The 226,193-nt window shown below is 70.7% G+C and carries 209 protein-coding genes, 4 tRNA genes and 1 pseudogene (2 of these 214 cut by a window edge); 146 read left to right on the top strand and 68 right to left on the bottom strand.

Features of this window, described 5'->3' with window-relative positions; translation table 11 throughout:
• Positions 1–37, top strand: the 3' portion of a protein-coding gene (locus ACT2CW_RS25570; protein WP_445518379.1) for a DUF4229 domain-containing protein. It extends 251 nt beyond the left edge of the window; the window shows 37 of its 288 coding nt (coding positions 252–288); its start codon lies beyond the left edge, outside the window; its stop codon occupies positions 35–37.
• A gap of 377 nt (positions 38–414) precedes the next feature.
• Positions 415–1,740 carry a dicarboxylate/amino acid:cation symporter gene (locus ACT2CW_RS25565; RefSeq protein WP_164433313.1) on the top strand — a complete coding sequence of 442 codons (1,326 nt, stop codon included), beginning with the start codon at positions 415–417 and terminating at the stop codon, positions 1,738–1,740.
• A 138-nt stretch (positions 1,741–1,878) separates the two neighbouring features.
• On the opposite strand, the gene ACT2CW_RS25560 is transcribed toward ACT2CW_RS25565, so the two are convergent.
• Entirely contained in the window at positions 1,879–2,895 is a 1,017-nt protein-coding gene (locus ACT2CW_RS25560) for an alpha/beta hydrolase (RefSeq protein WP_445518378.1), read from the bottom strand.
• A gap of 222 nt (positions 2,896–3,117) precedes the next feature.
• Between ACT2CW_RS25560 and ACT2CW_RS25555 the strand changes: the two genes are divergently transcribed.
• Positions 3,118–3,732: a TetR/AcrR family transcriptional regulator gene (locus tag ACT2CW_RS25555; protein ID WP_445518416.1), complete on the top strand. Its 615-nt coding sequence runs from the start codon at positions 3,118–3,120 to the stop codon at positions 3,730–3,732.
• 126 nt (positions 3,733–3,858) lie between these two features.
• Here the strand turns inward: ACT2CW_RS25555 and ACT2CW_RS25550 are convergent, their stop codons facing one another.
• Both ACT2CW_RS25550 and ACT2CW_RS25545 read right to left on the bottom strand, forming a co-directional pair.
• Positions 3,859–5,025 carry a lipase family protein gene (locus tag ACT2CW_RS25550; protein ID WP_445518377.1) on the bottom strand — a complete coding sequence of 389 codons (1,167 nt, stop codon included), beginning with the start codon at positions 5,023–5,025 and terminating at the stop codon, positions 3,859–3,861.
• A 99-nt stretch (positions 5,026–5,124) separates the two neighbouring features.
• Positions 5,125–6,216 carry an AraC family transcriptional regulator gene (locus tag ACT2CW_RS25545; protein WP_445518376.1) on the bottom strand — a complete coding sequence of 364 codons (1,092 nt, stop codon included), beginning with the start codon at positions 6,214–6,216 and terminating at the stop codon, positions 5,125–5,127.
• A gap of 174 nt (positions 6,217–6,390) precedes the next feature.
• Between ACT2CW_RS25545 and ACT2CW_RS25540 the strand changes: the two genes are divergently transcribed.
• Positions 6,391–6,837: a cupin domain-containing protein gene (locus ACT2CW_RS25540; protein WP_046084240.1), complete on the top strand. Its 447-nt coding sequence runs from the start codon at positions 6,391–6,393 to the stop codon at positions 6,835–6,837.
• 160 nt (positions 6,838–6,997) lie between these two features.
• On the opposite strand, the gene ACT2CW_RS25535 is transcribed toward ACT2CW_RS25540, so the two are convergent.
• Entirely contained in the window at positions 6,998–7,201 is a 204-nt protein-coding gene (locus ACT2CW_RS25535) for a cold-shock protein (RefSeq protein WP_030834854.1), read from the bottom strand.
• A 302-nt stretch (positions 7,202–7,503) separates the two neighbouring features.
• Between ACT2CW_RS25535 and ACT2CW_RS25530 the strand changes: the two genes are divergently transcribed.
• The 6 genes from ACT2CW_RS25530 to ACT2CW_RS25505 all read left to right on the top strand — a co-directional run bounded on the left by ACT2CW_RS25530 (position 7,504) and on the right by ACT2CW_RS25505 (position 14,216).
• Positions 7,504–8,415, top strand: coding sequence for a menaquinone biosynthetic enzyme MqnA/MqnD family protein (locus ACT2CW_RS25530; protein WP_445518375.1), 912 nt, complete (start codon positions 7,504–7,506; stop codon positions 8,413–8,415).
• Between the two features lie 80 nt (positions 8,416–8,495).
• The gene (locus ACT2CW_RS25525) at positions 8,496–10,262 is read left to right on the top strand and encodes a serine/threonine-protein kinase (protein WP_445518374.1); all 1,767 of its coding nucleotides are present in this window, start codon (positions 8,496–8,498) and stop codon (positions 10,260–10,262) included.
• A 125-nt stretch (positions 10,263–10,387) separates the two neighbouring features.
• Entirely contained in the window at positions 10,388–11,587 is a 1,200-nt protein-coding gene (mqnC, locus tag ACT2CW_RS25520; protein ID WP_037955243.1) for a cyclic dehypoxanthinyl futalosine synthase, read from the top strand.
• Positions 11,587–12,036, top strand: a complete 450-nt coding sequence (locus tag ACT2CW_RS25515; protein WP_445518373.1) for an imidazolonepropionase-like domain-containing protein — start codon at positions 11,587–11,589, stop codon at positions 12,034–12,036. Before mqnC ends, ACT2CW_RS25515 begins: the two co-directional genes overlap by 1 nt.
• A gap of 54 nt (positions 12,037–12,090) precedes the next feature.
• Positions 12,091–12,783, top strand: a complete 693-nt coding sequence (locus ACT2CW_RS25510; RefSeq protein WP_138914460.1) for a demethylmenaquinone methyltransferase — start codon at positions 12,091–12,093, stop codon at positions 12,781–12,783.
• Between the two features lie 122 nt (positions 12,784–12,905).
• Entirely contained in the window at positions 12,906–14,216 is a 1,311-nt protein-coding gene (locus ACT2CW_RS25505) for a geranylgeranyl reductase family protein (protein ID WP_445518372.1), read from the top strand.
• A gap of 148 nt (positions 14,217–14,364) precedes the next feature.
• Here ACT2CW_RS25505 and ACT2CW_RS25500 read toward each other — a convergent pair whose 3' ends face one another.
• Entirely contained in the window at positions 14,365–15,147 is a 783-nt protein-coding gene (locus tag ACT2CW_RS25500) for a VOC family protein (protein ID WP_164434801.1), read from the bottom strand.
• Between the two features lie 269 nt (positions 15,148–15,416).
• Here ACT2CW_RS25500 and ACT2CW_RS25495 point away from each other — a divergent pair, with 269 nt between their 5' ends.
• Positions 15,417–15,836: a CBS domain-containing protein gene (locus ACT2CW_RS25495; RefSeq protein WP_445518371.1), complete on the top strand. Its 420-nt coding sequence runs from the start codon at positions 15,417–15,419 to the stop codon at positions 15,834–15,836.
• Positions 15,837–15,918: 82 nt separating this feature from the next.
• Here the strand turns inward: ACT2CW_RS25495 and ACT2CW_RS25490 are convergent, their stop codons facing one another.
• Positions 15,919–16,737, bottom strand: a complete 819-nt coding sequence (locus tag ACT2CW_RS25490) for a C40 family peptidase (RefSeq protein WP_164434805.1) — start codon at positions 16,735–16,737, stop codon at positions 15,919–15,921.
• 712 nt (positions 16,738–17,449) lie between these two features.
• Between ACT2CW_RS25490 and ACT2CW_RS25485 the strand changes: the two genes are divergently transcribed.
• From ACT2CW_RS25485 to nuoN, 14 genes are read left to right on the top strand one after another with little or no spacing between them, the layout of a single operon-like run.
• Positions 17,450–17,809, top strand: coding sequence for an NADH-quinone oxidoreductase subunit A (locus tag ACT2CW_RS25485; RefSeq protein WP_020869381.1), 360 nt, complete (start codon positions 17,450–17,452; stop codon positions 17,807–17,809).
• A 33-nt stretch (positions 17,810–17,842) separates the two neighbouring features.
• A complete protein-coding gene (locus tag ACT2CW_RS25480; protein ID WP_020869380.1) occupies positions 17,843–18,397 on the top strand; it encodes a NuoB/complex I 20 kDa subunit family protein in 555 nt (184 codons plus the stop codon).
• Positions 18,394–19,149, top strand: a complete 756-nt coding sequence (locus tag ACT2CW_RS25475; RefSeq protein WP_037955230.1) for an NADH-quinone oxidoreductase subunit C — start codon at positions 18,394–18,396, stop codon at positions 19,147–19,149. The genes ACT2CW_RS25480 and ACT2CW_RS25475 overlap by 4 nt, the downstream gene beginning before the upstream one ends.
• Positions 19,149–20,483, top strand: a complete 1,335-nt coding sequence (locus tag ACT2CW_RS25470; protein WP_182467877.1) for an NADH-quinone oxidoreductase subunit D — start codon at positions 19,149–19,151, stop codon at positions 20,481–20,483. Before ACT2CW_RS25475 ends, ACT2CW_RS25470 begins: the two co-directional genes overlap by 1 nt.
• Positions 20,484–20,500: 17 nt before the next feature.
• A complete protein-coding gene (gene nuoE, locus ACT2CW_RS25465; protein WP_051573350.1) occupies positions 20,501–21,310 on the top strand; it encodes an NADH-quinone oxidoreductase subunit NuoE in 810 nt (269 codons plus the stop codon).
• Positions 21,310–22,692 carry an NADH-quinone oxidoreductase subunit NuoF gene (gene nuoF / locus ACT2CW_RS25460; RefSeq protein WP_138914455.1) on the top strand — a complete coding sequence of 461 codons (1,383 nt, stop codon included), beginning with the start codon at positions 21,310–21,312 and terminating at the stop codon, positions 22,690–22,692. The genes nuoE and nuoF overlap by 1 nt, the downstream gene beginning before the upstream one ends.
• On the top strand, positions 22,689–25,178 hold the full coding sequence (locus tag ACT2CW_RS25455; protein WP_445518370.1) for an NADH-quinone oxidoreductase subunit G: 2,490 nt from the start codon (positions 22,689–22,691) through the stop codon (positions 25,176–25,178). The genes nuoF and ACT2CW_RS25455 overlap by 4 nt, the downstream gene beginning before the upstream one ends.
• A gap of 26 nt (positions 25,179–25,204) precedes the next feature.
• Positions 25,205–26,530 (top strand): NADH-quinone oxidoreductase subunit NuoH, encoded by a 1,326-nt coding sequence (nuoH, locus tag ACT2CW_RS25450; protein ID WP_199334597.1) that lies wholly within the window; start codon positions 25,205–25,207, stop codon positions 26,528–26,530.
• Positions 26,523–27,149, top strand: a complete 627-nt coding sequence (nuoI, locus tag ACT2CW_RS25445; protein WP_311767007.1) for an NADH-quinone oxidoreductase subunit NuoI — start codon at positions 26,523–26,525, stop codon at positions 27,147–27,149. Before nuoH ends, nuoI begins: the two co-directional genes overlap by 8 nt.
• Positions 27,146–28,066 carry an NADH-quinone oxidoreductase subunit J gene (locus ACT2CW_RS25440; RefSeq protein WP_445518369.1) on the top strand — a complete coding sequence of 307 codons (921 nt, stop codon included), beginning with the start codon at positions 27,146–27,148 and terminating at the stop codon, positions 28,064–28,066. The genes nuoI and ACT2CW_RS25440 overlap by 4 nt, the downstream gene beginning before the upstream one ends.
• Positions 28,063–28,362 carry an NADH-quinone oxidoreductase subunit NuoK gene (nuoK, locus tag ACT2CW_RS25435; protein WP_046084223.1) on the top strand — a complete coding sequence of 100 codons (300 nt, stop codon included), beginning with the start codon at positions 28,063–28,065 and terminating at the stop codon, positions 28,360–28,362. Before ACT2CW_RS25440 ends, nuoK (ACT2CW_RS25435) begins: the two co-directional genes overlap by 4 nt.
• Before the next feature lie 16 nt (positions 28,363–28,378).
• The gene (gene nuoL, locus ACT2CW_RS25430; RefSeq protein WP_445518368.1) at positions 28,379–30,319 is read left to right on the top strand and encodes an NADH-quinone oxidoreductase subunit L; all 1,941 of its coding nucleotides are present in this window, start codon (positions 28,379–28,381) and stop codon (positions 30,317–30,319) included.
• Between the two features lie 3 nt (positions 30,320–30,322).
• Positions 30,323–32,002 (top strand): NADH-quinone oxidoreductase subunit M, encoded by a 1,680-nt coding sequence (locus ACT2CW_RS25425; protein WP_138914450.1) that lies wholly within the window; start codon positions 30,323–30,325, stop codon positions 32,000–32,002.
• Positions 31,999–33,651 (top strand): NADH-quinone oxidoreductase subunit NuoN, encoded by a 1,653-nt coding sequence (gene nuoN / locus ACT2CW_RS25420; protein ID WP_445518367.1) that lies wholly within the window; start codon positions 31,999–32,001, stop codon positions 33,649–33,651. The genes ACT2CW_RS25425 and nuoN overlap by 4 nt, the downstream gene beginning before the upstream one ends.
• 1,018 nt (positions 33,652–34,669) lie before the next feature.
• Here nuoN and ACT2CW_RS25415 read toward each other — a convergent pair.
• The 8 genes from ACT2CW_RS25415 to fahA form a co-directional block, all read right to left on the bottom strand.
• Positions 34,670–37,447: a fumarate reductase/succinate dehydrogenase flavoprotein subunit gene (locus ACT2CW_RS25415; protein WP_445518366.1), complete on the bottom strand. Its 2,778-nt coding sequence runs from the start codon at positions 37,445–37,447 to the stop codon at positions 34,670–34,672.
• 86 nt (positions 37,448–37,533) lie between these two features.
• Complete coding sequence (locus ACT2CW_RS25410; protein WP_445518365.1) at positions 37,534–38,325, bottom strand: ABC transporter ATP-binding protein; 792 nt, start codon at positions 38,323–38,325, stop codon at positions 37,534–37,536.
• Positions 38,322–39,233: an ABC transporter permease gene (locus ACT2CW_RS25405; RefSeq protein WP_445518364.1), complete on the bottom strand. Its 912-nt coding sequence runs from the start codon at positions 39,231–39,233 to the stop codon at positions 38,322–38,324. Before ACT2CW_RS25405 ends, ACT2CW_RS25410 begins: the two co-directional genes overlap by 4 nt.
• The gene (locus tag ACT2CW_RS25400) at positions 39,230–40,588 is read right to left on the bottom strand and encodes an ABC transporter substrate-binding protein (protein ID WP_445518363.1); all 1,359 of its coding nucleotides are present in this window, start codon (positions 40,586–40,588) and stop codon (positions 39,230–39,232) included. Before ACT2CW_RS25400 ends, ACT2CW_RS25405 begins: the two co-directional genes overlap by 4 nt.
• Positions 40,589–40,599: 11 nt before the next feature.
• On the bottom strand, positions 40,600–40,827 hold the full coding sequence (locus ACT2CW_RS25395; protein WP_014054080.1) for a 4Fe-4S dicluster domain-containing protein: 228 nt from the start codon (positions 40,825–40,827) through the stop codon (positions 40,600–40,602).
• A gap of 51 nt (positions 40,828–40,878) precedes the next feature.
• Positions 40,879–41,649, bottom strand: a complete 771-nt coding sequence (locus ACT2CW_RS25390) for a GntR family transcriptional regulator (protein WP_164434826.1) — start codon at positions 41,647–41,649, stop codon at positions 40,879–40,881.
• A 228-nt stretch (positions 41,650–41,877) separates the two neighbouring features.
• The gene (locus ACT2CW_RS25385) at positions 41,878–42,375 is read right to left on the bottom strand and encodes a hypothetical protein (protein WP_138914445.1); all 498 of its coding nucleotides are present in this window, start codon (positions 42,373–42,375) and stop codon (positions 41,878–41,880) included.
• Positions 42,376–42,435: 60 nt separating this feature from the next.
• On the bottom strand, positions 42,436–43,686 hold the full coding sequence (fahA, locus tag ACT2CW_RS25380; protein ID WP_414082239.1) for a fumarylacetoacetase: 1,251 nt from the start codon (positions 43,684–43,686) through the stop codon (positions 42,436–42,438).
• A gap of 303 nt (positions 43,687–43,989) precedes the next feature.
• Between fahA and ACT2CW_RS25375 the strand changes: the two genes are divergently transcribed.
• The 5 genes from ACT2CW_RS25375 to ACT2CW_RS25355 all read left to right on the top strand — a co-directional run bounded on the left by ACT2CW_RS25375 (position 43,990) and on the right by ACT2CW_RS25355 (position 50,077).
• On the top strand, positions 43,990–45,213 hold the full coding sequence (locus ACT2CW_RS25375; protein ID WP_445518415.1) for a carboxylate--amine ligase: 1,224 nt from the start codon (positions 43,990–43,992) through the stop codon (positions 45,211–45,213).
• Between the two features lie 294 nt (positions 45,214–45,507).
• The gene (locus tag ACT2CW_RS25370) at positions 45,508–46,518 is read left to right on the top strand and encodes a polyprenyl synthetase family protein (RefSeq protein ID WP_086886428.1); all 1,011 of its coding nucleotides are present in this window, start codon (positions 45,508–45,510) and stop codon (positions 46,516–46,518) included.
• A gap of 289 nt (positions 46,519–46,807) precedes the next feature.
• Positions 46,808–48,055: a LolA family protein gene (locus ACT2CW_RS25365; protein ID WP_445518362.1), complete on the top strand. Its 1,248-nt coding sequence runs from the start codon at positions 46,808–46,810 to the stop codon at positions 48,053–48,055.
• A 104-nt stretch (positions 48,056–48,159) separates the two neighbouring features.
• The gene (locus ACT2CW_RS25360; RefSeq protein WP_445518361.1) at positions 48,160–49,143 is read left to right on the top strand and encodes an ABC transporter ATP-binding protein; all 984 of its coding nucleotides are present in this window, start codon (positions 48,160–48,162) and stop codon (positions 49,141–49,143) included.
• Positions 49,130–50,077, top strand: coding sequence for an ABC transporter permease (locus tag ACT2CW_RS25355; RefSeq protein WP_445518360.1), 948 nt, complete (start codon positions 49,130–49,132; stop codon positions 50,075–50,077). The genes ACT2CW_RS25360 and ACT2CW_RS25355 overlap by 14 nt, the downstream gene beginning before the upstream one ends.
• Positions 50,078–50,136: 59 nt before the next feature.
• On the opposite strand, the gene ACT2CW_RS25350 is transcribed toward ACT2CW_RS25355, so the two are convergent.
• The 9 genes from ACT2CW_RS25350 to ACT2CW_RS25310 form a co-directional block, all read right to left on the bottom strand.
• On the bottom strand, positions 50,137–51,078 hold the full coding sequence (locus tag ACT2CW_RS25350; RefSeq protein ID WP_182467910.1) for a M28 family metallopeptidase: 942 nt from the start codon (positions 51,076–51,078) through the stop codon (positions 50,137–50,139).
• Between the two features lie 195 nt (positions 51,079–51,273).
• Positions 51,274–52,392 (bottom strand): EamA family transporter RarD, encoded by a 1,119-nt coding sequence (gene rarD / locus ACT2CW_RS25345; protein ID WP_166484197.1) that lies wholly within the window; start codon positions 52,390–52,392, stop codon positions 51,274–51,276.
• Positions 52,393–52,445: 53 nt separating this feature from the next.
• The gene (locus ACT2CW_RS25340) at positions 52,446–53,303 is read right to left on the bottom strand and encodes an SDR family oxidoreductase (protein ID WP_445518359.1); all 858 of its coding nucleotides are present in this window, start codon (positions 53,301–53,303) and stop codon (positions 52,446–52,448) included.
• Between the two features lie 90 nt (positions 53,304–53,393).
• The gene (locus ACT2CW_RS25335; RefSeq protein ID WP_445518358.1) at positions 53,394–55,433 is read right to left on the bottom strand and encodes an APC family permease; all 2,040 of its coding nucleotides are present in this window, start codon (positions 55,431–55,433) and stop codon (positions 53,394–53,396) included.
• A gap of 106 nt (positions 55,434–55,539) precedes the next feature.
• Positions 55,540–56,622: a 2-oxoacid:ferredoxin oxidoreductase subunit beta gene (locus ACT2CW_RS25330; protein WP_164434840.1), complete on the bottom strand. Its 1,083-nt coding sequence runs from the start codon at positions 56,620–56,622 to the stop codon at positions 55,540–55,542.
• Positions 56,615–58,567: a 2-oxoacid:acceptor oxidoreductase subunit alpha gene (locus tag ACT2CW_RS25325; protein ID WP_164434842.1), complete on the bottom strand. Its 1,953-nt coding sequence runs from the start codon at positions 58,565–58,567 to the stop codon at positions 56,615–56,617. The genes ACT2CW_RS25330 and ACT2CW_RS25325 overlap by 8 nt, the downstream gene beginning before the upstream one ends.
• Before the next feature lie 251 nt (positions 58,568–58,818).
• Positions 58,819–59,532 carry a response regulator transcription factor gene (locus ACT2CW_RS25320; protein ID WP_162001890.1) on the bottom strand — a complete coding sequence of 238 codons (714 nt, stop codon included), beginning with the start codon at positions 59,530–59,532 and terminating at the stop codon, positions 58,819–58,821.
• A 142-nt stretch (positions 59,533–59,674) separates the two neighbouring features.
• On the bottom strand, positions 59,675–61,018 hold the full coding sequence (locus tag ACT2CW_RS25315) for a sensor histidine kinase (RefSeq protein WP_445518357.1): 1,344 nt from the start codon (positions 61,016–61,018) through the stop codon (positions 59,675–59,677).
• 246 nt (positions 61,019–61,264) lie between these two features.
• Positions 61,265–62,542 carry a sensor histidine kinase gene (locus tag ACT2CW_RS25310; RefSeq protein ID WP_445518356.1) on the bottom strand — a complete coding sequence of 426 codons (1,278 nt, stop codon included), beginning with the start codon at positions 62,540–62,542 and terminating at the stop codon, positions 61,265–61,267.
• A 180-nt stretch (positions 62,543–62,722) separates the two neighbouring features.
• Between ACT2CW_RS25310 and ACT2CW_RS25305 the strand changes: the two genes are divergently transcribed.
• From ACT2CW_RS25305 to ACT2CW_RS25250, 12 genes are all read left to right on the top strand, one after another.
• The gene (locus ACT2CW_RS25305) at positions 62,723–63,145 is read left to right on the top strand and encodes an NADH-quinone oxidoreductase subunit A (protein WP_037963650.1); all 423 of its coding nucleotides are present in this window, start codon (positions 62,723–62,725) and stop codon (positions 63,143–63,145) included.
• Positions 63,136–63,813, top strand: a complete 678-nt coding sequence (locus ACT2CW_RS25300; protein ID WP_445518355.1) for an NADH-quinone oxidoreductase subunit B — start codon at positions 63,136–63,138, stop codon at positions 63,811–63,813. The genes ACT2CW_RS25305 and ACT2CW_RS25300 overlap by 10 nt, the downstream gene beginning before the upstream one ends.
• Positions 63,810–65,237: an NADH-quinone oxidoreductase subunit C gene (locus tag ACT2CW_RS25295; protein ID WP_445518354.1), complete on the top strand. Its 1,428-nt coding sequence runs from the start codon at positions 63,810–63,812 to the stop codon at positions 65,235–65,237. Before ACT2CW_RS25300 ends, ACT2CW_RS25295 begins: the two co-directional genes overlap by 4 nt.
• Positions 65,234–66,199, top strand: coding sequence for a complex I subunit 1/NuoH family protein (locus tag ACT2CW_RS25290; RefSeq protein WP_037963643.1), 966 nt, complete (start codon positions 65,234–65,236; stop codon positions 66,197–66,199). Before ACT2CW_RS25295 ends, ACT2CW_RS25290 begins: the two co-directional genes overlap by 4 nt.
• Positions 66,199–66,783, top strand: coding sequence for a NuoI/complex I 23 kDa subunit family protein (locus ACT2CW_RS25285; protein ID WP_445518353.1), 585 nt, complete (start codon positions 66,199–66,201; stop codon positions 66,781–66,783). The genes ACT2CW_RS25290 and ACT2CW_RS25285 overlap by 1 nt, the downstream gene beginning before the upstream one ends.
• A complete protein-coding gene (locus tag ACT2CW_RS25280) occupies positions 66,780–67,370 on the top strand; it encodes an NADH-quinone oxidoreductase subunit J family protein (RefSeq protein WP_445518352.1) in 591 nt (196 codons plus the stop codon). Before ACT2CW_RS25285 ends, ACT2CW_RS25280 begins: the two co-directional genes overlap by 4 nt.
• Positions 67,370–67,771: an NADH-quinone oxidoreductase subunit NuoK gene (nuoK, locus tag ACT2CW_RS25275; RefSeq protein WP_164435197.1), complete on the top strand. Its 402-nt coding sequence runs from the start codon at positions 67,370–67,372 to the stop codon at positions 67,769–67,771. The genes ACT2CW_RS25280 and nuoK (ACT2CW_RS25275) overlap by 1 nt, the downstream gene beginning before the upstream one ends.
• On the top strand, positions 67,768–69,786 hold the full coding sequence (locus ACT2CW_RS25270) for an NADH-quinone oxidoreductase subunit 5 family protein (RefSeq protein WP_414082969.1): 2,019 nt from the start codon (positions 67,768–67,770) through the stop codon (positions 69,784–69,786). Before nuoK (ACT2CW_RS25275) ends, ACT2CW_RS25270 begins: the two co-directional genes overlap by 4 nt.
• 3 nt (positions 69,787–69,789) lie before the next feature.
• The gene (locus ACT2CW_RS25265) at positions 69,790–71,379 is read left to right on the top strand and encodes a complex I subunit 4 family protein (RefSeq protein ID WP_182467860.1); all 1,590 of its coding nucleotides are present in this window, start codon (positions 69,790–69,792) and stop codon (positions 71,377–71,379) included.
• Complete coding sequence (locus ACT2CW_RS25260; protein ID WP_445518351.1) at positions 71,376–72,935, top strand: NADH-quinone oxidoreductase subunit N; 1,560 nt, start codon at positions 71,376–71,378, stop codon at positions 72,933–72,935. The genes ACT2CW_RS25265 and ACT2CW_RS25260 overlap by 4 nt, the downstream gene beginning before the upstream one ends.
• Before the next feature lie 190 nt (positions 72,936–73,125).
• Positions 73,126–73,992 carry a zinc metalloprotease HtpX gene (gene htpX / locus ACT2CW_RS25255; RefSeq protein WP_086879996.1) on the top strand — a complete coding sequence of 289 codons (867 nt, stop codon included), beginning with the start codon at positions 73,126–73,128 and terminating at the stop codon, positions 73,990–73,992.
• Positions 73,989–74,381, top strand: a complete 393-nt coding sequence (locus ACT2CW_RS25250; RefSeq protein ID WP_164435201.1) for a YccF domain-containing protein — start codon at positions 73,989–73,991, stop codon at positions 74,379–74,381. Before htpX ends, ACT2CW_RS25250 begins: the two co-directional genes overlap by 4 nt.
• Positions 74,382–74,493: 112 nt before the next feature.
• Here ACT2CW_RS25250 and ACT2CW_RS25245 read toward each other — a convergent pair whose 3' ends face one another.
• The gene (locus ACT2CW_RS25245) at positions 74,494–74,982 is read right to left on the bottom strand and encodes a YajQ family cyclic di-GMP-binding protein (RefSeq protein ID WP_037963620.1); all 489 of its coding nucleotides are present in this window, start codon (positions 74,980–74,982) and stop codon (positions 74,494–74,496) included.
• A 189-nt stretch (positions 74,983–75,171) separates the two neighbouring features.
• On the opposite strand from ACT2CW_RS25245, the gene ACT2CW_RS25240 reads away from it, so the two are divergent.
• Positions 75,172–75,253, top strand: a tRNA-Tyr gene (locus ACT2CW_RS25240).
• Positions 75,254–75,336: 83 nt separating this feature from the next.
• Here the strand turns inward: ACT2CW_RS25240 and ACT2CW_RS25235 are convergent.
• The 3 genes from ACT2CW_RS25235 to ACT2CW_RS25225 all read right to left on the bottom strand — a co-directional run bounded on the left by ACT2CW_RS25235 (position 75,337) and on the right by ACT2CW_RS25225 (position 78,446).
• On the bottom strand, positions 75,337–75,675 hold the full coding sequence (locus ACT2CW_RS25235; protein ID WP_445518350.1) for an ANTAR domain-containing protein: 339 nt from the start codon (positions 75,673–75,675) through the stop codon (positions 75,337–75,339).
• A gap of 109 nt (positions 75,676–75,784) precedes the next feature.
• Positions 75,785–76,768 (bottom strand): helix-turn-helix transcriptional regulator, encoded by a 984-nt coding sequence (locus tag ACT2CW_RS25230; RefSeq protein WP_445518349.1) that lies wholly within the window; start codon positions 76,766–76,768, stop codon positions 75,785–75,787.
• A gap of 151 nt (positions 76,769–76,919) precedes the next feature.
• Positions 76,920–78,446, bottom strand: a complete 1,527-nt coding sequence (locus ACT2CW_RS25225; RefSeq protein WP_445518348.1) for a glycoside hydrolase family 30 protein — start codon at positions 78,444–78,446, stop codon at positions 76,920–76,922.
• Positions 78,447–78,808: 362 nt separating this feature from the next.
• Between ACT2CW_RS25225 and ACT2CW_RS25220 the strand changes: the two genes are divergently transcribed.
• Positions 78,809–79,255, top strand: a complete 447-nt coding sequence (locus ACT2CW_RS25220; RefSeq protein ID WP_164435203.1) for an MscL family protein — start codon at positions 78,809–78,811, stop codon at positions 79,253–79,255.
• Positions 79,256–79,298: 43 nt separating this feature from the next.
• Here the strand turns inward: ACT2CW_RS25220 and ACT2CW_RS25215 are convergent, their stop codons facing one another.
• Positions 79,299–80,537, bottom strand: a complete 1,239-nt coding sequence (locus ACT2CW_RS25215) for an amidohydrolase family protein (protein ID WP_414082964.1) — start codon at positions 80,535–80,537, stop codon at positions 79,299–79,301.
• Positions 80,538–80,750: 213 nt separating this feature from the next.
• Between ACT2CW_RS25215 and ACT2CW_RS25210 the strand changes: the two genes are divergently transcribed.
• Positions 80,751–81,218 carry a DUF3574 domain-containing protein gene (locus ACT2CW_RS25210; protein ID WP_445518347.1) on the top strand — a complete coding sequence of 156 codons (468 nt, stop codon included), beginning with the start codon at positions 80,751–80,753 and terminating at the stop codon, positions 81,216–81,218.
• 92 nt (positions 81,219–81,310) lie between these two features.
• Here ACT2CW_RS25210 and ACT2CW_RS25205 read toward each other — a convergent pair whose 3' ends face one another.
• On the bottom strand, positions 81,311–81,976 hold the full coding sequence (locus tag ACT2CW_RS25205; RefSeq protein ID WP_164435207.1) for an NAD(P)H-binding protein: 666 nt from the start codon (positions 81,974–81,976) through the stop codon (positions 81,311–81,313).
• Between the two features lie 24 nt (positions 81,977–82,000).
• Complete coding sequence (locus tag ACT2CW_RS25200; protein ID WP_445518346.1) at positions 82,001–83,290, bottom strand: amidohydrolase family protein; 1,290 nt, start codon at positions 83,288–83,290, stop codon at positions 82,001–82,003.
• 228 nt (positions 83,291–83,518) lie between these two features.
• Here ACT2CW_RS25200 and ACT2CW_RS25195 point away from each other — a divergent pair.
• From ACT2CW_RS25195 to ACT2CW_RS25170, 6 genes are all read left to right on the top strand, one after another.
• Positions 83,519–83,591 (top strand) — tRNA-Thr (locus ACT2CW_RS25195).
• Positions 83,592–83,650: 59 nt separating this feature from the next.
• Positions 83,651–83,723, top strand: a tRNA-Met gene (locus ACT2CW_RS25190).
• Between the two features lie 88 nt (positions 83,724–83,811).
• Positions 83,812–83,976, top strand: a complete 165-nt coding sequence (gene rpmG, locus ACT2CW_RS25185) for a 50S ribosomal protein L33 (protein WP_009715907.1) — start codon at positions 83,812–83,814, stop codon at positions 83,974–83,976.
• A gap of 84 nt (positions 83,977–84,060) precedes the next feature.
• Positions 84,061–84,531: a MaoC family dehydratase N-terminal domain-containing protein gene (locus ACT2CW_RS25180; protein WP_086880007.1), complete on the top strand. Its 471-nt coding sequence runs from the start codon at positions 84,061–84,063 to the stop codon at positions 84,529–84,531.
• Positions 84,528–84,962, top strand: coding sequence for a MaoC family dehydratase (locus ACT2CW_RS25175; RefSeq protein WP_164435209.1), 435 nt, complete (start codon positions 84,528–84,530; stop codon positions 84,960–84,962). Before ACT2CW_RS25180 ends, ACT2CW_RS25175 begins: the two co-directional genes overlap by 4 nt.
• Before the next feature lie 174 nt (positions 84,963–85,136).
• The gene (locus ACT2CW_RS25170) at positions 85,137–86,192 is read left to right on the top strand and encodes a UDP-N-acetylmuramate dehydrogenase (RefSeq protein WP_445518345.1); all 1,056 of its coding nucleotides are present in this window, start codon (positions 85,137–85,139) and stop codon (positions 86,190–86,192) included.
• 36 nt (positions 86,193–86,228) lie between these two features.
• On the opposite strand, the gene ACT2CW_RS25165 is transcribed toward ACT2CW_RS25170, so the two are convergent.
• A complete protein-coding gene (locus tag ACT2CW_RS25165) occupies positions 86,229–87,260 on the bottom strand; it encodes an adenosine deaminase (protein ID WP_445518344.1) in 1,032 nt (343 codons plus the stop codon).
• A 200-nt stretch (positions 87,261–87,460) separates the two neighbouring features.
• The gene (locus ACT2CW_RS25160; protein ID WP_182467848.1) at positions 87,461–88,699 is read right to left on the bottom strand and encodes a pyridoxal phosphate-dependent aminotransferase; all 1,239 of its coding nucleotides are present in this window, start codon (positions 88,697–88,699) and stop codon (positions 87,461–87,463) included.
• Positions 88,700–88,881: 182 nt separating this feature from the next.
• Here ACT2CW_RS25160 and ACT2CW_RS25155 point away from each other — a divergent pair.
• The 16 genes from ACT2CW_RS25155 (at position 88,882) to ACT2CW_RS25080 (ending at position 108,685) form a co-directional block, all read left to right on the top strand.
• A tRNA-Trp gene (locus tag ACT2CW_RS25155) sits at positions 88,882–88,954 on the top strand.
• Between the two features lie 107 nt (positions 88,955–89,061).
• Positions 89,062–89,352: a preprotein translocase subunit SecE gene (gene secE, locus ACT2CW_RS25150; protein WP_037952862.1), complete on the top strand. Its 291-nt coding sequence runs from the start codon at positions 89,062–89,064 to the stop codon at positions 89,350–89,352.
• Positions 89,353–89,435: 83 nt separating this feature from the next.
• A complete protein-coding gene (gene nusG, locus ACT2CW_RS25145; protein WP_164435215.1) occupies positions 89,436–90,272 on the top strand; it encodes a transcription termination/antitermination protein NusG in 837 nt (278 codons plus the stop codon).
• Between the two features lie 180 nt (positions 90,273–90,452).
• Positions 90,453–90,887 (top strand): 50S ribosomal protein L11, encoded by a 435-nt coding sequence (rplK, locus tag ACT2CW_RS25140; RefSeq protein ID WP_020869305.1) that lies wholly within the window; start codon positions 90,453–90,455, stop codon positions 90,885–90,887.
• A gap of 94 nt (positions 90,888–90,981) precedes the next feature.
• Complete coding sequence (gene rplA / locus ACT2CW_RS25135) at positions 90,982–91,701, top strand: 50S ribosomal protein L1 (protein ID WP_037952865.1); 720 nt, start codon at positions 90,982–90,984, stop codon at positions 91,699–91,701.
• A gap of 205 nt (positions 91,702–91,906) precedes the next feature.
• Complete coding sequence (locus tag ACT2CW_RS25130; protein WP_138914414.1) at positions 91,907–92,740, top strand: hypothetical protein; 834 nt, start codon at positions 91,907–91,909, stop codon at positions 92,738–92,740.
• Positions 92,741–93,017: 277 nt separating this feature from the next.
• Entirely contained in the window at positions 93,018–93,581 is a 564-nt protein-coding gene (gene rplJ / locus ACT2CW_RS25125) for a 50S ribosomal protein L10 (RefSeq protein ID WP_182467846.1), read from the top strand.
• Between the two features lie 84 nt (positions 93,582–93,665).
• Entirely contained in the window at positions 93,666–94,055 is a 390-nt protein-coding gene (rplL, locus tag ACT2CW_RS25120; RefSeq protein WP_037952872.1) for a 50S ribosomal protein L7/L12, read from the top strand.
• Between the two features lie 608 nt (positions 94,056–94,663).
• Positions 94,664–98,146: a DNA-directed RNA polymerase subunit beta gene (rpoB, locus tag ACT2CW_RS25115; RefSeq protein WP_037952873.1), complete on the top strand. Its 3,483-nt coding sequence runs from the start codon at positions 94,664–94,666 to the stop codon at positions 98,144–98,146.
• A 98-nt stretch (positions 98,147–98,244) separates the two neighbouring features.
• Positions 98,245–102,144: a DNA-directed RNA polymerase subunit beta' gene (locus ACT2CW_RS25110; RefSeq protein ID WP_138914413.1), complete on the top strand. Its 3,900-nt coding sequence runs from the start codon at positions 98,245–98,247 to the stop codon at positions 102,142–102,144.
• 330 nt (positions 102,145–102,474) lie between these two features.
• Entirely contained in the window at positions 102,475–102,846 is a 372-nt protein-coding gene (rpsL, locus tag ACT2CW_RS25105; protein WP_014054153.1) for a 30S ribosomal protein S12, read from the top strand.
• 2 nt (positions 102,847–102,848) lie between these two features.
• Positions 102,849–103,319, top strand: a complete 471-nt coding sequence (rpsG, locus tag ACT2CW_RS25100) for a 30S ribosomal protein S7 (protein WP_014178748.1) — start codon at positions 102,849–102,851, stop codon at positions 103,317–103,319.
• Between the two features lie 38 nt (positions 103,320–103,357).
• Positions 103,358–105,478, top strand: a complete 2,121-nt coding sequence (gene fusA, locus ACT2CW_RS25095; RefSeq protein WP_037952877.1) for an elongation factor G — start codon at positions 103,358–103,360, stop codon at positions 105,476–105,478.
• Between the two features lie 225 nt (positions 105,479–105,703).
• Complete coding sequence (gene tuf, locus ACT2CW_RS25090; protein ID WP_037952879.1) at positions 105,704–106,897, top strand: elongation factor Tu; 1,194 nt, start codon at positions 105,704–105,706, stop codon at positions 106,895–106,897.
• Between the two features lie 113 nt (positions 106,898–107,010).
• Positions 107,011–107,583 (top strand): hypothetical protein, encoded by a 573-nt coding sequence (locus ACT2CW_RS25085; protein ID WP_445518343.1) that lies wholly within the window; start codon positions 107,011–107,013, stop codon positions 107,581–107,583.
• Positions 107,576–108,685, top strand: a complete 1,110-nt coding sequence (locus ACT2CW_RS25080) for an SRPBCC family protein (protein WP_445518342.1) — start codon at positions 107,576–107,578, stop codon at positions 108,683–108,685. Before ACT2CW_RS25085 ends, ACT2CW_RS25080 begins: the two co-directional genes overlap by 8 nt.
• A 333-nt stretch (positions 108,686–109,018) precedes the next feature.
• Here the strand turns inward: ACT2CW_RS25080 and ACT2CW_RS25075 are convergent, their stop codons facing one another.
• The 6 genes from ACT2CW_RS25075 to drmA all read right to left on the bottom strand — a co-directional run bounded on the left by ACT2CW_RS25075 (position 109,019) and on the right by drmA (position 119,579).
• A complete protein-coding gene (locus tag ACT2CW_RS25075; protein ID WP_445518341.1) occupies positions 109,019–111,172 on the bottom strand; it encodes a PIG-L family deacetylase in 2,154 nt (717 codons plus the stop codon).
• 172 nt (positions 111,173–111,344) lie between these two features.
• On the bottom strand, positions 111,345–112,334 hold the full coding sequence (locus ACT2CW_RS25070) for a GNAT family N-acetyltransferase (RefSeq protein ID WP_445518340.1): 990 nt from the start codon (positions 112,332–112,334) through the stop codon (positions 111,345–111,347).
• 103 nt (positions 112,335–112,437) lie between these two features.
• Positions 112,438–113,253: a DUF3152 domain-containing protein gene (locus ACT2CW_RS25065; RefSeq protein WP_445518339.1), complete on the bottom strand. Its 816-nt coding sequence runs from the start codon at positions 113,251–113,253 to the stop codon at positions 112,438–112,440.
• 91 nt (positions 113,254–113,344) lie between these two features.
• Complete coding sequence (drmC, locus tag ACT2CW_RS25060; RefSeq protein ID WP_445518338.1) at positions 113,345–114,100, bottom strand: DISARM system phospholipase D-like protein DrmC; 756 nt, start codon at positions 114,098–114,100, stop codon at positions 113,345–113,347.
• Positions 114,097–115,953 carry a DrmB family protein gene (gene drmB / locus ACT2CW_RS25055; RefSeq protein ID WP_445518337.1) on the bottom strand — a complete coding sequence of 619 codons (1,857 nt, stop codon included), beginning with the start codon at positions 115,951–115,953 and terminating at the stop codon, positions 114,097–114,099. Before drmB ends, drmC begins: the two co-directional genes overlap by 4 nt.
• Positions 115,950–119,579 (bottom strand): DISARM system helicase DrmA, encoded by a 3,630-nt coding sequence (drmA, locus tag ACT2CW_RS25050; protein ID WP_445518336.1) that lies wholly within the window; start codon positions 119,577–119,579, stop codon positions 115,950–115,952. The genes drmB and drmA overlap by 4 nt, the downstream gene beginning before the upstream one ends.
• Positions 119,580–119,778: 199 nt before the next feature.
• On the opposite strand from drmA, the gene ACT2CW_RS25045 reads away from it, so the two are divergent.
• The gene (locus ACT2CW_RS25045; RefSeq protein ID WP_445518335.1) at positions 119,779–120,288 is read left to right on the top strand and encodes a DUF4365 domain-containing protein; all 510 of its coding nucleotides are present in this window, start codon (positions 119,779–119,781) and stop codon (positions 120,286–120,288) included.
• Complete coding sequence (locus ACT2CW_RS25040; RefSeq protein WP_445518334.1) at positions 120,285–121,451, top strand: hypothetical protein; 1,167 nt, start codon at positions 120,285–120,287, stop codon at positions 121,449–121,451. The genes ACT2CW_RS25045 and ACT2CW_RS25040 overlap by 4 nt, the downstream gene beginning before the upstream one ends.
• A gap of 27 nt (positions 121,452–121,478) precedes the next feature.
• Here the strand turns inward: ACT2CW_RS25040 and ACT2CW_RS25035 are convergent, their stop codons facing one another.
• The 5 genes from ACT2CW_RS25035 to drmD all read right to left on the bottom strand — a co-directional run bounded on the left by ACT2CW_RS25035 (position 121,479) and on the right by drmD (position 131,072).
• A complete protein-coding gene (locus ACT2CW_RS25035) occupies positions 121,479–122,066 on the bottom strand; it encodes a Uma2 family endonuclease (RefSeq protein WP_445518333.1) in 588 nt (195 codons plus the stop codon).
• Between the two features lie 115 nt (positions 122,067–122,181).
• The gene (locus ACT2CW_RS25030; RefSeq protein ID WP_445518332.1) at positions 122,182–123,159 is read right to left on the bottom strand and encodes a helix-turn-helix domain-containing protein; all 978 of its coding nucleotides are present in this window, start codon (positions 123,157–123,159) and stop codon (positions 122,182–122,184) included.
• A 280-nt stretch (positions 123,160–123,439) separates the two neighbouring features.
• Positions 123,440–123,598 (bottom strand): ATP-binding protein, encoded by a 159-nt coding sequence (locus ACT2CW_RS25025; RefSeq protein WP_445518331.1) that lies wholly within the window; start codon positions 123,596–123,598, stop codon positions 123,440–123,442.
• 86 nt (positions 123,599–123,684) lie between these two features.
• On the bottom strand, positions 123,685–127,824 hold the full coding sequence (locus ACT2CW_RS25020) for an Eco57I restriction-modification methylase domain-containing protein (RefSeq protein ID WP_445518330.1): 4,140 nt from the start codon (positions 127,822–127,824) through the stop codon (positions 123,685–123,687).
• Positions 127,824–131,072 carry a DISARM system SNF2-like helicase DrmD gene (gene drmD, locus ACT2CW_RS25015; protein ID WP_445518329.1) on the bottom strand — a complete coding sequence of 1,083 codons (3,249 nt, stop codon included), beginning with the start codon at positions 131,070–131,072 and terminating at the stop codon, positions 127,824–127,826. Before drmD ends, ACT2CW_RS25020 begins: the two co-directional genes overlap by 1 nt.
• 526 nt (positions 131,073–131,598) lie before the next feature.
• On the opposite strand from drmD, the gene rpsJ reads away from it, so the two are divergent.
• The 37 genes from rpsJ (at position 131,599) to ACT2CW_RS24830 (ending at position 153,524) form a co-directional block, all read left to right on the top strand.
• Positions 131,599–131,907, top strand: coding sequence for a 30S ribosomal protein S10 (gene rpsJ, locus ACT2CW_RS25010; protein ID WP_003948644.1), 309 nt, complete (start codon positions 131,599–131,601; stop codon positions 131,905–131,907).
• Positions 131,908–131,920: 13 nt separating this feature from the next.
• Positions 131,921–132,565: a 50S ribosomal protein L3 gene (gene rplC, locus ACT2CW_RS25005; RefSeq protein WP_020869262.1), complete on the top strand. Its 645-nt coding sequence runs from the start codon at positions 131,921–131,923 to the stop codon at positions 132,563–132,565.
• Between the two features lie 8 nt (positions 132,566–132,573).
• Positions 132,574–133,227, top strand: coding sequence for a 50S ribosomal protein L4 (gene rplD, locus ACT2CW_RS25000; RefSeq protein WP_445518328.1), 654 nt, complete (start codon positions 132,574–132,576; stop codon positions 133,225–133,227).
• The gene (rplW, locus tag ACT2CW_RS24995; protein ID WP_020869260.1) at positions 133,227–133,553 is read left to right on the top strand and encodes a 50S ribosomal protein L23; all 327 of its coding nucleotides are present in this window, start codon (positions 133,227–133,229) and stop codon (positions 133,551–133,553) included. Before rplD ends, rplW begins: the two co-directional genes overlap by 1 nt.
• Before the next feature lie 47 nt (positions 133,554–133,600).
• Entirely contained in the window at positions 133,601–134,437 is an 837-nt protein-coding gene (gene rplB, locus ACT2CW_RS24990; RefSeq protein ID WP_030835102.1) for a 50S ribosomal protein L2, read from the top strand.
• Positions 134,438–134,449: 12 nt separating this feature from the next.
• A complete protein-coding gene (gene rpsS, locus ACT2CW_RS24985; protein ID WP_020869258.1) occupies positions 134,450–134,731 on the top strand; it encodes a 30S ribosomal protein S19 in 282 nt (93 codons plus the stop codon).
• A 40-nt stretch (positions 134,732–134,771) separates the two neighbouring features.
• Positions 134,772–135,119: a 50S ribosomal protein L22 gene (gene rplV, locus ACT2CW_RS24980; RefSeq protein ID WP_014054168.1), complete on the top strand. Its 348-nt coding sequence runs from the start codon at positions 134,772–134,774 to the stop codon at positions 135,117–135,119.
• On the top strand, positions 135,119–135,949 hold the full coding sequence (rpsC, locus tag ACT2CW_RS24975) for a 30S ribosomal protein S3 (RefSeq protein WP_037952894.1): 831 nt from the start codon (positions 135,119–135,121) through the stop codon (positions 135,947–135,949). Before rplV ends, rpsC begins: the two co-directional genes overlap by 1 nt.
• Before the next feature lie 4 nt (positions 135,950–135,953).
• Positions 135,954–136,373 (top strand): 50S ribosomal protein L16, encoded by a 420-nt coding sequence (rplP, locus tag ACT2CW_RS24970; RefSeq protein WP_009715875.1) that lies wholly within the window; start codon positions 135,954–135,956, stop codon positions 136,371–136,373.
• Complete coding sequence (rpmC, locus tag ACT2CW_RS24965; protein WP_009715874.1) at positions 136,373–136,597, top strand: 50S ribosomal protein L29; 225 nt, start codon at positions 136,373–136,375, stop codon at positions 136,595–136,597. The genes rplP and rpmC overlap by 1 nt, the downstream gene beginning before the upstream one ends.
• Positions 136,597–136,884, top strand: coding sequence for a 30S ribosomal protein S17 (gene rpsQ, locus ACT2CW_RS24960; RefSeq protein ID WP_014054172.1), 288 nt, complete (start codon positions 136,597–136,599; stop codon positions 136,882–136,884). The genes rpmC and rpsQ overlap by 1 nt, the downstream gene beginning before the upstream one ends.
• 100 nt (positions 136,885–136,984) lie before the next feature.
• A complete protein-coding gene (rplN, locus tag ACT2CW_RS24955) occupies positions 136,985–137,353 on the top strand; it encodes a 50S ribosomal protein L14 (RefSeq protein WP_003998823.1) in 369 nt (122 codons plus the stop codon).
• A gap of 3 nt (positions 137,354–137,356) precedes the next feature.
• Positions 137,357–137,680, top strand: coding sequence for a 50S ribosomal protein L24 (rplX, locus tag ACT2CW_RS24950; protein WP_014054173.1), 324 nt, complete (start codon positions 137,357–137,359; stop codon positions 137,678–137,680).
• Positions 137,680–138,240, top strand: a complete 561-nt coding sequence (gene rplE / locus ACT2CW_RS24945; RefSeq protein WP_020869255.1) for a 50S ribosomal protein L5 — start codon at positions 137,680–137,682, stop codon at positions 138,238–138,240. Before rplX ends, rplE begins: the two co-directional genes overlap by 1 nt.
• A 3-nt stretch (positions 138,241–138,243) precedes the next feature.
• Complete coding sequence (locus ACT2CW_RS24940) at positions 138,244–138,429, top strand: type Z 30S ribosomal protein S14 (protein ID WP_003956452.1); 186 nt, start codon at positions 138,244–138,246, stop codon at positions 138,427–138,429.
• A gap of 209 nt (positions 138,430–138,638) precedes the next feature.
• A complete protein-coding gene (gene rpsH / locus ACT2CW_RS24935; protein ID WP_037952895.1) occupies positions 138,639–139,037 on the top strand; it encodes a 30S ribosomal protein S8 in 399 nt (132 codons plus the stop codon).
• 20 nt (positions 139,038–139,057) lie between these two features.
• The gene (rplF, locus tag ACT2CW_RS24930) at positions 139,058–139,597 is read left to right on the top strand and encodes a 50S ribosomal protein L6 (RefSeq protein WP_037952896.1); all 540 of its coding nucleotides are present in this window, start codon (positions 139,058–139,060) and stop codon (positions 139,595–139,597) included.
• A gap of 3 nt (positions 139,598–139,600) precedes the next feature.
• On the top strand, positions 139,601–139,984 hold the full coding sequence (gene rplR / locus ACT2CW_RS24925; protein WP_020869251.1) for a 50S ribosomal protein L18: 384 nt from the start codon (positions 139,601–139,603) through the stop codon (positions 139,982–139,984).
• A 43-nt stretch (positions 139,985–140,027) separates the two neighbouring features.
• Positions 140,028–140,633, top strand: coding sequence for a 30S ribosomal protein S5 (gene rpsE / locus ACT2CW_RS24920; protein ID WP_020869250.1), 606 nt, complete (start codon positions 140,028–140,030; stop codon positions 140,631–140,633).
• 2 nt (positions 140,634–140,635) lie between these two features.
• A complete protein-coding gene (gene rpmD / locus ACT2CW_RS24915) occupies positions 140,636–140,818 on the top strand; it encodes a 50S ribosomal protein L30 (RefSeq protein WP_044571656.1) in 183 nt (60 codons plus the stop codon).
• 1 nt (position 140,819) lies between these two features.
• Positions 140,820–141,275, top strand: a complete 456-nt coding sequence (gene rplO / locus ACT2CW_RS24910) for a 50S ribosomal protein L15 (protein WP_051573167.1) — start codon at positions 140,820–140,822, stop codon at positions 141,273–141,275.
• 204 nt (positions 141,276–141,479) lie between these two features.
• Entirely contained in the window at positions 141,480–142,793 is a 1,314-nt protein-coding gene (gene secY / locus ACT2CW_RS24905; RefSeq protein ID WP_138914403.1) for a preprotein translocase subunit SecY, read from the top strand.
• Entirely contained in the window at positions 142,793–143,449 is a 657-nt protein-coding gene (locus ACT2CW_RS24900; protein WP_445518327.1) for an adenylate kinase, read from the top strand. Before secY ends, ACT2CW_RS24900 begins: the two co-directional genes overlap by 1 nt.
• A 115-nt stretch (positions 143,450–143,564) precedes the next feature.
• Positions 143,565–144,401: a type I methionyl aminopeptidase gene (map, locus tag ACT2CW_RS24895; RefSeq protein WP_445518326.1), complete on the top strand. Its 837-nt coding sequence runs from the start codon at positions 143,565–143,567 to the stop codon at positions 144,399–144,401.
• Positions 144,402–144,564: 163 nt separating this feature from the next.
• Positions 144,565–144,786, top strand: a complete 222-nt coding sequence (gene infA / locus ACT2CW_RS24890) for a translation initiation factor IF-1 (RefSeq protein WP_003956442.1) — start codon at positions 144,565–144,567, stop codon at positions 144,784–144,786.
• Between the two features lie 28 nt (positions 144,787–144,814).
• Positions 144,815–144,928, top strand: coding sequence for a 50S ribosomal protein L36 (rpmJ, locus tag ACT2CW_RS24885; RefSeq protein ID WP_003956441.1), 114 nt, complete (start codon positions 144,815–144,817; stop codon positions 144,926–144,928).
• Positions 144,929–145,124: 196 nt separating this feature from the next.
• Positions 145,125–145,505 (top strand): 30S ribosomal protein S13, encoded by a 381-nt coding sequence (rpsM, locus tag ACT2CW_RS24880; RefSeq protein ID WP_009715861.1) that lies wholly within the window; start codon positions 145,125–145,127, stop codon positions 145,503–145,505.
• Positions 145,506–145,573: 68 nt separating this feature from the next.
• Positions 145,574–145,978, top strand: coding sequence for a 30S ribosomal protein S11 (gene rpsK / locus ACT2CW_RS24875; RefSeq protein ID WP_009715860.1), 405 nt, complete (start codon positions 145,574–145,576; stop codon positions 145,976–145,978).
• Between the two features lie 28 nt (positions 145,979–146,006).
• Positions 146,007–146,633: a 30S ribosomal protein S4 gene (gene rpsD, locus ACT2CW_RS24870; RefSeq protein WP_037952907.1), complete on the top strand. Its 627-nt coding sequence runs from the start codon at positions 146,007–146,009 to the stop codon at positions 146,631–146,633.
• Positions 146,634–146,738: 105 nt separating this feature from the next.
• Positions 146,739–147,761: a DNA-directed RNA polymerase subunit alpha gene (locus ACT2CW_RS24865; protein ID WP_009715858.1), complete on the top strand. Its 1,023-nt coding sequence runs from the start codon at positions 146,739–146,741 to the stop codon at positions 147,759–147,761.
• A gap of 114 nt (positions 147,762–147,875) precedes the next feature.
• Complete coding sequence (rplQ, locus tag ACT2CW_RS24860) at positions 147,876–148,403, top strand: 50S ribosomal protein L17 (RefSeq protein WP_445518325.1); 528 nt, start codon at positions 147,876–147,878, stop codon at positions 148,401–148,403.
• Positions 148,404–148,488: 85 nt separating this feature from the next.
• Positions 148,489–149,355, top strand: coding sequence for a tRNA pseudouridine(38-40) synthase TruA (gene truA / locus ACT2CW_RS24855; RefSeq protein ID WP_037952912.1), 867 nt, complete (start codon positions 148,489–148,491; stop codon positions 149,353–149,355).
• A 199-nt stretch (positions 149,356–149,554) separates the two neighbouring features.
• Positions 149,555–150,433 carry an STAS domain-containing protein gene (locus tag ACT2CW_RS24850; RefSeq protein WP_164436229.1) on the top strand — a complete coding sequence of 293 codons (879 nt, stop codon included), beginning with the start codon at positions 149,555–149,557 and terminating at the stop codon, positions 150,431–150,433.
• A complete protein-coding gene (locus ACT2CW_RS24845; protein WP_138914396.1) occupies positions 150,430–150,840 on the top strand; it encodes an STAS domain-containing protein in 411 nt (136 codons plus the stop codon). The genes ACT2CW_RS24850 and ACT2CW_RS24845 overlap by 4 nt, the downstream gene beginning before the upstream one ends.
• Positions 150,824–151,303 (top strand): anti-sigma regulatory factor, encoded by a 480-nt coding sequence (locus ACT2CW_RS24840; protein ID WP_164436231.1) that lies wholly within the window; start codon positions 150,824–150,826, stop codon positions 151,301–151,303. The genes ACT2CW_RS24845 and ACT2CW_RS24840 overlap by 17 nt, the downstream gene beginning before the upstream one ends.
• Positions 151,300–152,319, top strand: coding sequence for a SpoIIE family protein phosphatase (locus ACT2CW_RS24835; RefSeq protein ID WP_445518324.1), 1,020 nt, complete (start codon positions 151,300–151,302; stop codon positions 152,317–152,319). Before ACT2CW_RS24840 ends, ACT2CW_RS24835 begins: the two co-directional genes overlap by 4 nt.
• Positions 152,316–153,524 (top strand): PP2C family protein-serine/threonine phosphatase, encoded by a 1,209-nt coding sequence (locus ACT2CW_RS24830; RefSeq protein ID WP_445518323.1) that lies wholly within the window; start codon positions 152,316–152,318, stop codon positions 153,522–153,524. The genes ACT2CW_RS24835 and ACT2CW_RS24830 overlap by 4 nt, the downstream gene beginning before the upstream one ends.
• Here the strand turns inward: ACT2CW_RS24830 and ACT2CW_RS24825 are convergent.
• Positions 153,518–154,045, bottom strand: coding sequence for a hypothetical protein (locus tag ACT2CW_RS24825; protein ID WP_445518322.1), 528 nt, complete (start codon positions 154,043–154,045; stop codon positions 153,518–153,520). The two genes, ACT2CW_RS24830 and ACT2CW_RS24825, sit on opposite strands and share 7 nt — an antisense overlap.
• Positions 154,046–154,144: 99 nt before the next feature.
• Positions 154,145–156,244, bottom strand: a complete 2,100-nt coding sequence (locus ACT2CW_RS24820) for a glycosyltransferase family 4 protein (protein ID WP_445518321.1) — start codon at positions 156,242–156,244, stop codon at positions 154,145–154,147.
• 240 nt (positions 156,245–156,484) lie between these two features.
• Here ACT2CW_RS24820 and ACT2CW_RS24815 point away from each other — a divergent pair, with 240 nt between their 5' ends.
• Positions 156,485–157,294, top strand: a complete 810-nt coding sequence (locus tag ACT2CW_RS24815; protein WP_445518320.1) for a hypothetical protein — start codon at positions 156,485–156,487, stop codon at positions 157,292–157,294.
• Positions 157,295–157,337: 43 nt separating this feature from the next.
• On the opposite strand, the gene ACT2CW_RS24810 is transcribed toward ACT2CW_RS24815, so the two are convergent.
• Complete coding sequence (locus tag ACT2CW_RS24810; protein ID WP_164436243.1) at positions 157,338–158,204, bottom strand: hypothetical protein; 867 nt, start codon at positions 158,202–158,204, stop codon at positions 157,338–157,340.
• A 371-nt stretch (positions 158,205–158,575) separates the two neighbouring features.
• On the opposite strand from ACT2CW_RS24810, the gene rplM reads away from it, so the two are divergent.
• The 3 genes from rplM to glmM all read left to right on the top strand — a co-directional run bounded on the left by rplM (position 158,576) and on the right by glmM (position 161,063).
• Positions 158,576–159,019: a 50S ribosomal protein L13 gene (gene rplM / locus ACT2CW_RS24805; RefSeq protein ID WP_020869230.1), complete on the top strand. Its 444-nt coding sequence runs from the start codon at positions 158,576–158,578 to the stop codon at positions 159,017–159,019.
• 41 nt (positions 159,020–159,060) lie between these two features.
• Entirely contained in the window at positions 159,061–159,564 is a 504-nt protein-coding gene (gene rpsI, locus ACT2CW_RS24800) for a 30S ribosomal protein S9 (protein WP_037952927.1), read from the top strand.
• A 140-nt stretch (positions 159,565–159,704) separates the two neighbouring features.
• The gene (gene glmM, locus ACT2CW_RS24795; RefSeq protein WP_164434374.1) at positions 159,705–161,063 is read left to right on the top strand and encodes a phosphoglucosamine mutase; all 1,359 of its coding nucleotides are present in this window, start codon (positions 159,705–159,707) and stop codon (positions 161,061–161,063) included.
• 210 nt (positions 161,064–161,273) lie between these two features.
• On the opposite strand, the gene ACT2CW_RS24790 is transcribed toward glmM, so the two are convergent.
• Both ACT2CW_RS24790 and coaA read right to left on the bottom strand, forming a co-directional pair.
• Positions 161,274–162,194, bottom strand: coding sequence for a DUF389 domain-containing protein (locus tag ACT2CW_RS24790; protein WP_445518319.1), 921 nt, complete (start codon positions 162,192–162,194; stop codon positions 161,274–161,276).
• A 13-nt stretch (positions 162,195–162,207) separates the two neighbouring features.
• Entirely contained in the window at positions 162,208–163,218 is a 1,011-nt protein-coding gene (coaA, locus tag ACT2CW_RS24785; RefSeq protein ID WP_037952933.1) for a type I pantothenate kinase, read from the bottom strand.
• A gap of 95 nt (positions 163,219–163,313) precedes the next feature.
• Here coaA and glmS point away from each other — a divergent pair, with 95 nt between their 5' ends.
• Together glmS and ACT2CW_RS24775 are read left to right on the top strand one after the other, a co-directional pair.
• Entirely contained in the window at positions 163,314–165,161 is a 1,848-nt protein-coding gene (gene glmS, locus ACT2CW_RS24780; protein ID WP_182467823.1) for a glutamine--fructose-6-phosphate transaminase (isomerizing), read from the top strand.
• A gap of 37 nt (positions 165,162–165,198) precedes the next feature.
• Positions 165,199–165,567, top strand: a complete 369-nt coding sequence (locus tag ACT2CW_RS24775; RefSeq protein ID WP_445518318.1) for a holo-ACP synthase — start codon at positions 165,199–165,201, stop codon at positions 165,565–165,567.
• 277 nt (positions 165,568–165,844) lie between these two features.
• Here the strand turns inward: ACT2CW_RS24775 and ACT2CW_RS24770 are convergent, their stop codons facing one another.
• Positions 165,845–166,501 (bottom strand): TetR/AcrR family transcriptional regulator, encoded by a 657-nt coding sequence (locus ACT2CW_RS24770; protein ID WP_445518317.1) that lies wholly within the window; start codon positions 166,499–166,501, stop codon positions 165,845–165,847.
• Positions 166,502–166,547: 46 nt separating this feature from the next.
• Here ACT2CW_RS24770 and ACT2CW_RS24765 point away from each other — a divergent pair, with 46 nt between their 5' ends.
• Together ACT2CW_RS24765 and ACT2CW_RS24760 are read left to right on the top strand one after the other, a co-directional pair.
• Positions 166,548–167,294 carry an SDR family NAD(P)-dependent oxidoreductase gene (locus ACT2CW_RS24765; RefSeq protein ID WP_445518316.1) on the top strand — a complete coding sequence of 249 codons (747 nt, stop codon included), beginning with the start codon at positions 166,548–166,550 and terminating at the stop codon, positions 167,292–167,294.
• Positions 167,295–167,360: 66 nt separating this feature from the next.
• Positions 167,361–167,575: pseudogene (locus tag ACT2CW_RS24760) on the top strand (PLP-dependent aminotransferase family protein); the annotation flags it as partial.
• 139 nt (positions 167,576–167,714) lie between these two features.
• Here the strand turns inward: ACT2CW_RS24760 and ACT2CW_RS24755 are convergent.
• Positions 167,715–169,178, bottom strand: coding sequence for an NAD(P)H-hydrate dehydratase (locus tag ACT2CW_RS24755; RefSeq protein WP_445518315.1), 1,464 nt, complete (start codon positions 169,176–169,178; stop codon positions 167,715–167,717).
• Positions 169,179–169,310: 132 nt separating this feature from the next.
• Between ACT2CW_RS24755 and alr the strand changes: the two genes are divergently transcribed.
• From alr to ACT2CW_RS24735, 4 genes are all read left to right on the top strand, one after another.
• Complete coding sequence (gene alr, locus ACT2CW_RS24750) at positions 169,311–170,465, top strand: alanine racemase (RefSeq protein ID WP_182467815.1); 1,155 nt, start codon at positions 169,311–169,313, stop codon at positions 170,463–170,465.
• A 2-nt stretch (positions 170,466–170,467) separates the two neighbouring features.
• On the top strand, positions 170,468–171,691 hold the full coding sequence (locus ACT2CW_RS24745) for an alpha/beta fold hydrolase (RefSeq protein WP_445518314.1): 1,224 nt from the start codon (positions 170,468–170,470) through the stop codon (positions 171,689–171,691).
• Between the two features lie 152 nt (positions 171,692–171,843).
• Complete coding sequence (gene tsaE / locus ACT2CW_RS24740; protein ID WP_164434360.1) at positions 171,844–172,377, top strand: tRNA (adenosine(37)-N6)-threonylcarbamoyltransferase complex ATPase subunit type 1 TsaE; 534 nt, start codon at positions 171,844–171,846, stop codon at positions 172,375–172,377.
• Positions 172,378–172,590: 213 nt separating this feature from the next.
• On the top strand, positions 172,591–172,797 hold the full coding sequence (locus ACT2CW_RS24735; RefSeq protein ID WP_445518313.1) for a hypothetical protein: 207 nt from the start codon (positions 172,591–172,593) through the stop codon (positions 172,795–172,797).
• Positions 172,798–173,065: 268 nt separating this feature from the next.
• Here the strand turns inward: ACT2CW_RS24735 and ACT2CW_RS24730 are convergent, their stop codons facing one another.
• Positions 173,066–173,605, bottom strand: a complete 540-nt coding sequence (locus ACT2CW_RS24730; RefSeq protein ID WP_445518312.1) for a hypothetical protein — start codon at positions 173,603–173,605, stop codon at positions 173,066–173,068.
• Between the two features lie 193 nt (positions 173,606–173,798).
• On the opposite strand from ACT2CW_RS24730, the gene tsaB reads away from it, so the two are divergent.
• The 4 genes from tsaB to ACT2CW_RS24710 are packed head-to-tail and all read left to right on the top strand — an operon-like array spanning position 173,799 to position 176,422.
• Positions 173,799–174,467: a tRNA (adenosine(37)-N6)-threonylcarbamoyltransferase complex dimerization subunit type 1 TsaB gene (tsaB, locus tag ACT2CW_RS24725; RefSeq protein WP_182467813.1), complete on the top strand. Its 669-nt coding sequence runs from the start codon at positions 173,799–173,801 to the stop codon at positions 174,465–174,467.
• A 32-nt stretch (positions 174,468–174,499) separates the two neighbouring features.
• Positions 174,500–175,069: a ribosomal protein S18-alanine N-acetyltransferase gene (gene rimI / locus ACT2CW_RS24720; protein WP_445518414.1), complete on the top strand. Its 570-nt coding sequence runs from the start codon at positions 174,500–174,502 to the stop codon at positions 175,067–175,069.
• A complete protein-coding gene (gene tsaD / locus ACT2CW_RS24715; protein ID WP_037952962.1) occupies positions 175,062–176,162 on the top strand; it encodes a tRNA (adenosine(37)-N6)-threonylcarbamoyltransferase complex transferase subunit TsaD in 1,101 nt (366 codons plus the stop codon). Before rimI ends, tsaD begins: the two co-directional genes overlap by 8 nt.
• Positions 176,159–176,422: a hypothetical protein gene (locus tag ACT2CW_RS24710; RefSeq protein ID WP_445518311.1), complete on the top strand. Its 264-nt coding sequence runs from the start codon at positions 176,159–176,161 to the stop codon at positions 176,420–176,422. Before tsaD ends, ACT2CW_RS24710 begins: the two co-directional genes overlap by 4 nt.
• Positions 176,423–176,728: 306 nt before the next feature.
• Here the strand turns inward: ACT2CW_RS24710 and ACT2CW_RS24705 are convergent, their stop codons facing one another.
• A complete protein-coding gene (locus ACT2CW_RS24705; RefSeq protein WP_445518310.1) occupies positions 176,729–178,726 on the bottom strand; it encodes a BTAD domain-containing putative transcriptional regulator in 1,998 nt (665 codons plus the stop codon).
• 126 nt (positions 178,727–178,852) lie between these two features.
• Here ACT2CW_RS24705 and ACT2CW_RS24700 point away from each other — a divergent pair, with 126 nt between their 5' ends.
• Complete coding sequence (locus ACT2CW_RS24700; protein WP_445518309.1) at positions 178,853–179,758, top strand: alpha/beta fold hydrolase; 906 nt, start codon at positions 178,853–178,855, stop codon at positions 179,756–179,758.
• On the opposite strand, the gene ACT2CW_RS24695 is transcribed toward ACT2CW_RS24700, so the two are convergent.
• Positions 179,753–180,622 carry a polysaccharide deacetylase family protein gene (locus ACT2CW_RS24695; protein WP_445518308.1) on the bottom strand — a complete coding sequence of 290 codons (870 nt, stop codon included), beginning with the start codon at positions 180,620–180,622 and terminating at the stop codon, positions 179,753–179,755. The two genes, ACT2CW_RS24700 and ACT2CW_RS24695, sit on opposite strands and share 6 nt — an antisense overlap.
• Before the next feature lie 170 nt (positions 180,623–180,792).
• Between ACT2CW_RS24695 and ACT2CW_RS24690 the strand changes: the two genes are divergently transcribed.
• On the top strand, positions 180,793–181,593 hold the full coding sequence (locus ACT2CW_RS24690) for a hypothetical protein (protein ID WP_445518307.1): 801 nt from the start codon (positions 180,793–180,795) through the stop codon (positions 181,591–181,593).
• Here the strand turns inward: ACT2CW_RS24690 and ACT2CW_RS24685 are convergent.
• The 4 genes from ACT2CW_RS24685 to ACT2CW_RS24670 all read right to left on the bottom strand — a co-directional run bounded on the left by ACT2CW_RS24685 (position 181,521) and on the right by ACT2CW_RS24670 (position 183,984).
• Entirely contained in the window at positions 181,521–181,883 is a 363-nt protein-coding gene (locus tag ACT2CW_RS24685) for a hypothetical protein (RefSeq protein WP_445518306.1), read from the bottom strand. The two genes, ACT2CW_RS24690 and ACT2CW_RS24685, sit on opposite strands and share 73 nt — an antisense overlap.
• Before the next feature lie 101 nt (positions 181,884–181,984).
• Entirely contained in the window at positions 181,985–182,806 is an 822-nt protein-coding gene (locus ACT2CW_RS24680) for an arylamine N-acetyltransferase family protein (protein ID WP_445518413.1), read from the bottom strand.
• Positions 182,807–182,909: 103 nt separating this feature from the next.
• Positions 182,910–183,122 (bottom strand): DUF397 domain-containing protein, encoded by a 213-nt coding sequence (locus tag ACT2CW_RS24675; RefSeq protein ID WP_037953046.1) that lies wholly within the window; start codon positions 183,120–183,122, stop codon positions 182,910–182,912.
• A gap of 10 nt (positions 183,123–183,132) precedes the next feature.
• The gene (locus ACT2CW_RS24670) at positions 183,133–183,984 is read right to left on the bottom strand and encodes a helix-turn-helix domain-containing protein (RefSeq protein WP_432047718.1); all 852 of its coding nucleotides are present in this window, start codon (positions 183,982–183,984) and stop codon (positions 183,133–183,135) included.
• Positions 183,985–184,142: 158 nt separating this feature from the next.
• On the opposite strand from ACT2CW_RS24670, the gene ACT2CW_RS24665 reads away from it, so the two are divergent.
• Complete coding sequence (locus tag ACT2CW_RS24665; RefSeq protein WP_445518305.1) at positions 184,143–184,610, top strand: ATP-binding protein; 468 nt, start codon at positions 184,143–184,145, stop codon at positions 184,608–184,610.
• Here ACT2CW_RS24665 and ACT2CW_RS24660 read toward each other — a convergent pair.
• The gene (locus ACT2CW_RS24660; protein WP_445518304.1) at positions 184,607–186,028 is read right to left on the bottom strand and encodes an acyltransferase; all 1,422 of its coding nucleotides are present in this window, start codon (positions 186,026–186,028) and stop codon (positions 184,607–184,609) included. The genes ACT2CW_RS24665 and ACT2CW_RS24660 overlap by 4 nt on opposite strands.
• Positions 186,029–186,645: 617 nt before the next feature.
• Entirely contained in the window at positions 186,646–187,848 is a 1,203-nt protein-coding gene (locus ACT2CW_RS24655) for a class I SAM-dependent methyltransferase (RefSeq protein ID WP_445518303.1), read from the bottom strand.
• Between ACT2CW_RS24655 and ACT2CW_RS24650 the strand changes: the two genes are divergently transcribed.
• The 3 genes from ACT2CW_RS24650 to groL all read left to right on the top strand — a co-directional run bounded on the left by ACT2CW_RS24650 (position 187,840) and on the right by groL (position 191,274).
• The gene (locus ACT2CW_RS24650; RefSeq protein WP_445518302.1) at positions 187,840–188,985 is read left to right on the top strand and encodes a polysaccharide deacetylase family protein; all 1,146 of its coding nucleotides are present in this window, start codon (positions 187,840–187,842) and stop codon (positions 188,983–188,985) included. The genes ACT2CW_RS24655 and ACT2CW_RS24650 overlap by 9 nt on opposite strands.
• Positions 188,986–189,202: 217 nt before the next feature.
• Positions 189,203–189,511, top strand: a complete 309-nt coding sequence (groES, locus tag ACT2CW_RS24645; RefSeq protein WP_014054228.1) for a co-chaperone GroES — start codon at positions 189,203–189,205, stop codon at positions 189,509–189,511.
• A gap of 137 nt (positions 189,512–189,648) precedes the next feature.
• Complete coding sequence (gene groL, locus ACT2CW_RS24640) at positions 189,649–191,274, top strand: chaperonin GroEL (RefSeq protein ID WP_164434328.1); 1,626 nt, start codon at positions 189,649–189,651, stop codon at positions 191,272–191,274.
• 123 nt (positions 191,275–191,397) lie between these two features.
• Here the strand turns inward: groL and ACT2CW_RS24635 are convergent, their stop codons facing one another.
• Positions 191,398–192,171 carry an SDR family NAD(P)-dependent oxidoreductase gene (locus ACT2CW_RS24635; protein WP_037952987.1) on the bottom strand — a complete coding sequence of 258 codons (774 nt, stop codon included), beginning with the start codon at positions 192,169–192,171 and terminating at the stop codon, positions 191,398–191,400.
• A gap of 97 nt (positions 192,172–192,268) precedes the next feature.
• Positions 192,269–192,958 carry an MOSC domain-containing protein gene (locus ACT2CW_RS24630; protein WP_445518301.1) on the bottom strand — a complete coding sequence of 230 codons (690 nt, stop codon included), beginning with the start codon at positions 192,956–192,958 and terminating at the stop codon, positions 192,269–192,271.
• A 79-nt stretch (positions 192,959–193,037) separates the two neighbouring features.
• Between ACT2CW_RS24630 and ACT2CW_RS24625 the strand changes: the two genes are divergently transcribed.
• Complete coding sequence (locus tag ACT2CW_RS24625) at positions 193,038–193,958, top strand: LysR family transcriptional regulator (RefSeq protein ID WP_138914362.1); 921 nt, start codon at positions 193,038–193,040, stop codon at positions 193,956–193,958.
• 110 nt (positions 193,959–194,068) lie between these two features.
• On the opposite strand, the gene ACT2CW_RS24620 is transcribed toward ACT2CW_RS24625, so the two are convergent.
• Positions 194,069–194,383, bottom strand: a complete 315-nt coding sequence (locus ACT2CW_RS24620; RefSeq protein WP_037952995.1) for a WhiB family transcriptional regulator — start codon at positions 194,381–194,383, stop codon at positions 194,069–194,071.
• A 408-nt stretch (positions 194,384–194,791) separates the two neighbouring features.
• On the opposite strand from ACT2CW_RS24620, the gene ACT2CW_RS24615 reads away from it, so the two are divergent.
• From ACT2CW_RS24615 to ACT2CW_RS24600, 4 genes are all read left to right on the top strand, one after another.
• A complete protein-coding gene (locus ACT2CW_RS24615) occupies positions 194,792–195,403 on the top strand; it encodes a response regulator transcription factor (protein WP_003948568.1) in 612 nt (203 codons plus the stop codon).
• 290 nt (positions 195,404–195,693) lie between these two features.
• Complete coding sequence (locus ACT2CW_RS24610) at positions 195,694–196,305, top strand: sigma-70 family RNA polymerase sigma factor (protein ID WP_037952997.1); 612 nt, start codon at positions 195,694–195,696, stop codon at positions 196,303–196,305.
• A 156-nt stretch (positions 196,306–196,461) separates the two neighbouring features.
• Positions 196,462–197,964: an IMP dehydrogenase gene (gene guaB / locus ACT2CW_RS24605; RefSeq protein WP_086883681.1), complete on the top strand. Its 1,503-nt coding sequence runs from the start codon at positions 196,462–196,464 to the stop codon at positions 197,962–197,964.
• Between the two features lie 128 nt (positions 197,965–198,092).
• Positions 198,093–199,220: a GuaB3 family IMP dehydrogenase-related protein gene (locus ACT2CW_RS24600; RefSeq protein WP_037953000.1), complete on the top strand. Its 1,128-nt coding sequence runs from the start codon at positions 198,093–198,095 to the stop codon at positions 199,218–199,220.
• 112 nt (positions 199,221–199,332) lie between these two features.
• Here the strand turns inward: ACT2CW_RS24600 and ACT2CW_RS24595 are convergent, their stop codons facing one another.
• Together ACT2CW_RS24595 and ACT2CW_RS24590 are read right to left on the bottom strand one after the other, a co-directional pair.
• Positions 199,333–200,022, bottom strand: coding sequence for a hypothetical protein (locus ACT2CW_RS24595; protein WP_445518300.1), 690 nt, complete (start codon positions 200,020–200,022; stop codon positions 199,333–199,335).
• A gap of 221 nt (positions 200,023–200,243) precedes the next feature.
• Entirely contained in the window at positions 200,244–200,687 is a 444-nt protein-coding gene (locus tag ACT2CW_RS24590) for a hypothetical protein (protein ID WP_445518299.1), read from the bottom strand.
• 89 nt (positions 200,688–200,776) lie between these two features.
• On the opposite strand from ACT2CW_RS24590, the gene ACT2CW_RS24585 reads away from it, so the two are divergent.
• Both ACT2CW_RS24585 and ACT2CW_RS24580 read left to right on the top strand, forming a co-directional pair.
• The gene (locus ACT2CW_RS24585; protein WP_138914357.1) at positions 200,777–201,934 is read left to right on the top strand and encodes a rod shape-determining protein; all 1,158 of its coding nucleotides are present in this window, start codon (positions 200,777–200,779) and stop codon (positions 201,932–201,934) included.
• Positions 201,935–202,219: 285 nt separating this feature from the next.
• Entirely contained in the window at positions 202,220–204,445 is a 2,226-nt protein-coding gene (locus ACT2CW_RS24580) for a DUF6049 family protein (RefSeq protein ID WP_445518298.1), read from the top strand.
• A 58-nt stretch (positions 204,446–204,503) separates the two neighbouring features.
• Here the strand turns inward: ACT2CW_RS24580 and ACT2CW_RS24575 are convergent, their stop codons facing one another.
• The gene (locus tag ACT2CW_RS24575) at positions 204,504–205,775 is read right to left on the bottom strand and encodes a nucleotide sugar dehydrogenase (protein WP_037953004.1); all 1,272 of its coding nucleotides are present in this window, start codon (positions 205,773–205,775) and stop codon (positions 204,504–204,506) included.
• A 197-nt stretch (positions 205,776–205,972) separates the two neighbouring features.
• On the opposite strand from ACT2CW_RS24575, the gene ACT2CW_RS24570 reads away from it, so the two are divergent.
• On the top strand, positions 205,973–207,679 hold the full coding sequence (locus tag ACT2CW_RS24570; protein WP_414084486.1) for a glycerol-3-phosphate dehydrogenase/oxidase: 1,707 nt from the start codon (positions 205,973–205,975) through the stop codon (positions 207,677–207,679).
• Positions 207,680–207,730: 51 nt separating this feature from the next.
• On the opposite strand, the gene ACT2CW_RS24565 is transcribed toward ACT2CW_RS24570, so the two are convergent.
• Positions 207,731–208,894 (bottom strand): serine hydrolase domain-containing protein, encoded by a 1,164-nt coding sequence (locus tag ACT2CW_RS24565; protein WP_445518297.1) that lies wholly within the window; start codon positions 208,892–208,894, stop codon positions 207,731–207,733.
• A gap of 200 nt (positions 208,895–209,094) precedes the next feature.
• Here ACT2CW_RS24565 and ACT2CW_RS24560 point away from each other — a divergent pair, with 200 nt between their 5' ends.
• Together ACT2CW_RS24560 and ACT2CW_RS24555 are read left to right on the top strand one after the other, a co-directional pair.
• Positions 209,095–211,092, top strand: coding sequence for a serine/threonine-protein kinase (locus tag ACT2CW_RS24560; protein ID WP_445518296.1), 1,998 nt, complete (start codon positions 209,095–209,097; stop codon positions 211,090–211,092).
• Positions 211,093–211,248: 156 nt separating this feature from the next.
• A complete protein-coding gene (locus ACT2CW_RS24555; protein ID WP_445518295.1) occupies positions 211,249–214,338 on the top strand; it encodes a protein kinase domain-containing protein in 3,090 nt (1,029 codons plus the stop codon).
• A gap of 188 nt (positions 214,339–214,526) precedes the next feature.
• On the opposite strand, the gene ACT2CW_RS24550 is transcribed toward ACT2CW_RS24555, so the two are convergent.
• A complete protein-coding gene (locus tag ACT2CW_RS24550) occupies positions 214,527–216,074 on the bottom strand; it encodes an AMP-binding protein (protein ID WP_445518412.1) in 1,548 nt (515 codons plus the stop codon).
• A gap of 162 nt (positions 216,075–216,236) precedes the next feature.
• Between ACT2CW_RS24550 and ACT2CW_RS24545 the strand changes: the two genes are divergently transcribed.
• From ACT2CW_RS24545 to ACT2CW_RS24535, 3 genes are all read left to right on the top strand, one after another.
• On the top strand, positions 216,237–217,400 hold the full coding sequence (locus ACT2CW_RS24545) for an acyl-CoA dehydrogenase family protein (protein ID WP_445518294.1): 1,164 nt from the start codon (positions 216,237–216,239) through the stop codon (positions 217,398–217,400).
• 7 nt (positions 217,401–217,407) lie between these two features.
• A complete protein-coding gene (locus tag ACT2CW_RS24540) occupies positions 217,408–218,520 on the top strand; it encodes an acyl-CoA dehydrogenase family protein (protein ID WP_445518293.1) in 1,113 nt (370 codons plus the stop codon).
• Positions 218,521–218,991: 471 nt separating this feature from the next.
• Positions 218,992–219,555, top strand: a complete 564-nt coding sequence (locus ACT2CW_RS24535) for an ATP-binding protein (protein ID WP_445518292.1) — start codon at positions 218,992–218,994, stop codon at positions 219,553–219,555.
• Positions 219,556–219,827: 272 nt separating this feature from the next.
• On the opposite strand, the gene ACT2CW_RS24530 is transcribed toward ACT2CW_RS24535, so the two are convergent.
• Positions 219,828–220,754: a cyclase family protein gene (locus ACT2CW_RS24530; protein WP_445518291.1), complete on the bottom strand. Its 927-nt coding sequence runs from the start codon at positions 220,752–220,754 to the stop codon at positions 219,828–219,830.
• A gap of 110 nt (positions 220,755–220,864) precedes the next feature.
• On the opposite strand from ACT2CW_RS24530, the gene ACT2CW_RS24525 reads away from it, so the two are divergent.
• From ACT2CW_RS24525 to ACT2CW_RS24505, 5 genes are all read left to right on the top strand, one after another.
• A complete protein-coding gene (locus ACT2CW_RS24525; protein WP_037953014.1) occupies positions 220,865–221,776 on the top strand; it encodes an SDR family NAD(P)-dependent oxidoreductase in 912 nt (303 codons plus the stop codon).
• 58 nt (positions 221,777–221,834) lie between these two features.
• Entirely contained in the window at positions 221,835–223,229 is a 1,395-nt protein-coding gene (locus ACT2CW_RS24520; protein WP_445518290.1) for an acyl-CoA dehydrogenase family protein, read from the top strand.
• Positions 223,226–224,692 carry an aldehyde dehydrogenase family protein gene (locus tag ACT2CW_RS24515; protein WP_445518289.1) on the top strand — a complete coding sequence of 489 codons (1,467 nt, stop codon included), beginning with the start codon at positions 223,226–223,228 and terminating at the stop codon, positions 224,690–224,692. Before ACT2CW_RS24520 ends, ACT2CW_RS24515 begins: the two co-directional genes overlap by 4 nt.
• A gap of 21 nt (positions 224,693–224,713) precedes the next feature.
• Positions 224,714–225,763: a Zn-dependent alcohol dehydrogenase gene (locus tag ACT2CW_RS24510; protein WP_138914345.1), complete on the top strand. Its 1,050-nt coding sequence runs from the start codon at positions 224,714–224,716 to the stop codon at positions 225,761–225,763.
• A gap of 250 nt (positions 225,764–226,013) precedes the next feature.
• A protein-coding gene (locus ACT2CW_RS24505; protein WP_445518288.1) for an HAD family hydrolase crosses the window boundary here: on the top strand, positions 226,014–226,193 show its 5' end (the start). It continues 483 nt past the right edge of the window; 180 of the gene's 663 nt are visible here — the first part of the coding sequence; the start codon lies at positions 226,014–226,016; its stop codon lies beyond the right edge, outside the window.

The raw sequence follows: 226,193 nt of genomic DNA, 5'->3' as shown, positions 1-226,193 counted from the left end.
GCTGGCGGCGAACCAGAGCCAGGAGGACGGCGTCTGACCGGCGCTGGGCTGTAACCCTCCTCACACCACCCCACACCCTTCACCGACGCCCCCTGGGTCAGTTTCCGCTGGCACAGGGGGCGTTGATGTCTTTTGACCCCTCAGACGCCCTCAGCGGCCCTCGGGCATCCCCAGAAGTCAAAGATTTCCTTTGGGTTCCCCAAAGCGACGGTGTTAACGTACTTGTCATGAAGACAGCAGCCGCGCCCCACATCTCAGCGAGCGTTCCGCTCGTGGCGCGCCTGCACATCGATCTTTGCCGCTGCCTGTCCGCGGCCTGTCGTCGCCGCTGATCCACCTCGCGCACAGCGGCCGGAGATCCCGTACGGACTCCTGGCTTTCTCCCGCTCTCCTACCTCCACCGGAGTGTGTCCGTTGTCGTCCGCCCTCAAGGCGTCCCCCCAGGGGTCGTCGTCCTTCCGCCTGCCCAAGGTGCCCTTCTGGGCGCAGATCCTGCTGGGCCTCGTCCTCGGTGTGGTGCTCGGCTGGATCGCCCGCAGCGGTGATGTCGGCTGGCTGGTCACCACGCTCGACAAGATCGGCTCCATCTTCGTCCAGCTGCTGAAGCTGGCCGTCGCCCCGCTGGTGTTCTTCGCGATCCTGATCTCGATCACCAATCTGCGGAACGTCAACAACGCGGCCCGGCTGGCGACCCGCACCCTGCTGTGGTTCATGGCCACCTCGCTCATCGCGGTCGCCATCGGCCTGGCGATCGGGCTGGTGACCAACCCGGGCGCCGGGACCGACCTGACCCCCAAGGACGGCGCCAAGCCCGACCACGCGGGCTCCTGGCTGGACTTCCTCACCGGCATCGTGCCGACCGACGTCATCACCCCGTTCACCGAGCTGAACGTGTTGCAGATCGTCTTCATCGCCGCTGTCGCGGGCGTCGCCGCCCTCCAGCTCGGCGAGAAGGCCCAGCCGATCCTCACCCTGAGCCAGTCGGTGCTCGAACTGCTCCAGAAGGCCCTGTGGTGGGTCATCCGCCTCGCCCCGCTGGGCACCCTGGGCCTCATCGGCACCGCCATCGCCGACTACGGCTGGAACTTGATCGGCAAGTACGCGACCTTCACCGCCGACATCTACATCGGCTGCGCGCTGGTGATGTTCGGCGTCTACCCGCTGCTGCTCGCGACGGTCGCCAAGGTCAACCCCCTGAACTTCTTCAAGGGCGCCTGGCCCGCCATCCAGCTCGCCTTCGTCTCCCGCTCCTCGGTCGGCACCATGCCGCTGACCCAGAAGGTCACCGAGCGGCTGGGCGTCCCCAAGGAGTACGCCTCCTTCGCGGTGCCCTTCGGCTCGACGACGAAGATGGACGGCTGCGCCTCGATCTACCCCGCGATCGCCGCGATCTTCATCGCCCAGATCTTCGACGTGAACCTCGGCGTCGGCGACTACCTCCTCATCGCCTTCGTCTCGGTGATCGGCTCCGCCGCCACCGCCGGCCTTACGGGCGCCACCGTCATGCTGACCCTGACCCTCTCCACCCTGGGGCTGCCCCTGGAGGGCGTCGGCCTGCTGATGGCCATCGACCCGGTCCTGGACATGATGCGGACCGCCACCAACGTGGCCGGGCAGTCGCTGATACCGGTGATCGTCTCGGCCCGGGAGAAGATCCTCGACCACGAGGCGTACGCCCACGCCAGCGCCTCCCCGCTGGACGACCGCGACGAGCCGGAGCCCCAGCTGGCCGCCGCGTAACACCTGCCCCGAGCGGCAAGCGGTGCCCCCGGACCTTCGTCGGTCCGGGGGCACCGTGCCGTTCACCCGCCCGCCGTGGCCTCCAGGCCCACGATGGCCACCACCAGCAGGAGCAGGAAGAGGATCCGAGCTCCCGCGTCAGCTGAGCCGGGCGGTGAGCAGGGGGAGGGCGTGGGTGAGTTCGCGTTCCCAGTAGGGCCAGGTGTGGGTGCCGGGGCCGTAGAGGTCGGCGGTGACGGCCAGTCCGTGGGCGCGGGCGCGGCGTACGTAGCGCTGGGCCATCTCGCCGAGGCCGCGCTCCAGGGCGTCCTCTGGGCGGCCCGGCGGGTCGAGGGGGCCGGGGGTGCCGTTGCCGCAGGCGACGTAGAGCGGGTAGCCGCGGGGGAGCCGGGGGATCAGGGCGTACGGGTTGTGGGCGTCCCAGAGCGCGGACTGGGCGGTGGGGTCTCCCCAGAGGGCCGTCGGGTCGGCGCCTTGGCCCGTGATGATGTTCTGGATTCCGGCGGGGTCCAGGGCGGTGTGGACGACCCCGCTGAACGAGGCCGCCGCGCGAAAGAGGCGGGGGTGGCGGGCGGCGTAGGAGAGGGCGCCGAAGCCGCCCATGGACAGACCGGCGATCGCCCGGTGGCCGTTGGCCCGCAGGGCGCGCTCCAGCAGCGGGAGCAACTCGGCCAGGTGGAAGGTCTCCCAGGCGGGCGGGCCGTAGTGGCCGCCGTTCCACCAGTTGGAGTAGAAGCCGGCCGGGCCGCCCTCGGGCGAGACGATCAGGGCCGGGGTGGCGGCGGTGATGGCCTCGACATCGGTGTTACGGGTCCATGCCTCCCAGCCGGGGCCCGGGTCGCAGCAGCCGTGGAGCAGGTAGAGGACGGGCCAGCGGCGGTGGGGTCTGCGGTCGTAGCCGGTGGGAAGGAGGACGCGGGCGTGGCCCTCGCGGCCCAGCGCGGGGGAGTCGATCGTCAGGTCCAGGACGCGCTCGCCGACGCGCTCCGCGGCGACGAGGCGCACGTGGGTGGGCGCCGCGCGTCCGGCAAGGGCTTCCGGGGAACGGACCTTCGAGGAGCCGGGCTCCGCGGAACGGGCTTCCGCGCGGACGGGGAGGAGCGGTGCGGCGGCCAGCGCGGTCAGCGCGGCGAGCGTGCGACGGCGGTTCGGCATCGTTCGTTCTCCTTCGCGGCACTGCGTTACGGAGCTGAACGGGGCACGGTGCGTGGTCAGTTGAAACTTTGATGTCGTCGGGCGGCCGTGGCAAGAGCGCTGACAGTGGTCCCACGTAGGCTTGTCCGCGATATGTGTGCGGGGGCACGATCGAAGGGGGCGGCCTGCGTGGGCGGGGCGACGGGGAGCAAGCGCGTGCCACGGGTCGTGCGGGAGCAGCAGATGCTGGACGCGGGGGTGCGGGCCTTCGCGCGCAGCGGCTATCAGAACGCCTCGATGGACGACATCGCCGAGCTGGCCGGGGTCTCCAAACCGCTGGTCTATCTCTATCTCAACTCCAAGGACGAGCTGTTCACGGCGTGCATACGGCGGGAGGCCGCCGCGCTGGTGACCGCGGTCCGGGCCGCCGTGGAGCGGGACGCGCCCGCCGACCGGCAGTTGTGGAGCGGGCTGAGCGGCTTCTTCGCGCACACGGCCGAACATCCCGACGGCTGGACGCTGTTGCATGTGCAGGCCCGTACGCAGGGGCGCCTCTTCGCCCGTGAAGTGGTCGCGATGCGGGCGGAGATCGTGGAGTTCGTGACGCAGCTGATAGGCGCGGCGGCGCGGGAGCAGGCCTGCGGGGCGGCGCGCGCCCGGACGCTCGCGGGCACCGAGGTGTCCGGGCTCGCGCACGCGCTGGTGGGCGCGGCCGAGTCGCTCGCGGACTGGACGGCGGACGGGCGAGCGGGTGGACCGTCGGCCAAGGAGGCCGCGGCCACCCTGATGAACTTCGCCTGGGCCGGGCTGGGGAATCTGCTCCAGGGGCAGGGGTGGTCGTCCGAGCGGACCGGCTGACGGGCGGGGCGGCGCCGTACGGTGTCACAGCCGGGCCTTACGCGGCGCGGGGTTGCCCCGCACCGGGCCCGTCAGCCGCGCCTCACGCGGCGCGGTTGTCCCGGACCGGGCCCGTCAGGCCGCGCCTCACGCGGCGCAGTTGCCCCGTGTCGGCTCGTCCGCCAGCCGTCCGGCCATCCACTCCAGGGCCGTCGGTATCCCGGTCACCGCCGTGGTGACATGGTCCAGCGGATAGTCCCTCCACTCCACCGGCACGCCCCGGGCGCACCAGCGGTCGCGCAGTGCCGCGCCGACCCGGTACGGGATCAGCTCGTCCACCGTGCCCTGGTAGAGGTAGACGGGGTGATCGGGGGAGCGGGTGCCCAGGAAGGAGCCGCGCAGCGCGAGTTGCCAGGCCGGACTGGCCAATGGGTCCCTTACGGTCACCTCGGACCTGTGCCGGAAGAGCCCGCCGATGGTGCTGAGCGGCACGCAGTTCCGCTTCATGAAGTCCACATAGCCGCGGCCCCGGTCGTTGAGGTACGAGTCGAGCCGCAGCGCGGGGAAGGCCGCGTCCTGTCCGGTGAGCGCCATAAGGGCGAGCCCGGCGCCCGGTCCGCCGTCGTTGTACTCCAGCGTCGTGGGCAGGTCGGCGGGCACGCCTCCGGCGACCGTGCCCTTCAGCCGCAGCTCGGGGGCGTACGAGGCGTGCAGTTCTGCGGCCCAGCCGGCCGCCTGGCCGCCCTGGGAGTAGCCCATGATGCCCACGGGCGCGTCCGGTGAGAGCCCGGCCTCCGGAAGCCGCTGGGCGGCGCGCGCCGCGTCCAGGACGGCATGGCCCTCGGACCGGCCGACCGTATACGTGTGGTCGTCCGGGGTGCCCAGACCCTCGTAGTCGGTGACGGCCACGGCCCAGCCGCGGCGCAGCGCGAGGTCGATCAGCTGGGCCTCGCTCGAGGTGCCCCGCGGGAACCGGCCGGACACCGCGCAGTCGTCGGCGAGGCCCACGGCGCCGATGCCCCAGGTGAGGAGCGGCCGGGGGCCCTGCTTGCCGTCGTCGGGGACGAGGACCGTGCCGGAGACCACGTCGGGGCGGCCGGTGGCGGTGGTGGAGCGGTAGGTGATGTGCCAGGCCTTGGCGGCGGCCGGCACCCCGGGCTGGGTGTGGAAGGCGGTGGGGGCCGAGGTGACGATGTCGCCGGGTCTGCCGGTGCCGGCGGCCGGGGCGCCCGATGCGGCGGCCGGGGCGGCGGGCAGCGCCGAGGTGAGGGCGAGGGCGGCGAGGCCGGCGAGCACGGTGGTGCGGATGCGCATACGGCTCTCCCAACGGTGCGGGCGGTGCGCCTTGGTGGTGCTGAGTCGCTCTGCGAGGACCGTAGGGATGAGCGGGGCGTCTGGGGCTGACCGCGGCGCTCAGATGTGCTGACTCCACGTCTCATGTCGGTATGCGCCCGGTGTTGTCCCGGTCCAGCGCCGGAACGCCCGGTGGAACGCCGTGTCCTCGGAGAAGCCCAGTCGTAAGGCCAGGTCGGCGATGGGCTCGGCCCCCTCGGCCAGGCTGCTGACCGCCTCGTCACGCCGCACGGTGTCCTTCAGCTCCTGGAAGGACGTGCCCTCCTCGCGCAGCCGCCGCCGCAGCGTCGCCGGGCTGACCGCCAGCCGGGCGGCGGCCTCGGGCAGCTCCGGGAGGTGCGCGGTGTGCCGGGCGCGTTTGCCGTCGGCCGGGCCGCCGCGCGTCCGCAGGGCGCCGGTGAGCACGTGCCGCACCTGCTCGGCGACGGTCGTGCCGTAGTCGCGGCGGCTGAGCAGCCCGGCGGGCGCGTGCCGCAGCAGCGTCTGGAGCGTGGCCTCGTCCTGGACGACGGGGGCGGTCAGCCAGCGGCGGTCGAAACCGGCCGCGGTGCGCGGTGCCCCGAACCGGGCCGGGCAGCCGAAGAGCGGCTCGTAGTCCTCGGCGTATGGGGGCGGGGGATACGCGAACTGGGCCCACAGCAGCGGGATCCGGCGCCCGATCAGCCAGCCCGCGACCCGGTGCCAGACGAGCATCAGCCATTCGGCGACGATATGGCTCTCGGCCGCCGTAAGGGCGTCCTCATGCGGGCCCAGCCCGCCGCGCAGGGCGAACACCGCCTCCCGGCCCCGGCCCGCGCCGCGCTCCAGGGCCAGATCGGGGCCGCCGGGGAAGAGCCGGTAGAAGCGGGCGCCGCGCTCCACCGCCGTGCCGAGGTCGGGGCAGCCCAGCGCGGCGTAGCACATCATCGCGAAGGTGCCGGGTCGGCTGCGGACGGTCCCCAGCCCCAGGAACTCGTCCCCCGTGGCCCGGTGCAGGGCGCGCACCAGCCGGGCGAACTGCTCGGGGGAGACGCGGGCGCGGTCGTCGGTGAGCAGCAGCGGGGGTATCCGGGCCCGCTGGAGCAGGGGGACGGTGTCGAGGCCGAGCCGCTGCGCACCGCGCAGCGCGGCCCGCACATGGTGCACCGTCACCGTCCGCCGCCCGTGCCCCATGGTCAAAACCGTAGCCCGAGCGGGGGTGCCGCGTCAGCGGTGCGTCGCGGGGCCCCTACGCGGCGTGAGCACCGTAAGGGCGACATGAGCGCCATAGGGGCGGCTTGAGGAGGGTGTCAGGTCTACGGGCTATCCTCGACGGGCCCGGACGGACGTGTGAGAGCGGGGAACGACATGGCCACGACCCGACGGCCCGCGACGGCCGAATGGCTCGGACTCGAGCCCCATCCGGAGGGCGGCTGGTACCGGGAGACCTGGCGCAGCGATGTCACGGTGCGGCCGCCGGGGTACGACGGCGAGCGCGCGACCGCCACGGCGATCTACTTCCTGCTGACTCCGGGTGAGGAGTCCCGCTGGCATGTGGTGCGCTCGGCCGAGCTGTGGCTGTGGCACAGCGGCGGCCCGCTGCGGCTCCGGCTGGGCGGTACGGGCGACGCCCCGGAGGCGGCCCCCACCGAGGTGCTCCTGGGCCCCGATGTCGCCTCAGGCCAGCGCCCCCAGGTCGTCATCCCGCCGGGCGTCTGGCAGGCGGCCCGTCCGGAGGCGGACGAGGAGGCCCTGGTGAGCTGTGTGGTCTCCCCGGGCTTCGACTTCGCCGACTTCCGGCTGCTGGAAGACTGACCACATCCAGGCATGGGACCCAGGGCCACGGCCCCCCAAATGGCCCCCAAGCCGCCGCCCCCAAAAGGCAGGCGACCCCACAGCAGAAGGCCCCAAAAGGCAGGAGCCCCGCCTCCCCGCTGGGCGGGGAACAGGGGCTCCTTGGGTGGTGCTGCTTTGATCAGACGGCGCTGACGTTCTCCGCCTGCGGGCCCTTCGGGCCCTGGGTGACGTCGAAGGTCACGGCCTGGTTCTCCTCGAGAGAACGGAAGCCGGTCGCGTTGATCGCGGAGTAGTGAACGAAGACATCGGGGCCGCCGCCGTCCTGGGCGATGAAGCCGAAGCCCTTCTCGGCGTTGAACCACTTGACGGTTCCGGTAGCCATAAGCCCTCCTTGGGCCAAAGGGTTGCCCTGCTCCAGAACCTGCAAGAAGTCTGAAAACTACAAAAGCCTGCGGTTACATGCTCCGCAGGCTCTGTACTGCAAGGAAACCAAACTGCAACTTGCGGCGAGCCTAGCACGCTCCGTGTGCGCGAGGAAAGAGCCGAAGATCACGAAAACGAGGGGTTTCCCGGGCCTCGCAGGTGGATAAGATCGCAGGTCGAGCGGGTACGTGCCAGTCAGCACAAGGCTGCCGGAGCACCCCGCCGCCATTACCCGGGGCGAGCGGGGCTAGCCTCCGAGACGTGGACAATTCACCGAGTTCCCCCTCGCGGAGTACACAGGACGCCTCAGAAAGCCTCGGCCCGAGCGGCGCCCATCGGCTGAGCCGGCCAAAAGTGGGGCACATCCAGTACCTCAATTGCATGCCGTTGTACTGGGGCCTCGCCAGGACCGGATCCCTCCTGGATTTCGACCTCACCAAGGCATCTCCCGACGCCCTGAACGACCTGCTGGTCCGTGGCGATCTCGACATCGGCCCGATCAGCCTGGTGGAGTATCTGCGCAATGCCGACGATCTCGTCGCGCTCCCGGACATCGCGGTGGGCTGTGACGGGCCCGTCATGTCCTGCGTGATCGTCTCGCAGCTGCCGCTGGAGCAGCTGGACGGGGCGCGCGTCGCACTCGGTTCCGCCTCGCGCACCTCCGTGCGCCTGGCCCAGCTGTTGCTCGCCGAGCGGTACGGACTCGCCCCCGACTACTACACCTGCCCGCCCGACCTCAGCCTGATGATGCAGGAGGCCGAGGCGGCGGTGCTGATCGGCGATGCCGCGCTGCGGGCCAACCTCCATGACGCGCCCCGGCTGGGCCTGCGCGTCCACGACCTGGGCCAGATGTGGAAGGAGTGGACCGGACTCCCCTTCGTCTTCGCGGTGTGGGCCGCCCGCCGCGAGTATCTGGACCGGGAGCCGGAGATCGTCCGGCAGGTCCACGAGGCGTTCCTGTCCTCGCGGAACCTCTCCCTGGAGGAGGTCGGCAAGGTCGCCGAGCAGGCGGCGCGCTGGGAGCAGCTCGAGGCGTCGGTGCTGGAACGCTACTTCACCACCCTCGACTTCAGCCTCGGCCAGGCGCAGTTGGCGGGCATCGCCGAGTTCGCCCGCCGTACGGGGCCGACGACCGGATACCCCGCGGACGTCCGGGTCGAGCTGCTCAACTGACCTTCCCGACCGCACGACCTGCGGTGGACGGCCGGAACACCCCCTAAGCTGGACCGGCGCACGGAGGGGGAGGCAACGCGATGGATCCGCTGGGAGCGGACGATCCGCAGGTCATCGGCGCCTATCGGCTGCTCGGTCGGCTCGGTTCGGGCGGTATGGGGCGCGTCTTTGTGGGCCGCAGCGCGGGCGGGCGCACGGTCGCGGTGAAGGTCGTGCACGCCCATTTCGCGCTGGACGAGGAGTTCCGCGCCCGTTTCCGGCGCGAGGTCGACGCCGCGCGCCGGGTCGGCGGCGCCTTCACCGCACCGGTCCTGGACGCCGACCCGGAAGCACGCATTCCGTGGGTGGCCACCGGCTATGTGGCGGGCCCTCCGCTCAACCAGGCGGTGTCCGACGAGGGGCCGCTGCCCGAGCCGTCGGTGCGGGCGCTGGGCGCGGGGCTCGCCGAGGCACTGGCCGCGGTGCACGCCCTCGGCCTGGTCCACCGCGACGTCAAGCCGTCCAATGTGCTGCTCGCGCTCGACGGTCCGCGGCTGATCGACTTCGGCATCGCCCGGGCCACCGAGGGCACGGTGTCGCTGACCTCGACCGGCGCCTCCATCGGCTCGCCCGGCTATATGGCGCCCGAGCAGATCCTGGGCGAGAACGTCGAGGGCGCGGCCGATGTCTTCTCGCTCGGCGCGGTGCTGGCGTACGCGGCGACCGGTGAGCCGCCGTTCCCGGGCGACACCTCGGCCGCGCTGCTGTACAAGGTGGTGCACGACGAGCCCCGGTTCGGCCATGAGCTGACCGGGGAGCTGCGCGATCTGGTCGCCGCGTGCCTCGCCAAGAACCCGGCCGACCGCCCCACCCCCGAGCAGATCGTGCGGCGCCTCGCCCCGGAGGACGGCGCCTCGGGGCTGGCGCGGCCGGGCTGGCTGCCGGGGGCGCTGGTCGAGCGGGTGAGCCGGCAGGTGGTGGAGCTGCTCGACCTGGAGGCGGAGGCCGTCGCGGCGCCGTCCGCGCCCGAGTCCGATGCCCGGGCGTCCGACGCCGCCCGGCCCGCCCTGGAGCCGCCCGCCGCCGAGCCCTCCGACGCCGTACCGTCCGCCGAGGACCGCCCGACCCCGCCGCCCACCCCGGCCCCGGGCCCGGCCCCGGCCGCGCCCGTGCTGGGCGCCTTCGGCCCGCCCGACCCCTCGTATGCCGACGGGCCGCGGGAGCAGGACCGGCCCGCCGCCCACCCGCTCCCCGCCCCGCCGTCGCCGAAGCCGGGCGGCGGCCGCAGTGTCTCGCTCTCGGCCGCCGTCGGCGGTAAGAAGCGCCCCAAGGCGCTGAGCTGCACGCTGGTGCTGTCCGTCGCGGGCGCGCTGGCCGCCGCGACGACCGCCGCCGTGCTCTTCCGGGTGCTCCCCGGCGGCTCCGACGACAGTTCCGACCAGAACGCCGGCAGCAATCCCCGTCCGTCCGCTACGGAACGGCAGCCGGGAGCCGGGGACAGCGGGTCCGAGAAGGGCGATGTGCCCAAGGGGTTCATCGGCACCTGGCAGGGCGATCTGACCTCCGACTCGAACATCCCGGTGGGCAGCCTGACCATCACCTTCCGGCAGGGGCCCACCGGGCGGGACGTCGCCAGTGGCCGGGTCAAGCTGTCGGTGCTGCGCTGCGACTTCACATGGAAGCTGGTCTCGGCGGCCCCGAAACAACTCCACCTCGACGCGCGCCTCAAGGGCTCCGAGCCCCAGCAGGGGTGCAGCGACGCCTCGACGGACGAGCAGTTCACCCTCACGTCCGACGGAACGATCAGCTACAAGGCGAAGGACGAACAGGCGGGCGATCCCACGGGCACCCTCCGCAAGCTCAAATGAGCACGAAGCGACGGATGCGGCGCATACAGGGGCCACAGATGTGCCTGGCACGTACTCGTACGGGCGTACAGGCCCTGGCGTAGTCTGGGTCGGTCCACCCGTAAACCTCCGAAAGGTACGCCCCGGTGACCGCAAACGCAGAGGTGCAGGCAGTCCTCGACCGCGCCGCCGACGGGGGTCGGATCACCCCACAAGAGGCGCTCGACCTTTACCGCTCGGCTCCGCTGCACGCGCTGGGGGCCGCGGCCGACGCGGTCCGGCGCCGTCGCTACGCGGGCACCGAGCACATCGCGACGTACATCATCGAACGGAACATCAACTACACCAACGTCTGCGTGACGGCGTGCAAGTTCTGCGCCTTCTACGCCCCTCCGAAGGACACCGCGAAGGGCTGGAGCCGCGACCTCGACGACATCCTGCGCCGCTGCGCGGAGACCGTCGAGCTGGGCGGCACGCAGATCATGTTCCAGGGCGGCCACCACCCGGACTACGGGGTGGAGTACTACGAGAAGCACTTCGCGGCGATCAAGCAGGCGTTCCCGCAGCTGGTGATCCACTCACTGGGGGCCTCCGAGGTCGAGCACATGGCGCGGATCTCGGGCGTCTCGGCCGAGGAGGCCATCCGCCGCATCCACGCGGCCGGTCTCGACTCCTTCGCGGGCGCGGGCGCCGAGCTGCTGCCCGAGCGGCCGCGCAAGGCCATCGCGCCGCTGAAGGAGTCCGGTGAGCGCTGGCTGGAGATCATGGAGATCGCCCACAACCTCGGTGTGGAGTCCACCTCCACCATGCTGATGGGCACCGGCGAGACCAACGCCGAGCGGATCGAGCACATCCGCATGATCCGCGACGTACAGGACCGGACGGGCGGCTTCCGCGCCTTCATCCCGTACACCTACCAGCCCGAGAACAACCATCTGAAGGGCCAGACGCAGGCCACCGTCTTCGAGTACCTGCGGATGATCGCCATCGCGCGGCTCTTCCTCGACAACGTGGCCCATATCCAGGGTTCCTGGCTGACCGTCGGCAAGGAGGCCGGCCAGCTGGCCCTGCACTACGGGGCGGACGACCTCGGCTCGGTGATGCTGGAGGAGAACGTGGTCTCCTCGGCGGGCGCCCGCCACCGGTCCAACCGGATGGAGCTGCTCCACCTCATCCGGGCCGCCGGGCGGGTCCCCGCGCAGCGCGCCACGACGTACGAACACCTGGTGGTGCACGACGACCCGGCGAACGACCCGGTCGACGACCACGTCGTCTCGCACCTGTCCTCGACGGCGATCGAGGGTGGCACGGCCCACCCCGAGCTGACGGTGATCCAGGCGTCCTGATGCTCACGCTCCACGCGGCGCCCGTCGTCCGGGTCACCCCCGGCGACGCGGCGCCGCTGCACGACGCCGCCGTCGCGGTCGACGGCGACCGCATCGCGGCCATCGGCTCCCTGGCGGAGCTGCGCGAGACCTATCCGCGGGCCCGGGTGCGGGAGTGGCCCGGGGAGCTCGGCCCGGCCCTGGTCCACGAGGGCCCGGTGCCGGACGCGCCCAGCCCGCGGGAGCGGATCCACGCCCTGCTGCGGCGGGGCGCCACCGCCGTCCTCGCCCGTCACCTCGGCGACGCCGAGCTGCGCGCGGCCGCCCACCGGGGCGGCATCGCCGTCCTGGACCGACCGCGCCCGCCCGCCCTCGCCCCGGCGGGCCGCGCCGACCTGGCCGTCTTCGACGCGGACGGCGCCTGCCTGGCCACGGTGGTGGCGGGGCGGCTGGTGCACCGGCGGCGCTGAGGCACGCCGGGCCCCGGGCGGGGGCGCGGGGTCGGCGAGGTGAACAATGGGGGCGTGAGCCGAGCATCCCTGGACAAGCAGCCGCACGAAGTCGCCGCCATGTTCGACGACGTGGCGGCCAAATACGATCTCACCAACGATGTGCTGTCGCTCGGGCAGGCCCGGCTGTGGCGCAAGGCCGTCGCCCGGGCCGTGGACGCGCGCGCCGGTGAGCGGGTGCTGGACCTCGCCGCCGGTACGGGGACGTCCTCGCTGCCGTTCCGGGAGGCGGGCGCGTACGTGGTGCCGTGCGACTTCTCGCTCGGGATGCTGCGGGAGGGCAAGAAGCGCCATCCGGGGCTGCCGCTCACGGCGGGCGACGCGACTCGGCTGCCCTTCGCGGACGGGGTCTTCGACGCCGTCACGATCTCCTTCGGGCTGCGGAACGTCCAGGACACGCAGGGGGCGCTGGGCGAGATGCTGCGGGTGACCCGGCCCGGTGGACGGGTCGTCATCTGCGAGTTCAGCCACCCCACATGGCAGCCGTTCCGCACGGTCTACACCGAGTATCTGATGCGCGCGCTGCCGCCGATCGCGACATCGGTCAGCAGCAACCCGGACGCGTATGTCTACCTCGCCGAGTCCATCCGCGCCTGGCCGGACCAGCCCGGTCTCGCCGCCCGGCTGCGGTCGGCGGGCTGGGAGCGCCCGGCCTGGCGCAATCTCACCGGCGGCGTGGTGGCCCTCCACCGGGCGTACAAGCCATAAGGCGGCGGGTAGCCGGTACGGAGCGGCCCTTCGCGAGTGCCGGAGTACCGCCCCCCATAGACTGCGACTGTCCAGTGCCCGGCGCGACCGGCACGCCGTACCGAGGCTTGGGGAGACCCCGCGTGAGCGAGACCGCACCCACCGAGAGCGCGTCCTCCGGGATCTCGGAGCGCAGCGCCGATGTGATCGTCGTCGGCGCCGGACCGGCCGGCTCCACCACCGCGTACTACCTCGCCAAGGCGGGGCTGGATGTGCTGCTGCTGGAGAAGACGGCCTTTCCGCGCGAGAAGGTGTGCGGCGACGGCCTGACCCCGCGCGCCACCAAGCAGCTCGTCTCCATGGGCATCGACATCTCCGAGGAGGCGGGCTGGCTGCGCAACCGGGGCCTGCGGATCCTCGGCGGCGGGGTGCGGCTCCAGCTCGACTGGCCGGAGCTGGCCGCGTACCCCAACTACGGCCTGGTCCGTAAGCGCGACGACTTCGACGAGCAGCTGGCGCGCCAGGCTCAGAAGGCCGGGGCCCGGCTGTACGAGCGCTGCACCGTGGGCGCCCCGATGCTCGACGGGCGCACCGGCCGGATCACCGGGGTCGAGGCCAAGCTGGGCGAGGAGAAGACGCCCGTCACCTTCCACGCGCCCCTGGTGGTCGCCGCCGACGGCAACTCCACCCGGCTCTCGCTCGCCATGGGGCTGCACCGGCGCGAGGACCGTCCGATGGGCGTGGCCGTGCGCACGTACTTCACCTCGCCCCGCCATGACGACGACTACCTGGAGTCCTGGCTGGAGTTGTGGGACCGGCGCGGTGTCGAGGACCGGCTGCTGCCCGGCTACGGCTGGATCTTCGGCATGGGCGACGGCACGAGCAATGTGGGCCTGGGCGTCCTCAACACCTCGTCCTCCTTCAAGGAGCTCGACTGGCGCGAGGTCCTCAAGGCGTGGTGCGCCTCGATGCCGGAGGACTGGGGCTACACCCCGGAGAACATGACCGGCCCGATCCGCGGCGCCGCGCTCCCCATGGCCTTCAACCGCCAGCCGCACTACACCCGAGGGCTGCTGCTCGTCGGGGACGCGGGCGGCATGGTCAACCCGTTCAACGGTGAGGGCATCGCCTATGCGATGGAATCCGGGCAGATCGCCGCGGATGTGATCGTCCAGGCCCAGGCCCGCGTCACCGCCGCCCAGCGCGAACTGGCGCTCCAGCGCTACCCGAAGGTCCTCAAGGACACCTACGGCGGCTACTACACGCTGGGCCGGGCGTTCGTGAAGCTGATCGGCAACCCGAAGGTCATGAAGCTGGCGACCCAGCGCGGGCTGACCCATCCGATGCTGATGCGGTTCACGCTCAAGCTCCTGGCGAACCTGACCGACCCCACAGGCGGCGACGCCATGGACCGCATCATCAACGGCCTGACGAAGGTCACCCCCCGCGCCTGACGCTTGTAGGGGCTCCGGCTCGACCGCAGGGCGGCCGGCGCCCCGTAGGGGCGCGGGGAACTGCGCGACCAGCCACGACGGCGCCGCAGCCGCCCAACAACGCATCGCGGCACTCACCGACGCATCGCGGGCCCTCCCAGCGGAGCGCCTACGCTCCGGGCCCGCCGCTCGCGATGACGCCGAACGGCGCCCGCCCCACGTCCGCCAGCCAGGCCATCCGGCCGATCCCCTCGGCCGACATGGCCGGCATCAGCACCGAGCCGCCCAGGTCCTGCCCCCTGGCCACCACCGCGTCGCAGTCCGTCACCTCGAAGTACGGCAGCCACTGCGGCGGTGTCGAATGCCCCTCCTGGAGCTGGGCGACGCCGCCGAAGGAGCCCTCCCGGCCGGCGCCGGACGTCATCAGCACCGTGTACGACCCGCCGGGGAAGGACATCTCCTCGGTGTCCCAGCCGAAGATCTTGCGGTAGAAGGCGAGGTCCTTGGCGGGATCGGGGGAGTGCAGCTCGGTCCAGCACAGGGTGCCGGGGTCGGTGACCGCGTCCAGCCCCGCCGTCCTGCCGGGCTGCCAGACGGCGAAGCGGGCCCCGCCGGGGTCGGTGAACTGGGCCATCCGCCCCTCCTCGAAGACGTCGAACGGAGCGAGCCGCACCGTGCCGCCCGCCTGCTCGACGGTCTTGGCGGTCGCCTCGGCGTCGGGGGTGTGGAAGTACGGCGTCCAGGCGGCGCGCGCGCCCTCCTCGGTGAGCGGCCCGACGGCCGCGACGGTCTTCCGGTCCAGGGTGAAGAAGCCGTACCCGCCCGCTTCGGGGCCTGCCGACTCGAAGCGCCAGCCCAGCAGGGAGCCGTAGAAGGCCACGGCCGCTTCGGTGTCGGGGGCGCCCAGATCGAGCCAGTTGGGGGCGCCGGGGACGTAATCGGTGGTGAGCATGGGGCGCTCCTTCGACGGTCGGGCGCGAAGGCGCAGGAGAGTTGTGCGGAAGTGTTCTGCCGGAGATTGCCTCGTTCTGTGCGGTACTGCCTCGTTACTCAGTCTGGCACCGGGCACCGACAGCCGCCGCCGGGCTCGACATGACGGCGCCGTGCGGCGGTGGTGACAATGAAGACAGGGGGCGCCGTGTGCGCCAGCCGCGGCGACGCCGGACCGATGGGGCCCACGGGGCCGGATCCACCGCCGGTGGGCCTGGCAGGAGGTACACCATGACGAAGGCAGCGGACATCATGCACCCGGGCGCGCAGTGGGTGCCGGAGAACGAGACGGTGCTGCGTGCCGCCCAGCTGATGCGGGACCTGGGCGTGGGCGCCCTGCCGGTCAGCGACGCCAACGAGCGGCTGTGCGGCATCGTGACCGACCGCGACATCGTCGTCGGATGCATCGCGGAGAACGCCGACCCCTCGGGGACTCCCGTCGGGGCGCTCACCAAGGGCACCCCGCGCTGGATTCCCGCGGACGCCGATGTCAGGGACGTCCTGCGGGAGATGGAGGAGCACAAGATCCGCAGGCTTCCGGTGATCGACCAGAACAAGCGGCTGGTCGGAATGATCTCCGAGGCGGATCTGGCCCATCACCTCAGCGACGACCTGCTCGGCGAGTTCGTGGAGAAGGTCTACGCGCAGTAGTGAGGGAAGGACGTGAGGCCGCCGTCCACGACGGGAACGGCGGCCCCGGGGTCCAGAAACCAACGGATGACCGGCGGGCGTCCTACAGGACGCGCACGGCCCCGGTGGGCATGTCGTAGTCCAGCGGGCGCTCGACGATCCCGGTGCTCGAGTTCTGGGCGCCGATGAACTTGCCGCCGCCGACGTAGACGCCGACGTGGTACGCGCTGCCGGCGCTGCCCCAGTAGAGCAGGTCGCCCGGCTGCAAGGAGTCCAGCGAGACCGGGGTGCCGGCGGTGGACTGGTCCTGCGAGACCCGCGGCAGGCTCACGCCGACCTGCTTGAAGGCGGCCTGGGTCAGCCCGGAGCAGTCGTAGGAGGACGGACCGCTGGAGCCGAGCACGTACGCCTTGCCCAGCTGCGCCTTCAGGAAGCTGATCAGGGTCGCGGCGTTGCCGGAGGCGTTGCTGACGCTGGTGGTGGTGGAGAGCGTGGTGCGCTCGGCGGAGCGGGACGCCTTCGCCGCCTGGGCCTTGGCCTCGGCCGCGCGCTTGGCGGCCGCCTTACGAGCCGCCTCCCGGGCCTCCTTCGCCTTGCGGTCGGCCTCCGCCTTGGCCTTCTTGGCGGCGGTCTTCGCGTGGGCGGCCGCCTGGTCCTTCTGTGCCTGGAGCTCGTAGTCGGACGCCGCCTGCTGGGTGGCGTCCGCGGTCTGGGCGGCCGTGCTCGCCAGCGTGGCGCTGACGGTCGGCATCTCCAGGGTGGACTCGGCCGGAGCGGCGTTGTTCTCCGTGGCGGAGGCGGGCACGGCGGCACCGGCCACCGCGAGGGTGAGGAAGCCACCGGTCACCCCTGCGCGGAGCGCACGCGTCGACGTGGCACGGCGGGGCTTCCGGTGGCTGGGTATGTGTGCGACTGGGGACATAGGTCACTGGCTACCAGGGCCTTAAGGCCCAGATCAACAAAAGTGGGGTGCGCCACATTTGGCGTGCACACGCCCAAAAACCGGGCCAAATGATCTCCGCGGCCCACTCGGCCGCCTTGCCCGAATTTCGCGATCATGTGTCTACGCACTGCATTTGGCGGCCAAACCGGGACAGCGCGGGACCTACCACCGATGTGGTCCGCGTACAAAGGGTTCCCGTGAAATCTAGATCCACAACCCGTCTGGGCGTGGGATACCTCACTCGCTCCGAGCCGCTCGTGAACGCGTGCGCGGAGCGTTGATCGCGAACGTCCGCGACCCCGTGATCAATCGTCCCGGGACGAAGGTCACTCATGAGGATGGAAGGCGCCTATCAGCTGACATTGTCCAGAGCAAATTTGCATGTATGTACCATGTCTTGGTAGGGGCGCAACGCGCTCACCTGTGATGACGTCTCCGAATGTCACTTCTCGTGGTCGTTCGGATGCTTCATGTACAAGATCACCGCTCATCCGACTTCATGATCCTTCGTCAGGTGGTGGAGATCACAAAGACGTTGTCGTACCCCGTGTCGCAGATCACAGACCGACGGGCATAGGATGCAGGCGAAACGGGCTTGTGAACTGCCTCACATGTGCGCGATCTTCGTGGGGCGGCGGCATGTCCGTGCGGTCCGCCAAGCAGTCATCGTCGACTGAAGGGAGCGAGGACGGTGAACGCATACGCGCCCATCCTCGTACTGGGAGCCCTCGGGGCAGGTTTTGCGATCTTCTCGGTTTTCATGGCCGCGATCATCGGCCCCAAGCGCTACAACCGGGCCAAGCTCGAAGCCTATGAGTGCGGCATCGAGCCGACTCCGCATCCGGCCGGCGGTGGGCGCTTCCCCATCAAGTACTACCTGACGGCGATGCTCTTCATCGTCTTCGACATCGAGATCGTCTTCCTCTACCCCTGGGCCGTCACCTTCGACGCCCTCGGCCTGTTCGGGCTCGTGGAGATGCTCCTCTTCGTGCTCACGGTCTTCGTCGCCTACGCCTACGTATGGCGCCGTGGCGGCCTGGAGTGGGACTAAAAGGGGCTCTAGAGGAGATAGGGGAAACATCGCATGGGTATCGAAGAGAAGCTCCCGAGTGGGTTCCTGCTCACCACCGTGGAACAGGCCGCCGGGCTGGCCCGTAAGTCCTCCGTCTTCCCGGCCACCTTCGGCCTGGCCTGTTGCGCCATCGAAATGATGACCACCGGCGCGGGGCGCTATGACCTCGCGCGCTTCGGCATGGAGGTCTTCCGCGGCTCGCCCCGCCAGGCGGATCTGATGATCGTCGCCGGGCGCGTCAGCCAGAAGATGGCCCCGGTGCTGCGCCAGGTCTACGACCAGATGCCGAACCCGAAGTGGGTCATCTCCATGGGCGTCTGCGCCTCCTCCGGGGGGATGTTCAACAACTACGCGATCGTGCAGGGCGTCGATCACATCGTCCCGGTCGACATCTATCTGCCCGGCTGCCCGCCGCGGCCCGAGATGCTCATGGACTCGATCCTCAAGCTGCACGAGAAGATCCGCGAGGAGAAGCTCGGCGTCAATCGCGAGCGTGCGGCCCGTGAGGCGGAGGAAGCAGCGCTCAAGGCGCTGCCGATGATCGAGATGAAGGGGCTGCTGCGTTGACTGAGGCTAATGGGGTCAACCCCGGGGCCAACGGGGTCAACCCGGACAAGGACCTCAACGCTGAGAACCTCCCCGGCCGCCGCGGCGACCAGGGCGAGCCCATCCGCGTCCAGCGCGGGATGTTCGGCGCCAACAACGGCGGCGACACCACCGGCTACGGCGGGCTGGTCCGCCCCGTACGGCTGCCCGGCCAGGCCACCCGGCCGTACGGGGGCTGGTTCGACGAGGTCGCCGACGAGCTCGAGGGCGCGCTCGAGGAGCAGTCGCTGCTTCCGGAGAACGCGATCGAGAAGACCGTCGTGGACCGCGGTGAGCTGACCTTCCACATCGCCCGGGAGCACCTGCCGCGGGTCGCCCGCACCCTGCGCGACGACCCGGCGCTCCGCTTCGAGCTGTGCACCGGCGTCAGCGGAGTCCACTTCCCCGGCGACAAGGGCCGTGAGCTGCACGCCGTCTACCACCTGCGGTCGATCACCCATGGTCGGGTGCTCCGGCTGGAGGTGAGCGCTCCGGACGACGACCCGCACATCCCGTCGATCGTCGATGTCTATCCGACCAACGACTGGCATGAGCGCGAGACCTACGACTTCTTCGGCCTGATCTTCGACGGTCATCCCGCGCTGACGCGGATCATGATGCCCGACGACTGGCAGGGCTTCCCGCAACGCAAGGACTACCCGCTCGGCGGCATCCCCGTCGAGTACAAGGGCGCCCAGATCCCGGCTCCGGACCAGCGGAGGTCGTACAGCTGATGACTGCCCCCCACGCAACGCCTTCCGCCTCCGCGCGCGAGACCACCGAAGGCACCGTCTACACCGTCACCGGCGGCGACTGGGACGAGGTCGTGGCCGCCGCGGCGAAGGCCGACGACGAGCGGATCATCGTCAACATGGGTCCGCAGCACCCCTCCACCCATGGAGTGCTCCGGCTGATCCTGGAGATCGACGGTGAGACGGTCACCGAGGCCCGCTGCGGAATCGGTTATCTGCACACCGGAATCGAGAAGAACCTCGAATTCCGGAACTGGACGCAGGGCACCACCTTCGTGACGCGCATGGACTATCTGACGCCCTTCTACAACGAGGCGGCGTACTGCCTGGGCGTCGAGAAGCTGCTCGGCATCGAGGACCAGGTGCCGGACCGCGCCTCGGTGATCCGGGTGCTGCTGATGGAGCTCAACCGGCTCTCCTCGCATCTGGTGGCCATCGCCACCGGCGGTATGGAGCTCGGCGCGACCACGATCATGATCTACGGCTTCCGGGACCGCGAGCTGATCCTGGACATCTTCGAGCTGATCACCGGTCTGCGGATGAACCACGCGTACATCCGGCCCGGCGGGCTCGCCCAGGACCTGCCGCCGGGGGCGGTCGACCAGATCCGGGCCCTGCTGAAGACGATGCGGAAGAACCTGCCCGAGTACGACAAGCTCGCCACCGGGAACCCGATCTTCAAGGCCCGGCTCCAGGACGTCGGCTACCTCGATCTCGCCGGCTGCATGGCGCTCGGCGTGACCGGCCCGATACTGCGGGCCACCGGGCTGCCGCACGATCTGCGCAAGACCGATCCGTACTGCGGCTATGACACCTATGACTTCGAGGTGCCGACCGCCGAGAGCTGCGACGCCTACGGCCGGTTCCTGATCCGGCTGGAGGAGATGCGCCAGTCGCTGCGGATCGTCGAGCAGTGCCTGGAGCGGCTGGAGCCGGGCCCGGTGATGGTCGCCGACAAGAAGATCGCCTGGCCCGCGCAGCTCGCGCTCGGCCCGGACGGCCTCGGCAACTCCCTGGACCACATCAAGAACATCATGGGCACCTCCATGGAGGCCCTGATCCACCACTTCAAGCTGGTGACCGAGGGATTCCGGGTTCCGCCCGGACAGGCGTACGCGGCGATCGAGTCGCCCAAGGGCGAACTGGGCGCCCATGTGGTCAGCGATGGCGGCACCCGCCCGTATCGCGTCCACTTCCGCGACCCGTCCTTCACCAATCTTCAGGCCGTGGCGGCGATGTGCGAGGGCGGCCAGGTCGCCGATGTGATCGTCGCTGTCGCGTCCATCGACCCCGTGATGGGAGGAGTGGACCGGTGACTGATGTCCAGCTGGGGATGCCGGAGCTGCCGGCCCCCGACTACCCGGCCGAGGTGCGCACCCGGCTCGAGGAGGACGCCCGGGAGGTGATCGCCCGCTACCCGGACAGCCGCAGCGCGCTGCTGCCGCTGCTGCACCTGGTGCAGTCCGAGGAGGGCCATGTCACCCGCACCGGCATGCGGTTCTGCGCCGAGATGCTGGGCCTGACCACCGCCGAGGTCACCGCGGTCGCCACCTTCTACACGATGTACCGGCGCAAGCCCTCCGGCGACTACCAGGTGGGGGTGTGCACCAACACCCTGTGCGCGGTGATGGGCGGCGACGCGATCTTCGAGGAGCTCCAGAGCCATCTGGGGGTGGGCAACGGGGAGACCACCGAGGACGGCAAGGTCACCCTGGAGCACATCGAGTGCAACGCGGCCTGCGACTACGCACCCGTGGTGATGGTCAACTGGGAGTTCTTCGACAACCAGACCGTCGAATCCGCCAAGGCGCTGGTCGACGAGTTGCGGGCGGGCCGGACCGTCGAGCCGACCCGGGGCGCGCCGCTGTGCACCTACAAGGAGACCGCCCGCATCCTGGCCGGCTTCCCCGACGCCCGTCCGGGCGCCGTCGAGGCGGGTGGCTCCGCGGGGCCCGCCTCGCTGGTCGGGCTGCGGCTGGCCAAGGGCGAGGTCGCCCCCGGCCGGGTCGTCTCGCCGAGGTCCGCCGACGCCCCGCAGGACGAGGCGCCGCCGACGCATCCCAGCTCGCATGACGCGCCGCAGCGGACCTCCGCCTCCGATCCGCACCACCCGGCCGGTCCGGTCGCCGAGGAGGGGGAGTGATGACCGTGACAACCGAGATCAATGGGCACAGCCCCGAGAAGCTGCTGGCACCCGTGCTCTCCGCGTTCTGGGACCAGCCGAACTCCTGGTCCCTGCGCACCTATCTGCGCCACGAGGGCTACGAGGGCATGCGCAAGGCCCTCGCGATGGACCCCGACGCGGTGATCGCGCTGGTGAAGGACGCGGGACTGCGCGGCCGCGGCGGCGCGGGATTCCCCACCGGAATGAAGTGGCAGTTCATTCCGCAGGGCGACGGCAAGCCGCACTATCTCGTCGTCAACGCCGATGAGTCGGAACCGGGCACCTGCAAGGACATCCCCCTTCTCTACGCCAATCCGCACTCCCTCATCGAGGGCATGATCATCGCCTGTCATGCCATCCGCTCCGAACACGCCTTCATCTATCTGCGCGGCGAGGTCGTCCCCGTGCTGCGGCGGCTGCACGAGGCCGTGCGCGAGGCGTACGAGGAGGGCTACCTCGGCACCGCGGAACAGCGGCGGCGGAAGCTCGGGGTGGACGGACTGCCCGGTCTCGACATCACCGTGCACGCGGGCGCCGGTGCGTACATCTGTGGTGAGGAGACCGCGCTGCTGGACTCGCTGGAGGGCCGCCGCGGCCAGCCCCGGCTGCGGCCTCCCTTCCCCGCGGTCGCCGGTCTGTACGCGTGCCCCACTGTTGTCAACAACGTCGAATCCATCGCCTCGGTTCCCGCGATCCTCAACAAGGGCAAGGAATGGTTCCGTTCGATGGGCAGCGAGAAGTCCCCGGGCTTCACGCTCTACTCGCTGTCCGGCCATGTGGCCAACCCCGGACAGTACGAGGGCCCGCTCGGGATCACCCTGCGCCAGCTGCTCGACATGAGCGGCGGGATGCGCCCGGGCCACCGGCTGAAGTTCTGGACCCCGGGCGGCTCGTCCACCCCGCTGCTCACCGATGAGCACCTCGACGTCCCGCTGGACTACGAGGGCGTGGGCGCGGCCGGGTCGATGCTGGGCACCAAGGCGCTCCAGTGCTTCGACGAGACCACCTGCGTGGTGCGGGCCGTGACCCGCTGGACCGAGTTCTACGCGCATGAGTCCTGCGGCAAGTGCACACCCTGCCGCGAGGGCACGTACTGGCTGGTCCAGCTGTTGCGCGACCTCGAGGCCGGTAAGGGCCGCATGGAGGACCTCGACAAGCTGGCGGACATCGCCGACAACATCAACGGCAAGTCCTTCTGCGCCCTCGGCGACGGCGCGGCCAGCCCCATCTTCTCCTCGCTGAAGTACTTCCGCGAGGAGTACGAGCAGCACATCACCGGCGGAGGCTGTCCGTTCGACCCGGCCAAGTCCACTGTGTGGGCCGACGAGCCGCGCTCCACTCACCTGGGGGTGAACGCATGACCGTGACCACCAACGCACCCTCGTCGGGCGGGGAGGCGGCGGTGCCGCGCGAAGATCTGGTCTCCGTCACCATCGACGGAATCGAGATCTCCGTTCCCAAGGGGACGCTGGTCATCCGCGCCGCCGAACTGCTCGGCATCGAGATCCCGCGGTTCTGCGACCATCCGCTCCTCGACCCGGCCGGCGCCTGCCGCCAGTGCATCGTCGAGGTGGAGGGCCAGCGCAAGCCGATGGCCTCCTGCACCATCACCTGCACCGACGGGATGGTGGTCAAGACGCAGCTCACCTCGCCGGTGGCCGAGAAGGCCCAGCGCGGGGTGATGGAGCTGCTGCTGATCAACCACCCGCTGGACTGCCCGGTCTGCGACAAGGGCGGTGAATGCCCGCTCCAGAACCAGGCGATGAGCGCCGGACAGGCCGACAGCCGGTTCGAGGGCCAGAAGCGGACGTTCGCCAAGCCGGTGCCGATCTCGGCCCAGGTGCTGCTGGACCGCGAGCGCTGTGTGCTGTGCGCGCGCTGCACCCGCTTCTCCAACCAGATCGCGGGCGACCCCATGATCGAGCTGCTGGAGCGGGGCGCGCTCCAGCAGGTGGGCACCGGCGAGGGCGACCCGTTCGAGTCGTACTTCTCCGGGAACACCATCCAGATCTGCCCGGTGGGCGCCCTGACCTCGGCGGCGTACCGCTTCCGCTCCCGCCCCTTCGACCTGGTCTCCTCGCCGAGCGTGTGCGAGCACTGCGCGGGCGGCTGCGCCACCCGCACCGACCACCGGCGCGGCAAGGTCATGCGGCGGCTGGCGGCGGACGACCCCGAGGTCAACGAGGAGTGGATCTGCGACAAGGGGCGCTTCGGCTTCCGCTACGCCCAGCTGCCGGAGCGGCTCACCACCCCGCTGGTGCGCGACCGCGAGACGGGGAAGCTGGAGCCGGCGAGCTGGCCCGAGGCGCTGGCCGCGGCGGCCGACGGGCTCGGCATGGCGCGCGGCCGCACCGGCGTGCTCACCGGCGGCCGGCTGACCGTCGAGGACGCCTACGCCTACGCGAAGTTCGCGCGGCTCGCCCTGGACACCAACGACATCGACTTCCGGGCCCGTCTCCACAGCGACGAGGAGGCCGACTTCCTGGCCACCCACATCGCGGGCCGGGGGCGTGACCTGGACGGCGGCGGACTCACCTACGGCGCGCTGGAGAAGGCCCCGGCCGTGCTGCTGGTCGGCTTCGAGGCCGAGGAGGAGTCGCCCGGCGTCTTCCTGCGGCTGCGCAAGGCGCACCGCAAGCACGGACAGCGCACCTTCTCGATCGCCACCCACGCCACCCGGGGCCTCGAGAAGGTGGGCGGCACCCTGCTGCCGGCTGCCCCGGGCACCGAGACCGAGTGGCTGGACGCCATCGCGGGCCGCACCGGTCTGGACGCGGACGGCGAGCGGGCCGCCGAGGCGCTGCGCCAGGAGGGCGCGGTGATCATCGTCGGCGAGCGGCTGGCGTCCGTGGCCGGCGGGCTCACCGCCGCCGTACGGGCCGCCGCCGCCACCGGGGCCACGCTCGCCTGGATTCCGCGCCGGGCGGGGGAGCGGGGCGCGATCGAGGCGGGGGCGCTGCCCGGGCTGCTGCCCGGCGGCCGCCCGGCGCACGATCCGCGGGCCCGTGAGGAGGTCTCCTCCGTCTGGGGCACCGTCGACCTGCCGCACCAGGTGGGCCGGGACACCGGCCAGATCATCGAGGCCGCCGCGGTCGGCGGGCTCGGCGCGCTGCTGGTCGCGGGCGTCGAGGTCGCCGATCTGCCCGATCCGGCGCGGGCCCTGGAGGCCCTGGACGCGGTGGACTTCGTGGTCAGCCTGGAGCAGCGGCCCTCGGAGGTCACCGAGCGGGCCGATGTGGTGCTGCCGGTCGCGGCGGTCGTCGAGAAGTCCGGCACCTTCCTCAACTGGGAGGGCCGGGCCCGGCCGTTCGAGGCGGCGCTCAAGCCCGACCAGATGACCCGCCGCCACACCCTCCCGGACGCCCGGGTGCTGCACATGCTGGCCGACGCGCTGGACGCGCCCCTGGACCTGCCGGACGTCGAGGCGGTGCGCGCCGAGATGACCCGGCTGGGCACCTGGCAGGGCCCGCGCGCCACCGCCTCGCTGGAGACGGGCGGTCCGCTGCCCCGGCCGGCCGAGGGCGAGGCGGTGCTCGCCGGCCATCGGCTGCTGCTCGACCAGGGCCGGCTCCAGGACGGCGATCCGGCGCTGGCCGGGACCCGGCACGCGGCCGTGGCCCGGCTGTCGGCGGCCACGGCGGGCGAGGCGGGGGTCGAGGATGGCCAAGTCGTCCGCGTCACCGGCCCGGCCGGCTCGGTCCAACTGCCGCTGAGCGTCACCGCGATGCCCGACCGGGTGGTCTGGCTGCCGCTGGCCTCCGTGGGCGGCGGTGTCCAGCGCGATCTGGGGGCCCGCCCCGGCGATGTCGTGACGATCACTGCCCCCGCGACGGAGGTGACCCAGTGAGGATTCTCGCCGCAGAGGACCTGTCGATGTTCGGCCGCGACCCGTGGTGGCTGATCGCGATCAAGGCCGTCTTCTGCTTCGCGTTCCTGATGGTGACGGTGCTCATCTCCATCGTCATGGAGCGCAAGGTGGTCGGCTGGATGCAGCTGCGCATCGGCCCCAACCGCCACGGCCCCTGGGGCATGCTCCAGTCCCTCGCGGACGGTGTGAAGCTGATGCTCAAGGAGGACGTGGTCGTCAAGGGCGCGGACAAGGTGGTCTACGTCCTGGCGCCGGTCGTCGCGGCCATCCCCGCCTTCATGGCGGTCGCGGTGATGCCGTTCGGCCCGGCCGGCGGCGAGGTCTCGGTCTTCGGGCACCGCACCGCGATGCAGCTGACCGATCTGCCGATCGCCGTCCTCTACATCCTGGCCACCGCCTCGGTCGGCATCTACGGCATCGTGCTGGCGGGCTGGTCCTCCGGATCGACGTATCCGCTCCTGGGGGGCTTGCGCTCCTGCGCCCAGATGATCAGCTACGAGATCGCGATGGGGCTCTCCTTCGCGGCGGTCTTCCTCTACTCCGGGTCGATGTCGACCTCGCAGATCGTGGAATCGCAGCAGGACCGCTGGTACGCGGTGCTGCTGCCGGTCTCGTTCCTCATCTACATCGTCTCGATGATCGGTGAGACCAACCGGGCGCCGTTCGACATGCCGGAGTCCGAGGGCGACCTGGTCGGCGGCTTCAACACCGAGTACTCCTCGATCAAGTTCGCGATGTTCATGCTCGCCGAGTACATCAACATGGTCACCGTCTCGATGGTCGCCGTCACCCTCTTCCTCGGTGGCTGGCGGGCGCCCTGGCCGATCAGCACCTTCTGGGAGGGCGCCAACCACGGCTGGTGGCCGCTGCTGTGGTTCGTCGGCAAGGTCGTGACATCGCTGTTCGTCTTCATCTGGGTGCGCGGCACGCTGCCGCGCGTCCGCTACGACCAGTTCATGAAGCTGGGCTGGAAGGTGCTCATCCCGATCTCGATGGTCTGGCTGATGCTGGTCGCCACCGTCCGGGCGCTGCGCAACGAGAACTACGACTACCAGGACATCGTGCTCTACGTGGGCGGCGCGGTGATCGCGCTGCTGCTGCTGTCCTTCGTGGTCGACTTCTTCCGCGACCGCTCGGCGCAGGCCGAGGCCGGAGCGGAACCGGGACCGGAGCCCGCCTTCGATCCGATGGCGGGAGGTTTCCCGGTGCCGCCGCTGCCCGGCCAGACCTTGCCGCCCGTCCCCCGCCGACGTCCGCGCACCGAGCGTGAGTTGATTGTCAGTGGTGGCCCCGACACTGTCAGTGACGGAAAGGAGGCCGACGGTGTCTGACTTCCAGAATCCGGTGGCCGGCTTCGGCGTGACCTTCAAGGCCATGTTCAAGAAGCGGCTCACCGAACAGTACCCAGAGGTGAAGAAGCCCACCGCGCCCCGCTTCCACGGACGCCACCAGCTCAACCGGCACCCGGACGGGCTGGAGAAGTGCATCGGCTGCGAGCTGTGCGCCTGGGCCTGCCCCGCCGACGCGATCTATGTGGAGGGCGCGGACAACACCGACGAGGAGCGCTACTCGCCAGGTGAGCGCTACGGCCGCGTCTACCAGATCAACTATCTGCGCTGCATCCTGTGCGGTCTGTGCGTCGAGGCGTGCCCCACCCGGGCGCTCACCATGACCAATGAGTACGAGCTCGCCGACCGCACCCGCGAATCGCTCATCTACACCAAGGAGGAGCTGCTCGCGGGCCTCGAGGACGGGATGGTCGACTCCCCGCACGCCATGTATCCCGGCACCGACGAGCAGGACTACTACCGGGGCCTGGTGACCGAGGCCGCGCCCGGCACCACCCAGCAGGTGGCGGTCAGCAAGGGCGAGACCCTGTCCGACCAGGCCGCGGGGAACGAGGAGTCGCAGGAGGGGCAGCAGGAGCGGCAGCAGGGGGTGCAGGCATGAGCGGCGCTCTGGCCGCGGCGGCCTCCACCACCTCCACCGGTGAGGCCCTCCAGTTCTGGGTGCTCGGCACCGTCGCCGTGATCGGCGCGCTGTGCACGATCCTGATGCACAAGGCCGTGCACAGCGCCCTGTGCCTGGCGGGCACCATGATCGTCCTGGCGATCTTCTACCTCGCCAACGGCGCGTACTTCCTGGGCGTCGTCCAGATCGTCGTCTACACCGGCGCGATCATGATGCTGTTCCTCTTCGTGGTGATGCTGGTCGGTGTCACCGCCGCCGACTCCCTCAAGGAGACCCTGAAGGGGCAGCGCTGGCTCGCCGTCCTCTGCGGGCTCGGCTTCGGCATCCTGCTCTGCGCCGGGATCGGAAACGCGTCGCTGAAGACGTGGAACGGCCTGGGCCAGGCCAACTCCGGCGGCAATGTGGAGGGCCTGGCCTCGCTGATCTTCACCAAGTACGTCTTCGCCTTCGAGATCACCGGCGCGCTGCTGATCACCGCGGCGGTCGGCGCGATGGTGCTGACCCACCGCGAGCGCACCGAGCGGGCCCGTACCCAGCGCGAGCAGTCCGAGGCGCGGGTGCGCACCGGGCGGAACGTGCCGCCGCTGCCCGCCCCCGGTGTGTACGCGCGGCACAACGCGGTGGACATCCCCGGTCTGCTGCCCGACGGCACCCCGTCCGACCTCACCGTCAACGCCACGCTGCGCGGCCGCGGTCAGATCCGGGACGTCTCCAGCGAGGCGCTGGCCGAGCTGGCGGCGCTGGAGCAGCGCTCGCAGCGCTGGCTGGGCCGGAAGCACGAGACCGGCAAGCCGTCCGGGAGCCCCGGGAAGCCGGGCACTTCCGAGAGCGGTGAGAACGGCGAAGACGGCGAGAGTGCGGGCAGTGCGCCGAATCCGAGGGGAGTCGCCAAGTGAATCCGGTCAACTACCTCTACCTGGCCGCCCTGTTGTTCACCATTGGTGCGGCCGGCGTCGTCATCAGGCGGAACGCGATCGTCCTCTTCATGTGCGTCGAGCTGATGCTGAACGCGTGCAACCTGGCGTTCGTCACCTTCTCCCGGCTGCACGGCAATCTCGACGGCCAGATCATCGCCTTCTTCACGATGGTCGTGGCCGCGGCGGAGGTTGTGGTCGGTCTCGCGATCATCGTGACCATCTTCCGCTCCCGCCACTCGGCCTCGGTCGACGACGCCAGCCTGATGAAGCTCTAGAAGGGGTCGCGTTCACGTGGAGAACCTCATCGGATTGCTTGTCGCGGTCCCGCTGCTCGGCGCGGCCCTGCTGCTGTGCGGAGGGCGGCGGCTGGACGGCAAGGGCCACTACCTCGGCACGCTGCTCGCCGCCGCCTCCTTCGTCATCGGCGCCGTGCTCTTCGCCGACATGCTCGGCCGCGGCGAGCACGACCGGGCCCTGCACAGCAAGGTCTTCAGCTGGATCCCGGTGGGCGGCTTCCGCGCGGACGTCGCCTTCCAGCTCGACCAGCTGTCCATGACCTTCGTCCTGCTGATCACCGGTGTGGGCACGCTGATCCACATCTACTCGATCGGCTATATGGAGCACGACGAGCGCCGCCGCCGCTTCTTCGGCTATCTCAATCTCTTCCTCGCGGCGATGCTCCTGCTCGTCCTCGCCGACAACTACCTGCTGCTGTACGTCGGCTGGGAGGGCGTCGGCCTCGCCTCGTACCTGCTCATCGGCTTCTGGCAGCACAAGCCCAGCGCGGCCACGGCGGCGAAGAAGGCGTTCATCGTCAACCGCGTCGGCGACGTCGGCCTGTCGATCGCGATCATGCTGATGTTCACGACGTTCGGGACCTTCACCTTCGCCCCGGTGCTGACCAGCGCGGGTGACGCGAGCGAGGGCAAGCTCACCGCGATCGGGCTGATGCTGCTCCTCGCGGCCTGCGGCAAGTCGGCCCAGGTGCCGCTCCAGTCCTGGCTCGGGGACGCGATGGAGGGCCCGACCCCGGTCTCGGCCCTGATCCACGCGGCGACCATGGTGACCGCGGGCGTGTATCTGATCACCCGCTCCGGCGCGATCTTCAACGCAGCGCCGGACGCCCAGGCCGCGGTCGTCGCGGTCGGCGCGGTCACGCTCCTCTTCGGTGCGATCGTCGGTTGTGCCAAGGACGACATCAAGAAGGCCCTGGCCGGGTCCACCATGTCGCAGATCGGCTACATGATCCTGGCCGCCGGGCTCGGCCCGATCGGCTATGTCTTCGCGATCATGCACCTGGTGACCCACGGCTTCTTCAAGGCGGGGCTCTTCCTCGGGGCCGGGTCGGTCATGCACGCCATGAACGACGAGGTCGACATGCGCAAGTACGGCGGCCTGCGGACGTACATGCCGATCACCTTCGTCACCTTCGGGCTCGGCTATCTCGCGATCATCGGCTTCCCCGGGCTGTCCGGCTTCTGGTCCAAGGACAAGATCATCGAGGCGGCGTTCGCCAAGGGCGGCACCGAGGGCTGGATCCTCGGCGGCGCGGCCCTGCTGGGCGCGGCCATCACCGCGTACTACATGACGCGGGTGATGCTGCTGACCTTCTTCGGCGAGAAGCGCTGGGGCACCACGCCCTCGCCCGAGGAGCCCAGCGCCGAGCCCGCCGCCGAGTCGGCCGGGGCGCACGCCGAGCCGCATCCGCACGAGTCGCCGTCGTCCATGACCATCCCCATGATCGTCCTGGCCGTGGGATCGGTCTTCGCGGGCGGGCTGTTCAGCGTCAACGACGCGTTCCTGAAGTGGCTGGAGCCGGTCACCGGCCACAGCCACGGCGACTCCCCGCTCAGCGCCGCGGCGGTCACCGCCGGGACGATGGTGGTGCTGGTGATCGGTGTCGCCCTCGCCTGGGCGCAGTACGGACGCCGGCCGGTGCCGCGCACCGCGCCCCGCGGATCGCTGCTCACCCGGGCCGCCCGGCGCGATCTGCTCCAGGACGACTTCAACCATGTCGCGCTCGTCAAACCAGGCCAGTATCTGACCCGTGGTCTGGTCTATGTCGACCACAAGCTGGTCGACGGGGTGGTCAACGGCACCGCGGCCTCGGTCGGCGGGCTCTCCGGCCGGCTGCGAAAGCTCCAGAACGGCTATGCCCGTACGTACGCGGTCTCGATGTTCGGCGGTACGGCGGTGCTTATCGCCGCGACCCTGCTGATGAGGGCGGTCTGAGTCATGTCATTTCCCCTGCTGACGGCCACGGCCGTGGTCCCCGCGCTCGGCGCGGTGGCCACCGCCGCCGTGCCCGCCGCCCAGCGCGCCGCCGCCAAGTGGGTGGCGCTGGGCTTCTCCCTGGTCACCCTCGCCCTGGCGGCGGTCGTGCTGGTCCGCTTCGACCCCGGCGGCGCCCGCTTCCAGCTCACCGAGTCGCACGCCTGGATCAAGGACTTCGGCGTCCGCTACGAAGTGGGCGTGGACGGGATCGCGGTCGCGCTGATCGCGCTCACCGCCGTGCTCATCCCCTTCATCATCCTGGCGGGCTGGCATGACGCCGATCCGCTGGAAGGCGCCCGCCCCAACCGCCGCTGGCGGCCCACCCAGGGCTTCTTCGCGCTGATCCTGATGGTCGAGGCGATGGTGGTGATCTCCTTCGAGGCCACCGACGTCTTCCTCTTCTACATCTTCTTCGAGGCCATGCTGATCCCGATGTACTTCCTCATCGGGGGCTTCGGGGACCGGGCCGGGGGCCGCTCCGAGGAGGAGACGGCCACTCAGCGCTCGTACGCCGCGGTGAAGTTCCTGCTCTACAACCTGGCGGGCGGGCTGATCATGCTCGCCGCGGTGGTCGGTCTGTACGCGGTCACCGCCGATCAGCTCGGCACCGGCACCTTCTCGCTCCAGGAGATCGTCCAGGCGCGGGCGGGCGGCCATCTGGACATGGCGTCCAGCACCGAGCGGCTGCTCTTCCTCGGCTTCTTCTTCGCCTTCGCGGTGAAGGCGCCGCTGTGGCCGCTGCACACCTGGCTGCCCAACGCGATGGGGGAGTCCACCGCCCCGGTCGCCGTGCTGATCACCGCGGTGGTCGACAAGGTCGGCACCTTCGCGATGCTCCGCTTCTGCCTCCAGCTCTTCCCGGAGGCCAGCAAGTGGGCCACCCCGGCGATCATGATCCTGGCGCTCATCAGCATCATCTACGGGGCGCTGCTGGCGATCGGCCAGCGGGACATCAAGCGGCTGATCGCCTATGCCTCGATCTCCCACTTCGGCTTCATCATCCTGGGCATCTTCGCGATGACCACCCAGGGCCAGGGCGGCGCCACCCTCTACATGGTCAACCACGGCATCTCCACCGCCGCGCTGATGCTGGTGGCCGGGTTCCTGATCACCCGGCGCGGCTCCCGGCTTATCGCCGACTACGGCGGGGTGCAGAAGGTGGCCCCGGTGCTCGCCGGCACCTTCCTGATCGGCGGGCTCGCCACCCTCTCGCTGCCCGGGCTCGCGCCGTTCATCAGCGAATTCCTGGTCCTGGTCGGCACGTTCAGCCGCTATCCGGCGCTCGGCGTGATCGCGACCGTCGGAATAGTGCTGGCGGCGCTCTACGTCCTGATCCTCTACCAGCGCACCATGACCGGTCCGGTGAAGGCCGAGGTGCGGTCCATGCCCGATCTGCGGGTGCGTGAGCTGGTCGTGGTGGCCCCGCTCATCGCGCTGCTGATCTTCCTCGGGGTCTATCCGAAGCCGCTGGCCGACATCGTCAACCCGGCGGTCGACCACACGATGTCCGTGGTGGACAAGAAGGATCCCAAGCCCGATCACCCCGTGACCGATGCGGGCTGGTTCAGCTACAGCCCGATGCCCGAGGGCGCCAACCACGGCGGTGCCCCCCACGACGGTGCTTCCGGAGGTGCCAAGTGACCCACGCGGCCACTGTCCACAGCCTGTGGACAACAGCGGCGGCGGCGCCCGACAAGATCCCGTCGCCCGATATCGAGTACGGCCAGCTGTCGCCCACGCTGATCGTGCTCGGCGCCGCGATCGTCGGCGTCCTGATCGAGGCGTTCATTCCGCGCCGCCAGCGGTACATGGCGCAGCTGTTCGTCTCCGTGGTCGCCCTGGCCGCCGCCTTCGCCGCCGTGATCGGCCTCGCCGCCGGTGACTACGGCACCAGCAAGGCCCGGGTCGCGGCCATGGGCGCGATCGCGGTCGACGGACCCGCGCTCTTCCTCCAGGGGACCATTCTCCTGGTGGCGCTGGTGGCGGTGTTCACCTTCGCCGAGCGGCGGCTGGATCCGGTGGCGCACGGCAACCGCGTCGACTCCTTCGCGGCCCAGGCCGCCGCCGTGCCCGGCGGCGACGCCGAAAAGGCCGCCGTCAAGGCGGGGTTCACCACCACCGAGGTCTTTCCGCTGGTCCTCTTCGCGGTCGGCGGCATGATGGTCTTCCCGTCCGCCAACGATCTGCTGACGCTCTTCGTGGCGCTGGAGGTCTTCTCCCTGCCGCTGTACATCCTGTGCGCGCTGGCCCGGCGCCAGCGCGCGCTGTCGCAGGAGGCCGCGGTCAAGTACTTCCTGCTGGGCGCCTTCTCCTCGGCCTTCCTGCTCTTCGGCATCGCCCTGCTGTACGGCTACGCGGGCACGGTCTCCTACTCCGGGATCGCGGACGTCGTCGACGGCCAGGTCAGGAACGTCACCCCGGCGCTCGCCGGGACCATGGGCAATGACGCGCTGCTGCTGATCGGCGGGGCGATGGTGCTGATGGGGCTGCTGTTCAAGATCGGCGCCGTGCCGTTCCATATGTGGACCCCCGACGTCTACCAGGGCGCCCCGACCCCGGTGACCGGCTTCATGGCGGCGGCCACCAAGGTCGCGGCCTTCGGCGCGCTGCTGCGGCTGCTGTACGTCGTCCTGCCCGGGCTGCGCTGGGACTGGCGGCCGGTGATGTGGGGCGTCGCCATCGTCACCATGCTGGGCGGCGCGATCGTGGCCGTCACCCAGACCGATGTGAAGCGGCTGCTGGCGTACTCCTCGATCGCCCACGCCGGGTTCATCCTGGCCGGTGTCATCGCCACCACGCCCGACGGCATCTCCTCCGTCCTCTTCTACCTCGCCGCGTACTCCTTCGTGACCCTCGGCGCCTTCGCGGTGGTCACCCTGGTGCGGGACGCGGGCGGCGAGGCCACCCACCTGTCCAAGTGGGCCGGCCTCGGCCGCCGTTCGCCCCTGGTGGCCGCCGTCTTCGCGGTCTTCCTGCTGGCCTTCGCCGGTATCCCGCTGACCAGCGGCTTCGCCGGGAAGTTCGCGGTCTTCAAGGCGGCGGCCGATGGTGGGGCGGGGGCGCTGGTGGTGATCGGTGTGATCTCCTCGGCGGTCGCCGCGTTCTTCTACATCCGGGTGATCGTGCTGATGTTCTTCAGCGAGCCCCGCACGGACGGCCCGTCCGTGGCCGTGCCGTCCCCGCTGACCTCGTCGGCCATCGCGATCGGCGTGGCGGTCACGCTGGTCCTGGGCGTGGCCCCGCAGTACTTCTTGGACCTCGCGAGCCAGGCGGGAGTCTTCGTCCGCTAGCCCCCCACCCATCCGAACCCAAGGGGCTGAGCCCCCCTGACCCCCCGGCCGGGCCGGACACCAACACGGTGCCCGCGCCCGGCCGGAGCCATTCCCCACCCCGCCCCTTCCCGAACCAGGGGCTGCGCCCCTGGACCCCGCCTCGGTGGCGATAGCGCGAGGGCGTCCGGGCAGGGACGGTGGTGTCCCCTGCCTCGCCCCTGCCCGAACCGGGGGCTGCGCCCCTGGACCCCGTCCCGGTGGGGACATTGCGGCGGTGTCCGGGCAGCGGCGGAGGTGTCCCCTGCGTCGCCCTTCCCGGGCCGGGGGCTCTGTCCCTTGGTCCCGGCTGGGCAGGGGCACCGTGACGGTGTCTGCATCGGGGCGGAGGTATCCCCTACCCCGCCCCTTCCCGAACCGGGGGAGGCGCCCCCGGGCCTCGCGCCGGTAGGGCTAAGCGCTCCGCGGGAAGTGCCACGAGATGCCGTCGTGCGTCTGCGGCCGCATCGTGGCTGGTCGCGCCCACGCGGCGGAGCCGCACATCGACACGGCCCCGCGCCCCTTCGGGGCGCTGCCCGAACCGTAGCGGACTTCCTCCGACCTGCTTAGCGCGGCGGTGTCCGGGCAGGGGCGGAGGTGTCCCCTGCGTCGCCCTTCCCGGGTCGGGGGCTCTGTCCCTTGGTCCCGGCCGGGTAGGGGCATCGTGACGGTGTCCGGGCAGGGGCGGAGGTGTCCCCTGCCTTGCCCCTTTCCGAACTCAGGGAGCTGCGCCGCCTGGACCCCGCCCCCCGGCAGGGACACCGTGATGGTGTGCGTGCCGGGGCGGGACCGCGTTGTGGGTGCCCCTTTCCGAATCTGGGGGCTGCGGCCCCTGGCCCCGCCCCGGTGGGGGTGCAGGTCCCGGGGCGGGGGTGCGTAATTCCAGCCCCTCCGGCGATTGAGGAGCGGGGTTCGGGGCGGAGCCCCGGCGGGGGCCGGGGGCGGAGCCCTCGGTTTCGGGGAGGGGCGGGGTGGGGCAAGCCCGCCGCAGGCGTCGACTCTAGGCCGTCGCCTTGGCCGCGTACGCCCGGACATCCGCGTCCGGATCGGAGCGAACCGAGGCCAGGGCCTCCCGAGCGGCCGGTTCCCGCTCCGCCAGGGGCAACAGCGCCAAGACCGCCGCCTTGCGGACATCCGCGTGCGGATCGCCCAGCGCACGGGCCAGCGCCGGAACGCCAACCCCCGGCGCCGCCGCGGACAGCGCCGTCGCCGCCCCCTTCCGCACCTGCCAGGCCGCATCACCCAACGCCGCCACCGCCTCGGCATCCAGCGGCGCCGGACACCCCGCCGAGGCCAGGGCCTCCAGGGCGGCGGCCCGGACCAGGACGTCCGGGTCCCGCAGCAGCGGCTCGAGCAGCCGCCGGGCCTCCGCCGCCCGCCCGCCGGCAGCCAGCGTCCCCAGCGCCCCCGCCGTCGCCACCCTCACCTCACGCGACGCGTCCACCGCCCCCGGCTCCAGCGCGCTGAGCGCGTCCACCGACACCAGCCCCCGTACGGCCTGGATGCGGACCCCGACCGCCGCATCCGCCGCATCCGCCGCATCGCCCGTCAGCGCCCGCGCGAACAGTTCCGCGTCGCCGAGGCCCAGCGCGCGCAGGACGTCGAGCGCCGCGGCCCGCACCACCGGATCGGCCACGGCCAGCCCATGGACCAGGGGTTCGCGCAGCGCGGGCTCCGGGGGCAGCACCTCGACCAGTTCCCGCAGCGAGGCCGCGGCATCGGCGCGTACGCCGGCGTCCGCGTCGGCCAGGGCCGCCGCGAGGGCCGGGCCGGTGCCCGGTGGCGCGGTCTCGGTCAGCGCGGCGACGGCGGCCCGCCGCACCGCCGGGTCGGAGTCGGCCAGATAGGGCCGGAGCGCGGCGAGTTCGGGCTGCTCCTCGGCGAGGGCGAGCAGTTCGAGGATGCGCGGCGAGGCGGAAGAGACGGCCGTACGGGCGGCCGAGACGCCCGTGACCTCGCTACGGCCACGGCCCTCATCCACCCGCGGCGCACTCTCCCGCGGCCCCGCCGTGGCCACCTGCTCCGGCCGCACCTCCCCGAGCGGACGGGACGGCCCACCCGTAGGCGCGTACTCCGCCACCGGGACGAGATACGGGGCGACGGGACGCGCGGTGAACTCCATCGCCCCCGACGCCGACTTGCGCAAGTCCAGATGGTGCAGCCAGCCCTCGTCGTCGCGCAGCGGATGGTCGGTCCGCTCGTGGTAGAGCCCCCACCGGCTCTCCGTCCTGGCCAGCGAGGAGCGCGCGGCCATCTCCGCGCAGTCGCGGATGAAACTCACCTCGGCGCAGCGCATCAGCTCATGCGGCGTATGGGCCCCCATCGCCGCGATGTCCCCGCGCATCCGCTCGAACGCCTCGATGGCGAGCGACAGCCGGGCGCCGCTCTTGGGCGGCGCCACATAGTCGTTGACCAGGCGCCGGAGCTTGTACTCGACCTGCGGCTGCGGCGGCCCCCCGGGGTTCCGCAGCGGGGCGTAGATCAGCTCATGCGCCTCGGCGAGCTGATCCGGGGGCAGTTCGCCCCGGTACGCCGTCTGGCGGGAGGCGTCCTCGCCCGCCAGATCGCCGAAGACAAAGGCTCCGATCATGTAGTTGTGCGGTACGCAGGCCAGGTCACCGGCCGCGTACAGCCCGGGGACTGTGGTCCGGGCGTGGGCGTCGACCCGTACCCCCGAGGCCGAGTGGCCGCCGCACAGCCCGATCTCGGAGATGTGCATCTCGACGTCATGGGTGCGGTAGTCATGGCCGCGCCCCGCGTGGAAGGTGGCGCGGGTGGGGCGTTCGGTGGAGTGCAGGATGGACTCCAGCGCGGCCACCGACTCCTCCGGCAGATGGCTGAGCTTGAGGTAGACCGGGCCGCGCTCGCTCGCCACCTCCGCCGCGAACTCCGACATCATCTGCCCCGACCAGTAGTCGGAGTCGACGAACCGTTCACCGTGCCGGTTGACCTGGTAGCCGCCGAAGGGATTGGCGACATAGGCGCAGGCCGGGCCGTTGTAGTCCTTGATCAGCGGATTGATCTGGAAGCATTCGATCCCGGTCAGCTCGGCGCCCGCGTGATACGCCATGGCGTAGCCGTCGCCCGCGTTGGTGGGGTTCTCGTACGTGCCGTAGAGATAGCCGCTCGCGGGCAGGCCGAGCCGCCCGCAGGCGCCGGTGGCCAGGATCACCGCCCCGGCGCGTACGGTGACGAAGTGGCCGGTGCGGGTGTGGAATCCGGCGGCGCCGACGGCCCGGCCGCCCGCGGTGAGCACCCGGACCGGCATCACCCGGTTCTCGATGCGGATCCGCTCGCGCATCTCGCGCCGCCGCAACTGCCGGTACAGGACCTTCTTGACGTCCTTGCCCTCGGGCATCGGCAGTACGTACGAGCCGGAGCGGTGCACCTGGCGGACCGCGTACTCGCCGTGCTCGTCCTTCTCGAACTTCACCCCGTACCGCTCCAGCCGCTTGACCATGGCGAAGCCGCGGGTGGCGGTCTGGCGCACGGTGGACTGGTCGACGATGCCGTCGTTGGCGCGGGTGATCTCAGCCACGTAGTCGTCGGGTTCGGCCCGGCCGGGGATGACGGCGTTGTTGACGCCGTCCATGCCCATGGCGAGCGCGCCCGAGTGGCGGACATGCGCCTTTTCGAGGAGGAGGACGGAGGAGCCGTGCTCGGCGGCGGTGAGCGCCGCCATGGTGCCGGCCGTGCCGCCGCCGATGACGAGGACGTCGCAGGTCAGCTCCTCGGCCGCGGCGAGGGCGGGGATCTCCACGGCCGCGGCGTCCGCCATGTGCTCCGGACGCTCCCTGTTCTCCGGGCGCGCACCGCGCTCCGGACGCTCCCTGTGCTCCCTTTTGTTCACGCCAGTTGGGCCTTTCACATGCCGAGGGATTCGAGGACCTGACGGCGCAGCGCGACGGTCGCCGCGGCGTCATGGGCGGCGCGCTCGCGCGGATGCGGGATGTCCAGCACCCGGCCGCCGCCCCCCGCGCCGCCCAGCAGCGCCACCCGGTCGCCGAGGAACAGCGCCTCGTCCACGTCGTGGGTGACGAAGACGACGGTGGCGCGGGTGCCCTGGAGCACCTCGACCAGCAGCCGCTGCATCCCGGCCCGGGTCTGTGCGTCGAGCGCGCCGAACGGCTCGTCCATGAGGACGGCGCGCGGCTCGCCGACGAGCGCCCGGGCGAGCTGCGCGCGCTGCCGCTGGCCGCCCGAGACCCGGTGCGGCAGCCGCCCGCTGTGCTCGGCCAGCCCGACGCGCTCCAGCCACGCCTCGGCCCGGCCGCGGCGCTCGGCGCGCGGTACGCCCCGTATGGCGAGCGGGAGTTCGACGTTGGCGCGGAGGGTGCGCCAGGGCAGCAGCGCGTCCTCCTGGAAGATCAGCGCCCGGTCGGCGTGCGGCCGGGTGATCGCGGTGCCGTCCTGGGTGACCCGCCCGCCGAGGGCCGGCAGCAGCCCGGCGAGGGTGCGCAGCAGGGTGGATTTGCCGCATCCGGACGGGCCGACGACCGTAAGGATGTCACCGGGCGCGACGTCCAGGTCGAGTCCGTGGAGGACGGGTGCGCCGGGGCGGCCGAGGGCGGCGTCCTCCAGGCGCAGCCGTACGCCCGGCGGGGCGGCTTCGGCGGTCGGCGCGGCCGGGGTGGTGGTGACGTCGGATGTGCTCACGGGGTGGCTGCCTCCTTGCGCGCGGGCGCCGGCCGGCCCGTGGTCTCCGTACGGTCCGTACGGGGCAGCCATCGGGTCAGCCGCCGTCCGGCCAGCTCGACCGCCGTGGAGGTGAGCCAGCCGAGCACGCCGATCGTGGCCATGCCGACGAAGACACCCGGGTAGTCGACGATCGTGTAGTCCTGCCAGGTGCGATAGCCGACCCCGTAGGCCCCGGAGATCATCTCGGCGGAGATCACACAGATCCATGAGACGCCGATGCCGACGGAGAGTCCGCCGAGGATCCCGGGCAGCGCCCCGGGGAGGACGACGGACACCAGGACGCGTCCGCGCCCGCCGCCCATGGTCAGCACCGCCTCCTCCCAGACGGGGGTCAGCGCGCGGACCGCGTGCCGGGTGCTCACCATGACCGGGAAGAAGGCGGCGGTGAAGGTGATGAAGACGATCCCCTGCTCATTGCTGGGGAACATCAGGATCGCCACCGGTACCAGCGCGATGGCCGGGATCGGGCGGCACACCTCGAGGACGGGGCCGAGCAGATCGGATACGAGGGGGGAGCGGGCGATGGCGGTGCCGACCGCCACGCCCACGACGGCGGCCAGCGCGAACCCGGTGAGGATGCGGCTGAGCGAGTCGGTCAGGTCCTGCCAGTAGGCGCCGGTGCCGAGGCGGTCGGCGAACTCCTGGACCACATCGGTGGCGGACGGGAACTGCGCGAAACGCAGCCACAGGTTGACGTCGAGGGCGGTGAGCGACTGCCACAGGCCGAGCGCGGCCAGCAGCGACGCGGCGCGCAGGGCGTAGCGGACCCAGGGGCGGCGCCGAAGCGGCCGGGGCGCGGTGGCACCCCGGGTTCCGGGGGCTGCCGGGGCCGGGCGGGGCCGTACGGACGAGGTGGGTGCGCTCATCGGGCCGCCGCCAGGGCCGCGGAATAACTGACGGTACGGGCGCCGGGGTGGCCGGCGATCCAGCCGCGGGCGTTGTCCGGGGTGACGAAGGCCCGCAACTCGTGGCCGTCGCGGACCCAGATCGCCCGGTCCGCGAACCACCGGGTGCCGGTGGCCGCGTCCGGCACGTAGGCGGCCCGGACGCGGTCGCGGTGGCTTCCGGCGAAGCGCAGCAGCTCGGTGGGGGTGGCGAAGGTGCGGAGCCGGTTCTCGCCCTTGAGCCAGAGCTGGTTCGGGGAAGCGGGCGGGGTGGCGCGCAGCGCCTTGGCGTAGGCGTCCGCGCTTCCGTACGCCCGTTTGAGATAGCGGTCGTCGACAAAGGACGATACGTGGACCGGGCCGACCAGTTTGGCGTCACGCAGCACCGGGACGTCCTTCTCGAGCGCGGCGGTCAGCCGTGGCTTGAGGGTCGGGTCGAAGGTCGCGATGCCGCCGGTGCCGTTGTAGAGATAGACCACTTCGGGCGGCAGCCCGGTCGCGGTGGCGACCTTACGGGCGGCGTCGAGCGGATGGGCGCGCAGATAGCGGGTGGCGTCGATCTGGGCGGCGAGGAACGCCTGGACGACGGCCGGGCGCTCGTCCGCGAACGCCTTGCGCGTGGTGACCCCGTGGAAGGTGGGGAAGTTCAGCCGGGCGCCGTCGTACAGCGCCTTGGTCTTGCCCTGGAAGGCGAGCAGCCCCGGCCAGGCCACGAACTGCGAGAGGGCGTCCGCGCTGCCCGCCTCCAGGGCCGAGGCGCCCACGGCGGGCTGCTGGTTGAGCTTGTGGATGCCGCCCTCGGGGTCGATGCCCGCCTGTCGCAGGGCGCGCACGAGCGTGCCGTCCGCGGCGGAGCCGACGCTGGTGGAGACGTTCTTGCCGCGCAGCCCGGACAGGTTGCGCAGCTTGGAGCCGGGCGCGGTGAGGACCGTATTGAGGCCGCCGCGCAGGTTGTAGCCGGTGACGGAGACGAGGCGGGTCGGCGCGTTCAGCTGGGCGCCGCGACCGGAGTTGATCAGGAGCGGGAAGTCGCCCATCGAGCCGATGTCGACCTTCCCGGCGACCATCTGCGCGGTGATGGGCGCTCCGGTGGCGTAGTCCTGCCACTTCACCTTGTACGTATGGCCGTCGCGGCGGCCCAGGGCGCGCAGCTCGCGTTCGAAGGCGCCGAGCGTGCGCAGCAGGGTGCCCGCGGTCACGGTGTTGATGGTCTTGGACTGGTAGCCGACGGTGACGGTCACGGTCTTGCCGTCCGCGTCCGCGTTGCCGCCGCAGCCGGTCAGGGACAGCAGCAGGGCGCCGGCGGCGAGGGCCGACGGAAGGGGCGTGCGCTGCATCGAGGGGCCTTTCACCTCAGGAGATAGGGCATGTTGACCGTGACCGCGCCGGTGGGACAGCGGGCGGCGCACGGGCCGCAGTACCAGCACTCGTCGACGTGCATGTACGCCTTACCGCTGTCGGGGTGGATCGCGAGGGAGTCGAGGGGGCACATGTCCACGCACAGGGTGCAGCCGTCGATGCACTTGGACTCGTCGATCGTCACCGGCACATCGGCACGTTGGGGCGCCAGAGGCATGGCTGTCTCCAGGGAAGGGCGTGAAGGGGCGGAGGGTGTGGTGGGTGGGTCTCAGGCGGTGCGGCGCAACTGGCCGCTCATGGTGATCCGGTCGCCGCGGAACCGGATGAACTCCAGGTCCACCGGGCGTCCATCGCACAGATGGGTGAGCCGCTCCAGCATCAGGACCGCCGCACCGCGCGGGGCCTGGAGGACGGCGGCCGAGTGGGCGTCGGCGTTGACGGCCTCGAGGGTGATCTCGGCGGTGCCCAGGGGCTGTCCGGTGATCTTCTCGATCAGCCGGAAGACATCGGTGTTCTCCAGGTCGGCGCCGATGAGGTCGGCGCCGATGTCCATGGGGAGGTAGGTGAGATCGAGGGAGAGCGGGAGTCCGCCGAGCCGCCGCAGCCGCTCGACGTAGAGGACATCGGAGCGGGCGGGGACGCCCAGCCGGTCCGCGACGCAGGCGGGCGCGGGGACGGGGCCGACGGTGCGCACCTCATTGGTGACCCGGCCGTGCTCGTGGAGGGTCTCGGCCAGGCCCATCAGCCGGTCCAGGCCGTGCGGGTACTTCTCCGCGACCACGACCGTGCCCACCCCGGGCTGCCGTTCCACCAGCCGCTCGGAGCGCAGCAGGTCGAGCGCCTGGCGCACGGTGTTGCGGGTGGCGCCGTAGTCCTGGCCGAGCGCGTCCTCCAGGGGGAGCACGCCCCCGGGGAAGCCGCCGGTGAGGATCTGGTGGCGGAGCAGGTCGGCGAGTTGCCGTGCCCGGTCGGCACGGAGCCGGCGGCGGCGCGCGGCGGCGACCGGCGGGGCGTGCTCGCGGGGGCGTTCGGCTGGCATCGGCCGGCTCCGGGGGTTTGCTGGTCGGCGGGGTCGTATCGGGACCATACCGACGGGCTCGGGCCGATGGTGTTGCCGAAGTATTGCGCCACCTGACGGCGGCTTCCCTACCGCTTCTGCCTGCGGTTTCATGTCCGCGGCGGCAAGATCTGCCACTGTGCGCGGCGGGCCCCCGGCGCGTCTGCGCGCCAGGGGCCCGGGGTGCCGGAGGGGGTCCGGCGCCGTGGTTCAGCCGGTCGGGAGGTCGGTCGGCACATCGGTCGGGAGGCCCGAGGGCAGCGACGTCGGCATGCCCGAGGGGAGGTCGCCGGGCGAGGTCGCCTTGATGAAGGTGTCATTCTTGGCGAGCGCGTCCCAGTCGACCGTGAGGGTCTTGCCGTCCGCGCTCGCGGTGACCTTGCCCGCGCTGCGGTCGGTGTTTCCGTCGGCGCACTTGAGCATGAGCATCTTCCCGCCCATGTCGGCGTACTCGCCGTTGCAGATGTGCTTGTCGGCCATCAGAACGGCCTTCTTGCCGCTGATGGACAGGATGGCGGCCCCGTCACCGGCCTTCGCCACATAGGTGCCGGAGACCTTCGTGTCCGCGCCCCCCTCCGCCGGGGCGCTCGACGCGGAGGAGGGGTCCTTGGAGGTGTCCTTCTTGTCGTCGCCACCGTCGCTGCCGCATGCGGACAGCAGCAGGGCGGCCGCCGCCACCGAGCCGGCGATGCTCACTGCCTTCTTCACGTGCTTCTCCTCGGTCGTCCGGGATCATCAGGGCAGGAGCACGACAACGTAGCAGCCGCGTCAGGGCGTGGCGGGGACGACCTGGCCGGTCACCTCGCCCAGGCCGATACGGGTCCCCTGCGGGCCCGGCGCCCAGGCCGTGACGGTCACCTCGTCGCCGTCCTCCAGGAAGGTCCGGGTGCCGTCGGGGAGCCGCAGGGGTTCGCGGCCGCCCCAGGTGAGTTCGAGGAGACAGCCGAGCTCGTCCGGGCGCGGACCGCTGACCGTGCCGGAGGCGAAGAGGTCGCCGGTGCGCAGCGAGGCGCCGTTCACCGTCAGATGGGCGAGCTGCTGGGCCGGGGTCCAGTACATGGCGGAGAAGGGCGGGCGGGAGATCGTGTGGCCGTTGAGGGCGACCTCCAGGCGCAGATCGAGCCCGCCGGGCCCGGTGGCGCTGTCGTCCAGGTAGGGGAGGGGCGGGACATCACGGGCGGGAGGGCTGGTACGGGCCGCTGCGAGGGCGTCCAGCGGGGTGACCCAGGCGGCGAGGGAGGTGGCGAAGGACTTGCCGAGGAAGGGGCCGAGCGGACGGTACTCCCACGCCTGGATGTCGCGCGCGGACCAGTCGTTGAGCAGACAGACACCGAAGACGTGGTCATGGAACCCGGAGAGCGGCACCGGTGTATTCACAGTGGAAGGGGCGCCGACGACGAAGGCCACCTCCGCTTCGAAGTCGAGGCGCAGGGAGGGGCCGAAGACCGGAGTGGGGGAGGAAGCGTGTGGTGCGGAGGTATCGGCCGGGGGCAGATGCTGGCCCTGCGGGCGGACGACGGGCGTGCCCGAGACGAGGATGGTGCCGGCCCGGCCGTGGTAGCCGATCGGCATGTGTTTCCAGTTGGGGGTGAGCGCCTCGCCGTCGGGGCGGAAGATCCTGCCCGTGTTGGTGGCGTGGTGCTCGCTCGCGTAGAAGTCGGCGTAGTCGGCCACCTCGAAGGGGAGATGGAGCGCCACGGTGGGGAGGGGATGCATCAGGGGCTCGATGGTCGAGCGGTGCGCCGGGTCGGTGAGCCAGTCGAGCACCTCGGCGCGCACGGCCTGCCAGACCGGGCGGCCCGCGGCCATCAGCGGGTTGAGGGTGTCGGCGCCCAGCGGCTCGGCGTGCGGGGAGGCGGTGGCGGCCGCGGCGGCGCCCACGTCCAGCACATGGTTTCCGTAGCGCACCCCGATTTTCCGCAGATGAGGAGCGTGCGGCGCGGTGAAGACGCCATAGGGGAGGTTGTGCGGGCCGAAGGGGTCGCCTTCGGGCAGGTCCAGCGGGGATCGCTGCGGCATCGGGGCTGCCTCGCCTTCTCCTCGTCACTGTGGGACGCAGCACACCCTAAGGCGCGGGGAGCGCGGAGAAGGCCCAGGGCGATGCCGGTGGCCAGGGCGGCGCCGATGGCCGGGCGCGGGCGATGCGGGAGGCCGGGGACAAGGAGGATGACACAGTGTCGGCTAGCCCCTAAAGAGATGGCAATGTCCGGAAAATCCTTGCTGGAGGCGGCGATTCCGAAGTAGCGTCCTTCATCAGGGTCACGCACAGTGGGGGGGCCACTGCGCTGCGGTGACCAAGGGGGACTCGTGGCGAGCAGTGCCATGCCGTTCGCGGTGGACCGTTCCGTGCCCGCTCTCATCGTGAAGATCGGCCTCTATCCGCTGCATCACGGCGGCGTCGGAGCCATCCGGTCCTTGGGGCGGCTCGGTGTCCCCATATACGCGGTCACCGAGGACCGTTGGACCCCGGCGGCGCTCTCGCGCTATCTGAGGAGGGCCTTCGTCTGGCCGACCACCGGCGAGGAGCGGCCGGAGCGGCTGGTCGAGGGGCTGCTGCGGATGGGGCGGGCGATCGGCCGGCCGACGGTGCTGCTGCCCACCGACGAGGAGGCGGCGGTGCTGATCGCCGAGCACGCGGACCGGCTCGCCGGGGAGGGCCGCTTCCTCTTCCCGCGCGCCGAGCCCGAGTTGCCCAGACGGTTGGCGAGCAAGCGGGGGCTGCACGAGCTGTGCGTCAAGCACGGGGTGCCCACGCCCGAGGGCGTCTTCCCGGACACCTACGCCGATGTCAAGGCGTTCGCGGCCGGCGCCCGGTTTCCGGTGGTCGCCAAGAACCGGGAGGCGTTCGAGCGGCGGAGGAAGCCCGCGGTGTGCGGCGCCACGCGGATCGAGGGCCCCCGGGAGCTGATGGAGCTGGCGCGGCGGTGGGGGCCGCGGCCGGGGGTGGTCTTTCAGGAGTATCTGCCGAGAGAGGAGGCCGAGGACTGGATCGTGCACGCGTACTTCGACGCCCGGAGCACACCGCTGGCGATGTTCACCGGGGTCAAGGTGCGGTCCTGGCCGCCGCACGCGGGCATGACGGCGTGCGCCTATGTGGTGGAGAACGAGGAACTGGCGCGGATGGCGGCCCGGTTCGTCCAGCGGATCGGCTTCAGCGGGATCGTCGATCTGGACTGGCGCTTCGACCGGCGTGACGGACGGTACAAGCTGCTGGGCTTCAATCCGCGGATGGGCGCCCAGTTCCGGCTCTTCGAGAACGCGGCGCGGATCGATGTCGTACGGGCCCAGCATCTCGATCTGACCGGACGCGCGGTCCCCGGGGCCGCGCAGCGCCCGGCCCGGCGGTTCCTGGCCGAGAACATCGACCTGCCCGCGCTGGTCGCCTACCGCCGCAGTGGTTACACCACCCCGCACGCCCCGGCGCGGGCGAGCGGGACCGAGCTGGCCTGGGCCGCGCGGGACGACATGAGGCCGTTCTTCACCATGCTGGCCCGCTCGCTGCGGCCCGGCGCGGCAGAGCTGTACCGGCGGTGGCGCGCCAGGTGAGCGCGACACCTTGGGGGGATTCATGGACGATCCGGTAGCGGTCGTCGGCGCCGGGGCCCCTGGCTCGACGCCGGGTACGGCCGATCGGGGTCCGGTCGGGCGTCCGGGGCGTGAATGATCTGCTGCGATCGCGGTACTGCGATGTGAAGCGGTCGGGTTCGGGAGAGATCGGTGAGAGGCGCACAAGGCGGGAAGGCGCCAACAGTGATCGATACCCGACCGGATACGCTGCCTGTTGGTGGAGGCAGCGACACATCGACATTCGCGTCATTCGTAGGCAGACAGGAGTACCCCGTGAGCTTCGTCGGGCCCTTGGGGCTGAGCGTGCGGGACCGGACTCTGGAAGCCGACACCCAGGCCGGGCTGACGGCGGTCGAAGAGGGCCTGCTGGAGGCCACGAAGAGCGATGTGCCCTTCATCACGGAGGCCGCCCAGCATCTGGTGCGGGCCGGGGGGAAGCGGTTCCGGCCCCTGCTGGTGCTGCTGGCCGCCCAGTTCGGTGACCCCCACGCGCCCGGAGTGGTGCCCTCGGCCGTGGTCGTCGAGCTCACCCATCTGGCGACGTTGTACCACGACGATGTGATGGACGAGGCGGATGTGCGGCGCGGCGTCTCCAGCGCCAACGCCCGCTGGGGCAACTCGGTGGCCGTCCTCACCGGCGACTTCCTCTTCGCCCGGGCCTCGCACATCCTGGCCGACCTGGGCCCCGAGGCGGTGCGGATCCAGGCCGAGGCGTTCGAGCGGCTGGTCACCGGCCAGATCCTGGAGACGGCGGGCCCCCGCGACGGCCGTGACCCGGTCGAGCACTACCTGGATGTGCTGGCCGGCAAGACGGGCTCGCTGATCGCCGTCTCGGGCCGGTTCGGCGCGATGATGTCGGGCGCCGACGAGAGCATCGTCAGCATCCTCACCCAGTACGGCGAGCGGCTCGGCATGGCCTTCCAGCTCGCCGACGACGTGCTGGACATCGCCAGCGACAGCCATGAGTCCGGTAAGACCCCCGGCACCGATCTGCGCGAGGGCGTGGCCACCCTGCCCGTGCTCTATGTGCGGGAGCAGGCCGGGGCGACCGGCTCGGCCGAGGACCGCGAGCTGTGCGAGTTGCTCGCGGGCGATCTCACCGATGACGCGCGCCATGCCGAGGTCCTGCGGCGGCTGCGCGCCCATCCGGCGCTGGAGCGGGCCCGCCGGGTCACGGTCCGCTATGCGGCGGAGGCCCGTTCGATGCTGGCGCCGCTGCCCGAGGGCCCGGCGAAGGCGGCCCTGGAGGGGCTGTGCGACGCGGTGGTCCACCGGGCCGGGTGACCCCGCGCCACCGGGCCGGGTGACCCCGCGCCACCGGGCCGGGGCACCCCGCGCCACCGGGCCGGGTGATCCCACCAGACGCCCCATCCACCCCGACCGGCCCCTGACTCCCGGTGGAGCGGCGTCATACCCGAGCATTACGCCGAGGTGATCCTGCGGGCTGACGCGCCACGTCGAACGATTTGGTGGGATGAAAAGACCACCACATGGCGGGATCGGGTGACAATGGCCCGAGAGGTGGACGAGTGCAAGCTGACGAACCGCCGCCGACGACGGAGGTAGAGCACACATGGCACGGATCCGACCGACACAGGTCGCCGACGACGGCTTCTGGGATGAAGAGCGGCCATCACGAGGGAAGAAGGCCGCCCGGTACGCCGCCCCGGTCGCTGTCGCGGGCATCGCGGCCGCGACCATAGGACTGGTCCCGGCGCTCGCCAGCACCGGCGACCCCAACCTGCCGAAGATCTCGGCGCAAGAGCTCATCAGCAAGATGGCGGCATCGGACGCCCAGCAGATGTCCGGTTCGGTGAAGATCACCACCGATCTGGGCATCCCCTCGCTCCCCGGCGGCGGCTCCATCGCCGACCTCGGCGGCGCGCAGGGCGGCGGCGACGCGTCCGCCGCGCCCGAGTCCAAGCTGATGGAGCTGATCTCCGGCTCCCACACCCTGCGGGTGGCCTCCGACGGCCCCGACAAGCAGCGGGTGTCGATCGTCGAGAACGCCGCCGAGTACAGCATGATCCACAACGGCGACGAGATCTGGGCGTACGACAGCGGGAGCAACTCCGCCTACCACGCCACCGCCCCGAAGGACGCGAAGGCCAAGGGCGACCACCGGCGGGAGGTGCCGAAGGACCTGCGGGACGTCACGCCCCAGGAGATGGCCAAGACGCTGCTCTCCTCCGTGGACGACACCACCGATGTGACCGTCGACGGCACCTCCCGGGTCGCCGGGCGGGACGCGTACGACCTGCTGATCAAGCCCAAGCAGAACAGCGACTCCACGATCGGGTCCGTCCGTATCGCGGTGGACGCGGACAACGGTGTCCCGCTGAAGTTCACGCTCTCCCCGAAGAGCGGTGGCAAGGCGATCGTCGACGTGGGCTTCACCGACGTGGACTTCGGCAAGCCCAAGGCGAGCACCTTCGATTTCACGCCGCCCAAGGGCGCCAAGGTCACCGAGGAGCCCAAGGCCGACCGTAAGAACGCCCCGAAGGACTTCGGCGGCAAGGACTTCAAGGACGCCCAGAGCGCCCTGTCCGGGCTGAAGGTCGTCGGCGAGGGCTGGGACTCGGTCGCCAGGCTCGACACCCCCGGCGGCGCCGCGGCGTCCGAGACGCCCGGCGGCGACAGCGGCCCGGGCGCGGCCTCCGGCCTCCTCGGCGGCTTCGGCAAGGAGGTCAAGGGGAAGTTCGGCTCGGGCACCGTGATCAGCACCCGGCTGGTGAACGCGCTGCTCACCGACGACGGCAAGGTGTTCGTCGGCGCGGTCGACAAGGACGCCCTGGTCAAGGCCGCCAACGCGGCCAGGTGAGCACACCGGGCTCGTAAGGCGCGGTGACGGACGACGTGACGTAGGGCGCGGATACGACGCGGAACACGTAGGGCGCGGATACGACGCAGAACGAAGGGGAGCCCGTGGAGCAGCGGTCCACCGAGGGGGACGACGCCGCGGTGGAGACCCGCGGGCTCACCAAGCGCTACCGGGGCGGGCAGCTCGCGGTCGACGCACTCGATCTGTCCGTGCCGCGCGGCAGTGTCTTCGGCTTCCTCGGGCCCAATGGCTCGGGGAAGACGACGACCATCCGCATGCTCATGGGCCTGATCGAGCCCACCTCGGGCAGCGCCAGGCTGCTCGGCGAGCCGATGCCGCGCGCCGCCAGGAGCGTGCTGCCCAGGGTGGGCGCCCTCATCGAGGGCCCCGCCCTGTACCCCTTTCTGACCTGCCGCGACAATCTGCTGCGCTACGACGCGGCCGACCCCACCGCCGACCCCCGCACCCGCGCCCCCCGCGTGGCGGCCGCCCTGGACCGGGTCGGGCTGGCCGCCGCCGCCGGGAAGAAGGCCCGCGCGTACTCGCTCGGCATGAAGCAGCGCCTGGGCCTGGCCGCCGCGCTGCTCCAGCCGCGTGAGCTGCTGGTGCTGGACGAGCCGACCAACGGCCTCGATCCGCAGGGCATGCGCGAGATCCGCGCCCTGGTGCGCGCGCTGGCCGAGGAGGGCACCACCGTCTTCCTCTCCTCCCATCTCCTCGACGAGATCGAACAGGTGTGCACGCATGCCGCCGTGATGGCCCAGGGCCGGCTGATCGCCCAGGGCACGGTGGCCGAGCTGGCGGCGGGCAGCCGCGGTCGGCTGGCCGTCACCACCCCGGACCCGGTGGACGCGGTCCGGGTGCTCAAGGAGCACGGGGTGACGGATCTGGTGGTCCTGGACGAGCGGGTCTCCGGCGAGCTGCCGGTGCCCGGCCCCGGCCTGGACGACGCACCGCTGGAGCTGGCCGATCTCAACGCCGCCCTCGTACGCGCCGGGGTGCGGGTCCGGTCCTTCGGGGCCGAACGCGCCTCGCTCGAGGACGCCTTTGTCGCGCTGACCGGGGAGGGCTTCGATGTCGCGGGCTGACGAGACGAGGGTGGCCGACACCGGCGTACCCAAGACCGCCCACACCGACGCACCGGCCGGGCGGGCCGCGCACCCGTCCCGACCGAGCCCCCTGTGGGCCCTGGCGCTCTTCCGCTCCGAGCTGACCGTCACCCTCCGCCGCTGGCGGACCCTGGTGCTGCTCGGAGTGCTCGCGCTGATCCCGATCCTCATCGGCATCGCGGTGAAGATCGAGACCAGTGACGGCGGCAGCTTCGGCGGGGGCCGTGGGGGAGAGGGGGAGGGCCCTGCCTTCTTCCCGCAGATCACCAACAACGGGATCTTCCTGGTCTTCGCGTCACTGGCGGCGACGCTGCCGGTCTTCCTGCCGATGGTGATCGGCGTGATCGCCGGTGACGCCATCGCCGGTGAGGCGGGCTCCGGGACGCTGCGCTATCTGCTGGTCGCCCCCGCCGGACGGACCCGTCTGCTGCTGGCCAAGTTCACCACCACCATGGCCTTCTGCCTGATCGCGACCCTGGTGGTGGCCCTCTCGAGCCTGGTGACGGGGGCGCTGCTGTTCCCGCTCGGCGATGTCACGCTGATCTCGGGCATCACCGTCTCGTTCGACGAAGCGCTGCTCAGAGCGCTCGGCGTGGCCGCCCTGGTGGCCCTGTCGCTGGTGGGGATCGCCACGGTGGGGCTGTTCATCTCCACCCTCACCAACAGCGGGATCGCGGCCATGGCCACGACGGTGGGGCTGGTGGTCACCACGCAGATCCTCGACACCATCCCGCAGCTGCACGCGATCCACCCGTATCTCTTCCCGCACTACTGGCTCAGCTTCGCCGATCTCCTCCGCGAGCCGGTCTACTGGGACGAGTTGATCAAGAACCTGGGGCTACAGGGGCTGTACGTGGCCGTGTTCGGCTCGGCGGCCTGGGCCCGGTTCACCGCGAAGGACATAACGGCCTGAGCGGCCGAAGCGGCCTGAGCCGGCGGAGCCGAACACGGCACGTCGTCATCCGTCCGGGATCAGGCGCCGCCGAGGGTCCAGACCGCGTAGGCGATGGCGTCGCTGTTGCGGTCCAGGGCGGTGTCGTCGATGTTGCTCGAGGTGTCGCAGGAGCGGTGGTAGCAGCGGTCGAACGCCTGACCGGAGGTGCCGCCCCACTTCTGCGCCTGGGCGGCGGTCTTGGTGTAGTCCGCGCCGCTGAAGAGACCGCCCACCGGGATGCCCTTGTTCTTGAACGGCGCGTGGTCGGAGCGGCCGTCGCCCTCGGTCTCGATCTCGGTGGGCACGCCCTTGGCGGAGAAGAACGCCTTGAAGACCGACTCGATCCCGGGGTCGTCGTCATAGACGAAGTAGCCGGGGTTGGGCGAGCCGATCATGTCGAAGTTGAGATAGCCGTCGATCTTCGCCCGTTCGGATGACGGCAGGTTGTTGATGTAGGAGGTGGAGCCGACCATTCCGCGCTCCTCGGCGCCCCACCAGGCGAACCGCAGATGCTTGGTGGGCTTCGCGCCCTGCCGGGCCACGGTGAGCGCGGTCTCCAGGATTCCGGCGGAGCCCGAGCCGTTGTCGTTGATCCCGGGGCCCGCGGTGACGGAGTCGAGGTGGGCGCCGGAGAACACCACGTTGTTGGTGTCGCCGCCGGGCCAGTCGGCGATGAGGTTGTAGCCGGTGGCACCGCCGGAGGTGAACTGCTGCACGGTGGTGGTGTATCCGGCGGCGTCCAGCTTGCCCTTGATGTAGTCGAGCGACGCCTTGTATCCGGGGCGGCCATGGGCGCGGTTGCCGCCGTTGGCGGTGGCGATGGACTGCAACTGGGCCAGATGGGCCTTCACATTGGCCACGGAGATGTCGGGTGCCGCGAGCGCGGTACGGGCGTCCGCCGTGTGCGGTGCCGATGCCGCGGCGGAGGTGGCGGGGGCGGCCGAGACCAGGGCGGCGACCGCCGTACCGGCCGCGGCCATGGCGGCCGTACGCCGTATCAGGGATCTTCGGGGGCGGCGTTCAGCGCATGAGGACATGGGGGGCTCCGGTTCCGAACGAGGACAGGACGGAATGACGTGACGCTGTGTGGTGCACGTGCCCGTGGGGCGGTGGAGCGGTGAACGTGCTGATGCTCCGGGCGTGGCTGACTCCGCGTCAAGGGCGGAAACCGGACATCACCCGCCGGATATCGGTCCCGGCCGGGCATCGGGCACGGCGGCGTCCGGCACGACATCCGGGTCCGGAACCACATCGGCCTCCACTGTCGCCGACAGCGCCCCCGCCCGCGCGGCGGCATCGGCCAACGCCCGCCGCGCCCGCCGGGCGGTGCGCAGCGCGTCCCAGGTCAGCAGCGCGAGCGCGAGCCAGACAAGGGCGAAGCCCGCCCACCGTTCGGGTGGCATCGACTCGTGGAAGACGACGAGCCCGAGGACGAACTGGAAGGTCGGCGCCACGTACTGGAGCATCCCGATCGTCGACAGCGGCAGCCGCACCGCCGACGCCCCGAAGCAGATCAGCGGCAGCGCCGTGACGAAGCCGCAGCTCGCCAGCAGCGCCGCGTGCCCGGCGCCCTCGCTCGCGAACGTGCTGCCGCCGTGCGCCCCGAGCCAGATCAGGAAGCCGAGCGCGGGCAGGAACTGCACGGCGGTCTCGGCGGCCAGCGACTCCAGCCCATCGAGTCCGACCCGCTTCTTGGCCAGGCCGTACGTCGCGAAGCTGAAGGCGAGGGTGAGCGCGATCCACGGCAGCTTGCCGTAGCCCACCGTCAGCACGGCCACGGCCACCACCCCGACGCCGACCGCCGCCCACTGCGCGGGCCGCAGCCGCTCACGCAGCAGCAGCACTCCGAAGGCGATGCTGACCAGCGGGTTGATGAAGTATCCGAGCGCGGTCTCCACCACATGCCCGCTGTTGACGCCCCAGATGTACAGGCCCCAGTTGACCGAGATCACGGTCGCGGCGAGCGCGATCATGCCCAGCCGCCGGGGCTGCCGCAGCAGCGGCCGTATCCAGCTCCAGCGGCGCAGCGCCAGCAGCACCAGACCGACGGCCGCCAGCGACCACACCATCCGGTGGGCGAGGATCTCCACCGCCGCGGCGGGCTCGAGCAGCGGCCAGAAGAGCGGCACCAGACCCCAGATGCCGTACGCCGCGAAGCCGTAGAGGAGACCGGCGCGATCGACGCGGTCCTGCTGGTCCTGCGGCGTCACGGCACCCTCCCCGACGGCATGACGAGCCCCGGGCGGGCCCGTTCCGAGGGTCCGAAGGTAGCGCTGGTGAGGCCCGCCTGTCATTCCCGTATCGGAATACGGTGATGACAGGCGGGCCATGGTGCGTACGGGGCGGGTCAGCCCTTGAGCGCGGCCGCCACCGAGTCCGCGATGGGCGTGGTCGGACGGCCTGTGAGCCGGGACAGATCGCCCGGGGTGGCGTCCAGCCGGCCGCGCTCGATGGCCGTCTCGACATCGGAGAGGATCGCGGCGAGCGGCTCGGGGACGCCCGCGCCGGTGAGGATGGACTGGTACTCGGCGGGGGAGACGGCGCCGTAGACGATCTCCTTGCCGGACTGCCGGGCGACCACCTCGGCGTACTCGGCGAAGCTCCAGGCGGTGTCGCCGGACAGCTCGTACGCCTTGCCCTCGTGGCCCTCACCGGTCAGGACGGCGACGGCGGCCGCCGCGTAGTCGGCGCGCGCGGCGGAGGCGACCCGGCCCTCGCCCGCGGCGCCCACGACGGCCCCGTGCTCCAGGACGGTGGAGAGGTTCTCGGTGTAGTTCTCGTTGTACCAGCCGTTGCGCAGCAGCACATACGGCAGACCGGAGTCGATGATCGCCTGCTCGGTGACCTTGTGCTCATCGGCCAGCGAGAAGTCGGCGGCGGGGCCGCCCAGGATGCTGGTATAGGCGAGCAGCGCGACACCGGCCTCCTTGGCGGCGTCGATCACGGCCTGGTGCTGCGGCACCCGCTGCCCGACCTCGCTGCCGGAGATCAGCAGCACCTTGTCGCCGGCGGCGAAGGCGCCGGCGAGCGTCTCGGGCCGGTTGTAGTCGGCCACGTGCAGCCGCACCCCGCGGTCGGCGAGGTCGGCGGCCTTCGCGGTGTCGCGCACGACCGCGGTGATCTGGTCGGCGGGAACCTTCTCCAGCAGCCCCTCGACGACGAGGCGGCCGAGGTGGCCGGTGGCTCCGGTGACGACGATGCTCATATGTGTGACTCTCCTGGTTCGGGATCGGCACACCCACCATAAGGGAAGCGCTAACCAATAGAAAGGTACTTCCGGTTAAGTAAGTGTGTGTCATTCGGAGCCGGGCCGCTCCCGGGGCTCGCGCTCCCCGGGCTCGCGCTGCTCTGGCTCCCGCTGCCCGGCCTCCCGCTCCCGCGGCCCCCGCTCCCGGGCCGCGAGGCTGACGGCGAACGGCAGGATCGTCACCGCGACGCCCGGCAGCCGCTCCAGCGCCTTGGCCAGCGACTCCGCCGTGCCCCTGTGCAGCAGCTTGCCCAGCGGGGAGGCATAGGTGCGGCGCGGCACCAGCAGGGTCAGCGCGGTCTGGCCGTCCTCGGTGGTACGGGCCGCCAGCTCCATCACCGCGTGGCGCAGCCGCCGGTCCGGGCACTCCACGACCTCAAGCGCGGCCGTCACCCCCGCCGTGGCCTCCCAGCGCGCCATCAGCCGCCGGGCATGGGCCTCGTCCACCATGAAGTGCACCGCGCGGACCTCGTCGGGCCGCAGCTCATGCGCGTACCGCAGCGCCTTGACCGTCGCCAGGTCGATGCTGTCGGCCAGGACGAAGACCACATGGCGCCGCCAGCGCGGGACGTCGTCCCCGGGGCGTGGCACCGCCTCCAGGGCGGCCGCCTCCGCGCGGTACTCGCGGTTGATCCGGATCAGCGCCCAGACCCCGAGCGGGAAGACCACCACGACCAGCCAGGCGCCCTCGGTGAACTTGGTGATCCCGAAGATCAGCACCACGGCCGCGGAGACCACCGCGGTGATGAGGTTCACCGCGACCTTCCACGTCCGCCCCGGTTCCCGGCGCCGCAGGTGATAGGCCGTCATCCCGGCCCCGGCCATGGTGAAGGCGGTGAACACCCCGATCGCGTACAGCGCCACCAGCCGGTCCACATTGGCCTTGGTGACCACCAGCAGCGCCAGCGCCACCACGGCCAGCGACACGATGCCGTTGGAGAAGGCCAGCCGGTGGCCGCGCCGGGTCAGCTGCCGGGGCAGAAAGCGGTCCTCGGCCACGAAGCTGGCCAGGAAGGGGAAGCCGGTGAAGGGCGTGTTGGCGCCCGTGTAGAGGATGAGCGCGGTCGCCAGCTGGACGAACGCCAGCCCCAGGGCGCCCAGCGCCCCGCCGCCGAAGACCAGATGGGCCTCCTGCGCGAGGACGGTCGGGGTGCCGTCCTGGTACGGGATGGCGTGGGTGAAGTGGGCCAGGGCGGAGACGCCGAGGACCAGCGTGCCCAGGATGCAGCTCATCGTGACCAGCGTGTGGCGGGCGTTGCGGCCCTTGGGGTCGCGGAAGACGGAGACGCTGTTGGAGATCGCCTCCAGACCGGTCAGCGAGGAGCCGCCGTTGGCGAACGAGCGCAGCACGATGAAGAGCGAGGCGCCGTAGAGCCAGCCGCTGCCCGCGGTCCCCAGGGGCACGGCGCCCGCCGCGTGCACATCGGCGTGCGGCAGCGTCCCGGCCAGGCCGCGGACCACGCCGACCACCAGCATCAGGCCGACGGCGAGGATGAACAGGTAGGCGGGCGCCATGAAGACCCGCCCGGCCTCGCGCAGTCCGCGCAGATTGCCGTAGGCGAGGATCAGGATCACCAGGGCGCTGATGGGCAGTTGGAGATGGTCGATACCGGTCCAGGTGCCGCCGACGAGATGGGCGAACGAGATGATCGCGTTGGTGCCCGCCGAGACCTGGACCGCGACGGTGACGATGTAGTCCACCAGCAGCGCCACGGACGCGATCTGGGCGATGTCCGGGCCGAAGTTCTCCCGCGCCACCACGTACGAGCCGCCCGCCCGGGTGTAGATCGTCACCACATCGCTGTAGCAGAGCGTGACCACCAGCAGCACCAGCAGGATCGCCCCGGTCACCGGGAGGATCAGGGTGAACGCCGCGACCCCGATGACCGGCACCAGCACCCGCAGAATCTCCTCGCTGCCGTACGCCGTCGAGGAGATGCAGTCGGAGGCCAGCACGCCCAGCGCGGCCGGGTTGTGCAGCTTCTCGCGCCGGATCCGCTCGGTGACCAGGGGCGGGCCGAGCAGCAGCCGCTTGAGGCGGTAGCCGGGGCGGTCGGGGGGCTGGAGCGGGGCGGCGGTGTCGGCCATGGGCATAGGAGAGCGGGTGCCCGGCCGGGGCGCGGTCAGACGCTCCGGCCGGGCACCCGCCTGTGCCCGTATGTACGAACGCGCCCGCTGGGCGCTTTACGTGGGGTCAGCCCACGACGGTCCAGGTGTCGCCGCCCGCGAGCAGCGCGCCGAGGTCGCCCTTGCCCTTGAGCTCCACGGCGTTGTCGAGCTGGTCGGACATCTGGGTGTCGTAGACCGGGCGCTCCACATCGCGCAGCACCCCGATGGGGGTGTGGTGGAGGGTGTCGGCGTCGGCGAGCCGGGTCAGCGCGAACGCCGTGGTGGGCGAGGCCGCGTGGGCGTCGTGCACCAGCACCTGGTGCTCGTTCTCGGCGGTGACGGTGACCACTTCGAGGTCGCCGGTGCGCTGGTCGCGGATGACGCCCTTGGACTGGTCGGTGCCGAAGCGGATCGGCTGCCCGTGCTCCAGCCGGATCACGGCCTCCTGGGCCTGGTCCTTGTCCTTCAGGGCCTCGAAGGCGCCGTCGTTGAAGATGTTGCAGTTCTGGTAGATCTCCACCAGCGCGGTGCCCGGGTGGGCCGCCGCCTGCCGCAGCACCTCGGTCAGATGCTTGCGGTCGGAGTCCACGGTGCGGGCCACGAAGCCCGCCTCGGCGCCGAGCGCGAGCGACAGCGGGTTGAACGGCGCGTCCAGGGAGCCCATCGGGGTCGACTTGGTGATCTTGCCGACCTCGGAGGTGGGGCTGTACTGCCCCTTGGTCAGGCCGTAGATGCGGTTGTTGAAGAGCAGGATCTTCAGGTTCACATTGCGGCGCAGCGCGTGGATCAGGTGGTTGCCGCCGATCGACAGCGCGTCGCCGTCACCGGTGACGACCCACACCGACAGATCGCGGCGGGAGGCGGCCAGCCCGGTGGCGATGGCCGGGGCGCGGCCGTGGATGGAGTGCATCCCGTAGGTGTTCATGTAGTACGGGAAGCGCGAGGAGCAGCCGATGCCGGAGACGAAGACGATGTTCTCCTTCGCCAGGCCCAGTTCGGGCATGAAGCCCTGGACGGCGGCGAGGATCGCGTAGTCACCGCAGCCGGGGCACCAGCGGACCTCCTGGTCGGACTTGAAGTCCTTCATCGTCTGCTTGGTGTCGGTCTTGGGCACCAGGGAGAGCGCGTGCCGAGCCGATGCCGCGCCCTCGGCGATGGTGTCAGTCATCGATGGCCTCCTTGAGGGCGGTGGCGAGCTGTTCGGCCTTGAAGGGCAGCCCGCGGACCTGGGTGAAGGAGCGGGTGTCGACCAGATAGCGGGCGCGCAGCAGCGTCGCCAGCTGACCCAGGTTCATCTCCGGCACCACGACCTTCTCGTAACCCTCCAGCACCTTGCCGAGGTTGGCCGGGAAGGGGTTGAGATGGCGCAGATGGGCCTGGGCGATCCGGTCGCCCGCGGTGCGGACGCGGCGCACCGCCGCGGTGATCGGGCCGTAGGTGGACCCCCACCCCAGGACCAGGGTGCGGGCGTCGCCGGTCGGGTCGTCCACCTCGATGTCCGGCACCGCGATGCCGTCCACCTTGGCCTGGCGGATGCGGACCATGTGGTCGTGGTTGGCCGGGTCGTAGGAGATGTTCCCCGTGCCGTCCTGCTTCTCGATGCCGCCGATCCGGTGCTCCAGACCGGGCGTTCCGGGCACGGCCCAGGGGCGGGCCAGGGTCTCCGGGTCGCGCTTGTACGGCCAGAAGACCTCGGTGCCGTCGGCGAGTACGTGGTTGGGGCCGGCCGCGAACTGGACGCGCAGATCGGGCAGCTCGCCGACGTCCGGCACCCGCCAGGGCTCCGAGCCGTTGGCCAGATAGCCGTCCGACAGCAGGAACACCGGGGTGCGGTAGGCCAGGGCGATCCGGGCGGCGTCGAGCGCGGCGTCGAAGCAGTCGGCCGGGGTCTTCGGGGCCACGATCGGCACCGGGGCCTCGCCGTTGCGCCCGTACATGGCCTGGAGCAGGTCCGCCTGCTCGGTCTTGGTGGGCAGCCCGGTGGAGGGGCCGCCGCGCTGGATGTCGATCACCAGCAGTGGCAGCTCCAGCGACACCGCGAGCCCGATGGTCTCCGACTTCAGCGCCACACCGGGGCCTGAGGTGGTGGTCACGGCGAGGGAGCCGCCGAAGGCCGCGCCCAGCGCGGCGCCGATCCCGGCGATCTCGTCCTCGGCCTGGAAGCTGCGCACACCGAAGTTCTTGTGCTTGGACAGCTCGTGCAGGATGTCCGAGGCCGGGGTGATCGGGTACGACCCCAGGAACAGCGGCAGATCGGCCTGGCGGGACGCCGCGATCAGCCCGTACGACAGCGCCAGGTTTCCGGAGATGTTCCGGTAGGTGCCGGTGGGGAACGCGGTGGTGGCCGGGGCGACCTCGTAGGAGACGGCGAAGTCCTCGGTGGTCTCGCCGAAGTTCCAGCCCGCCCGGAAGGCGGCCACGTTCGCCTCGGCGATCTGCGGCTTCTTGGCGAACTTCTGGCGCAGGAACTTCTCGGTGTTCTCGGTCGGCCGGTGGTACATCCACGACAACAGCCCGAGCGCGAACATGTTCTTGCTGCGCTCGGCCTCCTTGCGGGACAGCCCGAATTCCTTCAGCGCCTCGATGGTCAGCGTGGTGAGCGGCACCGGGTGGACGCGGTAGCCGTCCAGCGAGCCGTCCTCCAGGGGGCTTTGGTCATAGCCGACCTTGGCCATGGGCCGCTTGGTGAACTCGTCGGTGTTGACGATGATTTCCGCCCCGCGCGGCACATCGGGGAGGTTGGCCTTCAGCGCGGCCGGGTTCATCGCCACCAGCACGTTCGGCGCGTCACCCGGTGTGAGGATGTCGTGATCGGCGAAGTGGAGCTGGAAGCTCGACACTCCGGGCAGGGTGCCGGCGGGGGCGCGGATCTCCGCCGGGAAGTTCGGCAGGGTCGACAGGTCGTTTCCGAACGACGCCGTCTCCGAGGTGAACCGGTCACCCGTGAGCTGCATACCGTCGCCGGAGTCCCCCGCGAACCGGATGATCACCCGGTCCAGACGGCGGACCTCCTTGCCACCGTCTGCTGATCGCTGCCCCCCGGCGGGCGTCTGCCCGCCTTGCTGATCGGCTGGTTCGGCCTGCTCGGCCGGGCTACTGACCTGGCTGGTCACTGCTTCGGACCTCCCTTGAGGCGGCGCTCCTGGACAGTCGGTGCCGACCGGTTGTTGTCCCATGACCATCGTACGTCGGTAAGGGTGGCCTTCCTTGGCCGGATCACATGGTGGACTCCGAAAGAAGAACCATATATGTCCTGGTTTGGCATGACGTGTCCCTCCCCCCGTGCTGTCATTTCCGCTGATCCCCCGTTCAGCCTTTGGCCCCGCTTTGGTGCGCGGGAGTCTGCTTTCAGGAATTGAGAGTCTCAGGAATTGAGATAAGTGAGGACGGCGAGCACCCGACGGTGATCCCCGTCACTCGGCGAGAGGCCGAGCTTCAGGAAGATGTTGCTCACATGCTTCTCGACCGCGCCGTCGCTCACCACGAGCTGCCGGGCGATGGCCGAATTGGTACGGCCCTCGGCCATCAGCCCCAGGACCTCGCGCTCCCTCGGGGTGAGTCCGGCCAGCACATCCTGCTTGCGGCTGCGGCCCAGCAGCTGGGCGACCACCTCCGGGTCGAGTGCCGTGCCGCCCTGGGCGACCCGCACCACCGCGTCCACGAACTCGCGCACCTCGGCCACCCGGTCCTTGAGCAGATAGCCCACGCCCCGGCTGTTCCCGGCCAGCAGCTCGGTGGCGTACTGCTCCTCCACGTACTGCGACAGGACCAGCACCGCGAGACCGGGGTGGTCGCGGCGCAGCCGGACGGCCGCCCGGACCCCCTCGTCGGTGTGCGTGGGCGGCATCCGGACGTCGGCCACCACCACGTCCGGTGGCGCGCCCTCGTCGGCCAGCTCCCGCACCGATTTGATCAGCGCTTCCGCGTCCCCGACGCCCGCGACCACGTCATGGCCCCGGTCGGTCAGCAGCCGGGTCAGCCCCTCCCGCAGCAGCACCGAATCCTCGGCGATGACCACCCGTACTCTGTCCGCCACGATGCTCGGCCCCCGTTTCACTCGGTTCGTCGGGACCAGCATCCCAGGGTTCTGCCGCTCGCGTCGCGCAGAACCAGCCGCGTCCAGTTGCGCGCAACCGGTCGCGCACGAGCCGCGTACAAACGGAAGGGTGTGCGCCGTCAGCGCCAGGGGCGTGTGGGGTCAGCGCCAGGGGCGTGCGCCGTCAGCGCCAGGGGAGCTCGGCGGTCACCGTGGTCGGGCCGCCCGCCGGGGAGTGGACGACGAGGACCCCGTCCACCGCGTCGATCCGCTCGGCAAGACCGGCGAGACCCGAACCGGCGGAGGTGTCGGCCCCGCCCCGTCCGTCGTCCGTGATCTGGAGCATCACCCGGTCCTCGGTGCGCCAGACGTCGACCTCGGCGGTGCGGGCGCCGCTGTGCTTGCTGATGTTCTGGAGCAGCTCGGAGACGGTGAAGTAGACGATGCCCTCGATCGCGGGCGCGGGCCGCTGCGGCAGGTCCACGGTCGCCTTCACCGGGACGGTGCAGCGGGCGGCGAGGGCGGAGAGGGCGGGGCCGAGGCCGCGGTCGGTGAGGATGGCGGGGTGGATGCCGCGGGCGAGGTCGCGGAGCTCCTGGAGGGCGAGCTTCACCTCGCCGTGGGCCTCGTCGACCATCTTCGCTGCGGCTTCCGGGTCCTCCTCCAGCTTCTCCTTCGCCAGGCCCAGATCCATGGCGAGGGCGACCAGGCGGGCCTGGGCGCCGTCGTGGAGGTCGCGTTCGATCCGGCGCAGGTCGGCGGCGGCGGTGTCCACCACCGTGCCGCGGTCCGACTCCAGCTCCCAGACCCGGCTCGCCAGCCGGGACGGGCCGAGCAGCCCGCTCACCATGATCCGGTCGACCGAGGTCAGCGCCCGCATGATCCACGGGGTCAGCAGCAGGACCAGCACCCCGGCGGCGCAGGTCACGGCGATCTCGAATGGGGTGTCCAGATAGAAGTTGCGCCCGTGGTCGTCCCCGAAGACCTGGAGCCCGGGCTCGTCCAGATACCGGGGGAAGACCCAGCGCCACAGCGGATAGGTCGCGAAGCCCCAGCCGTAGCAGGTGAACGCCACCGCGAAGCCGAAGGAGAAGACCGCCCACGGCAGATGGATCAGCGCGTAGATCACATGCCGCCAGGAGGTGCCGCTCCTGAGCAGCGCGCCCACCCAGGCGACCGGTCCGCGCCTGCCCCCGCGGCCGCCCCTCCGGCCGAGTACGGGCTCGGGCTCGGCCACCTCGAGCCCCAGCAGCGCGCGGGCGCGGGCCCGCTCGACGACGCCGAGCGCCCGGCAGCCCGCGAGGGCGGCGCCGAGCACCGGGACGCCGAGGAAGGTGATCAGCAGCCCGGCGCCGAGCGAGATCATCGTGACCGTGTAGACGAAGGTGAGGATGGCCATCGGCAGGCTGATCAGGACGTACAGGAACTCACGCCACACGCGGCCCTGGAACGGCGCCTTCAGCGCTGCGGGCACCAGCTGGCCGCGGGGCTCGGTCCCCGGCTCATAGGGGCGGTATGCGGTGGCCATCGTCTCGTCCGTCCTCCGGGGGCCTGATCGGTCGCGATCGGTCGCGCTTCTGCGTATCCCCAAGACTCCCGGAGCGGGGTCGGCCCGGCCATCGGGCGGGTCGGCCTCTTCACCGGGGGGTTAGCCCTACCTCGGGGGGTGCGGGCAGGACCTCGGGGGGTGCGGGCAGGACCTTGAGGGGTGAGGTCGGGATGGATCTCGCGGGGTGAGGTCGGGCCTTGAGGGTTGAGGCCGCCGTGCCCGTTCTCAGGCTCTGCGCCGGGACCGTGCCACCGCCGCGCCCGCCGCCGACCCGGTCCGGTGGCGCCAGGGCAGCTCGGCGGTCACGGCGGTCGGCCCACCGGACGGCGAATCCACCACGAACAGCCCGTCCACCGAGCCCAGCCGCTCCGCCAGCCCCGCGAGCCCCGTGCCCCCGTCGGTGGACGCCCCGCCGCGTCCGTCGTCCCGCACCTGGATCAGCAGCCGGTCCTCGGTGCGCCACAGCTCGACCTCGGCGGTGCGGGCGCCGCTGTGCTTGCTGATGTTCTGGAGCAGCTCGGAGACGGTGAAGTAGGCGATGCCCTCGATGGCCGGTGCCGGGCGTTCGGGCAGCTCGACCGCCACCTTCACGGGCACGGTGCAGCGGGCCGAGAGCGCGGAGAGTGCGGGGCCGAGGCCGCGGTCGGTGAGGATGGCGGGGTGGATGCCGCGGGCGAGGTCGCGCAGCTCCTGGAGGGCCAGCTTCACCTCGCCGTGCGCCTCGTCCACCATCTTCGCTGCGGCCTCCGGGTCCTCCTCCAGCTTCTCCTTCGCCAGACCGAGCCCCATGGCGAGGGCGACGAGGCGGGCCTGGGCGCCGTCGTGGAGGTCGCGTTCGATCCGGCGCAGGTCGGCGGCGGCGGTGTCCACCACCGTGCCCCGGTCCGACTCCAGCTCGGCGATCCGCCGCTCCAGCTCGTCGGAGGGGAACAGCAGCCCGCGCACCATCGCCCGGTCCACATGCGTCAGCCCCCGGGCGATCCACGGCAGCACCGGCCAGGCCGCGAACAGCGAGGTCAGGGTGATCGCGAAGGTGACCACCGACCACGGCAGCCGGATCAGGGCATAGAGCGTGGCCCGCCAGCCGACCGGGTCCCGCAGACTCGTCCACAGCTTGCCGAGGAAGCCGCTGTCCGGGTGGTACGGCAGGGGGCTGGGCTCGTCGATGCGCACCGAGAGCAGCGCCCTGGCGCGGTTCCGCTCGAACCGGCCGAGCAGCCGGCTGAACCGCAGCCCCAGGGCCAGCAGGGGCAGGCCCACCACCGTGACGGCCAGTCCCAGGCCCACGGCCAGCCAGACCAGGGTGAAGACGAAGCACACGATGCCCACGAGCAGATTGGCCAGGAGATACGCGATCTCCTTCCAGGTCTGCGCGGGGAAGGCGAACGCGGGCGGGCGCGGCAGCCGCTCGTCGGCGCGGCCACGGGCGCCGTCGTGGCCGCCGCCGTAGCCGTCGCTGTCGGGGCCGCCGACGGGCCCGTCGACGGGGGAACTGGAGGTCATGACAGCAAGACTGCCCGGCCCCGCGGGGGCTCCGCCATGGGGCTACCCCCACCGCATGGCGGACGGGCCGCCCGGCCGGGTGGCGGCAGGGCCTAGACTTCCCGTCCGTACGGATCGTCGAACACGCGAGGTCGACGAGGAGCGGACAAGGACCACGAGACCAGGGAGCGAGGGGCGGACGTGCCGGAGGCGACGACCGTACGCACGACCAGCGTCACCAGCGTCCAGCTCGCGGCCGACTACTTCCACGGCTATGCGGTGGTCGGACTGCTGGCGGCGATCGGCGTGATCTTCGTCGCCGTGGCCTTCGGGGCCGGGCGGCTGCTGCGGCCTGTCGTGCCCACGCCGGAGAAGCTGCTGACCTACGAGTGCGGAGTGGACCCCGTGGGCGAGGGCTGGGCCCACACCCAGGTCCGCTACTACGTCTACGCTTTTCTGTATGTGATTTTCGCCGTTGACTCGATCTTCTTGTTCCCGTGGGCGACGGTCTTCGCGGCGCCCGGCTTCGGGGCCGCCACGCTGGTGGAGATGTTCATCTTCCTCGGGTTCCTCGCCGTAGGTCTGCTGTACGCATGGAAGAAGGGCGTCCTGGAGTGGACGTGACACCGAACCCGACGCCAACGCCGACGCCGGTCTCCGGGCCGCCGGTCCCCGCGCCCGCCCCGGTGGACCTGCCGGAGCCGCGCCGTCTCGGCCCGCTGGCCCGGCTGGCGCCCGAGCCGATGAAGGTGGTCCTGAACTGGGGCCGCCGCTACAGCCTGTGGGTCTTCAACTTCGGGCTCGCCTGTTGCGCGATCGAATTCATCGCGGCCTCGATGGCCCGCCACGACTTCATCCGGCTCGGCGTGATCCCCTTCGCACCGGGGCCGCGCCAGGCCGACCTGATGGTCGTCTCCGGCACGGTCACGGACAAGATGGCGCCCGCGGTGAAGCGGCTGTACGAGCAGATGCCGGAGCCGAAGTACGTGATCTCCTTCGGGGCCTGCTCGAACTGCGGCGGCCCCTACTGGGACTCGTACGCCGTGACCAAGGGCGTCGACCAGATCATCCCCGTCGACGTCTACGTCCCCGGCTGCCCGCCCCGACCCGAGGCGCTGCTCCAGGGCATCCTCAAGCTCCAGGAGAAGATCGCACGCGAGTCGCTCGGCGAGCGCTACGGCAATTCCGGCGGGGCCGCCTCCACGACCACGCCCACGGCCACGGGCCGTCCAACGGCAGCCGCGCTGCGCAGCGGCCTGGTCACGCCTCCGGAGCGGAAAGACACGCGATGACCGACCGGCATGAGGCCAACGAGCCGAACGAGACGGTGGAGCCGAGCGGCACGGCCGAGGCCGCGCCGCCCGTGGGCTGGCTGCCGCGGTCCGCTGCCGAGCTGTTCGGCGAGGGCGCCACGGCGGAGGAGGCGTACGGCCTGCTGACCGTCGACGTCCCCGCCGACTCCTGGACCGCGGCGTTGGAGACGGCCCGCGACACCCTCGGCTGCACCTACTTCGACTGGCTGAGCGCGGTCGACGAGCCGGGCACCGGCTTCCGCGTGGCCGCGCGCGTCGTCGCCCTGGGAGCCCCCGCGGCCACGCCTGGAGCTGGGCCCGGGGCCGGGGCCGGGCCCGCGGTGCGCGGTCTGCTGCTGCGCACCACCGTGCCGCACGAGGCCCCCGCACTGCCGACCGCGACCGGCGTCTACGCCGGGGCCGCCTGGCATGAGCGCGAGACCCACGAGATGTTCGGCATCGGCTTCCCCGGCCACCCCGGTCTCGCGCCGCTGCTGCTGCCCGACGGCTTCGAGGGGCATCCGCTGCGCAAGGACTTCGTCCTGGCGGCCCGGGTCGTCAAGGCGTGGCCCGGCGCGAAGGAGCCGGGGGAGTCCGAACACGGCGGCCCCAAGCGGCGCCAGATGCTGCCGCCGGGGGTCCCCGACCCCAACGAGTGGGGCCCGCTCAAGGGCCAGTTGCCCCCTGCCCCGGCCCGCCCGGCGCGGGGCGCCCGCGCGGCGGGCGCCGCCGCGGGCGAGCGCCCCGCCCGCCGCACCCGCAGCGCGACGGCGGGCTCGGCGAGCCAGCGCCCGGCGAGCGCGGAGGCGTCAGCGGAGGCTACGGAGGCCCAGCCCCCGACGGCCGAGCGCCCGGCCCGGCGTGCCCGCAGCGCGAGCCAGGGTTCCGCGAGCCAGCGCGTGGCGGAGACGGCGGATGCGGCGGGGGAGACCCCTGCCCCGGCGGCCGAACGCCCGGCGCGGCGCTCCCGCACCGCGGGCGAGGGCTCGGCGAGCCAGCGCCCGGCGGGCGCTGAGGCTGCGGCCGAAGCCTCGGCCACGGACGCGGCCGACGAGCCGTCGGCGCCCCAGGCCCCGGCTCGCCCGCGGCGCCCCGCGCCGCAGCGCCGCTCGTCCGACGCCCCGTGGCACCACGCGCGCCCCGCGCGGGACGAGGACCGGGACGAGGACGCCGAGTCCCCGCGCGAGCCGCAGGCACCGGAACCGGAAGCGCAGCCCGAGGCAACCGAAGACGGACGCGGCGCAAAACCAGACCCCGCGCCCGACACCCCCGGCACCCCGGACGCACCGGACGCCGCGCCCGGCACCCGGGCCACCCCTGACGCCGCCGCCGACGCACCCGGTACCCCGGACACACCGGACATCCGGGAGGCCACCCCCGACAACGACACCGACACCGACGACCAGCCAGGAGGCGCCGCGTGAACGACGTCCTCGACGTCGCGCTGCGACTGCTCGCGCTCCTGCTCGCCTTTCTCGTGCTGCCCCTAGTCGTGGGGCAGACCGAACACAAGGTCATGGCCCATATGCAGGGCCGCCTCGGGCCGATGTACGCGGGCGGCTTCCACGGGTGGGCCCAGCTGGTCGCGGACGGCGTGAAGTTCGCGCAGAAGGAAGACGTCGTACCGGCCGGAGCCGACCGGCGGATCTTCCAGCTCGCGCCCGCCGTCGCCCTGCTGCCGTACCTCCTCGTCCTCGTCGCGATCCCGATCGGCCCCGCCGAGGGCGCGGTCGGCCAGGTCCTGGACGCGGGCATCTTCTTCGTGCTCGCCGTGCTGGGCGTCGGCGTGCTCGGTTCGCTGATGGCGGGCTGGGCCTCGGCGAACAAGTTCTCCCTTCTCGGCGGTCTGCGCACGGCCGCCCAGCTCATGGCGTACGAGCTGCCGATGCTGCTCACCGCCGCTTCCGTGGCGATGGCGGCGGGCACGGTCTCGCTGCCCGGCATCCTCGACGCGTTCGAGTGGTGGTGGGTGCCGTGGCAGATCGTCGGCGGGCTGGTGTTCTTCACCGCCGGTCTCGCCGAGCTCCAGCGCCCGCCGTTCGACGCGCCGATCGCCGACTCCGAGATCATCTTCGGTGCGTACACCGAATACACGGGCCTGCGGTTCGCGCTCTTCCTGCTCGCCGAGTACGCGGGCATCGTCGTCCTGTGCGCGCTGACCACCGTCCTCTTCCTCGGTGGCTGGCACGGGCCGTCCGCCGACGGCCTCGGCTGGCTGTGGACCCTGCTGAAGACGGCCGTCCTCGCCTTCATCGTGATCTGGCTACGGGTCAGCTATCCGCGGCTGCGCGAGGACCAGCTCCAGCGGTTCGCCTGGACCTGCCTCATTCCGCTCTCACTGGCCCAGATCGCCCTCACCGGCGTCGTCAAGGTGGTGATCTCCTGATGGGCATCCCCGGATCCGGTCTGGCCAAGGGCCTGGCCGTCACCCTCCGCACGATGACCCGGAAGTCGCACACCGCGCAGTATCCGGACGCGCAGCCCGAGCTGCCGCCCCGCACCCGCGGGGTGATCGGGCTGTTCGAGGAGAACTGCACGGTCTGCATGCTGTGCGCCCGCGAATGCCCGGACTGGTGCATCTATATCGACTCGCACAAGGAGACCGTGCCCCCGGCCGCCCCGGGCGGGCGCGAGCGCAGCCGCAATGTGCTGGACCGGTTCGCGATCGACTTCGCGCTGTGCATGTACTGCGGTATCTGCATCGAGGTGTGCCCTTTCGACGCGCTGTTCTGGTCGCCGGAGTTCGAGTACGCGGAGGAGGACATCCGCGATCTCACCCATGAGCGGGACAAGCTCCGCGAGTGGATGTGGACGGTGCCCGCGCCGCCCGCGCTCGACCCGCGCGCGGAGGAGCCCAAGGAGCTCGCCGCCGCCCGTAAGGCCGCCGACAAGCTCGCCGCCGCCGAGGCCGCACAGGCCGCCGAGGCCGCGCAGACCGAGACCGAGCACGGGAACGGAGCCGCCTCGTGAGCCCTGCGGTCCATTTGGCCGCCACCGGCCACGGGTTCCTGTCGCCGACCGGAGTCGAGATCGCCTTCCTGCTGGTGGGCATCGCGACCTTCGGCGCGGCCGTCGTCACCGTCACCACCAAGCAGCTGGTGCACGCCGCCCTGTGGCTGGTGGTGGCGCTCGGCGGCCTCGCCGTGGAGTACCTCCTGCTCACGGCGGAGTTCATCGCCTGGGTGCAGGTGCTGATCTACGTCGGGTCCGTGGTCGTCCTCCTCCTCTTCGGACTGATGCTCACCAGGGCGCCCATCGGCCGCTCCCCGGACGCCGATTCGGGCAACCGCCCGGCCGCGCTCGCCGTGGCCGTGGCCGCCGCGGGCGTCCTGGTATGGGTGGTCGTGGACGCCTTCCGGACCACCTGGATCGAGCTGGACAAGGGCGTGCAGGGCTCCACCGCCGTCTCCGGTGAGAGCCTCTTCCGCCACTGGGTGCTGCCGTTCGAGGCGCTGTCCGTGCTGCTCCTCGCCGCGCTCGTGGGCGCGATCGTCCTCTCCCGCAAGAGCGGCCACGACAGTGGCCCACGCACCGGCCACGGCAAGGAGAAGCGCTGATGCACCTCGCCTACCCCGCCGTGCTCGCCGTCCTCCTCTTCTGCACCGGTCTGTACGGCGTCCTCGCCCGCCGCAACGCGATCCTGGTGCTGATGTCGGTCGAGCTGATGCTCAACGCCGTCAACCTCAACCTCGTCGCCTTCGACGTCTGGCTCCGCGACACCCTGCACACGGGCCAGGCGCTGACCCTCTTCACCATCGCCATCGCCGCCGCCGAGATCGGCATCGGACTCGCCATCGTCCTGCTCGTGTATCGCAACAGCGGCACCTCCCACGTCGACCGGCTGCGGGACCTGGCCGACCCCCCGTCGGCCGGCCAGGACCCGATGGACGACAGCATGGCAGCGCCCACTGACAACGCCGCCGACCAGGCACGACGCGCCCGGAGGCAGACCGCGTGACGACCACGACCGCCGCCGTTCTCGTCCCCCTCCTGCCGTTCCTCGGCGCCGTCGCCGGGCTTCTGCTGGGCCGCCGCGCCCCCGGTTTCGTCCGCCCCCTCGCGGTGCTGCCGACCCTCGCCGCGGCCGGGCTCGCCGTGCTCGTCGCCGTGCGGCAGGGCGGCGGAGCGGGCGGCGGCACGGCCCCGCTCACCGCCGCGACCCGGCTCGCCGACACCGGCTCGGTCCCCGTCGACCTGGCCCTCCAGATCGACGGCTTCGCCGCCCTGGTCGCGGTCCTCGTCGCCGTCGTCGCCTGCTGTGTGCAGATCTACTCGACCGGCTATCTGCGCGACGACCCCCGCTACCCCTCCTACGCCGCGCTCGTCTCCCTCTTCACCGCCGCGATGCTGCTCGTCGTCTACTCCGACGACCTGATCGTGCTGCTCGTCGGCTGGGAGATCATGGGCATCTGCTCGTATTTCCTGGTGGGCCACTACTGGGAGACCGCGGCCGCGCGCTCCGCGTCCCTGAAGGCGTTCCTGGTCACCAAGCTCGGCGACGTCCCGTTCCTGATCGGCATCTTCGCGCTCGCGGGCGACACCGGAACGTTCCGCATCAGCGAGATCCACACCCGGCTGACCTCCGAGACCGCCGGGGCGCCGCTGGACCACCCCACCCTGATCGCGCTGCTGCTGCTCGCCGGGGTCGCGGGGAAGTCCGCGCAGTTCCCGCTGCACACCTGGCTGCCGGACGCGATGGCCGGCCCCACCCCGGTCTCCGCGCTGATCCACGCGGCCACCATGGTCGCCGCCGGTGTCTATGTGGTGGCCCGGCTGCTGCCCGTCTTCGCCTCCTCGGCCGCCGCGCTCGCCGTGCTGGCCGCCATGGCGGCCGTGACGATGGTCGGCTCGGCGCTCGCCGCGCTCGCCCAGGACGACATCAAACGCGTCCTCGCCTACTCGACCGTCGGTCAACTCGGCTATATGACGGGCGCGCTGGCCGTCGACGACCGCGGCGCCGCCGTCTTCCACCTCATCACCCACGGCGCGTTCAAGGCGCTGCTGTTCCTCGGCGCGGGCGTGGTGATCCACGCCGCCGGCAGCAACTCCCTGGCCGCCATGTCCCGGATGAGCGGCCTCGCCCAGCGCATCCCCGACGCCTTCTGGACGATGACGGTCGCGCTGCTCGCGCTAGCCGCCATCCCGCCCTTCGCGGGCTTCTTCTCCAAGGAGGCCGTCCTCGGCGCGGCCGAGCACGCCGCCACCGGCCACACCTCCGGCGTCCCGGAGGGCGTCGGCTGGACCGTGCTCCTCGCCGGACTGCTCACCGCGCTCCTGACCGCCGGATACGCGGCCCGGCTGTGGCTGCTCGCCTTCCGCGGCCAGGGCGAGCCCGTCCCCGACCACGGCAAGCAGCCGGTGGCCATGAACGTCGTCCTGTGGGTGCTGTTCCTCCCCACGGCCGCCCTCGGCCTCGCCTACGGCACGCTGCCCGACTGGTTCGACGGCGAGTCCCTCACCCCGACGCTCACCACGTCCGTCCTCGGCACCGGGCTGGCCCTCGGCGGCGCCCTCGTCATGTACGGCGCCTGGCGGCACAGCTCGGCGCGGGCCCGCCAGGTCCCGCTCGGCGCGGTGGCCGCCCACCCCGAGGCCGCCGACGCCGTCTCCGAGGCCGAGGCCATCGCCACCCACGAGGCGGCCTACGGCTCCATCGCGGGCGCCAGCGACCCCGCCGACCCCGGGCGGCTGCTCCTGGGCCCGCTGCACCGCCACGCGGCCGTCGGCTTCCACCTCGACGCCGTCTACGGAGCCCTGTTCGTGCGGCCCGTGCGGGCCGCCGCCCGGCTCGTCCGCTTCCTCGACCGCGAGGTCGTCGAGACGTACGTACGCGGCGCGGGCGGTGCGCCCCGGCTGCTCGGCGCGGCCGTACGCCGCGCGCAGACCGGCAATGTGCAGACCTACCTCGGCGCGCTGCTCGCGGGCTCCCTCGTCCTGGCCGTGGCCGCCGTCCTCGTCGCAGCGGGAGCCTGACCCGTGAACCACACCGTCCAGCAACTCCTCCTCGCCGCCCTGGTCGTGCTCCCCCTGCTCGGCTCCGTCGCCGCCCTGCTCCCGGCCCCGCCCGGACTGCGCGGCCGCGGGCCCGACCAGGCCGTCATGCGCCACGGCGTGACCGTCACCGGCGTGGTGCTCGCCGCCGCCATCGCCCTGGCCGCCGGTTTCGACCACGACCACCCGGCCAGGATGCAGGCCCAGACCGACATCGGCTGGATCCCGGCCCTGGACATCCGCATCCACCTCGGCGTGGACGGCGTCTCGCTGCCGCTGCTCGTGCTGACCGCGCTGCTGACCTTCCTCAGCGCGCTCTACGCCTACTTCAACCGGCCCTCCGGGCCGTCCCCCAAAGCCTTCGTCGCGCTGCTGCTCCTCCTGGAGTCCGGCACCCTGGCCAGCTTCGCGGTGCTGGACCTGATGCTGTTCTTCCTGGCGTTCGAGATGGTCCTCATCCCGATGTACTTCCTCATCAACCGGTGGGGAGGCGCCGAACGCGAGCGCGCCGCCTGGCGGTTCATCCTCTACACGCTGCTCGGCTCCGTGGTCATGCTGCTCGGCCTCCTCCTCGTCGGGCTCAAGGGCGGCACCTTCGACATGGTGGCACTCGCCACCGACAATGGCTCCGGGCTCAGCCACACCACCCAGCTCATCGCGGCCCTCGCCATCATCGTCGGACTCGCCGTCAAGGCCCCGATGTGGCCGCTGCACAGCTGGCTGCCCGACGCCCACACCGCCGCCCCCACCGTGGGCTCGGTGCTGCTGGCGGGCGTGCTGCTCAAGATGGGCACGTACGGCCTCGTCCGCATCGTGCTGCCGATGACCCCCGACGCGGCCCACACCTACGCGCCCTACCTCGCCGCGTTCGCCGTCGTCGGCATCATCTACGGATCCCTCGCCTGCCTCGCGCTGGCCCGCGCGGGCGCCAAGGGCGACCTCAAGCGGCTGATCGCCTACTCCTCCGTCGGCCATATGGGCTTCGTGCTGCTGGGCATCGCGACCCTCACCCCCACCGGGGTGAACGGCGCGCTGTTCGCCAACATCGCCCACGGCCTGATCACCGGACTGCTCTTCTTCCTGGTCGGCGCCCTCAAGGACCGCTCCGGCACCACCGACCTGGACCAGCTCTCGGGCACCAGCGGCGCCGCCCTCTACGGCAGGGCGCCACGCCTCGGCGGGCTGCTCGCCTTCGGCGCGGTGGCCTCCCTGGGGCTGCCCGGACTCGCCGGGTTCTGGGGCGAGATGCTCGCCATGTTCGGCGCCTTCGACCCCGCCGACGGGCTCAGCCGCCCGGCGTATCTCACCTATATGGCGCTCGCCGCCTTCGGCACCCTGCTCACCGCCGCCTACATGCTCATCGTCGTACGGCGCGTCTGCATGGGCGACCATCCGATCGAGCCCGGCACCGGGACCGAGGCCGAGCGGCCCGCCCTGGCCGACGTCCACGGCCATGAATTCGCCGCCTGGAGCCCCCTGGTGGCCCTCACCGTCCTCGCCGGACTGTGGCCCGCGGCCCTCCTCGGCCTCACCGACCCGGCCGTGCAGCAGCTCCTCGCGGGAGGCACCCGATGACTCCGAACGCCTCGAGCCTCGCCACGAGCCTCGTCCAGTCCGTCGACTGGCTCGCGGTCGCACCGCCCACCATCGCGGCCCTGGCCGGCCTCGCCGTCCTCGTCGCGGACCTCTTCCTGCCCGAGCGCAGGAAGCACCTGCTGGGCTGGGGAGCGATAGCGGGACTGGCCCTGGCCGTGCTCGCCCTGCTGCCGCTGCTGGACGGCGACCGCTCCACCTTCTGCCTGACCACCGGCGCCCACGCGTGCAGCTACACGGCCGACACCTTCGCGCTCGTCATCCAGTTCCTGGTGCTCGGCGGGGCGCTGCTCACCGCGCTGCTGTCCTTCAGCGCCCTCGACGATCTCAAACTCCCCGCGGGCGAGTTCTGGTTCCTGCTGCTGTCCTCCGCCTCCGGGGCGGCCCTGCTGCCCGCCTCCCGCGATCTGGCCACCCTGGTCATCGCCCTGGAAGTGGCCTCGCTCCCGGCCTTCGCCCTCGTGGGCCTGCGCCGCGGTGACCGCCTCTCCTCCGAGGCCGCGCTGAAGTTCTTCCTCTCCTCGGTCACCGCGACCGCCGTGATGCTGCTCGGCGTCAGCTTCGTCTACGCCGCCACCGGCAGCCTCCACCTGTCCCGGATCGCCGACGCCCTCACCCATGTCGACCCGCGGCTGGACACGCTCGCCCAGGCGGGCGTCGTGCTCACCCTGGTGGGCTTCGCGTTCAAGACCGCCGCCGTGCCCTTCCACTTCTGGGTGCCCGACACCTACGCCGGCGCGCCGGTGCCCGTCGCCGCGTATCTGTCCGTCGTCGGTAAGGCGGTCGGGTTCTCCGGACTCATCCTGGTGACCGTCCTCGCCTTCCCCTCCTACGCCGATGTGTGGGGCCCGGCCGTCGCCGTCCTGGCCGCCCTCACCATGACCGCGGGGAACGCCGCGGCGCTGCGCCAGCGCCCGGAGCGCGCCTTCAGCGCCGTACGGCTGCTCGCGTGGTCCTCCGTCGCCCAGGCGGGCTATCTGCTGGTCCCGATCGCCGCGGCCGGCTACGCCGACTCAGGCGAGGACGCCTCCCGCGCCATCGGCTCCACGGTCGCGTACGCCCTGATGTACGCGGTCGTGAACCTCGGCGCGTTCGCCGTGGCCGCCCTGGTGGCCCGTACGAGCCCGGCCAACCGGCTCACCGACTACCGCGGCTTGTACGGGTCCCGCCCGGCCGCCGCCCTGGTCCTGGCCTTCTTCCTGCTGTGCCTGGCCGGGCTGCCCCCGGGCGTCATCGGCCTCTTCGCCAAGGTGACCGTCTTCTCGGCGGCGGTGGACGCGGGGCTGGGCTGGCTCGCGGTGGTGATGGCGCTGAACGTGGTCGTGGCGCTCTACTACTACCTCCAGTGGACGACGGTGCTCTTCCGCGCCCCGGAGCCCGCCGCGGCGACGGAGCCCGTGCCCGCGGCCGGGGCGGCCATCACCCGCCCCCGTGCCGTCCCCCTTACGGCCGCCATCGCCCTCACCGCGGCCGCCGGCATCGCCCTCTCGGGAGCCCCGCAACTCGTTCTCCGGTTCGCCTCGAGCACCCTGCTGTAGGCACCCCCGCGGGCCCCGTGGGTCACCCCCGCGGCCTCCGTGGGTCACCCCCACGGCCCCTGCGGGCCCGCGCCCATGTGCACAAGGGAACTGGTGCCCTTCGCCTGGCGTTGACTTTTTCAGGAGGGTCCACTGGAAGGTGGAGACACCAGGCAAAGGGTTCCCCTGCGGCACATCGGGAGGGCACACCGTGCACCGCCGGCACAACGGGCTGAAGACCGCCGTACTCCTCGGTGGTCTGTCCGCGCTCATCATCGTCATCGGCAGCCTCTTCGGCCGTACCGGACTGATCATCGCGGTGATCGTCGCACTTGGGACCAACGCGTACGCCTACTGGAACAGTGACAAGCTGGCCCTGCGCGCGATGCGCGCCCGCCCCGTCAGCGAGTTCGAGGCGCCAGGGCTGTACCGGATGGTGCGCGAGCTCTCCACGGCCGCCCGCCAGCCGATGCCCCGGCTCTACATCTCCCCGACCGAGGCCCCCAACGCCTTCGCCACCGGCCGCAACCCCCGTAACGCGGCGGTCTGCTGCACCGACGGCATCCTGCGGCTGCTGGACGAGCGCGAGCTGCGCGGGGTCATCGGCCATGAGCTCAGCCATGTCTACAACCGCGACATCCTGATCTCCTCGATCGCGGGCGCGCTCGCCAGCGTCGTGATGTTCCTGGTGAACTTCGCCTGGCTGATCCCCATGGGTCGGTCCGACGACGACGAGGGCCCCGGCTTCCTCGGCATGCTGCTGATCATGATCCTCGGCCCGCTCGCGGCCTCCATCATCCAGCTCGCCGTGAGCCGCTCCCGCGAGTACGAGGCGGACGCCTCCGGCGCCCAGCTCACCGGCGACCCGCTGGCCCTCGCCAGCGCCCTGCGCAAGCTGGAGGCGGGCACCAAGCAGCTTCCGCTGCCGCCCGAGCCCCGTCTGGAGACCGCCAGCCACCTGATGATCGCCAACCCTTTCCGCGCCGGTGAGGGCATGGCCAAGCTCTTCTCCACCCACCCGCCCATGCGGGAGCGCATCGCCCGTCTCGAGCAGATGGCAGGAGGCCGCCGACCGTGAAAACCCTCCTGAACCTGATCTGGCTGGTCCTCTCCGGCGTCTGGATGGCGATCCTCTATCTCCTCGCCGGGGTCCTGCTCTTCGTCACGATCATCGGCATCCCCTTCGCGATCGCCTCCTTGCGCATCGCGGGCTTCGCCCTGTGGCCCTTCGGCCGCACCGCCGTCCCCCGCCGCGACGCCGGAGCCCCCTCCTGCGTCGGCAATGTCCTCTGGCTCGTCCTCGCGGGCTGGTGGCTGGCGCTCGGCCATCTCCTCACCGGCGTCGCCCTCTGCGTCACGATCATCGGCATCCCGCTGGGCCTGGCCAATTTCAAGCTCATCCCGATCTCCCTGGCCCCCCTCGGCCATGAGATCGTCCCCACCGACCAGCCGTTCGCCCACCGCTGACCGGGGACGCCGACAACACCAGCCGTCAACACAAGCCGACACCACAAGCCGACAACACCAGGGGCGGCACGGCCATGCCGCACCGCCCCTGCCGCACCGGTCCGGGCGCCGCCTACCGGTAGTTCACGAACTGCACCGCGAAGTCGAGGTCCTTGCCCTTGATCAGGGCGATCACGGCCTGAAGGTCGTCCCGGCTCTTGGAGGTCACCCGCAGCTCTTCGCCCTGCACCTGCGCCTTGACCCCCTTGGGGCCCTCGTCGCGGATGATCTTGGCGACCTTCTTCGCGTTCTCCTGCGAGATCCCCTCCTGAAGCGAGGCGAAGATCTTGTACTCCTTGCCCGACGCCTGCGGCTCGCCCGCGTCCAGGGCCTTCAGCGAGATCCCGCGCTTGACCAGCTTGGACTGGAAGACGTCGAGGATCGCCTTGACCCGCTCCTCGGAGTTGGCCCGCATCTCGATCCGCTCGCCCGACCACGCGATCGAGGCGCCGACGTTCTTGAAGTCGTAACGCTGGGAGATCTCGCGGCTCGCCTGGTTCAGGGCGTTGTCGACCTCCTGCCGCTCGACCTTCGAGACGATGTCGAAACTGGAGTCGGCCATCTTGAGTTGGCTCCTCGTACGTAGATCCGTCAGTGGCACGGCCCAGCGGACCGCTCCGGCCAGCCTAGCGATCTCGGCCATGATCGAGAGGCGATCAACCGGGTGGCGAAGCACCCCCGCACATCAGGTATTGTTTACGTCGTTGCCAGGGAGCAGCGCCGCGAGAGCGGGGCACCTGGCCACATCCCAGGCGGTGTGCCCGAGTGGCCAATGGGAGCGGACTGTAAATCCGTCGGCTTAGCCTACCCAGGTTCGAATCCTGGCGCCGCCACACGTGGGAAACGGCCCCTGAACTGCGGAAACGCGGTCGGGGGCCGTTTTCGTTATGGGGGCGGACGGGGCCGGCGGCGTGGGTCAGGCGCGGGACAGGGCCGCTTCCAGGGCCCGCTGGATGTCCTCGGGGAGTCGGCCGGTGTACGGCCACTGGACGATCTGCTCGGCGATCAGCCGCACCTTGGTGTTGGTGTTCTGGGACACCGTCCTGAGCACGTCCCAGCCCTGGTCCGGAAGCAGGCGGCCGTGGCTGATGACCACACCGATCGCCTGGTCGATGACGGCGTGGGAGACCACTGCCTGCCGCAGCTGCCCGACCTCCTCCTCCAAGACGGCGATCTTCTTGAGCAGGTCATCATCCCTCTCGATCGCCACGTACTGCCTTTCGATCGGGAGGTGGGCCGCGGCGTCAGTGGGCAACGCCGCAGCTGTCCACTCTCCAGAGGAGGGCCGGTCCGTGGCGATCCGGTAAACGCACGTCCGGGCGCCGTGCGGGACAGAAAACGAAGGCGAGGGCGAGCCCGGGTGGTCAGCTGCGCAGCGTGGCGCCCGGGGTGGTGCGGTAGGTCTCGCGGTACAGGGCGGCGAAGCGGGCCGGGTGGAAGAAGCCCCAGCGGGTGGCGATGTCCGCCACCGTGGCGGTCTCGGGGGCGGCGGTCGCCAGGTCGTGATGGGCGTGTGCCAGGCGTACCCGGCGGACGTACGCCATCGGCGTGGTGTCGAGGTGTCGGCGGAAGGCGTACTGAAGGGCGCGGATGCTGACATGCGCGGCGGCCGCGATGTCGGCGACGGTAAGGGGCTCAGCGGCGTGGTCCTCGATATGGCTGAGCGCGCGCTGGAGCGTGCCGGGGTGGGCGTCGTTACGGTCGGACGCGGTGGGGTCGGTGAGCGCGGTGTTGGGGAAGGCGGTCAGCACGCTGCCGGCCAGGAGCTGGCTGACGGTGGCCCTGATCAGCGGCTGGTCGGCGATGGCGGGATCGGACAGGGCGTGGTCGCGCACATAGCTGATGGTGCGCCGCAGATGCCCGGCGGCGGCCGCGGAGTGCGGCCGGTGCCCGGTCAGCCGGACCGGCTGCGGGGTGCGCCGGTCGACGGTGGCGGCGACCTGGCTCAGCAGGGCGGGGTCGAGCATGGTGATGTTGTAGCGGGCGCCTCGGATCCGCCCCGAGTAGGGAAGGTCCGGCGGGGCGAAGGACACCACGTCGCCGGGTCCGAAGGAGTCCTCGACACCCGGGAAGACATGGTCCTCGATGGTGCCGGTGTGGACGACGCACAGGCAGATCCTGCCGAGCGGGCTGACGGCGTAGCTCATGTCGAAGTCGAGATCGAGCTCGTCCACGGTGATCGAATCGACGGTGTCGCGCCGGATCCGCGCCCGGTTCGCGCTCGGGGTGCTGCTGCCGATGCGCATTTTGGCGTAGGCCTTGCTGAGGAAGTCCTCGGTTCTCTCCAGGTCGTCACTGTCGAAGACCAGCGTGCTCATGGCGACCTCGCCCTCCGGTGCCCAGGCCATATCGTCCTGGAGTACACATTACGGTCTGCTGACGGTGAGTCTCCCACCGCCGCCGTGCTCCGGCTGCCACGCCGAAGAAATGGCCCCTGAGCTCCTCGAAGGCGGTCAGGGGCCATGGGTGTGCGGGCGGGGCCGCGTACCGGCGCCGCGGTTACGACTGGTTGCCGGTCCAGGTGAAGGTGGCGGAGGCTCGGGCGGGGAGCTGGTAGCTGAAGGACTGGCCGCCCCAGTTGACCTTCAGCGTCTGCTGGCCGCCGGTGTCGTTATAGGCGATCAGCGCCTTGGAGCCGTCAGGGTTCTTCCAGGCCACGTTCGGCACGGTCGAACTGGCGGTGGAGTCGATGCGGCGGGCGCCCGGCTTCACGAACTTCGTGAGGTGGCCCATCGTGTAGTACTCGACGGTGTAGTCGACCTTGCCGCTCTGGCTGTCGCCGTTGTGCACGGTGACCAGGCCGGTGCAGGTGCCGCAGCCGCCGTTGTGCGGGCCCTTGTTCTGATCGACCGCGAGGCTCCACTTGATCCAGCTCTTGCCCCAGTTGCGGGTGTAGTCGATCAGGTTGCGCATGTCTTCCTGCTGCTGATTGGCGATCCAGGTGCCGCCGGAGTGCTCGGTGTCGAAGGCGTCCACGTTCGGGTACTGGTTGTGGACCGTCGTCTGCTGGCCGACGTCGCCGCCGTAGCCGTGCCAGGCGATGCCGCCGAAGTTGGGGTGGCTGCGGATGGCGGCGTCGTCCACGACGGGCGCGCCGTAGCCCGACCACTGGTCCCAGTTCCAGTCGAGGGCGAGCACCTTGGTCCTCAGGCCCGCGTTCGCCAGCTTGGGCAGCAGCTCACTCCTGGTGAAGTAGTTGAGCCCGGAGCCGTTCCACTGCATCGAGGGGTAGCCGGAGCAGCAGGTGGGCTCGTTCTGCACGGTCACGTAGTCGATCGGCACACCCCGGCTCTGGTACTCCTGGATGTACTTCACGAAGTAGTTCGCGTAGGTGCCGTAGTACTGGGCCTCCAGCCAGCCCTGGTTGAGCTGGTCGTTGTCCTTCATCCAGGCCGGGGCGGTCCACGGCGAGGCCATGACCTTGAGCGCCGGGTTGAGCTGCCTGGCCTGCTTCGTCAGCGGCAGGACGTCGGCCAGGTCGTGGTTGATGGAGAACCTGGCGAGGCCGGGGTCGGTCTGCCCGGCCGGCACATCGTCGAAGGTGTAACCGAAGCGGGCCAGATCGGAGCCGCCGAGCGGGTTGCGCAGGAAGCTCACCCCGATGCCGTCCGTGGGCGAGAAGAGCTTGCGCATCACCTCGTCGCGGGTGCTCTGGCTCAGCGCGCCGCTGCTGTTGAACAGCCATGCGGCGGTGTCCGTGAACGACGCCCCGGCGCCCGAGAACTCCTGGTACGTCCTGGATTCGTCGACGGTGACACCGCCACCCCCGCCCGAACCGAACCGGATGGGCGCCTGCTGCTCCAGGCCCTTCACGACGGTACGGCCGTCGGAGCCGGAGGTGGTGGTCAGATAGACGTTGACGGTCTCGCCGGCCCTGGCCTGGCCGGGGTGGGCCGCCTGAGCGCCCGCCGGAGAAGTCAGCCAGGGGCAGACGGCCACCGCGACCGCTGCGAGGGCGCCCACCAGGGCGGAGTGCGGTGTGACGGGGCTTTGTCCAGGTCTTGTCGTGAGCCTGACAGATCTCATAGAAGCCGATGCCTTCCTGTGCGGACGGGGGCGGCCGGTGCGGTCACGGCCGTGCGGAGGGAGGAGCGAATGCGGTGGCCGGTGTGTTCACGGCCACGTGGGGCGGAGCGCCGGTGTGGTCACGGTGCTCGGTGTCTGAATGATTCAAGGCCGGGCGAAGGACGTCAATCCTCGCGGCACGGCTTATTTCATCACGTGGCTTAAGCCGTTTTGGAAAGTTCTCGGCGGTCGAGGCCCAGTTCCGGCGCTGTGTGCGGGGATCTGCCGCCGTACGGGCGGCCGTCCGTCGTGGCGCACCGTGGGCTCCGTAAGGCCGCTCCTAGGGTGGTGATTCCCCCGTATCAGGACAGAGAGGGCGGATCGTGCTCAGGGGCTTCAAGAACTTCCTCATGCGCGGTGATGTCATCGTTGTCGCCGTCGGCCTGGTCACAGCGCTGGCGTTCTCGACGCTGATCAAGGCGTTCACCGACTCCGTGATCAACCCGGTCATCGCCCGGCTCCAGGGCGGCAAATCGGTCGGGCTGGGCTGGCAGCTCGGCGACCAGGGGAACACCTCGACCTATCTCAACATCGGGTCGTTCATCTCCGCCCTGATCTACTTCATCATCTTCATGGCGGTCATCTACTTCCTGATCATCGTGCCGTACAAGTACACCCAGCGCCGCCGCGGCGCGGAGGTCTTCGGGGAGCCGGGCCCGCTCAAGACCTGCCCGGAGTGCCTCGCCGAGGACATCCCCGAGGCGGCGCGCAAGTGCCGCTACTGCGGCTCGGACCAGCCGCGCGCGAGCGAGCCGCCGCGCACGGCCTAGTCGCGGCGTACGGGCTGCTCGCTGCGTACGGCCCGGCCCGGGGCTAGCCGCCCGTCCCCGTCTGCCGCCCCCGGTCGAGGTCCAGCTCCAGCATCCGGATCGCGTTGCCGCGGAGGATCTTGTACGTGGTCTCGGGGGAGAGGTCGGCCACATGCTCGGCGGCGATGCGGCGGGTGTGCGGCCAGGTGGAGTCGACGTGGGGGTAGTCGGTCTCGAAGGTGGCGTTGTCCACACCGACCGTGTCCAGCGAGGCGACCCCGTGCTTGTCGCGGAAGAAGCAGCAGAAGATCTGCCGGTAGTAGTACGTGGACGGCGGTTCGGGGATGAGGTCGCGGACGCCGCCCCAGGCGCGGTGCTCCTCCCAGACGTCGTCCGCGCGCTCCAGGGCGTACGGGATCCAGCCCATCTGGCCCTCGGCGTAGGCCAGCTTCAGGCGCGGGAAGGAGACCAGGACGCCGCTGAAGAGGAAGTCCATCATCGACGCCATGGCGTTGTTGAAGCTCAGCGCGGCCTGGACGGCCGGCGGGGCGTCGGGGGAGGCGGCGGGCATCTGGGACGAGGAGCCGATGTGCATGCACACGACCGTCCCCGTGGCCTCGCACTCGGCGAAGAACGGGTCCCAGTAGCCGCTGTGGATGCTGGGGAGCCCGAGGTAGGTGGGGATCTCGCTGAAGGTCACCGCGCGGACGCCGCGGGCCGCGTTGCGGCGCACCTCCTGGACGGCGAGGTCGACGTCCCACAGGGGGATCAGGCAGAGCGGGATGAGGCGGCCGCCGCTGTCGCCGCACCACTCCTCGACCATCCAGTCGTTGTACGCCCGGACGCACGCCAGCCCGACCTCCTTGTCCTTCGCCTCGGCGAAGGTCTGGCCGCAGAAGCGGGGGAAGGTCGGGAAGCACAGTGACGCCTCGACATGGTTGAGGTCCATGTCGGCGAGCCGGTCCTTGGGGTCCCAGCAGCCGCGGCGCATCTGCTCGCGGGTGATGCCGTCGAGGGTCATCTCGTCGCGCGAGAAGCCGACGGCGGCGATGATCCGCTTGTAGGGGAAGAGGTCGCCCTCGTATTGCCACCAGTCGGTGAGCTGGCCCTCCGGGTCGGTGGTGAACTTGTACTTGCCGCCGATGTAGGCCAGTTCGCCGATCCCGGCCGTGAGGGGCTTGGGGCCGCGGTCCCGGTACTTGGCCGGGAGCCAGGTCTCGAAGAGGTGCGCGGGCTCGATCACATGGTCATCGACGCTGATGACCAGGGGCAGCTCGGTGGTGCCGTTCGTCTCGCCGGTCATCTCGCCATCTCTCCCCGGTCGCCTCGTGGTGGTCCTGTCCGTTCCATTCGATCTGACGGTTCGTCAGATTCGGTGGCGGCAGAGTAGGGCGGATCGCTTCAACCAACAAGGGAAAGTCACCTCATGCCTCGCCCGGACGTGCCCCGCGCCTCGTACGGATGTGCACCGTAAGGCGGTCTTCCCGGGGGTCCCCGGCGCCGGGACGATCGGACGATGCCGACCATGAAGCCACGCGTCCGTCTCGCCGCCGTCGGAGCGGCCTTCGCCCTCGCCGCCGCCACCCCCGTCGCCGCGTACGCCGCGCTGGACGACCCGCCCGCCGCGGCGGCCTCCGGCGCGGTGGGCCGGGGCAAGCCGTACGTCGAGACCCGGCTCTTCTTCGGCACCGAGCGCCCCGACGGCGGGCCGCCCGTCACCGAGAAGCAGTTCCTCGCCTTCGTGGACCGGCGGATCACCCCTCGCTTCCCCTCCGGCCTGACGATCCACGACGGCCGGGGGCAGTGGCGGGACCAGAACGGGACGATCGAGCGGGAGCGCTCGTACGAGGTGATCCTGCTCTACCCGGCCTCCGAGGCGGGGACGCAGGACCCGCGGATCGAACGCATCCGGACGGCCTACGAGCGCCAGTACGCCCAGGAGTCCGTGGCCCGGGCCGACGCCCCGGCCCGGGTGGACTTCTGAGCGATCGGGCCGGGTCGACCCGGGTGGACTTCTGAGCGGTCGGGCCGGGTCGACCCGGGTGGACTTCTGAGCGGTCGGGCTGGCCCGACCGCTCAACCCCGTTCGGCCACCGCCGCCACCGCGTCCGCCACCGCCGTGTCGCCGTTGATCAGCTCCAGCGTGCGGCCCGCCGTACGGGGCTCGTCCAGGAGGGCGACCAGGACCGCGGCCACGTCGTCGCGGGTGATCTCGGCGCGGCCGGTGCGTTCGGCCAGCTTCACCCGGCCCGTGCCCGGGTCGTTCGTCAGCCGGCCCGGCCGCAGTACGGTCCAGTCGAGGCCGTCCCGGGCGCGGATGTCGTCGTCCGCCGCGGCCTTGGCGCGCAGATAGGCGGCGAAGACCGGGTCGGTGTCCGGTGGCGGCTCGTGGGAGGCGCCGGTCGAGGAGATGATCAGGAACCGCCGGGCCCCGGCCCGTTCGGCCGCGTCCGCGAAGAGCACCGCGGACCGGTGGTCGACGGTGTCCTTACGGTCCGCACCGCTGCCGGGGCCCGCTCCGGCCGCGAAGACGGCCGCGTCCGCGTTCTCCAGATGCTTGACGACGTCCTCCAGTGAGGCCGACTCCAGGTCGCAGACGACGGGTTCGGTGCCCGACGCCAGCAGGTCGCCCGCCTGCTCCGGTTTGCGGACGATGCCCGCCACTTCGTCTCCGCGCGCGGTGAGCAGCCGCTCCAGCCGCAGCGCGATCTGTCCATGTCCACCAGCGATGACAATGCGCATGATCCCGACCGTACGCCGTGCGGCCTACTGTTGCTCGCCGCCGCTCTGCGGCCGTGCCTGCCGGGGCAGCTCCAGCGCCGCCGCGGCCGCCGAGTCGCAGTACTCCCGCACCGCGCTGGTACGCGCCACCACCCGCCCCCGGTGCACCACGACCCTGCTGTACGCGAGCGAGAGCACCCCCGCGAGGCCGTCCCCGCGCACCGCGAGCAGCTCCGCGGGGAACCCGGCCTCCACCCGCACCTCGGCGAGCCCCATCGCGGCCCGCGCCCGCCCGCACACCGCCTCGTACGCCTCCTCCGGGCGCGACTCGCCCCGGGACGCCAGCAGAAAGGCGGCCTCCAGGGGATCGCCGCGCCCCACGGGGTTCACCGCGTCCCGCAGCGCCCCGCTGCCCGCGGCCACCCGGACGCCCGCGGCGCGCAGCAGCCGTACCGGCGCGCAGGGGCGGGCGCGCGCTCCCCGCATGCCCTGGTGCTCCAGCCCGGCGCAGTCGCCCTGGGGGAGGCAGACGACGGTCACCCCGGCCGCCGCCAGCCGTTCGGCGATCCTCCCCGCCGACTCCGCGGGCAGCCGGGACAGCCCGCCGCAGGGGCCGATGGTGACGCCCGGCCGCAGGCCCCCGGCCATCGCCGCGAGCCGGGCGAGGCGGGCCGGATCGTCACCGTCCGTGTGCAGATCCACGGCGCAGCCGTGGCGCGCGGCGAGGTCGAGGACGGTCTCGGCGTGACCGGTCGGATCCGGGTCGAGGTCGGGGCAGCCGCCGATGACCGACGCGCCCATCTCCACCGCGTCCCGCAGCATCGCCAGACCGTCCGCCCCCGCGGTGCCGGTCAGCACCCGGGGCACCGCCACCGCGCTCAGCTCCGTGAGCCCGCGCAGCGCCCGGCCGGCCTCCAGGACCGCCTCCAGGGAGCGCAGCCCGTGCACCCCGCCGATGCGGACATGGGTGCGCAGCGCCGTGGCCCCGTGGCCGAGTTCGAGCAGGGCGGCCTCGACGGTGCGGCGCTGGACGTCCCCGGGGGCGTACGGGACCGGGCCCGCCATGTCGGCCGTAAGGGCGGTGTCGCAGTGGGCGTGGGGCTCGGCGGGGGCGGGCAGCAGCAGATAGCCGCCGAGGTCCAGCCGGGTGCCGGGGACGAGGCTGCCCGCCGTGCCGACGGCCTCGATCCGCCCGCCGCTGAGCCGGACGTCCACGGTGCGCCCGTCGGCGAGCCGGACGCCGCCGAGCACCAGGGCGGTGGGCTCGCCGGGGGCCGTTCCGCCGTTCCTGGGCGGCTGTTGTGGCTGTTGTGGCTGCTGCTGGCTCTCGGGCATCGCGCTCCTGGGTTCGCGCCGGGCACGCGACGGGTGACGCGCCGGGCACGCGTCGGAAGCGTGCGCAGCTCAAGATCACGCGGGTGCGAAGCGAAGCCTAGGACGAGGTCGGGGCGGCCTCGTGGAGGAGCCGAATAGTCGTACCGGTGTGGTGCATGAGTCCAGGGTGACGAGGGGCCGATACGGATTTCACCTTCGGCGGCCGACCGTGTAATGTCTTCATCGCTCGCCCCAATAGCTCAGTCGGCAGAGCGTCTCCATGGTAAGGAGAAGGTCTACGGTTCGATTCCGTATTGGGGCTCTGATGTGTGAGGCTTCCCGTTCCGCTACGCTGGTCGAGCGGGGAGTCACTCGCATCGCAGCGGTGTAGCTCAGTCGGTAGAGCAAGCGGCTCATAATCGCTGTGTCACCGGTTCAAGTCCGGTCACCGCTACTGACAGTAGCCGATTGCGGGGTCGGTCCTTCGATCGGCTACTCTTTCTGCGTTAATCCCCTATGTCCGTTCGTCAAGGAGCACTCACGTGGCTGCCACCGACGTCCGCCCGAAGATCACGCTGGCCTGCGTGGAGTGCAAGGAGCGGAACTACATCACCAAGAAGAACCGGCGCAACGACCCGGATCGTCTTGAGATCAAGAAGCACTGCCCGCGTTGCAACGCGCACACCGCGCACCGCGAGACGCGATAGCAATAAACTCTCATTCGAGGCCGCCCCCACTCGCGGGGGGCGGCCTCGTTTCGTTGGTAATTCAATCGCAGGAGGTGTGCGCCGATGGCGCTCGACCAGTCCTTCGTGGGGCGGACCTACCCGCCCACCGCCGCCTACGAGGTCGGCCGGGAGAAGATCCGGGAATTCGCCGAGTCCCTCGGTGACACCAATCCGGTCTACACCGATCCCGAGGCGGCCCGGGACCTCGGCTACCCCGATGTGATCGCCCCGCCGACGTTCATCTTCACGATCACCTTCAAGGCGGCCGGGAAGCAGGTTGTCGAGGACCCGCAGCTGGGACTGGACTACAGCCGGGTGGTCCACGGCGACCAGCAGTTCGAGTACACCCGCCCGGTCCGCGCGGGGGACCGTCTGAGGGTCACCTCGATCATCGACTCGATCAAGTCGCTGGCCGGCAACGACATCCTGTCCGTCCGCGGCGAGGTCCACGACGAGGCGGGTGATCATGTAGCGACGTCGTTCACGACGCTGGTGGCCCGCGCCGCTGACGCAGAGGTGGAGGAGAGCAGATGACGGCCAGGATCTCGTATGACGCCGTGGAGGTCGGCACCGAGGTGCCGACGCGCGAGTTCCGGGTGAACCGCGCCGACCTCGTGCGCTACGCGGGCGCGTCGGGCGACTTCAACCCGATCCACTGGAACGAGAAGTTCGCCAGAGAGGTCGGTCTCCCCGACGTCATCGCGCACGGCGCCTACACCATGGCCCAGGCGGCCCGGGTGGTGACCGAGTGGGCCGGCGACCCCGGCGCCCTCGTCGAGTACGGCGTCCGCTTCACCCGGCCGGTCGTGGTCCCCAACGACGACAAGGGCGCGGTCATCGAGATCGGCGCCAAGGTGACCGCCAAGCTGGACGACGAGGCCCGTACGGTGCGCCTCGACATCACGGCGACCAGCGGCGGCCAGAAGGTGCTGGGCCGGGCCCGTGCCGTGGTACGGCTCGTCTGAGCCCCCGACCGCGCCCGATGCGGCCCCCGGGCGGATGAGAGCACGCCGGAGCGCGTGCGGCCCGTCCGAGCCCCTTACGGCCCGCAGGCCCGCCGGCCCGCCGGCCCCCGGATTCCCCACACCGGGGGCGGCCGCCTCGAGGAGCCCAGAGGGCGCCCCCGTACTCTTGAGCGCGTGCAGGAACTCCACGACGCCCCTCTCGCGCCCCTCACCACCTTCCGTCTCGGCGGCCCGGCCAACCGGCTGCTCACGGCCACGACCGACGACGAGGTCATCGCCGCGGTCCGCGCGGCCGACGCGGCCGGGACCCCGCTGCTGGTGATCGGCGGCGGCAGCAATCTGGTCATCGCCGACAAGGGCTTCGACGGCACCGCCCTGCACATCGCCACCAGCGGCTTCACACTCGACGGCACCCGCCTGGAGCTCGCCGCGGGCGAGAACTGGTCGGCCGCCGTGGCCCGTACGGTCCAGGCGGGGCTCGCGGGCATCGAATGCCTCGCCGGAATCCCCGGCTCCGCGGGCGCGACGCCGATACAGAACGTCGGCGCCTACGGCCAGGAGGTCTCCGCGACGATCACCGAGGTGATCGCCTACGACCGCCGCGCCGACGAGGTCGTCACGATCCCGAACGCCGACTGCGCCTTCTCCTACCGCCACAGCCGCTTCAAGGCCGACCCCGACCGCCATGTGGTGCTCCGGGTCCGCTTCGAGCTGGAGGACGCGGGCGGGCTCTCCGCGCCCGTCCGGTACGCCGAGACCGCGCGGGTGCTCGGCGTCGAGGTGGGGGACCGGGTACCGGCCGCCGTCGCCCGCGAGACCGTCCTGGGGCTGCGCGCGGGCAAGGGCATGGTGCTCGACCCCGAGGACCACGACACCTGGTCCGCGGGGTCGTTCTTCACCAACCCGGTGCTCGACCAGGACGCCCACGCCGCCTTCCTGGCCCGCGTCGCCGAACGCCTGGGCCCGGACACCGCGCCGCCCACCTTCCCGGCGGGCGACGGCCTGATCAAGACCTCCGCGGCCTGGCTGATCGACAGGGCGGGCTTCACCAAGGGCTACGGCACCGGCCCGGCCCGGATCTCCACCAAGCACACGCTCGCCCTCACCAACCGGGGCGAGGCCACGACCGAGGACCTGCTGGCGCTGGCCCGCGAGGTGGTGGCCGGGGTCGAGGAGGCGTTCGGGATCCGACTGGTCAACGAGCCGGTGACGGTCGGCGTGAGCCTCTGAATCTCGACCTACTCACGTGAGTAGGCTGAGATCGGACTACTCACGTGAGCAGTCCGGGCCCGCCAGCCAGCCGTCGATATCCGCCAGCATCCGCGTCCTGACCTCTTCCGGCGCGGCCGAGCCGCGCACCGACTGACGCGCCAGCTCGGCCAGTTCGGCGTCGGTGAAGTCGTGGTGCTCGCGCACCAGCTCGTACTGCGCCGCCAGCCGTGAGCCGAAGAGCAGCGGGTCGTCCGCCCCGAGCGCCATCGGCACCCCCGCGTCGTACAGCGTGCGCAGCGGGACGTCCTCCGGCTTCTCGTAGACCCCGAGCGCCACGTTCGACGACGGGCACACCTCGCAGGTCACCTGGCGCTCGGCGAGCTTGGCGAGCAGCCGCGGGTCCTCCGCCGCGCGCACCCCGTGGCCGACCCGGGCCGCGCCGAGGTCGTCCAGGCAGTCCCGCACGCTGCCGGGGCCCGACAGCTCGCCGCCGTGCGGCGCCGCCAGCAGCCCGCCCTCCCGGGCGATGGCGAAGGCCCGGTCGAAGTCGCGGGCGAAGCCGCGCCGTTCGTCGTTGGAGAGGCCGAAGCCGACCACGCCGCGGTCCGCGAAGCGCACCGCGAGCCGGGCCAGGGTGCGGGCCTCCAGCGGATGCTTCACGCGGTTGGCGGCGACCACCACCCTGATCCCGAGACCGGTCGCCGCGGAGGCGCTCCCGACCGCGTCCAGGATGACCTCCATCGCGGGGGTCAGGCCGCCCAGCCGCGGGGCGTACGAGGTGGGGTCCACCTGGATCTCCAGCCACTGGGCCCCGTCCCGCACGTCCTCCTCGGCCGCCTCGCGCACCAGCCGCCGGATGTCGTCGGCGTCCCGCAGACAGGAGCGTGCGATGTCGTACAGCCGCTGGAAGCGGAACCAGCCGCGCTCATCGGTGGCGCGCAGCTTCGGCGGCTCACCGCCGCTCAGTGCCTCGGGGAGATGGACGCCGTACTTGTCGGCGAGTTCGAGGAGGGTCGCGGGGCGCATGGAGCCGGTGAAGTGGAGATGCAGATGCGCTTTGGGGAGCAGGTGTACATCGCGTGCCATTACCAGATACTGCCCCACGACCGGATCGGTCGGTACCGCTTTCCCCGAACGAGGAGGCGCGCGCACGTGAACGGGCCGGAATCCGCCCCCTGCGGACTCCGGCCCGTTCCTGCCGTCCGTACGGATCGTGCGTACGAAAGCCGGCGCCTGAAGCCGGCGCCTGAAGCCGGCGCCTGAAGCCGGCGCCTGAAGCCGACGCCTTACGCGGCCGCCTCGCCCAGCAGCTTCTGGAGCCGGGAGACGCCCTCGACGAGGTCCTCGTCGCCCAGCGCGTAGGACAGCCGCAGATAGCCCGGGGTGCCGAACGCCTCACCCGGAACCACCGCGACCTCGGCCTCCTCCAGGATGATCTCGGCCAGCTCGACGGTGGTCCGCGGCCGCTTGCCGCGGATCTCCTTGCCGAGCAGCCCCTTGACCGAGGGGTAGGCGTAGAAGGCGCCCTCCGGCTCCGGGCACTCGACGCCGTCGATCTCGTTCAGCATCCGCACGATGGTGCGGCGGCGGCGGTCGAACGCCTCGCGCATCGCGGCCACGGCGTCGAGGTCGCCCGAGACGGCGGTCAGCGCGGCGACCTGGGCGACATTGCTCACATTCGAGGTGGCGTGCGACTGGAGGTTGGTCGCGGCCTTGATGACGTCCTTGGGGCCGATGACCCAGCCCACCCGCCAGCCGGTCATCGCGTACGTCTTGGCGACACCGTTGACCACGACGCACTTGTCGCGCAGCTCGGGCACCACGACCGGCAGCGAGTGGAACTTGGCGTCGCCGTAGACCAGGTGCTCGTAGATCTCGTCGGTCAGCACCCACAGCCCGTTGTCGGCCGCCCAGCGGCCGATCTCCTCGATCTGCTCACGGCTGTAGACCGCGCCGGTGGGGTTCGAGGGGGAGACGAAGAGCAGCACCTTGGTGTTCTTGGTGCGGGCCGCCTCCAGCTGCTCGACGGAGACGCGGTAGCCGGTCGTCTCGTCGGCGACGACCTCCACCGGGACACCGCCGGCCAGCCGGATCGACTCCGGGTAGGTGGTCCAGTAGGGCGCGGGGACGATGACCTCGTCGCCCGGGTCCAGGATCGCGGCGAACGCCTCGTAGATCGCCTGCTTGCCGCCGTTGGTCACCAGGATCTGGGCCGCCTCGACTTCGTACCCGCTGTCACGCAGCGTCTTCGCGGCGATCGCGGCCTTGAGCTCGGGGAGGCCGCCGGCCGGGGTGTAGCGGTGGTACTTCGGGTCGCGGCAGGCCGCGGCGGCGGCCTCGACGATGTAGTCGGGCGTGGCGAAGTCGGGCTCACCGGCGCCGAAGCCGATCACCGGACGGCCCGCGGCCTTGAGGGCCTTGGCCTTGGCGTCGACGGCGAGGGTCGCGGACTCGGAGATCGAGCCGATCCGGGCCGATACCCGCCGGTCGGTCGGGGACTGTACTGGGGGAGTAGCAGCGGTCATAGATGCATCGTCGCAGACGGGCGAAATGGGTGGCACACGGGTTTGCTCCAGACTTCGCGCGCTTCTCGTTCGACGCCCGGCCGTCAAGCACGTACACTCACTCGTCGTTGGCCGATCAACAGCCGGATCCGACCGCACACTCCGTGCAGCCGGGTGTATGCGGTAGGTTGGGAGTGCCGCAAAGGGTCGTAGCTCAATTGGTAGAGCACTGGTCTCCAAAACCAGCGGTTGGGGGTTCAAGTCCCTCCGGCCCTGCTACACGCACTGTGATGAGGGTGCGTGCATGCGTACGCAAGGACAAGCACCGCTGTGCGGCCGGGCCGGACGCGGCACGGCCACGACCCGGATTCAGGTGAGGACGAGTGACGGAAGCCCTTGGCTCCACCGCGACGCCTGAGAGCGGTCGTCCCGAGGATGAGGAGACGACCAAGCGGGGTCGTCGTGGTGGCAAGCGCGCGAAGAAGGGGCCCTTCGGTCGGCTCGCGCTCTTCTACCGCCAGATCATCGCTGAGCTGCGGAAGGTTGTCTGGCCCACGCGCAGCCAGCTGTCGACGTACACCAGCGTGGTGATCGTTTTCGTCGTCATCATGATCGGCATCGTGACCGTGATTGACTATGGGTTCAACAACGCCATCAAGTACGTCTTTGGCTGAGACCCTCGCGAAAGGCGCCGCCGTCCCGGCGTCGCCTCTTTCGCACGTTCCACCCCCATTGAAGCCAGGAAGAAGCAGCCACAGTGTCTGACCCGAACCTGAACGACGCCGCCGAGCCCGTCGAGTCCCGTGAGGACGAGCTCGACATCGTCGAGGCGGCGGACTCCGACCAGGCTGAAGCGGCCGACGCCTCGGCGGGCGTTCCCGCCGAGGAGGACGCGCTGCGCGTCGAGGACGAGGACGCCCTCGAGACCGAGACGGCCCAGGCGGACGACGCGGCCGAGGCGGAGTCCGAGGCCGAGGTCGACCCGGTCGAGGCGCTCCGTGAGGAGCTGCGCGGGCTGCCCGGCGAGTGGTACGTGATCCACACCTACGCGGGCTACGAGAAGCGCGTGAAGGCCAACCTGGAGCAGCGTGCCGTCTCGCTGAACGTCGAGGACTTCATCTACCAGGCCGAGGTCCCCGAGGAAGAGATCGTCCAGATCAAGAACGGTGAGCGTAAGAACGTCCGGCAGAACAAGCTGCCCGGCTATGTGCTCGTCCGCATGGACCTGACGAACGAGTCGTGGGGCGTCGTCCGCAACACCCCGGGCGTCACCGGCTTCGTGGGCAACGCCTACGACCCGTACCCGCTGACCCTGGACGAGATCGTCAAGATGCTCGCCCCGGAGGCCGAGGAGAAGGCCGCCAAGGCCGCCGCCGAGGAGAGCGGTGTGCCGGCGCCGAGCCGCAAGGTCGAGGTCCAGGTGCTGGACTTCGAGGTGGGCGACTCGGTCACGGTCACCGACGGCCCGTTCGCGACCCTCCAGGCGACGATCAACGAGATCAACGCCGACTCGAAGAAGGTCAAGGGCCTGGTCGAGATCTTCGGCCGGGAGACCCCGGTCGAGCTGAGCTTCGACCAGATCCAGAAGAACTGAGTCTTTTCAGAACTGAGTCTCTTCACGAGAACTTCCGACAGGTCAGACGGGCTTTCGCGGCCGGTCTGACCTGCTCGGTTTTAAGGCGCACAGCTATACCCGTTATCGTTGTGCGGTATGCCTCCATCCGGATGATCCGGTTCGGAGGCGAACACCCTCTCACTAGGACCCGGAGAGAGCATGCCTCCCAAGAAGAAGAAGGTCACGGGGCTGATCAAGCTCCAGATCCAGGCCGGCGCCGCGAACCCGGCCCCGCCGGTCGGCCCCGCGCTGGGTCAGCACGGCGTCAACATCATGGAGTTCTGCAAGGCCTACAACGCCGCGACCGAGTCGCAGCGCGGCATGGTCGTGCCGGTGGAGATCACGGTCTACGAGGACCGCTCCTTCACCTTCGTGACCAAGACTCCGCCGGCCGCCAAGCTGATCCTCAAGGCCGCGGGCGTGGAGAAGGGCTCCGGCGAGCCGCACAAGACCAAGGTCGCCAAGATCACCCGCGACCAGGTGCGTGAGATCGCCACCACCAAGATGCCCGACCTGAACGCCAACGACCTGGACGCCGCCGAGAAGATCATCGCCGGCACCGCCCGCTCCATGGGCATCACGGTCGAGGGCTGACACTCCACGCGCGAGGGCCGACAGCCCCGCGGCCACCTGTGGCAGGGCCAAGCGCTGGCCCGGACCACGAACTCCACAGACATCAGGAGCAAGAGTGAGCAAGCGCAGCAAGACCCTCCGCGCTGCGGACGCCAAGATCGACCGGGAGCGCGCATACGCCCCGCTCGAGGCCGTCCGGCTGGCGAAGGACACCTCCACCACCAAGTTCGACGCGACCGTCGAGGTCGCCATGCGCCTGGGTGTCGACCCGCGCAAGGCCGACCAGATGGTCCGTGGCACCGTGAACCTGCCGCACGGCACCGGTAAGACCGCCCGGGTCCTGGTCTTCGCGACCGGTGACCGTGCTGCGGCCGCGGAGGCCGCGGGCGCCGACATCGTCGGCTCCGACGAGCTCATCGACGAGGTGTCCAAGGGCCGCCTGGACTTCGACGCCGTCGTCGCCACCCCGGACCTCATGGGCAAGGTCGGCCGCCTCGGCCGGGTGCTCGGTCCGCGTGGTCTGATGCCGAACCCGAAGACCGGCACCGTCACCCCGGACGTGGCCAAGGCCGTCACGGACATCAAGGGCGGCAAGATCGAGTTCCGCGTCGACAAGCACTCGAACCTGCACTTCATCATCGGCAAGCTCTCGTTCGACGAGACGAAGCTGGTGGAGAACTACGCCGCGGCGCTCGAGGAGATCAACCGTCTCAAGCCGTCCGCCGCCAAGGGCCGCTACATCAAGAAGGCGACCCTGACCACCACGATGGGCCCCGGCATTCCGCTGGACGCCAACCGCACCCGCAACCTGCTGGTCGAGGAAGACGCCATCTGAGGCAGTCCCTGATCAGCGCACCACGGTGTGCAACCGCCGGGCCCCCGCACCGCGTCGAAGGTGCGGGGGCCCGGCGTCTTCCGTTGTCGGCCCCCTCCGCTAGAGTCACTCCGCAGACGTAAAAGAGAAATAAAAACTAGGGGGAGCCGTGCGCGGTACTCATGTCGGTGCGCGATGGGCGATAGCCGCTGGAAGTCTCGTTCTGATGGTCGGCCTCACCGCGTGCGGGAGTGAGAAGTCCGGCGATGACAAGGCCGGCGACAAGACCGGCGGCGACAAGTCCGGGCAGTCCGCGATGAGCCCGCTGGCGGCGCTCAAGCTCGCCTCGCAGCAGACGGACAAGAAGAACTCGGCCAAGGTCGAGGGCACCACCAAGATGGGCGAGCAGAACTCGCAGATGTCCGGCGACATGGACTGGGCCGACGGCATCCGGGCCAACATGTCCATCACCCAGAACGGTGGCGCCATCGCCTCCTCCCCGATCGCGGGCAAGCCGATGGACGCCAAGTACACCCCGGACGCCATGTTCCTGAACATGGGCGACGAGTTCGCCGCGCAGGCGGGCGGCGGCAAGCACTGGGTGAAGTACGACTACGACGTGCTGGCCCAGAAGGCGGGCCCCTCGGGCGCCTTCCTGAAGGACCAGATGCAGAACAACAACCCCTCGCGCTCGGTGGAGCTGCTGCTCGCCACGGGCAAGGTCAAGAGCGTGGGCAGCGAGGACGTGAAGGGCGTCAAGGCCACCCACTACACGGGCACGGTCAAGGTCTCCGAGATCGCCAAGATGCAGTCCAAGGAGCTCAGCCAGTCCGACCTGGACGCCCTCCAGAAGCAGCTGGAGACCTCCGGTATGGACACCGAGACCATCGACCTGTGGGTGGACGAGGAGAACCTGCTGGTCAAGAAGCGTGAGCAGGCGCAGAGCAACAGCGGCGCCTACGACTCCACGGTCTTCTACTCGGACTACGGCACCAGCGTGACCGTCACCGAGCCGTCCTCCTCGGACACCGTGGACTTCCAGGACATGCTCCAGCAGTAGAGCCGATTTGCCTGGCCGCGGCCCGTTCGCGTAATCTCCTAGAGAAGCCCAAGACCGCTGGTTGTCGCCGTGTCCCGCAAGGGATTCGGTGGCTGAAGGATCCGCTAGCCGCGGACGACCTGCGTAGGTGACTTAAGGTTGCACTCCCGAACGGGCCGTGGGTCCGTGCCGGTCGAGTTACGCCCCGAGCGCCTGCGCCGGGGCGTTTTCGCGTTGTCTCAGTTCTCCTTCCTTCAGACCGAAGCGGTCCTCATCACCCGGAAGGAGGCCGAGGCTCATGGCGAGTCCTGACAAGGTCGCAGCCGTCGACGAGATGCGGGAGAAGTTCCGCAACGCGAACGCGGCCGTTGTGACCGCGTACACCGGTCTCACCGTTGCGCAGCTCAAGGAGCTGCGCCGTTCGCTCGGTGAGAACGCTCAGTACCGTGTGGTGAAGAACACGCTGACCAAGATCGCGGCCAACGAGGCCGGGATCAACCAGCTCGACGACCTGTTCTCGGGTTCGTCGGCCGTCGCCTTCGTGACCGGTGACCCGGTCGAGGCGGCGAAGGGTCTCCGTGACTTCGCCAAGGACAACCCCGCTCTCGTGATCAAGGGCGGTGTCCTTGACGGCAAGGCGCTGTCCGCCGACGAGATCAAGAAGCTCGCGGACCTCGAGTCCCGTGAGGTGCTGCTCGCCAAGCTGGCGGGTGCGATGAAGGGCAAGCAGTCCCAGGCTGCCGCGCTCTTCCAGGCCCCGCTGTCGAAGTTCGTCCGGACCGCCGAGGCGCTCCGGCAGAAGCAGGCCGAGCAGGGCGGTGCCGACACACCGGCTCCCGCCGAGGCCGAGGCCGCCGAGTAATCAGGCCCCGGTCGCAGCGGGCCCGGAAGCCCGCCGACATGTACATCCGGCACCACCTGCCGAATTAGTGGAAGGACCGCCACCATGGCGAAGCTCAGCCAGGACGACCTGCTCGCGCAGTTCGAGGAAATGACCCTCATCGAGCTCTCCGAGTTCGTGAAGGCCTTCGAGGAGAAGTTCGACGTCACCGCCGCCGCCCCGGCCGCCGTGGTCGCCGCCGCCCCGGGTGCCCCGGGCGCCGCTGCCCCGGCCGAGGAGGAGAAGGACGAGTTCGACGTCATCCTCACCGGCGCCGGCGACAAGAAGATCCAGGTCATCAAGGTCGTGCGCGAGCTGACCTCCCTGGGTCTGAAGGAGGCCAAGGACCTCGTCGACGGCACCCCGAAGCCGGTCCTCGAGAAGGTCAACAAGGAGCAGGCCGACAAGGCCGCCGAGTCCCTCAAGGGCGCCGGCGCCTCCGTCGAGGTCAAGTGACCCCTCGAGGTCGGATGACCTCGCGGCCCGCCGCCACACGCCCGTAGGACGTCCGGCGGCGCGGCCCGGTTCCACGCCAGGGGCGATCACCCGTTCGGGTGGTCGCCCTTCGGCGTTCCCGCGACGGTTACATTGCCTTATGGGCTTGTGGAGGTAGGGTGATCTTCGTTGCCCGTCGCCACGCCCTGTGACGATCTCGCCGGAGTGGGGGGCCTTGACGAACGGCACGCAGCGCGCAATTCTCAGGACGCGACGTCACACCGATCCGAAAGTCCGAGGCATGGATCGTCGGCGAAGCGGGCAGTATCGATATGCGCATCGACAGCGCGGGCTGCCGACAGGGCGTGAGAACACAACGAGGGGCGCGCCCCCTCACCGGAGGGAGAGATTGGCACTGCCGGTCTCAGAAACTCGGCGCTGGACATCAGTGTGCCAAGTGGCTACACTGACCCTTTGCGCTGCCTGTTAGCTGCTCCCTGCCCGTCACCAGGGGCATACCTACCTTCGAGCACTACTGATGAAAAGGCCCTGACCAGGGATTTCATCCATGGGCTCTCGGTGGGACCGGTACGCGCGTAGTGAGTCCGAGCCCTCGGAAGGACCCCCTCTTGGCCGCCTCGCGCAACGCCTCGACTGCCAATACGAACAATGGCGCCAGCACCGCCCCGCTGCGCATCTCCTTTGCGAAGATCAAGGAGCCTCTCGAGGTTCCGAACCTCCTCGCGCTTCAGACCGAGAGCTTCGATTGGCTGCTCGGCAATGCCGCGTGGAAGGCTCGCGTCGAGGCTGCGCTGGACAGCGGTCAGGACGTCCCCACCAAGTCCGGTCTGGAAGAGATCTTCGAGGAGATCTCCCCGATCGAGGACTTCTCCGGGTCGATGTCCCTGACCTTCCGTGATCATCGTTTCGAGCCGCCGAAGAACTCGATCGACGAGTGCAAGGAGCGTGACTTCACCTACGCCGCTCCGCTCTTCGTCACGGCCGAGTTCACCAACAACGAGACCGGTGAGATCAAGTCCCAGACGGTCTTCATGGGCGACTTCCCGCTCATGACCGACAAGGGCACCTTCTGCATCAACGGCACCGAGCGTGTCGTCGTCTCGCAGCTGGTCCGCTCGCCGGGTGTCTACTTCGACTCCTCCATCGACAAGACGTCCGACAAGGACATCTTCTCGGTCAAGGTCATCCCCTCCCGTGGTGCCTGGCTGGAGATGGAGATCGACAAGCGCGACATGGTCGGTGTCCGCATCGACCGCAAGCGCAAGCAGTCCGTCACCGTCCTCCTGAAGGCGCTCGGCTGGACCACCGAGCAGATCCTCGAGGAGTTCGGCGAGTACGAGTCCATGCGCGCCACCCTGGAGAAGGACCACACCCAGGGCCAGGACGACGCGCTGCTCGACATCTACCGCAAGCTGCGCCCGGGCGAGCCCCCCACGCGGGAGGCCGCGCAGACGCTGCTGGAGAACCTCTACTTCAACCCGAAGCGCTACGACCTGGCGAAGGTCGGCCGCTACAAGGTCAACAAGAAGCTGGGCGCGGCCGCTCCGCTGGACGCGGGCGTGCTGACGGTCGAGGACATCATCGCCTCGATCAAGTACCTGGTGAAGCTGCACGCCGGTGAGACCGAGACCGTCGGGGACAACGGCCAGTCCGTGGTCGTCGAGACCGACGACATCGACCACTTCGGCAACCGCCGCATCCGTAACGTCGGCGAGCTCATCCAGAACCAGGTCCGCACGGGTCTGGCGCGTATGGAGCGCGTCGTCCGCGAGCGCATGACCACTCAGGACGTCGAGGCGATCACGCCGCAGACCCTGATCAACATCCGGCCGGTCGTCGCCTCCATCAAGGAGTTCTTCGGCACCAGCCAGCTGTCGCAGTTCATGGACCAGACGAACCCGCTGTCGGGTCTGACCCACAAGCGCCGGCTGAACGCGCTCGGCCCCGGTGGTCTCTCCCGTGAGCGGGCGGGCTTCGAGGTCCGTGACGTGCACCCCTCGCACTACGGCCGCATGTGCCCGATCGAGACGCCCGAAGGCCCGAACATCGGTCTGATCGGCTCGCTCGCCTCGTACGGCCGGGTCAACGCGTTCGGTTTCATCGAGACCCCGTACCGCAAGGTCGTCGAGGGTGTCGTCACCGACGAGGTGCACTACCTGACCGCCGACGAGGAGGACCGCTTCGTCATCGCGCAGGCCAACGCGCCGCTGACGAACGATCTGCACTTCGCCGAGAACCGCGTCCTGGTCCGCCGCCGTGGCGGTGAGGTCGACTACATCCCCGGCGACGACGTCGACTACATGGACGTCTCGCCGCGCCAGATGGTGTCGGTCGCGACCGCGATGATCCCGTTCCTGGAGCACGACGACGCCAACCGCGCGCTCATGGGCTCGAACATGATGCGCCAGGCCGTGCCGCTGATCAAGGCGGAGTCCCCGCTGGTCGGCACCGGCATGGAGTACCGCTGCGCGGTCGACGCCGGCGATGTCATCAAGGCCGAGAAGGACGGTGTCGTCCAGGAGGTCTCCGCCGACTACGTGACGGTGGCCAACGACGACGGCACCTACACCACCTACCGGGTGGCCAAGTTCTCCCGCTCCAACCAGGGCACCTCCTTCAACCAGAAGGTCGTCGTGGACGAGGGTGCGCGGGTGATCGCCGGCCAGGTGCTGGCCGACGGCCCGTCCACCGAGGACGGCGAGATGGCGCTCGGCAAGAACCTCCTGGTGGCGTTCATGCCGTGGGAGGGCCACAACTACGAGGACGCGATCATCCTCAGCCAGCGTCTGGTGCAGGACGACGTCCTCTCCTCGATCCACATCGAGGAGCACGAGGTCGACGCCCGGGACACCAAGCTGGGCCCCGAGGAGATCACCCGGGACATCCCGAACGTCTCCGAGGAGGTCCTGGCCGACCTCGACGAGCGCGGCATCATCCGCATCGGCGCCGAGGTCATCGCCGGGGACATCCTGGTCGGCAAGGTCACCCCGAAGGGTGAGACCGAGCTGACCCCGGAGGAGCGCCTGCTGCGCGCGATCTTCGGTGAGAAGGCCCGTGAGGTCCGTGACACCTCGCTGAAGGTGCCGCACGGCGAGACCGGCAAGGTCATCGGCGTGCGCGTCTTCGACCGCGAGGAGGGCGACGAGCTGCCGCCGGGCGTGAACCAGCTGGTCCGCGTCTACGTGGCGCAGAAGCGCAAGATCACCGACGGTGACAAGCTCGCCGGCCGCCACGGCAACAAGGGCGTCATCTCCAAGATCCTTCCGGTCGAGGACATGCCGTTCCTGGAGGACGGCACCCCGGTCGACATCATCCTCAACCCGCTGGGTGTCCCGTCCCGGATGAACCCGGGGCAGGTCCTGGAGATCCACCTCGGCTGGCTGGCCTCCCGGGGCTGGAAGGTCGAGGGCTCCGAGGAGTGGATGCAGCGGCTCCAGGCGATCGGCGCGGACGAGGTCCAGCCCGGTACCAACGTCGCGACCCCGGTCTTCGACGGCGCCCGTGAGGACGAGATCGCCGGTCTCTTCGACTCGACGATCCCGAACCGCGACGGCGACCGCCTGGTCCAGTCGTCCGGCAAGGCCCGGCTGTTCGACGGCCGCTCCGGCGAGCCGTTCCCGGACCCGATCTCGGTCGGCTACATGTACATCCTCAAGCTGCACCACCTGGTGGACGACAAGCTGCACGCCCGGTCCACCGGTCCGTACTCGATGATCACCCAGCAGCCGCTGGGTGGTAAGGCTCAGTTCGGTGGCCAGCGCTTCGGCGAGATGGAGGTGTGGGCGCTGGAGGCTTACGGCGCCGCGTACGCCCTCCAGGAGCTGCTGACCATCAAGTCCGACGACGTGACCGGCCGCGTGAAGGTCTACGAGGCCATCGTCAAGGGCGAGAACATTCCCGAGCCCGGCATCCCCGAGTCCTTCAAGGTGCTCATCAAGGAGATGCAGTCCCTGTGCCTCAACGTGGAGGTGCTGTCGTCCGACGGCATGTCCATCGAGATGCGCGACACCGACGAGGACGTCTTCCGCGCTGCGGAGGAGCTCGGTATCGACCTGTCCCGGCGCGAGCCGAGCAGCGTCGAAGAGGTCTGACGGGTCTGGCCGGGGCACTCGCCACTGAGCGCCCCGGCCTCTCCCCGGACCCCCAGTCAGACCCGAAGACACGACCCTGAAAGAGGGATTGACGACAAGTGCTCGACGTCAACTTCTTCGACGAGCTGCGGATCGGCCTCGCCACCGCTGATGACATCCGTCAGTGGTCCCACGGTGAGGTCAAGAAGCCGGAAACCATCAACTACCGCACCCTCAAGCCCGAAAAGGACGGACTCTTCTGCGAGAAGATCTTCGGTCCGACCCGGGACTGGGAGTGCTACTGCGGGAAGTACAAGCGCGTCCGCTTCAAGGGCATCATCTGTGAGCGCTGCGGTGTCGAGGTCACCCGCGCCAAGGTGCGCCGTGAGCGGATGGGCCACATCGAGCTGGCCGCTCCCGTCACCCACATCTGGTACTTCAAGGGCGTGCCCAGCCGTCTGGGCTACCTGCTCGACCTCGCCCCGAAGGACCTCGAGAAGGTCATCTACTTCGCCGCCTATATGATCACGTGGGTGGACGAGGAGCGCCGCACGCGCGATCTGCCCTCGCTGGAGGCTCATGTCTCCGTCGAGCGCCAGCAGATCGAGCAGCGCCGCGACGCGGACCTCGAGGCCCGCGCCAAGAAGCTGGAGGCGGACCTCGCCGAGCTCGAGGCCGAGGGCGCCAAGGCCGATGTGCGCCGCAAGGTGCGCGAGGGCGCCGAGCGCGAGATGAAGCAGCTGCGCGACCGCGCCCAGCGCGAGATCGACCGTCTCGACGAGGTGTGGAACCGCTTCAAGAACCTCAAGGTCCAGGACCTGGAGGGCGATGAGCTGCTCTACCGCGAGCTGCGTGACCGCTTCGGCACGTACTTCATGGGCGGCATGGGCGCCGCGGCGCTCCAGAAGCGCCTGGAGTCCTTCGACCTCGACGAGGAGGCCGAGAAGCTCCGCGAGATCATCCGGACCGGCAAGGGCCAGAAGAAGACCCGTGCGCTCAAGCGCCTGAAGGTCGTCTCCGCGTTCCTCCAGACCCGGAACAGCCCCAACGGCATGGTGCTGGACTGCATCCCGGTGATCCCGCCGGACCTGCGTCCGATGGTGCAGCTGGACGGTGGCCGCTTCGCGACCTCCGACCTGAACGACCTGTACCGCCGTGTGATCAACCGGAACAACCGGCTGAAGAGGCTCCTGGACCTCGGTGCCCCCGAGATCATCGTCAACAACGAGAAGCGCATGCTTCAGGAGGCTGTTGACGCCCTCTTCGACAACGGCCGCCGTGGCCGCCCGGTCACCGGCCCCGGTAACCGTCCGCTGAAGTCCCTCAGCGACATGCTGAAGGGCAAGCAGGGCCGGTTCCGTCAGAACCTGCTCGGTAAGCGCGTCGACTACTCGGCCCGTTCGGTCATCGTCGTCGGCCCGCAGCTCAAGCTGCACCAGTGCGGTCTGCCCAAGGCCATGGCGCTGGAGCTCTTCAAGCCGTTCGTGATGAAGCGCCTGGTGGACCTGAACCACGCGCAGAACATCAAGTCGGCCAAGCGCATGGTCGAGCGCGGCCGCACGGTCGTGTACGACGTGCTCGAAGAGGTCATCGCCGAGCACCCGGTGCTGCTGAACCGTGCGCCCACCCTGCACCGCCTCGGTATCCAGGCGTTCGAGCCGCAGCTGGTCGAGGGCAAGGCCATTCAGATTCACCCGCTCGTGTGCACCGCGTTCAACGCGGACTTCGACGGTGACCAGATGGCCGTGCACCTGCCGCTGTCCGCGGAGGCGCAGGCCGAGGCCCGCATCCTGATGCTGTCCTCGAACAACATCCTCAAGCCGGCCGACGGCCGTCCGGTGACCATGCCGACCCAGGACATGGTGCTGGGCCTGTTCTTCCTCACCACCGATGAGGAGGAGCGCGAGGTCGTCGGTGAGGGCCGTTCCTTCGGCTCGACCGCCGAGGCGATCATGGCGTTCGACGCCCGGGAGCTCTCGCTCCAGGCGAAGATCGACATCCGCTTCCCGATCGGCACCGTCCCGCCGCGTGGCTGGACCCCGCCGGTGCCGGAGGAGGGCGAGCCCGCCTGGCAGCCCGGTGACAGCTTCCGGCTGCGCACCACGCTGGGCCGCGCGCTCTTCAACGAGCTGCTGCCCGAGGACTACCCGTTCGTCGACTACTCGGTGGGCAAGAAGCAGCTCTCCGAGATCGTCAACGACCTCGCCGAGCGCTACCCCAAGGTCATCGTCGCGGCGACGCTGGACAACCTGAAGGCGGCCGGTTTCCACTGGGCCACCCGCTCCGGTGTCACCGTCGCCATCTCCGACGTGGTCGTGCCCGAGGCCAAGAAGGCCATCATCGAGGGCTACGAGGCGCAGGACGAGAAGGTCCAGAAGCAGTACGAGCGCGGTCTGATCACCAAGGACGAGCGCACCCAGGAGCTGATCGCGATCTGGACCAAGGCGACCAACGAGGTCGCCGAGGCGATGAACGCGAACTTCCCGAAGACCAACCCGATCTTCATGATGGTCAACTCGGGCGCGCGCGGAAACATGATGCAGATGCGTCAGATCGCCGGTATGCGTGGTCTGGTGTCCAACGCGAAGAACGAGACCATCCCGCGGCCCATCAAGGCGTCGTTCCGTGAGGGTCTCTCCGTGCTGGAGTACTTCATCTCCACCCACGGTGCCCGTAAGGGTCTCGCCGACACCGCCCTGCGTACCGCCGACTCGGGTTACCTGACCCGTCGTCTGGTGGACGTCTCGCAGGACGTGATCATCCGCGAGGAGGACTGCGGCACCGACCGCGGCCTCAAGCTGGCGATCGCGACCAAGGGCGCGGACGGCGTGCTCCGCAAGACGGAGGACGTCGAGACCAGCGTGTACGCGCGCTGCCTCGCCGAGGACATCGTCGTGGACGGGAAGGTCCTGGCCCCGGCCGGCACCGACCTGGGCGATGTGCTCATCGACGAGCTGGTCCGCCACAACGTGGAGACGGTCAAGACCCGCTCGGTGCTCACCTGCGAGTCCGCCGTCGGCACCTGCGCCATGTGCTACGGCCGCTCGCTGGCGACCGGCAAGCTGGTGGACATCGGCGAGGCGGTCGGCATCATCGCCGCCCAGTCCATCGGTGAGCCCGGCACCCAGCTGACGATGCGTACCTTCCACACCGGTGGTGTGGCCGGTGACGACATCACCCAGGGTCTGCCGCGTGTCGTCGAGCTCTTCGAGGCCCGTACGCCCAAGGGCGTCGCCCCGATCTCGGAGGCGGCAGGCCGCGTCCGGATCGAGGAGACCGAGAAGACCAAGAAGCTCGTCGTCACCCCGGACGACGGTTCCGACGAGACGGCGTACGGCGTCTCCAAGCGGTCCCGTCTGCTGGTGGGCGAGGGCGACCACGTCGAGGTCGGTCAGCCGCTGACCGTGGGTGCCGTCAACCCGCACGACGTGCTGCGCATCCTCGGCCAGCGCGCCGTCCAGGTGCACCTGGTGGGCGAGGTCCAGAAGGTCTACAACTCGCAGGGTGTGTCGATCCACGACAAGCACATCGAGATCATCATCCGGCAGATGCTGCGCCGTGTGACGATCATCGAGTCCGGCGACGCGGAGCTGCTGCCGGGCGAGCTCGTGGAGCGCTCGCGCTTCGAGGGTGAGAACCGTCGTGTGGTCCAGGAAGGCGGCCACCCGGCCTCCGGCCGTCCGCAGCTGATGGGTATCACCAAGGCCTCGCTGGCGACCGAGTCCTGGCTGTCGGCGGCGTCCTTCCAGGAGACGACCCGGGTGCTCACCGACGCGGCGATCAACGCCAAGTCGGACTCCCTGATCGGCCTCAAGGAGAACGTGATCATCGGTAAGCTCATCCCGGCCGGTACGGGCCTGTCCCGCTACCGCAACATCCGGGTCGAGCCGACCGAGGAGGCGAAGGCCGCGATGTACTCGGCCGTCGGCTACGACGACATCGACTACTCGCCCTTCGGCACGGGCTCCGGCCAGGCGGTTCCGCTGGAGGACTACGACTACGGTCCGTACAACCAGTAGGTCCGCGGACGGCTGGTATACGTTCACAGGGCGGTCACCCCATGGCGGGGGTGGCCGCCCTGCGGCTATGCTCCGGGTTGGTGTGTCCAGCGCGTGTGCATTTGTTTTGACCGGAGCCGATGCTATAGGTACGCTCTGACCTTGTGCCTGGGGTGTCCCTGGGCTCCTGTGCGCGCTTCCAGACCGCTCGGGGGCCCGAGGTGTCGACACCAACAATCTGCACTCTCTGACTTTCGCAGAGGGCTGCGGTGCGCGACACACCCGACCGCGTGGGTCGGAGAAACTCCAGGTTAGCTTTACCGAGACTGGCACACAGAAACCGGAGAAACGGTGCCTACGATCCAGCAGCTGGTCCGCAAGGGCCGCCAGGACAAGGTCGAGAAGAACAAGACCCCCGCCCTCGCGGGGTCGCCGCAGCGCCGTGGTACATGCACCCGCGTGTTCACCACGACGCCGAAGAAGCCGAACTCGGCGCTCCGCAAGGTCGCGCGTGTCCGGCTGAGCAGTGGGATCGAGGTCACCGCCTATGTCCCCGGTGAGGGGCACAACTTGCAGGAGCACTCCATCGTGCTCGTGCGTGGCGGTCGTGTGAAGGACCTGCCGGGTGTTCGTTACAAGATCATCCGCGGCTCCCTCGACACGCAGGGCGTCAAGAACCGCAAGCAGGCTCGCAGCCGCTACGGCGCCAAGAAGGAGAAGTAAGAATGCCTCGTAAGGGTCCCGCCCCGAAGCGCCCGGTCATCATCGACCCGGTCTACAACTCTCCTCTGGTGACGTCCCTCATCAACAAGGTCCTGCTGAACGGCAAGCGCTCCACTGCCGAGCGCATTGTCTACGGCGCCATGGAGGGCCTGCGCGAGAAGTCCGGCAACGACCCGGTCATCACCCTCAAGCGCGCGCTGGAGAACGTCAAGCCGACCCTCGAGGTCCGCTCCCGCCGTGTCGGTGGCGCCACCTACCAGGTGCCGGTCGAGGTCCGCCCCGGTCGCTCCTCCACCCTTGCGCTGCGCTGGCTGGTGGGCTACTCCCGTGCCCGTCGTGAGAAGACCATGACCGAGCGCCTGATGAACGAGCTGCTGGACGCCAGCAATGGTCTGGGCGCCTCCGTCAAGCGTCGCGAGGACACCCACAAGATGGCCGAGTCCAACAAGGCCTTCGCGCACTACCGCTGGTAGTCGCTACCCCATCGAGAACCGAGAGAAGACTGAGCCATATGGCCACCACTTCACTTGACCTGGCCAAGGTCCGCAATATTGGGATCATGGCCCACATCGACGCGGGCAAGACGACCACCACCGAGCGGATCCTCTTCTACACCGGCGTGAGCTACAAGATCGGTGAAGTCCACGATGGCGCCGCCACCATGGACTGGATGGAGCAGGAGCAGGAGCGCGGCATCACCATCACGTCCGCCGCGACGACCTGTCACTGGCCGCTCGAGAACGTCGACCACACGATCAACATCATCGACACCCCTGGGCACGTCGACTTCACCGTTGAGGTGGAGCGCAGCCTGCGCGTGCTCGACGGTGCCGTGACGGTGTTCGACGGCGTGGCCGGCGTCGAGCCGCAGTCCGAGACCGTATGGCGTCAGGCGGACCGCTACGGCGTTCCGCGTATCTGCTTCGTCAACAAGCTCGACCGCACCGGTGCGGAGTTCCACCGCTGCGTCGACATGATCACGGACCGCCTCGGCGCGGTGCCGCTGGTCATGCAGCTGCCGATCGGCACCGAGGCCGACTTCAAGGGCGTGGTCGACCTCGTCCAGATGAAGGCGCTGGTCTGGTCCGCCGAGGCGACCAAGGGCGAGATGTACGACACCGTCGACATCCCGGACACCCACACCGAGGCCGCCGACGAGTGGCGCGGCAAGCTGCTCGAGGGCGTCGCCGAGAACGACGAAGAGATGATGGAGCTGTACCTCGAGGGCGAGGAGCCCACCGAGGAGCAGCTGTACGCGGCGATCCGCCGTATCACCATCGCCTCCGGCAAGGGCGGCGGCACCACCGTCACCCCCGTGTTCTGCGGCACCGCGTTCAAGAACAAGGGCGTGCAGCCCCTGCTCGACGCGGTCGTCCGGTACCTGCCGTCGCCGATCGACATCGAGGCGATCGAGGGCCACTCGGTCAAGGACCCCGACGAGGTCATCAAGCGTCGTCCTTCCGAGGAAGAGCCGCTGTCGGCCCTGGCGTTCAAGATCGCGAGCGACCCGCACCTCGGCAAGCTCACCTTCATCCGTGTGTACTCCGGCCGCATGGACGCCGGCACCCAGGTGCTGAACTCCGTGAAGGGCAAGAAGGAGCGCATCGGCAAGATCTACCGGATGCACGCGAACAAGCGTGAGGAGATCGACTCGGTGGGTGCCGGCGACATCGTCGCCGTCATGGGTCTGAAGCAGACCACCACCGGTGAGACCCTCTCCGACGCGGCGAACCCGGTGATCCTGGAGTCGATGGACTTCCCGGCCCCGGTCATCGAGGTGGCCATCGAGCCGAAGTCCAAGGGTGACCAGGAGAAGCTGGCCGTCGCGATCCAGCGGCTTGCCGAGGAGGACCCGTCCTTCCGCGTCAAGACCGATGAGGAGACCGGCCAGACGATCATCTCCGGCATGGGCGAGCTGCACCTCGATGTGCTGGTCGACCGCATGCGCCGGGAGTTCAAGGTCGAGGCCAACGTCGGTAAGCCGCAGGTGGCCTACCGCGAGACGCTGCGCAAGCCGGTCGAGCGGTACGACTACACGCACAAGAAGCAGACTGGTGGTTCCGGCCAGTTCGCGAAGGTGCAGATCGCGCTGGAGCCGCTCGAGGGCGATGGCTACGAGTTCGAGAACAAGGTCACCGGTGGCCGCATCCCGCGGGAGTACATCCCGTCGGTGGACGCGGGCTGCCAGGAGGCCATGGAGTTCGGCGTGCTCGCGGGCTACCCGTTGACCGGTGTGAAGGTCACCCTGCTCGACGGTGGCTACCACGAGGTCGACTCGTCCGAGATGGCGTTCAAGATCGCCGGTTCGATGGCCTTCAAGGAGGCCGCCCGCAAGGCCAGCCCGGCCCTGCTCGAGCCGATGATGAAGGTCGAGGTCACCACGCCCGAGGACTACATGGGTGACGTGATCGGCGACATCAACTCCCGTCGCGGGCAGATCCAGTCCATGGAGGACCGGAGCGGCGCCAAGCTGGTCACCGGCCTGGTTCCGCTGTCGGAGATGTTCGGCTACGTGGGCGACCTGCGCAGCAAGACGTCCGGCCGCGCCAGCTACTCCATGCAGTTCGACTCCTACGCCGAGGTTCCGCGGAACGTCGCCGAGGAGATCATCGCGAAGGCCAAGGGCGAGTAAGGCGGGTTCATCCGCATTTCTCACCCTTTAGGCTGGAAGCACAAGGCATCGGGGCAATCCGTTGTGGAGCGCGTTCACCGCGTTTCATGACGGGCCCCGGCCGCCGGCCCCCATACGAATACGGCGAAGGGCATCCCCCTCGGGGTCCTGGCCGGTTCGGTAAGACCACCTGAACCCATCCGCAAAGCGTGGATGCGTACAGAACCACTCCACAGGAGGACCCCAGTGGCGAAGGCGAAGTTCGAGCGGACTAAGCCGCACGTCAACATCGGCACCATCGGTCACATCGACCACGGTAAGACCACGCTTACCGCTGCGATCACCAAGGTGCTGCACGACGCGTACCCGGACCTGAACGAGGCCTCGGCCTTCGACCAGATCGACAAGGCTCCTGAGGAGCGCCAGCGCGGTATTACCATCTCCATCGCGCACGTCGAGTACCAGACCGAGTCGCGTCACTACGCGCATGTTGACTGCCCCGGTCACGCGGACTACATCAAGAACATGATCACCGGTGCGGCGCAGATGGACGGCGCCATCCTCGTGGTCGCCGCCACCGACGGCCCGATGCCGCAGACCAAGGAGCACGTGCTCCTGGCCCGCCAGGTCGGCGTGCCGTACATCGTTGTCGCCCTGAACAAGGCCGACATGGTGGACGACGAGGAGATCCTGGAGCTCGTCGAGCTCGAGGTCCGTGAGCTGCTCTCCGAGTACGAGTTCCCGGGCGACGACGTCCCGGTCGTCAAGGTCTCGGCGCTCAAGGCGCTCGAGGGCGACGCCGAGTGGGGCAAGTCCGTCCTCGACCTGATGAAGGCCGTCGACGAGTCGATCCCGCAGCCGGAGCGCGACGTCGACAAGCCGTTCCTGATGCCGATCGAGGACGTCTTCACCATCACCGGTCGCGGTACGGTCGTCACCGGCCGTATCGAGCGCGGTGTGCTGAAGGTCAACGAGAACGTCGACATCATCGGCATCAAGCAGGAGAAGACCTCGACCACCGTCACCGGTATCGAGATGTTCCGCAAGCTGCTCGACGAGGGCCAGGCCGGTGAGAACGTCGGTCTGCTGCTCCGCGGCATCAAGCGCGAGGACGTCGAGCGCGGCCAGGTCATCATCAAGCCGGGCTCGGTCACTCCGCACACCGAGTTCGAGGCCCAGGCGTACATCCTGTCCAAGGACGAGGGTGGCCGCCACACGCCGTTCTTCAACAACTACCGTCCGCAGTTCTACTTCCGTACCACGGACGTGACGGGCGTTGTGACCCTCCCCGAGGGCACCGAGATGGTCATGCCGGGCGACAACACCGAGATGTCCGTCCAGCTGATCCAGCCGGTCGCCATGGAGGAGGGCCTGAAGTTCGCCATCCGTGAGGGTGGCCGGACCGTCGGCGCCGGCCAGGTCACCAAGATCAACAAGTGACCTGACGCTCCCCGGAGCAAAGAGCCCCATCCGCTTCTTGCGGGTGGGGCTCTTTCGTATGTGGGTACCCGGCCGTCCACATCGAAGCCGCGTTCGACTTCGGGAGCGAATAGATGATGACAAATGGCAAGATCGCGGTCGCGGTCGTGGGGGGCTACCTCCTCGGGCGTACCAAGAAGGCGAAACTCGCCGTCGGGCTGGGCATGTTGCTGGCCGGTAAGAAGATCACGCTGGATCCGCAGCAGCTGAAGAAGTCCCTCGCCGAGGCGCCGCTGCTGAGCGGCCTCAACTCGGAGGTGCGCAAGGAGCTGGTCGACGCCACCCGGCAGGCCGCGACCAAGGCAGTCTCCGGCCGGGTGAGCGGCCTCGCCGACTCGCTGCACGAGCGCACGGCGCTGCTGCGCGGCGAAGGCGAAGGCGAGGGCGGGGACGAAGGCGGGGACGAGGAGCCCGCCGAGGGGCCGGAGGGTGAGGCGGAACCCGAGCCGAAGCGGAAGCCGAAGCCGTCGAGGCCGCCGCGCAAGGCGGCGGCCAAGGCCCCGGCTCGCCCGGCGAAGAAGAGCCCGGCGAAGAAGACCGCCGCGTCCGGGTCCGGTACGGCGAAGAAGTCCGCGGCCAAGAAGACCACGGCGAAGAAGGCCGCCGCGAAGAAGACCGCCAGGACCGCGGGGGGCCGCAATGGCTGACACGCTCGGCAAGCTCAAGGACGACATCGTCAAGAACCCGGCCACCGACCGTCTGAAGGACGAGCTGCGCGACTATGTCCAGGCACGTGCGGCCCATGCGATCTCCGGCCTCGGCTCGGGCCTCGCCAAGGGGGCGCAGTCCCTCTCCGAGGGCAAGTCTCCGGGGCAGGCCCTGATGAAGGCCGGTACGTCCCAGCTGAAGGACTCGCTCAAGGACTCGCTGAAGGAGAAGGTCAAAGGGGTCTTCGGCAAGGGTGCAAAGGGCGGCAAGGGCAAGAGCGGGGGCGGCAAGTCCAAGAGCGTGACGGTCGTCGAGGACATCGACGTGGGGGTGCCGGTCCGCGAGGCGTACAACCAGTGGACCCAGTTCCAGGAGTTCAGCACCTTCGCCAAGGGGGTCGTCAGCGTCGAGAAGGCCGACGACACCAGCAGCAACTGGAAGGTGAAGGTCGCCAAGTCCACGCGCAGCTGGAAGGCCAACGTCACCGAGCAGGTGGCCGACGAGCGGATCAGCTGGACCACGGAGGGTGCGAAGGGCACCGTCAAGGGCGTCGTCACCTTTCACCCGCTCGGGGACAACCTCACCCGGGTGCTGCTGGTTCTCGAGTACTTCCCCAAGGGGCTCTTCGAGAAGACCGGCAACATCTGGCGGGCCCAGGGCCGACGGGCCCGGCTCGATCTGAAGCTCTACCGGAAGTTCATCATGATGCGCGGCGAGGCCACGGACGGCTGGCGCGGCGAGATCCGGGACGGCGAGGTGGTGCGGGACCACGAGACGGCCGTGGAGGAGGAAGAGCGCGAGCAGGCCGCCGACGAGACCGGTGAGACCGGCGAGGGCGAGGAGACCGGGGGAGACGCCGATGAGGCGGCCGAGGCTGAGGATGAGTACGAGGAGGAGCCCGAAGGCGCCGAGCCCGAGGAGTACGACGAGGGGTACGAGGAGGAGCCGGAGGCCGCCGGGGAGCCGGACGAGGCCGAAGAGCCGGAGGAGCCGGAGGAGCCGGAGGAACCCGAGGACGCCGAGGCGTATGAGGAGCCCGAGGAGCCCGAAGAGGAACTCGAGGAGGAATCCGGCCGCCGCCCCGCCGCGGCCCGCCGCTGAGCACCCCCGGCGACCGCCGGACACGACGGGGCCCCACCCAGACACAAGACGCCGGGTGGGGCCCCGGCCGTGCCGCACGAAGGAGGCCGTGGCCGCACGGAGAGTCGGGCCGGCGGCCGACTCGGGGATCCGGACGGAACGCGGCCCGGGGGGCGCCGCCGGGGGCGCCGCGCGGCGAGGGGACACACGCTGGGGGCGCGCCCCGGACGACGTGCGCCTGGTGATGCCCCGGCGCGCCGGTACGCGGCCTGGACGACGTCCACCGAAGACGTCGCTCTGGGGGCGCCGCGCGGGGCCGCCCACTGGGCGGGCCCCGTGGGCGGCGACCGGGGGCTACGCCCGCGAGGTGGGGCGGGGGCGCCAGATCCAGGGGGTGGCGTCGGGGGACAGGCCCACCACGCAGACCCCCTGGTGGCCGTCGTCCGCCAGGAGTGCCGGGGCGCCGACCGGAGTCAGGTGGCCGGGGGAGCGCAGTGGTTTGGCGTCCGGGCCGGTGCCGTACTGGACCTGGACCTCCCCGCCCAGGTCGCGGCCGACCAGCAGCAGCGTCTTCGCCTCGCGGCGGCCGGACGGTTCGGCCACGGTATGCGCGGCGATCGGCCCGTAGCCCTCGAAGTGCCGCACCGTGAGGGTGGTTTCGCCGTGGACGGCGGGCACGGTGGCCGTGGGGGTGCGGTAGATCAGCGCGAGCGTGCCGTCGGGGGCCACCGCGGCGCCCAGCTGGTCCCCGCCGGGGCGCGGCAGACCGGACGGCGGGCGCAGGGCGACCGGGCCGCCGGCCCACTCCTGGGCCCAGTGGTGGACGGTGTCGCGGCCGGGGGCGAGGACATGGACCTGTCCCTCGGCGTCCAGCAGCGCGGTCAGCCCGTCCTGGATCTCGGCGCCGCCGAGCCGCTGCCAGGGACCCCAGTGGCCCTTCGCGTCCCGTACCCGGGTGGCCAGGCCCTTGTCCGCGGTCCGTACGAAGAGGTGCACCCGGCCGTCCGGGGTGGCGACCGCCGCCGGGCAGCCGACTCGGCGGCCGTGCTCGGGGTCGGTCTCGGGGGTGCCGAGGCCGGTCCAGGCGCGGAACGGGCCGTCCGGGCGGCGCTGCTCCAGCACCACGATCTCGCGCAGGTCGCCCGCGCCCTGTCCCGCCAGCGCCGCGAACCGCAGCGCGAACAGCACCTGCCGCCCCGCGCTGTCCCGCACCGCGGCGAGCGCCGGGGCGAGCGGTCCGCCGCCGAGCCCCTGCGGCGCCCCGAACCGTCCGCTGCCGGGCCCGGTCTCGCGCCACCGCACGGCCTGGGCGCCGAGCACGCCGTACGCCGCGAGCCGCCCCTGGGCGTCCGTGGTGGGCGCGGGCAGCGAGGCGGGGTAGCGGTAGTGGGTGGAGCGGATCCAGCCCTTGCGGTTCCGCAGCGGGCGCACCCCGCCCTGGCTGTAGTCGCCGCAGCCGGCCGCGTTGCCGCAGTCCCAGTCCGGCGCGCCGCCGTAGGACTTGATCGCGCGGGCCTTCTGGGCGAGCACCGCGGGCGGCAGATTGTGCGGCCAGCGCTGGTTGTAGTAGCCGCGGAACGCGGTGGTGGTGAAGCGCGGGGCGCGCTGGTCCCGCTGGGTGGCGGTGGCCACCCACTGGGCGATCGCCTTCCAGGTGAACAGCGCGACCGGGGTGTGGTCGCGGTGGTCCGAGCAGCCCGGCTGATCGTTGTCCTTGGGGTGCAGGACGTCGTGCACCTGGAAGTCGGGGTCCGGGTCCAGGGTGTGGATCAGCGTGGGCCGATAGCGGTCCATGATCCCGGCGAGCACGTCGACCAGCGTCTGATGGCCGTACGAGCTGGGGTGCGCCACGGGGGAGCCGGTGGCCAGGAGGGTGCGCATCACGGTGCCCGGGGTGTTCCACAGCGCCGGGATCCGTGCGCCGCCGTCCGACAGCATCGCGATGTTGAGGAAGATCAACCGGGCGCTGCGGGCGCCGCCCACGAGGGTGTTGGTCTCCGCCGTGACCCCGCCGGGCAGCCGCAGCACCGACCGCTGCCAGGGCGCGAACTGGTTCAGCCCCATCATCTGCGCGTACGCCTGCCGCAGCCCCTGGTGGCGGGAGGCGGAGTACGCGGCCTTGTCGGCGTGCGGGATCGGCGTCCCCGCCTGGTGGTTGATCCCCCGGGCCTCACCGGCCGTGACGTACACGCACACCACCGGGACGCCGGAGCGCAGCACCTGCTCGGCGTCCGGGTTCATGAAGTACAGATCGTCGTCGGGGTGCGCCATGATCTGCAACAGCAGCGCCCGCTTGTCGCCCGCCGCCGAGGTGAACGGCTCCGCCGCCCCGGGCTCACTGGCCCGCGCGGGCTCCGCTGCCGCGCCGCGCGCATGTCCGGCCCCGCATCCGGCGATACCGGTGACCCCGGCGATCCCCACGGCTCCCCCGGCGGTGAGCGCCGCCAGCGCGGCGAGCGTCTGCCTGCGGGTGGTCCGCGCCCCCCGCGATGTCCATCGACTGTTCAATTTGGTGACCCTGTCACTTCGGCAGCGCGTAGTCTCCGGCTGCTCCGAGTGAAGGGACGGTCGGTGATCTTGACAGGTTGTCCGATGGCCGGGAGGTGTCGGTCACAGATCGGACACATCGTCACCACGGGGCCGACGCATACCGCCGGGGGCCGACACCCCTCCGGCTACGTCAGTCGGCGATCAGCACCCCGAGCACCGCGAGCCAGCAGGCCGCGACCAGCACCGGCAGCAACATCATGATCGCGCCGGTCGGGGACACCTTCAGATAGGCGGCGCCGGGGTCGTCGGTGCGGCGGTTCACTATCCGCTCGCCGCCGTGCCAGGCCATGTACTCCTCGAGCTCGATCACCGCCTCCTTGCGCGCCAGGAGGTACTGGCGTCCGAAGCGCAGCATCAGCGAGAAGCCCAGCGACACTCCGATGCCGATGACCGCGATGATCATCGCCAGCCCCTTGCCGAGGTCGCCGCCCGCGCCCTCCTTGCCGAGGCAGAAAGCCATGGCGGCCGCGAGGCCCGCGGTGATGTAGAAGAAGTTGTTCAGCTTCTGCCAGTTGAGGTTGTCCTCGTGCTTGTAGAGGTCCACCGCGATCCCGTACTGCGCGTGCAGCATCGCCTCACGCGGTTTGCGCCACACCCACACCACCCGGGGCAGCCCGTCCGGCGGGGTCAGCCGGGTCAGCTCCTGGAACCCGAGCTTGTGGTGGAAGCGGGCGGACGCGTCGTTGGGGGGATCGTTGACCACGGCGGCGATCACGGGGCTGAAGTCCCACTGGTCGATGACGTGGTAGTAGAGCATCGAGGCGATGCCGGCCCGCGCGGCGTCGCGGGCCACGCAGATCTGCTTGATCACCAGGAAGCTGCCGAGCGCCGTCTTGATCCGGCGGTTCAGCCATTCGTCCGGCTCGACCTGGTCGGAGCTGTAGGCCAGCAGGAACGCCAGCACTTGCCCGCCCTTGACCGCCACATAGAAGTGCTCGGCGGTCTCCAGCCGGGCGCGGTAGTCGGCCTCGGTGTACGCCGAGACCAGGAAGCCCCCCTCCACCGTCCCCTGGGTGCCGTCCGGGCCGGTCAGACTCCGTGACTCGGCGAGCCGGGCGATCTGCTCCACATGCTCCTCGCCCGCCCGTAAGATCTCCACCCGCAGCGGCACTCCGGCCATCCCGATCCCCCCTCGTCCCGGCGCGCCGAACCTACCGTGGGCCCGGTCGCCGCACCACCGTGCCTCCCGGGGGCGGTGCGTCGCAGTTCGGCCCTGTCCGGCCTTATGACACCGCCGGGCCCCCGATGTACCTGCCCTCCGCGCTGTAGGGCCACTCGTTCGCGACACAGCCCTTGAGCCCGTATATCTGCTGCATCATCACCGGCGCCCGTTTGCCCTTCCCGGGGCAGGTCTCGTGGCCGTGGCCGATGCGGTGGCCGACCTCGTGGTTGACGATCAGCGCCCGGTAGCCGCTGATGGGGCCGGAGAACTCCGGTGAGCCGGTGTTCCAGCGTTTGAGGTTGACCATGACCTGGGAGCCGGCGTCGCAGTTGACCTCGCCATGGGTGTCCAGGCCCGCGGCGCCGCAGATCTCGTCGACCGTGTCCGGGGTGGCGATCTTCACCTCGAAGTCGGAGGGGCCGTCGGCGACCAGCTGGAAGGAGTGGATGCCGTCGTTGGTCCAGCCGCGCTTGTCGGCGAGGATCGCCGAGATCTCGGCCGCGGCCCGCTTCGCGTCGACGCCGGTGCCCTTCTCCACCATGACCTTGAACCGCCGCGGGTCGCTTCCCTTGCCGATCACCGCGCCGGAGGACCTCGCGGTGACGAACTCGCCGGTCGCGGTGGTGGGGGAGCCGGGGCGAGGTCTGGAGGTGGCCGAGATGGCGTCGGGCGGCAGGGCTGCCGGGGCCGTGGCGCGGGCCGCGCCCTTGCCGCCGCCGTCGCCGTCGTCGCGTAACGCGAACACGACCCCGGCGATCAGGGCCGCACCGGCGGCCAGTGCCACCGCCACGTTCCGGGGGCGGGTGCTCCGGGTGGTGCGCCCCCGGCGTCTGGGTGGTGAGGTGGACGGGCCGGGGGCCTGCGCGGTGGAGGTCATGGGGGCGCTTCCAGGGGGTGTCAGTGTCGTGTGTTCCCCTGGAGAGACGTGTGAGAAGGGTGACCGGTTGGGGCTTGTGGGTTTCCGCTCCTCAAGTCGTCCATACCAGGCGGAGGACCCCTGCTTCCGGTGAGGTGAGCCAGCGGAAGTGATCGACAATTCGACCGACCGTTAGCGGGTCGCTCAGAATGACACCCAGTTCGATGTTCATGCCCATTGCGTGATCGGTGAGATTGGCGCTGCCCAGCAAGGCTGTATGCCGATCGGCGGCGATGAGTTTGGCGTGGAGGACACCAGGAGCTGAGGCGTTCACGCGATGCCAGATCCGGACGCCGTTCTGAAGGGTCGTAAAGGCCCGTGCGGCTGCGGTGGACTCCTCTAGCACCAGATCTACGCGTATGCCCCGTCCTACGGCCAGGCGCAGTTCCGACATAAGCTCAATGACGCCGAATGCGGCAAAGCTAGCGATGAGCAGCGACTCGCGCGCAGACCGTATGACATCGACAGTGACGCCTCCGGTGAGACGGACAGGGATGGCAGGGCTCACTGGCCCGCTCACCACCAATTGGATCGATCGCTCGGTTTCGGAGGCTTCAGGCGCCATGGCAGTGGTCAGGGCCAAAGCTATGGCCGTCCCTGGAAGGCCCGGTGCTTCCTCCCGCCACGCCTGCTGTATCGCGTCCAGGTGATGTGTGAGACCTGCGGCCGGATTGGCTGCGGCGAACTGGTCGAGAGCCTGGTCTTCGGGGCCCTCGGCCGCGCGCAGGGCCGCGGCGTAGTCGGTGAGCCGGTCTGTTGGCAACCGCCTGGCCAACTTGGCGAGGAGCCCAGGCAGGCGCTCCGTCATTGCAGGAAGGCGCCGAGGTCACCGGCGAGCGTCTCGACGAGCAGAGCGCGGTCAAGGTAGTGGTTACCCCGCTCGCAGGATGTCTCCGCGGCGAAGAGACAGGCATGGCAGGCGGCTCCGTGCAGACGGCTGTGTACGCGAGGGTCGTGCTCGGCGCACATGGGGTCGGAACTGCACAGTCGGGCCTCTTCGAGCGCCTGGGTGATGAGAGGGCCGAGCCGGTCCCGGTCACCGAGGGAAACCAGGCCGCCCAGTGTGCCCTCACTATCGGGAGCTGCTGTGTACAGAAGGATGCCCGCCATGGGGCGATTCCCGGCCCGGGCATATATCCGTTCCGCAATGCCGGAAGCTCCGTATCCGCACTCAAGGGCGAATTGGCGGATCAGAGTGTGGGCGAAGGTGTGCAGCAGGACATAGCGGATCCCCGGCCATTGCGGTTCGACCCCACGGGCCAGGCACCATCTGAGGTGGGCTGCCTTCAGGGTTCTCTCGCGGGTGATCACATCGGGGCGTGTCTCCCACTGGGCAAGCTGTTCCTCGCGCAAGGCCAGGAAAACGCCTTCGCCGCGCAGCTCCGCACAGGGCACCCATGTCGGCGGTTCCCTGGTGAGCGGCGCGGCCAGGGTGCCTGGGTCGTCGTCCTGCGGCATCCACTCCGGGGCATCGATGCGGGTGAAGCCGGTGAGGGCGGAGACTTCGCGCAGCCGGTGAACCAGGACGACTCGGTCCAGCCAGTTCGAGGCGGTATGGGGGACCGGCTCGTGATCGGTGGTGAAGTCGGGCAGTTCATGGCGCCTGGGCGCCGTGAACGCCTCCCATTCGGGGGTGGCCAGGTCGAAGTCTTCGTCTTCTGCTGCCTCGTCTGTCACCGTTCCCGTTGAGAGGGTGGCCTCTTCGGTGACCGCCTTCCACACCTCGTCTACGCCATAGGGTTCCAGTTCCGGCCAGCATGCCTGAGTGGGCAGCAGCATCTTGGCCGCCTCGGCAGGGACGGCCGCAAGGAGTTGCAGGGAGCCCCAGTGCTCGCGCACGGCTTGGGCGAGGGGCTCCTCAGCGCGGGGGAGGCTGAAGACTCTCAGCTGGGAGGCGAACCAGCTGTTTGTGGCGCCGAGTGCGATGGTACGGACCTTCTTGTCGCATTCTGCGAAGGTACCCAGGTGGGGGTGGTGCCCGCGGCATGCCGGCAGTTCCTGTTCACCGCGTCTGCCCATGGCCTCGGCCATGGACCGCGCCGCGACGTTGTCGCAAGAGCATTGAACGAACACGTTGGCGGCCTCACCCGTCGTCCCGCGCTCCACCAGCGTGAGGGTGCACTCGGCCGGGGGATCGGCACCACGGTGGACGAAGTACTGCCATGGAAAGTCGTCCATGTGTCCCGCGGAACAGGCGATGAGGAAGCGGGCGGGTACAGCGGTGGGCCTGCGGCGCCCCGAGCCGAAGCAGTTGTGGACGTATCGGGTGTTCTCTGGCCGGAAGAAGTGCTCTTCCAGCTCGAACAGACCGGAGAGGGCAGGCGACAGTTGGTTGCACTGTTCCCGGGAACAGCGCAACCAGCGAGGGAACAGCGCCACGGGGACGCCCACTCTCGACCAGTCTCCGAAGGGATCGGTGGTCTCCTGTAGGTAGGGCGGAGTCCGCAGCGTAGTGACCTGGGAGCCGAGACGCCGGCGAACGGCGGCGAGCAGCCGGTCTTCGGCGAGCGGCTTGGCTCGTTCGAGCTCCCAGTGATCGAGCCCGAGCACCAGCGTGGAAAGGTTCGGCAGGTCGGTGACGGAACCGACGCCATAGGTGTGCAGAAGCTGGCTGGGACGGAGCTCGCCCACGCGCAGCGGTCCATTGGCCGGGGTGGTCACAGCGTCTCCGAAGGGGCGTCGGCGGAGTCATCGGTGTCGGACTGGGGTCGGGGCGTGAACGGTGGCTCGGACGCGGGGTCCTGGCCGATGTCGCCCACGAACAACAGACGGATGGGCGGCTCCACCTCGCGCAGGGATGTCGGGCAGGTCATCAGCTGCCATCGGGCGCCGTCGGGCTCCTTCAACAACGGTGTGACGTCGCCCTGGCGCCGGGCGGCCCGGTATCCGAGTACGGCGCCAGGAGCCCTGCGGCGGCGCTCCCAATGGTCCAAGCGCTGCTTGAGCCGGCTGTCCAGGTCACGTCCCACGTGCTGATCGCGGGTGATGTCCTCGGCGCGCCGCTGGAGATAGCGCACGACATGGTCGGCCAGTTCACCCCGGATGTCGAAGAACTGGGCTCCTCGATTGGCGTTGTACTCCTGTTTGAGACCACGCACGAGCGCGGCGAGTACGCCAGTGAGTCCCCGGTCTACGGCTCGGTCCGCGAAGGGGGTGACGGACAGCGCCTCCACATGCTGGTAGATGGTCGAGTGGAACGATTCGAACGTCTCATAGTGGGACAGGTCGCGGGGGCGGGCCCAATTGAGGACAGTGAACACCAGCCCGGGAGCCTGACGGCCGACGCGACTGGTGGCCTGGATGTACTCCGCGGTGGACTTGGGCTGGTTGTTGACGACCATGACGCCGAGTCGGGATACGTCCACGCCCACCGCGATCATATTGGTCGCCAGGAGCACGTCGATGGGACGAGGAGAGGCCCTTTTCACTCCAGTAAAGCGAAGCTCGAGCTTCTCCAGAATGTCCGGGATGGCATCCGAGGACATACGGGAGGTGAGCTCCGCGGGCTCGGCAAGGAAGCGGGTGGCCAGACCGCGGCGATCGACTCGGGTGAGCCGGGTGGAGATGTCGTCCTCGACCAGGCGCCGCATGCCTCCCAAATCGCGGAGGCTGTTGAAGTAGCCGACCAACGTCATGTACGGATCGGTGAGGTCGCTGCGCCCGTAACGCTCGTGGAGCAATTGGGCGGCGGCGAGCTGCGCCACGTACACCCGGATGGCGACTGACTTGGTCCGCACACCCTGAGCACAGATGCCCACATACCGGCGCCCTGGTTTGACGCCCGTGCTCCTGCGGCGGGCGAAGAAGTTGTCGTCGGCGTCAAGGCCGGGAGGTGGGAAGACCGCGGTGGAGCGGCCGAAGAGGTCGTTGATCTGCCGCTCGGCACGCCGAACGGTGGCGGTGGACGCGATGACCTTGGGGCGTACGGCGCGTCCGGGCTGGATGTCCCAGGTGGCGAGTCTGTCGACGGCCGCTTCGTACAGGCCCGTGAGGGAGCCGAGCGGGCCGGAGATGAGATGGAGCTCGTCCTGGACGATGAGGTCCGGTGGACGCACCCGTGGGGCGTCCACGGTGCGGGCCGCGGGGTGGTTGCCGTGAGCCGGGTGACTCGCTCGCTCCCATTCGCTGTCCACGGCGTCGGCCGTGACATAGCCGTGCCGGGTGCAGCGCTTGGCGACGCGTCCGAACAGCGTCTGCGTCTCCCCTTTCCAGGGAAGCTGGGCGAATTTGTCGACAGTGGCGATGACCAGGCTGGGCGGCAGCCGGTAGATCTCCTCGTCGACGACGAGGACGGGCAACCCTCGCTCGTCCGCGGCGGTCTCGAACGCGCCTTCCCCGAAGGGGCAGGCGTAGAAGTCCGGACAGGTGATGAATGTGCGGCGCAGAGTGGTGTCAACCCTGATGTCGCGTCCGGCATCGAGCTTGGTGCCGCACCACGGACAGCTGGTGAGCTGATGAGGGGAGCCCGTGCGGCCCCGGCGGCCACGGCCCTTGTCCTTGCGGCGGTCCTTGAGCCAGGTGTCCGCCTGCTCGGTGGTGTTCGGGGTGACGTTTCCGCCGACCCAGAGGCCGATACGGAAGGGTGTGCCACCCCATGTGCCGGGGTCGGCGCGGCGGATGGTCTCGCAGGCGCAGATGAGAGCGGCGGCGCGCTGGAACTGCTGGATGGTGAGCAGCCGCAGGGTGTAGCGCATGAGGACGGCCACCCCGGGCTCGGCGTCCAGTCCGCCCAGGTGCGGCATACGGCGTCGGATGGCGAGAGTGAACGCGGTGAGGCCGAGATAGGCCTCGGTTTTGCCACCACCGGTGGGGAACCAGAGAAGGTCGGCCAGGGCGTCTTTGCCGTCGGCACGCTCGGGGTGTCCCGGGTCGGCGAGAGCGGGCAGATTGAGGAGCAGGAACGCCAGCTGGAAGGGGCGCCAGCTACGGTTTTCGGGCTTGTCCGCGTCGTGGACGGCGGTGTCCAACCCCAGCTCCGGGTCCCGGCGGCGGGCGGCGCTGGCGATGGTGTGGACGCGCTGTAGCCACATTGCGTGGTTGGCGAACCGGAAGGCGTCGAAGGCAGGGCCTTCGGCCAGTAGCAGTCCGATGCCGGCCTCGATACGGTCGGCGGTCTCGCCGGCGTGTTGCAGGTGACGAAGCGCCTCGGCCTCGTACCCGGCCAGGCGGGCGGTTTCGTCGTCGATGGTGCGCCGGGTGCGCTCGATCCAAGCCCGGTAGCCGTCGACTAGGGGCAGCAGCGCCTCACCTAACGCGGTGGGCTCCAGCTCCGAGAGTCCTTTCATGTCGAGGACCAGACCCCGCAGTTCGGTGAGGTCCTCGTCGTGCTGGCTGAACGGGTCCGGGACATCGGTGTGCGGGACCTCGTACGAGGGTGCGGCTGCCGTGGTGATGCGGACAGCGCGCAAGGGGTCCTCGGGGTTCGCCGCGGCCTGCACTCCCGTCCCGTGTCCCACGGCGAATTCGGGATGGAAGCGGTTCGTCATCGCCAGGGACCGCCGCTCGGCACGCTCCACGGAGTCGCCCCCGGCGCGATCGGGCCGGTGCCTGGGGAGGAAGGGGGCGGTGCCGTGCGGACCGCTGACGGACAGTTCGGCCTGGAACAACCAGTTGCGCGAGCCCTGCCGCTCTCCGTCCTCCTGGCCGTTGACGAGGAAGAGGGAGACAAGCCAGTCACCCGCGTGCCGATGGGCTCGGCCGCGGACCACCACCCTGGGGAACTCCTCCGCCAGGACGGGCTCCGGCTCGATCACCCCACCTTCCAGCAGCTTGACCGACACGGTCCCCGCGTACGGCCGTCGGTGCCAGACCCGGCCGCCGGTGTACTCCGGATCCTTGGACGGCCCCGGCTCGTATCGCGCCCAGCGGCAGTGCACGCGCAACTCGTCGACCGAGCCGTCGACTCGGGCGGTGAGGCCCAGGGAGGAGGGCTGGAGACTGGGCACATTGGGCGCGCCGGGATCCGGGTCGCCCTCTTCGGCATCCGTCACCGAGGCGACCGCCGCCTCGTCGAGCGTGGCGGGCTCGACGGGCAACCCGCCCAGTCTGACCCGTCCTTCGAAGGTCACACCTCCGGGCGCCAAGCGGCCGATGATGTAGTGGTCGACGGGATTGCCCGCGAGCTCCTCCTCCTTGTCCCCGGTGGGGCCGAGCAGGTCGGTGACGACGAGCTCCGCGAGTTCGTCGCGGAGCTGCTGAGGTGTGGGCGCGCTGAGGACCGATGCCACGCCCCGCTCCTGGGCGTCGGCAGGCTGCGGGGCGTTCTCGCGGCTGCTCTCCTGGGTCACGCCATTCACCTTAGGGCCGAGGGGTGACAGCGGGCAGGGCTCTTGAAGCGGATGGTGATCGAGTGCTTCCCGTAGATCGATACGGCGACTACGCTGTGCCACCGAGTGGACGCGGGGCGACGCGGGGGAGCGGATGGCAGGGGTGACAACCGGTGACTTCCCGCACCAGCACCAGCCTGCGGGACTGGAGCCGTTACCCATGGGGGACAACGGCCACCGGGGAGATTACGGTGAACAGTTCGTGCGGGCGTTAGCCGCCGCCGCGAACCTTGACGCGGCCCGTCGGGAACGCGACCGCGTCGGCATCGACTGGAACCTCGGCTATCCGGGCCGCGCCGGAACCCGGGCGTTCCCGGCCATCGACGTCCAGGTGAAGTCCTGGTCCACCCCCAACGATGACCCGGATACACTGCGTTACCCCCTCAAGATCAAGAACTACAACTGGCTCGCAGGGCGCGAGTGGAACCTGCCACGTTTCCTGTTCCTGGTGATCACCCCGGTCGATCCCGCCTGCTGGGCCGACGCTACCCACGACCACCTGAAACTGCGTCATGCCGCTTACTGGGCATGCCTGCACCACCTCGACCCGCTGGACCGGCCGAATAAAAGTTCTTGCGTGGTGGAGGTTCCCCGCACGAACCTGCTGACCGTTGATGCGCTGCATGGCCTGTTCGCCGAGGACTTCCGGGAAATGCTGGTGGCGTCATGATCCCTATTACGGACGCGGAGTTCGAGCAGGCGGCCGGGCTGCCGCCAGGCGCCGTACGGCGCTATCTGCGTGGACGAGGCTGGACCCTGGCCCGTGACTCCGGGCGCGGCCAGCTGTGGGAGCTGTCCGCGGATGACGATGCCGGGCCGCCGTATGAGGTTCTGGTGCCCCTGGAGCGGAAGTTCCGGGACTATCCCGGACGCATCACCGACCTCCTGGAGACCTTGTCCATGGTGGAGGCCCGGCGCCCCGGTGAGGTGCTGCGCGAGATGGCGCTGCCGTCCGCGGACTGGCAGTACCTGCGACTTGTTCCGCCCGGGCCTGCCGGTACGGCCCCGCTGGTGGATCTGGTCCCCGCCTTCGCGGGCTTGAGAGAGCTGATGACAGCGGCGGCGGCGGCAACCGTCGCCCCCGAGCCGCAGCCCGTACAGCCCGCGCAGAAACCGCAGCGCGTCAAGGACTTCGTGGCGGGAGTCCGCGTCGACCAGACCAGGGTCGGGAGCTATGTGATCGCGGCACACACCCCGCTTCCGGCTCCTTCCGAGCAGGGGGAGCTGTACGACGAGGACGCTTCGCACCCTGAGCCGTTCGAGCGCATGGTGTCCCGTCAGCTGTACGCGGGCGTCTACTGCGCATACCGGGCAGCGGAAATCACGGTCGAGAACGACTCTCTGGCCGACTTCGGCCTCTATACCGCCGCCGGCCTGTCCGCGAACCTCTGTGAGGCACTGGTGAAAATCTCCGGGGAAGCCCGCAGCGCCTTTTCGATGCACTTCGCCTGGTCCCCGGACATCCCGGTTGAGCAGCCCACGCCACCCGTCAGCCTGGCCGGTCCCCTGCTGGAGGCGCTGGAGGAGGGAGCGAAGGACCTGAAGGCCCGGCTGGGCCGCCAGGATGTGGTGTTGCGCGGCACAGTGGTGCGACTGCGCCGGGAGTCCCGATACGGACCGGGCGAGGTCACCGTCTACGGCCACCTCGTGGAGGAGGGTGACGACCGTCTTCGCCGGGTCCGGATGACGCTCGACCCCCAGGACTACGACAAGGCGGCGGCGGCACACCGCGCGGGGGACGAGGTGATCGTGCGCGGTGACCTGATGGTGCGGGGTGCCACAGCGCGCATGGAGAGGATCGACGGGCTGACCGTCCGGCCGGTCGTCGACTGAATCGCGCGGCGCGAAGCCCGTGCCGCTCTACGCGTAGCGCGGCAGGTTCTCCGTCGAGATGGTCCACTCGCCGATCGTGATGTCCTCCCCATAGACGAAGTCCTTCCGGGTCGCGTACCGGGGGCCATGCGGCGTGGGGTGGATGTCGGACAGCACAGCACCCTCGCCCGTGCGGGGGTCGAAGATCACGTACACGGGGACACCAAGCTGTGGGTAATCCCGTGTCTTGCCCACCCAGTCATTGTCCGGATTGGACCGGGACACCACCTCGATGGCGGCGAGGAGTGTCTGTGGATCGAGAGCTCCTTCGACGTCCATGTCCGCCTCGGCGATCACGATCACATCGGGATGGCGCAGCACGCCCGTGTGCGGGTCCTCCACATCCGGTGTGCCGGTATGGGCCAGTAGATCATCCGGCATGACTTTCTCCAGCCGACGGCTGATACGCGCGGCCGTCAGCTCGTGCGGTCCCCCCGGCGCCATCATGTCGTGAACGATCCCTTCCCTTGTGATCTCCAGCTTTCCGGGAACGCTCTCCTGTATCTGCTCGACGATGTCTCGCATGGACTGATAGCGGAGCGCGTCACGGTCTGCGTGATCCGGGGCGATCGTCATGGCGCTCGCACCTCTCTCGGTCGGCGGCCGCATCGGGCGGTGGGAAGCCTCAGAGCCATGCTAGCGAGCCGGGTGGTTCAGGCCCTGGGTGTGAACGGCGCCGACCGGTGCCCTCTCAGGCAGCGGCCCGGGTGAGAGCCGCCTCGGACTCCCGGCAGTCGCGGCAGAGGCCGGGCTTCTGGGCGCGGAAGGCGCGGTCGCAGCCGTCGCAGTTCTGGAGGGGGACCACCGTCGGCCGTGGGGTGGTGGGCTGAGCCGCCGGGAGAGGCGGCGGCAGTAATTCCGTGAGGCGGTGGGCGAGCAGGGCCGCCGGGTGCCGCAGGTCGGGCGGGAGGTCCGCGCTCAGCGTGCGGCGTACGGCCTCGGGCGCGGCGCCACGCTCCAGCCAGGTGTCCACGGCGGGGGCGAGGCGGCGCACGTCCCGCTCGGACAGGAGTAACCGGTCGTCGTGGCGTCGCAGCGCCGCGAGGAGCGATGCCGCCGCAGTGCGGGTGGGGGTCCCGCCCGGCATGGGGACGGCTGGCACGGCGCGCGGGCGCGGCGGCGCGGGAGTCGGGTCCGGTACGGGCGGTAGGGGCGGCGGGGCCTGGGCGGGCGGTGTGGGCGGTGTCGGCGGTACGGGGCCGGGATCGGACCGGGGCGGTGGCGCCAGACCGGGATCGGCCCGGGGCGGCCGTACGGGCGGCCTGACCGCGTCGCGCAGCCGTGTCTCCCCGGCGCGGCGGGCGCGCGTGGTCTCGGGGTCGTTGTACGAGAACGTCCGGGTGATGATCCGCCCCTCGGGCGTACGCTTCCGGACCCGCTCGACGTACCCGTACCGCTCCAGCTCCCGCAGCGCGGCGGCGATCCGGTCCCGCCCTTCCGGGAACTTCCCCGCCAGCGTTCTGATGTCCACTTGCGCGCCGTCGGGCAACGACTGGATGTGCGCGCCGAGCCCGATCGCGGTCAGGGAGAGCTCGCGGTGCTGGGTGAGGTGGTTGCCGATGATCGTGTACCGGGTGGGCTGGGACTCACTCACATGGGTGAGTCCGCCGGAGGATCGGCGAACCAGGGAAAGCGCGCGCGGGGGCGCGCTAAGCTGCTGCTCAGCCACTGGGGAAGCCTCTTACTTCCTCGTTGGTCAGGCCCTCGAATGGGAAGCCACTCCCGGCCGGGGGCCGTCGCATGTCTGGGGTTGTCGAGCCCGAGCCTGCCCTGCCGGGCCGCCTGTGCGCCAGCCGGGGCGGGCGGGATCACCCGTGCGGGTGACCAGAGTGAGGTTTGGTGGGGTTGGGTGGGTTCTTTCCGGGGGTTCTTGGTTTTTGATCTCCCGCAGCCCCGGGATCTCGGCTACCGGGGCCAGGGATGCCGGACGCCGGTGCGGGCGGACGAGATCAGCGGCGGAGGGCGAGTTCGGCCCAGACCGTCTTGCAGATCAGTTCGGGTACGCCGCCCCAGCGGTCCGCCAACTCCTCGACGAGCAGAAGCCCGTGCCCGCTCTCGCCGGGGTCGTGGCCATCGTCTTTCGGGCGAATGGACGGCAGCCGCTCCACACAATCGATTCGCCCGGGATGCTTGGATTTCACTGATCTTCGTGCTCTGCGCCCTGGGTGATCGGGCGCAGAGCACGTGTGTGCTGTCAGGCAGGGGTGTCGGGCGGGCTGAACAACTCGTCCTGGACGCCGTCTTCTATCCGCTCGGGCTTTGCCTTGGGCTTGGGCTTTCGCTTCCGAGCAGCCTTCTTCTTCGCTCCTGGCGTGTGCAGCCCGGCCTCCAGCTCCTCCTGGTAGCGAACGTGGTTCAGCTCCAGAAGGCGGTCCAGGACCTCGGCCTGCATGACCGGGGCCATCGTGTACCGCACACCTCTTTTCGTTGCGTGGAACCCATATTGGAGATCCAGATCGGTCCATCCATACGCCGCCACGACGGCTTGGTCCAAATGTTCGTGTACTGCGCGTAGAGAATTGAGGGCTGCGCTCGACCTGTGGCTGTCGTGGAGCTGCTGGGACATCGGTGTCAATGCCAGCCCAAACTCGGTTCGCTGAGTCACCAATTCTTGACCCAGTCGTTTCAGCTCATCGTTGTAGTCAGGAACAGGTAGAGGGGCGCAGCAACTAGATGGGGTGTAAACCAGGTCGGCGGTGCGCGTGACGCCCTCGCGGACTGTCCACCAATATTGGACCTCACTGCTCCGAAAAGCCAACTCCGCGTAGCTATCGCTAGGGAAAACGACGAGCTTTTGGTCAAAAATGTACCGGTTGGGGACCAGGGCTGGCACTTGAGTGCTGCTTGTTTGACCGATAACGACTACTTTTTCGAGGTCGGTAATTTTCTCGTATAGCTTGGGGGCGCGTTCCGCGTACTGCCACCAGCGATCTCGTCTTGCTGGGCGCTTGTTCTGTGCGCGGAATGGCTTGACCTCGCGCTCTGCTATTGCGAACACGTCTGGGTACGCTCTGGCTTGTTCTTCCGGCCAGTCATGGAAGTTAATGACCCAGCGGCTTGCTGAACAGTCTGGTCGAGAGTTCAGGTCATCGCCGTTGAGGTAAGGGAACAGCACATCCTGGTTGCGAGGATCCTTGTCGATTAGTGCTCGGGCTTCATCTGGCTGAAGAATGAACCCCTTTCCTAGGACATAAGATCCGATGTAGGACTGCTCGGCATTCGCGGCCAGTTGGTGGGGCTTTCCCGTCATGCGTGAGCGCGGGTCAAGATGTGACGTGATCCCACGGACTTCCCTGCCGTCCAGCACTTGCTTTTCGTCTTTTCCTGTTCGAAGTGACAGCCAAAGGAGTGCAACCTCCAAAGATGCCGTTCCGGGCCATGGCTGAGACTTGACCGCCCGGTATACACGCCATCCAGCAGTCGTTGCTTGGTCGAGCCCGACTTCGCGGGTCTTCCCTTGAGCAATGGTGTTAGTTGCGATGATCCCCGTTCGTTGGCCAGGTGCCAGCGATAGGTTTCGCAATAGGAAGTATGCGCACAGGTCGGCGCTTCCTCGTGTTCTGCCGCCTAGCTGATTGACCAGATACTCGCGGTAGTCAGTGCCAAGATTCCCGCTGAGTTTCTGCCCACCGCTGAACGGCGGATTACCCACCACCGCATCAAACCCAGAATTGGCGCCCACCCCCATGATTTCCGGAAACTCCAGCGGCCAGTGCAGCGGTCGTATCGGCTCCGCGCGCGGCCCCCGCAGCCACCCGTCCACGATGGCCCGCGCATCGGCCTGCGCCACCTCTGCCCCCGTCCCACCTTCCTCGTCCAGCGCCCGCGCCACCAACCCGGCAACCTGCTCCAGCCGGTTCCGATATGCCCGCGCCTTCGCCGACTCCTTCGCGTCGCGGAACACCGCAGCGCCCCGCTTGCCGCCCACCTTCTCCTCACCCGACAACTCCGACGCCTCCTCGTCGGAGATGCCCTCGGCCGCCAGCGCCGCGCCCACCACCGCGTCCGCCGCTAACCGCAGCCGCTCCGCCAGGGACTCAGCCCGCCGGAGCTTCTTCGCCTTGCCCTCCACCGTCCGGATATCCCCGACCGGCGTCGCCTCGATCTCGCGCCGCAGCTCCGCCGCCTTCGACAGCAGTCCCCCCGTCACTTCCAACGCCCGTGACACCTCCGGGCTCAACTGCCGTGCGTCCGGCTCCAGGTGGAACGCCTTGATCTGCTCAATGTCGATCACACCGACCAGCGAGTCCCCGAACCGCAGCGCGTGGTCCAGGAATGAGAACGGCCGCCCCTTCGCCAGCGTCACCAGCCACAGCGACAGCTTTGCCAGCTCCACCGCGTTCGCGTCGCGGTCCACGCCGTACAGGCACCGGTCCGCGACCAGTCGCCGCGCCAGCCGCAGCAGCTCGTCGCGGTCGTTCTCGCCGACATCGCGCGCCACCTCCTCCGGGAGTCCATCGCGCACCCAGGCCTCGACCACACGGTCGGCGAGGTAGCGGCACGCGGACACCAGGAACGCCCCGCTGCCCATCGCCGGGTCGAGCACCCGGAGCCGAAGCAGTTCCTCCGCCTTCTTCGCTCGCCAGACCCCCTGCGCGGCGCCCTGCGCCGGACCCGGGGCGAAGCACAGCGGGGCGAGCGTGTGCTCGACGATCTCCTCGGCCAGGACCTTGGGCGTGTAGTGCGTGCCCGTGTTGCGACGGTCGCCGGAGCGGACCATGACCACGGACTTCGCCGGGAAGACCATGGGCTGGCCGCGCAGGTCGTCGCGTACGAGACGGGCGAACGGGGCGACGCGCGCCGCGAGCGCCTCGTCGTTGTCGCAGGCCGCGTCCAGGTCGGCGGTGACTGCGCCGGCGTCCGAGGCGTCCAGCGCTCGGCGGATCTGGAGCGGGGTGGCGCCGGTCGCTTCCTTCAGCTCATGCTCCAGGACGCTTCGGCCCTGCGCCGCCCAGTCCTCCAGGGAGCCCAGGCCCAGCACCGCCTCGTGTTTGCCGATCAGGCCCAGATACGGCTCATACGCCCGCTCGCAGCTGTACTCCAGCAACCCCTCGTAGACATGGCCGATCTGTTCGACGTCGAGGCCCTTATACGACAAGGTCTCGCGACCGCCGCCCGCGCCCTTGCGGCGCAGGGTGACCAGCGCGTCCAGGATCTCGTACACGACCCGGTCGGTGACCTTCGCCCCCGCCAGCCACGGGAAGCGGGACGGATCGAAGAGCGAGCCGCCGTAGGCCGGGATACGCAGCTCGTCGTGGACACAGCCACCGTGGATCGCGGAGAAGACGGCGAGCAGGCGGGGCCAGGCCGCCGCTCGGCGGTCGCTCCAGTCGGCGCTGTACTGGGAGAGCTCGGCGCGCAGCACTCCGTGCAGCGGGCCGACGGCGTACGAGTCGGCGTACAGGCGGTCCTCGGCGGGCAGCAGCCGCTGCTCCTCGGCGTACAGCAGGAAGACCAGCCGCATCATCACGGCGAGCGCGCTCTCGTACACCTGCTTGCCGTCCACCCCGGCAAGCAGGTGTCCGCGCGACTCCCGATCCAGGCGGGACAGTTCGGCGACGAGCAGGGCGACCGCCTCGCGGACCTGCCTGCCGAGCGTGTCGGTGACGTCGGCCTGCTGTTCGGCGGTACGGGCGAACAGCGCGGCGAGTGACGCCGTGTGCTGCCCCTGCGCGTCCCGTGCCGGGAGCGCGGCGCGGCGGACGTGCAGCAGGCTGGCGAACGACCTCAGCAGCAGGGGCTCTTCGAACCACAGGTCGGCGTCGAAGACGACGAGGCTCGTGGCTTCCTTGGGGCGGGCGTGGACCAGGGCCCACTCGCGGCCGTTGGTGAGCAGGGCGAGGGGGACGCCGCGCGCGCGGGCGAGGTCGGCCGCGCGGTCCATCAGCGACGGCCACTCGCCCTTGGCCCGGGTCAGGGACTCGCCCCAGCCGCTGCGGAAGAACAGGACGCGCGCCTCCGGGCCGTCCGGGGAGGCGGGGTCGGGGCGGCCCATCAGCACCGCGTCGGGTGTGTCGGCGCCGGCCCGCAGGGACTCGGGCAGGGCCGCGCCCTCGCGCAGGCCCGGGGTCCAGCCGAGCAGTTCGCCGAGTATCAGCCGTTCCCAGCCGTGGCCGAGCAGGGCCGGGTCCTCCTGGACCTCCTCCCACGCCTGGCGTATTCGGGGCCGGACCGTGTCGGACACGGTGTCCAGGCCCTGCGGGAATACGTCGGCGAGCACCGGAAGCGCGATGAAGGGCCCGTCCGGGCGCAGCAGTCTCAGCCAGTCCTCGTGCTGCTCGGCCGGGGTGGGGATGTGCCCCGCTACGGGGCGGCGGCGGGCGGCGGGCGGCATCAGCGACGGTCTCCACGGGCGAGGGCGGACGGGACGAGGAAGGTGACGGAGACGGGGAACCAGCGGGGGGTCGGATCCGCCCAGCGGCGGCGCAGCGCCTCCGTCTCGGACTCGACGAGGCGCGGGATCTCGGCCAGGCGCTCGCGCAGCGCGTCGTGGTCGGCGCGCAGCTGGTTCCGCTCGTCCTCGATGGTGAAGAGGGAGCCCTGCTCCCAGTGCTCGCGGTCGTCGAGGCGGTCGCGGATGGAGCGTTCCAGTTCGGCGAGGACCTTCCGTACGCCGTTCACCTCCTGCTCGCACCGGGTGGCGAGCAGCTTCTCCAAGGAGCGGAACTTGGCGTTCGCACGCGTGCGCAGGGCTCCCAGGAGGCGCGTCTCCAGCTGGGGCCACAGCCCGGCGAGCCGGTCCATGATCTCCTGGGCGGGCATGTCGTCGGTCGCCGCCGCCAGCCAGGCGTTCAGGTCCTCCTGGCGGGATTTCTCCAGCTTCGCGGCGCTGATCGCGCCGCCTGCCGTGATGATCTCCTCGTGGAGGCGGGCACCGCCCCGTCCGGAGATCACCACACGGCCGTGAGCGACCACGGCGGGCGAACGCAGCAGGTCGCCGGGGACCACGCGGGCGGTCACCCGGGACAGCCGGGCCTCCCGGGCGCCCGACCACAGTTCGGCGCGGAGCAGGCGCAGGCACATCTGGACCAGCCGGTGGCCCAGGTGCAGCAGGACCACGTCCGTACGGCCCCGGGCTTCGGCCTCGTCGAAGACGGCTGACCGCTCGACGCCGGTCAGCGGGTGGCGTAACCCCTCGTTGCGGGCGTGCGCCCAGGCGCCGGGCAGTTCGGGCAGCCGGAAGCAGCGAGCCGTCCCGCCTTCGCGCCGCGCCGGGTCCTGGACCTCGGTCAGGTCCTTGCGGTGGGCCAGCAGGAGCGCGGTCCGCACCACCCGTTCCACCGTCTCCGGGGTGAGGCGCAGGGTGTCGCGGCTGCACGCCAGCTCGGCGACCAGCTTCTCCAGCTCGCGGGCGAGGTCCCGGTCGACTTTGAGGACCTCCTTGCCCGACCGCTTGGTGATCTCCGCGTCGGCGGTGGTCCAGTCGGAGCGGCGGCCCAGCATCTTCTGCTGGACCTGGGCGGCGATGATCTCGCCCGCGCTGCCGAGGTCCTCGCGGATCTGCTCGGTCTTGCGGGCGGCGACGGCGAGGAAGTGCAGCTCGTCCTCAAGCGTCCCGTCGGCGTGCTGGGAGTCCGTGTCCGTGTCGGAGTCCACGAAGCCCTGCCAGCCCTCGGGGACGAAGTGGTACACGTCCACCGTGTCCGCTCGCTGGCCGTGGCGGTCGACGCGGCCGTTGCGCTGCTCCAGGCGGTTGGGGTTCCACGGAATCTCCCAGTGGAGCAGGCGGTGGCAGTGGGCCTGGAGGTTGATGCCTTCGCTGGCAGCGTCTGTGGCCAGGAGGATGCGGACGGGGGAGAGGGACGGGTCCTCCTGGAAGACCGTCTTGATGTGCTCGCGCTCGTCCGGCTTCTGGCCGCCGTACAGCTCGGCGATCCGGTCCCTCGGGTAGCGGGCGGCGATCAGGCGGTCGAGCAGCCAGCGCTGGGTGTCGCGGTACTCGGTGAAGACGATCACCCGGTCCGGCCCCCAGTCGCCCGCCGGGCCGTCCTTGCAGACGATGCCGTCGAGCCAGGCGCGTAACGCCGCGAACTTGGCGTCCGGCCGCCGTGTCGCCTCCCGGGCCCACGCGGAGAGTGCCTTGAGGCTCGTGTGTTCCTCGGAGGTGAGGGGGCGAGTGGCCTGTCGCGCGGCGGTCATCGCGCGTTCGGCGGCCTCGGCGTGCCCGTCGTCGCTCTCGGCCGTCTCTTCGACCCGGTCGATGAGGGGGCGGAGCACCTTCTCGCCGGGGGCCTGCGCTGTGGCGGTGCGCTTCGTCATCGTCTTCAGATGGACGTCGACGGTCTCCGCGAACGCTTTGGGAGAGGACAGGAACCGCTTCTTCAGGAGGGTCGTGACGAAGTCGGAGGCCGTCCGCTCGGCACTGGAGTCCTCGCCCTCGCGCCGGGACCTGGCGTACGCGCACAGCTTTCCGTACGCCTCGCGAGCCTCGTCGGCGTACCGCACCTCCAGCGCGTGGGGTAACCGCTTGGGGAAGCGCGGCTTGCCGTCCCAGGTGGGTGGCAGTTCGGACTTCAGGCGGCGCACCATGACCCGCTTCAGCTGCTCCTGCGACGGCTTCACGCCGCGCGCGAAGCGGTGGTCGTCCAGCAGTTCGAGCAGGGAGGTGAAGGAATTCAGGAACCCGTTGTGCGGAGTGGCGGAGAGGAAGAGACGGTGCTCGCAGTGCGGGGCGAGGGCACGGATGGCCTTCGTGCGCTGCGAGTCGACGGCGTACTTGCCGGTGCCGGAGGGCGCGCAGGTGTGCACTTCGTCGACGACCAGCAGGTCGAAGGCGCGGGGGTACTCAGGCACCGGGGGCAGGATCTCGCGCAGCATCCGCAGCGGGCGGTCCCGCTTGAGCCAGTCGACGGAGACGATCAGACGGGGGTAGTGGGTCCAGGGGTTCTCGTACAGCCCCCGTGAGCGCCGCAGCTCACGAAGCAGGGCGCTGTTCACGATGCGGAAGTCCAGGCCGAACTTGTCGCGCATCTCGTCACGCCACTGGAGGGTGAGCCCCGCGGGGCAGACGATCAGCATGGTGCGGGCGCGGTGGCGGAGCATGAGCTCCTGCATGACGAGGCCCGCTTCGACCGTCTTGCCAAGTCCCACATCATCCGCAATGAGAAGGTTTGTCCGGGGCATGGACAGAGCGCGGACCACCGGGTCGAGCTGGTAGTCCTGGATCTCGATCCCCGAACGGAACGGCGCCTGGAGGGCGGTCTTGTCGGCCGAGGCGATCGCGCCCCAGCGGACCGCGTCGAGGAAGGCGTCCAGGCGGCCCGGGGTGTCGAATCCGCCCGCTGGTGAGGGGAGTGCGTGCTGATCTTGAACTACGGCGCCGGGCTCCAACTCCCACATAACCCGCAGTTCTTCATCGCGGGCGTCCTCTTCCAGGGAAACGAGTGTCACCAGGTGGGGAGCGGTCGCCCCGGCGGCGCGGGTGGGGTCGTCGGCGGAGACGGAGGAGCGCATCACGTCGGTGACGATCCAGGGGCGATTGCGTACGGTGACGCGTTGGCCGGGGGCGGGTGCCCCGTTCGCCGCTCCGCCCGCGTCCGTCATGTGATCTGCCGCGTCGGTCCGTACGGTCGCGCTCGTCATCGACGTCTCCCCCCGTTACTCTGGGCAGCTGAAAAGTGCCGCACCGTTACCCCATCCGGGAAGCTTAGGGCCCGGAGAGGGTGACGCGTACCCTGTCGGGGCGATGAGGGAAACCTGGTGAGGGTAGATCGGACCGGTCGGGGTTCGGTGAGGCGCGGGTGGGGTACGCTCCAACGCCCGATTCGCAATGGCCAAGCCCTGTATGGCACACTAACCAGGTTGCTCGGTTGAGTGCCGATGCTGCGCGCCTCCCGCCGGGAGGACCGGAAGCGAGTCCCACAGTACTCGTCGCCCCTGATCAGGGGCGGAAGTACGGGAATCTTCCGGGAAGCGTCAGCGGGGCCCCAGCCAGGCGCCCGGTGGGTGACTTTCTCCCCCAGCAACCCCCTTCATCAGGGATCTCCGTGCGGAGATTTATGGGAAGGGCTGCGACACGCCCGACCGCGTGGGTCGGGAGTGAGGTGGAGGAGGGCACGAACGCCATCGGGTCCCAGAGCGTTACGAGAGACAGGACTACGAAGTAGCCATGGCGGGACAGAAGATCCGCATCCGGCTCAAGGCTTACGACCACGAGGTCATCGACTCCTCGGCGAAGAAGATCGTCGAGACGGTGACCCGGACTGGTGCGTCGGTCGCGGGCCCGGTGCCGCTGCCCACAGAGAAGAACGTGTACTGCGTCATCAAGTCGCCGCACAAGTACAAGGACTCGCGCGAGCACTTCGAGATGCGTACGCACAAGCGCCTCATCGACATCCTCGACCCCACGCCGAAGACGGTTGACTCGCTGATGCGTCTCGACCTGCCGGCGGGCGTCGACATCGAGATCAAGCTCTGAGGTGACGCGCGAGATGGCTAAGCAGATCAAGGGCGTCCTGGGCGAGAAGCTCGGCATGACGCAGGTGTGGGACGAGAACAACCGCGTCGTCCCGGTCACCGTCGTCAAGGCCGGTCCCTGCGTCGTGACCCAGGTCCGCACCGATGACGCGGACGGCTACAGCGCCGTCCAGATCGCCTTCGGCGAGATCGACCCGCGCAAGGTGAACAAGCCGCTCAAGGGCCACTTCGCCAAGGCGGATGTGACCCCGCGCCGCCACCTGGTGGAGCTGCGTACCGCCGACGCCGGTGAGTACACGCTCGGCCAGGAGGTCACGGCCGAGGTGTTCGAGTCCGGTGTCAAGGTCGACGTGACCGGCACCAGCAAGGGCAAGGGCACCGCCGGTGTCATGAAGCGCCACGGCTTCGGTGGCCTCGGCGCCGGCCACGGCACCCAGCGCAAGCACCGCTCGCCGGGCTCCATCGGTGGCTGCGCCACCCCGGGCCGCGTGTTCAAGGGCCTGCGCATGGCCGGCCGCATGGGCAATGAGCGGGTCACCACCCAGAACCTGACCGTCCACGCCGTTGACGCGGAGAAGGGCCTGCTCCTGATCAAGGGAGCGGTTCCTGGTCCGAACGGCGGCCTCGTCCTGGTCCGTACCGCGGCCAAGGGGGCCTGAGGTAACCGATGAGCACCATTGACATCCTTTCGCCGGCAGGCGACAAGGCCGGGTCCGTCGAACTCCCCGCGGAGATCTTCGACGCGCAGGTCAGCGTTCCGCTGATCCACCAGGTCGTCGTCGCCCAGCTGGCCGCTGCCCGCCAGGGCACGCACAAGACCAAGACCCGTGGTGAGGTCCGCGGCGGTGGCAAGAAGCCGTACCGCCAGAAGGGCACCGGCCGCGCGCGCCAGGGTTCGACCCGCGCGCCGCAGTTCGCCGGCGGTGGCGTCGTGCACGGCCCCGTGCCGCGCGACTACAGCCAGCGCACCCCGAAGAAGATGAAGGCCGCCGCGCTGCGCGGTGCCCTCTCCGACCGGGCGCGTCACGAGCGCATCCACGTCGTGACCGGCGTGGTCGACGGCGAGATCTCCACCAAGGCCGCGAAGGCCCTGCTGGGCAAGATCAGCGAGCGCAAGAACGTGCTCCTGGTCGCCGAGCGGAGCGACGAGACCGCGTGGCTGTCCGCCCGCAACCTGCCCCAGGTGCACATTCTGGAGCCGGGCCAGCTGAACACGTACGACGTGCTCGTCTCCGACGACGTGGTCTTCACCAAGGCCGCCTTCGAGTCCTTCGTGGCTGGTCCCAAGGCCGCTGAGAAGACCGAAGGGAGCGCCGCCTGATGAGTGAGGCGACCGCTGTCACCAGCAAGACCTTCACCGACCCCCGCGACGTTCTCGTCAAGCCGGTGGTCTCGGAGAAGAGCTACGCGCTGCTGGACGAGAACAAGTACACGTTCATCGTCGACCCGCGCGCGAACAAGACCCAGATCAAGCAGGCCGTCGAGGCGGTCTTCTCGGTCAAGGTCACCGGGGTCAACACGATCAACCGGCAGGGCAAGCGCAAGCGCACCCGCACCGGCTACGGCAAGCGCAAGGACACCAAGCGCGCCATCGTGACCCTCGCCGAGGGCGACCGCATCGACATCTTCGGCGGCCCGGTCTCCTGACGGAGATCGGAACGTCCAGAAGTCCGGAATCTTCCGAGGACTGAGAAATGGGTATCCGCAAGTACAAGCCGACGACCCCGGGCCGTCGTGGCTCCAGCGTCGCCGACTTCGTCGAGATCACGCGGTCCACGCCGGAGAAGTCGCTGGTCCGCCCGCTGCACAGCAAGGGTGGTCGTAACAACGCCGGCCGCATCACGGTCCGCCACCAGGGTGGCGGTCACAAGCGTGCGTACCGCGTGATCGACTTCCGCCGTCACGACAAGGACGGCGTCCCGGCGAAGGTCGCACACATCGAATACGACCCCAACCGCACCGCGCGCATCGCGCTGCTGCACTACGCCGACGGCGAGAAGCGCTACATCCTCGCCCCGCGTGGCCTGAAGCAGAACGACCGCATTGAGAACGGCCCCGGCGCCGACATCAAGCCCGGTAACAACCTCGCGCTGCGCAACATCCCGGTTGGTACCACGCTCCACGCCATCGAGCTGCGGCCCGGCGGCGGCGCGAAGTTCGCCCGCTCCGCGGGTGCCTCCGTGCAGCTGCTGGCGAAGGAGGGCTCCATGGCCCACCTGCGCATGCCGTCCGGTGAGATCCGCCTGGTCGACGTCCGCTGCCGCGCCACCGTCGGCGAGGTCGGCAACGCCGAGCAGTCGAACATCAACTGGGGCAAGGCCGGCCGCATGCGCTGGAAGGGCGTTCGCCCGACCGTTCGTGGTGTGGTCATGAACCCCGTCGACCACCCGCACGGTGGTGGTGAGGGCAAGACCTCCGGTGGTCGCCACCCGGTCTCGCCGTGGGGTCAGAAGGAGGGCCGTACGCGCTCGCCGAAGAAGGCCAGCAACAAGTACATCGTCCGCCGCCGCAAGACGAACAAGAAGCGCTAGGAGCGGGTTTAGATGCCGCGCAGTCTCAAGAAGGGGCCTTTCGTCGACGACCACCTGATCAAGAAGGTGGACACGCAGAACGAAGCAGGCACCAAGAACGTCATCAAGACCTGGTCCCGCCGCTCGATGATCGTCCCGGCCATGCTCGGCCACACGATCGCGGTGCACGACGGCCGCAAGCACGTCCCGGTGTTCGTCACCGAGTCGATGGTCGGCCACAAGCTCGGCGAGTTCGCGCCGACCCGCACCTTCCGCGGCCATGAGAAGGACGACCGCAAGTCGCGTCGTCGCTGATCAGCGGAAAAGACTCATGACAGACACCGAAGGGACAACCATGGAAGCCAGGGCCCAGGCGCGGTACATCCGCGTCACGCCCATGAAGGCCCGCCGCGTGGTGGACCTCATCCGTGGCATGAGCGCCACGGAGGCCCAGGCGGTCCTGCGTTTCGCCCCGCAGGCCGCGAGCGTGCCGGTCGGCAAGGTGCTGGACAGCGCCATCGCCAACGCCGCGCACAACTACGACCACACCGACGCCGACAGCCTCGTCATCTCCGAGGCGTACGTCGACGAGGGCCCGACCCTGAAGCGGTTCCGTCCGCGTGCCCAGGGCCGCGCCTACCGGATCCGCAAGCGGACCAGCCACATCACCGTGGTCGTCAGCAGCAAGGAAGGAACCCGGTAATGGGCCAGAAGGTAAACCCGCACGGGTTCCGGCTCGGCATCACCACCGACTTCAAGTCGCGCTGGTACGCCGACAAGCTGTACAAGGACTACGTCAAGGAAGACGTCGCCATCCGCCGGATGATGACGAAGGGTATGGAGCGCGCCGGTATCTCCAAGGTGGAGATCGAGCGCACCCGTGACCGCGTCCGCGTCGACATCCACACCGCCCGGCCGGGCATCGTCATCGGCCGCCGCGGCGCGGAGGCCGACCGTATCCGCGGCGAGCTGGAGAAGCTCACCGGCAAGCAGGTGCAGCTCAACATCCTCGAGGTGAAGAACCCCGAGGTGGACGCTCAGCTGGTGGCCCAGGCCGTCGCCGAGCAGCTCTCCTCCCGCGTCTCCTTCCGCCGGGCCATGCGCAAGTCGATGCAGAGCTCGATGAAGGCCGGCGCCAAGGGCATCAAGATCCAGTGTGGTGGCCGTCTCGGTGGCGCCGAGATGTCCCGCTCGGAGTTCTACCGCGAGGGCCGCGTGCCCCTGCACACGCTCCGCGCCAACGTCGACTACGGCTTCTTCGAGGCCAAGACCACCTTCGGCCGCATCGGCGTCAAGGTGTGGATCTACAAGGGCGACGTGAAGAACATCGCCGAGGTCCGCGCCGAGAACGCCGCCGCCCGCGCCGGCAACCGCCCGTCGCGCGGTGGCAGCGACCGCCCGCAGCGCCGTGGTGGCGAGCGCGGTGGCCGCGGCCGTAAGCCGCAGCAGTCGGCCGCGCCCGCCGAGGCCGGTAAGGCCGAGGCGCCCGCCGCGGCGGCGGCCGAGCCCAGCGCAGCCGGAAAGGAGAGCTGACCCCATGCTGATCCCTCGCAGGGTCAAGCACCGCAAGCAGCACCACCCCAAGCGGTCCGGCATGGCCAAGGGCGGTACGGAGCTGGCGTTCGGCGAGTACGGCATCCAGGCCGTCACCCCGGCGTACGTCACCAACCGTCAGATCGAGGCCGCTCGTATCGCGATGACCCGCCACATCAAGCGTGGCGGCAAGGTCTGGATCAACATCTACCCGGACCGTCCGCTGACGAAGAAGCCCGCCGAGACCCGCATGGGTTCCGGTAAGGGCTCGCCGGAGTGGTGGGTCGCGAACGTCAAGCCCGGTCGGGTGATGTTCGAGCTGTCCTACCCGAACGAGAAGACTGCGCGTGAGGCGCTCACCCGCGCTGCTCACAAGCTCCCGATGAAGTGCCGGATCGTTCGGCGCGAGGCAGGTGAGTCGTGATGGCGGCCGGTACCAAGGCGTCCGAGCTGCGTGAGCTGAACAACGAGGACCTCGTTGGCAAGCTGCGTGAGGCCAAGGAAGAGCTGTTCAACCTCCGCTTCCAGGCGGCGACCGGACAGCTCGAGAACCACGGCCGGCTGAAGGCCGTCCGGAAGGACATCGCCCGGATCTACACCCTGATGCGGGAGCGCGAGCTCGGCATCGAGACGGTGGAGAGCGCCTGATGAGCGAGACGAATGTGACTGAGAACGCAACGCAGAACCGCGGCTTCCGCAAGACCCGTGAGGGTCTGGTCGTCAGCGACAAGATGGACAAGACCGTCGTCGTCGCAGTCGAGGACCGCGTCAAGCACGCGCTGTACGGCAAGGTCATCCGCCGTACCAACAAGCTCAAGGCGCACGACGAGCAGAACGCCGCGGGTGTCGGCGACCGCGTCCTCCTGATGGAGACCCGGCCGCTGTCCGCGACCAAGCGCTGGCGCGTCGTCGAGATCCTCGAGAAGGCCAAGTAATTCCTGCGGGCAATAGTCCGCAGGACAGTTCCGCCAGGCTCGGCAGGGGCCGGAGATATCCAGCCCCTGCCGGGAACCGGCAGACGATCAGGAGATAGACGTGATCCAGCAGGAGTCGCGACTGCGTGTCGCCGACAACACGGGCGCGAAGGAGATCCTTTGCATCCGTGTTCTCGGTGGCTCCGGTCGCCGCTACGCGGGCATTGGTGACGTCATCGTCGCCACCGTCAAGGACGCGATCCCCGGTGGCAACGTGAAGAAGGGTGACGTCGTCAAGGCGGTCATCGTGCGCACCGTGAAGGAGCGCCGCCGCCCGGACGGTTCGTACATCCGCTTCGACGAGAACGCGGCCGTCATCCTCAAGAACGATGGCGACCCCCGCGGCACCCGTATCTTCGGCCCGGTGGGCCGTGAGCTGCGCGAGAAGAAGTTCATGAAGATCATCTCGCTCGCGCCGGAGGTGCTGTAACCGATGAAGATCAAGAAGGGCGACCTGGTCCAGGTCATCACCGGTAAGGACAAGGGCAAGCAGGGCAAGGTCATCGCGGCCTTCCCGCGCGAGGACCGGGTCCTGGTCGAGGGTGTCAACCGGGTCAAGAAGCACACCAAGGCCGGACAGACCGCTCGTGGCTCGAAGACCGGCGGCATCGTGACGACCGAGGCCCCGATCCACGTGAGCAATGTGCAGCTCGTGGTGGAGAAGGACGGCAACAAGGTCGTCACCCGCGTCGGATACCGCTTCGACGACGAGGGCAACAAGATCCGCGTTGCCAAGCGGACCGGTGAGGACATCTGATGACTGCCACCACCACTGCACCGCGCCTCAAGGCGCGCTACCGCGAAGAGATCCAGGGCAAGTTGCAGGAGCAGTTCTCCTACGAGAACGTCATGCAGATCCCGGGTCTGACCAAGGTCGTGGTCAACATGGGTGTGGGCGACGCCGCCCGCGACTCCAAGCTGATCGAGGGCGCCATCCGCGACCTCGCCACGATCACCGGCCAGAAGCCCGCCGTCACCAAGGCCCGTAAGTCCATCGCGCAGTTCAAGCTGCGTGAGGGCCAGCCGATCGGCGCCCACGTCACCCTCCGCGGTGACCGCATGTGGGAGTTCCTGGACCGTCTGGTGTCGCTCGCGCTGCCGCGTATCCGCGACTTCCGCGGTCTGTCGCCGAAGCAGTTCGACGGCCGGGGCAACTACACCTTCGGTCTCACGGAGCAGGTCATGTTCCACGAGATCGACCAGGACAAGATCGACCGCGTCCGGGGTATGGACATCACCGTGGTGACCACGGCGACCAACGACGAAGAGGGCCGCGCCCTACTGCGTCACCTCGGCTTCCCGTTCAAGGAGGCGTGAGCCGTGGCGAAGAAGGCTCTCATTGCCAAGGCCGCCCGCAAGCCCAAGTTCGGCGTGCGTGCCTACACGCGCTGCCAGCGCTGCGGACGTCCGCACTCCGTGTACCGCAAGTTCGGCCTGTGCCGCGTGTGCCTTCGTGAGATGGCTCACCGCGGCGAGCTGCCGGGCGTGACCAAGAGCTCCTGGTAATCGACCCTTACGGGTTGATACCGGGCTCTCGGTAAGCAAATGGATGGCGGGCCCCGCCCTTCCGCTCCCGTAGAGTAGAAGGGTTGGGCGCTCGCCGCCCAGAATCCTTACTACGCCGTAGGTCCCCGCGCCGCACCCGTGCCCGCCACTGAGCGGGTGAGAGGGATGGCGCATACAGGAAACCCCGGCGAGAGAGGCCGAAGGCCATCATGACCATGACCGATCCGATCGCAGACATGCTGACGCGTCTGCGAAACGCGAACTCGGCGTACCACGACTCCGTCGTGATGCCCCACAGCAAGATCAAGTCGCATATCGCGGAGATCCTCCAGCAGGAGGGCTACATCACCGGCTGGAAGGTCGAGGACGCCGAGGTCGGCAAGAGCCTCATCCTCGAGCTGAAGTTCGGCCCGAACCGCGAGCGCTCGATCGCCGGCATCAAGCGGATCTCGAAGCCGGGCCTGCGGGTCTACGCAAAGTCCACCAACCTGCCGAAGGTGCTCGGCGGCCTGGGCGTGGCGATCATCTCCACGTCGCACGGGCTCCTCACCGACAAGCAGGCCGGCAAGAAGGGCGTGGGTGGGGAAGTCCTCGCCTACGTCTGGTAACCAGGGAACGGAGGAAGCACATGTCGCGCATTGGCAAGCTGCCCATCCAGGTTCCCGCTGGTGTGGACGTCACCATCGATGGCCGCACGGTCGCCGTGAAGGGTCCCAAGGGCTCTCTCTCGCACACCGTCGCCGCGCCGATCGAGGTCGCCAAGGGTGAGGACAACGTCCTCGTTGTCACCCGCCCGAACGACGAGCGTCAGAACAAGGCCCTGCACGGCCTGTCGCGCACGCTGGTGGCGAACATGATCACCGGCGTGACCCAGGGCTACAGCAAGGCGCTCGAGATCAGCGGTGTCGGTTACCGCGTCCAGGCGAAGGGCTCCAACCTGGAGTTCTCCCTGGGCTACAGCCACCCGATCCTGGTCGAGGCCCCGGAGGGCATCTCCTTCAAGGTGGAGTCCCCGACCAAGCTGAGCGTCGAGGGCATCGACAAGCAGAAGGTCGGCGAGGTCGCCGCGAACATCCGCAAGCTGCGCAAGCCCGACCCGTACAAGGCCAAGGGCGTGAAGTACGCGGGCGAGGTCATCCGCCGCAAGGTCGGAAAGGCTGGTAAGTAAGCCATGGCATACGGTGTGAAGATTGCCAAGGGCAACGCTCGCAAGGCCGCTGCCGTCAAGCGGCGTCACATCCGCGTCCGCAAGCGGGTCTCCGGTACGCCGGTCCGCCCCCGCCTCGTGGTGACGCGGTCCAACCGTCACATGGTGGCGCAGGTCATCGACGACATCGCGGGCCACACCCTGGCCTCGGCGTCTACGCTGGACAGCTCCATCCGGGCGGCCGAGGGCGACAAGAGCGCCCAGGCGCAGCAGGTCGGCGCCCTGGTGGCCGAGCGGGCGAAGGCCGCGGGCATCGAGGCCGTCGTGTTCGACCGCGGTGGCAACAAGTACGCCGGGCGCATCGCCGCTCTGGCGGACGCCGCCCGCGAGGCCGGGCTGAAGTTCTGAGCCCCGGTTCCAACGCAAAGCGGAAACGAGAGAGGTAAATCCAATGGCTGGACCCCAGCGCCGCGGTGGCGGCGCCGGTGGCGGCGAGCGGCGGGACCGGAAGGACCGGCGGGACGGTGGCGCTGCCGCCGAGAAGACCGCTTACGTCGAGCGTGTTGTCGCGATCAACCGCGTCGCCAAGGTTGTGAAGGGTGGTCGTCGCTTCAGCTTCACCGCGCTGGTCGTGGTGGGCGATGGTGACGGCACCGTGGGTGTCGGTTACGGCAAGGCCAAGGAGGTGCCGGCCGCGATCGCCAAGGGCGTGGAGGAGGCCAAGAAGCACTTCTTCAAGGTCCCCCGGATCGCCGGCACCATTCCGCACCCGATCCAGGGTGAGGAGGCCGCGGGTGTCGTGCTGCTGAAGCCGGCGTCGCCCGGTACCGGTGTGATCGCCGGTGGCCCGGTGCGTGCCGTGCTGGAGTGCGCGGGCATCCACGACGTGCTGAGCAAGTCGCTCGGCTCGTCGAACCCGATCAACATCGTGCACGCCACGGTGGCCGCTCTGCGGGGCCTTCAGCGCCCCGAGGAGATCGCCGCCCGCCGTGGTCTGCCGCTGGAGGACGTCGCCCCCGCCGCTCTGCTGCGGGCGCGTGCCGGGGTGGGTGTGTGAGCATGGCCCGCCTCAAGATCACGCAGACGAAGTCGTACATCGGCAGCAAGCAGAACCACCGCGACACTCTGCGTTCGCTCGGGCTGAAGAGGCTCGGCGACGTGGTCGTCAAGGAGGACCGCCCCGAGTTCCGCGGCATGGCGCAGACCGTGCGGCACCTCGTGACGGTCGAGGAGGTCGACTGACATGGCGGAGAACAACCCGCTGAAGGTCCACAACCTCCGGCCCGCCCCGGGCGCCAAGACCGCCAAGACCCGTGTCGGTCGTGGTGAGGCGTCCAAGGGTAAGACCGCTGGTCGTGGCACCAAGGGCACCAAGGCCCGCTACCAGGTTCCGGAGCGCTTCGAGGGTGGGCAGATGCCCCTCCACATGCGGCTCCCGAAGCTCAAGGGCTTCAAGAACCCCTTCCGCACCGAGTACCAGGTCGTGAACCTGGACAAGCTGGCCGCGCTCTACCCCGAGGGTGGCGAGGTCACGGTGGCCGACCTGGTCGCCAAGGGTGCGGTTCGCAAGAACCAGCTCGTCAAGGTGCTGGGCTCCGGTGAGGTCTCCGTGGCGCTCCAGGTGACGGTCGACGCCGTCTCCGGCTCCGCCAAGGAGAAGATCACCGCCGCCGGTGGCACCGTCACCGAGCTCGTCTGAGCACGGTGGGTTTCTGACCGGGGGTGCCCCAGATACGGGGCATCCCCGGTTGGTCGTTCCAAGCGGGGCCGGGTCGCCGGTAAGGTGGCTGGCGTTGTTACCTTCCGCGCGGTACGTCTCCGCGCGGGTCCTGGCTGATAAGTATCCGTCGATCCTCAAGACCGTCACCTCTCGCGAAGCGACGCGGGGGGCGCAGGAGGCACCGTGCTCACCGCGTTCGCCCGGGCGTTCAAGACGCCCGACCTGCGCAAGAAGCTGCTGTTCACGCTGGGCATCATCGTGCTCTTCCGGCTCGGGCAACATGTCCCGATCCCGGGCATCGACTACAAGAACGTCCAGACGTGCATGGACCTCGCCAAGGGCCAGCAGGGGCTGTTCGGCCTGGTCAACATGTTCAGTGGTGGCGCACTGCTCCAGATCACCATCTTCGCGCTAGGGATCATGCCGTACATCACGGCGAGCATCATCCTTCAGCTGCTGACCGTGGTGATCCCGCGCCTTGAGGCCCTCAAGAAGGAGGGCCAGGCCGGTCAAGGGAAGATCACGCAGTACACCCGCTATCTGACCATCGCGCTGGCGATCCTCCAGGGCACCGGCCTGGTGGCCACCGCCCGCAGCGGCTCGCTCTTCCAGAGCTGCCCGGTCGGCGGTCAGATCGTCAGGGACGACTCGATCTTCACCACCGCCGTGATGGTCATCACCATGACCGCGGGCACCGCGCTGATCATGTGGCTCGGTGAGCTGGTCACCGACCGCGGCATCGGCAACGGCATGTCGATCCTGATGTTCGTCTCCATCGCCGCCGGTTTCCCGAGCGCGATGTGGAGCATCAAGCAGCAGGGCAAGATCATGGACGGCTGGCTGGAGTTCGGCCTGGTGATCCTCTGTGGTCTGGCCATGGTCGGCCTGGTGGTCTTCGTCGAACAGGCCCAGCGCCGGATCCCCGTGCAATACGCCAAACGCATGATCGGCCGTCGCAGTTACGGCGGTACGTCCACCTACATCCCGATGAAGGTGAACCAGGCGGGTGTGATCCCCGTGATCTTCGCCTCATCGCTGCTGTACATCCCGGCGCTGATCGTCCAGTTCTCCAATTCGAAGGCCGGCTGGGCGACCTGGATCTCGCAGAACTTCGTCAAGGGCGACCACCCGATCTACATCGCCACGTACTTCCTGCTGATCGTCTTCTTCGCATTCTTCTATGTCGCCATCAGCTTCAACCCCGAAGAAGTTGCCGACAACATGAAGAAGTATGGTGGGTTCATCCCGGGTATCCGGGCTGGTCGTCCCACCGCGGAGTACCTGAGCTACGTGCTGAACCGCATCACGTGGCCCGGTGCGCTCTATCTGGGCTTGATCGCCCTGGTGCCCACGGTGGCGCTGGTGACGCTCAACGCCAATCAGAACTTCCCGTTCGGCGGCACGAGCATCCTGATCATCGTGGGTGTCGGCCTGGAGACTGTGAAGCAGATCGAGAGCCAGCTTCAGCAGCGACACTACGAAGGGTTCCTCCGCTGATGCGAATCGTCCTCGTCGGGCCTCCGGGAGCCGGCAAGGGTACGCAGGCCGCGTACCTCGCCGAGAAGCTGTCGATCCCGCATATCTCCACCGGCGACCTGTTCCGCGCGAACATCAGCCAGGGCACCCCGCTCGGCAAGCAGGCACAGGAGTACATGCGGGCCGGACAACTGGTACCGGACGAGGTCACCATCGGCATGGCGGAGGACCGGCTGGACCAGGAGGACGCGCAGCCGGGCTTCCTGCTGGACGGATTCCCGAGGAACCAGATCCAGGCCGAGGCCCTGGACACCTACCTGGGGCGGCGCGGTGTCTCGCTGGACGCGGTGCTGGACCTGGAGGTCCCCGAGTCCGAGGTGATCAAGCGCATCGCCGGCCGTCGTACCTGCCGCAACGACAGCTCGCACACCTTTCATGTGGAGTACAAGCCGCCGAAGGCCCCGGGCGTGTGCGACGCCTGCGGCGGCGAGCTGTACCAGCGCGAGGACGACAGCGAGGAGACGGTCCGCAAGCGCCTCGAGGTCTACCACCGGGAGACCGAGCCGATCATCGACTACTACAAGGCCAAGGGCCTGGTCGTGACGATCTCGGCGCTGGGCAAGGTGTCCGAGGTCACCCAGCGGGCGATGGACGCCCTGGCCGCCAAGGCGGCCTAGCGAACACAAGCTGTCACCGGCCGCGATGCCCCGCCGGGGGCGTCGCGGCCGTACTGTTGACCAGATACGTCACGGCACGGACCGGCACCCAGAGACTGACCCGGAAGGCACCCCCATGGTGGAGATCAAGACTCCCGAGCAGATCGCGAAGATGCGTGAGGCGGGACTGGTCGTCGCCGCCATCCACGAGGCGACGCGGGCGGCGGCCGTCCCCGGCGCCAGCACCAAGGACCTGGACGACGTCGCCCGTAAGGTCATCGCCGACCACGGCGCCAAGTCGAACTTCCTGGGGTACGGCGGCTTCCCCGCCACCATCTGCACCTCGGTGAACGACATCGTGGTGCACGGCATCCCGGACCGGGAGACCGTCCTCAGGGACGGCGACATCATCTCCATCGACGCGGGCGCGATCGTGGACGGCTGGCACGGCGACGCCGCCTTCACCGCCTTCGTGGGCACCGGTCACGCCCCGGAGCTGTACGAGCTGAGCCGGGTCACCGAGGAGTCGATGTGGGCCGGGATCGCGGCGGTCCGCAAGGGCAACCGGCTGATCGACATCTCCAAGGCGATCGAGGGCTACATCCGCCGCCAGCCCCGCCCGGCCTCCGGCAAGTACGGGATCATCGAGGACTACGGCGGCCACGGCATCGGCACCCAGATGCACATGGACCCGCATCTGCTGAACTACGTCTCCAAGAAGCGCGGCAAGGGCCCCCGGCTGGTCTCCGGCTTCTGTATCGCGATCGAGCCCATGGTGAGCCTGGGCACCGCGAAGACGCATGTGCTGGCCGACGACTGGACGGTCAAGACGGACGACGGCACCTGGTCCAGCCACTGGGAGCACTCGGTCGCGCTGACCGATGAGGGCCCGCTGGTGCTGACCGCCGTGGACGGCGGCAAGGCCAAGCTGGCCGAGCTGGGCGTGGAGACCGCGCCCGACCCGCTGGCCTGACGATCTCCGTCCGAGATCTCCGTGGGCATAAAGATCTCAAAATCGGGGCATGATGCCCCGGATTCGTGTTTCGGGATGCCCTGACGTAGACTGACACGTCGGCTCTCGCCTGCCCTCCCGCATGCCGTGAGCCGATCAAGGTAGCCGATCCCGAAAGCAGGACATGGCCAAGAAGCAAGGCGCCATCGAAATCGAGGGCACCGTGATCGAGTCTCTGCCGAACGCGATGTTCAAGGTGGAGCTTCAGAACGGTCACAAGGTCCTCGCGCACATCAGCGGCAAGATGCGTATGCACTACATCCGCATCCTGCCCGATGACCGGGTGGTCGTGGAGCTGTCTCCGTACGACCTCACGCGCGGACGGATCGTCTACCGCTACAAGTAGATCTCACGACCCGGAGAACCTCACACCCATGAAGGTCAAGCCGAGCGTCAAGAAGATCTGCGACAAGTGCAAGGTGATCCGCCGCCACGGCCGGGTCATGGTCATCTGCGACAACCTGCGCCACAAGCAGCGCCAGGGCTGACGCACACCGGCCGGAATCCTGCACCACTCGCAGTATCTTCGCGCGACGTCATAACTTTGCGTACATACGCAGTCACCCGTTCCCGCCTCGCGGGGACGACACCCCCGGTCGGAGGCCGGGGACCCGGGAGCCGTTCCGTACGGCGGCCGGGAGTGGTGCTGCGGAAGACCTCCGACAACCATCTGGAGCCAGATTCATGGCACGCCTCGCAGGCGTTGATCTCCCGCGCGAAAAGCGCGTCGAGGTCGCCCTCACCTACGTCTTCGGCATCGGTCGCACCCTTGCCCAGCAGACGCTCGCCAACACCGGTGTGAACCCGGACACCCGCGTTCGCGACCTGGCCGAAGAGGACCTGGTCAAGATCCGCGAGTACGTGGACAACAACATCAAGACCGAGGGTGACCTCCGTCGCGAGATCCAGGCCGACATCCGCCGCAAGGTCGAGATCGGCTGCTACCAGGGTCTGCGCCACCGCCGCGGCCTTCCGGTCCACGGCCAGCGCACGTCGACCAACGCCCGCACCCGCAAGGGCCCGCGTCGCGCGATCGCCGGCAAGAAGAAGCCGGGCAAGAAGTAGTCCGCACCGGACGCTGACAAGCGGTCCGAGCTGTAGGACCGACCACCTCCACGGGAGATTTCAAGAGAATGCCTCCGAAGAGCAGGACGGCCGGCGCCAAGAAGGTGCGCCGCAAGGAAAAGAAGAACGTCGCCCACGGGCACGCTCACATCAAGAGCACGTTCAACAACACCATCGTCTCGATCACGGACCCGACCGGGAACGTGATCTCTTGGGCCTCGGCCGGCCACGTCGGCTTCAAGGGCTCGCGCAAGTCCACTCCGTTCGCCGCGCAGATGGCCGCCGAGTCGGCCGCCCGCCGCGCGCAGGAGCACGGCATGCGCAAGGTCGACGTGTTCGTCAAGGGTCCGGGCTCCGGCCGTGAGACCGCGATCCGCTCGCTCCAGGCCACCGGCCTGGAGGTGGGCTCGATCCAGGACGTCACTCCGACTCCGCACAACGGATGCCGCCCGCCCAAGCGTCGGCGTGTCTGACCGGCTGAAGTAGGAGACAACAGAAACAATGGCGCGTTACACCGGGGCCGACTGCAAGCGTTGCCGTCGGGAGAAGCAGAAGCTCTTCCTCAAGGGGAGCAAGTGCGAGAGCGCGAAGTGCCCGATCGAGATCCGTCCTTACCCCCCGGGTGAGCACGGTCGCGGGCGCACCAAGGACAGCGAGTACCTCCTTCAGCTCCGTGAGAAGCAGAAGGCGACCCGCATCTACGGTGTCCTTGAGAAGCAGTTCCGTGGTTACTACGCGGAGGCGAACAAGAAGTCCGGCAAGACCGGTGAGAACCTTCTTCGCATCCTCGAGACCCGCCTCGACAACGTGGTCTACCGGGCCGGCTTCGCCAAGTCCCGCGACCACGCCCGTCAGCTGGTCCGCCACGGCCACATCAACGTGAACGGTGTCAAGACCGACATTCCGTCGGCCCGGGTCACCGTGAACGACATCATCGAGGTTCGTCCGAAGTCCCGGACCCTGACCCCCTTCCAGGTGGCTCAGGCCGAGGCCGGCGAGCGCACCGTGCCGGCGTGGCTGGAGGCCATTCCGTCGCAGCTGCGGATCCTCGTGCACTCCATGCCCGAGCGCCAGGTGATCGACACCCAGGTGCAGGAGCAGCTCATCGTCGAGCTCTACTCGAAGTAGTAGACCGAGGCGATTACGGGCGGTACGCGCCGTTCGGTGCGTACCGCCCGTACCATTGAAGGGTTCGGCGTCAAATAGCGGGCGCCGAAGACTGGAGGCAATTCCATGCTGATCGCTCAGCGTCCCTCGTTGACCGAAGAGGTCGTCGACGAGTTCCGCTCCCGGTTCGTGATCGAGCCGCTGGAGCCGGGCTTCGGCTACACCCTCGGAAACTCCCTGCGTCGTACGCTCCTCTCCTCGATCCCCGGTGCGGCGGTCACGTCCATCCGGATCGACGGGGTCCTGCACGAGTTCACCACCGTGCCGGGCGTCAAGGAGGACGTCACCGACCTGATCCTCAACATCAAGCAGCTGGTCGTCTCCTCGGAGCACGACGAGCCGGTCGTGATGTACCTGCGCAAGCAGGGCCCGGGTCTGGTCACCGCCGCCGACATCGCGCCGCCGGCCGGTGTCGAGGTGCACAACCCCGACCTGGTCCTGGCCACGCTGAACGGCAAGGGCAAGCTGGAGATGGAGCTGACCGTCGAGCGCGGTCGCGGCTATGTCTCCGCCGTGCAGAACAAGCAGGTCGGCCAGGAGATCGGCCGGATCCCGGTCGACTCGATCTACTCGCCGGTGCTCAAGGTCACCTACAAGGTCGAGGCGACCCGTGTCGAGCAGCGCACCGACTTCGACAAGCTGATCGTCGACGTCGAGACCAAGCAGGCCATGCGGCCGCGTGACGCCATGGCGTCGGCCGGTAAGACCCTGGTCGAGCTGTTCGGCCTGGCCCGCGAGCTGAACGTGGACGCCGAGGGCATCGACATGGGCCCGTCCCCGACGGACGCCGCCCTCGCCGCCGATCTGGCGCTGCCGATCGAGGAGCTCGAGCTCACCGTTCGTTCGTACAACTGCCTCAAGCGCGAGGGCATCCACTCCGTGGGTGAGCTCGTGGCGCGGTCCGAGGCGGACCTGCTCGACATCCGCAACTTCGGCGCCAAGTCGATCGACGAGGTCAAGGCGAAGCTGGCCGGTATGGGCCTGGCGCTCAAGGACAGCCCGCCCGGATTCGACCCGACCGCCGCGGCGGACGCCTTCGGGGCCGACGACGACGCGGACGCGGGTTTCGTGGAGACCGAGCAGTACTAGAACCTGCTGGTCCGCTGTGGCTGAGGCGTTGTCCTCAATCGCCGGACGGGCTGGATTTTGTCCACTGACACCGGTACCTGATACGGCCGGTGCAGACACCTAGGAGATAGACCAATGCCGAAGCCCACCAAGGGCGCCCGTCTGGGCGGCAGCGCTGCGCACGAGCGGCTCCTGCTGGCGAACCTCGCCACCGCGCTGTTCGAGCACGGCCGGATCACCACCACCGAGGCAAAGGCCCGCCGCCTGCGCCCGGTGGCGGAGAAGCTGGTCACCAAGGCGAAGAAGGGCGACCTTCACAACCGCCGTCTGGTGCTCCAGACCATCCGTGACAAGAGCGTCGTGCACACCCTCTTCACCGAGATCGGGCCGCGCTACGAGAACCGGCCGGGTGGCTACACCCGCATCACCAAGATCGGTAACCGTCGTGGCGACAACGCCCCGATGGCGGTCATCGAGCTGGTCGAGGCGCTGACCGTGCAGCAGGAGGCGGTCGGCGAGGCCGAGGCCGCCACCAAGCGGACCGCCAAGGACGCTGCCGGTGACCAGGCCGTCGCGGACCTCAAGAAGGAGGCCCCGGCTGCCGAGGCCACCGAGGCTCCGGCCGAGGCCGAGGCCGAGGCCGAGGAGTCGAAGGACGCCTGAGGCGTTCCGACGGCTTTCGTCGTACGGACGGGCCCGCCCCCAGATCCTGGGAGCGGGCCCGTTCCGCATGGAGAGGAACGGCCAAGTGAGTGACGAGGCGGCGCCCGGTTTCGTACGGGTCCGGCTGGATCTGAGTTACGACGGCAAGGACTTCTCGGGCTGGGCCAAGCAGCGCGAGCGGCGCACCGTACAGGGCGAGCTGGAGAGCGCGCTGCGGACGGTGACGCGCTCCGCGGAGACCTTCGAGCTGACCGTCGCGGGCCGCACCGACGCGGGGGTCCACGCCCGCGGCCAGGTGGCGCACGTGGATCTGCCCGAGGAGCTGTGGGCCGAGCACCGGGACAAGCTGCTGCGGCGGCTGGCCGGCCGGCTGCCCCATGACGTACGGGTCTGGCAGGTCGCCGAGGCCCCGTCCGGGTTCAACGCCCGCTTCTCCGCGATCTGGCGGCGCTATGCCTACCGGGTCACCGACCACCCCGGCGGGGTCGATCCGCTGCTGCGCGGCCATGTGCTGTGGCACGACTGGCCGCTGGACGTGGACGCCATGAACGCGGCCTCGATACGGCTCCTGGGCGAGCACGACTTCGCCGCGTACTGCAAGAAGCGCGACGGCGCCACCACCATCCGCACCCTCCAGCGGCTGGACTGGGTGCGCGGGGCGGACGGCGTGATCACGGCCACGGTGCGGGCGGACGCCTTCTGCCACAACATGGTGCGCTCGCTGGTGGGCGCGCTGCTCTTCGTCGGCGACGGGCACCGCCCCCCGGACTGGCCCGCCAAGGTGCTCTCCGCCGGGCTGCGCGACTCCGCCGTCCATGTCGTACGGCCCCATGGCCTGACCCTGGAGGAGGTCGGCTACCCGGCCGACGGCCAACTCGCGGCCCGTAACCGGGAGTCCCGCAACAAGCGCTCCCTGCCCGGCGCGACGGCGATCGGTTCCGGCTGCTGCTGAGGCGTGGGGTGGGTGTGGTCGGGCGATCACGGGGTACTCGCCACGCGCATCGTGTGCGAACGGCGGGCATCGTGTGCGAACGGCGGGACGAGAACAGGTCACGACGGGGCGGCGATCGGCATGATGCGGCTTCCGGGGCCCCCGGAAGATCGATAAAATTTGCCAACCGACCACGGTCGCCGACCGCGAAGGGAACCGCGTGACTACCAGCGAGGCCGCTGTGCGCGAGCGCCTGACCAGGGCGCTCCATGAACGCGGCGAGGAGATCGCCGATCGCTGGGTCGAGCTGCAAATGGAGCAGGCACTGCTCGACACCGACATCGGGGAGGCCGAACTCCGCGAGGAGGCCGACGCCTTGATCGAGGCGCTGGTCCCGGGACTCCAGAGCGGGACGCCGGTGGACCGCGTGGTGACCTCGAGCCCGGGGCTGCACGAGGCCGTGGTCGGGCTTTCGCTGCGCCGGGCGCGGGCCGGGGCCACCCCGACGGCGACCTCGCTCGCGGTGCTCGCGCTCAAGGAGGCGCTGCTGAAGGCGGTGCAGCGGGACACCCGGGACGCCGAGGAGCTGTTCGCCTCGGCCGTCTTCATGAACCGGCTGCTCGATGTGGCCGGGGCGCTGTCCTTCGAGACATATGTGGAGGGCCGGGAGGAGATCATCCGCCGGCAGAGCCAGCAGCTGATGGAGCAGTCGACGCCGGTGGTGCGGCTGTGGCGGCAGGTGCTGGCCGTGCCGCTGATCGGCACGCTGGACACCGCCAGGACCCAGGTGGTGATGGAGAATCTGCTCCAGGCCATCCAGGACCATGAGGCGCTGGTCGCGATCATCGACATCACGGGTGTGCCGACGGTGGACACCGCCGTCGCCCAGCATCTGATGCAGACCGTGAACGCGGTGCGGCTGATGGGCGCGGACTGTGTGATCAGCGGGGTGCGCCCCTCGATCGCCCAGACCATCGCCCAGCTCGGCATCGATCTGTCCACCATCCTCACGCGGGCGACGCTGGCCGACGCGCTGGCCGCCGCGATCAAGCTGATCGACGGGCCGGGGCCCGACGGTGATGAAGGAGACGGTCGATGACCGGTCATCGCTCGCCCGGCGTTCCGATTCTGCGACTGGGCGACGTCCTGGTCACCGGCCTGCTCAATGAGCTCGACGACCGGACCGCCATCGCCTTCACCGAGGAGCTGACCGAGCGGATCTCGGCCGAGGGCGCCCGCGGGGTGCTCATCGACATCTCCCGGCTGGAGGTCATCGACTCCTTCGTGGCACGGACGCTGATGGAGCTGACCACGGTGGCCCGGCTGCTGGGGGCGCGGGTGATCGTGGCCGGGATGCGGCCGCCGGTGGCGATCACCCTGGTGGAGCTGGGGATCGAGCTCGTCGGCGTGGAGACCGCACTCAATCCGGAGCAGGGCATGGCCGCGCTGGGGTGGCGACAGGCCCCACAGCCCCTGGAAGGGGCCCGACGTGGCACTCCCCGGTGAATCCATCCTCGCCTCCCGCGGGGCCAAGAGGTCCACGCGGTCCGATGGCCGGCGCCCGCCCGCGCCGGCCTCGTACCCGGTGCGCACGGAGGAGGACCTGCTGACGGTCCGCCACGCGGTGCGCGCGGCCACCGTCGAGGTGGGCTTCGGCCTGGTGGACCAGACCCGTGTGGTCACGGCCGCCAGCGAACTCGCCCGTAACGCCTATGTCCACGGGGGCGGCGGTACGGTGACCCTGGAGTATCCGCGCGATCCCCGGGGACGGCGGGGGCTGCGGCTGGTCGTCAAGGACGAGGGGCCGGGGATCGCCGACCTCGACGTGGCGCTCACCGACGGCTTCACCACCGGCTCGGGCCTGGGCCACGGGCTGGGCGGCGCCCGGCGGTTGATGGACGAGTTCTCGGTGCGCACCGGCCCGGGTGAGGGCACGGTGGTGGTCGCCACTCGCTGGACGGTCCGGTGACCGATACGTTCACGGCGCCCACCGTCCAGGTGCGCGTCGACCACCGCAGCGCCGTGCAGCTGGCCGCCGAGGCGGCGCGTGGGGTGGCCCGGGAGTGCGGGCTGCCGGGGGCGCTGCCCGACCAGGCGGCGGTGATCGCCTCGGAGCTGGCGACCAACCTGGACAAGCACGCCGGCGACGGCACGCTCTACGTCCAGCCGCTGCCGCTGGGCCACGGGGTGGAGATCCTCGCCGCCGACCGCGGCCCCGGTATGCACGACCTCGAGCGCTGTCTGGCGGACGGCTACACCACCTCCGGAACGCTGGGGATCGGGCTCGGCGCCGTCAAGCGGATGGCGACCCACTTCCAGATGCGCAGCGCCGGCGGCGGCCACGCGGGCACCTGGGCCTGCGCCCGGCTCACCGCGTCGGGCGAACAGCGGCCGGAGTGGCAGGGGGTGGGCGCGGTCTGTCTGCCCGCCGAGGGGGAGGAGGGCTGCGGCGACGCCCGCGCGATCGTCGACACGGACTCCGCCCGCACCGCGGTCGTCCTGGACGGTCTCGGCCACGGGCAGCCGGCCGCCGAGGCGGCCCAGGCGGCGCTGCGGACCTTCCACGCCGACCCCGACCGGCCGCTGCCGGAGGTGCTCACCCGGATGAACCGGGCCCTGCGGCACACCCGGGGGGCCGCCGCGGGCGTATTGCGGCTGTACGCCGAGCACGCCGACTACTGCGGTATCGGCAACATCCGCGCCCTCGCCCTGACCCACGACCGGGTCCGGCACCGGCTGACCGGGCAGCCCGGTATCGTCGGCTGGGGGATGCCCACCCCCCGCGTCCACGGCTTCCCGCTGCCCCGGGGCGGTACGGCGGTGCTGCACAGCGACGGCATCGACGCCCGCTGGTCGCTCGACCCGCCCCCGTCCGTGCTCCGCCTCCCGCCGCCCCTGTTGTCCGCCGCACTCGCCCATGGCCATCGCCGCGTCCGCGACGACGCCACGGTGCTCGCGGCCAGGTCCCCCTTAAGGCTTCCATGACGACGAGGAACCTCACCTGCGCCACGACGGCGGGGCTCAGCCGGGCCGTTCGGGCGCTGGCCCGGGAGCACGCCCTGGACCCCGCGGTCCGGGCGCGCCTTGTGCTGTCCGCCGCCGAGGCCGCCGGGGCGGCGCTGCGGGCCGGGGAGGAGACGGGCCTCACCTGGGCGTACGACCCGGCCGAGGGGCTGCTCACGGTGGGCCTGCGGACCCCGGGCGACACGGGTCCGGTGGCGGCGGATCTCCCGATGGCCCCCGACGAGGTGACCGAGGGCGAGGTGGTCTGGCGCCTCCCGGCGTCACCCCCAACCGACGCCGCGGACGAGGCGCCCGGCGAGGACGCCCTGGCCGCGGAGGAGCTGCGCGCGGTCGTGGCCGCCGCCGACGCCCTCACCTCCGAGCACCGCCGGCTCAAGGACGAACTCGCGGAGACCAACAGCGGGGTGCTCGCCCTCTACGTCCAGCTCGACGAGCGGGACAAGCAGTTGCGCACCGCGCACGGCCAGACCCTGCGGGAGCTGGAGGACGCGCTGCGCCCGGCGCCCATCAAGGCCGACGGCCTCGAACTCGCCGTGCACTACGAACCGGCCGGCACCGACGCGCCGACCGGCGGGGATCTGTACGACTGGTTCGTGCTGCCCGACGGCACCGTCCACATCACCATCGTGGACGCCCTGGGCCATGGGGTGACCAGTACGCGCAGCGCGCTCAACGTCACCCACGCGGTGCGCACCCTGGCCCTGGAGGGCCACCGGCTCGAGTCGATCGTGGGCCGCACCGACGAGATCCTGCGCCCCTTCGACCGGTCCGTGATGGCCACCGTGCAGCTCGCCCGGATCGATCCGGCCTCAGGTGAGCTGTGGCTGGCCAATGGGAGCCATCCGCCGGCCCTGCTGCTGCGCCGCGACGGGACGGCCCGGTATCTGGAGGCCCGGGGGCGGGGGATCGGCTTTCCGCTGCCCGGCAGCGAGACCCCGCTGACCGAGCGGCTGGCCCCCGGGGACCTCCTCCTGCTCTACACCGACGGTCTCACCGAGAGCCGCCGGGACCCGATCGAGGGCGAGAAGCGCCTGATCGAGGCCGCGCACAAACATCTGCAAAGCCCGACGGAGGAGGTCCCCGGCGCCATCGCGGAGGATATGCACACGGTGATCCTGCATCCGGATGACACCCTCGCGCTGGCGGTGCGGCTCACCGGTCAGTGATCGGCGGCCGGGCCGAGGCGCTGCCGCGGGATACGGCCCCGCCGGAGGTCCCGCTGACGGGGGACCGGAGGCGGGAGCGGCCGCTCGTCCTGCGGCTGGGCACGGACCAGCTGCTCGAACAGGGGACGCGCCGCGACCAGCGCCTCCCGCATCCGCTCCGTGGCCGTCTCGCCCTCGTGCACCCGCTCCGCCATGGTGTGCAGCCGGCGGTAGCCCTCGATCTCCTCGGGGTGACGGACGGACAGCGCGTCCGTCCGCTTCTCCTCGGACTCGGCCGGATAGCCGCGGTCCACGGCCAACGCGCCCAGCAGCCGGTCGGCTTCGCGCAGGGCCCATCCGGGGGAGTCCACGAACCGCTCCTGCAAGCCCGCCCACCGTGCCGCGTACTGCTCCCTGGCTTCCGAGGGCAGGCTTCGGACCGGCAGCTCGCCCTTGCGGCCCTGCCGCACCGAGGGGGCGATCACAAGACCGGCCATGGCGGCCAGTGCCGCCAGCAGGATGATGAGCGTGACAGTTGACATCGCTGTGCCTTCCGCAGAGATTTTCCTCGCTCGAGGCTGGTATCACCGAGTGTTACCGGTGATCTGGGCGGCAAACACGGCACCTTCGGACCGAGCCCCTCAATTCCCTGTGGTGACGGAGATGATGGCGAGGTCACCGGTGCGGGTGAGGTGAGGGCGAACACCGTGAGTGATCGGGAAGAGGTCCGTTTTGTCGCGGTCCACGATGTCGCCGACGATGCGTCCGACCCGGATCGGGGTCCCGCCCCGGGCGGACTTTTGGAGCGTCAGGGTCCAGCCGGCGGCGTCCCCTTCGCCGCCATGGGCCGCCCGGATCCGCTCGTACGGCACGGTGAAGCGGAACCGTCCGCCGTCGAGCGCCGTGACCCCGGTGAGGAACGGGCGGGCCGGACCCCTGGACGGGGTGGCCACCGCGGTCGGGGCGGCGTCGGGCCCGAATCGCGCCCCGTGCAGGGTCCCTTCGACGGCGATCCCCTCGGCGTCCAGGCGGATCACCCGGGCCTCGGCGTGGGCCGGGCGCCGCCAGGCGCGCAGCGCGAGATAGCCGTCGACGGTGGAGTACGGGATCCACCAGGTGAACGGGGAGCCGGGCAGCGGCTCCAGGTCCAGCAGCCCGCGCCCCTCGGCGAAGCGGCAGCCGACCCGGCGGCGCACCCCGTCGGAGGGGCGGACCACATGCAGATCCCAGCGGCCCTCGTCGAGGTCGAGCGTCGCCCGGTCGAGCGTGGCCGTCCAGGGCGCGGACGGCGCGCCGCCGACCGGGGGCAGCAGCGGTACGCGGAACGGGGGCTCGTCGCTCTTGCGGCGGGTGACGGTCAGTTCGAGCTCGCCGCCGTGCAGACCGGCGGGCTCCAGCAGCACCGCCAGATTGCCCTCGGCGGTGACCCGGCAGGACGCGACGGGCCGCAGGGGCTTGCGGATCAGCTGCTTGACCGCGCCCTTGAGGGTGCCGGTCAGCGGCGCTCCGGCCGGCCGGGCCCGTAGCGGCGCGGCCACCCGGCGCCGGTGGGCCGGTGCCGCGGTGCCGCGGGCGGTGTGGAGCTCCTCGATCAGCCGCTCGTAACCGGCCGCCACGCGCTCGGGTGCGTAGCGCTCCGCCGCGATCCGGGCCGCCGCGCCCATCGAGCGGCGCAGTTCGTCGTCCTCGATCAGGGTCAGCAGCCCCTTGGCGATCCCGTCCGCGTCGCCGACCGGCACCAGCAGTCCGTCCCGGCCATCGGTGATGATCTCGCCAGGACCGTGCGGGCAGTCGGTGGCGACCACGGGCACCCCGCAGTGCATCGCCTCGACGATCGTCATGCCGAACGACTCCTCGCGGGAGGTGACGGCGGCGATCGCGCCCTTGGCCCACTCGGTCTCGATGGGCGAGTGGGCGCCCATCAGGGTGATGTGACCGGACAGCCCGAGCTCGTCGATCTGGCGGCGCAGCGCGGGGAGTTGGGGGCCGCGGCCGTAGATGCGCAACCGCCAGTCGGGGTGTTTGGCGGCCACCTTCTCCCACGCGGCCACCAGCAGGTCGTAGCGCTTGACGGGGATCAGCCGGCCCGCGGCCACGACGAGTTTGGCGCGGCCGTCGGAGGGCTCGATCCCGGTGGCGGGCACCCCGTTGGGCAGGGCGGTCAACCGGGTGGTGACACCGGGGAGATGGGCCCGGTGGGTGGCCGCGTCGGCCTCGGAGACGGAGGTGTACGCGTCGAGGTGGGGGATGGCGGCGTCGCAGGCGGCGCGGATCTCGGCGCGGTGGGTGCCGTAGAGGCGGTGCTCCTGGCCGATCCGCAGAAAGCGGCGGGTCCGGCCGAGCGCGGCGAGGTAGATGACCAGTCCGGGGCGGGTGGCGATGACGACATCGGCGTCGGTGCGGTCGAGGTACTCGGCGACGCGCTCGTCGGTGAGCGCGTTGAAGTTGGTGGTGCCCCTGGCCTCGGCGGCGGGGATGTGGGCGCTGGGCCGGGTCAGCAGCGGATGGCCGAGGTCGGCGGCGCGGCGCCCGGCGTGCGGCTGGTTCTCGTGGGGGCGCAGGTCGATCAGGGGTCTGAGCCGCACGGCGGGGTGCAGGGGGAGGTTCGGGGTGTCGATGGTGCGGATCAGGGAGACGATCTCCACGGTGTGGTGGGCGGCGAGCGCCCCGGCCACATTGAAGGTCGACCGGATGGTTCCGCCGATGCCATAGGCGTTGTGGAGCAGGAAAGAAATCTTCATGGTGATGTACGTGCGGCGGGGCTGAACTGCCGCGACGTGCCCTCCCCTCCGAGGCTGAGCCGGTATGGACCGGTCGGTCGATAAGACTGGCTGGGGCCGCGAAGGTTGCTTATGCGTGTGGTGATATGGGATCCACCACATTCGGAAAAGGGATTACAACCTTCCCCGGGGTCTGGGAGTCTGCGGGGTGTCCGTGCGGTGGCCGTACGGGCCCGATACCGACCAGGGGTGGACAGAGAAATGAACGACTCCGGTGCGAAGCGGACCGTGGGTGCGGCCATCGCGGTGGTGGCGGCGCTCGGGCTGATGACCGGATGCGGCAGCGACTCCGGCGACGGCAAGGCGGACGGCGCCAAGCAGGCGGGCAGCGCCGAGCAGGGCGACGGCGCCAAGCAGGACGACGGCGCTTCGCGGGGGGACGAGGCCGCGAGCTCAGACCCGGACGCGAAGCCGCTGTCCGCGTCCGCCCTGGAGCGGGCCGCCCTGACCAAGGGCGAGGTCAAGGGGGTCGAGGTGCAGAAGATGACGGACAAGGAGGTCAGCGAGGGCGGCTCGGCCAAGACCGGCAAGGCCGCGTGCCGGCCGATGGCCGCGCTGATGGGGAGCCGGTACGACCCGGCGCCCAAGGCCAGCGTCCACCGCGCCTACGCCACCGACCTCACCAAGGCGAAGGTCGGCTCCACCGGCCTGATCCGGATCTCCTCCTACGGGCCGGGCGACGCCGAGCGCACGGTGAAGGACCTGCGCGAGGCCGTCACCGCCTGCCGGGGCGGCTTCCCCGCCGAGGACGGCTCGGGCGGGAAGGCGGACGTCAAGAAGGTGACACCGCTGGACGCGCCCAAGGCCGGGGACGAGGCGGTGTCCTTCAGCCTGCATGACGCGGGCAAGGAGAAGGCCGTCATCAAGTTCACGGTCGTGCGGACCGGGCCGCAGGTGACCGTGTTCTTCGGGGTGAACATCGCCGACCCGGCGAAGTCCGAGATCCCGGCCGGGCTGGTGGACGCCCAGGTGGCGAAGGTGGCGAAGGCCACGAACGGCGCCGCGTCCTGAGCCCGACGGGCCCGGGCCCGGGCCTTCCGCCCGCGGCCCGGTCTCAGTTGGTGGCGGAGGCGGCCGAGGCGGCCTCCGCCGACGCCTGGGCGTTGCCCCGGGCCAGGATCCGGCGGAAGGTGTAGTCGGCCACATCGCGGCCGGCCTGGAGGGTGGCGGTGTCCGACGACGTGACCGCCTTCCCCGACGTATAGCCGGAGATCGTGAAGTAGGCGTACCGCCCGATCGCGTTCGCCGAGCTCTGGCAGGCCGTCCGGCGGCAGAAGGTCGGCACGCCCCCGCCCGAGAGCGAGGCGATGTTCGGCTTGTACCCGTCCTTGGCCTTCTCGGCCGCCGCCTTGCCGTCGAAGACGGCGACACCGATCGTCACCGCGACGCCGTCCCGAGTGAAGGTGGCCCGCAGCAGCTTGCGGCAGCCGTTGTTCACCAGGACCGGGCCGAGCGCCCCCTGGGTCGCGGCCGAGCAGCTGGTGGTCGAGGCGGACGCCGCCTTGGTGTACGACCGGTCGTCCTTCGTGGCGCGCTTGTCGGGGAAGAGGCTGCCCGCGCTCAGCGGAGCCTTGTCCCGCCGGGCGCTGGAGATGATGTCCAACGGCTTCGGCGGCGCGGGCGGGGCCACATTGGAGAAGGACGGCTCGGGCGTCGCCGACTCGCTGGGCAGGTCCGGCTGGGTCGGCAGCCCACCGGCCGAATCGCCGCCCCCGTTGTCCTTGTGCCCGCTGCTGACCACGGCGGTGGCGACGATCGCGGCGACGGCCGCCGTCGCCAGCGCCCCGCCCCCGATGAAGAGCAACTTGCGGCGGCGGTTGCGCGCGGCCGACTGATCGGCGAGCGCCGCCCAGTCCGGCGTCGACGGCTGAGGCGCCTGAGAACCCCCGGGCCCGTAAGGCCCCCCTTGCCCAAAGCTCATGGCGCGCATCTTAGACCGGCCGAGTGACAGCATGGACCCACCGGCGGCTGCCATGAGGCGGCATTACCCGGCGCGAGGCCCCGGCGTCTTCCGCCCCACCCCGGCCCGCAGGCGGCGCGGGGGCGTTTTGACCCGGGTGGGGGCGGGCCGGTATTCTGCCAGTTCGTTATGCGTATTGGCTTGCTCGTTCTCACGTGAGAGGCCGTTACGCCGGTCCACCGGGCCGATGACCAGCGGCAAGCACTCGGCATGCGTCACCGAGGTGCGGCCACGGCTGTCGTGATCGTCCGGGTGGCCTTGTCCGGACCTGTCACCCCGGCCCTCGCGGGCCCGGGGAGACTTCACTCACTGAAGAAGCGAAGGCTACGACCGTGCGTACGTACAGCCCCAAGCCCGGCGACGTTCAGCGTCAGTGGCATGTCATCGACGCCACCGACGTGGTTCTGGGCCGTCTGGCCACCCAGGCCGCCACCCTTTTGCGGGGCAAGCACAAGCCGGTGTACGCGCCGCATGTCGACGCTGGTGACTTCGTCATCATCATCAACGCCGACAAGGTGCACCTCTCCGGCAACAAGCGGACCCAGAAGATGGCGTACCGCCACTCCGGCTACCCGGGTGGTCTGCGCTCCATCCGCTATGACGAGCTGCTGGAGAAGAACCCGGAGAAGGCCGTCGAGAAGGCCATCAAGGGCATGCTCCCCAAGAACACCCTGGGCCGTCAGATGCTCTCGAAGCTGAAGGTGTACTCGGGCGACCAGCACCCGCACGCCGCTCAGCAGCCCGTTCCGTTCGAGATCACCCAGGTCGCGCAGTAGTCCCGGCCACCCCTTACGACGAAGAGAATCTGAGGAGCATCGTGGCCGAGACCACCGCCGAGACCCCCCTCGATGTCGAGGAGTACACCACCGAGAGCGTTGAGACGGTCGAGTCGGAGTACACCTCCGAGTCGCTCGCTTCCCGCTTCGGTGACCCGCAGCCCGCCGCTGGCACCGGCCGCCGCAAGAACGCCGTGGCGCGTGTCCGCATCGTGCCGGGCAGCGGGCAGTGGAAGATCAACGGTCGTACTCTCGAAGAGTACTTCCCCAACAAGGTCCACCAGCAGGAAGTCAACGAGCCCTTCAAGGTGCTCGAGCTGGACGACCGCTACGACGTCATCGCCCGCATCTCGGGCGGCGGCGTCTCCGGCCAGGCCGGGGCGCTGCGTCTGGGCATCGCCCGGGCGCTGAACGAGGCGGACGTGGACAACAACCGCGGCCCCCTCAAGAAGGCCGGCTTCCTGACCCGTGACGACCGCGCCACCGAGCGTAAGAAGGCCGGTCTGAAGAAGGCCCGCAAGGCGCCGCAGTACAGCAAGCGCTGACGCCCATCGCGGCACCGCTGCTTCACCCGAACGCCCCGGCGGCACCACCTGTGCCTCCGGGGCGTTCGGCTATCGCCACCGGGGGGCGTATACCTACAAGCAAGCTTCTGCCCCCCAGCTCGTAACTTCGGAGGACACCAGTGGGACGACTCTTCGGTACGGATGGTGTGCGCGGCGTCGCGAACGCCGATCTGACGGCTGAGATGGCGCTCGGCCTGTCGGTAGCGGCGGCGCATGTGCTCGCCGAGGCGGGAACCTTCGAGGGCCATCGGCCGGTGGCGGTGGTCGGGCGGGATCCGCGAGCGTCCGGGGAGTTCCTGGAGGCCGCCGTGGTGGCGGGGCTGGCCAGTGCCGGGGTGGACGTACTGCGGGTCGGCGTGCTGCCCACGCCGGCCGTCGCGCATCTGACCGGGGCGCTGGACGCGGACCTCGGGGTGATGCTCTCCGCGAGCCACAACCCGATGCCCGACAACGGCGTCAAGTTCTTCGCCCGCGGCGGCCACAAGCTGGCCGACGAGCTGGAGGACCGCATCGAGACCACCTACCGCGCCCATGCCTCCGGTGAGCCGTGGGACCGGCCGACGGGCACCGGGGTGGGCCGGGTCCGGGACTACGACGAGGGCTTCGACGCCTATGTGGCCCATCTGGTCGGCGTCCTCCCCAACCGGCTCGACGGCCTCAAGGTCGTCATCGACGGGGCGCACGGCGCGGCCGCCCGGGTCTCCCCGGAGGCGTTCGCGCGCGCCGGGGCCGAGGTCGTGACGATCGGCACCGACCCGGACGGGCTCAACATCAACGACGGCTACGGCTCCACCCACCTCGCCCGCCTCCAGGCGTCCGTCGTGGAGCACCGGGCCGACCTCGGCATCGCCCACGACGGGGACGCCGACCGCTGTCTCGCGGTGGACGCGGCGGGCCGCGAGGTCGACGGCGACCAGATCCTCGCCGTCCTGGCCCTGGCCATGCGCGAGGCGGGCCGGCTGCGCGGTGACACGGTGGTCGGCACCGTGATGTCCAACCTCGGCTTCAAGCTGGCCATGAAGCGGGAGGGCGTCGAGCTGGTCCAGACGGCGGTCGGGGACCGCTATGTGCTGGAGGAGATGAAGTCCCACGGCTACGCCCTGGGCGGCGAGCAGTCCGGGCACGTGATCGTCCTCGACCACGCCACGACGGGCGACGGCACCCTCACCGGCCTGCTGCTCGCGGCCCGCGTCGCCGCGACCGGCCGCACCCTGGCCGACCTCGCGGCCGTCATGGAGCGGCTGCCGCAGGTGCTGGTCAACGTCCCCGACGTGGACAAGTCCCGGGTCGCCTCCAGCGCGGACGTGGCCGCGGCCGTCGCCGAGGCCGAGCGCGAGCTGGGCGAGACCGGCCGGGTCCTGCTCCGCCCCTCGGGCACGGAGCCGCTGGTGCGGGTCATGGTCGAGGCCGCCGACATCGAGCAGGCCCGCTCGGTCGCCGGCCGCTTGGCGGACGCGGTGAAATCGGCTCTGGGCTAGGGCCGCTCTCCGAGCCCGAGGGCGCCTCGGTCCTGGTCCCTCCGCCGGACCCTGGATCTTCCAGCCCCTCCAGGGGGCACCTCCCAGCGGTAGCTGGGGGAGATTGAGGAGCGGGGCCCAGGGGCGGAGCCCCAGCGGGGGCCGGGGCCGGGCCCCGCCACGCGGCGGAGCCGCATATCGACGCCGCGGGAAGGGGCGGGGTGGGGGAACCTACCCCCGCCGCCCCCACAACGCCTTCTGCACCAGCAGCGTCAACGTCCCCGCCACCACGATCCCCACCAAATTCAGCAGCAGCTGCTCCGTCGACCCCCACATCTGGTCGATCTCCCCATACCCGAGCGCCACCGCCGCATTGGCCGCCGCCGGCACCGTGGTCACCGAGATCGCCACACCCACCAGCGCCCCGGACTTCGCCGAGGTCAGCGACAGCGTCCCGGCGATCCCCGCGAGCACGGCCACCACGAACGAGAACATGTCCGGCTTCCAGATGAAGTCCGTGTTCGGCCGGGCACGCTCCAGCATGTCCTTGCCGAAGAGGCCCACCGCGTCCATCGCGACGCTGAAGCCGGTGGTCAGCGCCATCGCCGCCGCGAACCCGACCAGCAGCGCGATCGCCGAGCGGGCGGCCAGCCGCGGCGCGCGCCGCACCAGCGCGGTGCACAGCCCGGCCAGCGGCCCGAACTCGGGGCCGACCGCCATCGCACCGACGATCAGGATCGCGTTGTCCAGCACCACACCGCACGCCGCGATCATCGTCGCGATGACGAGGAAGGCGAGATAGGTCACCGAGAGCGTGGACTCCTCGTGGGTGGCGTCCGCCAGGTGCTCCCACAGGACCGCGTCCGCGCCCTCGCCGGGCGCCTCCTCCTCCGCCTTGTCGGCGCGCCTGGACAGCGACAGGTCGATGTTCTCCACCGCGATCGAGCCGGCCTCGTCAAGGCCCAGCTCCCGCAGGTCGCCCAGCAGTGCGTCCCCGGCCTCGCGCGCCACGTCGCACATGACGACGTCCCCCGCGGGGTTGCGGGCGGCACCCGGCAGCACCACCAGATGGGTGGTGCCCACCGTCTTCTCGATCGTGCGCACCACGCCCTCGGTGCGGTCGGCGGGGACGATCAGCCTCACGTGCAGCATGGCCCGACGCTCCTCACAGCTTGCGCAGGGACAGCCGCTGCACCTTGTGATCCGGCCCCTTGCGGAGCACAAGCGTGGCCCGCCCCCGCGTGGGCTGCACATTCTGCTTCAGATTCGGCTTGTTGATGGTCCGCCAGATCATCCGCCCGTAGTCCAGCGCCTCCTCCTCCGAGACCTGGGTGTACTTGCGGAAGTACGAGGACGGGTCCTGGAAGGCCGTCTCCCGCAGCTTCTTGAAGCGGCCCAGGTACCAGCGCTCGATGTCCTCGGTCCTGGCGTCCACGTACACGCTGAAGTCGAAGAAGTCCGCGAGCCCCACCCGGGTCAGCCCGTCCTTGCCCGGCAGCGCGGGCTGGAGCACATTGAGCCCCTCGACGATGAGGATGTCGGGGCGGTGCACGGTCAGCCGCTCGTCCGGCACGATGTCGTAGATCAGGTGGGAGTAGACCGGCGCCGACACCTCCGCCCGGCCCGCCTTCACATCGGCGACGAAGCGGGTCAGCGCCCTGCGGTCGTAGCTCTCGGGGAACCCCTTGCGGGACATCAGCCCACGGCGCCGCAGCTCGTCGTTGGGGTACAGAAAGCCGTCGGTGGTGATCAGCTCCACCCGCGGATGCTCGGGCCAGCGGGCCAGCAGCGCCTGGAGCAGCCGCGCGGTGGTCGACTTCCCGACCGCGACGCTCCCCGCCACGCCGATCACGAACGGCGTACCGGGCTGGGCCCCGTTGCCCCGCTTGGTGTCGCCCAGGAAGGTGTTGAGCGCGCCGCGCAGATTGCCGGTGGCGGCGACGTAGAGGTTGAGCAGCCGGGACAGCGGCAGATAGACATCCCGCACCTCATCGAGGTCGATGACATCGCCGAGCCCCCGCAGCTTCTCGACCTCGTCGGCGGTCAGCGGCAGTGGCGTCTTGTCCCGCAGCGCACTCCACTCGGCACGGGACAGATCCACATACGGAGTCGCCTCGCCGCCCCGCCGCTGCGGGCCGCGCACGGTGCGCGCATCGCGCGCGGTTGACGTGATCACCCTCTCATTGTCGTGGCAGGGACCAGCCGAGTGAGCGGTGTTGGGGCGTGGGGTCGGTCACCCCGGGCCGGGGCCCGGGGTCGTACGCTGCGTCCATGTGCGGAATCGTTGGTTATGTGGGAGGGCAGTCGGCCCTCGATGTCGTCCTCGCCGGGCTCAAGCGGCTGGAGTACCGCGGCTATGACTCGGCGGGCGTCGCCGTGCTGGCCGACGGTGGGCTGGCGGCGGCCAAGAAGGCGGGCAAGCTGGGCAACCTGGAGAAGGAGCTGGCCGACCGCCCGCTGCCCACCGGGGGCACCGGCATCGGCCACACCCGTTGGGCCACCCACGGCGGCCCGACCGACGCCAACGCCCATCCGCACCTGGACAACGCGGGCCGGGTCTCCGTCGTCCACAACGGCATCATCGAGAACTTCGCCGCGCTCCGCGCCGAGCTGGCCGAGCGCGGCCATGAGCTGGCCTCCGAGACCGACACCGAGGTCGTGGCGCATCTGCTGGCCGAGTCGTTCTCGTCCTGCGGCGACCTCGCCGAGGCGATGCGGCAGGTGTGCCGCCGGCTGGAGGGCGCGTTCACGCTGGTCGCGGTGCACGCGGACGCGCCCGATGTGGTGGTCGGGGCGCGCCGTAACTCGCCGCTGGTCGTCGGCGTCGGCGAGGAGGAGGCGTTCCTCGCCTCCGATGTCGCCGCCTTCATCGCCCACACCCGCGAGGCCATCGAGCTGGGCCAGGACCAGGTCGTGGAGGCCCGCCGGGACGGTGTGACCGTCACCGACTTCGAGGGGGCACCGGCCGAGGTCCGCCCGTACCACGTGGACTGGGACGCCTCCGCCGCCGAGAAGGGCGGCTACGACTACTTCATGCTCAAGGAGATCGCCGAGCAGCCGAAGGCCGTCGCGGACACCCTGCTCGGCCGGATCGACCTGGCCGGGAACCTCTGCCTGGACGAGGTGCGCATCCCGGCCTCGGTGCTGCGCGAGGTCAGCAAGGTCGTGATCGTGGCGTGCGGCACCGCGTACCACGCGGGCATGATCGCCAAGTACGCCATCGAGCACTGGACCCGGATCCCCTGCGAGACGGAGCTGGCCAGCGAGTTCCGCTACCGCGACCCCATCCTGGACCAGCGGACGCTGGTGATCGCCATCTCGCAGTCCGGCGAGACCATGGACACCCTGATGGCGCTGCGGCACGCCCGTGAGCAGGGCGCGAAGGTGCTGGCCATCTGCAATACGAACGGCTCCACGATTCCGCGCGAGTCGGACGCGGTGCTCTACACCCACGCCGGTCCCGAGGTGGCCGTCGCCTCCACCAAGGCGTTCCTCACCCAGCTGGTGGCCTGCTACCTGGTGGCCCTGTACCTGGGCCAGGTGCGCGGCACCAAGTGGGGCGACGAGATCCTCTCCGTGATCCGCGAGCTGTCGGAGATCGCCACCCAGGTGGACGAGGTCCTGGAGACCATGGAGCCGGTACGGGAGCTGGCCCGCACCCTGGCCGACAAGAACACCGTGCTGTTCCTCGGGCGGCATGTCGGCTTCCCGGTCGCCCTGGAGGGCGCGCTCAAGCTCAAGGAGCTCGCGTACATGCACGCGGAGGGCTTCGCGGCGGGCGAGCTCAAACACGGGCCGATCGCGCTGATCGAGCAGGATGTGCCGGTCGTGGTGGTCGTGCCGTCGCCGCGCGGGCGTTCCGTCCTTCACGACAAGATCGTCTCCAATATCCAGGAGATCCGGGCCCGGGGTGCCCGCACCATCGTGATCGCCGAGCGCGGCGACGAGACGGTGGCCCCGTACGCCGACCACCTCATCGAGATCCCCGCCACGCCCACGCTGCTCCAGCCGCTGGTCGCGACCGTGCCGCTCCAGGTCTTCGCGTGCGAGCTGGCGACGGCGCGCGGCAATGAGGTCGACCAGCCGAGGAACCTGGCGAAGTCGGTGACGGTCGAGTGAGCGGTCGGACCGGTCGAGTTCCTCGTCGAGCGACGCCGTGATCATCGGCGTCGGCATCGACGTCGCCGAGATCGACCGCTTCGAGGACGCGCTGCGGCGCACCCCCGGCATGGCGGACCGCCTGTTCATCGAGCGCGAGCTGTGGCTGCCGAGCGGGGAGCGCCGCGGCATGGCCTCCTTGGCCGCCCGCTTCGCGGCCAAGGAGGCCCTGGCCAAGTCCCTGGGCGCCCCCGGCGGCCTCCGCTGGACCGACGCCGAAATCCTCACCGAACCGACCGGCCGCCCCCGCCTCTCGATCCGCGGCACGGTCGCGGTGTGCGCGGAGCGGCTGGGGGTGCGGGGCCTGCATGTCTCGCTGAGCCATGACGCGGGGGTGGCGTCGGCGGTGGTGATTGCGGAGGGGTGAGGGTCCCGCGGGGCCTGCGGGGTCCGCGGGGTGCGGGTGCGTGGGTGGTGCGCCTGCTGTGCGTGGTGGGTGCCGGGGGCGGGGCCTCCGGGGCGGCGCCCTGGACCGCACATTTACGGCGCCGACGGACGAAGATCGTTGGGTTGGCCGGAGATTGGCGCCACAAATATGCGTGAGCGTCCAGGACACCACCCCTCCGACCCCACCCCCTCCCGCCTCGTCGGCGGCTACCCGCCGGTGGGCGTCATGACTCGTCCTGGCCGCCGTCCTCGTCGGTTCAGTCGCCGGAGTGGTCCGGCAGGAGTTGAGCCGCGAGCGATCGTGCTGTGGCAGTGAGTGTGGCCGTGTCCATCCCGGTCCGGCTCATGAACACGAGCCCTTGTTGCGCGGCCAGGAGGGCCCGCGCCAGTGCGATCGGATCCGCTCCGGCCGGTAGGTCGCCCTCGCGTTGGGCGCGGGCGACGCAGTCACCGATCAGCGCGGTCGACGTCTCGTAGGTGCGGCGGGCGTGGTCGAGGACTTCCGGATCGGCGTTACCGAGTTCGCAGGTGCTGTTGGCCATCAGGCAGCCACGCCGCGTGCCGGCGCCGGTCGGTTCGTCGATCGGTGCCTCAAGGAGCATGCGTAGTGCGTCCAGGGCCCGTGGAGCCTCGGCGAGGGCTTCCCGAAGACGGCCATGGCTGTCGTCGGTGTAGCTGTGCAGCGCCCGGAGGAAGAGCTGACGCTTGTCGCCGAACGCCGCATACAGGCTGCCTTTGCCCAGGCCGCTGACCCGCATCAGGTCTTCCAGCGAGGTCGCGGCGTAACCGGCGTCCCAGAACTGATCACGGACGGCGTTCAGTACCTGCTTCTCGTCGAACGATCGCGGACGTGCCATGCGAACAGGATACGGATTCTTGACCGTGCGGTCCACCATGCTTATGGTGGACCGCACGGTCAAGAACTCCGTGGCACGTTGCACCCAGGGAAGTGGGAAGCACATGGGAAAGCTGGACAACAAGGTGGCGATCGTGACCGGCGGGTCGCGGGGGATCGGGGCGGCGTCGGCGCTGGCGCTGGCTGACGAGGGAGCCGACGTCGCGATCAGCTACTCGTCCTCCGCGGATCAGGCCAAGGCCGTGGTCGCGGAGCTGGAGGCGAAGGGGGTGCGTGCGGCGGCTTTCCAGGCCGACCAGGCGGACGCGACGCAGGCGACGGGCTTGATCCGGCGTGTGGTCGAGCAGTTCGGGAAGCTGGACATTCTGGTCAACAACGCGGCCGCGGGTGGTGGCGGCCTGGTCGACAGCGAGCTCGTCGACCAGGCCGCCATCGAGCGGCAGCTCGCCGTCAACTACACCAGCGTGGTGGCCGCGATCCAGGCGGCGGTGCCGTTGCTGCCCGATGGCGGGCGGATCGTCAACATCAGCTCGGGTGTGGCTACTCGGGCGGGTTTCCAGGGGCTGGCGTACTACACGGGTACGAAGTCGGCCCTCGATGGCTTCAGCCGGGGCGCAGCCCGCGATCTGGCGCACCGGGGCATCACGGTCAACGTCATCCAACCCGGGTTCATCGACACCGAAGCAAACCCCGCCGACGGCCCGGCCGCATCCATGTTCCTTCCGACCACGGCGATGGGGCGGTACGGCAGGCCGGAGGAGATCGCCGCAGGCGTCGTCTTCCTCGCCAGCCCGCAGGCCTCCTACGTCACCGGCGCAGTGCTGAGGATCGACGGCGGATACGGCGCATAGCCCGGCCGTGCAGCTGACAGCGGGCGGCCACGGACGGCGGTGACGGCAGGAGTACGGTCCCCCTCCATGACAGATTCCCGGGCCACTTCTGTCACGCAGTCGTCCGTGGCCGGCGTCGCCCTGCATCTGGAACCGAGCGGATCGGGATTGCGCGCCGGACTCATGGACGCGTTGCGGGAGGCCGCGCGCACCGGGCGGCTCGTGTCGGGCACCCGGCTGCCCTCTCGGCCCGATCCCTTGCCACTGATCTAGGCAAAGCCCGTAACACCGTGGCCGACGCTCGCCCGCACGCTCCTCGATGCGGGAAACGATCAAAATGTGCGGTCCAGGGCGCCGCCCCGGAGGCCCCGCCCCCGGCACCCACCACCCAACCGACCGCGCACCCCAGCAACCACCACGCACCCGCACCCAGCGGACCTCTCAGGCCAGCACGTCCCGCCAGGTGTCCGTCAGTGCCGTTGACACGTCGTACGCCGCGATGGGTGCGCCGTGTGGGGCCGTGGTGCGGCGGGCGGCCAGGCCGTGGAGGTAGGCGCCGACCGAGGCGGCGTCGTGGGCGGGGAGGCCCGTGGCGAGGAGGGAGCCGATCAGGCCGGACAGCACATCGCCGCTGCCCGCCGTGGCCAGCCAGCCGACGCCGGTGGGGTTGACGCGTACTGGCTGGTGCTCGGCGGCGATCAGCGTGGTCGACCCCTTCAGCAGTACGGTCGCGCCGTAGCGCTCGGACAGCGCCCTCACGGCGGCCAGCCGGCCCGCCTCGACCTCCTCGCGGCTCACGCCGAGCAGCGCCGCCGCTTCGCCCGCATGCGGGGTGAGGACCGTGGCCGCCTCGCGTTTGCGCAGGTCACCGCCGGTGGGCAGCAGGTGGAGCCCATCGGCGTCGACCAGGACCGGGACATCGGAGGCGAGGACGTCCTCCAGGGAGTGCCGGGCCGCCGCGCCGTCGCCGAGGCCGGGGCCGACGACCCACGACTGGACCCGGCCCGCCTTGGCCGGGGGCCCGGAGTGGACGAGGGTCTCGGGGAAGCGCGCGATGACCGTGTCGGCGGCGGGGCCGACGTAGCGCACCGCCCCCGCACCGCCCCGCAGCGCGCCCGAGACTGCCAGCACGGCCGCGCCCGGGTAGCGGGCGGAGCCCGCGACCACGCCCACCACGCCGCGCCGGTACTTGTCGCTCTCCGCCGAGGGCCGGGGCAGCATCGCCGCCACGTCCTCGTGTTGCAGCGCCTCCACGTCGGGGTCGGCCGGGAGGTGGGCGTCCAGCCCGATGTCGACCAGTCGCAGGGCGCCCGCGTGGGTGCGGGCGGGGTCGATGAGCAGCCCCGGCTTGTACGCGCCGAAGGTGATCGTGGCGTCCGCGCGCACGGCGGAGCCGCGCACCTCGCCCGTGTCGGCGTCGACCCCGCTCGGCAGGTCCACGGCGACGACGATCCCGCGCACCGCCCGGACCAGCCGCTCCGCGTCGGGCCGCAGCCCGCCCTTGCCGCCGATGCCGACGATGCCGTCGATGACGAGATCGGCGCGGGCCACGGCCGCCTCGGCGGCACCGTTCGCCTCGCTTCCGCCGCCAACGGCGGCCACCCGTCCGCCCGCCGCCCGCAAAGCGGCGAGCCCGCCCCCGTGCGCCCGGTCGGGGTTGAGCAGTACCGCCGTGACGCCCGCGCCGCGGCGGGCCAGTCGGGCGCCGGCGTAGAGCGCGTCGCCGCCGTTGTCGCCGCTGCCGACGAGCAGGGCCACCCGGGAGCCGTACACCCGGCCCAGCAGATCGGCGCACGCGGCCGCGAGCCCCGCCGCCGCGCGCTGCATGAGCGCTCCTTCGGGCAGCCGCGCCATCAGTTCGCGCTCGGCGGCCCGTACGGTCTCGACGCTGTAGGCAATCCTCATGCCCATAGTCTCCCGAACACAGGGCACTCCTTGCGTGGAAGCGAGGCACTCCGTGCGGAGAAGCACACACACGCACTCCGTGCGGAGAAGCACACACTCCGGTCGGGGGATCGGCCTGAGAGACTGACGGAGATGGACGAGACACCGATGCGCGCCCGGGCCGTGGTCGATCTGGCCGCCCTACGGGCCAACGTGAGGGCGCTGCGCGCCGCGGCACCCACGGCCGAGCTGATGACCGTGGTCAAGTCGGACGCCTATGGCCACGGCATGGTCCCGTGCGCGCGAGCCGCCCGCGCGGCGGGCGCGGACTGGCTGGGCGCGGCCACGCCCGAGGAGGCGTTCGCGCTGCGGGCGGCGGGGGACACGGGCCGGCTGATGTGCTGGCTGTGGACGCCCGGCGGCCCCTGGCGGCAGGCCGTCGAGGCGGACATCGACGTCTCGGCCAGCGGGCTGTGGGCGCTGCGCGAGGCCGTCGCCGCGGCCCGTGCGTGCGGCCGTACCGCGCGGCTGCACCTGAAGGGGGACACCGGGCTCGGCCGCAACGGCTGCCAGCCCGCCGACTGGCCCGCCCTGGTCGCCGAGGCCCGCGCCGCCGAGGCGGAAGGGGCCATTCGGGTGACGGGGCTGTGGTCCCACTTCGCCTGCGCGGACGAGCCGGGCCATCCGTCCATCGCCGCCCAGCTGTCGGTCTTCCACGAGATGATCGCGCACGCCGAACGGGCGGGGCTGCGGCCGGAGGTGCGCCACATCGCCAACTCACCGGCGACCCTGACCGTGCCCGAGTCGCACTTCGACCTCGTACGGACCGGCATCTCCACCTACGGCATCTGTCCGAGCCCCGAACTCGGCACGTCCGCCGACTTCGGGCTGCGCCCGGTGATGACGCTCTCCGCCGCGCTCGCCTCCGTGAAGCGGGTGCCGGGCGGTCATGGCGTCTCCTACGGGCACCGCTATGTGACCCCCGGCGAGACGACCCTCGCGCTGGTGCCAGTCGGCTACGGGGACGGCATCCCGCGCCATGCCTCGGGCACCGGCCCGGTGCTGGTCGCGGGGAAGTGGCGGACCATCGCGGGCACGGTCGCCATGGACCAGTTCGTCGTGGATCTGGGCGGCGACACCGCAGCCCCGGGGGACGAGGCGGTGCTGTTCGGCCCGGGGGACCGGGGCGAGCCGACCGTCGAGGACTGGGCGCGGGCCGTGGGCTCGATCGGCTACGAGATCGTGACCAGGATCTCGGCCCGTATCCCCCGCGTTTATGTAGGTGAGGACGGGGGCACAGGGATCTGACCATGGGCGACGAGACCACGGCCGTCAGCACGGCAGAGATGGCGACACGAGTCGCGGCGGGGGCCACAGCCGTGAGCTGGCGCCGGGGCGCCGGATTCGCGGGTGCCGCGATCGGTGTGCTCGCGGCGGGGGCGGCGGCGGGTGTCGCGCTCGAGCGGCTGACGGTCGGCCGCGGCGTACGGCGCAAGGCGCGGCTCGCCCTGGACGCCGAGGGCCCGTACGGCACGCTGCGCGGCACCCCGGGGACGGCGGTCGCCGAGGACGGCACCGAGCTCTACTACGAGGTCGAGGAGGTGCGGGAGAACGCCGCCGCGCCCTCGCCCCGGCGCAAGCGGCGGTTCGGGCGCCGCGCCCCGGCCCCCGTCACCATGATCTTCAGCCATGGTTACTGCCTCGCCCAGGACTCCTGGCACTTCCAGCGCTCCGCGCTGCGCGAGGTGGTCCGCACCGTCTACTGGGACCAGCGCTGCCACGGCCGCTCGGCGCGCGGCTGTGCCCAGGCGGACGGCGAGGCGATCAGCATCGACCAGCTCGGCCGTGATCTGAAGGCGGTGATCGACGCGACGGCGCCCGAGGGGCCGCTGCTGCTCGTCGGCCACTCCATGGGCGGTATGACGATGATGGCGCTGGCCGCGCAGTACCCCGACCTGATCCGCGAGCGCGTGATCGGCGCGGCCTTCATCGGCACCTCGGCCGGCCGGCTTGGCGAGGTCAGCTTCGGCCTCCCGGTGGTCGGGGTGAACGCGGTGCGGCGGGTGCTGCCCGGGCTGCTGAAGGCGCTGGGCTGGCAGGCCGACCTGGTGGAACGGGGGCGGCGGGCGACCGCGGACCTGTTCGCGGGGCTGATCAAGCGCTATTCGTTCGGTTCGAAGGACGTGGACCCGGGGGTCGCGCGGTTCGCCGAGCGGCTGATCGAGGCCACGCCGATCGATGTGGTCGCGGAGTTCTACCCGGCGTTCATCGCCCACGACAAGGCGGCCGCGCTGCCGCACTTCGACGGGCTGCCGGTGCTGGTCCTCGCGGGCGACAAGGACCTCATCACCCCGATGGAACACAGCGAGGCGATCGCGGAGCTGCTGCCGGGCGCGGAGCTGGTGATCCTCGAGGAGGCCGGGCACCTGGTGATCCTCGAGCACCCGGAGGTGGTCAACGGCCATCTGACGGAGTTGCTCTCGCGGTCGGTGGACGGGGTCGGCGACCGGGCGCGGCGCGGTGTGACGGGCTGACGGGCGGTACGGCTGCCCGGGGCGCTCCGGGGGACGCTGCCTGGGCCGCTCCGGGGCCCGCCGGACGGGGCGTTCCGGGGTCCGGGCGGGGCGTTCGGGGTGGCCGCACGCCGGTCCGCGGCGGGCTTTTCGGGCCCGTACCATCGGCGAGTATGGACGTAGGCACGCGCATCACCGTCACCTCTCCCGACCAGATGCGGGACCTGGGCCGCAGACTCGCCAAGCTGCTGCGCCCCGGCGATCTGGTGCTGCTCACCGGTGAACTCGGCGCGGGCAAGACGACCCTGACGCGGGGCCTCGGCGAGGGCCTCGGCGTCCGGGGCGCCGTCACCTCGCCCACCTTCGTGATCGCCCGGGTGCACCCCTCGCTGGGCGACGGCCCGCCGCTGGTCCATGTCGACGCCTACCGGCTGAACGGCGGCCTCGACGAGATGGAGGACCTGGACCTCGATGTCTCCCTGCCCGATTCGGTGGTGGCCGTGGAGTGGGGCGAGGGCAAGGTCGAGGGGCTGGCGGAGGACCGGCTGCATGTGGTGATCCAGCGGACGGTGGGCAGCGACATGGCGGGCAGCGACATGGCCGTCACGGACACGATGGCCGCTGACGTGGACGACGTACGGGACGTGGTGGTGACGGGCGTGGGTACCCGCTGGGCGGGTGAGGACCTGGCGTCGCTCGCGGGGTAGCGCCGGAGCCGCCCGGTCACCCCGGTCACCCCGGTCAACCGGTCAAACGGTCAAGCCGCAGGTAGAGCTCGCGTGCAGATGCCGCGTAGTTTCCGACAAGCCGTCGGCATGCTGTTGCATTCCGGGCATCACCCGTGGTCACATGGTGGGAGAAAGCGTGGGTTAGGTCTGCCTAACTCGGCTCGACTGCCCCAGGACCCTCAGGAGGCATCCATGTCGGCCCACGACCCTGTGGCCGGGACCGGCGCCGCGCGCGACGACCGGTCACCGTCGATGTCGGAGCTCCTGGCGGCGTGTGCGGCGGCGAGCGCGGTCTCGACGCCTCCGCGGCCGGCCGAGGAGGAGACCGAGGAGGCCACCGGGGAGACCCCGGCGTCCGTCGAGCCGGAGGCGGATGACGAGGAGCGGGACGCGGCATAGCCGCGCACGGCTACGTCATCCGGTTACGTCATCCGGCTACGATGCCCAGCCACGTCGTCCGCGTCCGCTACGGGGTGTCCGCTGGACCACGCGGGCGGAGCCGTATTCCCTCCCTGCCCCTTCCCGCGGTATCGATATGCGGCTCCGCCGCGTGGCAGGGGCCTCGCCCCTGGACCCGGGGTCTGGGGCGGAGCCCCAGTTGAGGGAAGGGGCGGGTAGGGGAACAGCCCGCCGCAGGCGCCAAGCCCCAAGACCCGCCGGACGCCCCCTAGGGGACGACGACCACCTTCATGTTCGGCTGCGCGAACTCCCACATCGCCGTACCGTCCGCCCGGCTCTCCCGGACGGCCCCGGTCCGCTTGCGCGCGTTCGGGTCCGGCATCGACCCGTCCACCGCCGCGCTGAAACCGAACACGACCCCCCCTTCCGAGTGGAAGACGACGACGTGCTCGACCTGCACTCCGTCCGAGCCGACCCCGCCCTTGTTGCGCGAGGTCACCGTGTAGGTCCCCGGGTCGGGGCTGGCCGGGCTGGGGCCCACCTCGAAGGTGCGGTCGGCCTTGCCGTCGGCGCCGACCAGCCAGACCCGCTTGTCGCCGAGGGCGTAGACGACCCGTGCGCCGGTGCCGGAGCGGGCCGGGAGGGCGGTGGACTTCTTCTTCGACCCCGCGTCGTCCTTGGCCTTCTTCTTGGACTCGGCGGAGTGCGACCCGGGCCGGGCCTGGGTCGGATGGTCGGGCGCGGTCGCGGCGGCCTGGTAGCCGAGGAACCCGACGACGCCCAGCGCGGCGGCGGTGAGTACGGCCACAGCTGGCCCGGTACTGCTCCTTGGCACGGTGGCTTCCCTCTCCTGCGGTCAGTACGTGCTGACGGCCCGTACACAGTTACGGTGACGGTAGCACCGGCGCCCGTCGCCCGGCCGCGCTCCGGCCGCCCGGTCATCGAGCTGTTCCACCGTCGGTACGAAAGAACGACCTCCCGGCGCGCCGTAGGCTGTTCTCGTGCTGTTGCTCGCTCTTGATACCGCCACCCCGGCCGTGACCGTCGCCCTGCACGACGGCTCCGCGGTGATCGCCGAGTCCGCCGACGTGGACGCCCGCCGCCACGGCGAGCTGTTGCTGCCCGCCGTCCACCGGACGCTGAAAGCGGCGGGCACCGAGCTGGGCGCGGTGACGGAGATCGTCGTCGGCGCGGGCCCCGGCCCGTACACCGGACTGCGCGTGGGCCTGGTGACCGCGGCCACCTTCGGGTCGGCCCTCGGCGTCCCCGTCCACGGGCTGTGCACGCTGGACGGGATCGCGTACGCCGCCGGGCGGGCCGGTCTGGAGGGCCCCTTCGTCGTGGCCACGGACGCGCGGCGCAAGGAGGTCTACTGGGCGCGTTACGACGACGCCCGCACCCGCGTCACCGAGCCCGCCGTCGACCACCCCGCCGACCTCGCCGAGCGGGTGGCCGGGCTGCCCGCGGTCGGCGCGGGCGCGCTGCTCTACCCGGCGGCCTTCGCCGACGTACCGCCCGGGATGCCGGAGCACCAGTCCGCCGGGGCGCTCGCCTCGCTCGCCGCCGAGAAGCTGGCGCGCGGCGAGGAGCTGCCGCCGCCCCGGCCGCTGTATCTGCGCCGCCCCGACGCGAAGGTGCCCGCCAACTACAAGGTGGTCACCCCGAAGTGACCGGCGTCGGCACGACCGTGACCCTGCGCGAGATGCGCTGGTGGGACCTGGAGCGGGTGATGGAGCTCGAGGAGGAGCTGTTCCCCGAGGATGCCTGGTCGCGGGGGATGTTCTGGTCCGAGCTCGCGCATGCCCGGGGCCGGGACGCCACCCGTCACTATGTGGTGGCGGAGGAGGGGGCTCGGCTGGCCGGGTACGCCGGGCTCGCGGTCGTCGACCGCACCGGCGACGTCCAGACCATCGCCGCCGCCCGCGACCACTGGGGCACCGGCCTCGGCGCCCGCCTCCTCACCGACCTCCTTACGGCCGCCACCGCCTTCGAGTGCCGTGAGGTGCTGCTGGAGGTGCGGGTGGACAACGCCCGCGCGCAGCGGCTGTACGAGCGCTTCGGCTTCGAGCCCATCGGCATACGCAAGGGCTACTACCAGCCGGGCAATGTGGACGCCCTGGTCATGCGGTTGGCCGACCCGGCGACGGCGAGCGCGGCCGCTATCGCGAACGGCGAGCCCACGCCGAACGCGGCGTCCACCGCGCACACAGCGAATCCCGCGAATCCTGCGAACCCCGCGACCTCAGTACAAGGAACCGAGACCCATGGCTGACGAACCCCTCGTCCTCGGCATCGAGACCTCCTGCGACGAGACCGGCGTCGGCATCGTCCGCGGCCACACCCTCCTCGCCGACGCCGTCGCCTCCAGCGTGGACGAGCACGCCCGCTTCGGCGGTGTCGTCCCCGAGGTCGCCAGCCGCGCCCATCTGGAGGCGATGGTCCCCACGATCCAGCGCGCCCTGAAGGAGGCCGGGGTCGCCGCCTCCGACCTCGACGGCATCGCCGTCACCGCGGGTCCCGGGCTCGCGGGCGCGCTGCTGGTCGGCGTCTCGGCCGCCAAGGCGTACGCCTACGCGCTCGGCAAGCCGCTCTACGGCGTCAACCACCTCGCCTCCCACATCTGCGTCGACCAGCTGGAGCACGGTCCGCTGCCCGAGCCGACGATGGCGCTGCTGGTGAGCGGCGGCCACTCCTCGCTGCTCCTCGCGCCCGACATCACCGCCGACGTCCGCCCGCTGGGCTCGACCATCGACGACGCGGCGGGCGAGGCGTTCGACAAGATCGCCCGGGTGCTGAACCTGGGCTTCCCGGGCGGCCCCGTCATCGACCGCATCGCCCGCGAGGGCGACCCGGACGCGATCGCCTTCCCGCGCGGGCTGACCGGTCCGCGGGACGCCGCGTACGACTTCTCCTTCTCGGGGCTGAAGACCGCCGTCGCCCGCTGGATCGAGGCGAAGCGGGCGGCGGGCGAGGAGGTCCCGATCGCCGATGTCTCGGCCTCCTTCCAGGAGGCGGTCGTGGACGTGCTGACCCGCAAGGCGGTCCGCGCCTGCAAGGACGAGGGCGTGGAGCACCTGATGATCGGCGGCGGCGTCGCCGCCAACTCCCGGCTGCGGGCGATGGCCGAACGCCGCTGCGAGGACGCGGGCCTCACCCTGCGGGTGCCGCGGCCGAAGCTGTGCACGGACAACGGGGCGATGGTCGCGGCGCTCGGCGCGGAGATGGTGGCGCGGGGGCGGTCGGCCTCGGCGTGGGACCTGTCGGCCGACTCGTCCCTCCCGGTGACGGACCCGCATGTCCCGGCGCCTGCCGGGCACACCCACGACCATGTGCACGAGCTGAGCCGGAAGAACCTGTACGCATGACGGTCGCGTTGATGTGGGAAGCCCGGGCCGTGGCCGGAAAGGGCGAGGAACTCCTGGCCTGGGCTCGGCGTCAGCCCCTCGACCCGCCCCCGCTCCGCCGCGAAACGTTCCGTGCCCCCGAGGACCGGGTCCTCGTCATCACCTGGTGGGACGGCGCCTACGACACGCAGGGCCTGCCGGAACTCCCCGAGCCGGGGGAGGACTTGGTACGGCGGGCGGTGCACCGCTGGCGCTTCGAGGCGGTAGCGGAGGGGGGCTAGGGGGCACGCCCGGACAGCCCGCCTGCGGCGAGCTGCTCCCCTCCCCGCCCCTTCCCGACACCTGTCGATATGCGGCTCCGCCGCGTGCGGGGCTCCGCCCCAGACCCCGGACCGGGGCTCCGCGCCAGACCCCGAGGCCCGGGCTTCGCCTCAGCCCTCGGGGTTCAGGGGCGGAGCCCCTGCCACGCGGCGGAGCCGCGAATCGATGCTGCGCGGGAAGGGCGGGGAGGGGGGAAACCGTGATATGCGGCTCTGCCGCGTGGTTCGGCGGGCGCCCCGTAGCGGTAGCGGCACTCGGCCGTGCCGCTATCGCAGGGCCTCGGTCAGATCGGCCAGGTGTCGGGAGACCGGGCCGACGGTGAGAAGGCCGCTGCCCGCCCCGGCGAGCTCGGCCGCCGCGGGGGCCAGCGCTGCGTGGGTGCGGGCGATCGTCTCCTGGTCGCCGACGGCGATGGCCGCCCGCCCGGTGAGACACCACAGGGCCTCCAGCAGCAGATCGCGGGGCGGCTCCGGGACCGTGCGCAGCGCCGCCGCGGCCTCGGCGCGGCGGTCCTGGGCCAGCAGCACCAGCGGGCGGGCCCAGGGCGCGTACGGCCCCCAGTCGAGGTCCGCGTCGGTCGGGGCGGGGCGCCCGCGCTCCACGCGCAGACAGAGCAGCGCGAGCGGCAGCAGACCGCGCTCCAGGCCGGGCATCCCGGCGCCGTCCAGCCGCGCGGCGGCGTCCCGGTAGGCCGCCTCGACCGCGGCCTCGTCCGCCCGTCCCGTCGCGGCCAGCCGCAGCGCCCGGTACCACGCGGTGAACACCCCCACCAACGGCCGCTCATGGCGCTCGCCCAGACGCTCGGCGGCGGCCGCGTGCCGGTCGGCCGCCGCGAAGTCGCCGAGCGCGCCGCGGGCCTGGAGCCGGATGAGATGGCCGAGCACCTCGAAGGCGACCAGCCCGTGCCGCGCCGCGAGGGCGATCAGCTCGGCCCCGGTGGCGTCCCGGCGCGGCGCCAGCCCCGCGCGTTCGAAGCTCTGCATGAAGACGCCGTTCAGCGCGAACGCCAGCAGCCCGGGGTCGTCCAGCCGCCGAGCGATCTCCTCCGCCTGCCGAGCCGCCCACCGCCCCCGCTCGGACCGCCCACCCCGCGACTCCACGGCGATCGTCGCCAGCAACCGGGCGCGAATCGCGTCCTGGCCGGGCGCGCCGGGGCCGGCCCCGAAATCGGCCGCGAGCGCGGCCAGCGTGCGTTCGGACGCGGCCACGATCGATGCCGCCTGTTGTGGGTCGTCCAGGCGGGTCCAGATCGCGGGGACGTCGTAGGCGCCGATGACTCGGGCGGTCAGTTCGGGGTCGCCCAGTTCTTCGGCGGCCGCGACGGCCGCCACGCGCTGTCGGCGGGCCGTCAGCAGGCCGCCGCCACCGGTCATCGAGAGGTCGCGGAGCAGGGCGGCCGTCGACTCGAGCCGGGTCCGGGCGCCGGAGGCCACGGTGCGGTCGTACGCGGCGGTCGTGTCCGCCCACACCTGGGCCGCCGCGCCGCCCCGCGTCGCGGTGGGGTCGAGGTGGGGCGCCTGGCCGAGGATGTCCGTCTCCAGGCGGCGCAGCTCCGGGCCCGGGTCCACGCCCAGTTGCTCGACCAGCAGCGTGCGGGCCCGGCGCAGTACCGCCAGCGCGTCGCCCTGGCGGCCGGTGCGGTACAGCGCGAGGGCCAGCGCCCGCCAGGCGCCCTCGCGCCAGGGGTGCTCGGCCAGATGCGCCTCCAGGTCCGGCACCGCCTCGGCGGCCCGGCCCAGCGCCAGCCGGGCCTCCGCCTGGCGCTCGACGGCGTGCAGCCGCAGCTCCGCCAGCCGGGAGCGCTCGCCCCGGGCCCAGCCCTCGTCGGCGAACTCCGCGTACGCGGGTCCGCGCCACCGGCTCAGCGCCTCCTCCAGCCGGGGCAGCGCGCCGTCCGGCGGCAGGGTCGCGGCGGCGGACACGTCCTGTTCGAAGCGCCAGGCGTCCACCGCGTCCGGGTCGGCCCGCAGCGCGTACCCGGGGCCCTCGGTGACCAGCAGCCGGGCCGGGGTGCGCGGCGGGCGCTGCGGCTCCAGCGCGCGGCGCAGCGCGGCCACGAATGTACGCACCGCCCCCACCGCCCCCGGCGGCGGCTCCGCCCACAGGTCCTCGATCAGCCGGGAGACGGGTACGACGCGGCGGCGCGCGACGATCAGCCGGGCCAGCACCGCGCGGTGCCGTGGCCCCTTGAGCGCGATCGCGCGCCCGTCGGCGTCCGCGTCCCAGGCCACCACCGGCCCCAGTACCCCGAAACCGACCCGCATGCGGTCACCGTAGCGCGCTGATCGGATGCTCATCCGCACCCGGCAGGCTGGCAGCCATCTCGTCAGTCACTCACTTACGTCCGGTCGTCCGGTCGTCCGGTCGCTCCACAGAAAGCGCGTTCACCCATGGCCCCTGTCATTCCCGGCTTCGACTACCGCCGCGTCCCCGTCGCCGACGGCGTGTCCCTGAACGTGGCCGTCGCGGGCTCGGGCAGCCCCGTCGTCCTGTTGCACGGCTTTCCGCAGACCCACCTCATGTGGCGGCACGTGGCCGCCGACCTCGCGGCCGATCACACCGTGATCTGCCCCGACCTGCGCGGCTACGGCGCCAGCGACAAACCGCCCGCCAATGCCGACACCGACACCGACCCCGCCGCGTACGCCAAGCGCACCATGGCCGCCGACATCGTCGCCCTGGCCCGCGCGCTCGGGCATGACCGCTTCGCGCTCGCCGGTCATGACCGCGGCGCTCTGGTCGCCTTCCGGGCGGGCCTCGACCACCCCGACACGATCACCCATCTCGCCTGCCTGGACGTGCTGCCGACCCTCGACATGTGGGACGTACTGCACGGCACCACCGCCGCCGTCGGCTTCCACCTCTTTCTGATGGCCCAGCCCCCGGGGCTGCCCGAGCGGATGATCGCCGCCTGCCCCGACGACTTCTTCGGCCACTTCCTCGACCTGTGGGCGGGCGACCCGCGGGCGATCCCCGCCGAGGTCCGTGCCGCCTATCTGGACGCCTGCCGCGCCGCGGTGCCGTCGATCGTGGCGGACTACCGCGCCTCCGCCGGTGTCGATGTCGACCACGACCGGGCCGACCGGGACGGCGCACGCCGGCTGACGATGCCGCTCACCGTCATCCAGCAGGACTGGGGCGCGGCCCTCGGCTATGACGCGGCGGCGCTATGGCGCGCCTGGGCCGACGACCTGGACCACCGCACCGTCGGCTACGGCCACTTCATGGCCGAGGAGGCACCCGCCGACATCGCCAAGGCGCTGCGGGAGCTCCTCACTCGCCAGCGGAAGCTATAGGTCCCCGGAGCAGTCCCCGGAGTAGTGGTCGGCGATCTCGTCGCTGGTCGTCACCCACACCCCGGGGTGGTTCACCACGTACTCCAGCGCCTGGTCCACGTACCTGTGCCGGAAGGGCTGGTTGATCACGAACGGATGCAGCACGAGCGACATCACCCGCCCGCTGTCGGCCGAGTCCGCGTAGAGCTGGTCGAGCTGGTCCTTGACGATCCGGACGAAGTCCGGCCCGCTGAGGCTCTTGCCGACGAAGAGCTGGACGTCGTTGACCTCGATCGAATACGGCACGCTCAGCATGCCCGGCACGTTCAGCCGGTACGGCTGGTCGTCGTTGGCCCAGTCCAGTACGTACCGCAGCCCCAGCTCGGCCAGGAGTTCCGGGGTGCGGAAGGTCTCGGTCAGCGCGGGCCCGAGCCAGCCGCGCGGCCTGCGGCCGGTGGCCTTCTCGATGGTGTCGATCACCTCGGTGAGGTAGGCCCGCTCCTCCTCGGGGGACATGTCCGCCTGGAGGATCGAGTTGTTCCTGCCGTGCGCCGCCCACACCCAGTCCCGTTCCCGCCCGGCCCGGATGATCTGGGGGTAGCGCTCGGCGACATCGGAGTTGAGCATCACGCTCGCCCGCACCTGGTGCCGGTCCAGGCTCTCGATCAGCCGCCAGATCCCGACCCGGGGCCCGTAGTCCCGCCACCCGTAGTTCAGCGGATCGGGCGCCAGCGCCCGGGTGTCGGGGAAGATGCTGGTGGAGGGGCGGTCAACTTGGTAGTGCTCGACGTTCAGCCCGACGTAGAAGGCCACCCGGGCCCCACCGGGCCAGTGGATCGGGGCGCGTTCGACGATGGGGCTGTAGTCGAAGAGCTGGTTGTCCATCAGGGCTCACCTCATCTGTACGGCTCAGCTGTACGGCGGTTCGGCACCGCTCGATGGACATCGTGAAACCCTCACATAAATGAGAAGGTCAAGTGGCCTGCCCTCGTGAGCTGAGAGACTGCGTCGGCGTACACCGCAGTGCCCCGCGTGCCATGAGCACCATGAGTGTCATGAGTGCCATGAACGCCATGGGTGCCATGAGTGCCATGAGGAAGGACGCCATGACGCCGCCCCACGAGCTTCCGCCACCGCCGCCCGCCCCGGACGAGCGGCCGTGGAAGGACCGCGCCGGGTTGCTCGACGCGCGGGCGCGGGCGATGGGGGCGCTGGCGCGGTGGTACCTGGCGCCGCACCGGGCGCTGCTGCTGTGGCTGTCCACGCTCGTCTTCGCGCTGGGGTGGAGCCTCGCGGTCTCGGGATTCCAGTTCCTGGTGAAGGGCGAGATCATCGAGCACGTCCTGGGCGTGATCTTCCTGGGTCTCGCCCTGGGCGCCACCGTCCCCTCCAGCCTGGGGGTGTTCTCCGGCCTCCGGAGCGATGTCTTCGTGGGCGCCTGCCTCCGCGACTGGGCGGAGCTGGAGCGCGATCCCCGGACGCTGCCGCACTGGCGGGTCTCCGGCGGCGCTCTCCTGTGGCTGGGCCCGTCCATCGTGCTGGCCTGCCTGGGGCTGGCGCTGGGCGGGTTCGCGGTCTTCTCGGACGTCGGCACGGAGAGCGTGGGCACGGTCGCCGGTATCGGCCTGGTCTTCGCGGCCGCCGGAGCGCTCGGCATGGCCAAGGCGATCGACTACTACCGCCTGGTCGGCCGCGAACTCCGCCCCCTGCGCTCCGACACCGGCGGTCCGGACGCCTACGGTCCGGACCCGTTGGAGCCGGACCCGTTAGATCCGGACTCCGGCTACGACGACGGCTTCTCCGATGACGGCTTCTCCGACGATGGCTTCTCCGACGACGGCTTCTGTAGTGACTGAAAGCGGGTCCGCAGCTCCTCGTACCGCTCACCCGGGGTCTCCCCGCGCTCCTTGGCGACCTCCTCGATACGGGTCAGCAGCTGCCTGACCCGCACGGCGTCCGTATAGGCGTCGCGCTCCAGCTTCTTGTACGCGGCGGCGGCCGGGCCCTTGTGATCGTCGGGGTCCACCGACTGCCTCAGATGGCCGAGACGCTCGATCTGTTCCTCGAGGTAACTGAGCATTCCCTCAAGGTCTTTGATGAGATCCGACAGATCCTGGTCCGATACGGACAGTTTGTCTTTACTCATGTTCCATCCGCCCCTGCCACCCTCCCATCGGCCCATCAGCGGGATGATCGTGCCATGACCGGGGCCGGTATGGAGAGCCACCCGGGGTAACTGCTGTGCGGTCAGTCCGGCAGGGCCGTGCCCGGGGGCAGTTCGATGCCGAAGTCGGCGGCGAGAACGCGCAGCACCTCGTCGTTGTCGGCGAGTTCGCGCTCCTTACGGCTGCCGTCGGAGTAGGTCTCGACGAGAGTCCGCCCGGACAGCAGGAGATGGCGGTCCAGGGCGGTGCGCTGGACGTGGAGGGTGTGCTGGAAGGGCGAACGTGGGTTGGTGGCGACGTGCCAGTTGATGACCCCGTAGTCGGACGCCTCGAAGGGTTCGCGGGTGAAGGCGTACTGGTCCTGCCAGGAGCCGTCGAGGAACGCCTGGAACACCCACAGGTCCTCCAGCCCCTCCGGGTACGGCTCGCGGACGTAGCGATGGCGGCGGGGGCCGTCGTGGAACTCGGTGTCGGCGACGAGCGGCACGGCCTCCAGGAGGCTGCCGACGCTGCCGAAGCCCACATCGGCCACGTAACGCCGCTCCTCGCCCGGGATCCCGACCAGCAGCAGCATGTGGGTGCGTGGCCGGACCGTCCCGGGTGCCGCTCCGACCCGGACGCGGGCGGTGAGGCCGGTGACCCGGAAGCCGAGGGCGGTGAGGGCGGCGGTCAGCAGCGTGTTGTGCTCGTAGCAGTAACCGCCGCGCCGGCCGCGCACCAGCTTGGCCTCGAGGTCGGGGACGGCGAGGGAGGGGGCCGAGCCGAGGAGGGGGTCGAGGTTCTCGAACGGTATGGACGTGAGGTGCGCCCGATGCACCGCCCGCAGCGTCTCCACAGTGGGGGCGGGGCGCCGGTCGCCGGTCCAGCCGATACGCGTCAGATAGGCGTCGAGATCAAGGGCGATACGTTCCATACCGCCGACCGTAACGCCGGAGCCCCGGTGCCGGCCTCCGCTCATGGTGGGGGCCTCGCCTGGGCCTCTGGACGTAGGTCCGTTACGCCGTCCGTTACGTCCCCGGCACCGCCGCGAGGTGATCGAGCGCGCCCGCCTTGATCGACTGGAGCAGGGCTCCCAGCCTCGCGGGGCTCGTGGTGAGGACCGTACGGGGGTCGTCGCTCTCGCGCAGGGCGACGGTGGTGCCTATGAAGGCGAGTTCTATGCAGGAGTTCCCGTCCCCCGCGCTGGAATAGGAGGATTTCTGCCAGTTGACCTCGGTCATCTCCACGCCTTCATGTCTGTTGAGCGATGTCACGAATGAAATCACGTGACTCCTTCTCGGAGAGGGCCGCCTCGGTGGTGCGGTCCAGGACTCCACGATGGTTGACGAGCTGGGACTGCGCGTCCAGGAAGACCGGGCCGTGGGCGGCGTCGAGCTGCGCGGTGTCCAGCTGGGGCACCGCCCCCAGGGCGTAGGTGACCGAGAGCCCGGGCACATGGAACCCTCCGGCCTCGAAGGTCAGCACGCGCACGGTGACGTTCTTCCGCTCGGAGGACTCCAGCAGGCTGTCCAGCTGCGCGCGCAGCACGCGGTCGGTACCGAATCGCATGCGCAGCGCCGCCTCGTGAATGATGAAGGTGCACGGCGGCGGGTCGTCCCGGTCCAGGATGTCGCGGCGCTTCATGCGGTGGGAGAGCCTGCGTCTGAGGTCCGTGGCGGACCACGGCGGGACGGTGGAGCCGAGCACCGCCCGCGCGTACTCCTCTGTCTGCAACAGGCCGGGCATGTGCATGATTTCCAGCACGCGCAGGCTCGTGGCGTAGTACTCCAACTCGGCCAGGTCGAGCCCGCCGGTGGCGATATAGCCCCGGTACTCCTCCCACCAGCCGCCCTTGCGCTCCCGGGCCATGGCGACGAGCGCGTCGACGTACGCGCTGTCCGGGCAGGCGTAGATGGCGGCGAGGGCCCGGACCCGCTCCTCGCTCACGCCGAACCGCGCGAGCTCCAGGTTGGTGATGTGGGTGCGATTGATGCCCAGCCGGTCGGCGGCCTCCTGAATGCTGAGCCCCGCGCCTTCGCGCATCCTCCTGAGTTCTGTGCCGAGCCTGACTTGACGCGCGGTCGGGACGCTCCGGGGTGGCATGGTCCTCCGTAACCCTCAAGGAGTAATCGTCGGGGAAATTCAACGGGACCGTAGCAGTTGTTTGCACCGCTGCCCTACCGTAGGTGTCGTTGCCGCTACTGCGCGTTGATCGCCGTAACGGTACGCGCGCTGTCGGCCCCCTCACAGGGAGTTGCCCCATGGATTCCGATCACGAGTCCGACGACCGTCCCCCACGCCGCCCACCCGTTCCCTCCAGGGATCCGTACGTCTACACCTTGCAGAGCAGCCGGCACGCGACCTCCGCCAAGGTCTGCCGGGACTTCGTCGCCTGCGTCCTGAACTCCGTGGGGCAGGAGGAGCTGGTCGACACGGCGACGCTGTGCGCCTCGGAGCTGGCCACCAACGCCTTTCTGCACGCCGAGGGCGACTCCGTGATGCTGCGCGTGGTGATCGAGCCGCCCCGCTTCCGCGTCCTGGTCTACGACGCCTCCGCCGAACTCCCCACCGCAGCCTGCCTCCCCGAGGGGGACCGCCTCCACGGCCGTGGCCTCGGGCTAGTGGCGGCCCTGGCCGACGCGTGGGGGACGGCGGAGGGGGACGCGGTGGGCATGTACGCCAAGGGGGTCTGGTTCGAACTCGCGGGCAAGGAGGAGGACGAGGCTTAGCCGGCCGCGACGAACGTCAGCGGAAATGCCTGGCCGGAATCCGCGTAACGGTGGAACCGCCCGACCCAGGACGGCTCCTGAAGGGCCCGGGCCTGGTCGCGGGGGAGCGCGATGTGCACATCGCGGCCGCCGTCCTGGTCGGCCGGGGTCGGCGCGATATGCACGGTCCAGGGAATGGGGATGGGGGAGAAGTCGTACCAGAAGGGGGCGCCCTGGCCGAAGTCGATGCGATAGAAGGGCAGCTTCGACCAGTTGTTGATCGCGATGGTGTTGTCGAACGCGTCCAGGCCCATGGTGGTCATGACCCGCTTGAGGCGCCCCGCGTCGCGTTCGGCGCAGAGGAATGCCGCTTCCTCGCGGATTCGCTCCTCCGTGTTCTCGGCATAGCCCGCGCGGATCGTCGCGGCGATCTCGCCGAGCGGGCGGGAACGCAGTTCGGCGGCGGTCATTCCGGGACGGGTGTTGGTGACGGCGTTGCCCCAGTAGTCATCCGGTACGGCCGCGCCGACGAACGAACGGAAGTCGGCGATGAGGCCGAGCCTTTCCACGCTCGAATCGGGGCGGTTCCGCAATGCGCCGAGCACTTTCCACAGATGGGCGGTGAGCGCGTCATTGGTCGACACCCACCGATCCGTGCCCGCGAGGTCGGCCGTCGCGGCGTCCTTCATGGCGGTCAGCTCGGCGGCGGTGAAACGGGTGGTCACGGTCGTCACACCGCCGAGGCTGCCGCGTAGGGCGCGGCCCACGAAGGCGGTCTTCTGGCCGCGCCCGGTGACGGTGAGATGGGCGCTGCCCGTGGGGCCGCCCATGCCGCCCGTAAGGGTGTCACCGGAGGCCGGGGCGCCGAGCGCGTCGATGACCCCGCGGTCGTGGTTGGGCTTGGCGTATCCGAGGCCACGGTGCTCGTGCGACCAGGCTTCCAGGAAACTCATATAGCTGGATCCGTCGCCCACGGCGTGGTTCATCGTGAGCCCGAGGATGGAGCCGCCGCCTTTCATATGGGTGAGCTTCACCGTGAAAAGCGGTGTATCGCGGTCGACCACCCAGAACGGCATGGCGTGACTGAGATAGCGATCCAGTCCCTTTTTCGCCGTGCGGCGGGGTCCGTAGTCCGGCATGGGCGTGGATGCCTGGGCCTCGACGAAGCGCACACCCGAGTCGTCGCACAGCACGCTGAGACCGCCGTCGGGGTCCTTCTTCATGCGCCCCGAAAGAACGGGGAAGTTACGCAACGTCCGGCCGAGGGAGGCGCGGAGCGCCTCGCCGTCGAGCGTCTCCCGGTAGAAAAACGCGCGGGGCGTATAGACCGTGCCGATGAGCATGTCGTAGACGCTCAGCCGTATGCGGTCACCGGTCGCCTCTCCGGCACATACGGTGAACGATCGCTTGGCGCCGCTTTCGGTGGCGGAAGCCGTCATACTCACACGCTCTTTCGTCGGGCCCAGACGCGCTGTCACGTCGACGCGTTGCCGTAACTCCCGACGCGTTGACCGTAACTCTCGAGGCGTTGACCGTAACCTGCGGGGCGGGGGCGGCCTCGTGAAGTGGTCCGGGTTTAGGGAATTCCCCAACGCGGACCCGGCCTGGATCGTCCGGCGGACCTTTCCTCTCCCCCGTACCAGGGGCTCGGCCCCTGAACCCGACGGTCCGACGCAGCCGCCGTGGCGGCCTGTACCGGCGGGCTGGTCGCGGTCGGCGCGCCCGCGCGGCGGATGGCTGGGCGGGTGCCCGCGCAGGTCCGGGGGTGGGACCCCGGGCACCCTTTAGCGCGCTGGCATGCCAGGACGGCGGGGCGGTGGATCTTTCCCCTCCCCGCCCCTTCCCGTAACCAGGGGCTCGGCCCCTGGACCCCGGGGATCGACGGGCTCACCGTCACCGCCGTGGGTGCTTGTACCGGTGGGCTGGTCGCGGTTGGCATGCCCGCGCGGCGGATGGCTGGGCGGGTGCCCGCGCAGGTCCGGGTCGTCGGGCCGGGGCCTGGGGCGGAGCCCCAGTTTCGGGAAGGGGCGGGGTGGGGAACAGCTCGCCGCGGGCGTCAGGAGCCGGTGGGTAGGGGCTGGGCCGGGTGGCCCAGTAGCATCGTGGGGGAGCCCGCCGACCTCGTCAGCACGATCGTGCAGGCATTCCCACCCTCGAGCCGCAGCTTCTTGCGGAGCTGCTCCGGCTCGACCGCCGACCCCCGCTTCTTGATGGTCGCGACGCCGACCCCCCGCTCCCGCAGCAGCGCCTTGAGCTTCTTCAGGTTGAACGGCAGCACATCCGTGATCTCGTATGCGGTGGCGTACGGCGTCGGGCGCAGCTCGTCCGTCGTGATGTAGGCGATCGTCGGGTCGATCAGACGGCCGCCGACGCGGGCCGCCACATCGGCCACGAGATGGGCGCGGATGACGGCGCCGTCCGGTTCGTAGAGCCAGCGGCCGACCGGGCCGGGCTCGGGGTCGGGGAGGAGCGGGGTGCCGATCAGGGAGTGGCCGCTCGGCAGCAGCGTGGCGCGGCGCAGCCCGGGGCGGGCGGTGCCGAACCACAGGACGGCCTCCTTCACATGGCCGTGGTCCGAGATCCACTCGGCCTCCGCGTTCTCGGGGATCGCCTCGTGCGGCACCCCGGGGGCGATCTTGAGGGCGGCGCGCGGCGTGGTGCGGGCGGTCTCGATGGCCCAGGAGAGGGGCGGGGAGTACGCCTCGGGGTCGAAGACGCGGCCCCGGCCGCCGCGCCGGGCCGGGTCGACGAAGACCGCGTCGAAGTCCCGGGTGCCGACCTCGGTGACATCGTCGCAGCGGACCTCGATGAGCTCGGCCAGGCCGAGCGCCTCGGCGTTGGCGCGGGTGACGGCGCAGGTCAGCGGGTCGCGATCGACGGCGAGTACGGAGATCCCGGCGCGGGCGAGCGCGATCGCGTCGCCGCCGATGCCGCAGCACAGATCGGCCATGCGGCGGACGCCGAACTCCGCGAAGCGGGAGGCGCGGTACGCGGCCACGGAGGTGCGGGTGGACTGCTCGACGCCGTTCGGCGTGAAGTACATGCGGTGCGCGTCCTCGGGGCCGAATTTGGCCACCGCCCGCTGCCGCAGCGCGGCCTGCGTCAGGGCCGCCGAGACCAGCGCCGGGGGATGGTCGCGGCGCAGCCGCGTCGCGGTGGCGAGCTCCTTCGCCGGGTCGTAGTCGCGGAGCGCCGAGAGCAGCGCCTGCCCCTCGTCGCCGAGCAGTGAATCGAAGGCGTCAACGTCCACATGGCCCATTCTCTCCGCTCCCAGGGGAGCATTCGCACCCCGCTCGGCGCGCGGGTCGGCACGACAGAGCTGAAGATCGCTTTTGTGATGATGATCAAGGCTGGTCTTTCAAGGTGTCTGGTTCTCACCGCCGCGGCGGCCGCGACGGCCGTGCTCGCCGGCTGCGGGGCGCTCGGCGCCTCCGGGCCGCACACCCGGACGGGGAAGGCGGCCGGTCTTCCGCCGTCGGCCTCCGCCGGTCCGCACACCGCGTCCGGGACCTCCGGGCCGCCACCGTCGTCGTCGGGGAGCACACACGAGGACGGCACGCCTCCATCGGGTCCGGCGGCTATGGGCTCCGCGCCGCCACCGGGCCCGGCGGCGATGGGCTCCGCGCCGTCATCCGGTCCGGCGGCTATGGGCTCCGCGCCGTCATCGGATCCGACGGCGACGGGCTCCGCACCGGTGGCGTTCCCGGACGCCTACCGCCGCTGGGGGCTCGACCGGCCCCTGATCCCGGCGCCGCGCCCGCCCAGGGTCAAGCCCCCGCTCGCCGCGATGTGGCCCCCGGTACCCGGACTGGCGACGGTCATCCGCCGGGTCGCCACCACCGATCGGGTGGTTTTCCTGACGCTCGACGACGGGATCGAGAAGGACCCGGCCTTCATCGACCAGGCCCGGGACCTCGGTCTGCCGTTCACGCAGTTCCTGGAGGACGAGGTGATCGGCGACCACTACGACTACTTCCGCCGGCTGCGTGAGCTCGGGAACCGGATCGGCAACCACACCCTCACCCACCCCAAGCTCGCGGGCGAGGACTACGCGTTCCAGCTCCATGAGATCTGCGGTCAGCAGGACGTCCTCCACTACCGCCTCGGCCTGGCGCCCCACCTCTTCCGTCCGCCTTACGGGGACTACGACTGGAACACGCTGCGGGCGGCGGCGGACTGCGGGCTGGGGAAGGTGGTGCTGTGGCGCGCGGAGATGGAGCCCGACGGACTGGTGTACCGCTCGGGCAGCGGGCTCCGGCCCGGGGACATCATCCTCGCCCACTTCCGCGGCCCGGACATGTTGAAGGGCGCGACGATGACCGACATGATCACTTCGCTGCTGCGGGAGGTTCAGGCGCAGGGCTTCGCGGTGGCTCGGCTGGAGGACTACATCTGACCTCCGCCACGTCGTCCCGTCCCGAGGTCGGCACCGCGTCGCTTGGCACTCTAGTTGACTGAGTGCTAACCGCGTCATAATGTCGAGGCTGGCACTCGGGACCGATGAGTGCCAGGGATACAGCGACGGGCAGGTCCGGCACCCGCGACGACGGATCCACCTGGTCGCCACCTCAGACAGTTGACCCCGTGAGATCTCCGAAGGGGGAGGTCGGATCGTGACGACCACCAGCTCCAAGGTTGCCATCAAGCCGCTCGAGGACCGCATTGTGGTCCAGCCGCTCGACGCCGAGCAGACCACGGCTTCGGGCCTGGTCATTCCGGACACCGCCAAGGAAAAGCCCCAGGAGGGCGTCGTCCTGGCTGTGGGCCCGGGCCGCTTCGAGGACGGCAAGCGGCTTCCGCTCGACGTCTCCGTCGGTGACGTCGTGCTCTACAGCAAGTACGGCGGCACCGAGGTGAAGTACAGCGGCGAGGAGTACCTCGTCCTCTCGGCTCGCGACGTTCTCGCGATCGTCGAGAAGTAATCACCGAAGTTTTGCCTATGAGCCGTGCCCCGGTGCCCGTGTCATCTGAAACCGGGGTCGGGGCACGGCTTGTTTGAGCGATAGCGGCTGCCTCCGCAAGGCGGCCGAGGATCGCAAAGAGAGGACATACGGAACTCATGGCGAAGATCCTGAAGTTCGACGAGGACGCCCGTCGCGCCCTCGAGCGCGGCGTCAACAAGCTCGCGGACACCGTCAAGGTGACCATCGGCCCCCGTGGCCGCAATGTCGTCATCGACAAGAAGTTCGGTGCCCCCACCATCACCAACGACGGTGTCACGATCGCTCGTGAGGTCGAGGTCGAGGACCCGTACGAGAACCTTGGCGCGCAGCTCGTCAAGGAGGTGGCGACCAAGACCAACGACATCGCGGGTGACGGCACCACCACGGCCACCGTGCTGGCCCAGGCGCTGGTGCGCGAGGGCCTGAAGAACGTGGCCGCCGGCGCCTCCCCGGCCGCCCTGAAGAAGGGCATCGACGCGGCGGTCAAGGCCGTCTCGGACGACCTGCTGGCCACCGCCCGCCCGATCGACGAGAAGTCCGACATCGCCGCCGTGGCCGGGCTGTCCGCCCAGGACAAGCAGGTCGGCGAGCTGATCGCCGAGGCGATGGACAAGGTCGGCAAGGACGGTGTCATCACCGTCGAGGAGTCCAACACCTTCGGTCTGGAGCTCGACTTCACCGAGGGCATGGCCTTCGACAAGGGCTACCTCTCGCCGTACATGGTCACCGACCAGGAGCGGATGGAGGCCGTCCTCGACGACCCGTACATCCTGATCCACCAGGGCAAGATCTCCTCCATCCAGGACCTGCTGCCGCTCCTGGAGAAGATCATCCAGGCCAACGCCAGCAAGCCGCTGCTGATCATCGCCGAGGACGTGGAGGGCGAGGCCCTCTCCACCCTCGTCGTCAACAAGATCCGCGGCACCTTCAACGCGGTCGCGGTGAAGGCCCCGGGCTTCGGTGACCGCCGTAAGGCCATGCTCGGCGACATCGCCACCCTTACGGGCGGCACCGTCATCGCCGAGGAGGTCGGCCTCAAGCTCGACCAGGTCGGCATGGACGTGCTGGGCACCGCCCGCCGCGTGACCGTCACCAAGGACGACACCACGATCGTCGACGGTGGCGGCAAGGCGGACGAGGTCTCCGGCCGCGTCGCCCAGATCAAGGCCGAGATCGAGTCCACGGACTCCGACTGGGACCGCGAGAAGCTCCAGGAGCGGCTCGCCAAGCTGGCCGGCGGCGTGTGCGTGATCCGCGTGGGCGCGGCCACCGAGGTCGAGCTCAAGGAGAAGAAGCACCGCCTGGAGGATGCCATCTCCGCGACCCGCGCCGCGGTCGAGGAGGGCATCGTCTCCGGTGGTGGCTCCGCGCTGGTCCACGCCGCGAAGGTGCTGGAGAACAGCCTGGGCCTGGAGGGCGACGAGGCCACCGGTGTCGCCGTGGTCCGCCGCGCCGCGGTCGAGCCGCTGCGCTGGATCGCCGAGAACGCCGGTCTCGAGGGCTACGTGATCACCTCGAAGGTCGCCGAGCTCGAGAAGGGCCACGGCTACAACGCGGCCACCGAGGAGTACGGCGACCTGGTGAAGGCCGGCGTCATCGACCCGGTCAAGGTCACCCGCTCCGCGCTGGAGAACGCGGCGTCGATCGCCTCGCTGCTGCTCACCACCGAGACCCTGGTGGTCGAGAAGCCGGCCGAGGAAGAGGCCGAGGCCGCCGGCCACGGCCACGGTCACGCGCACTGACGCTCCGGCGTACTGCCACGAGCAGCGCGAAGGCGCGGCCGCCCGGTTGGGCGGCCGCGCCTTCGCGTGTCCCGGTTCCGGTTCTGTTCCGGTTCCGGGTCCGGTTCGGGTTCCACCGGGCGGCTACCCCTTGGCCGGGGGGCGGCCGACCTTGGAGGAGAGGGAGGAGAGGGCCGAGCGCGGGGCCAGCTTCGCCAGGCTCGACATCGCCTTGTAGCGCGGATCCGGGATGGACAGCGACTTGCCCCGGGCGAAATCCTTCAGCGCCGCCGTGACCAGCCGGTCCGGGTCCAGCCACATCCAGCTCGGCACGCTGGTGTCCTTGATCCCCGCCCGCGCGTGGAACTCCGTACGGACGAACCCCGGGCACAGCGCCATCAGCCGCACCCCGGAGCGGGCCAGGTCCTTCGCCGCGCCCTGCGTGAACTGCACGACCCACGCCTTGCTCGCCCCGTACGTCCCGCGCGGGAAGAAGGCCGCGACCGACGCCACATTGATCACCCCGCCGCGCCCCCGGTCCCGCATCGTCCCGGCCCCCGCGCTGGTCAGCCGCAGCACCGCCTCGCAGTGCAGCTTCAGCATCCGCAGCTCATCGGCGATCGGCACCTCCAGATAGCGGGCGCGGTTGCCGAAACCGGCGTTGTTGACCAGCAGATCGACCGGGTGGGTACGGTCCTTCAGCCGGGCCTCGACCGCAGCGATCCCGTCATCCTCGGAGAGGTCCGCCACCAGCACGTCCGCCTCCACGCCGTGCCGGTCGTGCAGATCCGCCGCCTGCTCCCGCAGCCGCTTCTCATCGCGCGCGACGAGCACCAGATTGTGCCCGTCGGCGGCGAGCCGGCCCGCGAATGCGGCGCCGATGCCCGCGGTGGTTCCGGTAATCAATGCAGTCGTCATACGCGCACGTTATCGGCCACGGCGGGCCCCGGCGGACCGCCGAGCGGCAGCGCGAGCGATCTGCGTCGGAATGAGCGCTTCCGTCGGTCCGGCTGCGTCAGATCGCCTTCGCGGACCGGTACTTCAGGGCGGTCCTCCGCGCCTCCGGATGCAGCGCCTCACCGGCCGCCAGCACCCTCGGCAGCAGTTCCCGCTCCGTGGTCTCGGCGCGGAAGAGGAACGCGACCGTCACCTCGTGGTCGGGCCGGTGCACGATCTCGACGGCGTCGCCCGAGCGGATCTCGCCGGGCTCGAGCACCCGCAGATACGCACCGGGGACGGCGGCCTGGGTGAACCGCTTGAGCCACCCCCGCTCGCCCAGCCAGCCGGCGAACGTACGGCACGGGATGCGCGGTGAGGTCACCTCCAGCAGCAGCTCGCTCCCCACCCGCCAGCGCTCGCCGATGAGGGCGCCGTTGACGTCGATACCGCTGGTGGTGAGGTTCTCGCCGAAGGAGCCGTTGGCCAGTTCGCGGCCCAGCTCCCGCTCCCAGACGTCGAGGTCCTCCCGGGCGTAGGCGTAGACGGCCTGGTCGTCGCCGCCGTGGTGGCGGAGGTCGCAGACCGAGTCACCGGCCAGACCGCTTCCGGCCTGGCCCTTCGGCCCGGGGGCCGTGACCCGTACCGGGCGGTCGACGGGCCGCTTGTCGATACCGGTGCCTGCCGGGCAGTCGGTGTGGGCGCTCGGCATCGCGCGGCCGATGTTCACGGTGAGGACGGCTGAGGGGTGCGGAGTATGCGGCAACATGACCGCACCGTAGGACAGAGAGGTCAAAGCGTCGACGTAATATCCCGGGCCGTACCCAAGGGTCCCTTATGCTCAAGGCATGATCGAGGCCCGCCATCTCAGGGTGCTGCGCGCGGTGGCCGCCACCGGCTCCTTCTCCGCCGCCGCCCGTGAGCTCGGCTGCACCCAGCCCGCCGTCAGCCAGCAGATGAAGGCACTGGAGGGCGCCGCGGGCACCCCGCTGCTGATCCGCAGCGGACGGGAGATGCGGCTGACCGAGGCGGGCCGGGCGCTGGTACGGCACGCCGGCGGGATCCTGGCCGGGCTGACCGCCGCCGAGGAGGAGGTCGCGGCCATCGCCGGGCTGCGCTCGGGCCGGGTGCGGCTGGTGTCCTTCCCCAGCGGCAGCTCGACCCTGGTGCCCATGGCGCTCGCCGAGATGCGCGCGGAGCACCCCGGAACGCGCGTCTCGCTCGTGGAGGCCGAGCCGCCGGGCTCGGTGGAGATGCTGCGCTCGGGCGACTGCGAGATCGCGCTGGCCTTCCGGTATCCACAGGTGAGCGCGGAGACGGAGGCGGCGTCGGGAGGCGGCTGCGAATGGGACGACCTGGTCCTGCGGCCGCTGCTGAGCGATCGGCTGGTGGGCGTGGTGCCGGAGGGGCACAAGCTGGCGGGCGCCGGGGCGGTGGGGATCGCCGAACTGGCCGGGGAGCCGTGGATCGCGGGCTGCCCGCGCTGCCGGGGGCATCTGGTGGAGGTGTGCGAGTCCGAGGGCTTCACCCCGCGCATCGACTTCGCGACGGACGACTATCCGACGGTCGTCGGCCTGGTCGGGGCCGGGCTGGGGGTGGCGGTGCTGCCCGAGCTGGCGCTGGAGTCGGTGCGGACCAAGGGCGCCACGACGCTGGAGGTGGAACCGGCGGTGCGCCGGGAAGTGGTGGCGCTGACGCTGCCCGACCTCGCCCGCGTCCCGGCGGTGGCGGCGACGCTGGACCGGCTGGAGCGGGCCGCCCGCAGATGAGCGGCGGCGCGCGCACTACTCCGCGGACCGTCCGCGTATGAGCCGGGTGGTGACGGGCTCGGGTGGTGACGGAAGGAACGTTTCTTCAGTTGCCCGGGGTCAGGTCGTGATCACGATCCCGGGGCGCCCGTACTGGCGACCGCGCGGTGCCGCGCCCGCCCCATGAGCTCCTCGCGCTCGTCCTCGGTCAGTCCGCCCCACACTCCGTAGGGCTCGCGTACGGCAAGGGCGTGGGCCGCGCACTGCGCCCGTACCGGGCAGCGCATGCACACCTCTTTCGCCGACATCTCACGTGCGCTGCGGGCAGCGCCGCGCTCCCCCTCCGGGTGGAAGAAGAGCGAGCTGTCGACCCCGCGACACGCGGCCAGGAGCTGCCAGTCCCACAGGTCGGCATTCGGGCCGGGAAGACGGGAGAAATCTGCCATTGCCTTATCTCCTCGAAGTGATCGGCTGCGGACGCTGTGTCCTGGGTCGTACACCTACGGTGTAAGTAGATGTAAATATGACTCATTGCGAATCTAGCCACACAGACCGCCAAATTGGAAGCAAGGTCGCCAAATGCCACCGAAGGGACTGCACCGGGGGCTGCCCTATGGGGGAGGCGCGAAGGGCGCGACCGGCGCGACGAAGCTGCTCCGTGTCCGGGCCCTCACGTAGAGTGTCGAAGGTGGCCGCCGAACCCCGTAACTCTTTCGGGTGACCGTCGTTGAGAGTGCGGAGGCGGTTGATGGGTAAAGCTCTCGGACAGATATCCGGGGCTGTCAATCGCTCAGGTGACGATATGTACCAGCCTGGAGGCTCAAGGTGACGCGCATCAGCTGCGGAGGGCGGCCATGACATCCGTCCTCGTCTGCGACGACTCCCCGCTTGCCCGAGAGGCGCTGCGCCGCGCGGTGGCGACCGTGCCCGGCGTCGAGCGTGTGACGACGGCGGCCAACGGCGAGGAAGTCCTCCGCCGCTGGGGTGCCGACCGCTCGGATCTGATTCTGATGGACGTACGGATGCCCGGTCTCGGCGGGGTCGAGACCGTGCGGCGGCTGCTCTCCGCCGACCCCGGCGCCCGGATCATCATGCTCACGGTCGCCGAGGACCTGGACGGAGTGGCGCTGGCCGTGGCGGCCGGCGCCCGTGGCTATCTGCACAAGGACGCCTCGCGCGCCGAGCTGCGCGCCACCGTGACCCAGGCGCTCGCCGACCCCACCTGGCGGCTGGCCCCGCGCCGGCTGCGCTCGGCCGAGATGGGCGCCGCGCCCACGCTCACCGCGCGGGAGATCCAGGTGCTCGAGGGAATGAGCCACGGCCGGTCCAACGCGGAGATCGGCCGCGAGCTGTTCCTGTCCGAGGACACGGTCAAGACGCACGCACGCCGGTTGTTCAAGAAGCTCGGCGCGTCCGACCGGGCGCATGCGGTGGCCCTCGGGTTCCGCTGGGGTCTGGTCCGCTGATCCGGCCACGACCGTTCTGACGTGCTGCGCAGCGGGGGCGCGACGGTCCCCGCCCGTCGGGTGGCGGGCGGGGCGAAAGCGTGCGCGGCGAGCGCTGTGGTGGTGGCCTGTATCAGTTCCCCGCGCTATGCCGCATCCTTGAAGGTGTGGAGTTCCTCGGGGACGAGTCGGTCGGGCGTGAGGGGAGAGCGCAGGACGTGACGACAACCGGCGCACCTGCTCATAACGCTTCAGCGCACAACTACGGACGCGATGCCACGGAGCCCCCGGGCCCGAGGCACCATGGATGGATGCCGCGCGACGAGGAGAGCCCAGGAGCCCCCAAGGGAGCTCCCGGGGGTACGGGGGCGATCGGCGCCCTCGTCGGGCGCGCGACTGAGGGGGACGAGCAGGCCACCCACGATCTGCTGGCGCTGGTCCACCCGCTGGCCCTGCGCTACTGCCGTACGAGGCTGTCCCGACTTCCGGGTGATGCCCGCCACTTCGTGGACGACCTGGCGCAGGAGGTCTGTCTCGCGGTGTTGTGCGCGCTGCCGCGCTACCGCGACACCGGAAAGCCCTTCGAGGCGTTCGTCGTCGCCATCGCCTCCCACAAGGTCGCCGATCTCCAGCGGGCTGCCATGCGGCACCCGGGCTCCACGGCCATCCCCTCGGACGAGATGCCGGAGCAGCCGGACGATTCGCTGGGGCCCGAGGAGCGGGCGCTGCTCAGCAGCGACGCGGAGTGGGCCAAGAAGCTGCTGGCCAACCTTCCGGAGAACCAGCGCGAGCTGGTGCTGTTGAGGGTCGCGGTCGGGCTGACGGCGGAGGAGACCGGGCAGATGCTCGGGATGTCCCCCGGAGCGGTGCGGGTCGCCCAGCACCGGGCGCTGAGCAGGCTGCGCGCGCTCGCCGAGCAGTGACCCCCGGGCCCATCGGAGTTCCGCCCGGCTCGTTACCTTGTTGTGCCTTCCGCATTTAGCAGGTCGCTGAGAAGTTATCCACAGGGCGGAATGAGGCACTCGGGGAGCCCGTTAGCATGGGAGTCCGCGCTGGGGCAAGACCATTGGAAGGGTGTCATGACTGACAACGTCGACGGAGTGCCTGAGAAGTTCGCCATGCTCGGGCTGACGTACGACGACGTGCTGCTGCTGCCGGGCGCCTCCGAGGTGCTGCCGAACGCGGTCGACACCTCGTCCAGGGTCTCGCGGAACGTCCGGGTGAATGTGCCGCTGCTGTCCGCCGCCATGGACAAGGTCACCGAGTCCCGGATGGCCATCGCCATGGCCCGGCAGGGCGGCGTGGGCGTGCTGCACCGCAATCTGTCCATCGAGGACCAGGCCAACCAGGTCGACCTGGTCAAGCGGTCGGAGTCCGGCATGGTCACCGACCCGATCACGGTCCGGCCGGACGCCACGCTGCACGAGGCGGACGCGCTGTGCGCGAAGTTCCGCATCAGCGGTGTGCCGGTCACGGACGCCGTGGGGAAGCTCCTCGGCATCGTCACCAACCGTGACATGGCCTTCGAGGTCGACCGGGGCCGTCAGGTCCGCGAGGTCATGACCCCGATGCCGCTGGTCACCGGCAAGGTAGGGATCTCCGGCGAGGACGCGATGCAGCTGCTGCGCCGCCACAAGATCGAGAAGCTGCCGCTGGTCGACGACGCGGGCGTGCTCAAGGGCCTGATCACGGTCAAGGACTTCGTGAAGGCCGAGCAGTACCCCCACGCGGCGAAGGACGCGGGCGGCCGGCTGGTCGTCGGCGCCGCCGTCGGCGTCGGCGACGAGTCGTACGAGCGGGCGCAGGCGCTGGTCGAGGCCGGGGCCGACTTCCTGGTCGTGGACAGCGCGCACGGCCACAGCCGGGGCATCCTCGACATGATCGCCAAGATCAAGTCCAATATCGCGGTCGATGTGGTGGGCGGCAATGTCGCCACCAGGGACGGCGCCCAGGCGCTGATCGACGCGGGGGTGGACGGGGTCAAGGTCGGCGTCGGCCCGGGCTCGATCTGCACCACGCGCGTGGTCGCGGGCATCGGCGTGCCGCAGGTCACCGCCATCTACGAGGCCGCCCGCGCCTGTCACGCGGCCGGGGTGCCGCTGATCGGCGACGGCGGCCTTCAGTACTCGGGCGACATCGCCAAGGCGATCGCGGCCGGTGCGGACACCGTGATGCTGGGCAGCCTGCTGGCCGGCTGCGAGGAGTCGCCGGGCGAGATGGTCTTCATCAACGGCAAGCAGTTCAAGTCCTACCGGGGCATGGGCTCCCTGGGCGCGATGCAGACGCGTGGCCAGGCCCGTTCGTACTCCAAGGACCGCTACTTCCAGGACAACGTGCTGTCCGAGGACAAGCTGGTCCCCGAGGGCATCGAGGGCCAGGTGCCCTACCGCGGCCCGCTGGCCTCGGTCGCGCACCAGCTGGTGGGCGGTCTGCGGGCGTCGATGGGCTATGTCGGCTCGGCCAATGTGGCGGAGCTGAAGGAGAAGGGCCGCTTTGTGCGGATCACCGCGGCGGGCCTCAAGGAGAGCCACCCGCATGACATCCAGATGACCACCGAGGCGCCGAACTACTCCGGCCGTTGATCCGCGCCGTCCGTTGAGCCACGCTGTCCGCGCTGTCCGCTGGATCCGCGCCGTTCACCCGGGCGATCTCGCGACGGCGCGGGCAGGGATACTGGGACGGCTGTTCGTGAACAGGGAAAGGCACCCACGTGACTGAGATCGAGATCGGGCGCGGCAAGCGCGGCCGCAGGGCGTACGCGTTCGACGACATCGCCGTTGTGCCGAGTCGTCGCACCCGGGACCCGAAGGAGGTCTCGATCGCCTGGCAGATCGACGCCTACCGCTTCGAGCTGCCCTTCCTGGCCGCGCCGATGGACTCGGTGGTCTCGCCCCGCACCGCGATCCGCATCGGTGAGCTCGGCGGCCTCGGGGTGCTCAACCTCGAAGGGCTCTGGACCCGTTACGAGGACCCGGAGCCGCTGCTGGCCGAGATCGCCGAGCTGGACGAGCGCACCGCGACCACCCGGATGCAGGAGATCTACGCCGAGCCGATCAAGGAGGAGCTGATCGGCCAGCGCCTGAAGGAGGTGCGGGACGCGGGCGTGGTGACCGCCGCCGCCCTGTCCCCGCAGCGCACGGCGCAGTTCTCCAAGGCCGTGGTGGACGCGGGGGTCGACATCTTCGTGATCCGCGGGACCACGGTCTCCGCCGAGCATGTCTCCGGCGCCGCCGAGCCGCTCAACCTCAAGCAGTTCATCTATGAGCTGGACGTTCCGGTGATCGTGGGCGGCTGTGCCACCTACACGGCCGCGCTGCACCTGATGCGCACCGGCGCGGCCGGTGTGCTGGTGGGCTTCGGCGGCGGCGCCGCGCACACCACCCGCAATGTGTTGGGCATCCAGGTGCCGATGGCCACGGCGGTCGCCGATGTCGCCGCCGCCCGCCGGGACTACATGGACGAGTCCGGCGGCCGCTATGTGCATGTGATCGCCGACGGTGGCGTGGGCTGGAGCGGCGATCTGCCGAAGGCCGTCGCCTGCGGCGCGGACGCGGTGATGATGGGCTCCCCGCTGGCCCGGGCCACGGACGCGCCGGGCCGCGGTCACCACTGGGGCATGGAGGCCGTGCATGACGAGGTGCCGCGTGGCAAGCGGATGAACCTGGGCACGGTGGGCTCCACCGAGGAGATCCTCCTCGGCCCCTCGCACACCACCGACGGCTCGATGAACTTCTTCGGCGCGCTGCGCCGCGCGATGGCCACGACCGGCTATTCGGAGCTGAAGGAGTTCCAGCGGGTCGAGGTCACGGTCGCCCCGTCGGCCCGCGACAAGCGCTGAGCGTTCCTCATGAGCCGGTTCGGCAACCGGCTCAGCGGCAACCGAAGCAGTAAGGGGAAGGCCCCGACCGCGAGGCGGTCGGGGCCTTCCCCTTACTGTGCGCGCTGTGGGCTCAGCGGTTGCTGATCCGGTAGGCGGTGCTGACCGCGGCCACCGGCGCGAGCGCCATGAAGATGTAGGTCAGCGCGTCGGAGTCTTCCTTCCACGACTTCCACAGGTCGCTGAAGTGGTCGAAGAAGATCTCGTTCGAGGAGAGCACCTGGCTGCTGGCGCCGCCGCCGATCTTGTCGGCGTAGTTGCTCATCACATCGTGCAGGATCATGGCGTAGCCGTAGAGCTCGCCGAGGAACACCGCGGCCAGGGCCAGCACGGCGCCGACCACCCACAGCCCCGTGTTACGGCCGCCCAGCTTGGCGACCGCCAGACCGATGAGCGCGCCGACGACCACACCGGCGTACGCGAACTGCGTGACCTCCGGCGGGGTCTTGTCCGTGTCCGCCATCGCGCTCAACAGGAACGCGTAGAGGAACGCGCCGACGACCGTGGCCACGAAGGCGGCGCCCACCGCCAGCAGCGGGTTGCCCGGGCGGCCGGCCGGCGGCGCGGGGGGCGGGAAGCCGCCGCCGTACTGCGGCTGAGGCTGCTGGGGCTGCTGCGGCTGGCCCTGCGGGTAGCCGTAGCCGGGCTGCTGCGCGGAGCCGTACCCACCGGCCTGCTGAGGAGGGGCGGGCTGCTGCGGATAGCCGCCCGGCTGCTGCGGGTACCCGCCTGGCTGCTGTGGCTGCTGCCAGTTCTGGCTCATGGAATTCCCCCGGGGATGAAGGTGTTGAGACCGCGTTCCGGGGACAGCTCGGCTGATGAGCGGCTGCGGGCTGGGAACGCGGAAGGAAACTATCGAGCCATAAAACTAACAGGCAGGCATGACAATCAGACAAGTCGTGTCTGACGTCCGTGACATGGCTGGGACCGGACGGAGACACGCTGGCCCGGCATATGGGGATTCGTCGTCGCTATTCGTCGTCGCTATTCGGCGATGCGCTTCGCGACGAGGTAACTTTCCGCTCCCGCCACGGCGTAGAAGGTGATGTCGTTGCGTCCCAGGATGTGATCGCGCCAGTAGTCCGCCACCAGCCCGAAGTGCTCGGTCAGGGTGTCCGTGGTGGCCCACGAGCTCTCGTCCCCCATCAGCACCGCGGCGCCGATCAGTTGCGCCAGCGAGACGCCGACCACGGCCAGCGGTATGCCGACGAGCGCCAGCAGCGGCGCCCGGCCGCCCAGCTTGCCCAGCGCGGCGCCGGTCAACAGCCCGATGCACAGCGCCCAGTAGCCGACCTCCTGGCCACGGTGGCCGATTTTGCCCTGGATGAAGCCGAAGACCAGGGCTCCGAGCAGGGCCGCCGCGATGCCCGCCGCGAGGCCACGGGCCGGCCGTGCGGCCTGAGCTGCGGAGGAAGCGGACACGATCATGTTCGCAAGGTAGCAGTGGCATGGCCGCACGGTGGTGCGAATGACATCAGTGCCGGGACAGAATCCGGCATAAGCAATAATGTCAACTTATGGCGCAGAACAAGTCGTTCAATGGGCGTGACATGGGTATCGACCTCGGCACCGCCAACACACTGGTGTACGTACGGGGCAGGGGAATCGTGCTCAACGAGCCGTCGGTTGTGGCCGTGAACACAGTCGACGGCAGTGTGCTGTCGGTGGGTTCGGCGGCCAAGGAGACCATGGGGCGGACACCGACGAACATCGTCGCCGTGCGGCCGCTGCGCGACGGCGTGATCGCCGATTTCGAGATCGCCGAGCGCATGCTGCGGTACTTCATCAAGAAGGTCATGGGCAGCCGCCGGCTCGGCCGTCCCCGGGTGGTGGTCTGTGTGCCCTCCGGGATCACCGGCGTTGAGCGGCGCGCGGTGATGGAGGCCGCCACCCAGGCCGGGGCGCGTCAGGTGCATCTGGTCGAGGAGCCCATCGCGGCGGCGATCGGCGCGGGGCTTCCGGTGAGCGAGCCGACCGGCTGCATGGTCGTCGACATCGGCGGCGGTACGACGGAGGTCGCCGTGGTATCGCTCGGCGGCATCGTCACCGCGCGGTCGGTGCGCACCGCGGGCGACGCGATGGACGTCGCGATCAGCTCCTATGTGAAGAAGCAGTACGCGCTGGCGATCGGTGAGCGGACCGCGGAGGAGATCAAGGTCTCCATCGGATCCGCCTCGCCCACCGGGCCGCTGTCCGTACCGCGGGTCTCGGAGGCCGTCCGGCGGCCCGAGCGGAATGTGGAGGTGTTCATCCCCGGCCAGAGCGAGGACAACGAGGACACCCAGGCGCTGCTGCCGCCGGACCGCTGCGCCATCCGCGGCCGGGACCAGGCGACCGGGCTGCCCAGGGTGCTCGAACTGACCTCGGACGAGGTGCGGCACGCCCTCGCCGAGCCGGTGGACAGCATCGTCGCGGCGGTGCGGGCCACGCTCGACGAGACCCCGCCGGAGCTGGCGGGCGACATCATGGACCGCGGCATCGTGCTGACCGGCGGCGGGGCCCTGCTGCGCGGCCTGGACGTACGGCTGGGGCGCGAGCTGAACATCCCGGTGCTGGTGGCCGACGACCCGCTGGACTGCGTGGCCATCGGCACCGGCCGCTGCGTGGAGGACTTCGCCTCGCTGCGCACCGCGATGGACGCACGGCCTCGTCGGCCGGACGCCGTGCGGGTGTGACGCCCAAGCGCTCCGCTGGGGGTGCCCCGACATGCCGCCGAGCGTCCTGCGGCGCCGCCGTGGCCGGTCGCCCACGCGGCGCCCCGTGCCCCTTCGGGGCGCCGCCGTTCGAACCGCGGCCGATTTCCGCGATCCGCTGAGGACGCCCCGGGGCGTCCTCAGCGGGTCTCCCCGGGGTGGCGGCCTTGAGCGTGCGGCTTCGTCCCCGGCGTGGTGGGCTGGTGACACCGCGTCGGTCCCGTCCGGCGCGGGCGGACGGCAGGCGCGGGCGTCGAGGTGGTGGTCGTGGGGCGCGGCAGGACGTACCGGCGGGCGGTCCTCGCGACCGCCACCACGATCCTGGTCGCGATCACTTCCGCGCTGTCGACGCCCGCCGGTGCGGCGGCGATGGTCCTGGCGGACGGCCGGGAGGCTGATGGCGGCACGTCGCACGGTCGTGGGCCTGGCGGCGCCGCCGCGGAACGCGCCCCCTCCCGCCGGTATCCCGTCTCCGTCGAGTTGGCCTCCCTCAGCCCTGCCGTGGTCCGGCAGGGCGGCGAGTTGAGGATCAGTGGGCGGGTGACCAATACCTCGGGGCGGCGGGTCGGGGCCGCGCGGATCGGGGTGCGGATCGGGGTCTCCGGGGCGATCGACACCCGGGGCGGGCTCGCCACCGTGGCCCGTCGTAGGCCCCTGACCCGGGCCGACGGCCCCGAGGTGGCCGACCGCACGGCCCGTCTCGCCCCGCTGCCCACCGGCGACGAGCGCGGCTTCCGGCTCACCGTGCCCGTCCCCGACCTGGAGCTGGACGGCGCCGGGGCGTACGCACTCACCGTGCATGTCGTCGGCGCGGACGGCGCGGGCGCCGGGACCGTGCTCGGGCTGACCCGCACCCATCTGTCCGCGTATCCCGACGCCACCCGGCTGGAGCCGCTGCGCACCACCGTGCTGTGGCCGGTGCTGGACACCCCGCGGATGGAGGCGCTGACCCTGCGCACCCAGGACAGCGTGCTGCCGGTCTTCCGCGACGACCAGCTGACCGCCGCCTTCGGCCCGGGCGGGCGGCTGCGGCGGCTGGTCGAGATGGGCAGGGGGCAGCCGGTCACCTGGGTGCTCGATCCGGATCTGATCGTGCAGGCGCGGGCCATGGCCGCCGGCTACCGGGTGGCCCGTACGCCAGGTGACACCGATCCGCAGCAGGCCACCGAGGGGAAGGGCGGTGAGGCGGCGGCGGGCTGGCTGGCCGCGCTCCGGGCGGCGGTCCGGGGCCGGGAGGTGATCGCGCTGCCGTACGCGGACCCGGATCTGGCCTCGCTCGCGCGCGGCGGCGGCGCCCCGCTCGCCGGGCTGCTGCGCCGGGCCTCGCGCACCGGCCGGAGGGTGGTGGACCGGGCGCTGGGCGTCCACGCGCGCGCCGGTGTGGGCTGGCCCGCGGGCGGTGAGCTGGACGACGGGATCGCCCGGTACGCCAAGGGACTCGGCCTGGACACGGTGCTCGCCTCGGGCGCCGGGGTGGCCTCCGCCGGTGAGCTGGTCTCGGAGGGGGCCACCGACGACGGCGCCGTCTCGCTCCAGGGCGGCACGACCGCGCTGCGCTACGACGCGGCGATCGCGTCCCAGCTCTTCGCGAGCCACCCGGCCGCGGGCGCCTCCGGCGCGCCCGCCCGGCTGCGCCTGCGTCAGCGGCTGCTCGCCGAGACCCTCACGGCCGCGCGGGAGCTGCCGTACGCCCGCCGCGAACTGGTCATGGTGCCGCCGCGCCGGATGCCGCTCGCGGTCGGCCGGGTGCTGCTCACGGTGGTGGCCGAGGGCCGTAAGGCGGGCTGGCTTGAGCCTGCCGGGTTCGCGGCGGCGCTGCGCAAGCCCACGGCGGGGCGGCTGCGCGGCTTCGACGGCTATCCGCTGGCGCGCCACGCCTCCGAGCTGCCGCCCTCCCGGCTCGCGGCGGTGGTCCGGGACCGGCTGCGGATGCGGGCCCTGGCCAAGGTGCTGTCGGACGCGCGGGCCACCGCCGCGTCCGTACGGGCCGCGCTGGCCCGCTCCGTGGCGACCGCCTGGCGCGCCGACCCGGCGGGCGCGGCCTCGTACCAGCGGGGGGTGTCCCGCTATCTGACCGCCTCGATCGCGTCGGTGCGGCTGGTGCCGAAGTCCACGGTGGTGGTGACCGGGGGCTCGGCGACCATCCCGGTCACCGTCGACAACGGCCTCCAGCAGGACCTCACCGGGGTGGAGCTCAGGGTCCTCTCCAGCCGCCCCGAGCGGCTGACCGCCCGGGACCGCGCGATGCCGGTCCAGGCGTCGCGCGCGGTGAGCCGTACGGTGCGGATGCGGGTGGAGGCGTACGCGAACGGGCCGGTGCGGCTGACCGCCCAGCTCTACACCACCGCCGACGGCAGACCCTGGGGCGCGCCGATGACGTTCACGGCGGATGTGCGGTCGGTGCCGTCGGGAGCGGTGATCTTCGTGCTGGGCGGAACGGCGCTGATCGTGCTGGCGGTCGCGTTCCGGCTGCGGCGTACGCGGCGCCGATGACCGCGTACGCGGAGCCGGTGACGGCGGCGAGGCCCAGAACGGAGCGGAGCCCCGCGCCTCACAGCCGGTGCGCCATCCCCGCCGGTCCCGCCCCCCGGGTGTCCAGCAGCAGCTGGGCCTTCACCGACAGCCCCTGGAGGTCGTAGGTGCGGTGCGGCTGGAGCAGCACGGTCAGGTCGGCGTCGGCCGCCGCCTCGTACACCGAGTCGGCGCGCTCCACCTCGCGCCCCAGCACCCGCCAGCGCGTGACGTACGGATCGTGGTAGCTGAGCCGGGCGCCCAGCTCGATCAGCCGGGAGGCGATCTCCCGGGCGGGCGAGCCCTCCGCGTCGGCGACGTCGGCCTTGTAGCCGACGCCCAGCAGCAGTACGTGCGCCCCGCGCGCCGACTTCCCGTACTCGTTGAGCAGGGCCGTGCAGCGGCGTGTGACATAGCCCGGCATCCGCCCGTTGACCTGCTGCGCGAGCTCGACCATGCGCAGCGGGATGCCGAGGCCGCGCTGCGGGTCGGCCATATGCCCGTGGTCGACCGGCACGCCGTGGCCGCCGACGCCGGGGCCGGGGCGGAAGGACTGGAAGCCGAACGGCTTGGTCTCGGCGCAGCGCACCACGTCCCACACATCGACGCCGAGGTCATGGCAGTACACCGCCATCTCGTTGACCAGGGCGATGTTGACGTGCCGGTAATTGGTCTCCAGGACCTTGACCGTCTCGGCCTCGCGGGTGCCACGGGCCCGGACGACCTTCTCGGTGAAGCGCCCGTAGAAGGCGGCGGCCGCCTCGGTGCAGGCGGGGGTGAGGCCGCCGATGACCTTGGGGGTGTTGGCGGGGCCGTGGGCGCGGTTGCCCGGGTCGTGGCGGCAGGGGGAGTAGGCGAGGTGGAAGTCGCGCCCGGCCCGCAGTCCGGATCCCTCCTCGAGGAGCGGACGGAGGAATTCCTCGGTGGTGCCGGGGTACACGGTCGATTCCAGCAGAACGGTGGTGTGCGGGCGCAGCCTCGCCGCGAGCGTACGGGCCGCCTCGCCGACCGCCGACAGATCCAGTCTGCGGTCGTCCCCGAGCGGGGTCGGAGCGCAGATCACAGCGGTGCGGACGCGGCCGAGCTCGGCGGGGTCGGCGGTGATCCGGAAGCCCTGGGAGGCCATCCGGCGCAGCTCGGCGGCGGAGAGCAGGCCCTCGCCCGAGCCGGCGGGCAGCCGTCCGGCCCGGAGGTCGGACGCCGCGCGCGGATCGGGGTCGTAGCCGACGGTGCGGACGCCGGCGGCGGTGGCCGCCCGGGCGAGAGGAATACCGAGATGACCGAGTCCGATGACGGCGAGATCTGCGGGCATGACGTCGTGTCGTCCTTCCCGGGACGATGTCGGATGGCGCAAAGGCAGACTAAGCGGAAATATGACTCGTATTCAGTATTGGTGAGAGGTGTTGACACGGTGTCGCGTCGATGGCCGGAGCAGCGGCATGGCACGGAGGGGAGAAAGCCAGGAAAATCGGCAGGGCGGCGTGGCGTCGATCACAACGGGAGGCAGCGGTGAAAACACCGGCACTGGGACCGGCCGAGCGCGGCGAGGCGCTGGCCCGGATGGCGGACCGTGAGCTCGACGTACTGGTCGTGGGCGGCGGAGTGGTCGGCGCGGGCACCGCGCTCGACGCCGCGACGCGGGGCCTGGAGACCGGCCTGGTCGAGTCGCGGGACTGGGCCTCCGGGACCTCCAGCCGGTCCAGCAAGCTGATCCACGGTGGGCTGCGCTATCTGGAGATGCTGGACTTCGCACTGGTACGCGAGGCGCTCAAGGAGCGCGGGCTGCTGCTGGAGCGGATCGCACCGCACCTGGTCAAGCCCGTGCCGTTCCTGTATCCGCTGAAGCACCGGGTCTGGGAGCGGTTCTACGCGGGCTCGGGCGTCGCGCTCTACGACACCATGTCGATCTCCTCCGGGCACGGCCGCGGACTGCCCGCCCACCGCCATCTGAGCCGCGGCCGGGCGCTGCGCGTGGCCCCCTGCCTCAAGAAGGACGCGCTGGTCGGAGCGTTGCAGTACTACGACGCCCAGATGGACGACGCCCGCTATGTCACCACGCTCGTGCGCACGGCGGCGGAGTACGGCGCCCATGTGGCCAACCGCGCGCGGGTGGTCGGCTTCCTGCGGGAGGGCGAGCGCGTGGTCGGCGCCCGGGTGCACGACCTGGAGCAGGGCGGCGAGTTCGAGGTCCGCGCCCGGCAGGTGGTCAATGCCACCGGGGTGTGGACCGACGACACCCAGGCGCTGATAGGGGAGCGCGGCCAGTTCCACGTCCGGGCCTCCAAGGGCATCCACCTGGTGGTCCCCAAGGACCGCATCCACTCCACGACCGGGCTGATCCTGCGCACCGAGAAGAGCGTGCTGTTCGTGATCCCCTGGGGCAGGCACTGGATCATCGGCACCACGGACACCGACTGGGACCTGGACAAGGCCCACCCGGCCGCCTCCAGCGCCGATATCGACTATCTGCTGGAGCATGTCAACGAGGTCCTCGCGGTGCCGCTGACCCGCGACGACGTGGAGGGCGTCTACGCCGGGCTGCGCCCGCTGCTGGCCGGGGAGTCGGACGCCACCAGCAAGCTCTCGCGCGAGCACACCGTCGCCCATCCGGCGCCGGGCCTGGTGGTGGTCGCGGGCGGCAAGTACACCACGTACCGGGTGATGGCCAAGGACGCCGTGGACGAGGCGGTGCACGGCCTCGACCGCCGGGTCGGGCCCTGTGTCACCGAGGAGATCCCGCTGGTCGGCGCCGTCGGCTACAAGGCGCTGTGGAACGCCCGGGAGCGGATCGGCCGGCAGCACGGGCTGCACGCGGCGCGGATCGAGCATCTGCTCAACCGCTACGGCTCGGCGGCGCAGGAAGTGCTGGACCTGATCGCGGGCGACGCCTCGCTGGGGAAGCCGCTGGCCGGGGCGGAGGACTATCTGCGCGCCGAGGTCGTCTACGCCGCCTCGCACGAGGGGGCCCGCCATCTGGACGACGTCCTCACCCGCCGCACCCGCATCTCGATCGAGACCTTCGACCGCGGTACGCGCTGCGCCCGTGAGGTGGCCGAGCTGATGGGGCCGGTGCTGGGCTGGGCCGAGGACCAGCTGGACCGGGAGGTCGAGCACTACGAGAAGCGGGTGGAGGCGGAGCGCGAGTCGCAGCGGCAGCCGGACGATCTGACGGCGGACGCGGCCCGGCTGGGCGCGCCGGACATCATCCCGCTGTAGCCGGACATCATCCCGCTGTAGGAGGGGGCGGCTGTAGGAGGGTCACATGTCTTACCGGCGAGGACAGAACTCGGCCTCGAGCAGGGACGTTTCGGCGGTCAGACCCGAGGAGGCCGTGCTGTTGAGCCGGTAGGCGAGGCTGTGGCGGCCGTCGGGGGCGGTCACGGCCAGCGCGTACGAGCCGTTGATCTCGCCGTTGTGGCCCCACAGCGTCACCCCGCACGCCAGCCGCACCGGGAACAGCCCCATGCCGTACCGGCCGTCGGATGCGGAGGTGTTCCGCATCTGCCGCAGCTCGGCCCGGGGCACGACCTTGCCGCGCAGCAGACCGGGGAGGAGGCGGGTCAGATCGCCGAGCGTGGAGATCAGCTCCCCCGCGGCCCCGGCCGAGGAGGGGTTGAGATCGGTGACATCGCGCCGGGCGCCGCCGTCCCCGGCCCCGCCGTCCCGCGTGTACGCGCGGCCGTGCGGGTCCGGGAGGTCGGTGCGGGTGCCGGGGAAGGAGGTGCCGTGCAGCCGCAGCGGGGCGAGCACGTCGCGCCGGGCCTCGGTCGCGTAGGAGCGGCCGGTGACCCGCTGGACGACCATGCCCAGCAGCACGTAGTTGGTGTTGGAGTAGCGCCAGCCGGCCCCGGGCGCGAAGTCCGGGCGGTGTGCGACGGCGGCCCGCACCAGGGAGGCGGGGGTGCGGGTGCGGTCGGCCGCGGCGGAGAGCTGACGCGCCAGCGCCGGGTCGGCGGTGTAGTCGAACAGCCCGCTGGTCTGGTTCAGAAGCTGACGGATGGTGATGGTCCGGCCGTCGTTGCCCTGGCCGCGCACCAGCCCCGGGAGGTGCTCCTCCACCGTGTCGCCGAGGCCGAGCCGCCCCTGGGCGGCAAGGCGCAGCGTCACCGCCGCGATGACGGTCTTGGTGAGGCTGCCCGCCCGGAAGTGGTCGTTCCGGTGGATCCGGCGTCCGGTGCGGACGTCCGCGACCCCCGAGGCGAGGTACCGCGTGCCGCCGCCCTCCCGGCGGATGAGCACCGCGGCCCCCGGCGCGTCGCCCTGGGCCGCCAACCGCCGTACGGCGGCGCGCAGGGCACCGTCACGACCGCCCTCGGCGCCCGGGCTCGCGCTCGACCGCGGGGCGGCGCCCCGGCCCGGTTCCGTGGCCGCCGCGCCGCAGCCGGACAGGACGAGCGCGAGGGCGGCCGTGAGCGCCATGGCGGTCGGCATACGGCTCCGCCTGTGCCATCGTATGGCGGAGATGGGCATGACACGGACCTCCGTTTCCTGCGTACTTCCAGATGGTCGCAGGTACCGCGGTGGCCGCCACGCCGCGCCCCGGACCCGGGGCGGTTCCGGGTCCGCGGATGAGAGACAATGGACGCTCTCCCAGGGTGGGTTCAGGGTGGGTAGATTTGCAGAGGGGTCGCATGTCGGAGGCTGAGAAGACGCAGGGTTCGACTGGGCGCCTCCTCGCCGGGCGGTACCGGCTCGGGGAGATTCTCGGTCAGGGCGGCATGGGCACGGTCTGGCGTGCGAGTGATCAGACCCTCGGCCGTACGGTCGCGGTCAAGGAGCTGCGCTTCCCGTCCAGCGTGGAGGAGGACGAGAAGAGACGGCTCATCACCCGTACGCTGCGCGAGGCGAAGGCGATCGCCCGGATCCGCAGCAACGGCGCCGTCACCGTCTACGACGTGGTCGACGAGGACGACCGCCCGTGGATCGTCATGGAGCTCATCGAGGGCCGCTCCCTCGCCGACGTCGTCCGCGACGACGGCCCGCTGACCCCCAAGCGCGCCGCCGAGGTCGGGCTCGCCGTCCTCGATGTGCTGCGCGCCGCCCACCAGGCGGGCATCCTGCACCGCGATGTGAAGCCCTCCAACGTGCTGATCTCGGACGACGGCCGGGTCGTCCTCACCGACTTCGGCATCGCCCAGGTCGAGGGCGACCCGTCGGTGACCTCGACCGGCATGCTCGTCGGCGCGCCCTCCTACATCTCCCCCGAGCGGGCCCGCGGCCACAAGCCCGGCCCGCCGGCCGACCTGTGGTCGCTGGGCGGGCTGCTGTACGCGGCGGTGGAGGGCGTGCCGCCGTACGACAAGAGCACGGCCATAGCGACCCTGACGGCCGTGATGACCGAGCCGGTGGAGCCGCCGAAGAACGCGGGCCCGCTGGAGGAGGTCATCTACGGCCTGCTCACCAAGGACCCGGACCGGCGGCTCGACGACGCCGGGGCGCGGGCGCTGCTGGAGCACGTGGTGAACGGGCCCGAGGTCACCAAGGCCCCCGCCGACGCGACCCGCACGATGAGCCTGCCGCCCGCCCCGTCGAAGGAGGACGAGGCCGCCGCCGAGGCCAAGGAGACGGCCGCCGCGGAGCGCAGGCGCGGCGCGCTGAAGTCGGTGCGCAACGCGGCCGCCGCCGCGGCCGCGAAGAAGTCGGGGGACGAGAGCAAGGCGGAGCCGGAGTCGGCGTCGGCTTCGGCGTCGGGCGCGAAGTCGGGTGCGAAGTCCGGATCGGCGGGCTCCGGAGCGGCGAGCTCCGCGTCGGACGCCGCGACGCCCGAGGCCGCGCCCGGCCCGCGGCCTGCCCTGCCGCCGCGCGCCTCGATCACCGATGTGGTCCCCAAGCGCACGCTGATCATCATCGCGGTGGCCGTGGTGCTCGCCATCGTGGTCACCGTGCTCGCCGTCGTCCTGAACGGCGGCGGGGACGGCGGCGACAAGGCCAAGGGCTCCTCCGGCGGCGACAAGTCCGCCTCCGCCGGGTCCTCGGGCGGCTCCAAGGAGGACCAGGGCAAGGACACCGACAAGTCCGGCCAGTCGGCGGGCGAGTCGCCGAAGGCCGGGTCTTCCGGCGGCAAGCAGAGCGGCCAGCCGGACGCCTCCAAGGGGTCGGACGACAACTCGGGCAAGGGCGGCGAAAGCGGCGACAACGGCGGTAAGGGCAAGGGTGACGGCGGTAAGGGCGGCCTGCCCGACGGCTACAAGACCGTCAAGAGCTCCGACTTCCCGTTCAGCATGGCCATGCCGGAGGGCTGGTCGGTCCACCCCGGAAGCTATTCCGGAAGCCGTAAGTACTACGGCGGGTCCAGCATTCCGCGTATTCAGATCGACTTCACCAACGCGCCGAAGTCCGACGCGGAGGCGGACTGGCGCAAGGGCGAGGAGAACGCCCGCCGCACCATGTCCGGCTACAAGGGCCTCGGCATCAAGTCGGTGGACTGGCGGGGCTATCCGACCGTCGCGGACTGGGAGTTCGAGCGCGACCAGGACGGCAAGCGGGTCCGGGTGCTCAACCGCGGCTTCAAGGCGGACGGCAGCCATGGCTTCGCCATACTGATCACCTGCGAGGCGAGCAAGTGGGACGACAAGGAGTGCGCCACCCTCCGGCAGACCGCCTTCGACACGTTCAAGATTACGGACTGAACACTCCTGTCGGCGAAGCGTCGTTCGGGCACGTATCGTGAGAGGCCCTAGACTGTGCGCAGCCGCAGGAACCCGCCAAAACGACCATATTTGAAGGGTTTCAGGCTGCGCTGACCGCTGAGAGGGCGGCGCTGGTCGCGCGCTTGGGGAGGCGTCGTGGAGGAGTACGCGGGCCGGGTGCTGGCCGACCGCTATCGCCTGCCCCTGCCGCCCGCCGACGAGTACGAACTCGTCGAGACCCGCGCCTTCGACACCTACAGCGGACAGGAAGTCCATCTGCGGCAGATACCGCTGCCCGAGGTCGTCGAGGCGGAAGTCGTCGACGACGGCGCGCGGTGGGGCGGTGGCGGCGGACCGTCGGGGCGGAACGGCACGTTCGCCGGTGCCGGGCGTACGGCCCGGGGCGGCGGTGACCCGGCCGTCCAGCGCGCCATCGCCGCGGCGACGTCCGCCGCGCAGATCCCCGACCATCCCCGGCTCGGCCAGGTCTTCCATGTCTTCGCGGAGGCCGGAAGCCTGTGGATCGTCAGCGAACTGGTCTCCGGCCGCCCGCTGGCCGCGCTGCTGGCGGAGGGCACGCTGTCCCCGCACCGCGCCGCCGAGGTCGCCAACGACATCCTTACGGCGCTGCGCGCCCTGCACGCCCACGGCTGGGTCCACCGGAACATCACCGCCCGTACGGTGCTGTTGTGCGACGACGGGCGCGCGATGCTCACCGGGCTGGCGGCGGGTGCGGCGGAGGAGGCGCTGTGCGGCTACGACCCCGTTCCGGCGCCCGCGACCTCGCCCGCCGTGTCCGCCTCTGACTCTGACTTCGACTTCGATTCTGGCTCTTACTCCGACTCCGACTCCGCCTCCGAGGATGGGCCGTCGGCTGACGCCCCGGCATCCCTGCCCCCGGGCCCGGTGGGTTCCGGCGACCACCCGGACCCGGCCGTGCGGGGTCCGGCCGAGCGGGGTCCGGTGGAGCGAGGCCTGGCCGAGCGAGGGGACGAAGGGCGCGCCGCCATCCCCGGGGCCCGTACGGCCGAGGGCGGCGAGGCGCGGCCGCACGGCGGACCGCGCTACCACGACCAGGGCGCCGCGGGAGGCTTCCGGCCGCCGGGCCGCCCTTACGGTGGCCATGAACCGGCGGGCGCGGCGCGGCCGGACGACCCCGCGGGCGCAGCGTGGCCCGACGAATCCGCGGGCGCGGCCTGGCCCGACGCCGACGGTCGGGAACACGGCGGCCAGGGCACATCGCCGGGCCTGCCCGAGCCACGGTCGCCTTACGGCGACCACGGGGCGATGGAGGCGAGTCCGGGGCCTGGTGCGGGCGGTTCGGCGGGTCCGGACGCGGGCGGTTCGGCGGGCGCTGGCCCGGGCGCGGGCGCGGGCGCGGGCGTCGGTGGTCCGGTGAGGTCCCGCCCTGGTGGCCCGGTGTACCGGGATCAAGTGACGTTCGGTCCGGGGGCTGGTGGGCCCATGGCGCCTTACCGGGACCAGGCGGCCGCCGGTGGACTGCCCGGGCCGCGACGGGCCGGGCAGCCGGGACAGCAGGGACAGCAGGGACAGCCAGGGGACCGGGAGGGCGAACGGGGCGGCGCCGCCGCCGATGCGCCGAACGCGGCCGCGCGAGCGGCGCGGGCCAGCGCCATCGCCGCCTACGCGGCGGGCGCGCGCGCCGCCGCACGGGCCAACGTCGACGCGGCCCCCCGCTCCCCGCACGCCCCCGAGCCCGCCCCGACGCCCGCCCCCGCACCCGAGCCCGACCCGGAGCCGGTGACCGGCGGCGCCCGCTGGCCCGGTCGGCCGGAGGCCGCGGAGAGCGCCCAACCGTCCGCCTCGGAAGGCCCGTCCGCCCCCGAGGGCGGCTCCTGGGACTCCGGCGGAGCCACCGGCGGCGGCCCCGCCACCGCGCTCGCCGCCGAACGCGCCCGCCAGGCCCGTATCGTCGTGGTCGGCGCCGTCACCGAGCGGTGGGCGCCCGAGCAGGCGGGCCCGGTCCATGAGAACTGGCGGCTGGCGCCCCCGGTCGGCCCGGCCGCCGATCTGTGGGCGCTCGGCGCACTGCTGTTCCGCGCGGTGCAGGGCCATGCCCCGTACCCGGAGGAGAGCGCCGCCGAGCTGGTGCAGATGGTCTGTGGGGAGGCGCCCGCGTACGCGGAGGAGTGCGGTCCGCTGCGCCCCGTCGTCGAGTCGCTGATGCGCCAGGACCCCACCGAGCGCCCGGACTTCGAGGAGCTGCGCGGCTGGCTGCGGTCCCTGATCCGGTCGGCGCCCGAGCCGGACGTCGGCATCAGCACGGTCACGGTGCCCTCGCTCGGCTCCGGTGGCGCGTCCGACCCCCGGCGGCTGCCGATCGTCCGCAGGCGGGGCTGGCTGGTGCGCAGGGGCCGGGGCAGGGGCCGCCGCCCGGCCGCGGCGGCCGACGCGCCGGTGGGCCATGCGCGGCACCGGCGGGACAAGCGCGAGAAGCGGGAGCGGAGAGAGCCCCGGGAGACCCGGCAGGCACCTCCGGCGCCCCCCACCCAGCGCAAGCCGCGCAGACTGGGGCGGATGCTGCTGCTCCTGATCCTGCTGGGGCTGGCGGCCGCGGTGCTCTACGCGATGATGTTCATGCCGCGCTCCAAGGACGACGGCGGCCAGGAGCGTACGGGCTCGGCCGGTGCGCCCAGCGCGGCGCCGCACGACCCCGCGAACGGCGACAAGGGCGACGGCGCCGAAGGGGAGGCCGGAAAGCCCTCCGACTCCGCCGACCCCTCCGACTCCGGCGACCAGGAGCCGCAGTCCACCGACCCGGCCGGGCTGGCGAAGGGCTACGCGGTCCGTAAGGACCCCAAGGGCTTCAAGGTCGCCGTCCACGAGGGCTGGACCCGCCGGGGCGAGAACGGCCGCGGCCAGATCCGCTACATCGGCGGCGACTTCGAGCTGGTGGTCGTGGCCGGGCGGGACAAGATGTCCGAGTTCGGCGGCGACCCGATGGCGTACCAGCAGGACCGCGAGGCAGAACTGTCCGCCTTCCGCGGCTCCTCCTGGGCCTCGTCCTCCGGGCTGCGGCGGATCGACGTCGGCCGTACGGCGATGGCGGAGGGCGCGTTCACCTGGCGCGACAGCAGCGGGCGGAATGTGTACGCGCGCAACCTCGCGATGCTGATCGACGGCCGCTACCACGTGGTCCTGGTCATCGGCCCGTCCGATGAGCGCCGGGCGGTCAACCAGTACTTCGACCAGGCCACGGCCACATACAGCACGACCAACGGCTAAGGCTCCACGGGGTCTGGGGCGAAGCCCCGCCTTCCAGCCCCTCCTGGGGGCACCTCCCAGCGGTAGCTGGGCCATCCAGCCCCTCCGGCGCTTGAGGAGCGGGGTCTGGGGCGGAGCCCCAGTTGTGGGAAGGGGCGGGGAGGGGAGCAGCCCGCCGCAGGCGCCACAATCCACCGGAGCCCACGCCCCTAGGCGGCGCCCCCCGCGAACCGCTCCCGCAGCCGGTATTTCAGCACCTTCCGCAGCGTCTCGTTCCGCGGCAAGGCGTCCACCACCTCAAGCCGCTCCGGCAGCTTGTGCACCGACAGCCCGGCCTCCCGCAGATACGACACGACCTGGCCCAGCGTCAGCGCCTCCGCTCCGGCCGGCTGCTCCACGACGGCGCAGACCAGCTCGCCCCGGTCCGGGTCGGGCAGGCCGATCACCGCCACATCGCCCACATCCGGGTGCTGGTACAGCAGCTGCTCGATCTCCTTGGCCGAGATGTTCTCGCCCTTACGGATGATGATGTCCTTGACGCGGCCGGTCAGCACCAGATGGCCGCTCTCCGTAAGGTGGCCGAGATCGCCAGTGAGGAAGAAGCCGTCCGCGTCGAACGCCTTACGGGTCTCGGCCTCGTCCAGATATCCGGCGCAGACCGCCTCACCGCGCAGCCGCACCTGACCGTCCACCACCCGGATCTCCATCTCCTTGGGTGGCCGGCCCTCGGTGGTGGCGAGGTTCTCGTCCGTGTCGTCCGGCGCCCCCATGGTGATCATGGGGACTTCGGTCATCCCGTAGCCGTGGGTGAGGGTGCAGCCCAGCTCCCGTACGACCTCGTAGTAGAGCCCGGGCGGTTTGGGCGCGCCGCCGCCCGCGAGGAGCCGCAGGGTGGGGATGAGCCGGCGCGAGGGGTCCTTGCGCTGCTCGGCCAGGAACATCGAGTAGAAGGCGGTGCTGCCGCCCGCGACCGTCACCCCGTGCCGCCGGTACGCGGGCAGCGACTCCGGCAGCGAGAAGTGCTCGAGCAGCACGGCCGGGAAGCCGTAGAGCAGCAGCATCACGGTGTAGTCGGGCCCCGCGACATGGGCGTACGGGAAGGCCATGGACCCGACGTCGTCCGGGCCGAGCCGCAGCGCGTGGGCGAGGCAGGCACCGGCGGCGATGAGGCTGCGGTCGGTGTGCAGCACGCCCTTGGGGTCGGAGGTGGTGCCCGAGGTCCAGTAGATCCAGCGGACGGCCCGTCCGTCGGTGGGCGGTGGCGGCAGCCGCGACGCCTTGGGGTCGGCGACCGGCAGCGTGTCGTACGCCTCGAAGACCATCGGCGGCTCGGGCAGTTCGGCGGCGAGGCGGCGCGCCATCGCGGTGTGGTCGAAGCCGCGCCACCGGCCGGGCACGGCGAAGAACCGCGCCCCGGACGCGCGGAGCGCGAACCGCACCTCGCGGTCGCGGTAGTACGGGATGAGCGGGGTCTGTACGGCGCCGAGCCGGGCGAGCGCCATGGTCAGCACGACCGTCTCGATCCGGGTGGGCAGCTGCCAGGCGACGCGGCTGCCGGGGCGTATCCCCAGCCGGTACAGCCCGGCGGCGGTCCGCTCGGCGCGGGTACGCAGGGCGCCGAAGGTCAGCCGCCGGTCATGGCGGGCGGAGGCGGCGGCCTGGAACAGGACGGGGGCGTCGGGGGTGAGGGCGGCGCGGCGCTCGAGCAGCTCCCACAGCGTCGCCGAACCGCCGAGCTCATGCGCGATGTCGGTCATCCCGGCCTCGGTCATCCCGGCCTCCCGTGGGACGGTAGCTGACGACCCATCAGATAGTGCTGGAAGCGTAAGGGCGTGTGGCTTGTCGGTCCAGGGGGCGCGGACTAGCCTGCGGAAGCCCACCTTGTCTGACGGACCATCAGAAACGGAGGTCGGCCGCTGATGGATCTCACCTATACGGAGGACGAGGAGGGCTTCCGGCACCGGCTGCGCGCCTGGCTCGCCGAGGTCCTGCCCAAACTGCCGGACCGCCCGCACCCGGCCGACTGGCCCGGCCGCCGCGCCTATGACTGCGGCTGGCAGCGCATGCTGCATGACGCGGGCTACGCCGGACTCCACTGGCCCGAGGACGCGGGCGGCCGGGGCGCGACGCCCACCCAGCATCTGATCTTCCTGGAGGAGACCGAGCGTGCCGGTGCGCCCTATGTGGGCGCGGGATTCGTCGGACTGCTGCACGCGGGCCCCACCATCGCCGCCGAGGGCACCCCCGAGCAGCGGGCGCGCTGGCTGCCGCCGATCCTGCGCGGGGACGAGGTCTGGTGCCAGGGGTTCTCCGAACCGGACGCCGGATCCGACCTGGCGTCGCTGCGCACCCGGGCGGTGCGGGACGGCGATGAGTACGTCATCAGCGGAAGCAAGATCTGGACCTCGCACGCCGAGATCGCCGACTGGTGCGAACTATTGGTGCGCACCGCGCCGGTAAACGCCGACACGCCGAAGCACCGGGGCATCACGTGGCTTGCGATGCCGATGGACGCGCCCGGGGTGACGGTGCGGCCGCTGCGAACCCTCGCCGGGACGGCGGAGTTCGCCGAGGTGTTCCTGGACGAGGTACGGGTGCCGGTCGGCCACCGGGTCGGGGAGGAGAACGACGGCTGGCGGGTGACCATGGTGACCCTCTCCTTCGAACGCGGTACGGCCTTCGTGGGCGAGGTGGTCGCCTGCAAACGGGTGCTGGAGGCGCTGGCCAGGACTGCGCGGGCCAACGGGCGCTGGGACGACGCGGTGCTACGGCGCCGGTTGGGGCGGCTCGCGGCGGAGTGCGCGGCGCTGTGGCGGCTCACCCAGTGGAATGTGAGCGAGGCGCAGCGCACCGGCGGAGTGCCGGGCGTCGGCGGCTCGGTCTTCAAACTGCGCTACTCGCAGGTGCGGCAGGAGCTGTACGACGCGGCCGCCGAGGTGCTGGGGCCGGACGCGCTGGACGCCGGTCAGGAGTGGGTCGCCGACCGGCTCTCCTCGCTCTCGTACACCATCGCGGCGGGGACCTCGCAGATCCAGCGGAACATCGTGGCCGAGCGGATCCTCGGCCTGCCGAAGGGACGGTGAGCGGGGCGTGGACTTCCAGCTCACGGACGACCAGCGGGCGCTGCGGACGGGGATGCGCGAACTGCTGGAGCGGCGCTTTCCGCGCACCCGGCTGCGGGCGGTGGTGGACGGGGACGCGGAGCGGGGCGACGGCGGTGCGGCGCGGGGTGACGGCGGTGCGGCGCGAGGCGGGGGGCTGGACCGGGCGCTGTGGCGGGAGCTGGGCGCGGCGGGCCTGTTCGCGCTGCGGGTACCGGAGTCGGCGGGCGGGGTGGGGCTGGGACTGCCGGAGGTGGTGCTGGCCTTCGAGGAGGCGGGCCGTGCGCTGCTGCCGGGGCCGCTGGTCGCGACGGAGCTGGCGGCGGGGCTTTCGGGGTCCTTGGCGGCGGGCGCGGCCCGGGGCGAGACGGTGGTGACGGCGCTGGACGAGGGCGGTGCGCCGGTCGAGCATCTGGCCTCCGCCGATGTGGTGCTGGCGCTGGGGCCGACGGCGGTGGAGGTGATTCCGGCAGAGGAGGCGGCGCGTTCGGCGGCGCCGATGCGCTCCGTCGACCCGGCGACCCCGCTGCACCGGACAACCCCGAGCCGGACCCGGCTGGACCAGGCGGGCCAGGCGGACCGGCCTGGCCAAGCGCACCAGGCGGACCGGACGGTCCAGGCCGACCGGACGGACCAGGCGGGGCCGGGCCGTTCGGGGCTCGCTGCCCGGCTGCGCCGCGAGGCGGCGCTGCTGACCGCGGCCCAACAGCTGGGCAGCGCCTCCCGTACGGTCGAGCTCGCGGTGGACCACGCCAAGCACCGCACCCAGTTCGGCCGACCGATCGGAGCCTTCCAGGCCGTACAGCATCTGTGCGCTCAGATGCTGGTTCGTGCCGAATCAGCCAGAAGTGTGGTGTATGCCGCGGCGGTCACAGAAGACCCGGGTGACATCGCGGCGGCCAAGTTGCTCGCCGATGAGGCCGCTGTCCACAATGCCCGCGATTGTCTGCAAGTTCATGGCGGGATGGGCTTCACCTGGGAGGCGGATGTCCACCTCCATCTCAAGCGGGCCTGGGTGCGGGCAGGTCAGTGGCAGTCCGCGGCGGAGGGGGAGGAGGAACTGGCGGCCGGGCTCGTGTCGACCGTTGAAACATGTTTGTAGCCGGGCTCGATGGATACGCCTGAATTGTTGGGATGTCGCATTCTCTGGGGAGATCCCCAGAGCTTCCGAGGTGACCGAGCGTTGATACCAGGTTGTTTCCTAGGCGTGACTCGTCACAGGGTGGAGTCGGGCCCGGGCTCGGGTACTCTCCGTGGGGTGCGAGCGCTTATGGGGTGCGAGAAGCCCGGCGTTGCCCATGGGGCGATTCCGGGCATGACGACGTGCCCCGCTCGCCCGGGGTATGCGACGCCCCAGCCTCGATGTTCGAGTCCTCAGGGCGCGTGTCGCACAGTATGCCCCACGCATACTCCTTGGCGCTGGAATATGACCGAAGCGCTTGTTGGGGTGACTGTACGTCAACCATGCTGTCGCGCACGGGGTTACCTCCCAGCGGTGGCTGGGGGAGTGTCACGGTCCGTGACCTCTTGGAGGTGCAAGGCGATGTGTCTGCCGGTTCGGATGGTGTGAGCGGTGCAGGTGCTTCAGGCGCAGATGGAGGTCAGGCCCGACCCGGCGGAGGTGAGCCGTGCCCGTCGATGGGCTCGTTCGCGGCTTGTCGGATCCGGGATCGGAGCCGATGAGCCACTCGCCGAGACGTTGATTCTGCTCATTTCCGAACTCGTCACCAACGCCGTGGTGCACACCGGCTGTCCGGCCGTGCTGCGGATGCTCTTCCCCGCTCAGACGATGGGCGGCGGGAGCGGGAGCGTTGGCGGTGCCGGGGGCGGGACGCCGGGTCCGTTCCCGAGCCGGGGTGCCGGTGTGGGCACGGTCCGGGTCGAGGTCGCCGACGCCAGTGACCGCGCTCCGCGCCAGCGCTGCGCCGATGAGGGGGACACTCATGGGCGCGGTCTGGAGCTGGTCGACGGTCTCGCCGACCGCTGGGGCTGGCAGCCGGAGGGCTCCGGGAAGCGGATCTGGTGTGAAATCGACCGAACCAAGGGCGAGGAGCCGCTCTCCAAGAAGCGAGCTGCCTCCCATGCACCGTCACACATGGGGCGAATCAGGCAAAGTCCAGACCAGGTGTTGACGTGACGTGTTCGGTTGATCACTCTAGGATCAGCGATTCGTCGCGAGGGGACGCCGAGGGCTGTGGTGTCTGTGTGGACCGTGTGTTCACAGGGACGTTCCTTGGCGAGTGCGGGTCGCGCCCCCGCTGCTGAAACAGGGCTCAGCGTCGGGAGCCGGGTGGCGGTGCGTGATGCCGTGCTCGGGGCGCGCATGAGCGCACCGCCACCCGAAAGAGACCGGCCCGCCGTCCCCTCCACGGGCATCGGAGACGTCAGGTCATGGGCGGCGGCAAGCCGTCAGAGGATCGCGACGGGTGCGACGGGTGCGCCCGTGCCGCCGACGAACGGCTCCGGCGGGGCCGACAGCAGAAAGACGTAGCGCCCCTCTTCGGCGCAGGCTTCGGAGAGTTCCTCCAGATTCCAGTTCTGGCCCTGGAGCATGCCCATCTCGACCAGGTCGAGGGCGTGGACCGGCATCCAGAGGTCCTCGATTTCCGGTGGGAACGCCTCGAAGGTCAGGGTGTCATTGGCGACCGCCGCCACATCGCGGGCGTGGAACCACTCGGGCGTGCGCAGGGACAGCCCAGGCGAGGGGAACGCGTACGCCTCCTTCTCGCCCGCCAGATACCGCTGGATCTGCCCGGTGCGGACGAGCGCGATATCGCCGGAGCGCACCCTTGTCCCGGCCAGCTCCTCGGCGGCGTCGAGGTCTTCGGGGGTGATCACATGCCCCTCGGGCAGCCGTTCGGCACCCCGGGCCCGGGCCACATCGAGCAGCACCCCGCGCGAGGCGAGGGGTCCGGCCTTGTCGATACCGCTGAACGCGGCGCGGTCATGGGGGGTGATGGAGTCGGCGGGGCGGCCGTTGTAGAGCTTGCCGGAGTGCGAGACATGGGTCAGCCCGTCCCAGTGGGTACCGGCCTGGAGCCCCATCGTCACGGCGTCGTCGCTGGTCGCCACCGTGCCCGGGCCGAACATCTCGAAGTTGACCGCGATCATCGTATGCAGCGGGTTGACCCGCCCGGGGATCATTCCGGTCTGGATGCCGTCCTGCCGCAGCGGTACCGCGAGCGGCACGCGACGGCCGGTCCGTATCGTCGCGGCGGCTTCCCGGACCACGGCGTCGGTGATCAGGTTGAGCGTGCCGATCTCGTCCGCCGTCCCCCAGCGGCCCCAGTTGTTGACGCGCTTGGCGATCTCGTGGAACTCGGCTGGCAGCGTCATGGCGTCTCCTTCGGCGTTCCCGGTCGACGTTTGTGTGCGGGGGCTTGTACTCGGGCCGCGTCTGCTCAAAAATCTAACGGACCGTCAGAAACTCCGGGAGGGGATGCGACGTGGGCAACTTCTTGGACGGCAAGGTGGTCGCCGTCACCGGGGCCGGACGCGGTATCGGACGAGCGGTGGCCCTCGCCTGCGCGGCCGAGGGGGCACAGGTCGTCGTCAACGACTACGGGGTCTCGATCGAGGGCGGCGAACCGAGCAGTGAGGTCGCCGAGGCCGTGGTCAAGGAGATCGCGGCAGCGGGCGGCGAGGCGGTCGCGGTCGCCGATGACATCTCGACCATGGCCGGTGGTCAGCGGATCGTGGACACCGCGCTGGAGCGGTACGGACGGCTGGACGGCGTCGTCTGCGTCGCCGGGATTCTGCGCGAGCGGATGCTGTTCAACATGTCCGAGGAGGAGTGGGACCCGGTCGTCGCCACCCATCTCAAGGGCACCTTCACCGTCTTCCGGGCGGCGTCGGCGGTGATGCGCCGCCAGCGCTCCGGCACCCTGATCGGCTTCACCAGCGGCAACCACCAGGGCAGCGTCGCCCAGGCCAACTACGCCTCCGCCAAGGGCGGGATCATCTCCCTGATGCGCAGCGCCGCGCTGGGGCTCCACAAGTACGGCGTCACGGCGAACTGTGTCGCTCCGGTCGCCCGCACCCGGATGTCCGCCAACGTACCGATGGAGCTCAAGGAGATCGGCGAGCCGGAGGACGTGGCGGCCCTGGTCGTCTATCTGCTGAGCGAACGCGCCCGCGCGGAGCGGATCACCGGGCAGGTCTATACGATCGCGGGCCCCAAGATCGCGGTCTGGGCCCAGCCCCGTGAACTGCGCGCCGGATACGCCGAGGGCGGCTGGACCCCGGAGAAGATCGCCGACTTCCTCCCGGGCACGGTCGGCACCGACCCCATGCCGATGCTGGCCCAGCTGGAGGCCATGGCCCAGGCCGCCGCCGACGGCCAACGCCCCAACGCCTGACCTGCGGCAGCGGCGGGCGTACCGGAAACACCCACCAGGGCCGACGAGGGGAGAGGCTGTGGACTTCGCTTTCGGGCCGGAGGACGAGCGGTTCCGCATCGAGGCGCGCGAATGGCTGGCCGAGCACTTCACCGGACCGTTCGCCGCCCTCAAGCAGCAGACCGGCGGCCACCCCGGCGAGGCGCACGGCGACATGGCCGTACGCCGCGCCTGGGAGCGGGAGCTCGGCACGGGCGGCTGGATCGGCCTGGGCTGGGACCGGACGGACGGGGCGTACGGCAACCGCGCCGCGACGCTGACCCAACAGGTCGTCTGGGCCGAGGAGTACGCCCGCGCCGGGGCGCCCGGCCGGCTGGGCCATATCGGCGAGAACCTCCTCGGGCCCACTCTGCTCGCCCACGGCGACTCCGCCCAGCGCACCCGCTTCCTGCCGCCCATCGCCCGTGGCGAGGAGGTGTGGTGCCAGGGCTACAGCGAACCCGACGCCGGTTCGGACCTCGCCGGGCTGCGGACCCGCGCCGTTCGCGACCCGGGCGAGGGCACCTATCGCATCACCGGGCAGAAGATCTGGACCTCCCTCGCCCATGAGGCCGATTGGTGCTTTGTGCTGGCGCGCACCGAGGAGGGCTCACAGCGCCATCATGGACTCTCCTTTCTGCTGGTGCCGATGGACCAGCCGGGACGGATCGAGGTGCGGCCGATCCGGCAGCTGACCGGGACCGCGGAGTTCAACGAGGTGTTCTTCGACGGGGCCGTGGCCCGCGCCGAACACCTCGTCGGCGGCGCGGGCCACGGCTGGCGCGTGGCCATGAGCCTGCTGGCGGTGGAGCGCGGGGTCTCCACCCTGGTCCAGCAGATCGGCTTTGCCCAGGAGCTGAGCCGAGTGGTGCGGCTGGCGCTGGAGACCGGCGCCGCGGAGGAGCCCGTCCTGCGTGACCGGCTCATACGGCAGTGGGCCGAGCTCAAGGCCATGCGCTGGAACGCCCTGCGCACCCTGGGCAGCGCACAGCCCCCCGCCCCGAACTCCGCCCGGCCGGCCCGGGACCCCGCCCCACGGAAGGCCGCCCCCCATGACCTCCCCCCGAGGAGCGCGGACCCCCAGGCCCCCGGCTCACCCGACCCCGGCTCGCCCGACTCCGGACCGCGGCACTCCGGCCCGCAGCACCCCGGCCCCCAGTACTCCGGACCGCAGGACCCCGGCGCGCCCAGCGTCGCCAAGCTGCTGTGGGGCGGCTGGCATCAGCGGCTCGGCGAGCTGGCCGTGCAGGTGAGAGGCGCCGCGGCCGCACTCGGCCCGGCGCGCTGGACCGCCGGCCGGCCGTACGAACTCGACGCCTTCCAGCGTCTCTTCCTCTTCTCCCGCGCCGACACCATCTACGGCGGCTCCGACGAGATCCAGCGCACCATCATCGCCGAGCGCGTACTTCACCTCCCCAAGGAATCACGCCGATGACGAAGACCTACGCGCACTGGATCGACGGCTCGTGGCGGGCTCCCGGGAACGGGCACTACCCCGTCATCAACCCCGCCACCGAGGAGACCGTCAGCCATGCCCCCGAGGCCGGCCCGGCCGATGTGGACGCCGCGGTCCGGGCCGCCCGGGCCGCGTACGACGGCTGGTCGCGCACCGCCCCAAAGGAACGCGCCGCCGTACTCGACCGGGCCGCCGATCTGCTCGCCGAGCACGCCCCGGACCTGGTGCCCCTCGTCCAGGCGGAGACCGGGGCGACGCTGCGCGTCACCTCGTCCCTCCAGGTGCCCCCGGCGATCGACCGCTTCCGCCGCTATGCGCGCGGCGCCCTCGAACCGGACACCGTGCCGCTGGCCCCGCTGCCCCTGGCCGCCACCCCGCTGGCGCCCGGCGGGCTGATCGGGGCGGCAGCGGTCCGCCGTCCCCTGGGTGTCGTCTGCTGCATCACCTCCTACAACTTCCCTCTCACGAATCTCGCGGGCAAGGTGGCCCCGGCCCTGGCCATGGGCAATACGGTCGTGGCCAAACCCGCGCCGCAAGATCCGCTGTGCTGTCTCGAACTCGGCCCATTGCTGAAGGAGGCCGGGCTCCCGGACGGTGCCTTCAATGTCGTCACCGGCTCGCGCGCGGCTGCCGGCGAGGCGCTGGTCGCGCACCCCGGTGTCGACATGGTCAGCTTCACCGGATCCACCGCCGTGGGGAAGAAGATCGCCGAATCCGCAGGGCGGTCGATGAAGCGCACCCTGATGGAACTGGGGGGCAAGGGCGCGGCCATCGTCCTGGGGGACGCCGACGAGCGAGTGATCGCGTCGGCGGTCGGGGCGGTCGGTTCGACCTTCTCCTTTCACAGCGGACAGATCTGCACGGCTCCGACCCGCGTGCTCGTACATCGATCGCTGTACGAGAAGGTCATCGCCGCACTCACACACTACGCAGAGTCACTGAAGATCGGGGACCCTGTGGATAACTCCACGGTCGTCGGTCCGTTGATCTCCGCCGCGCAGCGCGATCGCGTCGAGGCGTATGTCTCCGGCGCCCGTGAGCAGGGCGCCCGGATCGTCGTGGGCGGCGAACGCCCCGCGCTCAAGCCCGGCTTCTACGTCGCCCCCACGCTGATCGCCGACGCCGACCCCGCGATGACCGTCGCGCGCGAGGAGTTGTTCGGCCCGGTCGTCGTGGCCCTGCCCTTCGATGACGAGGACGAGGCGGTGCGGATCGCCGACGCCACCCCCTACGGCCTCTACGACTACGTCTTCAGCGCCGACGCGGGCCGCGCCTGGGCCCTCGCCGCCCGTCTGCGCAGCGGAAACGTCGGCATCAACACCGCCCAGCGCCACCCCGAGACACCGTTCGGCGGCTTCAAGGAAAGCGGAATCGGCCGCGACGGCGGCTCGTTCGGGCTGCACGCGTACAGCGAACTCCAGTCGCTGGTCTGGGTCGCCTGAGGCACCGGAAGGGTGATGAGGATGAGAGGCGTCATCTTCGACGGCACCGCGCCGCGCGTGGTCGAGGACTTGGAGGTGCGTGCCCCCGGCCCCGGCGAGGTGCTGGTGCGCATCGCCGCCGCCGGGCTGTGCCACAGCGATCTGTCGGTCGTCGACGGCACGATCCCCTTCCCCCTCCCCGTGGTCCTCGGCCACGAGGGCGCGGGCGTGGTCGAGGAGGTCGGGCCGGGCGTCACCCATGTCGCACCCGGCGACCATGTGGCCCTCTCCACCCTCGCCAACTGCGGGACCTGCGCCGACTGCGCCCGGGGCCGCCCCACCATGTGCCGCGCGGCGATCGGCCGTCCGACCCGGCCGTTCCGCCGCGGCGACGAGCGGCTGTACAACTTCGCCTCGAACTCCGCCTTCGCCGAGCGCACCCTCGTCACCGCCGTCCAGGTGGTGCCGATCCCCGAGGACATCCCGCTCGTCCCCGCCGCCCTCATCGGCTGTGCCGTCCTCACCGGCGTCGGCGCCGTGCTCAACCGCGCCAAGGTGGACCGCGGTGAGTCGGTCGTCGTCATCGGCAGCGGCGGCATCGGGCTCAATGTGCTGCAAGGGGCCCGGATCGCCGGGGCGTCGCCCATCGTCGCCGTGGACTCCAATCCCGCGAAGGAGCCGATGGCCCGGCGGTTCGGCGCGACCCACTTCGTCCCCTCCGCCGACGCCGTACGGGAGATCCTGCCGACCGGCGCGGACCACGCCTTCGAATGCGTCGGCTCCACCCGGCTGATCCGCCAGGCCGTCGATCTGCTCGACCGGCACGGCCAGGCGGTGCTGCTCGGGGTGCCGCCCGCCGACGCCGAGGCGGCCTTCCGCGTCTCCTCCATGTATCTGGACAAGTCCATCCTGGGCTGCCGCTACGGCTCCTCACGGCCACAGGCCGACATCGCGCTGTACGCCGACCTCTACCGGCAGGGGCGGCTGCTGCTGGACGAACTCGTGAGCCGGACCTACCCCTTGGAGGACTTCGCCAAGGCCGCCGACGACGCCCACCACGGCCGGGTGGCGCGCGCCGTCCTCACCTTCTGAGCGGGCGGTGTCCGGTTCTGAACGGGCGGCGTCCGATTCTGCACGGGGAGCGTCCAGTGCGTCTGACGACGAGGGCTGTTCACCCGGCCTTCCCGTCGCCGTTGCCCAGCTTGTGGGCTCCGCCGGTTACGTTGGCCTGGTGGAACGTTCCCGCCTGGATGGCGCAGCCGGTAAGGCAGCCGAGACGGCAGTCGATGTGACAGCCAAAGTCAATACGGCAGTCGATGTGACAGCCGATACGGCAGCCGAGATGGACACCCCTCTCACCGTGGTCTTCGACCTCGGCGAGGTGCTGACACGGCCACGCGGGCTGTCCGGTCTGGAGGAGCGGCTGGCCGGGCTGCTCGGCGTCGAGGAAGCGGCGTTCGCCGAGGCGTACTGGGCATATCGCGACGCCTACGACCTCGGCAGCTCCGACATCGCCTACTGG

This window comes from Streptomyces sp. NEAU-174 (genome assembly GCF_052665095.1).
This window is presented reverse-complemented; position numbering and strand designations above follow the sequence as displayed.

What these genes read in the sequence shown, in the direction of transcription:
- rpmC (WP_009715874.1), top strand. Translation starts at nt 136,373, where the DNA reads ATGGCGGCCGGTACCAAGGCGTCCGAGCTGCGTGAGCTGAACAACGAG.
- ACT2CW_RS24755 (WP_445518315.1), bottom strand. Translation starts at nt 169,178, where the DNA reads ATGAGGATTGCCTACAGCGTCGAGACCGTACGGGCCGCCGAGCGCGAA.
- ACT2CW_RS25365 (WP_445518362.1), top strand. Translation starts at nt 46,808, where the DNA reads ATGGCACGGATCCGACCGACACAGGTCGCCGACGACGGCTTCTGGGAT.
- ACT2CW_RS25390 (WP_164434826.1), bottom strand. Translation starts at nt 41,649, where the DNA reads ATGCCAGCCGAACGCCCCCGCGAGCACGCCCCGCCGGTCGCCGCCGCG.
- ACT2CW_RS25085 (WP_445518343.1), top strand. Translation starts at nt 107,011, where the DNA reads ATGATGACAAATGGCAAGATCGCGGTCGCGGTCGTGGGGGGCTACCTC.
- rplP (WP_009715875.1), top strand. Translation starts at nt 135,954, where the DNA reads ATGCTGATCCCTCGCAGGGTCAAGCACCGCAAGCAGCACCACCCCAAG.
- ACT2CW_RS25320 (WP_162001890.1), bottom strand. Translation starts at nt 59,532, where the DNA reads ATGCTGGTCCCGACGAACCGAGTGAAACGGGGGCCGAGCATCGTGGCG.
- ACT2CW_RS25355 (WP_445518360.1), top strand. Translation starts at nt 49,130, where the DNA reads ATGTCGCGGGCTGACGAGACGAGGGTGGCCGACACCGGCGTACCCAAG.
- ACT2CW_RS24845 (WP_138914396.1), top strand. Translation starts at nt 150,430, where the DNA reads ATGACCGGTCATCGCTCGCCCGGCGTTCCGATTCTGCGACTGGGCGAC.
- rpsC (WP_037952894.1), top strand. Translation starts at nt 135,119, where the DNA reads ATGGGCCAGAAGGTAAACCCGCACGGGTTCCGGCTCGGCATCACCACC.
- ACT2CW_RS25205 (WP_164435207.1), bottom strand. Translation starts at nt 81,976, where the DNA reads ATGCGCATTGTCATCGCTGGTGGACATGGACAGATCGCGCTGCGGCTG.
- ACT2CW_RS25425 (WP_138914450.1), top strand. Translation starts at nt 30,323, where the DNA reads ATGTCATTTCCCCTGCTGACGGCCACGGCCGTGGTCCCCGCGCTCGGC.
- rplJ (WP_182467846.1), top strand. Translation starts at nt 93,018, where the DNA reads ATGGCGAGTCCTGACAAGGTCGCAGCCGTCGACGAGATGCGGGAGAAG.
- tsaD (WP_037952962.1), top strand. Translation starts at nt 175,062, where the DNA reads ATGGCTGACGAACCCCTCGTCCTCGGCATCGAGACCTCCTGCGACGAG.
- ACT2CW_RS24545 (WP_445518294.1), top strand. Translation starts at nt 216,237, where the DNA reads ATGGATCTCACCTATACGGAGGACGAGGAGGGCTTCCGGCACCGGCTG.
- ACT2CW_RS24625 (WP_138914362.1), top strand. Translation starts at nt 193,038, where the DNA reads ATGATCGAGGCCCGCCATCTCAGGGTGCTGCGCGCGGTGGCCGCCACC.
- ACT2CW_RS25160 (WP_182467848.1), bottom strand. Translation starts at nt 88,699, where the DNA reads ATGACCGCTGCTACTCCCCCAGTACAGTCCCCGACCGACCGGCGGGTA.
- ACT2CW_RS25315 (WP_445518357.1), bottom strand. Translation starts at nt 61,018, where the DNA reads ATGGCCACCGCATACCGCCCCTATGAGCCGGGGACCGAGCCCCGCGGC.
- ACT2CW_RS25405 (WP_445518364.1), bottom strand. Translation starts at nt 39,233, where the DNA reads ATGAGCGCACCCACCTCGTCCGTACGGCCCCGCCCGGCCCCGGCAGCC.
- ACT2CW_RS24900 (WP_445518327.1), top strand. Translation starts at nt 142,793, where the DNA reads ATGCGAATCGTCCTCGTCGGGCCTCCGGGAGCCGGCAAGGGTACGCAG.
- ACT2CW_RS24660 (WP_445518304.1), bottom strand. Translation starts at nt 186,028, where the DNA reads ATGACGGCTTCCGCCACCGAAAGCGGCGCCAAGCGATCGTTCACCGTA.
- ACT2CW_RS24865 (WP_009715858.1), top strand. Translation starts at nt 146,739, where the DNA reads ATGCTGATCGCTCAGCGTCCCTCGTTGACCGAAGAGGTCGTCGACGAG.
- ACT2CW_RS25500 (WP_164434801.1), bottom strand. Translation starts at nt 15,147, where the DNA reads ATGCTCACCACCGATTACGTCCCCGGCGCCCCCAACTGGCTCGATCTG.
- ACT2CW_RS25040 (WP_445518334.1), top strand. Translation starts at nt 120,285, where the DNA reads ATGATCCCTATTACGGACGCGGAGTTCGAGCAGGCGGCCGGGCTGCCG.
- rplF (WP_037952896.1), top strand. Translation starts at nt 139,058, where the DNA reads ATGTCGCGCATTGGCAAGCTGCCCATCCAGGTTCCCGCTGGTGTGGAC.
- fahA (WP_414082239.1), bottom strand. Translation starts at nt 43,686, where the DNA reads ATGCCGCAGCGATCCCCGCTGGACCTGCCCGAAGGCGACCCCTTCGGC.
- ACT2CW_RS24700 (WP_445518309.1), top strand. Translation starts at nt 178,853, where the DNA reads ATGGCCCCTGTCATTCCCGGCTTCGACTACCGCCGCGTCCCCGTCGCC.
- ACT2CW_RS24810 (WP_164436243.1), bottom strand. Translation starts at nt 158,204, where the DNA reads ATGAGCTTTGGGCAAGGGGGGCCTTACGGGCCCGGGGGTTCTCAGGCG.
- ACT2CW_RS25395 (WP_014054080.1), bottom strand. Translation starts at nt 40,827, where the DNA reads ATGCCTCTGGCGCCCCAACGTGCCGATGTGCCGGTGACGATCGACGAG.
- ACT2CW_RS25340 (WP_445518359.1), bottom strand. Translation starts at nt 53,303, where the DNA reads ATGAGCATCGTCGTCACCGGAGCCACCGGCCACCTCGGCCGCCTCGTC.
- ACT2CW_RS25400 (WP_445518363.1), bottom strand. Translation starts at nt 40,588, where the DNA reads ATGCAGCGCACGCCCCTTCCGTCGGCCCTCGCCGCCGGCGCCCTGCTG.
- rplW (WP_020869260.1), top strand. Translation starts at nt 133,227, where the DNA reads ATGAGTGAGGCGACCGCTGTCACCAGCAAGACCTTCACCGACCCCCGC.
- ACT2CW_RS25165 (WP_445518344.1), bottom strand. Translation starts at nt 87,260, where the DNA reads ATGGCACGCGATGTACACCTGCTCCCCAAAGCGCATCTGCATCTCCAC.
- ACT2CW_RS25080 (WP_445518342.1), top strand. Translation starts at nt 107,576, where the DNA reads ATGGCTGACACGCTCGGCAAGCTCAAGGACGACATCGTCAAGAACCCG.
- ACT2CW_RS25245 (WP_037963620.1), bottom strand. Translation starts at nt 74,982, where the DNA reads ATGGCCGACTCCAGTTTCGACATCGTCTCGAAGGTCGAGCGGCAGGAG.
- alr (WP_182467815.1), top strand. Translation starts at nt 169,311, where the DNA reads ATGGACGAGACACCGATGCGCGCCCGGGCCGTGGTCGATCTGGCCGCC.
- ACT2CW_RS24735 (WP_445518313.1), top strand. Translation starts at nt 172,591, where the DNA reads ATGTCGGCCCACGACCCTGTGGCCGGGACCGGCGCCGCGCGCGACGAC.
- rpsK (WP_009715860.1), top strand. Translation starts at nt 145,574, where the DNA reads ATGCCTCCGAAGAGCAGGACGGCCGGCGCCAAGAAGGTGCGCCGCAAG.
- glmS (WP_182467823.1), top strand. Translation starts at nt 163,314, where the DNA reads ATGTGCGGAATCGTTGGTTATGTGGGAGGGCAGTCGGCCCTCGATGTC.
- rpsE (WP_020869250.1), top strand. Translation starts at nt 140,028, where the DNA reads ATGGCTGGACCCCAGCGCCGCGGTGGCGGCGCCGGTGGCGGCGAGCGG.
- ACT2CW_RS25455 (WP_445518370.1), top strand. Translation starts at nt 22,689, where the DNA reads ATGACCGTGACCACCAACGCACCCTCGTCGGGCGGGGAGGCGGCGGTG.
- ACT2CW_RS25200 (WP_445518346.1), bottom strand. Translation starts at nt 83,290, where the DNA reads ATGCCCGAGAGCCAGCAGCAGCCACAACAGCCACAACAGCCGCCCAGG.
- ACT2CW_RS24745 (WP_445518314.1), top strand. Translation starts at nt 170,468, where the DNA reads ATGGGCGACGAGACCACGGCCGTCAGCACGGCAGAGATGGCGACACGA.
- ACT2CW_RS24530 (WP_445518291.1), bottom strand. Translation starts at nt 220,754, where the DNA reads ATGACGCTGCCAGCCGAGTTCCACGAGATCGCCAAGCGCGTCAACAAC.
- ACT2CW_RS24830 (WP_445518323.1), top strand. Translation starts at nt 152,316, where the DNA reads ATGACGACGAGGAACCTCACCTGCGCCACGACGGCGGGGCTCAGCCGG.
- rimI (WP_445518414.1), top strand. Translation starts at nt 174,500, where the DNA reads ATGCGCTGGTGGGACCTGGAGCGGGTGATGGAGCTCGAGGAGGAGCTG.
- rpsG (WP_014178748.1), top strand. Translation starts at nt 102,849, where the DNA reads ATGCCTCGTAAGGGTCCCGCCCCGAAGCGCCCGGTCATCATCGACCCG.
- nuoK (WP_164435197.1), top strand. Translation starts at nt 67,370, where the DNA reads ATGCACCTCGCCTACCCCGCCGTGCTCGCCGTCCTCCTCTTCTGCACC.
- ACT2CW_RS25020 (WP_445518330.1), bottom strand. Translation starts at nt 127,824, where the DNA reads ATGCCGCCCGCCGCCCGCCGCCGCCCCGTAGCGGGGCACATCCCCACC.
- ACT2CW_RS24815 (WP_445518320.1), top strand. Translation starts at nt 156,485, where the DNA reads ATGAACGACTCCGGTGCGAAGCGGACCGTGGGTGCGGCCATCGCGGTG.
- tsaE (WP_164434360.1), top strand. Translation starts at nt 171,844, where the DNA reads ATGGACGTAGGCACGCGCATCACCGTCACCTCTCCCGACCAGATGCGG.
- ACT2CW_RS25260 (WP_445518351.1), top strand. Translation starts at nt 71,376, where the DNA reads ATGACTCCGAACGCCTCGAGCCTCGCCACGAGCCTCGTCCAGTCCGTC.
- rpmJ (WP_003956441.1), top strand. Translation starts at nt 144,815, where the DNA reads ATGAAGGTCAAGCCGAGCGTCAAGAAGATCTGCGACAAGTGCAAGGTG.
- ACT2CW_RS24825 (WP_445518322.1), bottom strand. Translation starts at nt 154,045, where the DNA reads ATGTCAACTGTCACGCTCATCATCCTGCTGGCGGCACTGGCCGCCATG.
- ACT2CW_RS25065 (WP_445518339.1), bottom strand. Translation starts at nt 113,253, where the DNA reads ATGACCTCCACCGCGCAGGCCCCCGGCCCGTCCACCTCACCACCCAGA.
- rpsM (WP_009715861.1), top strand. Translation starts at nt 145,125, where the DNA reads ATGGCACGCCTCGCAGGCGTTGATCTCCCGCGCGAAAAGCGCGTCGAG.
- ACT2CW_RS24510 (WP_138914345.1), top strand. Translation starts at nt 224,714, where the DNA reads ATGAGAGGCGTCATCTTCGACGGCACCGCGCCGCGCGTGGTCGAGGAC.
- drmD (WP_445518329.1), bottom strand. Translation starts at nt 131,072, where the DNA reads ATGACGAGCGCGACCGTACGGACCGACGCGGCAGATCACATGACGGAC.
- ACT2CW_RS24585 (WP_138914357.1), top strand. Translation starts at nt 200,777, where the DNA reads ATGGCGCAGAACAAGTCGTTCAATGGGCGTGACATGGGTATCGACCTC.
- ACT2CW_RS25415 (WP_445518366.1), bottom strand. Translation starts at nt 37,447, where the DNA reads ATGGCGGACGCCGCGGCCGTGGAGATCCCCGCCCTCGCCGCGGCCGAG.
- ACT2CW_RS24820 (WP_445518321.1), bottom strand. Translation starts at nt 156,244, where the DNA reads ATGAAGATTTCTTTCCTGCTCCACAACGCCTATGGCATCGGCGGAACC.
- ACT2CW_RS24705 (WP_445518310.1), bottom strand. Translation starts at nt 178,726, where the DNA reads ATGCGGGTCGGTTTCGGGGTACTGGGGCCGGTGGTGGCCTGGGACGCG.
- ACT2CW_RS24590 (WP_445518299.1), bottom strand. Translation starts at nt 200,687, where the DNA reads ATGATCGTGTCCGCTTCCTCCGCAGCTCAGGCCGCACGGCCGGCCCGT.
- ACT2CW_RS24685 (WP_445518306.1), bottom strand. Translation starts at nt 181,883, where the DNA reads ATGAGTAAAGACAAACTGTCCGTATCGGACCAGGATCTGTCGGATCTC.
- ACT2CW_RS24620 (WP_037952995.1), bottom strand. Translation starts at nt 194,383, where the DNA reads ATGGCAGATTTCTCCCGTCTTCCCGGCCCGAATGCCGACCTGTGGGAC.
- guaB (WP_086883681.1), top strand. Translation starts at nt 196,462, where the DNA reads ATGACTGACAACGTCGACGGAGTGCCTGAGAAGTTCGCCATGCTCGGG.
- ACT2CW_RS24675 (WP_037953046.1), bottom strand. Translation starts at nt 183,122, where the DNA reads ATGACCGAGGTCAACTGGCAGAAATCCTCCTATTCCAGCGCGGGGGAC.
- fusA (WP_037952877.1), top strand. Translation starts at nt 103,358, where the DNA reads ATGGCCACCACTTCACTTGACCTGGCCAAGGTCCGCAATATTGGGATC.
- ACT2CW_RS24665 (WP_445518305.1), top strand. Translation starts at nt 184,143, where the DNA reads ATGGATTCCGATCACGAGTCCGACGACCGTCCCCCACGCCGCCCACCC.
- nuoF (WP_138914455.1), top strand. Translation starts at nt 21,310, where the DNA reads ATGACCGTGACAACCGAGATCAATGGGCACAGCCCCGAGAAGCTGCTG.
- nuoH (WP_199334597.1), top strand. Translation starts at nt 25,205, where the DNA reads ATGTTCGGCCGCGACCCGTGGTGGCTGATCGCGATCAAGGCCGTCTTC.
- ACT2CW_RS25225 (WP_445518348.1), bottom strand. Translation starts at nt 78,446, where the DNA reads ATGAGATCTGTCAGGCTCACGACAAGACCTGGACAAAGCCCCGTCACA.
- rpsS (WP_020869258.1), top strand. Translation starts at nt 134,450, where the DNA reads ATGCCGCGCAGTCTCAAGAAGGGGCCTTTCGTCGACGACCACCTGATC.
- rarD (WP_166484197.1), bottom strand. Translation starts at nt 52,392, where the DNA reads ATGACAGGCGGGCCTCACCAGCGCTACCTTCGGACCCTCGGAACGGGC.
- ACT2CW_RS25335 (WP_445518358.1), bottom strand. Translation starts at nt 55,433, where the DNA reads ATGGCCGACACCGCCGCCCCGCTCCAGCCCCCCGACCGCCCCGGCTAC.
- ACT2CW_RS24575 (WP_037953004.1), bottom strand. Translation starts at nt 205,775, where the DNA reads ATGCCCGCAGATCTCGCCGTCATCGGACTCGGTCATCTCGGTATTCCT.
- ACT2CW_RS24630 (WP_445518301.1), bottom strand. Translation starts at nt 192,958, where the DNA reads ATGTTGCCGCATACTCCGCACCCCTCAGCCGTCCTCACCGTGAACATC.
- ACT2CW_RS25045 (WP_445518335.1), top strand. Translation starts at nt 119,779, where the DNA reads ATGGGGGACAACGGCCACCGGGGAGATTACGGTGAACAGTTCGTGCGG.
- ACT2CW_RS25515 (WP_445518373.1), top strand. Translation starts at nt 11,587, where the DNA reads ATGCTCACGCTCCACGCGGCGCCCGTCGTCCGGGTCACCCCCGGCGAC.
- rplX (WP_014054173.1), top strand. Translation starts at nt 137,357, where the DNA reads ATGAAGATCAAGAAGGGCGACCTGGTCCAGGTCATCACCGGTAAGGAC.
- infA (WP_003956442.1), top strand. Translation starts at nt 144,565, where the DNA reads ATGGCCAAGAAGCAAGGCGCCATCGAAATCGAGGGCACCGTGATCGAG.
- ACT2CW_RS24695 (WP_445518308.1), bottom strand. Translation starts at nt 180,622, where the DNA reads ATGGACAACCAGCTCTTCGACTACAGCCCCATCGTCGAACGCGCCCCG.
- ACT2CW_RS25215 (WP_414082964.1), bottom strand. Translation starts at nt 80,537, where the DNA reads ATGACCGGCGAGACGAACGGCACCACCGAGCTGCCCCTGGTCATCAGC.
- ACT2CW_RS25230 (WP_445518349.1), bottom strand. Translation starts at nt 76,768, where the DNA reads ATGGCCTGGGCACCGGAGGGCGAGGTCGCCATGAGCACGCTGGTCTTC.
- ACT2CW_RS24560 (WP_445518296.1), top strand. Translation starts at nt 209,095, where the DNA reads ATGTCGGAGGCTGAGAAGACGCAGGGTTCGACTGGGCGCCTCCTCGCC.
- map (WP_445518326.1), top strand. Translation starts at nt 143,565, where the DNA reads ATGGTGGAGATCAAGACTCCCGAGCAGATCGCGAAGATGCGTGAGGCG.
- ACT2CW_RS24710 (WP_445518311.1), top strand. Translation starts at nt 176,159, where the DNA reads ATGACGGTCGCGTTGATGTGGGAAGCCCGGGCCGTGGCCGGAAAGGGC.
- ACT2CW_RS24515 (WP_445518289.1), top strand. Translation starts at nt 223,226, where the DNA reads ATGACGAAGACCTACGCGCACTGGATCGACGGCTCGTGGCGGGCTCCC.
- rplR (WP_020869251.1), top strand. Translation starts at nt 139,601, where the DNA reads ATGGCATACGGTGTGAAGATTGCCAAGGGCAACGCTCGCAAGGCCGCT.
- ACT2CW_RS25555 (WP_445518416.1), top strand. Translation starts at nt 3,118, where the DNA reads ATGCTGGACGCGGGGGTGCGGGCCTTCGCGCGCAGCGGCTATCAGAAC.
- ACT2CW_RS25175 (WP_164435209.1), top strand. Translation starts at nt 84,528, where the DNA reads ATGACGGCCAGGATCTCGTATGACGCCGTGGAGGTCGGCACCGAGGTG.
- ACT2CW_RS24670 (WP_432047718.1), bottom strand. Translation starts at nt 183,984, where the DNA reads ATGCCACCCCGGAGCGTCCCGACCGCGCGTCAAGTCAGGCTCGGCACA.
- ACT2CW_RS24655 (WP_445518303.1), bottom strand. Translation starts at nt 187,848, where the DNA reads ATGGGCCATGTGGACGTTGACGCCTTCGATTCACTGCTCGGCGACGAG.
- ACT2CW_RS25310 (WP_445518356.1), bottom strand. Translation starts at nt 62,542, where the DNA reads ATGACCTCCAGTTCCCCCGTCGACGGGCCCGTCGGCGGCCCCGACAGC.
- ACT2CW_RS24565 (WP_445518297.1), bottom strand. Translation starts at nt 208,894, where the DNA reads ATGCCGACCGCCATGGCGCTCACGGCCGCCCTCGCGCTCGTCCTGTCC.
- ACT2CW_RS25480 (WP_020869380.1), top strand. Translation starts at nt 17,843, where the DNA reads ATGGGTATCGAAGAGAAGCTCCCGAGTGGGTTCCTGCTCACCACCGTG.
- ACT2CW_RS25375 (WP_445518415.1), top strand. Translation starts at nt 43,990, where the DNA reads ATGCCGTTCGCGGTGGACCGTTCCGTGCCCGCTCTCATCGTGAAGATC.
- rplC (WP_020869262.1), top strand. Translation starts at nt 131,921, where the DNA reads ATGGCTAAGCAGATCAAGGGCGTCCTGGGCGAGAAGCTCGGCATGACG.
- ACT2CW_RS24650 (WP_445518302.1), top strand. Translation starts at nt 187,840, where the DNA reads ATGGCCCATTCTCTCCGCTCCCAGGGGAGCATTCGCACCCCGCTCGGC.
- ACT2CW_RS24790 (WP_445518319.1), bottom strand. Translation starts at nt 162,194, where the DNA reads ATGCTGCACGTGAGGCTGATCGTCCCCGCCGACCGCACCGAGGGCGTG.
- rpsJ (WP_003948644.1), top strand. Translation starts at nt 131,599, where the DNA reads ATGGCGGGACAGAAGATCCGCATCCGGCTCAAGGCTTACGACCACGAG.
- ACT2CW_RS25285 (WP_445518353.1), top strand. Translation starts at nt 66,199, where the DNA reads ATGGGCATCCCCGGATCCGGTCTGGCCAAGGGCCTGGCCGTCACCCTC.
- ACT2CW_RS25035 (WP_445518333.1), bottom strand. Translation starts at nt 122,066, where the DNA reads ATGACGATCGCCCCGGATCACGCAGACCGTGACGCGCTCCGCTATCAG.
- ACT2CW_RS25070 (WP_445518340.1), bottom strand. Translation starts at nt 112,334, where the DNA reads ATGGCCGGAGTGCCGCTGCGGGTGGAGATCTTACGGGCGGGCGAGGAG.
- ACT2CW_RS25210 (WP_445518347.1), top strand. Translation starts at nt 80,751, where the DNA reads ATGCCGACCATGAAGCCACGCGTCCGTCTCGCCGCCGTCGGAGCGGCC.
- ACT2CW_RS25490 (WP_164434805.1), bottom strand. Translation starts at nt 16,737, where the DNA reads ATGTCCCCAGTCGCACACATACCCAGCCACCGGAAGCCCCGCCGTGCC.
- rplL (WP_037952872.1), top strand. Translation starts at nt 93,666, where the DNA reads ATGGCGAAGCTCAGCCAGGACGACCTGCTCGCGCAGTTCGAGGAAATG.
- ACT2CW_RS25440 (WP_445518369.1), top strand. Translation starts at nt 27,146, where the DNA reads ATGAGCGGCGCTCTGGCCGCGGCGGCCTCCACCACCTCCACCGGTGAG.
- ACT2CW_RS24550 (WP_445518412.1), bottom strand. Translation starts at nt 216,074, where the DNA reads ATGACCGACATCGCGCATGAGCTCGGCGGTTCGGCGACGCTGTGGGAG.
- ACT2CW_RS24595 (WP_445518300.1), bottom strand. Translation starts at nt 200,022, where the DNA reads ATGAGCCAGAACTGGCAGCAGCCACAGCAGCCAGGCGGGTACCCGCAG.
- groL (WP_164434328.1), top strand. Translation starts at nt 189,649, where the DNA reads ATGGCGAAGATCCTGAAGTTCGACGAGGACGCCCGTCGCGCCCTCGAG.
- ACT2CW_RS25545 (WP_445518376.1), bottom strand. Translation starts at nt 6,216, where the DNA reads ATGGGGCACGGGCGGCGGACGGTGACGGTGCACCATGTGCGGGCCGCG.
- ACT2CW_RS25350 (WP_182467910.1), bottom strand. Translation starts at nt 51,078, where the DNA reads ATGGCCGCGGCCGGTACGGCGGTCGCCGCCCTGGTCTCGGCCGCCCCC.
- rpsD (WP_037952907.1), top strand. Translation starts at nt 146,007, where the DNA reads ATGGCGCGTTACACCGGGGCCGACTGCAAGCGTTGCCGTCGGGAGAAG.
- ACT2CW_RS24615 (WP_003948568.1), top strand. Translation starts at nt 194,792, where the DNA reads ATGACATCCGTCCTCGTCTGCGACGACTCCCCGCTTGCCCGAGAGGCG.
- rplD (WP_445518328.1), top strand. Translation starts at nt 132,574, where the DNA reads ATGAGCACCATTGACATCCTTTCGCCGGCAGGCGACAAGGCCGGGTCC.
- rplO (WP_051573167.1), top strand. Translation starts at nt 140,820, where the DNA reads ATGGCGGAGAACAACCCGCTGAAGGTCCACAACCTCCGGCCCGCCCCG.
- ACT2CW_RS25535 (WP_030834854.1), bottom strand. Translation starts at nt 7,201, where the DNA reads ATGGCTACCGGAACCGTCAAGTGGTTCAACGCCGAGAAGGGCTTCGGC.
- rpsH (WP_037952895.1), top strand. Translation starts at nt 138,639, where the DNA reads ATGACCATGACCGATCCGATCGCAGACATGCTGACGCGTCTGCGAAAC.
- ACT2CW_RS25525 (WP_445518374.1), top strand. Translation starts at nt 8,496, where the DNA reads ATGGATCCGCTGGGAGCGGACGATCCGCAGGTCATCGGCGCCTATCGG.
- ACT2CW_RS25130 (WP_138914414.1), top strand. Translation starts at nt 91,907, where the DNA reads ATGGTCGGCCTCACCGCGTGCGGGAGTGAGAAGTCCGGCGATGACAAG.
- ACT2CW_RS25330 (WP_164434840.1), bottom strand. Translation starts at nt 56,622, where the DNA reads ATGACTGACACCATCGCCGAGGGCGCGGCATCGGCTCGGCACGCGCTC.
- ACT2CW_RS25495 (WP_445518371.1), top strand. Translation starts at nt 15,417, where the DNA reads ATGACGAAGGCAGCGGACATCATGCACCCGGGCGCGCAGTGGGTGCCG.
- ACT2CW_RS25560 (WP_445518378.1), bottom strand. Translation starts at nt 2,895, where the DNA reads ATGCCGAACCGCCGTCGCACGCTCGCCGCGCTGACCGCGCTGGCCGCC.
- drmC (WP_445518338.1), bottom strand. Translation starts at nt 114,100, where the DNA reads ATGACGGAGCGCCTGCCTGGGCTCCTCGCCAAGTTGGCCAGGCGGTTG.
- ACT2CW_RS25470 (WP_182467877.1), top strand. Translation starts at nt 19,149, where the DNA reads ATGACTGCCCCCCACGCAACGCCTTCCGCCTCCGCGCGCGAGACCACC.
- rpmD (WP_044571656.1), top strand. Translation starts at nt 140,636, where the DNA reads ATGGCCCGCCTCAAGATCACGCAGACGAAGTCGTACATCGGCAGCAAG.
- ACT2CW_RS25550 (WP_445518377.1), bottom strand. Translation starts at nt 5,025, where the DNA reads ATGCGCATCCGCACCACCGTGCTCGCCGGCCTCGCCGCCCTCGCCCTC.
- ACT2CW_RS24690 (WP_445518307.1), top strand. Translation starts at nt 180,793, where the DNA reads ATGAGTGCCATGAACGCCATGGGTGCCATGAGTGCCATGAGGAAGGAC.
- ACT2CW_RS24635 (WP_037952987.1), bottom strand. Translation starts at nt 192,171, where the DNA reads ATGACGACTGCATTGATTACCGGAACCACCGCGGGCATCGGCGCCGCA.
- rplE (WP_020869255.1), top strand. Translation starts at nt 137,680, where the DNA reads ATGACTGCCACCACCACTGCACCGCGCCTCAAGGCGCGCTACCGCGAA.
- ACT2CW_RS25540 (WP_046084240.1), top strand. Translation starts at nt 6,391, where the DNA reads ATGGCCACGACCCGACGGCCCGCGACGGCCGAATGGCTCGGACTCGAG.
- rpsQ (WP_014054172.1), top strand. Translation starts at nt 136,597, where the DNA reads ATGAGCGAGACGAATGTGACTGAGAACGCAACGCAGAACCGCGGCTTC.
- ACT2CW_RS24610 (WP_037952997.1), top strand. Translation starts at nt 195,694, where the DNA reads ATGCCGCGCGACGAGGAGAGCCCAGGAGCCCCCAAGGGAGCTCCCGGG.
- rplQ (WP_445518325.1), top strand. Translation starts at nt 147,876, where the DNA reads ATGCCGAAGCCCACCAAGGGCGCCCGTCTGGGCGGCAGCGCTGCGCAC.
- rplV (WP_014054168.1), top strand. Translation starts at nt 134,772, where the DNA reads ATGGAAGCCAGGGCCCAGGCGCGGTACATCCGCGTCACGCCCATGAAG.
- nuoE (WP_051573350.1), top strand. Translation starts at nt 20,501, where the DNA reads ATGCCGGAGCTGCCGGCCCCCGACTACCCGGCCGAGGTGCGCACCCGG.
- rplB (WP_030835102.1), top strand. Translation starts at nt 133,601, where the DNA reads ATGGGTATCCGCAAGTACAAGCCGACGACCCCGGGCCGTCGTGGCTCC.
- rplK (WP_020869305.1), top strand. Translation starts at nt 90,453, where the DNA reads ATGCCTCCCAAGAAGAAGAAGGTCACGGGGCTGATCAAGCTCCAGATC.
- ACT2CW_RS25180 (WP_086880007.1), top strand. Translation starts at nt 84,061, where the DNA reads ATGGCGCTCGACCAGTCCTTCGTGGGGCGGACCTACCCGCCCACCGCC.
- ACT2CW_RS25295 (WP_445518354.1), top strand. Translation starts at nt 63,810, where the DNA reads ATGACCGACCGGCATGAGGCCAACGAGCCGAACGAGACGGTGGAGCCG.
- ACT2CW_RS24765 (WP_445518316.1), top strand. Translation starts at nt 166,548, where the DNA reads ATGGGAAAGCTGGACAACAAGGTGGCGATCGTGACCGGCGGGTCGCGG.